Source organism: Agrococcus lahaulensis DSM 17612, assembly GCF_000425105.1.
Classification (GTDB): Bacteria; Actinomycetota; Actinomycetes; order Actinomycetales; family Microbacteriaceae; genus Agrococcus; species Agrococcus lahaulensis.
The window spans coordinates 57,470-275,982 of sequence record NZ_AULD01000005.1 but is presented as its reverse complement, the minus strand read 5'-3'; the positions used below and the strand labels follow the sequence as shown (position 1 = coordinate 275,982).

At 72.5% G+C, this 218,513-nt stretch carries 232 protein-coding genes, 7 tRNA genes and 3 pseudogenes (1 of these 242 cut by a window edge); 146 read left to right on the top strand and 96 right to left on the bottom strand.

All coding sequences use genetic code 11. The features are described from left to right. A protein-coding gene (locus tag H508_RS0101800) for an amidohydrolase (protein WP_026372798.1) crosses the window boundary here: on the bottom strand, positions 1–115 show its 5' portion. The gene continues 1,523 nt to the left of window position 1, outside the view; 115 of the gene's 1,638 nt are visible here — the first part of the coding sequence; the start codon lies at positions 113–115; its stop codon lies off the left edge, out of view. Between the two features lie 152 nt (positions 116–267). Here H508_RS0101800 and H508_RS13915 point away from each other — a divergent pair, with 152 nt between their 5' ends. The 7 genes from H508_RS13915 (at position 268) to H508_RS0101765 (ending at position 7,764) form a co-directional block, all read left to right on the top strand. Next, positions 268–1,611 (top strand): MFS transporter, encoded by a 1,344-nt coding sequence (locus H508_RS13915; protein ID WP_035253616.1) that lies wholly within the window; start codon positions 268–270, stop codon positions 1,609–1,611. 118 nt (positions 1,612–1,729) lie between these two features. Continuing rightward, positions 1,730–2,503 (top strand): FadR/GntR family transcriptional regulator, encoded by a 774-nt coding sequence (locus tag H508_RS13910; RefSeq protein ID WP_051222505.1) that lies wholly within the window; start codon positions 1,730–1,732, stop codon positions 2,501–2,503. Between the two features lie 43 nt (positions 2,504–2,546). Beyond that, entirely contained in the window at positions 2,547–3,443 is an 897-nt protein-coding gene (locus H508_RS13905) for a LysR family transcriptional regulator (RefSeq protein ID WP_051222503.1), read from the top strand. A gap of 108 nt (positions 3,444–3,551) precedes the next feature. Beyond that, positions 3,552–4,850 carry an aminotransferase family protein gene (locus H508_RS0101780; RefSeq protein ID WP_051222501.1) on the top strand — a complete coding sequence of 433 codons (1,299 nt, stop codon included), beginning with the start codon at positions 3,552–3,554 and terminating at the stop codon, positions 4,848–4,850. Beyond that, complete coding sequence (locus H508_RS0101775; protein ID WP_026372796.1) at positions 4,847–6,325, top strand: NAD-dependent succinate-semialdehyde dehydrogenase; 1,479 nt, start codon at positions 4,847–4,849, stop codon at positions 6,323–6,325. The genes H508_RS0101780 and H508_RS0101775 overlap by 4 nt, the downstream gene beginning before the upstream one ends. A 19-nt stretch (positions 6,326–6,344) precedes the next feature. After that, positions 6,345–7,466 (top strand): alanine dehydrogenase, encoded by a 1,122-nt coding sequence (ald, locus tag H508_RS0101770; protein WP_026372795.1) that lies wholly within the window; start codon positions 6,345–6,347, stop codon positions 7,464–7,466. 91 nt (positions 7,467–7,557) lie between these two features. Next, positions 7,558–7,764: a hypothetical protein gene (locus tag H508_RS0101765; protein WP_026372794.1), complete on the top strand. Its 207-nt coding sequence runs from the start codon at positions 7,558–7,560 to the stop codon at positions 7,762–7,764. A 6-nt stretch (positions 7,765–7,770) separates the two neighbouring features. On the opposite strand, the gene H508_RS0101760 is transcribed toward H508_RS0101765, so the two are convergent. After that, positions 7,771–8,142, bottom strand: a complete 372-nt coding sequence (locus H508_RS0101760) for a helix-turn-helix domain-containing protein (RefSeq protein ID WP_026372793.1) — start codon at positions 8,140–8,142, stop codon at positions 7,771–7,773. A gap of 147 nt (positions 8,143–8,289) precedes the next feature. Here H508_RS0101760 and H508_RS0101755 point away from each other — a divergent pair, with 147 nt between their 5' ends. The 7 genes from H508_RS0101755 (at position 8,290) to H508_RS0101725 (ending at position 14,561) form a co-directional block, all read left to right on the top strand. Then, a complete protein-coding gene (locus tag H508_RS0101755; RefSeq protein WP_051222499.1) occupies positions 8,290–9,807 on the top strand; it encodes a SulP family inorganic anion transporter in 1,518 nt (505 codons plus the stop codon). A gap of 65 nt (positions 9,808–9,872) precedes the next feature. After that, positions 9,873–10,397, top strand: a complete 525-nt coding sequence (locus tag H508_RS13900) for an HNH endonuclease (RefSeq protein WP_035253614.1) — start codon at positions 9,873–9,875, stop codon at positions 10,395–10,397. A gap of 81 nt (positions 10,398–10,478) precedes the next feature. Then, positions 10,479–11,627, top strand: coding sequence for a zinc-dependent alcohol dehydrogenase (locus H508_RS0101745; protein ID WP_026372791.1), 1,149 nt, complete (start codon positions 10,479–10,481; stop codon positions 11,625–11,627). 16 nt (positions 11,628–11,643) lie between these two features. Continuing rightward, the gene (locus H508_RS0101740) at positions 11,644–12,213 is read left to right on the top strand and encodes a hypothetical protein (protein WP_026372790.1); all 570 of its coding nucleotides are present in this window, start codon (positions 11,644–11,646) and stop codon (positions 12,211–12,213) included. Positions 12,214–12,264: 51 nt separating this feature from the next. After that, complete coding sequence (locus H508_RS0101735; RefSeq protein ID WP_035253612.1) at positions 12,265–12,744, top strand: transporter substrate-binding domain-containing protein; 480 nt, start codon at positions 12,265–12,267, stop codon at positions 12,742–12,744. Beyond that, a complete protein-coding gene (locus H508_RS0101730; protein ID WP_026372788.1) occupies positions 12,741–13,748 on the top strand; it encodes a cation diffusion facilitator family transporter in 1,008 nt (335 codons plus the stop codon). Before H508_RS0101735 ends, H508_RS0101730 begins: the two co-directional genes overlap by 4 nt. A gap of 135 nt (positions 13,749–13,883) precedes the next feature. Next, positions 13,884–14,561 carry a DNA alkylation repair protein gene (locus tag H508_RS0101725; protein WP_026372787.1) on the top strand — a complete coding sequence of 226 codons (678 nt, stop codon included), beginning with the start codon at positions 13,884–13,886 and terminating at the stop codon, positions 14,559–14,561. Between the two features lie 185 nt (positions 14,562–14,746). On the opposite strand, the gene H508_RS0101720 is transcribed toward H508_RS0101725, so the two are convergent. From H508_RS0101720 to H508_RS0101690, 7 genes are all read right to left on the bottom strand, one after another. Beyond that, positions 14,747–14,974: a CDGSH iron-sulfur domain-containing protein gene (locus H508_RS0101720; protein ID WP_026372786.1), complete on the bottom strand. Its 228-nt coding sequence runs from the start codon at positions 14,972–14,974 to the stop codon at positions 14,747–14,749. Then, positions 14,974–16,080, bottom strand: coding sequence for an iron-containing redox enzyme family protein (locus H508_RS0101715; RefSeq protein WP_211220827.1), 1,107 nt, complete (start codon positions 16,078–16,080; stop codon positions 14,974–14,976). The genes H508_RS0101720 and H508_RS0101715 overlap by 1 nt, the downstream gene beginning before the upstream one ends. Positions 16,081–16,357: 277 nt before the next feature. After that, positions 16,358–17,617 carry a Na+/H+ antiporter NhaA gene (gene nhaA / locus H508_RS0101710; protein ID WP_026372784.1) on the bottom strand — a complete coding sequence of 420 codons (1,260 nt, stop codon included), beginning with the start codon at positions 17,615–17,617 and terminating at the stop codon, positions 16,358–16,360. A 125-nt stretch (positions 17,618–17,742) separates the two neighbouring features. Beyond that, the gene (locus H508_RS0101705; RefSeq protein WP_156905952.1) at positions 17,743–17,991 is read right to left on the bottom strand and encodes a YgaP-like transmembrane domain; all 249 of its coding nucleotides are present in this window, start codon (positions 17,989–17,991) and stop codon (positions 17,743–17,745) included. After that, positions 17,988–18,365, bottom strand: coding sequence for a thioredoxin (gene trxA, locus H508_RS0101700; protein ID WP_026372782.1), 378 nt, complete (start codon positions 18,363–18,365; stop codon positions 17,988–17,990). The genes H508_RS0101705 and trxA overlap by 4 nt, the downstream gene beginning before the upstream one ends. Before the next feature lie 61 nt (positions 18,366–18,426). Beyond that, positions 18,427–19,842 carry an MBL fold metallo-hydrolase gene (locus H508_RS0101695; protein ID WP_026372781.1) on the bottom strand — a complete coding sequence of 472 codons (1,416 nt, stop codon included), beginning with the start codon at positions 19,840–19,842 and terminating at the stop codon, positions 18,427–18,429. Between the two features lie 165 nt (positions 19,843–20,007). Next, complete coding sequence (locus H508_RS0101690) at positions 20,008–20,193, bottom strand: hypothetical protein (protein WP_026372780.1); 186 nt, start codon at positions 20,191–20,193, stop codon at positions 20,008–20,010. Positions 20,194–20,286: 93 nt separating this feature from the next. Here H508_RS0101690 and H508_RS0101685 point away from each other — a divergent pair, with 93 nt between their 5' ends. Then, a complete protein-coding gene (locus H508_RS0101685) occupies positions 20,287–20,571 on the top strand; it encodes a metal-sensitive transcriptional regulator (RefSeq protein ID WP_026372779.1) in 285 nt (94 codons plus the stop codon). Between the two features lie 16 nt (positions 20,572–20,587). Here H508_RS0101685 and H508_RS13895 read toward each other — a convergent pair whose 3' ends face one another. The 5 genes from H508_RS13895 to H508_RS0101660 all read right to left on the bottom strand — a co-directional run bounded on the left by H508_RS13895 (position 20,588) and on the right by H508_RS0101660 (position 25,434). Further along, positions 20,588–21,580 carry a glycosyltransferase family 2 protein gene (locus H508_RS13895; protein ID WP_051222496.1) on the bottom strand — a complete coding sequence of 331 codons (993 nt, stop codon included), beginning with the start codon at positions 21,578–21,580 and terminating at the stop codon, positions 20,588–20,590. Positions 21,581–21,591: 11 nt separating this feature from the next. Continuing rightward, positions 21,592–22,878, bottom strand: coding sequence for a M18 family aminopeptidase (locus tag H508_RS0101675; protein ID WP_026372778.1), 1,287 nt, complete (start codon positions 22,876–22,878; stop codon positions 21,592–21,594). A 202-nt stretch (positions 22,879–23,080) separates the two neighbouring features. Further along, positions 23,081–23,509, bottom strand: a complete 429-nt coding sequence (locus H508_RS13890; protein ID WP_084154918.1) for a LapA family protein — start codon at positions 23,507–23,509, stop codon at positions 23,081–23,083. Positions 23,510–23,693: 184 nt separating this feature from the next. Continuing rightward, positions 23,694–23,936, bottom strand: coding sequence for a putative acetyltransferase (locus tag H508_RS0101665; RefSeq protein ID WP_026372777.1), 243 nt, complete (start codon positions 23,934–23,936; stop codon positions 23,694–23,696). A 7-nt stretch (positions 23,937–23,943) separates the two neighbouring features. Further along, positions 23,944–25,434 (bottom strand): SDR family NAD(P)-dependent oxidoreductase, encoded by a 1,491-nt coding sequence (locus H508_RS0101660; RefSeq protein WP_026372776.1) that lies wholly within the window; start codon positions 25,432–25,434, stop codon positions 23,944–23,946. Positions 25,435–25,718: 284 nt separating this feature from the next. Between H508_RS0101660 and H508_RS0101655 the strand changes: the two genes are divergently transcribed. From H508_RS0101655 to H508_RS0101640, 4 genes are all read left to right on the top strand, one after another. Beyond that, positions 25,719–25,937, top strand: coding sequence for a toxin HicA (locus tag H508_RS0101655; protein WP_021010331.1), 219 nt, complete (start codon positions 25,719–25,721; stop codon positions 25,935–25,937). Next, positions 25,934–26,263 carry a type II toxin-antitoxin system HicB family antitoxin gene (locus H508_RS0101650; RefSeq protein WP_021010332.1) on the top strand — a complete coding sequence of 110 codons (330 nt, stop codon included), beginning with the start codon at positions 25,934–25,936 and terminating at the stop codon, positions 26,261–26,263. The genes H508_RS0101655 and H508_RS0101650 overlap by 4 nt, the downstream gene beginning before the upstream one ends. Before the next feature lie 35 nt (positions 26,264–26,298). Then, positions 26,299–28,806, top strand: a complete 2,508-nt coding sequence (locus H508_RS0101645; RefSeq protein ID WP_026372775.1) for a DEAD/DEAH box helicase — start codon at positions 26,299–26,301, stop codon at positions 28,804–28,806. 172 nt (positions 28,807–28,978) lie between these two features. Next, positions 28,979–29,422, top strand: a complete 444-nt coding sequence (locus tag H508_RS0101640) for a nitroreductase family deazaflavin-dependent oxidoreductase (protein WP_026372774.1) — start codon at positions 28,979–28,981, stop codon at positions 29,420–29,422. 2 nt (positions 29,423–29,424) lie between these two features. On the opposite strand, the gene H508_RS13885 is transcribed toward H508_RS0101640, so the two are convergent. The 7 genes from H508_RS13885 to H508_RS0101605 all read right to left on the bottom strand — a co-directional run bounded on the left by H508_RS13885 (position 29,425) and on the right by H508_RS0101605 (position 33,003). After that, positions 29,425–29,940: a nitroreductase family deazaflavin-dependent oxidoreductase gene (locus tag H508_RS13885; RefSeq protein WP_051222495.1), complete on the bottom strand. Its 516-nt coding sequence runs from the start codon at positions 29,938–29,940 to the stop codon at positions 29,425–29,427. A 132-nt stretch (positions 29,941–30,072) separates the two neighbouring features. Then, the gene (locus H508_RS0101630) at positions 30,073–30,702 is read right to left on the bottom strand and encodes an SDR family NAD(P)-dependent oxidoreductase (protein WP_035253609.1); all 630 of its coding nucleotides are present in this window, start codon (positions 30,700–30,702) and stop codon (positions 30,073–30,075) included. Between the two features lie 18 nt (positions 30,703–30,720). Beyond that, the gene (locus tag H508_RS0101625; RefSeq protein ID WP_026372772.1) at positions 30,721–31,095 is read right to left on the bottom strand and encodes a hypothetical protein; all 375 of its coding nucleotides are present in this window, start codon (positions 31,093–31,095) and stop codon (positions 30,721–30,723) included. A gap of 56 nt (positions 31,096–31,151) precedes the next feature. Next, on the bottom strand, positions 31,152–31,502 hold the full coding sequence (locus H508_RS0101620) for a hypothetical protein (protein WP_026372771.1): 351 nt from the start codon (positions 31,500–31,502) through the stop codon (positions 31,152–31,154). Positions 31,503–31,524: 22 nt separating this feature from the next. Next, positions 31,525–31,716 carry a helix-turn-helix transcriptional regulator gene (locus H508_RS0101615; protein ID WP_026372770.1) on the bottom strand — a complete coding sequence of 64 codons (192 nt, stop codon included), beginning with the start codon at positions 31,714–31,716 and terminating at the stop codon, positions 31,525–31,527. Beyond that, positions 31,716–32,186 carry a hypothetical protein gene (locus tag H508_RS13880; protein ID WP_035253607.1) on the bottom strand — a complete coding sequence of 157 codons (471 nt, stop codon included), beginning with the start codon at positions 32,184–32,186 and terminating at the stop codon, positions 31,716–31,718. Before H508_RS13880 ends, H508_RS0101615 begins: the two co-directional genes overlap by 1 nt. A 175-nt stretch (positions 32,187–32,361) precedes the next feature. After that, complete coding sequence (locus H508_RS0101605; RefSeq protein WP_026372769.1) at positions 32,362–33,003, bottom strand: NAD(P)-dependent oxidoreductase; 642 nt, start codon at positions 33,001–33,003, stop codon at positions 32,362–32,364. A gap of 200 nt (positions 33,004–33,203) precedes the next feature. Between H508_RS0101605 and H508_RS0101600 the strand changes: the two genes are divergently transcribed. Then, entirely contained in the window at positions 33,204–34,085 is an 882-nt protein-coding gene (locus H508_RS0101600) for a manganese catalase (RefSeq protein ID WP_026372768.1), read from the top strand. 99 nt (positions 34,086–34,184) lie between these two features. Here H508_RS0101600 and H508_RS0101595 read toward each other — a convergent pair whose 3' ends face one another. Beyond that, complete coding sequence (locus H508_RS0101595) at positions 34,185–35,558, bottom strand: DUF6421 family protein (RefSeq protein WP_051222493.1); 1,374 nt, start codon at positions 35,556–35,558, stop codon at positions 34,185–34,187. A gap of 314 nt (positions 35,559–35,872) precedes the next feature. On the opposite strand from H508_RS0101595, the gene H508_RS0101590 reads away from it, so the two are divergent. Next, positions 35,873–36,301: a hypothetical protein gene (locus H508_RS0101590; protein ID WP_026372766.1), complete on the top strand. Its 429-nt coding sequence runs from the start codon at positions 35,873–35,875 to the stop codon at positions 36,299–36,301. Positions 36,302–36,318: 17 nt separating this feature from the next. Here the strand turns inward: H508_RS0101590 and H508_RS0101585 are convergent, their stop codons facing one another. Beyond that, positions 36,319–36,663 (bottom strand): hypothetical protein, encoded by a 345-nt coding sequence (locus H508_RS0101585; protein WP_026372765.1) that lies wholly within the window; start codon positions 36,661–36,663, stop codon positions 36,319–36,321. A gap of 43 nt (positions 36,664–36,706) precedes the next feature. After that, positions 36,707–37,519 (bottom strand): exodeoxyribonuclease III, encoded by an 813-nt coding sequence (locus tag H508_RS0101580; RefSeq protein WP_026372764.1) that lies wholly within the window; start codon positions 37,517–37,519, stop codon positions 36,707–36,709. A gap of 72 nt (positions 37,520–37,591) precedes the next feature. Between H508_RS0101580 and H508_RS17755 the strand changes: the two genes are divergently transcribed. The 3 genes from H508_RS17755 (at position 37,592) to H508_RS0101565 (ending at position 39,934) form a co-directional block, all read left to right on the top strand. Next, positions 37,592–38,203 carry a DinB family protein gene (locus H508_RS17755; protein WP_026372763.1) on the top strand — a complete coding sequence of 204 codons (612 nt, stop codon included), beginning with the start codon at positions 37,592–37,594 and terminating at the stop codon, positions 38,201–38,203. 20 nt (positions 38,204–38,223) lie between these two features. Beyond that, entirely contained in the window at positions 38,224–38,781 is a 558-nt protein-coding gene (pyrE, locus tag H508_RS17750; protein ID WP_026372762.1) for an orotate phosphoribosyltransferase, read from the top strand. A gap of 220 nt (positions 38,782–39,001) precedes the next feature. Continuing rightward, on the top strand, positions 39,002–39,934 hold the full coding sequence (locus H508_RS0101565) for an AEC family transporter (protein ID WP_245569420.1): 933 nt from the start codon (positions 39,002–39,004) through the stop codon (positions 39,932–39,934). On the opposite strand, the gene H508_RS13875 is transcribed toward H508_RS0101565, so the two are convergent. Further along, the gene (locus H508_RS13875) at positions 39,931–40,305 is read right to left on the bottom strand and encodes a hypothetical protein (RefSeq protein WP_084154914.1); all 375 of its coding nucleotides are present in this window, start codon (positions 40,303–40,305) and stop codon (positions 39,931–39,933) included. The genes H508_RS0101565 and H508_RS13875 overlap by 4 nt on opposite strands. Positions 40,306–40,366: 61 nt before the next feature. Between H508_RS13875 and H508_RS0101555 the strand changes: the two genes are divergently transcribed. Continuing rightward, the gene (locus tag H508_RS0101555; RefSeq protein WP_156905951.1) at positions 40,367–40,759 is read left to right on the top strand and encodes a hypothetical protein; all 393 of its coding nucleotides are present in this window, start codon (positions 40,367–40,369) and stop codon (positions 40,757–40,759) included. A gap of 37 nt (positions 40,760–40,796) precedes the next feature. Here the strand turns inward: H508_RS0101555 and H508_RS0101550 are convergent, their stop codons facing one another. Further along, positions 40,797–41,516: a TetR/AcrR family transcriptional regulator C-terminal domain-containing protein gene (locus tag H508_RS0101550; RefSeq protein ID WP_026372759.1), complete on the bottom strand. Its 720-nt coding sequence runs from the start codon at positions 41,514–41,516 to the stop codon at positions 40,797–40,799. Between the two features lie 131 nt (positions 41,517–41,647). On the opposite strand from H508_RS0101550, the gene H508_RS0101545 reads away from it, so the two are divergent. The 3 genes from H508_RS0101545 to H508_RS0101535 all read left to right on the top strand — a co-directional run bounded on the left by H508_RS0101545 (position 41,648) and on the right by H508_RS0101535 (position 44,074). Next, positions 41,648–42,187, top strand: a complete 540-nt coding sequence (locus tag H508_RS0101545) for a hypothetical protein (RefSeq protein ID WP_026372758.1) — start codon at positions 41,648–41,650, stop codon at positions 42,185–42,187. 142 nt (positions 42,188–42,329) lie between these two features. Continuing rightward, positions 42,330–43,478: an NAD(P)-binding domain-containing protein gene (locus H508_RS13870; protein ID WP_245569419.1), complete on the top strand. Its 1,149-nt coding sequence runs from the start codon at positions 42,330–42,332 to the stop codon at positions 43,476–43,478. Continuing rightward, positions 43,475–44,074 (top strand): hypothetical protein, encoded by a 600-nt coding sequence (locus H508_RS0101535; protein WP_026372757.1) that lies wholly within the window; start codon positions 43,475–43,477, stop codon positions 44,072–44,074. The genes H508_RS13870 and H508_RS0101535 overlap by 4 nt, the downstream gene beginning before the upstream one ends. A 41-nt stretch (positions 44,075–44,115) precedes the next feature. Here H508_RS0101535 and H508_RS0101530 read toward each other — a convergent pair whose 3' ends face one another. Next, positions 44,116–44,934 carry an HAD-IIA family hydrolase gene (locus tag H508_RS0101530; RefSeq protein ID WP_026372756.1) on the bottom strand — a complete coding sequence of 273 codons (819 nt, stop codon included), beginning with the start codon at positions 44,932–44,934 and terminating at the stop codon, positions 44,116–44,118. A 243-nt stretch (positions 44,935–45,177) separates the two neighbouring features. Between H508_RS0101530 and H508_RS17005 the strand changes: the two genes are divergently transcribed. The 3 genes from H508_RS17005 to H508_RS0101515 all read left to right on the top strand — a co-directional run bounded on the left by H508_RS17005 (position 45,178) and on the right by H508_RS0101515 (position 51,341). Next, positions 45,178–49,671: a SpaH/EbpB family LPXTG-anchored major pilin gene (locus tag H508_RS17005; protein ID WP_084154910.1), complete on the top strand. Its 4,494-nt coding sequence runs from the start codon at positions 45,178–45,180 to the stop codon at positions 49,669–49,671. Between the two features lie 72 nt (positions 49,672–49,743). Next, positions 49,744–50,703: a class C sortase gene (locus H508_RS13865; RefSeq protein WP_156905950.1), complete on the top strand. Its 960-nt coding sequence runs from the start codon at positions 49,744–49,746 to the stop codon at positions 50,701–50,703. Between the two features lie 17 nt (positions 50,704–50,720). Next, positions 50,721–51,341: a TrmH family RNA methyltransferase gene (locus H508_RS0101515; protein ID WP_026372754.1), complete on the top strand. Its 621-nt coding sequence runs from the start codon at positions 50,721–50,723 to the stop codon at positions 51,339–51,341. A 450-nt stretch (positions 51,342–51,791) separates the two neighbouring features. Here H508_RS0101515 and H508_RS17275 read toward each other — a convergent pair whose 3' ends face one another. From H508_RS17275 to H508_RS0101495, 3 genes are all read right to left on the bottom strand, one after another. Beyond that, a complete protein-coding gene (locus H508_RS17275; protein WP_156905949.1) occupies positions 51,792–52,181 on the bottom strand; it encodes a hypothetical protein in 390 nt (129 codons plus the stop codon). Between the two features lie 91 nt (positions 52,182–52,272). Then, on the bottom strand, positions 52,273–53,067 hold the full coding sequence (locus H508_RS0101500; RefSeq protein WP_026372751.1) for a DNA-formamidopyrimidine glycosylase family protein: 795 nt from the start codon (positions 53,065–53,067) through the stop codon (positions 52,273–52,275). A gap of 28 nt (positions 53,068–53,095) precedes the next feature. After that, positions 53,096–57,805, bottom strand: coding sequence for a DEAD/DEAH box helicase (locus tag H508_RS0101495; RefSeq protein ID WP_026372750.1), 4,710 nt, complete (start codon positions 57,803–57,805; stop codon positions 53,096–53,098). Between the two features lie 133 nt (positions 57,806–57,938). Between H508_RS0101495 and H508_RS0101490 the strand changes: the two genes are divergently transcribed. Beyond that, on the top strand, positions 57,939–58,454 hold the full coding sequence (locus H508_RS0101490) for a DUF2231 domain-containing protein (protein ID WP_026372749.1): 516 nt from the start codon (positions 57,939–57,941) through the stop codon (positions 58,452–58,454). Between the two features lie 61 nt (positions 58,455–58,515). Here H508_RS0101490 and argG read toward each other — a convergent pair whose 3' ends face one another. Continuing rightward, positions 58,516–59,937 (bottom strand): argininosuccinate synthase, encoded by a 1,422-nt coding sequence (gene argG, locus H508_RS0101485; protein ID WP_026372748.1) that lies wholly within the window; start codon positions 59,935–59,937, stop codon positions 58,516–58,518. A gap of 175 nt (positions 59,938–60,112) precedes the next feature. Between argG and H508_RS16530 the strand changes: the two genes are divergently transcribed. The 4 genes from H508_RS16530 to H508_RS17270 all read left to right on the top strand — a co-directional run bounded on the left by H508_RS16530 (position 60,113) and on the right by H508_RS17270 (position 62,680). After that, the gene (locus H508_RS16530; protein ID WP_026372747.1) at positions 60,113–60,538 is read left to right on the top strand and encodes an SRPBCC family protein; all 426 of its coding nucleotides are present in this window, start codon (positions 60,113–60,115) and stop codon (positions 60,536–60,538) included. A 39-nt stretch (positions 60,539–60,577) separates the two neighbouring features. Continuing rightward, positions 60,578–61,060 carry an SRPBCC family protein gene (locus H508_RS0101475; RefSeq protein WP_026372746.1) on the top strand — a complete coding sequence of 161 codons (483 nt, stop codon included), beginning with the start codon at positions 60,578–60,580 and terminating at the stop codon, positions 61,058–61,060. Between the two features lie 74 nt (positions 61,061–61,134). Beyond that, a complete protein-coding gene (locus tag H508_RS0101470; protein WP_026372745.1) occupies positions 61,135–62,484 on the top strand; it encodes a TIGR01777 family oxidoreductase in 1,350 nt (449 codons plus the stop codon). A 43-nt stretch (positions 62,485–62,527) separates the two neighbouring features. Beyond that, positions 62,528–62,680, top strand: coding sequence for a hypothetical protein (locus H508_RS17270; protein WP_156905948.1), 153 nt, complete (start codon positions 62,528–62,530; stop codon positions 62,678–62,680). Positions 62,681–62,746: 66 nt separating this feature from the next. Here H508_RS17270 and H508_RS0101460 read toward each other — a convergent pair whose 3' ends face one another. Then, positions 62,747–64,756, bottom strand: coding sequence for a YhgE/Pip domain-containing protein (locus H508_RS0101460; RefSeq protein WP_026372744.1), 2,010 nt, complete (start codon positions 64,754–64,756; stop codon positions 62,747–62,749). Beyond that, positions 64,753–65,400, bottom strand: coding sequence for a hypothetical protein (locus tag H508_RS13855; protein WP_051222487.1), 648 nt, complete (start codon positions 65,398–65,400; stop codon positions 64,753–64,755). The genes H508_RS0101460 and H508_RS13855 overlap by 4 nt, the downstream gene beginning before the upstream one ends. Before the next feature lie 93 nt (positions 65,401–65,493). Between H508_RS13855 and H508_RS0101450 the strand changes: the two genes are divergently transcribed. Both H508_RS0101450 and H508_RS0101445 read left to right on the top strand, forming a co-directional pair. Beyond that, a complete protein-coding gene (locus tag H508_RS0101450) occupies positions 65,494–66,051 on the top strand; it encodes a TetR/AcrR family transcriptional regulator (RefSeq protein ID WP_026372743.1) in 558 nt (185 codons plus the stop codon). A 38-nt stretch (positions 66,052–66,089) separates the two neighbouring features. After that, positions 66,090–67,376 (top strand): adenylosuccinate synthase, encoded by a 1,287-nt coding sequence (locus H508_RS0101445; RefSeq protein WP_026372742.1) that lies wholly within the window; start codon positions 66,090–66,092, stop codon positions 67,374–67,376. Between the two features lie 19 nt (positions 67,377–67,395). On the opposite strand, the gene H508_RS13850 is transcribed toward H508_RS0101445, so the two are convergent. From H508_RS13850 to H508_RS13845, 3 genes are all read right to left on the bottom strand, one after another. Then, a complete protein-coding gene (locus tag H508_RS13850; RefSeq protein ID WP_051222484.1) occupies positions 67,396–68,718 on the bottom strand; it encodes a glycosyltransferase 87 family protein in 1,323 nt (440 codons plus the stop codon). A 59-nt stretch (positions 68,719–68,777) separates the two neighbouring features. Beyond that, a complete protein-coding gene (gdhA, locus tag H508_RS0101435) occupies positions 68,778–70,124 on the bottom strand; it encodes an NADP-specific glutamate dehydrogenase (RefSeq protein WP_026372741.1) in 1,347 nt (448 codons plus the stop codon). An 80-nt stretch (positions 70,125–70,204) separates the two neighbouring features. Beyond that, entirely contained in the window at positions 70,205–70,828 is a 624-nt protein-coding gene (locus H508_RS13845) for a maleylpyruvate isomerase N-terminal domain-containing protein (RefSeq protein ID WP_035253606.1), read from the bottom strand. A 56-nt stretch (positions 70,829–70,884) separates the two neighbouring features. Between H508_RS13845 and H508_RS0101425 the strand changes: the two genes are divergently transcribed. The 3 genes from H508_RS0101425 (at position 70,885) to H508_RS0101415 (ending at position 73,556) form a co-directional block, all read left to right on the top strand. Continuing rightward, the gene (locus H508_RS0101425; protein ID WP_026372740.1) at positions 70,885–71,469 is read left to right on the top strand and encodes a GNAT family N-acetyltransferase; all 585 of its coding nucleotides are present in this window, start codon (positions 70,885–70,887) and stop codon (positions 71,467–71,469) included. 96 nt (positions 71,470–71,565) lie between these two features. Then, entirely contained in the window at positions 71,566–73,098 is a 1,533-nt protein-coding gene (locus H508_RS13840) for a glycosyltransferase family 2 protein (protein WP_169514146.1), read from the top strand. Between the two features lie 167 nt (positions 73,099–73,265). After that, the gene (locus tag H508_RS0101415) at positions 73,266–73,556 is read left to right on the top strand and encodes a chorismate mutase (RefSeq protein WP_026372739.1); all 291 of its coding nucleotides are present in this window, start codon (positions 73,266–73,268) and stop codon (positions 73,554–73,556) included. Positions 73,557–73,711: 155 nt separating this feature from the next. Here H508_RS0101415 and H508_RS18000 read toward each other — a convergent pair. The 7 genes and pseudogenes from H508_RS18000 to purS form a co-directional block, all read right to left on the bottom strand. Next, positions 73,712–73,807 (bottom strand): annotated as a pseudogene (locus tag H508_RS18000) (NINE protein); the annotation flags it as partial. A 275-nt stretch (positions 73,808–74,082) separates the two neighbouring features. Next, a complete protein-coding gene (locus H508_RS0101405; RefSeq protein WP_026372738.1) occupies positions 74,083–74,550 on the bottom strand; it encodes an SRPBCC family protein in 468 nt (155 codons plus the stop codon). Continuing rightward, complete coding sequence (locus H508_RS0101400) at positions 74,547–74,984, bottom strand: DUF1761 domain-containing protein (protein ID WP_026372737.1); 438 nt, start codon at positions 74,982–74,984, stop codon at positions 74,547–74,549. The genes H508_RS0101405 and H508_RS0101400 overlap by 4 nt, the downstream gene beginning before the upstream one ends. A 52-nt stretch (positions 74,985–75,036) precedes the next feature. Beyond that, entirely contained in the window at positions 75,037–77,319 is a 2,283-nt protein-coding gene (gene purL / locus H508_RS13835) for a phosphoribosylformylglycinamidine synthase subunit PurL (protein WP_035253605.1), read from the bottom strand. 108 nt (positions 77,320–77,427) lie between these two features. Then, the gene (locus H508_RS0101390) at positions 77,428–77,922 is read right to left on the bottom strand and encodes a DUF3817 domain-containing protein (protein ID WP_026372736.1); all 495 of its coding nucleotides are present in this window, start codon (positions 77,920–77,922) and stop codon (positions 77,428–77,430) included. Positions 77,923–78,125: 203 nt separating this feature from the next. Continuing rightward, the gene (gene purQ, locus H508_RS0101385; RefSeq protein ID WP_026372735.1) at positions 78,126–78,815 is read right to left on the bottom strand and encodes a phosphoribosylformylglycinamidine synthase subunit PurQ; all 690 of its coding nucleotides are present in this window, start codon (positions 78,813–78,815) and stop codon (positions 78,126–78,128) included. After that, positions 78,812–79,072 carry a phosphoribosylformylglycinamidine synthase subunit PurS gene (purS, locus tag H508_RS0101380; RefSeq protein ID WP_026372734.1) on the bottom strand — a complete coding sequence of 87 codons (261 nt, stop codon included), beginning with the start codon at positions 79,070–79,072 and terminating at the stop codon, positions 78,812–78,814. Before purS ends, purQ begins: the two co-directional genes overlap by 4 nt. A 117-nt stretch (positions 79,073–79,189) precedes the next feature. Here purS and ypfJ point away from each other — a divergent pair, with 117 nt between their 5' ends. Further along, complete coding sequence (gene ypfJ / locus H508_RS0101375; protein ID WP_026372733.1) at positions 79,190–80,089, top strand: KPN_02809 family neutral zinc metallopeptidase; 900 nt, start codon at positions 79,190–79,192, stop codon at positions 80,087–80,089. 250 nt (positions 80,090–80,339) lie between these two features. Here ypfJ and H508_RS0101370 read toward each other — a convergent pair whose 3' ends face one another. Continuing rightward, on the bottom strand, positions 80,340–81,215 hold the full coding sequence (locus H508_RS0101370; RefSeq protein ID WP_026372732.1) for a phosphoribosylaminoimidazolesuccinocarboxamide synthase: 876 nt from the start codon (positions 81,213–81,215) through the stop codon (positions 80,340–80,342). Then, the gene (purD, locus tag H508_RS0101365) at positions 81,212–82,471 is read right to left on the bottom strand and encodes a phosphoribosylamine--glycine ligase (RefSeq protein ID WP_026372731.1); all 1,260 of its coding nucleotides are present in this window, start codon (positions 82,469–82,471) and stop codon (positions 81,212–81,214) included. Before purD ends, H508_RS0101370 begins: the two co-directional genes overlap by 4 nt. 154 nt (positions 82,472–82,625) lie before the next feature. On the opposite strand from purD, the gene H508_RS13830 reads away from it, so the two are divergent. Genes H508_RS13830 through H508_RS0101345 form a run of 4 tightly spaced genes read left to right on the top strand, consistent with a single transcriptional unit; the run spans position 82,626 to position 85,267 of the window. After that, complete coding sequence (locus H508_RS13830; protein WP_035253604.1) at positions 82,626–83,114, top strand: DUF2243 domain-containing protein; 489 nt, start codon at positions 82,626–82,628, stop codon at positions 83,112–83,114. A gap of 2 nt (positions 83,115–83,116) precedes the next feature. Next, positions 83,117–83,929: a cytochrome c oxidase assembly protein gene (locus tag H508_RS0101355; protein ID WP_051222710.1), complete on the top strand. Its 813-nt coding sequence runs from the start codon at positions 83,117–83,119 to the stop codon at positions 83,927–83,929. A 36-nt stretch (positions 83,930–83,965) separates the two neighbouring features. After that, positions 83,966–84,331 carry a sterol carrier family protein gene (locus H508_RS0101350; protein WP_026372729.1) on the top strand — a complete coding sequence of 122 codons (366 nt, stop codon included), beginning with the start codon at positions 83,966–83,968 and terminating at the stop codon, positions 84,329–84,331. 21 nt (positions 84,332–84,352) lie between these two features. Then, positions 84,353–85,267 (top strand): hypothetical protein, encoded by a 915-nt coding sequence (locus H508_RS0101345; protein ID WP_026372728.1) that lies wholly within the window; start codon positions 84,353–84,355, stop codon positions 85,265–85,267. A 33-nt stretch (positions 85,268–85,300) separates the two neighbouring features. On the opposite strand, the gene H508_RS0101340 is transcribed toward H508_RS0101345, so the two are convergent. Both H508_RS0101340 and H508_RS13825 read right to left on the bottom strand, forming a co-directional pair. After that, positions 85,301–86,674: a short-chain fatty acid transporter gene (locus H508_RS0101340; protein ID WP_026372727.1), complete on the bottom strand. Its 1,374-nt coding sequence runs from the start codon at positions 86,672–86,674 to the stop codon at positions 85,301–85,303. Positions 86,675–86,730: 56 nt separating this feature from the next. After that, positions 86,731–89,637 carry a cation-translocating P-type ATPase gene (locus H508_RS13825; protein WP_035253602.1) on the bottom strand — a complete coding sequence of 969 codons (2,907 nt, stop codon included), beginning with the start codon at positions 89,635–89,637 and terminating at the stop codon, positions 86,731–86,733. 108 nt (positions 89,638–89,745) lie between these two features. On the opposite strand from H508_RS13825, the gene H508_RS16525 reads away from it, so the two are divergent. Together H508_RS16525 and H508_RS0101325 are read left to right on the top strand one after the other, a co-directional pair. Further along, on the top strand, positions 89,746–90,237 hold the full coding sequence (locus tag H508_RS16525; RefSeq protein ID WP_051222480.1) for a hypothetical protein: 492 nt from the start codon (positions 89,746–89,748) through the stop codon (positions 90,235–90,237). Further along, entirely contained in the window at positions 90,237–91,394 is a 1,158-nt protein-coding gene (locus H508_RS0101325) for a hypothetical protein (protein ID WP_026372726.1), read from the top strand. Before H508_RS16525 ends, H508_RS0101325 begins: the two co-directional genes overlap by 1 nt. Here the strand turns inward: H508_RS0101325 and purF are convergent. Further along, entirely contained in the window at positions 91,387–92,844 is a 1,458-nt protein-coding gene (gene purF / locus H508_RS0101320) for an amidophosphoribosyltransferase (RefSeq protein ID WP_026372725.1), read from the bottom strand. The genes H508_RS0101325 and purF overlap by 8 nt on opposite strands. Before the next feature lie 128 nt (positions 92,845–92,972). On the opposite strand from purF, the gene H508_RS0101315 reads away from it, so the two are divergent. Next, a complete protein-coding gene (locus H508_RS0101315) occupies positions 92,973–93,833 on the top strand; it encodes an SDR family oxidoreductase (RefSeq protein WP_026372724.1) in 861 nt (286 codons plus the stop codon). Positions 93,834–93,962: 129 nt separating this feature from the next. Here the strand turns inward: H508_RS0101315 and H508_RS0101310 are convergent, their stop codons facing one another. Both H508_RS0101310 and tdh read right to left on the bottom strand, forming a co-directional pair. After that, positions 93,963–95,141 carry a glycine C-acetyltransferase gene (locus H508_RS0101310; RefSeq protein ID WP_026372723.1) on the bottom strand — a complete coding sequence of 393 codons (1,179 nt, stop codon included), beginning with the start codon at positions 95,139–95,141 and terminating at the stop codon, positions 93,963–93,965. 3 nt (positions 95,142–95,144) lie between these two features. After that, entirely contained in the window at positions 95,145–96,200 is a 1,056-nt protein-coding gene (gene tdh / locus H508_RS0101305) for an L-threonine 3-dehydrogenase (protein ID WP_026372722.1), read from the bottom strand. Positions 96,201–96,301: 101 nt separating this feature from the next. Here tdh and purM point away from each other — a divergent pair, with 101 nt between their 5' ends. From purM to H508_RS13810, 3 genes are all read left to right on the top strand, one after another. After that, a complete protein-coding gene (purM, locus tag H508_RS0101300; RefSeq protein ID WP_026372721.1) occupies positions 96,302–97,390 on the top strand; it encodes a phosphoribosylformylglycinamidine cyclo-ligase in 1,089 nt (362 codons plus the stop codon). 290 nt (positions 97,391–97,680) lie between these two features. Continuing rightward, a complete protein-coding gene (locus H508_RS13815) occupies positions 97,681–98,109 on the top strand; it encodes a DUF4190 domain-containing protein (RefSeq protein ID WP_051222478.1) in 429 nt (142 codons plus the stop codon). 71 nt (positions 98,110–98,180) lie between these two features. Continuing rightward, complete coding sequence (locus H508_RS13810; RefSeq protein WP_035253601.1) at positions 98,181–98,624, top strand: hypothetical protein; 444 nt, start codon at positions 98,181–98,183, stop codon at positions 98,622–98,624. Between the two features lie 69 nt (positions 98,625–98,693). Here H508_RS13810 and H508_RS0101285 read toward each other — a convergent pair whose 3' ends face one another. The 4 genes from H508_RS0101285 to H508_RS13800 form a co-directional block, all read right to left on the bottom strand. Next, a complete protein-coding gene (locus H508_RS0101285; RefSeq protein WP_035253828.1) occupies positions 98,694–100,079 on the bottom strand; it encodes an L-serine ammonia-lyase in 1,386 nt (461 codons plus the stop codon). 168 nt (positions 100,080–100,247) lie between these two features. Continuing rightward, positions 100,248–100,460 (bottom strand): DUF3073 domain-containing protein, encoded by a 213-nt coding sequence (locus H508_RS0101280; RefSeq protein WP_026372719.1) that lies wholly within the window; start codon positions 100,458–100,460, stop codon positions 100,248–100,250. Positions 100,461–100,601: 141 nt separating this feature from the next. Further along, positions 100,602–100,976: a fluoride efflux transporter FluC gene (locus H508_RS13805; RefSeq protein ID WP_051222476.1), complete on the bottom strand. Its 375-nt coding sequence runs from the start codon at positions 100,974–100,976 to the stop codon at positions 100,602–100,604. Beyond that, positions 100,973–101,368 (bottom strand): fluoride efflux transporter FluC, encoded by a 396-nt coding sequence (locus H508_RS13800; RefSeq protein WP_035253600.1) that lies wholly within the window; start codon positions 101,366–101,368, stop codon positions 100,973–100,975. Before H508_RS13800 ends, H508_RS13805 begins: the two co-directional genes overlap by 4 nt. A gap of 74 nt (positions 101,369–101,442) precedes the next feature. Between H508_RS13800 and H508_RS0101265 the strand changes: the two genes are divergently transcribed. From H508_RS0101265 to H508_RS0101235, 7 genes are all read left to right on the top strand, one after another. Further along, positions 101,443–102,186: a MerR family transcriptional regulator gene (locus H508_RS0101265; protein WP_026372718.1), complete on the top strand. Its 744-nt coding sequence runs from the start codon at positions 101,443–101,445 to the stop codon at positions 102,184–102,186. A 77-nt stretch (positions 102,187–102,263) separates the two neighbouring features. Further along, a complete protein-coding gene (locus tag H508_RS0101260; RefSeq protein WP_026372717.1) occupies positions 102,264–105,467 on the top strand; it encodes an efflux RND transporter permease subunit in 3,204 nt (1,067 codons plus the stop codon). A gap of 97 nt (positions 105,468–105,564) precedes the next feature. Next, complete coding sequence (locus tag H508_RS0101255; protein WP_026372716.1) at positions 105,565–106,488, top strand: DUF2510 domain-containing protein; 924 nt, start codon at positions 105,565–105,567, stop codon at positions 106,486–106,488. A 202-nt stretch (positions 106,489–106,690) separates the two neighbouring features. Continuing rightward, positions 106,691–108,835, top strand: coding sequence for a DEAD/DEAH box helicase (locus tag H508_RS13795; RefSeq protein ID WP_051222473.1), 2,145 nt, complete (start codon positions 106,691–106,693; stop codon positions 108,833–108,835). Between the two features lie 113 nt (positions 108,836–108,948). Next, positions 108,949–109,707, top strand: coding sequence for an SDR family oxidoreductase (locus H508_RS0101245; protein WP_026372715.1), 759 nt, complete (start codon positions 108,949–108,951; stop codon positions 109,705–109,707). 80 nt (positions 109,708–109,787) lie between these two features. Next, positions 109,788–111,767: a DNA helicase RecQ gene (recQ, locus tag H508_RS0101240; RefSeq protein WP_026372714.1), complete on the top strand. Its 1,980-nt coding sequence runs from the start codon at positions 109,788–109,790 to the stop codon at positions 111,765–111,767. Beyond that, complete coding sequence (locus H508_RS0101235; RefSeq protein WP_026372713.1) at positions 111,764–112,135, top strand: RNA-binding S4 domain-containing protein; 372 nt, start codon at positions 111,764–111,766, stop codon at positions 112,133–112,135. Before recQ ends, H508_RS0101235 begins: the two co-directional genes overlap by 4 nt. 8 nt (positions 112,136–112,143) lie before the next feature. Here H508_RS0101235 and H508_RS0101230 read toward each other — a convergent pair whose 3' ends face one another. Genes H508_RS0101230 through H508_RS0101220 form a run of 3 tightly spaced genes read right to left on the bottom strand, consistent with a single transcriptional unit; the run spans position 112,144 to position 112,858 of the window. Continuing rightward, positions 112,144–112,359 (bottom strand): hypothetical protein, encoded by a 216-nt coding sequence (locus tag H508_RS0101230; RefSeq protein ID WP_026372712.1) that lies wholly within the window; start codon positions 112,357–112,359, stop codon positions 112,144–112,146. A 6-nt stretch (positions 112,360–112,365) separates the two neighbouring features. After that, positions 112,366–112,596 carry a hypothetical protein gene (locus H508_RS0101225; RefSeq protein WP_026372711.1) on the bottom strand — a complete coding sequence of 77 codons (231 nt, stop codon included), beginning with the start codon at positions 112,594–112,596 and terminating at the stop codon, positions 112,366–112,368. A gap of 46 nt (positions 112,597–112,642) precedes the next feature. After that, a complete protein-coding gene (locus H508_RS0101220; protein ID WP_026372710.1) occupies positions 112,643–112,858 on the bottom strand; it encodes a hypothetical protein in 216 nt (71 codons plus the stop codon). A 61-nt stretch (positions 112,859–112,919) separates the two neighbouring features. On the opposite strand from H508_RS0101220, the gene H508_RS13790 reads away from it, so the two are divergent. Continuing rightward, positions 112,920–113,771: an HpcH/HpaI aldolase/citrate lyase family protein gene (locus tag H508_RS13790; protein WP_245569418.1), complete on the top strand. Its 852-nt coding sequence runs from the start codon at positions 112,920–112,922 to the stop codon at positions 113,769–113,771. Between the two features lie 52 nt (positions 113,772–113,823). Here the strand turns inward: H508_RS13790 and H508_RS0101210 are convergent, their stop codons facing one another. Together H508_RS0101210 and H508_RS13785 are read right to left on the bottom strand one after the other, a co-directional pair. Continuing rightward, on the bottom strand, positions 113,824–114,015 hold the full coding sequence (locus tag H508_RS0101210) for a CsbD family protein (protein ID WP_021010422.1): 192 nt from the start codon (positions 114,013–114,015) through the stop codon (positions 113,824–113,826). Between the two features lie 67 nt (positions 114,016–114,082). After that, positions 114,083–115,876, bottom strand: a complete 1,794-nt coding sequence (locus H508_RS13785; protein ID WP_084154903.1) for an MDR family MFS transporter — start codon at positions 115,874–115,876, stop codon at positions 114,083–114,085. Positions 115,877–115,970: 94 nt separating this feature from the next. Here H508_RS13785 and H508_RS0101200 point away from each other — a divergent pair, with 94 nt between their 5' ends. From H508_RS0101200 to H508_RS0101165, 7 genes are all read left to right on the top strand, one after another. After that, on the top strand, positions 115,971–116,762 hold the full coding sequence (locus tag H508_RS0101200; protein ID WP_026372709.1) for a M15 family metallopeptidase: 792 nt from the start codon (positions 115,971–115,973) through the stop codon (positions 116,760–116,762). Between the two features lie 9 nt (positions 116,763–116,771). Continuing rightward, the gene (locus H508_RS17620; RefSeq protein WP_026372708.1) at positions 116,772–117,062 is read left to right on the top strand and encodes a hypothetical protein; all 291 of its coding nucleotides are present in this window, start codon (positions 116,772–116,774) and stop codon (positions 117,060–117,062) included. A 23-nt stretch (positions 117,063–117,085) separates the two neighbouring features. Next, positions 117,086–117,373: a hypothetical protein gene (locus H508_RS0101190; protein ID WP_026372707.1), complete on the top strand. Its 288-nt coding sequence runs from the start codon at positions 117,086–117,088 to the stop codon at positions 117,371–117,373. A gap of 4 nt (positions 117,374–117,377) precedes the next feature. Beyond that, entirely contained in the window at positions 117,378–117,617 is a 240-nt protein-coding gene (locus tag H508_RS17615; protein ID WP_026372706.1) for a hypothetical protein, read from the top strand. Positions 117,618–117,659: 42 nt separating this feature from the next. Beyond that, positions 117,660–118,910 carry a CapA family protein gene (locus H508_RS13780; RefSeq protein ID WP_084154901.1) on the top strand — a complete coding sequence of 417 codons (1,251 nt, stop codon included), beginning with the start codon at positions 117,660–117,662 and terminating at the stop codon, positions 118,908–118,910. 145 nt (positions 118,911–119,055) lie between these two features. Then, on the top strand, positions 119,056–119,403 hold the full coding sequence (locus H508_RS0101170; RefSeq protein ID WP_026372705.1) for a DMT family transporter: 348 nt from the start codon (positions 119,056–119,058) through the stop codon (positions 119,401–119,403). Beyond that, positions 119,403–119,732, top strand: a complete 330-nt coding sequence (locus H508_RS0101165) for a DMT family transporter (RefSeq protein ID WP_026372704.1) — start codon at positions 119,403–119,405, stop codon at positions 119,730–119,732. The genes H508_RS0101170 and H508_RS0101165 overlap by 1 nt, the downstream gene beginning before the upstream one ends. Positions 119,733–119,887: 155 nt before the next feature. Here the strand turns inward: H508_RS0101165 and pgm are convergent, their stop codons facing one another. Then, positions 119,888–121,537: a phosphoglucomutase (alpha-D-glucose-1,6-bisphosphate-dependent) gene (pgm, locus tag H508_RS0101160; RefSeq protein WP_026372703.1), complete on the bottom strand. Its 1,650-nt coding sequence runs from the start codon at positions 121,535–121,537 to the stop codon at positions 119,888–119,890. 193 nt (positions 121,538–121,730) lie between these two features. Between pgm and pheA the strand changes: the two genes are divergently transcribed. Beyond that, entirely contained in the window at positions 121,731–122,675 is a 945-nt protein-coding gene (gene pheA / locus H508_RS0101155; protein WP_026372702.1) for a prephenate dehydratase, read from the top strand. A 187-nt stretch (positions 122,676–122,862) separates the two neighbouring features. Here the strand turns inward: pheA and H508_RS0101150 are convergent, their stop codons facing one another. Then, on the bottom strand, positions 122,863–123,843 hold the full coding sequence (locus H508_RS0101150; protein ID WP_026372701.1) for a diacylglycerol/lipid kinase family protein: 981 nt from the start codon (positions 123,841–123,843) through the stop codon (positions 122,863–122,865). Between the two features lie 89 nt (positions 123,844–123,932). Between H508_RS0101150 and serS the strand changes: the two genes are divergently transcribed. From serS to H508_RS0101105, 8 genes are all read left to right on the top strand, one after another. Further along, on the top strand, positions 123,933–125,210 hold the full coding sequence (gene serS / locus H508_RS0101145; protein WP_026372700.1) for a serine--tRNA ligase: 1,278 nt from the start codon (positions 123,933–123,935) through the stop codon (positions 125,208–125,210). Beyond that, entirely contained in the window at positions 125,210–126,010 is an 801-nt protein-coding gene (locus H508_RS0101140) for an HAD family hydrolase (protein WP_026372699.1), read from the top strand. Before serS ends, H508_RS0101140 begins: the two co-directional genes overlap by 1 nt. A 127-nt stretch (positions 126,011–126,137) precedes the next feature. Further along, positions 126,138–126,222 (top strand) — tRNA-Ser (locus H508_RS0101135). A gap of 30 nt (positions 126,223–126,252) precedes the next feature. Continuing rightward, positions 126,253–127,530, top strand: a complete 1,278-nt coding sequence (locus tag H508_RS13775) for an LCP family protein (protein WP_035253597.1) — start codon at positions 126,253–126,255, stop codon at positions 127,528–127,530. 163 nt (positions 127,531–127,693) lie between these two features. Then, positions 127,694–127,782 (top strand) — tRNA-Ser (locus tag H508_RS0101125). A gap of 178 nt (positions 127,783–127,960) precedes the next feature. Continuing rightward, positions 127,961–128,164 (top strand): cold-shock protein, encoded by a 204-nt coding sequence (locus tag H508_RS0101120; RefSeq protein WP_026372698.1) that lies wholly within the window; start codon positions 127,961–127,963, stop codon positions 128,162–128,164. Positions 128,165–128,246: 82 nt separating this feature from the next. Further along, a tRNA-Arg gene (locus H508_RS0101115) sits at positions 128,247–128,319 on the top strand. Between the two features lie 189 nt (positions 128,320–128,508). Continuing rightward, entirely contained in the window at positions 128,509–128,820 is a 312-nt protein-coding gene (locus tag H508_RS0101105) for a hypothetical protein (protein WP_026372697.1), read from the top strand. Positions 128,821–128,836: 16 nt separating this feature from the next. On the opposite strand, the gene H508_RS0101100 is transcribed toward H508_RS0101105, so the two are convergent. Together H508_RS0101100 and H508_RS0101095 are read right to left on the bottom strand one after the other, a co-directional pair. Next, the gene (locus H508_RS0101100; protein WP_026372696.1) at positions 128,837–129,274 is read right to left on the bottom strand and encodes a hypothetical protein; all 438 of its coding nucleotides are present in this window, start codon (positions 129,272–129,274) and stop codon (positions 128,837–128,839) included. A gap of 76 nt (positions 129,275–129,350) precedes the next feature. Beyond that, a complete protein-coding gene (locus H508_RS0101095; protein ID WP_026372695.1) occupies positions 129,351–129,854 on the bottom strand; it encodes a hypothetical protein in 504 nt (167 codons plus the stop codon). A gap of 157 nt (positions 129,855–130,011) precedes the next feature. On the opposite strand from H508_RS0101095, the gene speB reads away from it, so the two are divergent. Then, positions 130,012–130,947, top strand: coding sequence for an agmatinase (gene speB, locus H508_RS0101090; RefSeq protein WP_026372694.1), 936 nt, complete (start codon positions 130,012–130,014; stop codon positions 130,945–130,947). Positions 130,948–131,252: 305 nt separating this feature from the next. Here speB and H508_RS0101080 read toward each other — a convergent pair whose 3' ends face one another. Next, entirely contained in the window at positions 131,253–131,675 is a 423-nt protein-coding gene (locus H508_RS0101080; RefSeq protein ID WP_026372693.1) for an OsmC family peroxiredoxin, read from the bottom strand. 129 nt (positions 131,676–131,804) lie between these two features. Between H508_RS0101080 and H508_RS0101075 the strand changes: the two genes are divergently transcribed. Beyond that, complete coding sequence (locus tag H508_RS0101075; protein WP_026372692.1) at positions 131,805–132,176, top strand: FKBP-type peptidyl-prolyl cis-trans isomerase; 372 nt, start codon at positions 131,805–131,807, stop codon at positions 132,174–132,176. Positions 132,177–132,275: 99 nt separating this feature from the next. Here H508_RS0101075 and H508_RS0101070 read toward each other — a convergent pair whose 3' ends face one another. Both H508_RS0101070 and H508_RS17745 read right to left on the bottom strand, forming a co-directional pair. After that, entirely contained in the window at positions 132,276–133,619 is a 1,344-nt protein-coding gene (locus H508_RS0101070) for an FAD-binding oxidoreductase (RefSeq protein WP_026372691.1), read from the bottom strand. Next, positions 133,616–134,176: a histidine phosphatase family protein gene (locus H508_RS17745; RefSeq protein ID WP_051222467.1), complete on the bottom strand. Its 561-nt coding sequence runs from the start codon at positions 134,174–134,176 to the stop codon at positions 133,616–133,618. The genes H508_RS0101070 and H508_RS17745 overlap by 4 nt, the downstream gene beginning before the upstream one ends. A 107-nt stretch (positions 134,177–134,283) precedes the next feature. Between H508_RS17745 and H508_RS0101060 the strand changes: the two genes are divergently transcribed. From H508_RS0101060 to H508_RS0101040, 5 genes are read left to right on the top strand one after another with little or no spacing between them, the layout of a single operon-like run. Then, complete coding sequence (locus H508_RS0101060) at positions 134,284–134,772, top strand: methylated-DNA--[protein]-cysteine S-methyltransferase (protein ID WP_035253595.1); 489 nt, start codon at positions 134,284–134,286, stop codon at positions 134,770–134,772. Continuing rightward, positions 134,769–135,230 (top strand): RNA polymerase sigma factor, encoded by a 462-nt coding sequence (locus H508_RS0101055; protein WP_026372689.1) that lies wholly within the window; start codon positions 134,769–134,771, stop codon positions 135,228–135,230. Before H508_RS0101060 ends, H508_RS0101055 begins: the two co-directional genes overlap by 4 nt. Continuing rightward, positions 135,227–135,853: a methylated-DNA--[protein]-cysteine S-methyltransferase gene (locus tag H508_RS0101050; protein ID WP_084154897.1), complete on the top strand. Its 627-nt coding sequence runs from the start codon at positions 135,227–135,229 to the stop codon at positions 135,851–135,853. The genes H508_RS0101055 and H508_RS0101050 overlap by 4 nt, the downstream gene beginning before the upstream one ends. 9 nt (positions 135,854–135,862) lie before the next feature. Then, positions 135,863–136,780: an asparaginase gene (locus H508_RS0101045; RefSeq protein ID WP_026372687.1), complete on the top strand. Its 918-nt coding sequence runs from the start codon at positions 135,863–135,865 to the stop codon at positions 136,778–136,780. 2 nt (positions 136,781–136,782) lie between these two features. Then, the gene (locus tag H508_RS0101040) at positions 136,783–137,139 is read left to right on the top strand and encodes a hypothetical protein (RefSeq protein ID WP_026372686.1); all 357 of its coding nucleotides are present in this window, start codon (positions 136,783–136,785) and stop codon (positions 137,137–137,139) included. A 61-nt stretch (positions 137,140–137,200) separates the two neighbouring features. Here the strand turns inward: H508_RS0101040 and H508_RS13765 are convergent, their stop codons facing one another. Then, positions 137,201–137,890 carry a type 1 glutamine amidotransferase gene (locus H508_RS13765; protein ID WP_051222465.1) on the bottom strand — a complete coding sequence of 230 codons (690 nt, stop codon included), beginning with the start codon at positions 137,888–137,890 and terminating at the stop codon, positions 137,201–137,203. Between the two features lie 93 nt (positions 137,891–137,983). Here H508_RS13765 and H508_RS0101030 point away from each other — a divergent pair, with 93 nt between their 5' ends. Then, positions 137,984–138,742, top strand: a complete 759-nt coding sequence (locus H508_RS0101030) for an alpha/beta fold hydrolase (RefSeq protein WP_051222461.1) — start codon at positions 137,984–137,986, stop codon at positions 138,740–138,742. Between the two features lie 184 nt (positions 138,743–138,926). On the opposite strand, the gene H508_RS0101025 is transcribed toward H508_RS0101030, so the two are convergent. Further along, positions 138,927–139,667, bottom strand: coding sequence for a winged helix-turn-helix domain-containing protein (locus H508_RS0101025; RefSeq protein WP_026372684.1), 741 nt, complete (start codon positions 139,665–139,667; stop codon positions 138,927–138,929). Between the two features lie 216 nt (positions 139,668–139,883). Here H508_RS0101025 and H508_RS17255 point away from each other — a divergent pair, with 216 nt between their 5' ends. Beyond that, complete coding sequence (locus H508_RS17255) at positions 139,884–140,024, top strand: hypothetical protein (RefSeq protein ID WP_156905946.1); 141 nt, start codon at positions 139,884–139,886, stop codon at positions 140,022–140,024. 21 nt (positions 140,025–140,045) lie between these two features. On the opposite strand, the gene upp is transcribed toward H508_RS17255, so the two are convergent. Then, entirely contained in the window at positions 140,046–140,684 is a 639-nt protein-coding gene (upp, locus tag H508_RS0101015) for a uracil phosphoribosyltransferase (protein ID WP_026372683.1), read from the bottom strand. A 53-nt stretch (positions 140,685–140,737) separates the two neighbouring features. Here upp and tadA point away from each other — a divergent pair, with 53 nt between their 5' ends. Further along, complete coding sequence (gene tadA / locus H508_RS0101010) at positions 140,738–141,199, top strand: tRNA adenosine(34) deaminase TadA (protein ID WP_026372682.1); 462 nt, start codon at positions 140,738–140,740, stop codon at positions 141,197–141,199. 447 nt (positions 141,200–141,646) lie between these two features. On the opposite strand, the gene H508_RS13760 is transcribed toward tadA, so the two are convergent. Together H508_RS13760 and H508_RS0101000 are read right to left on the bottom strand one after the other, a co-directional pair. Continuing rightward, a complete protein-coding gene (locus H508_RS13760) occupies positions 141,647–142,063 on the bottom strand; it encodes a hypothetical protein (protein ID WP_035253592.1) in 417 nt (138 codons plus the stop codon). 31 nt (positions 142,064–142,094) lie between these two features. Continuing rightward, positions 142,095–143,057 (bottom strand): cation diffusion facilitator family transporter, encoded by a 963-nt coding sequence (locus H508_RS0101000; protein WP_026372681.1) that lies wholly within the window; start codon positions 143,055–143,057, stop codon positions 142,095–142,097. A gap of 53 nt (positions 143,058–143,110) precedes the next feature. On the opposite strand from H508_RS0101000, the gene proC reads away from it, so the two are divergent. Beyond that, positions 143,111–143,935, top strand: coding sequence for a pyrroline-5-carboxylate reductase (gene proC / locus H508_RS0100995; RefSeq protein ID WP_026372680.1), 825 nt, complete (start codon positions 143,111–143,113; stop codon positions 143,933–143,935). A 6-nt stretch (positions 143,936–143,941) separates the two neighbouring features. Here proC and H508_RS0100990 read toward each other — a convergent pair whose 3' ends face one another. The 3 genes from H508_RS0100990 to H508_RS0100980 are packed head-to-tail and all read right to left on the bottom strand — an operon-like array spanning position 143,942 to position 146,443. Next, positions 143,942–144,352 (bottom strand): YchJ family protein, encoded by a 411-nt coding sequence (locus tag H508_RS0100990; protein WP_051222458.1) that lies wholly within the window; start codon positions 144,350–144,352, stop codon positions 143,942–143,944. Further along, the gene (locus H508_RS0100985; RefSeq protein WP_026372678.1) at positions 144,349–145,020 is read right to left on the bottom strand and encodes a potassium channel family protein; all 672 of its coding nucleotides are present in this window, start codon (positions 145,018–145,020) and stop codon (positions 144,349–144,351) included. The genes H508_RS0100990 and H508_RS0100985 overlap by 4 nt, the downstream gene beginning before the upstream one ends. Beyond that, positions 145,013–146,443, bottom strand: a complete 1,431-nt coding sequence (locus H508_RS0100980; RefSeq protein ID WP_245569417.1) for a TrkH family potassium uptake protein — start codon at positions 146,441–146,443, stop codon at positions 145,013–145,015. The genes H508_RS0100985 and H508_RS0100980 overlap by 8 nt, the downstream gene beginning before the upstream one ends. A gap of 129 nt (positions 146,444–146,572) precedes the next feature. On the opposite strand from H508_RS0100980, the gene H508_RS17975 reads away from it, so the two are divergent. From H508_RS17975 to H508_RS0100965, 3 genes are all read left to right on the top strand, one after another. Further along, positions 146,573–147,253 (top strand): metalloregulator ArsR/SmtB family transcription factor, encoded by a 681-nt coding sequence (locus H508_RS17975; protein ID WP_084154895.1) that lies wholly within the window; start codon positions 146,573–146,575, stop codon positions 147,251–147,253. Positions 147,254–147,367: 114 nt separating this feature from the next. Next, positions 147,368–147,466: a 30S ribosomal protein bS22 gene (locus tag H508_RS16990; protein ID WP_021011861.1), complete on the top strand. Its 99-nt coding sequence runs from the start codon at positions 147,368–147,370 to the stop codon at positions 147,464–147,466. 78 nt (positions 147,467–147,544) lie between these two features. Continuing rightward, positions 147,545–147,796 (top strand): glutaredoxin family protein, encoded by a 252-nt coding sequence (locus tag H508_RS0100965; RefSeq protein WP_026372676.1) that lies wholly within the window; start codon positions 147,545–147,547, stop codon positions 147,794–147,796. Between the two features lie 176 nt (positions 147,797–147,972). Here the strand turns inward: H508_RS0100965 and aspS are convergent, their stop codons facing one another. From aspS to H508_RS0100950, 3 genes are read right to left on the bottom strand one after another with little or no spacing between them, the layout of a single operon-like run. Continuing rightward, the gene (gene aspS, locus H508_RS0100960; protein ID WP_035253590.1) at positions 147,973–149,295 is read right to left on the bottom strand and encodes an aspartate--tRNA(Asn) ligase; all 1,323 of its coding nucleotides are present in this window, start codon (positions 149,293–149,295) and stop codon (positions 147,973–147,975) included. A gap of 10 nt (positions 149,296–149,305) precedes the next feature. After that, positions 149,306–149,587 (bottom strand): flagellar basal body-associated FliL family protein, encoded by a 282-nt coding sequence (locus tag H508_RS0100955; protein WP_026372674.1) that lies wholly within the window; start codon positions 149,585–149,587, stop codon positions 149,306–149,308. 25 nt (positions 149,588–149,612) lie between these two features. After that, entirely contained in the window at positions 149,613–150,323 is a 711-nt protein-coding gene (locus tag H508_RS0100950) for a 3-keto-5-aminohexanoate cleavage protein (RefSeq protein ID WP_026372673.1), read from the bottom strand. 70 nt (positions 150,324–150,393) lie between these two features. On the opposite strand from H508_RS0100950, the gene H508_RS0100945 reads away from it, so the two are divergent. From H508_RS0100945 to ccsB, 5 genes are read left to right on the top strand one after another with little or no spacing between them, the layout of a single operon-like run. Then, the gene (locus H508_RS0100945; RefSeq protein ID WP_026372672.1) at positions 150,394–151,035 is read left to right on the top strand and encodes a histidine phosphatase family protein; all 642 of its coding nucleotides are present in this window, start codon (positions 150,394–150,396) and stop codon (positions 151,033–151,035) included. Between the two features lie 32 nt (positions 151,036–151,067). Continuing rightward, on the top strand, positions 151,068–151,628 hold the full coding sequence (locus tag H508_RS0100940; RefSeq protein ID WP_026372671.1) for a TlpA family protein disulfide reductase: 561 nt from the start codon (positions 151,068–151,070) through the stop codon (positions 151,626–151,628). Continuing rightward, positions 151,628–152,371 carry a cytochrome c biogenesis CcdA family protein gene (locus tag H508_RS0100935; RefSeq protein WP_026372670.1) on the top strand — a complete coding sequence of 248 codons (744 nt, stop codon included), beginning with the start codon at positions 151,628–151,630 and terminating at the stop codon, positions 152,369–152,371. The genes H508_RS0100940 and H508_RS0100935 overlap by 1 nt, the downstream gene beginning before the upstream one ends. After that, on the top strand, positions 152,355–154,010 hold the full coding sequence (gene resB / locus H508_RS13750; RefSeq protein WP_084154891.1) for a cytochrome c biogenesis protein ResB: 1,656 nt from the start codon (positions 152,355–152,357) through the stop codon (positions 154,008–154,010). Before H508_RS0100935 ends, resB begins: the two co-directional genes overlap by 17 nt. Before the next feature lie 60 nt (positions 154,011–154,070). Then, positions 154,071–154,979 (top strand): c-type cytochrome biogenesis protein CcsB, encoded by a 909-nt coding sequence (gene ccsB / locus H508_RS0100925; protein WP_051222706.1) that lies wholly within the window; start codon positions 154,071–154,073, stop codon positions 154,977–154,979. A 128-nt stretch (positions 154,980–155,107) separates the two neighbouring features. On the opposite strand, the gene H508_RS0100920 is transcribed toward ccsB, so the two are convergent. After that, positions 155,108–156,076, bottom strand: coding sequence for an o-succinylbenzoate synthase (locus H508_RS0100920; RefSeq protein ID WP_026372668.1), 969 nt, complete (start codon positions 156,074–156,076; stop codon positions 155,108–155,110). Between the two features lie 34 nt (positions 156,077–156,110). On the opposite strand from H508_RS0100920, the gene H508_RS0100915 reads away from it, so the two are divergent. From H508_RS0100915 to H508_RS0100875, 10 genes and pseudogenes are all read left to right on the top strand, one after another. Further along, positions 156,111–156,443 (top strand): hypothetical protein, encoded by a 333-nt coding sequence (locus H508_RS0100915; protein ID WP_026372667.1) that lies wholly within the window; start codon positions 156,111–156,113, stop codon positions 156,441–156,443. Between the two features lie 32 nt (positions 156,444–156,475). Continuing rightward, on the top strand, positions 156,476–157,420 hold the full coding sequence (locus H508_RS0100910) for a hypothetical protein (protein WP_026372666.1): 945 nt from the start codon (positions 156,476–156,478) through the stop codon (positions 157,418–157,420). Between the two features lie 69 nt (positions 157,421–157,489). Continuing rightward, entirely contained in the window at positions 157,490–157,876 is a 387-nt protein-coding gene (locus H508_RS0100905) for a hypothetical protein (RefSeq protein WP_026372665.1), read from the top strand. A gap of 65 nt (positions 157,877–157,941) precedes the next feature. Then, positions 157,942–159,051 (top strand): hypothetical protein, encoded by a 1,110-nt coding sequence (locus H508_RS0100900; protein WP_026372664.1) that lies wholly within the window; start codon positions 157,942–157,944, stop codon positions 159,049–159,051. A gap of 52 nt (positions 159,052–159,103) precedes the next feature. Then, positions 159,104–160,159 (top strand): hypothetical protein, encoded by a 1,056-nt coding sequence (locus tag H508_RS0100895; protein WP_026372663.1) that lies wholly within the window; start codon positions 159,104–159,106, stop codon positions 160,157–160,159. A 32-nt stretch (positions 160,160–160,191) separates the two neighbouring features. Then, entirely contained in the window at positions 160,192–161,088 is an 897-nt protein-coding gene (locus H508_RS0100890) for a 1,4-dihydroxy-2-naphthoyl-CoA synthase (RefSeq protein WP_026372662.1), read from the top strand. A gap of 31 nt (positions 161,089–161,119) precedes the next feature. Beyond that, positions 161,120–161,605 (top strand): annotated as a pseudogene (locus H508_RS13745) (AMP-binding protein); the annotation flags it as partial. After that, positions 161,603–162,133, top strand: a complete 531-nt coding sequence (locus H508_RS17970; protein WP_342663254.1) for an AMP-binding enzyme — start codon at positions 161,603–161,605, stop codon at positions 162,131–162,133. The pseudogene H508_RS13745 and the gene H508_RS17970, both read left to right, overlap by 3 nt. A 282-nt stretch (positions 162,134–162,415) precedes the next feature. Further along, positions 162,416–163,372, top strand: a complete 957-nt coding sequence (locus H508_RS0100880; protein WP_051222455.1) for a 1,4-dihydroxy-2-naphthoate polyprenyltransferase — start codon at positions 162,416–162,418, stop codon at positions 163,370–163,372. Positions 163,373–163,416: 44 nt separating this feature from the next. After that, entirely contained in the window at positions 163,417–164,511 is a 1,095-nt protein-coding gene (locus tag H508_RS0100875) for a hypothetical protein (protein WP_156905945.1), read from the top strand. Between the two features lie 22 nt (positions 164,512–164,533). Here H508_RS0100875 and H508_RS13740 read toward each other — a convergent pair whose 3' ends face one another. Continuing rightward, the gene (locus tag H508_RS13740) at positions 164,534–164,956 is read right to left on the bottom strand and encodes a DUF4229 domain-containing protein (RefSeq protein WP_035253588.1); all 423 of its coding nucleotides are present in this window, start codon (positions 164,954–164,956) and stop codon (positions 164,534–164,536) included. A gap of 51 nt (positions 164,957–165,007) precedes the next feature. Here H508_RS13740 and H508_RS13735 point away from each other — a divergent pair, with 51 nt between their 5' ends. From H508_RS13735 to H508_RS0100845, 5 genes are read left to right on the top strand one after another with little or no spacing between them, the layout of a single operon-like run. Then, a complete protein-coding gene (locus tag H508_RS13735; RefSeq protein WP_084154889.1) occupies positions 165,008–165,451 on the top strand; it encodes a PLDc N-terminal domain-containing protein in 444 nt (147 codons plus the stop codon). Next, a complete protein-coding gene (gene menD, locus H508_RS0100860) occupies positions 165,444–167,108 on the top strand; it encodes a 2-succinyl-5-enolpyruvyl-6-hydroxy-3-cyclohexene-1-carboxylic-acid synthase (RefSeq protein ID WP_245569416.1) in 1,665 nt (554 codons plus the stop codon). The genes H508_RS13735 and menD overlap by 8 nt, the downstream gene beginning before the upstream one ends. Further along, positions 167,092–167,949: an SDR family NAD(P)-dependent oxidoreductase gene (locus H508_RS13730; protein ID WP_035253586.1), complete on the top strand. Its 858-nt coding sequence runs from the start codon at positions 167,092–167,094 to the stop codon at positions 167,947–167,949. Before menD ends, H508_RS13730 begins: the two co-directional genes overlap by 17 nt. Next, positions 167,949–169,157, top strand: coding sequence for an AI-2E family transporter (locus H508_RS13725; protein WP_051222452.1), 1,209 nt, complete (start codon positions 167,949–167,951; stop codon positions 169,155–169,157). Before H508_RS13730 ends, H508_RS13725 begins: the two co-directional genes overlap by 1 nt. A gap of 9 nt (positions 169,158–169,166) precedes the next feature. Beyond that, positions 169,167–170,018 carry a PPK2 family polyphosphate kinase gene (locus H508_RS0100845; protein ID WP_026372658.1) on the top strand — a complete coding sequence of 284 codons (852 nt, stop codon included), beginning with the start codon at positions 169,167–169,169 and terminating at the stop codon, positions 170,016–170,018. Positions 170,019–170,442: 424 nt separating this feature from the next. On the opposite strand, the gene H508_RS0100840 is transcribed toward H508_RS0100845, so the two are convergent. Continuing rightward, entirely contained in the window at positions 170,443–171,651 is a 1,209-nt protein-coding gene (locus H508_RS0100840; RefSeq protein WP_051222450.1) for an isochorismate synthase, read from the bottom strand. Between the two features lie 83 nt (positions 171,652–171,734). Here H508_RS0100840 and H508_RS0100835 point away from each other — a divergent pair, with 83 nt between their 5' ends. Genes H508_RS0100835 through H508_RS0100820 form a run of 4 tightly spaced genes read left to right on the top strand, consistent with a single transcriptional unit; the run spans position 171,735 to position 175,663 of the window. After that, positions 171,735–172,487, top strand: a complete 753-nt coding sequence (locus H508_RS0100835) for a class I SAM-dependent methyltransferase (protein WP_211220826.1) — start codon at positions 171,735–171,737, stop codon at positions 172,485–172,487. Next, positions 172,487–173,497 (top strand): polyprenyl synthetase family protein, encoded by a 1,011-nt coding sequence (locus tag H508_RS0100830; RefSeq protein WP_035253584.1) that lies wholly within the window; start codon positions 172,487–172,489, stop codon positions 173,495–173,497. Before H508_RS0100835 ends, H508_RS0100830 begins: the two co-directional genes overlap by 1 nt. 47 nt (positions 173,498–173,544) lie before the next feature. Further along, the gene (locus tag H508_RS0100825; RefSeq protein ID WP_026372654.1) at positions 173,545–174,897 is read left to right on the top strand and encodes an FAD-dependent oxidoreductase; all 1,353 of its coding nucleotides are present in this window, start codon (positions 173,545–173,547) and stop codon (positions 174,895–174,897) included. 1 nt (position 174,898) lies between these two features. Further along, positions 174,899–175,663 (top strand): sulfite exporter TauE/SafE family protein, encoded by a 765-nt coding sequence (locus H508_RS0100820; RefSeq protein WP_026372653.1) that lies wholly within the window; start codon positions 174,899–174,901, stop codon positions 175,661–175,663. Between the two features lie 6 nt (positions 175,664–175,669). Here H508_RS0100820 and H508_RS0100815 read toward each other — a convergent pair whose 3' ends face one another. Further along, positions 175,670–177,121, bottom strand: a complete 1,452-nt coding sequence (locus tag H508_RS0100815) for a phospholipase D-like domain-containing protein (protein ID WP_051222448.1) — start codon at positions 177,119–177,121, stop codon at positions 175,670–175,672. 22 nt (positions 177,122–177,143) lie between these two features. Further along, positions 177,144–177,635: a YajQ family cyclic di-GMP-binding protein gene (locus H508_RS0100810; RefSeq protein ID WP_026372651.1), complete on the bottom strand. Its 492-nt coding sequence runs from the start codon at positions 177,633–177,635 to the stop codon at positions 177,144–177,146. A 135-nt stretch (positions 177,636–177,770) separates the two neighbouring features. Between H508_RS0100810 and H508_RS0100800 the strand changes: the two genes are divergently transcribed. Beyond that, complete coding sequence (locus H508_RS0100800) at positions 177,771–179,258, top strand: hypothetical protein (RefSeq protein WP_156905944.1); 1,488 nt, start codon at positions 177,771–177,773, stop codon at positions 179,256–179,258. A 13-nt stretch (positions 179,259–179,271) separates the two neighbouring features. On the opposite strand, the gene H508_RS0100795 is transcribed toward H508_RS0100800, so the two are convergent. From H508_RS0100795 to H508_RS0100780, 3 genes are all read right to left on the bottom strand, one after another. Further along, complete coding sequence (locus H508_RS0100795; RefSeq protein WP_026372649.1) at positions 179,272–179,556, bottom strand: hypothetical protein; 285 nt, start codon at positions 179,554–179,556, stop codon at positions 179,272–179,274. 67 nt (positions 179,557–179,623) lie between these two features. Beyond that, entirely contained in the window at positions 179,624–179,839 is a 216-nt protein-coding gene (locus H508_RS0100790) for a hypothetical protein (protein WP_156905943.1), read from the bottom strand. Positions 179,840–180,345: 506 nt separating this feature from the next. Beyond that, positions 180,346–180,430 (bottom strand) — tRNA-Tyr (locus tag H508_RS0100780). Positions 180,431–180,520: 90 nt separating this feature from the next. Between H508_RS0100780 and H508_RS0100775 the strand changes: the two genes are divergently transcribed. Further along, a complete protein-coding gene (locus H508_RS0100775; protein ID WP_026372647.1) occupies positions 180,521–181,324 on the top strand; it encodes an inositol monophosphatase family protein in 804 nt (267 codons plus the stop codon). 185 nt (positions 181,325–181,509) lie between these two features. Further along, positions 181,510–182,694 carry a M23 family metallopeptidase gene (locus tag H508_RS16520; protein ID WP_026372646.1) on the top strand — a complete coding sequence of 395 codons (1,185 nt, stop codon included), beginning with the start codon at positions 181,510–181,512 and terminating at the stop codon, positions 182,692–182,694. Positions 182,695–182,765: 71 nt separating this feature from the next. On the opposite strand, the gene H508_RS0100765 is transcribed toward H508_RS16520, so the two are convergent. Further along, positions 182,766–184,406, bottom strand: a complete 1,641-nt coding sequence (locus H508_RS0100765; RefSeq protein ID WP_026372645.1) for a glycoside hydrolase family 13 protein — start codon at positions 184,404–184,406, stop codon at positions 182,766–182,768. A 180-nt stretch (positions 184,407–184,586) separates the two neighbouring features. On the opposite strand from H508_RS0100765, the gene H508_RS0100760 reads away from it, so the two are divergent. The 15 genes from H508_RS0100760 to H508_RS0100695 all read left to right on the top strand — a co-directional run bounded on the left by H508_RS0100760 (position 184,587) and on the right by H508_RS0100695 (position 196,203). Beyond that, on the top strand, positions 184,587–185,843 hold the full coding sequence (locus H508_RS0100760) for a sugar ABC transporter substrate-binding protein (protein ID WP_026372644.1): 1,257 nt from the start codon (positions 184,587–184,589) through the stop codon (positions 185,841–185,843). An 82-nt stretch (positions 185,844–185,925) separates the two neighbouring features. After that, positions 185,926–187,524 (top strand): ABC transporter permease subunit, encoded by a 1,599-nt coding sequence (locus H508_RS0100755; protein WP_084154885.1) that lies wholly within the window; start codon positions 185,926–185,928, stop codon positions 187,522–187,524. Positions 187,525–187,604: 80 nt separating this feature from the next. Continuing rightward, on the top strand, positions 187,605–188,459 hold the full coding sequence (locus tag H508_RS0100750) for a sugar ABC transporter permease (protein WP_245569445.1): 855 nt from the start codon (positions 187,605–187,607) through the stop codon (positions 188,457–188,459). Between the two features lie 71 nt (positions 188,460–188,530). After that, complete coding sequence (locus H508_RS0100745; RefSeq protein ID WP_035253581.1) at positions 188,531–190,063, top strand: sodium-dependent transporter; 1,533 nt, start codon at positions 188,531–188,533, stop codon at positions 190,061–190,063. Continuing rightward, positions 190,060–190,188, top strand: a complete 129-nt coding sequence (locus H508_RS16985) for a MetS family NSS transporter small subunit (RefSeq protein WP_084154883.1) — start codon at positions 190,060–190,062, stop codon at positions 190,186–190,188. Before H508_RS0100745 ends, H508_RS16985 begins: the two co-directional genes overlap by 4 nt. A 117-nt stretch (positions 190,189–190,305) precedes the next feature. Further along, positions 190,306–190,650 carry a DUF485 domain-containing protein gene (locus H508_RS0100735; RefSeq protein WP_035253807.1) on the top strand — a complete coding sequence of 115 codons (345 nt, stop codon included), beginning with the start codon at positions 190,306–190,308 and terminating at the stop codon, positions 190,648–190,650. Further along, positions 190,650–192,227, top strand: a complete 1,578-nt coding sequence (locus tag H508_RS0100730) for a solute symporter family protein (protein ID WP_035253579.1) — start codon at positions 190,650–190,652, stop codon at positions 192,225–192,227. The genes H508_RS0100735 and H508_RS0100730 overlap by 1 nt, the downstream gene beginning before the upstream one ends. 97 nt (positions 192,228–192,324) lie before the next feature. Further along, positions 192,325–192,396 (top strand) — tRNA-Thr (locus H508_RS0100725). Between the two features lie 38 nt (positions 192,397–192,434). After that, a tRNA-Met gene (locus H508_RS0100720) sits at positions 192,435–192,508 on the top strand. 151 nt (positions 192,509–192,659) lie between these two features. Next, positions 192,660–193,019: a hypothetical protein gene (locus H508_RS17610; protein ID WP_211220825.1), complete on the top strand. Its 360-nt coding sequence runs from the start codon at positions 192,660–192,662 to the stop codon at positions 193,017–193,019. After that, positions 192,938–193,678, top strand: a complete 741-nt coding sequence (locus tag H508_RS13715) for a homocysteine S-methyltransferase family protein (RefSeq protein ID WP_211220824.1) — start codon at positions 192,938–192,940, stop codon at positions 193,676–193,678. The genes H508_RS17610 and H508_RS13715 overlap by 82 nt, the downstream gene beginning before the upstream one ends. 9 nt (positions 193,679–193,687) lie before the next feature. Then, positions 193,688–194,137 (top strand): FAS1-like dehydratase domain-containing protein, encoded by a 450-nt coding sequence (locus tag H508_RS0100710; protein WP_026372638.1) that lies wholly within the window; start codon positions 193,688–193,690, stop codon positions 194,135–194,137. After that, positions 194,134–194,547, top strand: coding sequence for a MaoC/PaaZ C-terminal domain-containing protein (locus H508_RS0100705; RefSeq protein ID WP_026372637.1), 414 nt, complete (start codon positions 194,134–194,136; stop codon positions 194,545–194,547). Before H508_RS0100710 ends, H508_RS0100705 begins: the two co-directional genes overlap by 4 nt. After that, complete coding sequence (locus H508_RS0100700) at positions 194,544–195,728, top strand: UDP-N-acetylmuramate dehydrogenase (RefSeq protein ID WP_026372636.1); 1,185 nt, start codon at positions 194,544–194,546, stop codon at positions 195,726–195,728. The genes H508_RS0100705 and H508_RS0100700 overlap by 4 nt, the downstream gene beginning before the upstream one ends. Positions 195,729–195,780: 52 nt before the next feature. Next, the gene (locus tag H508_RS0100695; RefSeq protein WP_026372635.1) at positions 195,781–196,203 is read left to right on the top strand and encodes a VOC family protein; all 423 of its coding nucleotides are present in this window, start codon (positions 195,781–195,783) and stop codon (positions 196,201–196,203) included. A gap of 3 nt (positions 196,204–196,206) precedes the next feature. On the opposite strand, the gene H508_RS0100690 is transcribed toward H508_RS0100695, so the two are convergent. Genes H508_RS0100690 through H508_RS0100665 form a run of 6 tightly spaced genes read right to left on the bottom strand, consistent with a single transcriptional unit; the run spans position 196,207 to position 201,859 of the window. After that, positions 196,207–196,821, bottom strand: coding sequence for a response regulator (locus tag H508_RS0100690; protein WP_026372634.1), 615 nt, complete (start codon positions 196,819–196,821; stop codon positions 196,207–196,209). Further along, the gene (locus H508_RS13710; protein ID WP_051222446.1) at positions 196,818–197,951 is read right to left on the bottom strand and encodes a sensor histidine kinase; all 1,134 of its coding nucleotides are present in this window, start codon (positions 197,949–197,951) and stop codon (positions 196,818–196,820) included. Before H508_RS13710 ends, H508_RS0100690 begins: the two co-directional genes overlap by 4 nt. Before the next feature lie 11 nt (positions 197,952–197,962). Continuing rightward, positions 197,963–198,826: an ABC transporter permease gene (locus H508_RS0100680; protein WP_026372633.1), complete on the bottom strand. Its 864-nt coding sequence runs from the start codon at positions 198,824–198,826 to the stop codon at positions 197,963–197,965. After that, positions 198,823–199,686 (bottom strand): ABC transporter ATP-binding protein, encoded by an 864-nt coding sequence (locus H508_RS13700; RefSeq protein WP_035253577.1) that lies wholly within the window; start codon positions 199,684–199,686, stop codon positions 198,823–198,825. The genes H508_RS0100680 and H508_RS13700 overlap by 4 nt, the downstream gene beginning before the upstream one ends. Before the next feature lie 60 nt (positions 199,687–199,746). Continuing rightward, positions 199,747–200,646, bottom strand: coding sequence for an alpha/beta hydrolase (locus H508_RS0100670; RefSeq protein WP_026372632.1), 900 nt, complete (start codon positions 200,644–200,646; stop codon positions 199,747–199,749). 19 nt (positions 200,647–200,665) lie between these two features. Beyond that, positions 200,666–201,859, bottom strand: a complete 1,194-nt coding sequence (locus H508_RS0100665; protein ID WP_051222444.1) for a pyridoxal phosphate-dependent aminotransferase — start codon at positions 201,857–201,859, stop codon at positions 200,666–200,668. A gap of 181 nt (positions 201,860–202,040) precedes the next feature. Between H508_RS0100665 and H508_RS0100660 the strand changes: the two genes are divergently transcribed. The 8 genes and pseudogenes from H508_RS0100660 to H508_RS13690 all read left to right on the top strand — a co-directional run bounded on the left by H508_RS0100660 (position 202,041) and on the right by H508_RS13690 (position 208,385). Beyond that, positions 202,041–202,113: transfer RNA gene (locus H508_RS0100660), tRNA-Trp, on the top strand. A gap of 68 nt (positions 202,114–202,181) precedes the next feature. Next, a complete protein-coding gene (gene secE / locus H508_RS0100655) occupies positions 202,182–202,448 on the top strand; it encodes a preprotein translocase subunit SecE (protein ID WP_026372630.1) in 267 nt (88 codons plus the stop codon). Positions 202,449–202,568: 120 nt separating this feature from the next. Then, a pseudogene (gene nusG / locus H508_RS13695) lies at positions 202,569–203,174 on the top strand (transcription termination/antitermination protein NusG); the annotation flags it as partial. 78 nt (positions 203,175–203,252) lie between these two features. Beyond that, the gene (rplK, locus tag H508_RS0100645; protein WP_021009780.1) at positions 203,253–203,684 is read left to right on the top strand and encodes a 50S ribosomal protein L11; all 432 of its coding nucleotides are present in this window, start codon (positions 203,253–203,255) and stop codon (positions 203,682–203,684) included. A gap of 80 nt (positions 203,685–203,764) precedes the next feature. After that, positions 203,765–204,454 carry a 50S ribosomal protein L1 gene (gene rplA / locus H508_RS0100640; protein ID WP_026372629.1) on the top strand — a complete coding sequence of 230 codons (690 nt, stop codon included), beginning with the start codon at positions 203,765–203,767 and terminating at the stop codon, positions 204,452–204,454. A gap of 265 nt (positions 204,455–204,719) precedes the next feature. Further along, on the top strand, positions 204,720–206,336 hold the full coding sequence (locus H508_RS0100635; protein ID WP_156905982.1) for an ABC transporter substrate-binding protein: 1,617 nt from the start codon (positions 204,720–204,722) through the stop codon (positions 206,334–206,336). 109 nt (positions 206,337–206,445) lie between these two features. Then, a complete protein-coding gene (locus tag H508_RS0100630) occupies positions 206,446–207,450 on the top strand; it encodes an ABC transporter permease (protein ID WP_026372627.1) in 1,005 nt (334 codons plus the stop codon). Positions 207,451–207,464: 14 nt separating this feature from the next. Then, entirely contained in the window at positions 207,465–208,385 is a 921-nt protein-coding gene (locus H508_RS13690; protein ID WP_051222702.1) for an ABC transporter permease, read from the top strand. A gap of 732 nt (positions 208,386–209,117) precedes the next feature. Here the strand turns inward: H508_RS13690 and H508_RS0100620 are convergent. Together H508_RS0100620 and H508_RS0100615 are read right to left on the bottom strand one after the other, a co-directional pair. Next, entirely contained in the window at positions 209,118–210,764 is a 1,647-nt protein-coding gene (locus H508_RS0100620) for an ABC transporter ATP-binding protein (RefSeq protein WP_026372626.1), read from the bottom strand. A gap of 37 nt (positions 210,765–210,801) precedes the next feature. Further along, complete coding sequence (locus H508_RS0100615) at positions 210,802–211,755, bottom strand: NADP-dependent oxidoreductase (RefSeq protein WP_026372625.1); 954 nt, start codon at positions 211,753–211,755, stop codon at positions 210,802–210,804. A gap of 58 nt (positions 211,756–211,813) precedes the next feature. Here H508_RS0100615 and H508_RS13685 point away from each other — a divergent pair, with 58 nt between their 5' ends. Further along, positions 211,814–212,563, top strand: coding sequence for a DUF998 domain-containing protein (locus tag H508_RS13685; protein WP_084154877.1), 750 nt, complete (start codon positions 211,814–211,816; stop codon positions 212,561–212,563). A gap of 2 nt (positions 212,564–212,565) precedes the next feature. Here H508_RS13685 and H508_RS0100605 read toward each other — a convergent pair whose 3' ends face one another. Further along, positions 212,566–213,309: an alpha/beta fold hydrolase gene (locus H508_RS0100605; protein WP_026372624.1), complete on the bottom strand. Its 744-nt coding sequence runs from the start codon at positions 213,307–213,309 to the stop codon at positions 212,566–212,568. Further along, entirely contained in the window at positions 213,309–213,905 is a 597-nt protein-coding gene (locus tag H508_RS0100600) for a YqaJ viral recombinase family protein (RefSeq protein ID WP_245569414.1), read from the bottom strand. Before H508_RS0100600 ends, H508_RS0100605 begins: the two co-directional genes overlap by 1 nt. Positions 213,906–213,969: 64 nt before the next feature. On the opposite strand from H508_RS0100600, the gene H508_RS0100595 reads away from it, so the two are divergent. From H508_RS0100595 to rplL, 5 genes are all read left to right on the top strand, one after another. Beyond that, a complete protein-coding gene (locus tag H508_RS0100595) occupies positions 213,970–214,959 on the top strand; it encodes a phosphotransferase enzyme family protein (protein WP_026372622.1) in 990 nt (329 codons plus the stop codon). 92 nt (positions 214,960–215,051) lie between these two features. Further along, positions 215,052–215,795: a response regulator transcription factor gene (locus H508_RS0100590; protein ID WP_026372621.1), complete on the top strand. Its 744-nt coding sequence runs from the start codon at positions 215,052–215,054 to the stop codon at positions 215,793–215,795. A 40-nt stretch (positions 215,796–215,835) separates the two neighbouring features. Continuing rightward, complete coding sequence (locus tag H508_RS13680) at positions 215,836–217,323, top strand: sensor histidine kinase (protein ID WP_211220823.1); 1,488 nt, start codon at positions 215,836–215,838, stop codon at positions 217,321–217,323. A 190-nt stretch (positions 217,324–217,513) separates the two neighbouring features. After that, positions 217,514–218,032 carry a 50S ribosomal protein L10 gene (rplJ, locus tag H508_RS0100580; protein WP_021009793.1) on the top strand — a complete coding sequence of 173 codons (519 nt, stop codon included), beginning with the start codon at positions 217,514–217,516 and terminating at the stop codon, positions 218,030–218,032. Positions 218,033–218,065: 33 nt separating this feature from the next. After that, positions 218,066–218,455, top strand: a complete 390-nt coding sequence (gene rplL, locus H508_RS0100575) for a 50S ribosomal protein L7/L12 (protein ID WP_026372620.1) — start codon at positions 218,066–218,068, stop codon at positions 218,453–218,455. Positions 218,456–218,513: the final 58 nt, after the last annotated feature.

Here is a 218,513-nt window from a genome sequence, read left to right as displayed (position 1 = left end):
CCTCCTCGTCGAGCGCCACGACGCGGCCGTGCAGCACGGCGAGCGCGCTCGCGCTCGGCCGGCGCTCGTCGCGGGTGTCGATGCGCGCGTTGCGCACGATCAGGTCGACCTTCATGGCAGCTCCTCCGACATCGTCGTCGTCGGATCGCCGGGCACCTCGGAAGCCGATGCTTGCGATCCGTGTCGATCTCAAACATAGTATGTATGACCTAACGATGGCGAGTGGCATCGACGCCGCCGCCGGTTCCCCTTGGACGGAGCACAGCCATGGCAACCACGCCAGCAGCCACCGAGCGGCAGACGAGCCGCGAGGCACAGGACATCAAGCGCCTGCGGAGGGTCGCGACGACCTCCTTCATGGGCACGGCGATGGAGTGGTACGACTACTTCATCTACGGCCTCTTCGCCGCGCTCGTCTTCGACGAGCTCTTCTTCCCGAGCTTCGATCCCGCGGTCGGCACCGTGCTGTCGCTCCTGACCTTCGGCATCGGCTTCGTCGCCCGCCCGGTCGGCGCGATCATCTTCGGCCACCTGGGCGACCGGATCGGGCGGAAGAAGACGCTCATCGTCACGCTGCTCGTCATCGGCCTCTCGACCGGCATCATCGGCCTGCTGCCGACCTTCGACGCGATCGGCTTCGCGGCACCCATCCTGCTCACGACGCTGCGCTTCATCCAGGGCCTCTCGCTCGGCGGCGAGTGGAGCGGTGCGGTGCTGCTCGCGGTCGAGCACGCGCCCGCCAAGCAGCGCGCCTTCTACGGCGCGATGCCGCAGTACGGCTCGCCCGCAGGCACCCTCCTCTCCTCGGGCATCGTGTCGCTCGTCACGCTCCTGCCCGACGACCAGCTCCTCTCGTGGGGCTGGCGCATCCCCTTCCTCCTCTCGTTCGTCTTCCTCGCGATCGCGCTCTACATGCGCCTCAAGGTCGAGGAGTCGCCGGTGTTCACCGACGTCGTGCAGGTGCAGCGCGCCGAGCAGCAGAAGGTCACGAAGCTGCCGCTCATCGAGGTCTTCCGCCACGCGGGCGGCCGCGTGCTCATCGTGGTCGCGACGGTGCTGTTCGCCTCGGGCGGCTTCTTCCTCATGACGACGTATGCGGTGAACTTCGGCACCGGCGAGCTCGGCATGGAGCCGTGGAAGCTGCTCGTCGCGACGATGGTCGGCGCGGTGCTCGAGGCGATCGGCATCTACATCGGCGCCCGCCTCGGCGACCGCATCGGCGCGTGGAAGACGGTCGCCCTCGGCGGCGCGGCCGCGGCGGTGCTCGTCATCCCGATCGCCTTCATGCTCGGCTCGGGCATCGAGGTGCTCGTGATCGCCGGCGTCGCGATCGGCATCGGCGCGCTCGGCATCCCCTACGGCCCGCTCGGCACGATGCTCTCCGAGCTCTTCAGCGCTCGCTACCGCTACTCCGGCGTCGCGGTCTCGTACAACATCGGCGGCCTCATCGGCGGCTTCGTCCCGTCGATCGCGGCGGCGTTCGCCCTCGCCGTCGGCAGCGCCGTCGTGGTGATCCCGGTGCTGCTCGGCATCATCATGGGCCTGTGCGTGATCGGCGCCCTCATCGCCGGCCGCGTGCTCTCGCGCCAGGAGGAGACGATCGCGGCCTGAGCTGTGACCGACACTGCGCTGTGACCGACACTGCGCTGCCGCCGCCGCTGCGCCGCCGATCCACGGCGCAGCGGCGGCACTCGTCACTACGATCGATCCAGTGGTCGGGAGGCAATCCATGACGGTGAGCGAAGCGGTGCGCGCGACGTGGTCGGACGCCTCGGGCGCCGTCGGCGACCTCAAGAGCGACCGCGTCCGCGCCGTGCTCGAGGCGCAGATCCTGAGCGGCGAGCTGCCGCCCGGCACGCTGCTTCCGACGGAGCCGGAGCTGAGCGCCGCGCTCGGCGTCAGCCGCACCGTGCTGCGCGACGCCGTCCGCGCGCTCGTCGCCCGCGGCCTGCTCACGGTGCGGCAGGGCCGGGGCACGATGGTCACCGAGCCGAGCGACGGCGCGCTCGCCGACGCGATGGTGGCGCTGCTCTCGCGCTCGCCCGTGACGGTCGCCGACGTCATGGACGCCCGCATCGCGATCGAGACCATGCTCGTGCGCCTCGCGGCGACGGCGGGCACGGAGGAGGACTGGGATGCGCTCGCGCGCCACGAGCGCGCCCTCCTCGATGCGATCGAGGCCGGCGATGAGCTCGCCGCGCACCGCGCGCACGCGGCCTTCCACGCGGGCATCCTGCACGCGACGCACCAGCCGGCGCTCGCGCTCATGCTCAACCCGATGAACAAGATCGCGCTTCTCACGGGCACCGCGTCGGTGCGGCGCGGCACGACCGCGGACTGGAACCTCGAGGCGCACCGCGCGATCCTCGAGGCGCTCCGCCTTGGCGATCCCGACGCCGCCGAGGCCGCGATGCGCGCGCACTTCGAGGGGCTCGAGGGCCCGTCGAGCAGCGTCGGCCTGCTCGAGCGCCCCTTCGCCGAGGCGTACTTCGCGGCGCCCTGAGGCGCGGGGCCGCTCGACCGAGCGCCCGGCATAGGCTTCGACCGTGCTCGACCTCACGCGACTGCTGATGCTGCGGGCCGTGGCCCTGCACGGCAGCATCACGGCGGCGGCGCGCGAGCTCTCCTACAGCCACTCCGCGATCTCGCAGCAGCTCTCGCTGCTCGAGCGCGAGACGGGCGCCGTGCTGCTCGAGCGCGTGGGCCGCACCGCGCGGCTGACGCCGGTCGGCCGTGAGCTCGTGCAGAACATCGAGGCGGTGCTCGCCGCGCTCGAGCACGCCGAGGCCGAGCTCGCCGCCGCCCGAGAGCAGCCGCGCGGCGTCATCACCGTCGCGGTCTACACGTCGATCGGCCGCATCGTCATGCCGACCGCGCTCCAGCGGCTCGCCGAGGAGCACCCCGGCCTCGAGGTGCGCCTGCGTCGCGCCGACCCGGAGGAGGCGGTGCTGCGCCTCGTCTCGCGGCAGGTCGACGCCGTCGTGACCGACACCTTCCCCGGCACGCAGCTGAGCCCGACGGGCGCGATCGAGGCCTCCGTGATCGGTCGCGACCCCGTGCGCGGCTACCTGCCCGAGCGGTTCGCGAACGCGTCGTTCCAGGAGATGCGGGGGATGCCGTGGGTCATGGAGCGCCGGGAGGCGCCGTCGACCGAGTGGGCGCTGCGCGTCTGCCGCGAGCTCGGGCTCGAGCCGCTCGTCGCGCACGAGTCCTCCGACCTGCTCTTCCACCTGCGGCTCGTCGAGGCGGGGCTCGCGGCGGCGTTCCTGCCGGACCTCGTCGTGCGCGAGGCGGGCTCCGCGCTCGAGCCGAGCCCGCTGCTGCCCGCGAACGAGGAGCGCGACATCCTGCTCCTCGTCCGCTCGGGCGCCGGCGCGCATCCGTGGTTCGGCGTCGTGCGCGACGCGATCGCAGCCGCGCTCGCGGATCGTCAGCAGAGCTGACGATCGATCGTCGGAAAGGGTCGCTGTACCTGACGGGTGTTGCCGCTTAGCGTGGAGGTGCGCGCCCGCTCGAGGCGCGCGACCTACGTCTGCGAAGAAGGAGATGCGATGACGCTCACCGATGCCCACGCCGCCACGGACGCCGCCCGGGTGCTCGACGCGCCCGCGCTGTGGTCGGCGCAGGCGCACATGCCCTCGATCCTCGGCCGCCAGCTCGTCATCGATCGCGGCGAGGGCTCGTACGTCTTCACGACCGAGGGGCAGCGGCTCTTCGACGGCACCGCGGGCCTCTGGCACGCGAACGTCGGCCACGCCCACCCCGAGCTCGCGCGTGCCGCGTTCGAGCAGATGCAGCGGCTCGAGACGTACCACATCTTCGCCCGCTACTCGAACGACAAGGCGCTCGAGCTCGGCGAGCGGCTCGCCGCCCTCGCGCCGATGGAGCGCGCGAAGGTCATCCTCAACTCGGGCGGCTCCGACGCGATCGACGTCGCGTGCAAGCTCGCCCGTCGCCACTGGCAGCAGCAGGGCCGCCCGACGAAGCAGATCATCCTGAGCCGCGAGCACGCGTACCACGGCCTTCACGCCTACGGCACGAGCATCGCTGGCCTGCCCTTCAACCGCGAGGGCTACGGCACCGAGTCGCTCGTGCCCGAGACCGCGCGCGTCTCCTTCGACGACCTCGCGCAGGTCGAGGAGACCATCGAGCGCCTCGGCGCCGACCGGATCGCCGCGGTCGTCGCCGAGCCCGTGCAGGGCACCGGTGGCGTCAACCCGCCCGAGCCGGGCTACCTCGAGGGCCTGCAGCGCCTCGCGCGCGAGCACGACATCCTGCTCGTGCTCGACGAGGTCATCACCGGCTTCGGCCGGACGGGTGAGATGTTCGCCGCTCAGCGCTTCGGCATCGAGCCCGACCTCGTGACCTTCGCGAAGGGCGTCACCTCGGGCTACGCGCCGCTCGGCGGCGTGCTCGTCGCGCCGCGGCTGTGGGAGCCGTTCTACGTCGACGCGCCCGACACGCCCGTCTTCCGGCACGGCGCCACCTACGCCGGCCACGCGACCGCGGCAGCCGTCGCGCTCGCGAACCTCGACATCCTCGAGCGCGACGGGCTCGTGCCGCGCGTGCGCGAGCTCGAGGACGTGCTGCGGCGCGAGCTCGAGGCCCTGCGCGAGCGCCAGGAGGCCGTCGTCGACGTGCGCGTCGCGGGCTTCCTCGGCGGCATCTCGCTCGACGAGCGGATCGGCAACGAGCGCGTCGCCGACCGGGCGGTCGAGCTCGGCGTGATCACCCGCCCGCTGCGCGGCAACACGCTGCAGCTGAGCCCGCCGTTCATCGTCAGCGACCGCGAGGTCGTCGACTACGTCGCCGCGATCGAGCAGGCGATCGTCGAGGAGGCCGGCCGATGAGCGCCATCGCGACCGACGCGCTCATCGCGCACGACGCATCCGCCGTCGCCACCGCCGACGCGGTGATCGGGGGCCTCGACCTGCCCGCCGAGGGCATCGGGGTCGACGACCCCGCCACCGGCGAGCGCATCGCCCACATCGCCGACATCGACGTCGACGGCGCCCTGCGGGTCGTCGAGGCGGCGGATGCGGCGGGTCGGGCCTGGGCGCGCACGACCCCGCGGGAGCGCGCGAACGTGCTGCACGCGTGGCACGCGCTGCTCGTCGAGCGCACCGAGGAGCTCGCGCATCTCATCTCGCGCGAGATGGGCAAGCCGCTCGCGGAGGCGCGCGGCGAGGTGAAGTACGGCTCCGACTTCGTGCGCTGGTACGCCGAGGAGGCCGTGCGGCCGGCGGGCGGGTTCCGCGACGCGCCCGACGGCGGCGCGAGCATCCTCACGCGGCGCGCGCCCGTCGGGCTCTCGGTGCTCATCACGCCGTGGAACTTCCCGCTCGCGATGGCGACGCGCAAGATCGCGCCCGCGCTCGCGGCCGGTTGCGCCGCGGTCGTGAAGCCCGCGACCGCGACGCCGCTCACGACGATCTTCGCCGTGCAGCTCGCGGTGCAGGCGGGCGTGCCCGCCGACCTCGTGCAGGTCGTCACGACCTCAAGCTCGTCGCGCTTCAGCGAGGCGGTGCTCCGCGACCCGCGCGTGCGGAAGGTCTCGTTCACCGGCTCGACGGAGGTCGGCCGCACGCTCATGCGCCTCGCGTCCGACAATGTGCTGCGCTCGTCGATGGAGCTCGGCGGCAACGCGCCGTTCCTCGTCTTCGACGACGCCGACCTCGAGCGCGCGATCGACGGGGCGTTCGCGGCGAAGCTGCGCAACGGCGGCCAGTCGTGCATCGGCGCGAACCGCTTCTTCGTGCAAGAGGGCATCGCCGACGCGTTCGTCGAGGGGCTCGCCGAGCGGTTCCGCCAGGTGAAGGTCGGCGGCGGGCTCGGCGCCGGCACCGTGCTCGGCCCGCTCATCGACACCCGCGCCGTCGAGCAGATGGGCGCCTTCACGAGCGACGCGGTCGAGCGCGGGGCGACGCTGCTCGCGGGCGGTGAGGCGCTCGGCGACGGCCGCTTCTTCGCGCCGACGGTGCTCGACCGGGTGCCGGCCGACGGCGACCTCGCCCGCGAGGAGATCTTCGGCCCGATCGCCGCGATCCAGCGGTTCTCGACCGAGGCGGAGGCGCTCGAGCGGGCGAACGACACCGAGTTCGGGCTCGCGGCGTACGTCTTCACCGAGAGCCTCGACCGCGCGCTCGACGTCGCGGATCGGCTCGAGAGCGGCATCGTCGGCATCAACCAGGGCGTGCCGTCGAACGCGGCCGCGCCGTTCGGCGGCGTCAAGCAGTCCGGCCTCGGCCGCGAGGGCAGCGCCGAGGGCCTCGAGGAGTACCAGTCGGTGCGCTTCTACAACATCGCGCGACGCGCGAGCAGCTGAGATGAGAGAGGACAGGCGGATGCGGATCGCAGTCGTCAAGGAGATCAAGCCCGGCGAGGCGCGGGTCGGGCTCACGCCTGCGGGCGCCGAGGACCTCGTGCGGTCGGGCCACGAGGTGCTCGTCGAGCGCGGCGCGGGCGAGCTCGCGGGGTTCCCCGACGAGCAGTACCTCGCCGGAGGTGCCGAGCTCGTGTCGCGCGAGGAGGCGTGGACGCGGGTGGAGCTGCTCGTGAAGGTGAAGGAGCCGATCGCGGAGGAGTACGGCTTCCTGCGCGACGACCTCGCGCTCTTCACCTACCTGCACCTCGCGGCCGACCGGCCGCTCACCGAGGCGCTGCTCGAGTCGGGCACGCTCGGCATCGCGTACGAGACCGTGAGCGACGGCGGCAGCCTGCCGCTGCTCGCGCCCATGAGCGAGATCGCCGGCAGCCTCGCGGCGCACGCGGCCGCTGCGCACCTCATGCGGCCCGCGGGCGGCCCGGGCGTGCTGCTCGGCGGTGCCCCGGGCGTCGCGCCGGCGCGCGTGCTCATCATCGGCGGCGGCGCCGTCGGCACGCAGGCCGCGCAGCTCGCCCTCGGCATGCAGGCCGAGGTGACGGTGCTCGAGATGTCGCCCACGCGCATCCGTCAGCTCGACGCGCTGCTGCACGGCCGCGCCCGCGTGCTGATGTCGGACGTCGCGACGCTCGAGGCCGAGCTCGAGCAGGCCGACGTCGTGATCGGCGCGGTGCTCGTGCCGGGCCGCGCGGCGCCGAAGGTCGTCTCGCGCGCGCAGCTCGGGCTGCTGAAGCCGACGGCGCTGCTCATCGACGTCGCGATCGACCAGGGCGGCGCGTTCGAGACGTCGCGCGCGACGACGTACGCCGACCCGACCTTCGAGGTCGACGGCATCCGTCACTACTGCGTCGCGAACATGCCGGGCGCCGTGCCGCAGACCGCGACGCGCGCGCTCTCGAACGCGACGCTGCCGTACATCCGGCGCATCGCGCAGCGGGGTGCGGAGGCGGCGATCGCCGCCGATCGCATGCTCGCCGCGGGGGTCAACACGCGCGCCGGGCGCATCGTGCACGCGGGTGTCGCCGAGGCCTTCCCGGATCTGCCGGCTGGCGGTGCCGACGACCGGTCGCTCGCGCACGCGTAGTCCGACGCATCCGCCCGTTCGACGAGCCGCCCGCGCCGCACGGCGCCGGGCGGCTCGTCCGCGTCGCGGTCCCTGCCGATAGCCTCGGCCCATGGACGAGTCGACGATCACCCCCGTGGAGCTGTCGCGCGAGCTCGGCATGGACCGCAAGGGCAAGCAGATCCGCGGCTTCCTGCGCAATCCCGCCGATGGCGGCGGCCCGTTCGAGGGCCACGAGATCGGCACCGAGTGGCACCTCACGCCCGAGCAGGCCGACCGCATCCGGAAGCACTTCGCGCGCGGCCGCGCGGGGGAGTGAGCGCTCCTACGAGGGCTGGATGCGTGCCAGCAGCCCGTCGGCGTCCGCCAGCTGCCGGGCGAGCTTGTCGCGGCGGCGCTGCATCTCGTCGCGGAACCACGTCGCGCGCTCGTCGGGCAGTGCGCTGAGCGGATTCGCCGGCGCCGCCTCGATCGCGTCGGCGAGCTCGGCGAGCTCCTCGAGCGTGAAGCCGAAGGGCTTCATGCTCATGATGAGCCGCACCCGCTGCTCGTCGGCCTCGGAGTAGAGCCGGAAGCCGCCCTCGGTGCGGCCCGACGCGTGCACGAGCCCGAGCTCGTCCCAGTGGCGCAGCGAGCGCAGCGAGAGGCCGGTGCGCTCGGCGAGCTCACCGATGTGCATCGTTCCGTCGGCTGTCATCTGATTTCCCTCTTCAACTCTACCCTCACGTTACGGTAGAGTTGCCCGGTCGAGCTCTCGACCCGCGCTCCCATCCTCGTCCATCCGGCGACGGAGCGCCGCGCGCCGCTGCGCCCCACATCCGCCGCGGCACGCCCGCGCCGTCCCATGGAGCATCCCGTGACCACCACCGCCCCCGTCACCCGCGAGCGCTACCGCGACGACCCATCCGTCGCCACCGTGCTGAAGAACCCGAAGCTGCTCACGCGCGAGGCGCTCGCCGGCCTCGTCGTCGCGCTCGCGCTCATCCCCGAGGCGATCTCCTTCTCGATCATCGCGGGCGTCGACCCGCGCGTCGGCCTCTTCTCGAGCTTCATCATGGCCGTCACGATCGCCTTCGTCGGCGGCCGGCCCGCGATGATCAGCGCCGCGACCGGCGCCATCGCGCTCGTCATCGCGCCGATCATGCGCGAGCACGGCTTCGACTACTTCATCGCCACCGTGCTGCTCGCCGGCGCGCTGCAGATCGTGCTCGGCGTGCTCGGCGTCGCGAAGCTCATGCGCTTCATCCCGCGCAGCGTGATGGTGGGCTTCGTCAACGCGCTCGCGATCCTCATCTTCATCGCGCAGATCCCGCACCTCATCGACGTGCCGTGGCTCGTCTACCCGCTCGTCGGGGTCGGCATCCTCATCCTCGTGCTGCTGCCGAAGCTGCAGAGGGTCGTGCCGGCGCCGCTCGTCGCGATCGTGCTGCTCACCGCGGCCGTGCTCGTCTTCGGCTGGTCGGTGCCGAACGTCGCCGACCAGGGCGAGCTGCCGCGCAGCCTGCCCGAGCTCTTCATCCCGCAGGTGCCGCTCACCCTCGAGACCCTCGGCATCATCGGCCCGACCGCGCTCGCGATGGCGCTCGTCGGCCTCATGGAGTCGCTCATGACGGCGAAGCTCGTCGACGACGTCACCGACACCCGCTCCGACAAGACGCGCGAGTCCTGGGGCCAGGGCGTCGCCAACATCGCCTCCGGCATGTTCGGCGGCATGGGCGGCTGCGCGATGATCGGCCAGACGATGATCAACGTGAAGGCATCGGGCGCCCGCTCGCGGGTCTCGACCTTCCTCGCCGGCGTCTTCCTGCTCATCCTCATCGTCGCGCTCGGCGACATCGTCGGCCTCATCCCGATGGCGGCGCTCGTCGCGGTCATGGTCATGGTGTCGGTCGGCACCTTCGACTGGCACAGCATCCGCCCCGCGACGCTGAGGCGCCTGCCGAAGTCGGAGACGCTCGTGATGGTCGTCACCGTCGCGGTCGTCGTGGCGACGCACAACCTCGCGATCGGCGTCATCGTCGGCGTCGTGACGGCGATGGTGCTCTTCGCCCGCCGGGTGGCGCACTTCGCGACGGTGACCCGGACGGCGACGGATGCGTCGGCGCACTACACGGTGGAGGGCGAGCTGTTCTTCGCCTCCTCCAACGACCTCACGACGCAGTTCTCCTACGTCGATGACCCGGAGCGGGTCGTCGTCGACCTCTCGCGCTCGCACATCTGGGACGCGTCGACCGTCGCCGCGCTCGACGCGATCGAGACGAAGTACGCGCGGCTCGGCAAGACGGTCGAGCTGCAGGGGCTCAACGCGGCCTCGACGCAGATGCACGGGCGGATGACGGGGCGGCTCGGCGGGGAGGGCTGACCGCGCCGCGCGCCTGATGCGGCGCGGGAGCGACCGATGTGGGTGATGTCAGCCATGATGGCGCCATGGACCTCGCTGCGCTCATGGCACAAGGAGCGCTCGCGGTGCTCGCGCCTCACCTGTGGTGGCTCATCCCGATGCTGGCGCTCGTCGTCGTGCTGCGATTCCCGATGCTCGGTCGTGGCCCCGGCTCGACGAAGCGCGACCCGTGGCGCAGCTTCAAGTTCGCCGCGCGGGCCACGGTCATGGCTCGCGCCGGCGGGCGCTGCGAGGCGCCGCTGTTCTTTACTTGGGGCCGATGCTCGTCACCGGCGACGGATGCGGACCACATCATGCCGTGGTCGAAGGGCGGCCCGACGGTCGTGAGCAACGGGCAAGCGCTGTGCCGCGGGCACAACCGCTCGAAGGGGGCGTTCGTGCCGCCGTGGTGGTACATCCACGGGCTCGAGCGACGCCGGCGCGACTACTTCCCGGACGGCGCTGACGTGCGCGTGCTCGCGCGGATGAGCGAGGAGGACCGCGCCGCGCGCCTCGTGCCTGCCTCGTCCGGGCCGCGCCGACGCATCCGCCCATCGACGACCGAGCGATGAGGGGATTCCCAGCCGCCACGCCTTGAAGCGGCGTGCGCGCCCCTGCGACGCTGGCTCACCAATCCACCAGGAGGCGAGCCGATGCGAGCGATGGTCTACCGCGGGCCCTACAAGGTGCGGGTCGAGGAGAAGCCCAAGCCGAGGATCGAGCACCCGAACGACGCGATCATCCGCGTGCAGCTCGGCGCGATCTGCGGCTCCGACCTGCACCTGTACCACGGCATGATGCCCGACACCCGGGTCGGGACGACCTTCGGGCACGAGTTCATCGGCGTCGTCGACGAGGTCGGCCCGTCGGTGCAGAGCCTCAAGGTCGGCGACCGCGTGATGGTGCCAGCGAACATCTACTGCGGCTCGTGCTTCTACTGCACGCGGGGGCTCTACTCGAACTGCCACAACGTCAACCCGAACGCCACGGCGGTCGGCGCGCTCTACGGCTACTCGCACACCACGGGCGGCTACGATGGCGGCCAGGCCGAGTTCGTACGCGTGCCGTTCGCCGACGTCGGCCCGACGATCATCCCGGAGTGGATGGACGACGAGGATGCCGTGATGCTGACGGATGCGCTCTCCACCGGCTACTTCGGAGCCCAGCTGGGCGACATCACCGAGGGCGACACCGTGGTGGTGTTCGGCGCCGGCCCCGTCGGGCTCTACGCCGCGAAGTCGGCGTGGTTCATGGGCGCCGGTCGCGTCATCGTCATCGACCACCTCGACTACCGGCTCGAGAAGGCCCGCACGTTCGCGCACGCCGAGACCTACAACTTCACCGAGTACGACGACATCGTCGTGCACCTCAAGAGGATCACCGACTGGTTCGGCGCCGACGTCGCGATCGACGCGGTGGGAGCGGAGGCCGACGGCAACTTCCTCCAGCACGTCACCGCCGCGAAGCTCAAGCTGCAGGGCGGCTCGCCGATCGCGCTGAACTGGGCGATCGACTCGGTGCGGAAGGGCGCGACCGTCTCGGTCATGGGCGCCTACGGCCCGATCTTCAGCGCCGTGAAGTTCGGCGATGCGATGAACAAGGGCCTGACGCTGCGCATGAACCAGGCGCCGATGAAGCGGCAGTGGCCGAGGCTGTTCGAGCACATCCAGGCGGGCCACCTGAAGCCGAGCGACATCGTGACCCACCGCATCCCCCTCGAGCACATCGCCGAGGGCTACCACATCTTCTCGTCGAAGCTCGACGACTGCATCAAGCCGCTCGTGGTCGTCGGCGAGCACTGAGAGCAGGAGAGCGACCATGCCCTACACCGCGAACAAGCCCGAGCCGGCGACGCGCGAGGAGCTGCGCGCACGCATCCCCGGCTGGGGCGTCGACCTCGACCCCGCCGACCGGCCGTCGGTGCCGCGCGAGCGCTTCGATCTGAACGGCACGGGCGCGCACTGGGACTTCCCCGATCGGCAGCCCGAAGGCGACCAGCCGCGCGAGCGCTCGATCGAGCACGGCATGCTCCCGCCGGTGTTCGGCACCGCGGCGCCGCTGCACGGCGTCTCGGGCGCGATCCGGCGCTTCGCCTACGACCGCTTCAGCGAGGGTCGCGCCGCCCACTGGCTCCTCCTCATCGCCGGAGACCGGGTGGATGCGTGGGGCGCCCACCTGCGCTCGCTCGCGACCCTGCGGCCCGACAACCCCATCACCCAGACCGGCGTCGTGAGCGAGCTGCGGCACGGCCTCACGGCGCGCGTCGGCCGGAAGCGCGCGGACGTCAACCACCAGTGGATCGACCCGATCCTGGTGGCGGGCCCGTGGGTGCTCGTGGGGCTCGGCGCGCTCGCCGGAGTGCGGGCGCTGCTGCGCGGCAAGCGCTAGGAGCGCCTCGGCTCCAGCGCGCTCTACGGTGGCGGGGCTAGTGTCCGGACCATGGTGAGGATGCGGTTGGCGCTCGCGAGCGCGATGGTCGCGGCGGTTGCTCTGACCGGCTGCGGCATGCAGTTCCCCAACGACCCGGAGGGCACGCTCGAGCGGGTGCGCGGGGACGTGCTGCGCGTCGGCGCCACCGAGCACCGCCCCTACGTCGAGCTCGACGACGTCGATGAGCCGACCGGCTCGGAGCCCGCGCTCGTCGAGAAGTTCGCCGAGCGGCTCGACGCCGACATCGCGTGGACGACCGGCAGCGAAGCGGAGCTGCTCCACGCGCTCGAGCAGGGCGAGCTCGATCTCGTGATCGGCGGCTTCCTGCACGACACCCCGTGGGCGGAGCGCGACTCGACGACGCGGCCCTACGTCGAGGAGCAGACCGCCGACGGTCGCACTGAGAAGCACGTCATGATCGTGCCGATGGGAGAGAACGCCTTCCTCGTCGAGCTCGAGACGTTCCTGCACGAGGAGACCGGCGCATGAAGGCTCGCACCGATCGCTTCGGACGCACGGAGCTGCCCGAGCGGCAGCAGCGGGCGCTCCAGCGTGCCATCCGCATCGAGTGGGCGACGATCGGCTTCCTCGCCGTCGCCATCACCGCCGTTGGGCTCGTGATGGGCGGTTCGCAGGCCATGAAGGCCGCGTGGATCGAAGACCTCCTCTCGCTCGCCCCGCCGTTCGCGTTCCTGCTCGCGGTGCGGCTCGTCAACAAGACGCCGACGAAGGCCTACCCCTACGGCTTCCACCGCTCGGTCGGCGTCGCGCACCTCGTCGCCGGTGTCGCGCTCTTCGCCATGGGCGGATTCCTCATCTACGACTCGGTCTCGGGGCTCGTCATGGCCGAGCACCCGCCGATCGGCACCGTCGTGATCTTCGGCCAGCAGCTCTGGCTCGGCTGGCTCATGATGGGCGTGATGGCGCTCACCATCCCGCTGCCGATCTGGTTCGGCAAGGTGAAGATGCAGCTCGCGGAGGAGCTGCACGACAAGGTGCTCTACGCCGACGCCGACATGAACAAGGCCGACTGGATGACCGCGGCCGGCTCGATCGTCGGGGTCGCCGGCATCGGGCTCGGCCTCTGGTGGGCCGACTCTGCGGCCGCCTTGTTCATCTCGGCGAGCGTCCTCTCGGACGGGGTGAAGAACATGAAGGCGGCGATCACCGACCTCATGGACACCCGTGCGACGACCTTCGACGAGGGCGAGCCGCATCCCGACGCCGCGGAGATCGACGAGTACCTGCGCGGCCTGCCGTGGGTGGCGCAGGCCGGCTCGCGCGTGCGCGACCAGGGCCACGTCTTCCACGTCGAGTCGTTCGTCGTGCCACGGCACGGCATGCACCCGACGATGCAGCAGCTCATGGACGCGCGCGACGGCTGCATCGACCTCGACTGGAAGATCCAGGACATCGTCATCGTCCCGATCGACGAGCTCCCCGAGGAGGTCGGCGGCCCCGGCGCGTCGCACCAGTCCGAGCGCAACCGCTGAGCGCAGACGCCACCGCCGCGGCGCACTTCGTTCTGCAGGCGATCCGGGATGGTCGAGGGAGGATTCCCCTCGGCGCCGGGGGATCGCCTGCGAAGCGTGACGGGGCTACGCTGTGGCGGGACCCCGGGAGGCGACGTGAGCGACACCGCCGAGGCGCTGCTCGCCGAGCTCGCCGCCCTCGACGACCCGCGCATGCGCGAGGTCAACGAGCGCCACGGCGACGACCACGGCGTCAACCTCGGCAAGCTGCGCGCGATCGCGAAGCGGCTGAAGACGCAGCACGAGCTCGCCCTCGAGCTGTGGGCGACGGATGACACCGCCGCGCGGCTGCTCGCGCTCCTCATCTGCCGCCCGAAATCGTTCTCGCGCGACGCGCTCGACGCCATGCTGCGCGAGGCGCGCGCCCCGAAGGTGCACGACTGGCTCGTGAACTACGTCGTGAAGAAGCACCCGGAGGCCGACGCTCTGCGCCTCGCCTGGCTCGACGACGCGGATGCCGTGGTCGCGAGCGCGGGATGGGCGCTGACGAGCGACCGGGTCGTCAAGCGCCCGGAGGGGCTCGACCTCCCCGCCCTGCTCGACACGATCGAGGCGGAGATGCGGGATGCGCCCGAACGGCTGCAGTGGGAGATGAACACGACGCTCGCGCAGATCGGCATCGCGCATCCCGAGCACCGCGCGCGGGCGCTCGCGATCGGCGAGCGGCTCGGGGTGCTGAAGGACTACCCGACGCCGCCGAACTGCACGTCGCCGTTCGCGCCCACGTGGATCACCGAGATCGTGCGGCGGCAGGAGACTGCGACGGCTCGTTGAGCTGCGGCGCGGCGGCGCACTCAACGCGCGAACGATTCGCCTCTCCAAAGTCGATGAGAGCCGATGCGTACCAATAGGACGCAATGGCGCATCCCGCCGAGCGCTCGCCAGCCCAGCGCGAGCCCCGAGGTGATCGCCGTCAGCATCGTCTGGGACGGCGTGAAGAACGCGCTGCCGTCTGACCGCTACTGCGAGCCCTCGACGGCGTCGGGCTCCCGCGGCGGCTCGGTGCGGAAGCCGACGAGCTTGTGCGTGCCGTCGCAGAAGGGCTTGATCGCCGAAGCCCCGCATCGGCACAGCGCCACGGTGCGTCGCGTGCGCTCGACCGGCTCGCCGGTCGACGAGACCAGCTCGAAGTCCCCGCGCACGAGCAGCGGCCCGTCGACGCAGGCGACGATCTCCGATGCGTGCATCACGACACCTCTTCGAGCTGCGCGCTGCGACCCAGGTCGACCGCTTCCCGCAGCGCGGAGCGACCGGCCGTCCATGCATCGAGGGTCCGCTCCGCCGCCCAGCCGTCGATCATCATCGACGCGACGGCGCCGAACATGATGTCGGGCACGAGCGACGGCTCGTGCTCGGCCAGCCCGCCTGCCAGGTCGCGGCCCGCGATCTGCTCGTGCACCGCATCCGCCTCGACGTGCTCGTCGAAGTAGTCGGTGACCTCCTCGCCGTAGCCTAGGCGCCGGAACCCGTCGCCGAGCATGCGGTTGGGGAGGGACGAGGTCATCTCGTAGGCGGCGTAGTGCCCGGCGCTCGCGCCCCGCAGGCGCCGGTTCAGCCCGAACATGCTCATCATGTTGAAGGAGGCGATCGTGATGGCGGGCACGGCGTCGAGGTACGCGCCGTAGCGGTCGTCGAGACCCAGCTCGCGCATCGTCCTCGCGAAGATCGCCGAGTGCATCCGCTCCGGGCGCCCGCCGCCGTACTCGTCCGCCTGGATCTCGACGAGGGCGGCCTTGGCCCGTCCGCTCAGCCGCGGGATGCTCCACGTCTGCGCGTCGGCCTCCTTGAGCGTGTACACGGAGCGCAGCACCACGTACTCGCGCGCCTGCTCGTCGGTCGCCTGCTTCGCGACGAATCGCGCGACGCTCGGTCCGGGCGTCGGCTTCGTCAGCTTGAAGAGCGCGGCCGCGACCGCCTCGGCGTCGGCGGACGGCACCGCGACGCTTCCCACTCGCTCGCGGAGCTCGTGCTCGAAGGCGCGCTCGATGGCGACCCGGGCCGCAACGGTCGACGGGTGCCACTCCCACTCCTCGTCGGCATCGACGACGGAGCCGTAGTGCAGGCCGTGCAGGAGCAGGAGCGACAGCTGCAGGTCGTCGTCGCGAGCGATGTCGTCCGTGGCCGCGATCGCGTCGGCGAGCGCGACCGGCAGTCCGGCGAGCGTCTCGTCGGCGTCGGCGGCGGGTCGGCGGAACGCGGCGAGGAGCTGCTCGCTCACGGGGCCACGGGCGCCGAACGGCGGCGCCTCGAAGCTCCACTCGTCGCTCGTCGCTGCAGATCGCGTCGCTTCCATAGGGCTCCTCTTCGTTCGTGATGGCGACCGGCTCCGGGGGATGCACGCGCTGCGCCGTCGCCGATCGGTTCTGCTCTTCGCCCGCTGCCGGGTCGCATGGTCGCACGCCGGGCACCGGTTCGCGGCCGACGCGGGACCATCGCGAAGTCGTCGACAGCCCCGACCCGAGACGATCCGCACGCGAACCGCTCGGCAGTTCGATCAACCGCGACCCTAGACGGGATCCTCGGGAGAAGCCTGGGGCGGGCGTCGATGCCCAGGAGCCGCGACCCCGGGGTCAGTCACCGATGCGAGGCTGAGCCGAATCGCGCACGCCGTCGCGGTTCTCGTCGGCGCTGCGCGCGCGGCGCGCGTCCCAGCGCAGGAGGGGCGCGGCGAGCAGCGCCGCGATGCCCGAGCCGACGAGCACGGCGAGCTTCGCCGCATCGGTGCGGGCGGCGTCGTCGAACGACAGCTCGGTGATGAGCAGCGAGACGGTGAACCCGATGCCGGTGAGCAGGGCGACGGGCACGAGGTCGCGGATCCCGATGCCGTCGGGCAGCCGCAGCCCGGTGAAGCGGGTCGCGATCGCCGTCACGCCGAGCACGCCGAGCAGCTTGCCGAGCACGAGGCCAGCGGCGACGGCGAGCAGCACCGGCTGCGCCGCGAGCTCCGCGAAGCCGCCGCCGTCGGCGACCGAGACGCCGGCGGAGCAGAAGGCGAAGACGGGCAATGCGATCGCCGTCGACCACGGCCGCACCGCGGCCTCGTGCTGATGGGTACGAGGCTCGCGCTCGCCGTAGAGGCGATCCGCCGGCACGGTCGCGCCGAGCAGCACCCCCGCGATCGTCGCGTGCACGCCGGACTCGTGCATGAGCCACCACGCGACGAGCGCGATGGGGATCAGCACCCACGGCGAGTCGAAGCGGCTGCGGACGAGCAGCGCGAAGGCAGTGACCGCGAGGGCGGCGCCGAGCAGCGCGAACAGCTGCACGGTCGCGGTGTAGAAGACGGCGATCACGACGATCGCGAGCAGGTCGTCGACCACCGCGAGCGTGAGCAGGAAGGTGCGCAGGCCGATCGGGAGCCCGCGGCCGAAGATCGCGAGCACCGCGAGGGCGAACGCGATGTCGGTCGCGGCGGGGATCGCCCAGCCGCTGAGCGCCGCCGGGTCGCCCGCCACCAGCACGATGCCGACGTAGACGGCGGCCGGCAGCGCCATGCCGCCGACCGCGGCGAGCACCGGCACGGCCGCGCGCTTCGGATCGCGGAGGCTCCCCGCGACGATCTCGTGCTTGAGCTCGACGCCGACGACGTAGAAGAACACCGCGAGCAGCCCATCCGCGGCCCACGCGGCGACGCTCAGGTCGAGGTGCAGCGCCTCGGGGCCGAGGCGCAGCTCCATGAGGGATGCGTACGACTCGCGCCAGGGCGAGTTCGCCCAGATGAGTGCGGCGGCAGCGGCGACGAGCAGCAGCACGCCGCTCGTCGTCTCGAGTCGCAGCGCTTGCGCGAGGCGCGCGCGTCGCGCGCCGGTCGGGGTGCGGGTGGGCTCCACGGGGCTCCTCTCGACGCCACCGAGCCACGCGCCCGGCGGCACGCCGACCAGGCTTCCCGGCACACCGCATCCAGTCTACGGCGCGCGGCGCGCTCGTCCCTGGACGTGCCTGGCGCCTGGCTCGCTCAGCGCTCGACCGGCTGCTGCTCCTCTCGGGGCGCCGCTGCGACGCGCTGGGCCAGCAGCCCGCCGGGGCACCAGCCGCGGATCGCACCGACGATGAGCAGCGCTCCACCGAGCGCCGTTGTGATCGCGAGCAGCGGCTGGTCGAGGCTGTCGAGCGCGAAGGCCGCGAGCAGCAGGCCGATGCCGGCCTGGGTCACCCGCTCCGGCGTGCCGGATGCGCAGCGGATAGGGCGACCGCGCGCGCTCATGCCGAGGGGCTGCCGGAGTCCTGCTCGGCGAGCTGCCGCCGCACGTCGTCCATGTCGAGGCCGCGCACGCCCGCGATGAGCTGCTCGAGCTGCTCCGGGGGCAGCGCGCCGGGCTGCGAGAACACCCGGATGCCGTCGCGGAACGCCATCAGGGTCGGGATCGAGGTGATGCCGAAGGCCGCGGCGAGCTGCTGCTGATCCTCGGTGTCGACCTTGCCGAAGACGATGTCGGGGTGCTGCTCGGACGCGCGCTCGAACGTGGGGGCGAACATGCGGCACGGTCCGCACCACGCGGCCCAGAAGTCGAGCAGCACGATGCCGTCCGCCGCGACGGTCGGCTCGAAGGTGTCGATGGTGATGTCTCGGGTGGTCATGGTCCGATCCTTCCGGTCGCGGGTCGGTGTGGGCTGTGGGTGAGGGGAACGAGCGGTGCGCTCACGTGGCGGTGACCGGCTCGCCCGCGCTCGAGCGCAGCCAGCCCGCGTACGAGCCGTCGAGCTCGACGACGTCGACGCCTGCGCGCCGCAGCGCGCTCGCGACGACGCTGTTGCGCACACCGCTCTGGCAGTAGGTGACGACCGTGCCGCCCCGCGGCAGCTCGTCGAGGTGCCAGAGGGCGCGGCCGCCGCTGAGGTGGCGGGAGCCCGGGATGTGGCCGGCGTCGTGCTCGGACCGGCCGCGCACGTCGACGAGCTGCGCGTCGGCGAGGCCGTCGAGCTCCTCCGGCGGCAGCAGCCGCGGCTGCACGAGGGGCAGTCGGTCGAGCGAGCACACGTAGCCCTCGACGGCGTCGATCCCGACCCGCACGAGGTGGTCGCGCATCCGCCCCGCCTCGCCCTCGTCGTCGGCGAGCAGCACGAGCGGTCGCGACTCGGCCTCGGGGTCGTAGACCCAGGCGCCGTAGCTGGCTGCCTTGTCGGCGCCGGGGATGTTCAGTGCGCCCTCAACGGTGCCGGCGTGCACGGCGTGCTGGTCGCGGGTGTCGACGAGGATCGTCGCGTCGGCCACGAGCAGCTCGCGCACCGACTCGATCGAGCGCTCGGGCAGCGGGGCGAGCTCGCCGAGGAGCGCGGGGCCGGAGCGGTTCTGCGACTTCATGCGCGCGAAGTAGGCGTGCGCGTCGGGTTGGCCGGAGAGCAGCTCGTCGACGAAGCCCTGCTCGTCGTCGGCCGCGAGATGCGGCGCCCACCACGCGAAGGCGCGCTCGTAGCCGACGGTCGTGGTCGGGATCGCGCCGAGCGCCTTGCCGCACGCGCTGCCGGCGCCGTGCGCGGGCAGCACCTGCACGTAGTCGGGCAGGGTCAGGAAGCGATCGCGCAGGCTCGCGAAGAGCTGCTTCGCGCCCTCGAATCGGGTGTCGACGCCGCCGGCAGCCTCGTCGAGCAGATCGGGCCGCCCGACGTCGCCGACGAAGACGAAGTCGCCCGTGAGCATGAAGCCGGGCTCGTCGGCCTGCGCGCCGTCGGTGACGAGGAAGGAGAGGTGCTCGGGCGTGTGGCCGGGGGTGTGGAGGGCCCGCAGGGTGATGTTGCCGACCGCGATCGTGTCGCCGTCGAGCATTCGGTCGGCGTCGTCGAAGCGCTCGCCGTAGGTCCAGTCGGGGCCACCCTCGTCGGAGACGTGCATGCGGGCGCCCGTGCGCGCCGCGAGCTCGCGCGTGCCCGAGAGGTAGTCCGCGTGGATGTGGGTCTCGGTCACGTGCGCGATGCGCAGGCCCCGGCTCGTGGCGAAGTCGAGGTAGGCCTCGACATCGCGGCGGGGGTCGACGACGATCGCCTCCCCGGTCGCCTGGCAGCCGATGACGTAGCTCGCCTGCGCGAGGTCCTCGTCGTAGAAGCGCTCCAGGAGCATGGTGGTCCCTTCCTCTCGCTCGACGTCAGCAGCGGCAGCGGTCGGCGACCGGGACGCCCGCGAGGGCCTCCTCGACGTGCTGGCCGCAGCCGGCCCACGTCGGCTTGCCGCAGCGGTCGCAAGTGATGCGTGCGCACATGGTCGTGTCCTCTTCTCGGTCGTGGGTCAGCGCCCGAACAGGCGGGCGAGGAATCCGGGTCGGGCGCCGCGCGCTTCGGCGATCTCGCTCTCGGAGTGCTTGCCGTTGCACCACTGCCCGGCAGGCACGCCGCGGCGCACCTCCTGCACGTGCTGGCCGCAGCCCGCCCAGGTGGTCTTGCCGCACACGCGGCAGGTCGTCGCTCTGCACATCTCGCCCTCCTGGCGCTCTTGGTCCCGGATACCCCGGGGGGTATCGAAACTATACCCCAGGGGGTATCGTTGCTGTCAACCCAGGAGGTACCGATGAGCACGACGCCCGACATCCCCGCCATGCACGATCCCGAGGCGAAGCGCAAGGTCGTCAACCGGCTGCGTCGCGCCCACGGGCAGCTCGCCGCCGTGATCGCGGCCGTCGAGGACGACGCGCACTGCCGCGACATCGTGCAGCAGCTCTCCGCCGTCTCGAAGGCGGTCGACCGCGCCGGCTTCCTCGTCGTCGCCGGCGCGCTCAAGGAGTGCCTCGCCGACGAGCCCGAGGGCGGCGAGCGCGTCGACGAGCTCGAGAAGCTCTTCCTCTCGCTCGCGTGAGCCGGCTCGGCGAGCCTCAGCGGAGCGCGCGCCGCTCGAGCGGCGCGCGCTCGACGGAGGCGGCCCGACGCAGTCGACGCGCGGAGGACGCTGCGTGGCGGAGCCGCCCGCCCGCGTAGGGCACGCCGCCGAGCGCTCGCCACCCGACCGCGAGCCACGCGGTGACCGCGCGCTCCGCGACCCACGCGGGCGCCCACAGCGCGGCGGTGGTCGGGTAGATCCGCCGGCCGCCATCGACGCGGCTGCCGCGCTCGGCGACGGCGATCGCGGCCGCAGCCCACAGCAGGTAGCCGAGCGGGCGGCGCGCCTGCAGGAGCAGTGCCGGCAGCAGCGTGAGCTCGGCCGCGAGCCGCGCCGGCTGCGCGAACGAGTCGTAGGCCTGACGGATGCGCTGCGAGCGGAAGTGCGCGGGCGTCGGCGGGCGGCGCTCGACGAAGAGGTCCCTCGCCCACTCGACGCGGCCGCCGCGCGCCTCGACAGTCCGCAGCAGCTCGAGGTTCTCGAACAGCACGTCGCCGCGGTAGCCGTCGGCGGCGAACTCGCGACGCACGACGAGCGTGCCGGGGTAGTCGGCGCCGAGCGCCCGGTTGATGAGCGAGCGGGCAGTATCCCAGCGCGCGTGCCAGGGGAGCGGCCGGAAGTGGTTCTGCGGCGCGACGATGCCCGCGCGCGTGAGGCGACCGACCGCATCCGCCAGTGCCGCCTCGGTGTAGCGCACGTCGTCGTCGGCGATCACGATGCGCGGCTGCTCGGTCGCGTCGATCCCGGTGAGCACGCCCGCGACCTTGCCGTTCGGCGTCGTCCGGTCGGGGCGGATGTGGCGCACGAGCGGCGCCCACGCCTCGTGGTGCTCGCTGAACGTCGGCTCGGCGGAGCCGTCGACCACCACGACGTCGGCCCAGTCTCGCAGCCGCTCGAGGTAGGCGGTCAGCTCGGCGCGCTCGCGGCGGGAGGTCGCGGCATCCCAGCGCAGCGGCAGGATGTAGTCGACGCCCGTCCGCTGGCTCACCGGCGCTCGGCTCAGATCTCGGTGCCGGTGAAGAACGCCTCGGCGACGCGCGCGAGGTCGAAGAGGTCGCTCACGCCCGCGAGCTCGCGCGCCGAGTGCATCGACAGGATCGGGATGCCGACGTCGACCGTGCGGATGCCGAGCCGCGTCGCGGTGATCGGCCCGATCGTCGAGCCGCACGGCACGGTGTTGTTCGAGACGAACGCCTGGCTCGAGACGCCCGCCGCCTCGCACCAGCCGTGCCACGCGGCGGCACCGGTGCCGTCAGTCGCATAGCGCTGGTTGGCGTTGATCTTGAGGATCGGTCCCGAGCCGAGCAGCGGCTGCACGACCGGGTCGTGCTTCTCGGCGAAGTTCGGATGCACCGAGTGGCCGACGTCGCTCGAGACGCACCACGACGACGCGAGCGCGCGCATGCGCTCGCCCCGGTCGGCGCCGAGGGCGAGGCCGATGCGCTCGAGCACGTCCTCGAGGAAGGGGCCGGCCGCGCCCGAGCGGGTCGCCGAGCCGATCTCCTCGTGGTCGAAGACCGCGAGCATCGGGATGTGGTCGCCGTCGAAGCCGTCGGCCGCCTTCGCGAGTGCCGCAACGCCGGCATGCACGCTCGCGAGGTCGTCGAGCCGCCCGGCGGCGAAGAAGACGTCGTCCTTGCCGAAGAGGGCACCGCGGGCGGCATCGGCGGTCGTGAGGTCGTAGCCGCGGATGCGGCTCGCGTCGATGCCGGCGGATGCGGCGAGCTCGGCGAGCAGGTCGGCCGACTCGGGCGCGCCGAGTCCCCACACCGGCTGCGTGTGCGCCTGCTTGTCGAGCGTCAGCCCGTCGTTCGCGCCGCGGTCGAGGTGGATGGCGAGCTGCGGCAGGCGCAGGAGCGGCCCGGAGTCGGCGAGCGCCTCGCTGCCGTCGTCGAGCACGAGCCGACCGGAGAGGCGCAGCTCGCGGTCGAGCCACGAGTTGATGAGCGGTCCGCCGTAGACCTCGACCCCCGCCTGCAGCCAGCCGAGCCGGCCGGTCGTCGGCTGCGGCTTGAGCTTGAAGCCGGGGGAGTCGCTGTGCGCGCCGAAGACCCGCACCGGCGTCGTGGCCGACGCCCCCTGGGGCACGACCCAGGCGATGACGGCACCGTCGCGCACCACGAGGTGCTTGCCAGCGGTCTCGGGCCACGCATCCGTCTCGTCGAGGCTCGTGAAGCCGGCCTCCTGCAGGCGGCGGGCGACCTCGGCGGCGGCGTGGAAGCTCGAGGGGGATGCGTCGACGAAGTCGGCGAGATCCTCGGCGTGGGCGACGGGAGCGACGGGCACGGAACCTCCAGGTCGGGTGCTCCGAGCCTAGCCGCGGGCAGCCGAGGGGCCGCCGACTCCGCCAGCTGCAGGTAGTGGGCGAGTCGCTCGAATGCCCAGCGCTCCAGAGCGACTCGCCCTATCTCTGCCGCGGGCCCGGCCGGCGGAGGGCTACCGCACCGTGCCGGTGGGCTGAGTCAGCGGCGCCCGGCGCGGTCGAGGGTCAGCGCAGCGCCTGCTTGATCTGCTCGCGCTCCTTCTCGAGCTTCCGCACGCGGCGGCTCACCTTGAACAGGCGCACCGAGCCGAGCAGCGCCGTGATGAGCACGCCCGCGATCGCGGCGAAGAGCATCGCGACGCCGAGCGGCAGGCTGAAGTCGAGGCCGAGGAACGCGAAGTCCGCCGGCTCGTTGTTCTGCAGGATGAAGATGAGCAGCAGCACGAGGATGACCGTGCCGAGGATGAGGGCGACCCACGTCGCGCCCGAGATGCCCTGCCGCTGGTGGCCGTCGAGGGTCGGGTCGAGCCGCACCTCCTTCGGCTCGGCGGATGCGGTGGCCCGGCCGGTCGAGGAGGCCTGCGTGCCTGCGTCGGTCGTGGTCGCGGGCACGCTGCGGGCGGGCGTCGCGGTCGGGTCCTGGTTCTCGGCCATGGCGGCTCTCCTTGCTCGCGGCTTGCGCTGGTGGGGGACACGCTAGCCAGGCGAGCCTGAGATCCGGTGTGCGCGGCCCCGCTCGTCGAGTAGCCCGCGCATCTCCCGCTCGTCGAGTAGCCCGCGCAGCGGGTGTATCGAGACGGAGGCGGCAGTCGGTCTCGATACGCCGGGCTGCGCCCGGCTACTCGACCAGCGGAGGGCGACGCGGGCGCCGCTCGGGCGGCGGAGGCACCGTCTTCGCGGCGACGATGTCGGCGATCGCGATGACCACCTCGCCGCGACGGGTCGCGACCGTGCACGTGGTGTCGCCGACGTGCACGAGCTCGCCGAGCGCATCCGTCGCCGTGTGAGTGTCGCCGTGCAGCCGGTAGCGCACGACGACGCGCGTGCGGAGCGGCAGCGCGCGCAGCTCGCCGGGCGTCATCGACACCTCACCACGATCCCGGCGCGTAGTCCTTGAGGAAGACGCCGAAGAGGTCCTCGCCCGCCTCGCCGCGCACGATCGGGTCGTAGACGCGCGCGGCGCCGTCGACGAGGTCGAGCGGGGCGTGGAAGCCCTCCTCGGCGAGCCGCACCTTCGTGAAGTGCGGCCGCTCGTCGGTGATCCAGCCGGTGTCGACCGCGGTCATGAGGATGCCGTCGCTCTCGAACATCTCGCGCGCGCTCGTGCGAGTGAGCATGTTGAGCGCGGCCTTCGCCATGTTCGTGTGCGGGTGGCCGGGGCCCTTGTAGCCGCGGCCGAAGACGCCCTCCATCGCCGAGACGTTGACGATGTAGGTGCGGCGCGCGGTCGACGCGGCGAGGGATGCGCGCAGCCGCGAGACGAGCAGGAACGGCGCCGTCATGTTGGCGAGCTGCACCTCGAGCATCTCGAGCGGCTCGACCTGGTCGACGTGCTGGGTCCACGAGTTGACGTGCGCCTCGTCGGGAAGCAGGCCGCCCGCGTCGATCGCGGTGCCGGCAGCGAGCCGCTCGAGCGACGACGAGCCCGCGGCCATCGCCTGCTGCGAGAGCTCGTCGGCGGTGACGGCGGCGCTCGCGAGGATCGGGTGACTCGCGACCGACGCGGCGAGGGCGAGCGGATGCGCGTCGTTCGTGTGCCCGAACGTCACGAGCTCGGGACGCGGGCCGTCCGGCAGCGGCGCGAGCTCCGCCTCGACGAGCGGCGCGTAGGCGCCCGCCGAGCGGCGCACCGTCTGGGCCGCGTTGTTGATCAGGATGTCGAGCGGACCGGCGGCCGCGACCTCCTCGGCGAGCCCGATGACCTGCGCCGGGTCGCGGAGGTCGATGCCGACCACCTTGAGCCTGCCGAGCCACTCGCCCGAGTCGGGCATCGCCGAGAACCGGCGCACCGCATCCCGCGGGAACCGCGTCGTGATCGTCGTGTGCGCGCCGTCGCGCAGCAGCCGCAGCGCGATGTGCATGCCGATCTTCGCGCGGCCGCCCGTGAGCAGCGCGCGCTTGCCGGTGAGGTCGGTGCGGGCGTCGCGCTTCGCGTGGCTCATCGCCGCGCAATCAGGGCAGAGCTGGTGGTAGAACGCGTCGACGACCGTGTACTGCTGCTTGCAGATGTAGCAGCCGCGGGCGCGGATGAGGGTGCCGGCGGTCGGGGATGCGCTACGGGTCTCGAGCGGGATGCCGCGCGTCTCGTCGTCGATGCGGTCGGGCGCGCCGGTGGCGGTCTTCGCGACGACCGCGCGGTCTGCGGCCTGGATGCGCGCGTGCTTCGCCTTGCGGCTCGCGAGCTTGACCTCCTTGAACATGTTCGCGGTGGCCTGCCGGACGGCGACGTAGTGGGGGTCGTCGCGGTCCATGCGGTGGAGCGTCTCGAGTACGCGGAGCGTGGTGGCGACGTCGTCGGCCGAGAGCGTCTCGACGGCGTCTGCGGGCGCGCCGGAGGGAGCCGATTGGTGGGGGAGCACAGGCCAGTCTACCGAGCGGTCACATCCGTGTGCACGGTGTTGCGGCTGGCGCCGGCCCTGTGCCGCAAGAGCGTGCACATCTCTCCGGGAGCTGTCGCGCTCGGGGCGACGGTGTGCACGGTGCTGCGACTCGCGCGCCCGCCGAGCCGCGAGAGCGTGCACATCGTTTCCGCAGATGGTTGATGCCCTCAAGCCGACGCACTTGGGGGCTCCGCCATCCACAAGTAGTGGCAATAGTGCTACCATCACCGCCGTGGGGAAGCTCGAGAAAACGACTCGATGCCATGCGCAACGCCCCGACGAACGTGCGCTTCTCGGACTTGCGAGCGGTGTGCGAGCACTACTTCGGGGAGCCGCGGCAGAGCGGCGGCTCGCATCTCGTGTTCGCGACGCCTTGGCCGGGTGACCCCCGCGTCAACATCCAGGATCGCGACGGTGCCGCGGTGCCGTACCAGGTGCGGCAAGTGCTCGCCGCCATCGAGAAGCTTGAGGAGGAGCGATGAGCAGCAGCCTGCACTACGGCTACCGCACGGTGTGGTCGGAGGAGGACGGAGCCTTCGTCGCCACCGCGGCGGAGTTCCCGTCGCTGTCATGGGTCGCGGACGAGGCGCCGGAGGCCCTGCGGGGCTTGGAGGCGCTGATCGAGTCGGTCGTCGCTGACCTGCGCGAGCGAGGGGAAGAAGTGCCGGTGCCGCTCGTCGACAGGGTGTACTCGGGGAAGCTCAGTGTGCGCATCTCGCCGTCGCTCCACAAGAAGGTGGCCATGCGGGCCGCAGAGGAGAGGGTGTCGATCAACCGGCTCATCTCGCAGGCGCTCGCCGAAGTCTGAAGCGGCCCTGCGGCGAGTGCGACAGACTCGAGGCGATGCCCCTCCTCGACCTCGCCCCCTCGCCCTGGGACCCCGACGCCGCCTTCGACGCGTTCGCCGCGTGGTCGGCCGAGCGCGGGCTGCCGCTCTACCCGGCGCAGGAGGAGGCGCTCATCGAGGTCGTGAGCGGCTCGAACGTCATCCTCTCGACCCCGACGGGCACGGGGAAGTCGCTCGTGGCGGTTGGCGCGCACTTCGCCGCCCTCGCGCAGGGCAAGCGAACCTTCTACACCGCGCCGATCAAGGCGCTCGTGAGCGAGAAGTTCTTCCAGCTCGTCGACGTCTTCGGCGCCGAGAACGTGGGCATGGTCACCGGCGATTCCTCGGTCAACGCCGACGCCCCGATCATCTGCTGCACCGCCGAGATCCTCGCGAACGTGGCCCTGCGCAACGGCGAGCAGACCGACGTCGGCCAGGTCGTGATGGACGAGTTCCACTTCTACGCCGACCCGCAGCGCGGCTGGGCGTGGCAGGTGCCGCTGCTGACCCTCCCGCAAGCGCAGTTCATCCTCATGTCGGCGACGCTCGGCGACGTCACCCGCATCGCCGACGACCTCAGCCGCCGCACCGGCCGCGAGACCGCGCAGGTCACGGGCGTCGAGCGGCCCGTGCCGCTCACCTACGAGTACGCGATGACGCCCGTGCACGAGACGATCGAAGAGCTGCTGGCGACCCAGCGCTCCCCGGTCTACATCGTCCACTTCTCGCAGGCGGCCGCCCTCGAGCGCGCGCAGGCGCTCACGTCGGCGAAGATCACTACGCGGGAGCAGCGCGACGAGATCGCTCGCGCGATCGGCGACTTCCGCTTCACGACCCGCTTCGGCCAGACGCTCTCGCGGCTCGTCCGCCAGGGCATCGGCGTGCACCACGCGGGGCTGCTGCCGAAGTACCGGCGGCTCGTCGAGCAGCTCGCGCAGCAGGGCCTGCTGCGCGTCATCTGCGGCACCGACACGCTCGGCGTCGGCATCAACGTGCCCATCCGCACGGTGCTCCTCACGGGGCTGACGAAGTTCGACGGCACCCGGATGCGTCACCTCACCGCGCGCGAGTTCCACCAGATCGCGGGTCGCGCGGGCCGCGCCGGCTACGACACCGCCGGCACCGTCGTCGCGCAGGCGCCCGAGCACGAGGCCGAGAACGCGAAGATGCTCGCGAAGGCCGGCGACGACCCGAAGCAGCGGCGCAAGCTGGTGCGGAAGAAGGCGCCCGATGGCTTCGTCTCGTGGGGCAAGCCCTCGTTCGAGAAGCTCATCGAGGCCGAGCCCGAGCCGCTGCAGCCACAGTTGCGCATCAGCCACTCGATGCTGCTCAACATCATCGGTCGCGGCGGCGACGCGTTCACCGCGGTGCGGGAGCTCATCGAGTCGTCGCACGAGCCGCGCGCGAAGCAGCTCGAGCTCAAGCGGCGCGCGCTCGCGATCTACCGCACGCTCCGGACTGCGGGCATCGTCGAGCAGCACCCCGATCCCCGCGATCCCGACGCGCCCCCGCGCGTCCGCCTCACGGTCGATCTGCAGCCGAACTTCGCGCTCAACCAGCCGCTCTCGCCGTTTGCGCTCGCCGCGATCGACCTGCTCGATGAGGCCAGCCCGACGCATCCGCTCGACGTCGTCTCGGTCATCGAGGCGACCCTCGACGACCCGCGGCCGATCCTCTCGCAGCAGCAGTTCCTCGCGCGCGGCGAGGCGGTCGCGGCGATGAAGGCGGAGGGCATCGAGTACGAGGCGCGCATGGAGCTGCTCGAGGACGTCACGCACCCCAAGCCGCTCGAGGAGCTGCTGACCGAGGCGCTCGCGATGTTCGCCGAGTCGCAGCCGTGGGTGCGCGACTTCGAGCTCTCGCCGAAGTCGGTCGTGCGCGACATGTGGGAGCGGGCGATGACCTTCGCCGACTACGTGCAGCACTACGGGCTCTCGCGCTCGGAGGGGCTCGTGCTGCGGTACCTCTCGGATGCGTTCCGGGCGATCCGGCAGACGGTGCCCGACGAGGTGAAGGGCGAGGAGCTGCTCGACCTCATCGAGTGGCTCGGCGAGCTCGTGCGCCAGGTCGACTCGAGCCTGCTCGACGAGTGGGAAGAGCTCATGCACCCCACCGCGCCGGGCGAGGCGCCGATCGCGCCCCCGCCGCCGCCCTCGGTCGTCGCGAACCCGCGGGCGTTCCGCGTGCTCGTGCGCAACGAGCTGTTCCGCCGCGTGCAGCTCGCGGCGCTCGACAAGCACGAGGAGCTGGGCGAGCTGGATGCGTCGTCCGGCTTCGACGCGGACGCCTGGGGTGAGGCGCTCGACGCCTACTACGACGAGCACGGCTCGATCGGCACGGGGGCGGGTGCGCGGAGCTCGCGGATGCTCGTCATCGAGGAGGGGCCGCAGGTGTGGGAGGCGCAGCAGATCCTCGCCGACCCGGCCGGCGACCACGACTGGCGCATCTGGGCGACGATCGACCTCGCGGCCTCGGCGGAGGAGGGTCGCGCGGTGGTGCGGGTCACGAAGGTCGGGCGGCTGTAGCCCGCGCTGGCTGAGCCGCTGCGCGCCGCAGGCGCACAGCGTGTCGAAGCCGAATCAGTGATCGAGGCTTCGACACGGTCTGCGCGCTGCGCGCGCGGACCGGCTCAGCCAGCGGGTTGGGCCTCAGCCGACGCGACTACCGTTGACCCCACGTCGGGACGAAGGAGCACGCATGCCGCTGCAGGGGGAGTACGCGCCGAGCGAGTCGGAGTGGGCGCGCAAGCAGGCCGAGACGTACGAGGCGACCGATGGCCGCGAGGCCAACACGCTGCGCGGCAAGCCGATCATCGTGCTGACGAGCGTCGGCGCGAAGAGCGGCAAGCTGCGCAAGACCGCGCTCATGCGCGTCGAGCACGAGGGGCAGTACCTCGTGGTGGCGTCCAAGGGAGGCCACCCGACGCATCCGACCTGGTACTGGAACCTCAAGCGCAACCCGCACGTCGAGCTGCAGGACGGCGCCGAGAAGCACGACTACCTCGCGCGCGAGCTCGAGCCGGGCGAGGAGCGGGATGCGTGGTGGGCGCGGGCGGTCGAGGCCTGGCCCGACTACGCGAGCTACCAGGAGAAGACCGAGCGGCTGATCCCGGTGTTCCTGCTGACCCGCATGGAGGACTGAGGTCAGAGGCGGCCGTCGAAGGGCGACGGCTCGGCGTCGGTCGTGAGGCGGAAGAGGCGCACCTCGCGGCCGGAGTCGCGCTCGTACTGGCGGTAGCCGGGCCACTGGCGCCCGATGCGCGCCCACGCAGCGTCGCGGTCAGCCTCGGGGATGCGGTCGGCGCGCACCCGGTAGGCGCGGCCGCGCACGACGACCTCGGCGTCCGGATGCGCGGCGAGGTTCGCCGTCCAGGCAGGGTGCTGCGCTCGCGCGAAGCTCGTGCCCGCGACGATCGCTCCGCCCGCGCCGTCGGGCGTGTACATGAGCTCGACGCTGCGCGGCTCGCCGCTCTTCGCGCCGGTCGAGCGCAGCACGAGCGAGGGCACGAGGACGCCCGAGACGATGAGCCGCCCGCCGGTCACGCGGCGGAGGATGCGCTCGGCGACCGGGAGCGCCTTCGGGCCGACGCGGCGGAACCAGCGCGTGCGCGAGACGGGCGCGAGGATGCGGCGCAGCGTGCGCACGAGCGAGCCGGCCATGCGGCGATCATCGCAGGTCGGCGCCTCGCGCATCGTCGCCCGACGCTCAACCGGTTCCGTGCGTCGCCGAGCCCTCGTCGTCGGTCGGCCGCGCAGCTGCCTGGTCGAGCGACTCGTCGAGCGGGCCAGGTGTCAGCCGGCGGCCTTGGCGGGGGCGAACTCGGCGGCGAGCTCGGCCGCGAGCTCGGCGACATCGGTGTAGCCGGCGAAGTCGCGGTCCGGCTGCGCCGCACGATCGGCGTCGGAGACGAGCGCCTTGACGCGCTTCACGACGGTGCGCGCGGGCGTGCTCCGCAGCTCGTGCCCGACGGCGGCGAGCCACGTCTCGGCCGCCGCCTTGAGCGCGACGTAGTTGGCGTTGCCGGCGGTCGGCCGCTCGAGCCCGGTGGTGGAGACGATCGCGATGACGCCCGCCGGGGAGCGCCCGATCGCGGGCGCGAGCGCCCGCGTGGTGTTGCGGAGCGTGCCGACGACGCGTCGCTCGAGCCACGTCCAGTCCTCGTCGGACTGGCCCGCGAGACCGCCGCCGCCCCGCCAGCCGCCCACGAGGTGCACGAGCCCGTCGAGCTCGCCGACCTCCGCGGCGAGCGACCGCACCGCCTCGAGGTCGGTGAGGTCGCACTCGAGGCGCGCCGAGGCATCCACGAGCCCTAGGCGGTCGGCGTTCGAGCCGACCGCGATGACGTGGTGCCCCGCCTCGAGCAGAGCGGATGCGGTGGCGTGCCCGAGCGCGCTCGTGGCACCGGCGATGAGGATGCGCATGCGCCCCAGTCTGCCGGGCTACGGACCCGCGTTCACCATCGCGAGCTCGACGTGCGCGGTGACCGCCGCGGCGGAGAGCGCCATGCCGAGCAGCGACACGTTGACCGAGCGGCGTGCGAGGGCCGTGAGCGCGAGCGTCGCGGCGATCGTGGCGAGCACGATGAGCGGCGCGGCGACCGCGAGCACCTCGATCACCGCGAGCACCCGCTCGGCGTAGCGCGGGTGGCACACGGCGACCGCCTCCGAGCACGCGCTCGTCGCGGTGATCGGGCCGACGTCGCGCAGCAGGAAGCCCGGCGCGTTCAGGACGACGGGCGCGAGCATGACGGGCAGCACGCCGCGGATGGCCTCGCGCTTCTGCTCCGACGGCGGGAGCGGGTTCGCGAGGCCCATGGCCCGACGCTAGCCCCGAGCCGCGGATTCCGACAGGGCCGTGTCGGCCTCGCCCCTTAGGCGGCCAGGAGCAGCGGCAGCACGAGCCCGGCGACCATCGACGCCATGATCGCGGCGACGCCGATCGCCGCCACCGGCACCGCGCGCCGCCGGCGCACGGCGAGCACGACCACGGCGACGAGCGTCGCGATCCACAGCGCGAGCGGCAGCTGCCACACCAGCAGCTCCGACCAGCCGCGCATCGTCCACCAGTCGTCGTGGCCCTGGGACGCGAACCACAGGATGCCCATGAGCACGAGCGCGGGGAACGCGGCGAGCAGCGGCAGCGAGAGCAGCACGCCGCTCCAGACGCGATCGGCGACGCCGGGAGCGGCGGTCGCGGCCTCGGGCTGCGGTGCTGCGGTCACGGCGCCAGCATAGGCGCGAGGTTCACTCCGGGGAGAAGAGATCCTCGATCGTGCAGCCGAAGACGGCAGCGAGCCGGAACGCGACGGGCAGCGAGGGGTCGAAGCGGCCCTTCTCGATCGAGATCACGGTCTGGCGCGAGACGCCCAGCTCGTCGGCGAGCCGCTGCTGCGACCAGCCGAGCTTGGCCCGGCGCTCGGGGAGCGAGTTGCGCATCAGGCGTCGGCCCGCTTCGCGAGCAGGTAGCGCACGCCGAAGTCGGCCATCACGAGGGTGCCGAAGACGATGAGCAGGATGCCCGTGTTGACCTGCAGCTGCGTGAACGAGAAGAGCGCCGCGCCGATGCCGACCGTGATGAGCACGTCGTGCATCGTGCCCTCGGCCGCCTTCGAGTACCAGCGCGCCTCCACGGAGTCCTCGGGCCGGTCGATCGCGCCCTTGAGCGACGAGCGGTCGACGAGCAGCGCCCATGGCAGCATGATGCTCACCGGCAGCGTCACGAACGCGACGATGGCGAAGCGCAGCCACTCCTCGCCGGTCTCGCCCAGCCAGGCGTAGAGCGCCCCGAGGCCGCTCGAGATGCCGAGGCCGATCGCGAGCGACACGATGACGAGCGCCGCGGTGCCGCCGCCGAAGCGGGCGCGGCCGATGCTTGACTTGGGGGCGGATGCGGTCGGTTCGGTCACGATGTCTCCTCGGTTCGAGCGCGGTCGATGTCAAGGAGACTGTACGGTCAAGTTCGCTTGACTGTCAAGTGCGCTTGACCCTCTCCGTCGATCGAGTAGGCGGCGCAGCCGCCGCATCGAGATCTCGTCTCGATACGGCCCTGCGGGCCTACTCGACGAGCGGGGAGGCGGTCGCTCAGTAGGCGAAGGAGATGTGCTCGCGGCGGTGCGCGCCCGCTTCGATCTCGTCGACGACCGCGAGCGCGAAGTCGGGGCCGGAGATCGTCGAGCCGCCGTCGGCGTCGTAGAACGCGTCGTCGCCGCCCGTGCGGTACTCGCCGCGGCGCGTCTGGTCGGGCACGAAGCTGCCGAAGGTGCCGGCGGGGGAGATGTAGGTCCAGTCGACGCCGTCCATCGCCGCGACGCGCTCGTACGCCGAGAAGAGCTCGAGCGCCTCGGGCTTGTACTCGGGGGCGAACGCGTCGGTGTTGACGATCCGCTCGCCGTCCTCGCCCTTGAGCGATCCGAACCCTCCGACGATGAGGAAGCGCGCACCCGTCTCGGCGACCCGCGCGGCCACGTCGGCGTACGCATCCGCGACCTTGCCCTCCATGTCGCCGCGCGGCGAGAGCGCGCCGACGACGACCTCGGCGCCGTCGAGCGCCTGCGCGAGCACGTCGCCGTCGAGCACCGAGCCGCGGATGACGCGCGCGCCCTCGGGCGCCTCGCTCGGCGTCGAGCGGGAGACGAGCGTGAGCTCGTGCCCGCGGCTCGCAGCCTCCTTCGCGATCCATCCGCCCGCGAACCCCGTCGCGCCGAGCACCGTGATCTTCGCCATGCCGTCCTCCTCGAGAAGCCTGTGTCCTGGAGCCAACCGGGACGCAGCCTGGCGCATTCCGCGCCCCGACTCGCGGCTTGTCACCCGACTCCCAGGAGGCTCGGATGCGACACGCGGGCCTCGTCGGAAGCACGCGCATAGCGTCGAAGCACCGCCCGAGGTCACCAGGTCTCGGGCTTCTATCGTTCGGGAGGAACCCTATGTATTTCCACCGCCAGGAGCTGCAGCACAAGGCCACGCCGGACAAGCCGGACGCGGTCTACGCGCGCAAGCTGCAGGAGGTGCTCGGCGGTCAGTACGGCGAGATCACCGTCGCGATGCAGTACTCGTTCCAGGCCTGGAACATGCACATCCCCGGCAAGTACCGGGATCTCGTCTTCGGCATCGCGGCCGAGGAGATGGGCCACGTGGAGATGCTCGCGGTCATGATCGCGCAGCTGCTCGAGAAGTCGCCGCTCGGCATCACCGACGATGCCGTGCAGTCCGACCCCACGGTCGCGGCTGTCATCGGCGGCACCGACATCCAGCACGGCATCGTCACCGGTGCGGGTGCGCGCCCGGTCGACTCGATGGGCAACCCGTGGCAGGGCAGCTACATCACCGGCAGCGGCAACCTGCTGGCCGACTTCACGGCCAACGCGAACGCCGAGATGCAGGGCCGCGTGCAGGTCGCCCGGCTCTACCACATGACCGACGACCACGGCGTGCGGGACCTGCTGCAGTTCTTGCTGGCGCGCGACACGATGCACCAGAACCAGTGGATGGCCGCGGCGGCGGAGCTGCGCGAGGAGGGCCTCGAGGAGTGGCCGGTGCCGTCGAACTTCCCGCAGCGGAAGGAGGACACCGACGTGTCGTACGAGTACATCAACTTCAGCGACGGCGCGCAGGCGAGCGAGGGCAGCTGGGCGAAGGGCCCGACGCCCGACGGCAAGGGCGAGTTCAGCTACCGCGCCGAGCCCGAGGGCGGCGTGCCGATGCCGCCGGCGACGCAGCCCGACGCGCGGTGGTACGGCACGACGGCGAAGCCGAACACGATGGAGAAGATCGCCGGCGAGGTGCAGGACAAGCTCCACATGGAGTGAGCCGCGCCGCCCTGCGACGGGTGCAGAACGACCGACGGGGTGCTGGCGAACCAGCACCCCGTCGGTGCGAGCGCATCCGTTGCAGCGGAAGAGCGGCGGCTACACCGTCTCGCCGGTGATGCCCTTCGTCGATGCGATGACGTCGCGCATCTTCTTCTCGAACGCCTCGTAGAACATCGAGAGCGGGAACTCGTCGTCCATCACGAGGTCGGTGAGCTGGCGCGGCGTGCCGTCGAGCGGCAGGTTCCCGGCCTTCCACGCGGATGCGGGGTGCGGCTCGACGACGGAGGAGACGAGCTCGTAGGCGGCGAGCCAGTGCGCGACCTTGGGCCGGTCGATCGACTTCCAGTAGAGCAGCTCGATCGCCTCGCCCAGCTTGTTGACGACGTCGGGCACCTCGTCCCAGTCGAAGGCGAGCTGCGTGTCGGTCCAGTGCAGCACGCGGTGCTGGTGCAGCCACGCGAACAGCAGCTGGCCGCCCAGGCCGTCGTAGTTGCGCACGCGCGAGCCCGTGATGGCGAAGCGGAAGATGCGGTCGAAGATGACCGCGTACTGCACGAGCTTCGCGTGCTTCGCGAGGTCGCGGTCGGCATCCGTCGCGTGCTCGTCGGCCGCGATGCGCCGCTCGATCGCGACCGCCTCGCGGAAGGCGGTGAGGTCGCAGCGCAGCTCCTCGAGCGAGTAGAGGAAGAACGGCATGCGCTGCTTGATCATGAACGGGTCGAACGGCAGGTCGCCGCGCATGTGCGTGCGGTCGTGGATGAGGTCCCACATCACGAAGGTGCGCTCGGCGAGGCCCTGGTCGGCGAGCATCTCGGCGGCGTCGGCGGGCAGCTCGAGCTTCGTGACGTCGCACGCGGCCTCGACGACGCGACGGAAGCGGGCTGCCTCGCGGTCCTGGAAGATCGCTCCCCAGGTGAACGCCGGGATCTCGCGCATCGCGACCGTCTCGGGGAAGAGCACGGCCGAGTTCGTGTCGTAGCCGGCGGTGAAGTCGATGAAGCGGAGCGGCACGAAGAGCTTGTTCGAGTAGTCGCCCGCCTCGAGCTCGGCGATGAACTCGGGCCAGATGACCTCGACGAGCACCGCCTCGACCTTGCGGTCGGGGGAGCCGTTCTGCGTGTACATCGGGAAGACGACGAGGTGCTGCAGGCCGTCGACGCGGTGCTCCTGCGGCTGGAACCGCACGAGCGCGTCGAAGAAGTCGGGCTCGCCGAAGCCCTCGGCCGCCCAGCGCTCGAAGTCGAGCGCGGCCTGCTCGAGGTAGGCGGCGTCGTGCGGGAACTCGGGGGCGATGTCGCGGATGCCCTGGGTCAGGTCGGCGACGTGGGTGCGAGCGCTCTCGTGGTGGGCCGCGTCGTCGATCGCGCCGCTCTTCGACTGGAGCGGCTGCAGCGCCGTCGCGGCGGCCTTGATGCGGAGCCAGGCGGGGTGCTGGCGGAGGTCGGCGGCGGTGGCCTGGGTCATCGTCATGGGAGCCTCCCTGGCGGTCGGAGCGGGCAGCGGATAGGCCGGAACCGGCCATCGGACGCACTCTCGGTGCGCGTTTCCAGCGTATGGGCGGCTCAGCGCACGTATCTTGCGTTCCGGCCGCCCTTTCCTGCCCGTTCGGGTCGGCACGGCGGAGCCTGCGGTCTCGCGCAACGCTCTTGCGCGAGGCGCTGAGCATCGCCTCAGGAGGCCGCCAGTTCGGCTCGGCGGGCGCCGCGCGTTCGGCAGGCTGGAGGCCGGTCGTCGAAGATGAGGGAGAGATCGCCATGGAGGGGGCTCCCGGGCAGCAGTGCGCCGTGGCGCGCATCGGCGCGCAGCTCGCAGCGGTGGTGGTGCTCCACTTCGGCGCCGCCGTCGTGATCGAGCGCTTCGGCGCGGCGCGGCTCAGCCGACTGCTCGGCGTGCCGCTGCCGCACGGCGGCGGGCTCGGCGCGACGATCGCCGGCTGGGCCGCCGCCTCATCGGGGCCGATCGCGCTCTGGGCGCTGCTCATCCTCGCGCGCGCCGTCGTGCTGCGGCGCGGCGACTCGCCCTTCTGGTTCATCGGCACGGCGATGCTCGTCGCCGGCATCACGTTCACCATCGCGATCGCGCACGGGGTGGTCGACGACGGGCTCGACGTGCGCTCGGTCGCGGCGGCGATCGCCGGATGGCTCCTGCCGGGATGCGCCGCGCTCGTCGCTGGCGCCGTGCACCTCGCACGGCGGCCGGGCGAGCGCCGCTGAGCCGCTGAGGCTCGTCCTCAGACGAGCGAGCTCGCCACCAGGAAGCCGGCCCAGCTGCCGACCGCGGCGGCGATCGGCGCGAAGATCGCCCAGCGCTGCTTCGTCGCGGCGGCAGCTGCGCCGATGCCGTTGCCGATGAGCGTGCACGAGAGCAGCGACACCCAGTAGACCAGCCGCGCCGGCCCCTCGTCGGCGCCCGACGCCTGCGCGGCCTCCACGAGCGACCCGTCGCCGATGGGCGCGAGCAGCAGCAGCCCGAGGATGTTCGCGAACACGAGCACCCACGCCGCGAGCCGCCAGCGGTCGGCCGGCGTCCACTCGCGCTGCGGCTCGAGCTCCTCGTCGTCCCACTCGATGCTCACGACTGCGTCACCTCCGGCGTGACGCGACCCGACGCATCCGCCATCAGAAGATCATCGGCCGGTCGTCGTCGAGCTCGGTCTCGAGGTCGAGGTCGACCACGACCGGCACGTGGTCGCTCGGGGCGTCGCCCGAGCGCTCGTCGCGGTGGATCGCCGCGCGCGTGACGAGGTCGGCGAGCTCGGGGCTGCCGAGCACGAAGTCGATGCGCATGCCCTCATCCTTGTTCCAGCGCCCGGCCTTGTAGTCCCAGTAGGTGTAGCCGGGGGCGCGGTCGCGCACGACATCGACGAGGCCCGCCTCGAGCAGCGCGCCGAACGCCTCCCGCTCGGGCTGCGACACGTGCGTCGAGCCGTCGAACGCGCCGATGTCCCACACGTCGGTGTCGAGCGGCGCGATGTTGAAGTCGCCCATGAGCGCGAGCGGCTGCCCGCGCCACTCGTCGAGCAGGCCCGTCAGCACGCGCAGCCACTCGAGCTTGTAGCCGTAGTGCGCGTGCGTGAGCTCGCGGCCGTTCGGCACGTAGAGGCTCCAGAGCCGCACGCCCTCGACCGTCGCCGCCATCGCGCGCGCCTCGACCACCGGGTCACCGGTGTTGGCATAGCCGGGCTGGCCGGGGAAGTCGCGCTCGACCTCGGTCATCGGCAGCCGCGACGCGATCGCGACGCCGTTCCACTGGCTGTGCCCGTGCGCCTGCACCTCATAGCCCGCCGCCTCGAACGCGGCGTAGGGGAACTGCTCCGTCTTGCACTTGATCTCCTGCATCGCGAGCACGTCGACGTCGCTGCGCTCGAGCCAGTCGACGATGCGGGCCGTGCGAGCGCGCACGGAGTTCACGTTCCAGGTGGCGATGCGCATGCTCCGAGCCTAGATGGGGCGGCGGATGCGTGGGGTGCGGGCGCGCGTGTACCCCTGGTGCACACTGGATGCATGGGAACCGCGCGCGAACGCTACCTCCAGGCGCTCGATCTCTTCTCGGCCGAGGCGCGAGCCGGGGCGGATCGGCTGGGTCTGCCCTCGGCGTGCGCCGACTGGTCGATCGCCGACGTCATCCGCCACGTCTCGGGCGTGCAGGCCGAGCACGGCGGCGCCGCGCTGCTGGGTCGCCCGGCCGACGCCGACGAGCGGGCGCACCTCGAGATCATGGGTCCGGGCGGCGACTTCGAGGCCGTCGAGCGCTGGGAGGAGCTCGCGGCGCAGCTGCGCTCCGCAGCGCACGTCGCGGTCGAGGAGACCTTCGCCGACCTCGCGCTCCCGACGCTCGACATGGCGCTCCACGCGTGGGACGTGCGCTGGGCCTCCGCTCGCGTCGGCCTCGCCGGCAACCTCGAGTTCCCCATCGATCTGCTCGAGTGGATGGAGGCGTTCCGCGACAGCGCCGACGAGGCGGCCGTGCGTCGTCCCGGCGTCTTCGACGCGCCCATCGAGCCGCCGGCCGGCGCGACCCGGTCGGAGCGCCTCGTCGCGTGGGCGGGCCGCGACCCGCGCACGGGCATGCGGCCGCGCGCCGACAGCGTGCCCGTCCCGACCGACGCGTCCTGACGCATCCGCGAAGTAGCCTGGTGGGCGTGACCGCGCGCGACCGACTCATCCAGCTCATCCGCGACGAGGCCGTCTTCCACGGCGACTTCGTGCTCACGAGCGGCAAGCGCGCGAGCTACTACATCGACCTGCGCAAGCTCTCGCTCGACCACCGCGCCGCCCCGCTCATCGGCGACGTGCTGCTCGACCTCATCGCCGACATCCCGGGCGTCGCCGCGGTCGGCGGCCTCACGATGGGTGCCGACCCGCTCGCGAACGCCGTGCTGCACCGGGGGCTCGCGCGCGGGCTCGACGTGGATGCGTTCGTCGTGCGCAAGGAGCCGAAGGACCACGGCCGCGGCCGGCAGATCGAGGGGCCCGAGCTCGCCGGCAAGCGCGTCGTCGTCGTGGAGGACACGTCGACGACCGGCGGCAGCCCGCTCAAGGCGATCGAGGCGCTGCGGAAGGTCGGCGCCGAGGTCGTGGCGGTCGCGGTGATCGTCGACCGGGCGACCGGTGCGCAGGCGGTGATCGAGGCGGCGGGGGTCGAGTACCGCGCGGCGATCACCCTCGACGACCTCGGGCTCGAGCCGCAGTAGCGGCACACTCACCCGCTGGCCGAGTAGCCGCCGAAGGTGGCGTATCGAGACCGGGCGCTTCCGTCTCGATACGGCCCTGCGGGCCTACTCGACGAGCGGGGTCTCCGCCCCGCCGGCCTACTCGACGAGCGGGGGGTGGCTGGCCTACTCGACGCGGGGCGGGGCGAGCGGCGAACCGACAGCGTGCCACACTTGCTTGTCTGACATCTGCGGTGGAGGGATGCACGTGGGCGGAGTGCTCATCGGCTTCGGCATCATCGGCTTCGTCATCCTCGTCGGCTGGTTGCTCGCGCGCTTCCGGATCGTCGATCAGGAGGGTCGGCTCGTCCTCAACCGCACGAGCTTCTTCGCCGCAAGCCCCGCGCTGCTCTTCACCGTGCTCAGCGAGGCCGACGTCGGCCTCCTCTTCTCGAGCGTGCTCGCTGTCGCGCTCGTCGCGTTCGTCGCCGTCGCCCTCCTCTACGCCGTCGTCGCGCGCATCTGGTTCACCCGCGACCCGAGCCGGATCGCGCTCGCCGCGACGGCGACCGGCTACTCCAACATCAACAACATCGGGCTGCCCGTCGCGATCTACGTCATCGGCGACGCGAGCTTCGTGGGGCCCATGCTGCTGCTCCAGCTGCTGCTGCTCGCCCCCGCCCTGCTCGCGACCCTCGACATCCTGACCGCGGGCCGCGCATCCGTCTCGCGCATCCTCACCCAGCCGCTCCGCAACCCGATGCTCATCGCGTCGGCGCTCGGTGCGCTGGTCTCGGCGCTCGAGATCGAGCTGCCCGTCCCGGTGCTCGCGCCGCTCGAGATCCTCGGCGGCGCCGCGGTGCCGCTCATGCTGCTCGCGTTCGGGATCTCGCTCAGCGGTGACCGGCCGCTGCAGCCGGGCTCCGGCCGCAAGGAGGTGGCGCTCGCGGTGCTGCTGAAGTCGCTCGTCATGCCGGTCGTGGCCTTCGCGCTCGCGCGCTTCGCCTTCGGCCTCGACGAGCAGCTCGTCTACGCGTGCACCGTGATGGCGGCGCTGCCGAGCGCGCAGAACATGTACCAGTACGCGCTGCGCTACGACCGCGCGACCCTCATCACGCGCGACATCGTGCTGCTGACGACCTTCGGGTCGCTGCCGGTGATGCTGCTGATCGCCTGGCTCCTCGGGCCTGCCTAGGTCGAGGCTCCCGGCCACTCGGTGAGCGGCGGCGCCGGCCGCAGCCGGCCGGTCTCGGGCACGGGCAGCTCCCAGAAGCGGGCGTCGCCGCCGACCGCGCCGAGGTCGTCGCGCTTGACGCGCACCCGCTCGGGCGTGAGCTCGGTGACCCGCACGCGCACGTCACCGTCGTCGACCGAGAGCAGGAACGCATCCGTCAGCCACTCGATCGAGTGCTCGTCGAGCGCCTCCTCGGCGGCGAGCCAGTCGGCTGCGTCAGCGAGCGGGCGGCCGAGCAGATCCATCGGCTGGAAGTCGTCGCCGACCATCCGCACGTAGCCGACGGTCTCGCCGTCAGGCCGTCGGTGGGGCATCCAGTCGCTCGGGATCATGCCGACCACGATACGGCGGATGCGCTGGGGCACGCCGGGCGGGATGGCCTACGGTGTGCGCATGAGCGACGCCGCACCGCAGCACCCACCGCACGCGACGGCCGGGCGGCCGCCGCAGCAGTACGCGCCGCCGCCCGCGCGCCGCGGCGGCCGGACGTTCGCGATCCTGGCGCTCGTCGTCGCCGGCCTCGAGGTGCTTACCGGGCCGCTCATGGTGCTCGTGCTCAGCGGAGCGATCCGCGCTGACCTCGACCCCTCGGGCATCGGCCTGCTGAGCGGCGGCGTCGGCGCGCTCAGCGCGGTGCTCGGCGCCGTCGCCGCCGCGCTCGCGATCGTCTCGATCCTCCGCCGCGAGCCGGCGCGCGTGCTCGCCGGCATCGCGCTCGGCATCGCGATCTCGGCGCTCGCGTCGCTGATCGCGTCGGCCCTGCAGGTCGTGCTCTTCTCGTTCTGAGCCGCAGGCGCGGCGGGGCTCACGGGCGTCGCGGCCGCTACTGCGAGAGCTCGCGGTCCAGGCGGTCGAGCAGCGCTTCGAGCGAGATTTCGAACTCCTCGTCGCTGCGGTCCTCGCTCAGCAGGGGCCGCAGACGAAGGACCTCCGGCGCGTCGTCGAGCGTGAGCTCGCCGTCAGCGTGCGGGATGGTCGCGTCGCCCTCGTCGAGCGGCTCCTCGACCGGACCGGTGTCGGCTCCCCGCACCGACGACTCCAGCAGCAGCTGCCCGAGCAGGAAGCTGCTGAAGAGGCGGTAGGTCGTGACGGCCTGCTGATCGCTGAAACCCTGCTGCACAAGGGTGCTGAGCAGGGTCTCGACGACCTCGACGCTGCGCAGCGGCGGGCGCAGCCACGGTGCCGCCGGGTGCCGGGTCGCGACGAGCGGGAAGGCCTTCGGGTGCTCGATCGCGATCCGCCTCACCCGATGGGCGAACATCTGGAGGAAGCCTTGCCAGTGCTCGGCGAGCTCCTCGTCGAGCTCTGCCGTCAGGTCGCCCATGAGCCGGTTCACGACGCCCTCGAGCAGATCCTCCTTGCCGTGCACGTAGCGATACAGCGCCATCGCCTCCACGCCGAGGTCTTGCGCTAGCGATCGCATGGTGAGGCCGTGCGGCCCTGATCGGTCGATGTGCGCGAGGGCGGCGTCGATGACCAGCTCTTGGCTCAGTCGCCGGGTGGGCGCGGCGGACGCCGGCTTGCTGGTCGATCGCTTCGTCATCCGTCTTCCCTCTCGGTGCGGTGGCCCGCGCTCGCGCCCAACGCTACTGTGGTTTACGTTGTAAACCGACGGCTCACGACGACACCGTCACCCATCGATCCACGACCCGACCACGCTTGCGAGGAGCAGCCGTGCAGCGCACGAAGGAGACCGACGGCCTCATGACGCACCTGTCCGCCGCGATCTCGACGCGCGCGGACCGGGCGAGGCTGCGAGGCGCACGCCGCCAGGCGCCCGTGACGACCGAGTTCGAGATCCGCATCCTCCGCGAGGGCGACCGGAAGGTGCTCCACGCCGGTGCGGTCTCGTCGCTCGTCTCCACCGCCTTCCTCGAGGCGCTGTTCATGACGACGAGCGACGCGACGCTGCAGCGCCTCGTGCCGAGGAACCCGCGCGCGCCGCTGTGGGTCATCGCGCGCGGCGTGCACCGCGACTTCGACGAGGCGGCGCTCGCGAGCTTCGCCAGCCGCATGGGAAGACCGGATCTCGCGGCGGCGCTCGGAGAGCCCATCGCCGACGGCACGGTCACGGTCGAGGAGCGCTGGGTCGCGATCGGCGGCGGTGCGCCGCCGCTGCTCGAGCCGAGGCTGCGCTGCGGCGACGCGTTCGTCGGGCCCGAGCCGGCGGGCGACCCCGACGATGACGGCACGGCTGGAGCCCGCCGCGACTGAGCTGAGCGCAGGAGCTCGGTGCGGCCCGCACCGCTGGCTCGAGCCGGGAGCGCGCCGCCGGGTGTGTGCTCGCGGAATCGTCAAGCCGACGCAGCCGTTGCATCAGTCGTTGCGGTTCGGACGAGCGCGCGAGAGGGTGGCGGTGCGAGAGCAGGAGGAGTGGCGAGCGGCCGTCGTGGTCATCGGCGCGGGCCAGGCCGGGCTCTCGGCCGGCTACCACCTGCAGCAGCGCGGCTTCGCGAGCGCGCTCGACGAGCCCGAGGCCGAGCGCACCTTCGTCATGCTCGACGCGGATGCGGCACCCGGCGGCGCGTGGCAGCACCGGTGGGAGTCGCTGCGGATGTCGACGGTCAACGGGATCTTCGACCTGCCGGGCTTCCCGCAGCCGCCGATCGACCCGGCCGAGCCGAGCCGCACCGCCGTGCCCCGCTACTTCGCCGCCTTCGAGCGCGAGATGGCGCTGCCGATCCTGCGGCCCGTCGCCGTGCACGCGGTCGAGTGCGCCGACGACGATCCCGAGGGCGAGCTGCTGGTCGAGTCGAGCGGGGGCCGCTGGCGCACGCGGGCCATCATCAACGCGACCGGCACGTGGAACAACCCGGTGCTGCCGCACTACCCGGGCGCCGAGCGGTTCCTCGGTCGCCAGCTGCACACGCGCGACTACACGTCGGCCGACGAGTTCGCCGGGCAGCGCGTGGCCGTCGTCGGGGGCGGCATCTCCGCCGTGCAGCTGCTCGAGGAGCTCTCGCGCGTCGCCGACACCCGCTGGTACACGCGTCGCGAGCCGGTCTTCCTCGAGGGCGACTTCGAGCCCGAGATCACGGGCCGCAAGGTGATCGAGCAGGTGACGGCCGATGCCGAGGCGGGCCGGCCCACCGGCAGCGTCGTCTCCTACACCGGCCTCATCTGGACGCCGTACGCCCGCGCGGCGAAGGTGCGCGGCGCGCTCGAGCGGCGGCCGATGTTCGTCTCGATCGAGCCGCACGGGGTGCGTGAGGCAGACGGCACCCTCACGACCGTCGACGCGATCCTCTGGGCGACGGGCTTCAAGGCCGACCTCGCGCACCTCGAGCCGCTGGCGCTTCGCAACGAGCTCGGCGCCGTGCAGGTGCGCGGCACCCGCGTCGTCGAGGAGCCGCGCGTGCACCTCATCGGCTTCGGCCCGAGCCAGTCGACGGTCGGTGCCAACCGCGCCGGCCGCGCGGCGGCGCGCGAGCTCGACCGGTTGCTCTCGCGCGCGGGTGATCGGGCGCTGGCCGCTCCGGGCGAGCGGCGTAGCGTGGAGGCGTGAGCCTCGCCGATCGCCTCTTGAAGCCGCCGCCGCGCATCGTCGCCGGCGAGCCGGGCACGGGCTGGCTCGGGCTGCTGACCTCCTGGGCGGCCGTCGGCTACGGCGCGGCGGCGGCGGCGAAGGCCGGCGGGCTGCTCATCTCGTTCGACGACGGCGCGTGCGGCATCCACTCCGCCACGGTCTGCCAGGTGGTCGGCTGGGGCGGCCTGCTCATGGGCGTCGTCGTGCTCGGCGTCGCGGCGCTGCTCTCCATCGTCGTCGCGCGCGGCTTCGGCCCGCCGACCACGTGGTGGGTGCTGCCGGTCATGCTCGGCGCGCTCGCGCTCGCGCCGTTCCAGGCCGCGCCGGGCGCGAGCATCCCGTGGGTGTGGCTGCTCGTCTCGGCGGCGGCCGCTGTCGCGGCGCTCGCGCTCGCGAGCATGGTCGTGCGGCGGGGGAGGGCGGCGCTGTTCGGCTGGATCCGGCTCGACGGGCTCGACGCGCGCGAGGTGCCGCACCGGCCGCTCGACCAGCTCGTCGCGCCCGCCGCCGTCGCCGTCGCGACCGGCGGGGGCTTCTTCGCGGCCAACGTCGTGCGCCTGCTCTCAGAGGCTTGAGGGCCCGACGGCCTCACCGCATCCGTCGTGCCGTCGACCCGTCAGACGTCGACGTGCGGCTCGTCGAGCTCTGACTCGACGGGGGCGCGCTCGACGAGCTCGTGCACGCCCGCGAGCATCTCGTCGGGCCGGAACGGGTAGGTCTCGACGAGCGCGGCGTTCGAGATGCCGGTCATGACGAGCACGGTGTGGAGGCCCGCCTCCATGCCGGCGACGATGTCGGTGTCCATGCGGTCGCCGATCATGCCGGTGACTTCGGAGTGCGCGCCGATCTTGTTGAGCGCCGAGCGGAACATCATCGGATTGGGCTTGCCGACGATGTAGGGCACGCGACCGGTCGCTTTCGTGATGAGCGCGTTGATCGCGCCGGTCGCGGGCAGGATGCCGGCCTCGCTCGGGCCCGTCGCGTCGGGGTTCGTCGAGATGAAGCGGGCGCCGTCGGCGATGAGCCGGATCGCCTTCGTGATCGCCTCGAACGAGTAGGAGCGGGTCTCGCCCACGACGACGAAGTCGGGATCGGTGTCGGTCATGGTGAAGCCCGCGTCGTGCAGCGCGGTGATGAGGCCCGCCTCGCCGATCACGTAGGCCGAGCCGCCCGGCATCTGGTCGTGCAAGAAATCGGCGGTCGCGAGCGCGCTCGTCCAGATGCGCTCCTCAGGCACGACGAGGCCGGATGCGCGCAGGCGCGCTGAGAGGTCGCGGGGCGTGAAGATCGAGTTGTTCGTGAGCACGAGGAACTCGACGCCCTGCGACTGCCACTGCTCGAGCAGCTCTTGCGCGCCCGGGAGCGGGTGCTCCTCCTTGACGAGCACGCCGTCCATGTCGGTGAGCCAGCACTCGATGTCTGCCCTGGTGCGCATGCAAACAGCGTATGGGCAAGTCTGTTGCGATGTCTGATGCTTCGATTTTGAAGCGACTTTGGAGGATGCTGAGGTTTCGTCAAGCGAAACTCAGCCGCCATTGCGGCTTTGGAACCGGTTACTTGAGTTCGACTCAATACGTTGGAGACATCCCACCGGAGGGCACCGCGCCGCCTAGCGAGAGCTGGCCGTGCCTCCGGTGCCCCGTCCCTTCTTCACTCCGTCACGAGGAGCAGAATCCGCATGCGCGCCCGCACTTTCGCAGCCCGACGCCGCTCGATGAGCGCGACGATCGGGATGCTTGTGCTCGGTGTGGTTGCCGGATTCATCCTTCCGCTGTCCCCGCTGCCGCTCGCCACTGAAGCACAGGCAGCAGTCGCTCGTGGTGGAGCCAGCACGCACGGGCCAGCGATCGAGTGGATTGAGTGGAACCCCGCAAGGGCGATCGCGAACGGTTCGTACACCCACGCGGTTGTGGCCGCCGGCCAGCAGATCACCGTCACGTGCACGCTGAGCGGGCTGACTGCGAGCGAAGCGCTCGTCCCGTATCGACCGACGGCTTGGTCGAAGGCTGGCTTCAACCAGCTCTACTGGAGCTCGACAACGGCTCCCGGTAACGACCGCCTTGTAGGACTGGCGAACGCGGCGGATCGCGGAAGCGCCACCTTCGACGTCTCCTGCGTGGCGATGCGGGGCGAGCAGAACTTGCCTCTCGGGGGCCTGGTGTTCGCCGACGCAGAGCAGTCGCGAAACGACGAGTACGTAGCAGCGACGGCGCCAGCTGGCAGCACCTGGCGGATCCTGGACACCTATCGCGATGGTGGCTGCACACAGGCGACCCGGGTGATTCAGCCGGCCGCTGTGGAAGGTCGGCTCGAGCTCCGAGGCGCTGTCGCGAATGCCGACTGCAACGCCGGCCCGACCGTCGTAGCGCTCGCACAGGGGGCCTCGCGTCTTGCTGATGTGGCCGTCGTCGGAGGAGGGAAGAGTGCGATCGCACTTGGAGTCATCCTGCCCATGGATTTTGGTGATGCTCCCGAGAGCTACGGTCATGCCGCTGCTGCATTCCAGCCTGGCTGGATCGGCGGCGAGGTGGTGCGACGGTCATGGTCGTGCACCCTCATCATCATCTGTGGATGGGAGGACGGGCTGACGTCTGTCTTCGGTCCGAGCTATGTGCTTGCGTCGCAGACCGCACCCGCTCTCCGTCTCGGCACCCACATCGACGCCGATAGCGCCTACCCGGCAGGCTCGCTCGGTACGGCGGACGACCTTGCCGGGGCCCCCGACGACGAAGACGCGACCTTTGGTTTCACGGACGCCACGAGCCGGACAGTCACAGGACAGCGGACGGTGGACCTGTACGCGTCGCCGCTCTCGCAGCAGTCGATATCTGTTAGCTGCATTGGGCCCACCGCGGTGCAACAACGCGCGGCCGTCCAGGGCTGGATCGACTTCAACGGGGACGGCGTCTTCAGCGCGGGCGAGGCCTCGGCGTCCGGAGTATGCGAACTCCCGTCCGGCGGTACGCAGATGCGAGCGACGCTCACGTGGACCATCCCGACGGATGTCGTGCCCGCCACCGATGCCAGTTCGACCTACCTGCGCGTCCGCATCGCGAATGCCGGCACGTCTCTGACCCCGACTGGATTCACGACGAGCGGAGAGGTCGAAGATCACCCGATTCGGCTGGCGGCGCCTCAGATCCGGTTGGAAAAGACCTCTGATCTTTCCGCCGGCACAGTGGGCACGGCCGCTCAGAACGTTCGGTACGACATCACTCTCACCAACAGCGGTCGCCTGCCTCTCTCGGCCCCGACGATCACGGACAATCTGACGGACGTCCTGAACGGCGCTACCTATGTCGAGAACTCCGCAGCGGCTTCGGCCTCCGGCACGCTCTCCGGCCCGACGGGCAACCAACTGAGGTGGGTCGGTTCGGGACAGCTCTCACCCGGCGCGTCGGTCGTGCTGAGCCTGCAGGTGAGGCTCAACGAGGCCCGGCGCGGTCAGAAGCTCGTCAACCAAGCGTCGGCCACGGCCATCTCCGGTGCCCACATGCTGACCGCTAACGCCCTAGTCGAGACCCCAGTGGCTGTCGCCGTCACGCTCGAGAAGCATTGGGTCCTGAACGGTGGCCCCGTGCTGGACCACGAGGACCGTCCCGCTGGCTTCGAAGCTGCAGCAGAGATCACTGGCACTGATGGAGCGCTCGAGGACGTCACGTGGAGCGAGCTGAGGGACGGCTACAGTCCTGGCGTCTCCGTGACCGTCACCGAGACGACGACGACCTTCGGCGGTGCGTCGTGCCGCTTGGATGACGTATCCGTTTCGGTAGAGGGTCGCGAGGAACCCCAGCCGACGTCGCAGCCGATCGCACTGACGCGAGGGCACACCACGATCACGGTCACGAACTACGTCACCTGCGACACCACTCTCACGCTTGTAAACCACGTGGAAGGTGACGCCGGTCCGCTGTCCTGGGCACTGACTGCGACTCCTGTAGGCGGCGCTGCGCTCAGCTTCGAGTCCGGCACTGCCAGACAGGTCAGCCCGGGAACGTTCGAGCTCGCGAGCCGTGGTGGCGCAGACACCTACATCCCGAGCGACTGGGACTGTCTGCTTGTCAGTCGGGACGATGCGCCGGGGGAGAGCATCGAGTCCGGCAACGCGCTCGTCGTGGTGCCGCTCGGCCAGCACGTTCGCTGTGAGGTGACGCAGAGGACCGCCCGGATCACGCTGCTCAAGGTGATCTCGACCGAGCAGTTCCCTGGCGGGCTCGATGCGAGCTGGTTCACCATGCGCGCGACTCCCGCGCAGCACCCCGAGCTCGATCTTCACGTCTTCGAGGCGAACGGTGCCGGCGATGTCGAGACCAACACATTCGAAGCGCGACCGGAGCACACCTACTCGCTCAGCGAGCGGAGTGACTACGCCTACCTGCAACTCGCGGTCCAGCGCCAGATGCCAGACGGCACGTGGGTCGGCATCGATCGCGAAGCGATCCAGGCCCCGGCAGCGGGCAGCCATGACGTCTACCGATTCGTCAATGCGGCTCCGCCGGCGCTCGTCCTCCCGCTCACTGGCGGCATCGGCTCCGACACCTACGTGATCGGCGGCGGAGCGCTGCTGCTCCTCGCCCTCGCGCTCATGATCTTCCGCTCGCGCCGCTCGGCGCAGCGCGAACCGGGACTCCCCGAGAGCCCCACCGTCAAGCCCCCGTCCATCAGCTTGCTCTCTGCACGAATCCAGAAGGGAACTGCCGCCATGGCAACCATCAAGAAGAGCCGCGCGGCGCGCATCGCCGCCGGCCTCGGAGCGGCCGCGATCGCGACCGTGACGATCCTCGGCGGGGCTCTGCCCGCCTCCGCCGCCCCGAACATCGACACGAACCGCCAGGGCTCGATCGTCATCCACAAGTACGAGCAGCCCGCGACGACGCTCCCGACGAGCACCGGTTCGCCGCTCTCGGCAGCCGACCTCGCCGGCCAGACGCCGATCAACGGCGTGCTGTTCCAGGTCCGGCAGATCGGCACGTTCGACGTGCGCGACAACGCTGACTGGGCCGGTCTGCCCGCGATGAGCGCGCGCGACATCGTCGCCAACCCCGACAACTACTCCCTCGGCGACGCGCGCCAGCTGACGACGGCGACGCACGCCACCCTCGGCGCGGGCGTCGCGCAGTTCGGGAGCCTCCCGCTGGGCGCGTACATCGTGCAGGAACTGGGTCTCCCGACCGTTACGAACGGCAGCTCGAACGTCGTGATCCCCGGTGAGCCCTTCATCGTCGCCGTGCCGCAGGCCGAGAACAACACGTGGCAGTACGACGTGCACGTCTATCCGAAGAACTCCGTCATCGGTGCCTCGAAGGAGGTCTCGGGCTACGCCCCCCAGGGCCTCGGTTCGAAGCTGACCTGGACGATCCGGTCCAGCGCTCCCATCGCCTCGCAGAACACCTCGCTCACGAGCTACGCGATCGAGGACGCGCTCGATCCGACGCTCGACTACGTCGAGGGCTCCGCCACCGTCAGCGTCGCGGGCACCGCGCTCGCCAGCACCGCCTTCTCCGTCACCGCTCCGGCGACCGCGGGCGGCACGGTCACCGTCACCTTCGAGGGTGCGGGCGTCTCCGCGCTGCGCGCCAACCCCGGTGCTGCGGTCGTGGTGACCATCGACACCACCGTCGTCGCGATGACGTCCAACGGCAAGGTCGCCAACACCGGTCGCGTGGTCGTCAACGGCAACGGCGTCGTCACGTCGAACCAGGTCGTGGAGAACTGGGGCGGCATCGAGATCCTCAAGACCGACGCGACGGCCCCCGCGACGCCGCTGCAGGGCGCTGTCTTCAGCGTCTACGCCACAACGGACACGGGCTTCGCGAACCCGCTCGCGATCAACGGCGTGACCGAGTTCACATCGGGCGCGGACGGCATCGTGACGATCCACGGCCTCCGCACGAACGTGGACGGCTCCGCGCAGTACGTCGTCCGCGAGGAGCGCGCGCCCTCGGGGTTCCAGATCGGCAGCACGTCGTCGTGGACCGTGGACGTGCCCGTGGGCACGAACGAGGACATCGAGCTGACGGTCACGAACGCGCAGGTGCCGGCCTACACGCTCCCCATCACCGGTGGCGCGGGCCAGGCCGCCTTCATGATCGGCGGCGCCGGCCTCATCCTCGGCGGGCTCGGCTTCGTGCTGCTCCGCCGCCGCAAGACCCAGGCCGAGAACCAGGCCTGATCCAGACCGAGCCCCCGCAGCAGCGACCCCAGCCGCCGCTGCGGGGGCTCGATCCTTTCCACGAGGAGCAGCATGACCGCCATCGCAGCAGCGCCGGCACCGGCCAGCCCGGCCGCCGCCGCGCCGCAGCGCCGCCGGAAGGCGAGCGCGACCTCGCTGGTCGCCGCGCTGATGGTGATGGTTGGCATCGCGGTCCTCCTCTACCCGACGATCGCGAGCTGGTTCTCGCAGCTCGAGCAGTCGCAGCGCGTGAGCGCCTACGCCGACGTCATGGAGCAGCTCGGACCCGAAGGCCGCGAGCAGGAGCTCACTGCCGCCCGCGCCTACAACCAGACCCTCACGGGCGGCGCGCTCATCGACCCCTACGGCCGCACGCCGCTCAGCGATCAGCGGGCGATCGTCGCGGCGTACGAGGAGCAGCTCGACCTCGGTCCCGCCGAGGTGATGGCACGCATCCGCATCCCCTCCATCGACGTCGACCTGCCGATCTACCACGGCACCGACGAGGAGACGCTGCGGAAGGGCGTCGGCCACCTGCTCGGCTCCGCGCTCCCGGTCGGCGGGCCCGGCACGCACAGCGTGCTCACGGGCCACCGCGGCCTGCCGGAGTCGGTGCTCTTCAGCGACCTCGACCGGGTCGCGGTCGGCGAGACGTTCGAGCTCGACGTCTACGGCGAGGTGCTGACCTACCAGGTGCGTGACGTGCAGGTCGTCGAGCCCGGCGACACCGAGCTGCTGCTGCCCGAGTCGGGCCGCGACCTGGTGAGCCTCGTCACCTGCACGCCGCTGGGCATCAACAGCCACCGCATCGTCGTCGTGGGGGAGCGCATCCCGACCCCCGAGGCCACAGCCGAAGCCGCCGCCATGCCCGAGATCCCCGGGCCGCCGTGGTGGGCCGTCGCGCTCTCGAGCGGCTGGGCGATCGCGGTCGGCGGGCGCAGCCTGAGCGCCAAGCTGGTCGCGCGACCGGCGCGCTCGCTCAGGCGCGAGCGCGAGCCGGCGCCCGTGACGGGTCCGTTCCTCATCCTCTGAGCGCCTAGCCTGGGTCGGTGCAGCCCGCCGACGAACCCCAGCTCGAGGTCGGCGTCGGCCCGTGGCCGGGCGCGTGGCCCGACGACGAGCGCCTCGACCCCGAGCTGCTCGAGCACGGCGACCGCCGCAACGTCGTCGACCGCTACCGCTACTGGCGGCTCGAGGCGATCGTCGCCGACCTCGACTCGCGCCGCCACGGCTTCCACGTCGCGATCGAGAACTGGCAGCACGACCTCAACATCGGCTCGATCGTGCGCACCGCCAACGCCTTCTCCGCATCCGCCGTGCACATCATCGGCAAGCGGCGCTGGAACCGCCGTGGTGCGATGGTGACCGACCGCTACCAGCGCATCGAGCACCACGAGACGACGGATGCGTTCGCGGCGTGGGCGAGCGACGCCGGCCTCGCGATCGTGGCCGTCGACAACACGGAGGGGTCGGTGCCGGTCGACGCGGCGCCGCTGCCCGAGCGGTGCGTGCTGCTGTTCGGGCAGGAGGGGCCCGGGCTCACGGATGCGGCGATGGCGGTCGCGGATGCGCACGTGCAGATCCGCCAGTTCGGCTCGACGCGGTCGATCAACGCGGCCGCGGCGGCGGCGATCGTCATGCACGAGTGGGTACGGGAGTGGACGCGCTGAGCGGCCGCAATCTCGTGCCTCCGCTCGTCCGCCGCCGAGGCTCGTATCGGGTCGAGGTTCACGGAAGCGGTGTCTGAGTGGTTCAAGCGCTCCGGGGCGCAAGCGCCGCACAGTGCGCGTACGGATATCGCTCGACTGATTGACGGAGACCGACTCGTCCCTCTAGGTTTCTCGACAGTCCGCGCTCTCGCGCTGACGGGGGAGAGCGAGGAGGATTGACCGTGAAGACGAGGAATTTGGAAGCGTCGCCCTGCTCGGTGCGTTGGCTCTGATGTTCGTGGGGATCGCCCCGGCAAGCGCCGTACAAACCAGAGCATCTGGCTCCCCGGTGTGCCCAGACGGCCAGTGGGTCTACGTCGTGGTGGAGCTGCGCTCGTCCGGCAACGTGCAGTTCAGCAGGGGCGGCAAACAGGTGTACGAGAGCAGGGGTGGGACGACGCACCAGTACAACTATCGTGTGGGGTCGGCTTCATGGTCGGTCACCGCGCAGAGCGGCATAGCGACCGCCTTCGACGGTTGCACTGCGGCGCCCGTGCGGCTTCCAGCGTGAATCACGCGGACGATATGCAGCTCCCGGAGGAAGTGGTCGCGAGTGTGCTCGCGGCCGTGCCGATCCGGCCGGTGGCAGCAGTCGAGCTCAGCGAGTGCCTCGACCGGACCGTGGCTGCGCTGAGTGCGGTCGGTATCGAGGCTATCGCCGACCGTCGGGGAATCGAGTACGTCGACGGCGTCGAGGGCATCGATCAGCCGCTCGTAGCCCTGGTGAATGCGATCGTAGAACGCCGATTCCCCCCGCGCATCGACGGAACCGCCTAGGTCTGGCGATACGGCGATCGTCACCGATCAGGGTGCGAACGTGCCGAACAAGCTGTCGCCCCGGCCGACCACCGGGACGGAGCGGACGCCCGAATCGCTCGCGGCGCGCAGCGGCTCAGGCGACGGGAAGGCGCTGGCAGCGCGGGCACCACTGCACCTGCCGCAGCATGCCGTCCTCCATGCCGAGCATCGCGTCCCGGATGCGCGTGCCGCAGCGCAAGCACGGCTGCCCGCCGCGGCCGTAGACCCACGTGCGGCGGCCGCGCCGCGCATCGCCCGTGAAGGTGCGCTCCGTCCGGTCGCGGTTCGCGATCATCAGCCGGCGCGCGAGCGCGACGATCGGCTCGACGTCGACCTCGCCGATCGGCGTGGCGGGGTGCACGCCGCGCAGGAAGCACAGCTCGCCGCGGAAGACGTTGCCGAGCCCCGCGACTGCCGTCTGGTCGAGGAGGGCCACGCCGACCGGCACCCCGGTCGCGCGCAGCCGCCTGGCCGCCTCGGCCGCATCCGCCTCGCTCCACTCGGGCGAGAGCAGGTCGGGGCCGAGGTGCGCGACGGCATCCCAGTCGTGCTCGCGCGGGAGCAGCTCGAGCACCGGCAGCGCCGACCCGACGATGTCATGCTCATCGGTGGCGAGCACCACCCGGATGGTGTGGGCCGGCACGGGCGCGCGGCGACCGTGCTCGAGCACGTGCCACAGGCCATCCATGCCGGCGTGCGAGTGGATGGTGTGCCGCTCGCCGCGCATGAGCAGGTGCTTGCCGACCGAGCGCACTTCCTCGATGCGCTCGCCGGCGAGGTCGGCGGTCGCGAGCCGCGGCACGCGGAAGTCGCTGCGGGTCAGCACGCGCCCGGCCATCGCTTGGCCGAGGCGGACGGCCGCGCGGTAGATCGTGTCGCCCTCGGGCATCAGCCGCCGCCCATCGAGTCGCGGCCCATCAGTGGCCGATCCGGAAGCCGCGCGGCGTGCGGCGCAAGCCCGCGCGGTCGAGCAGCGGCGCGATGACGGGCTCGAGCGACGAGCGGCCGTCGACCGTCTCGACGACGCGTCGCCGACCGCCGAGCCGGATCACCGCATCCGTCATGCTCGACAGCGCCTTGACGAGCACGTCCTCGTCGTCGGTGAACGTCAGGAGCGAGCGGCCGCCGCGCTCGAGGTGCAGCACGCAGCGCCCGGATGCGATCGTCGTGAGCGCGCCGACGCGGCGTGTCGGGCGGTGGTCGCCGCGCGCTTCCGGCCACGGCAGCGCGGCGCCGAACGGGTTCGCGGGATCGACGGCCGGCACCGTCGCGACCGCCTCGCTCACGCCGCCCGACTGGCGCGCCCGCAGCGCGTCGACGACCGGCCCGTCGGCGAACTGCGCGGCCCCGAGCGCGTCGACGAAGTAGCCGCGGCGGGTGTGGCCGGCCTCCTCGAAGGCCTTGAGCACTTGGTAGACGCCGTGGAAGCCGCCCGGCACGTCTTCGGCGACGACGCTCCCGCGCGTGACGACGCCGTAGCGCGCGAGCAGCGCATCCGCCACTTGCGCGGCGCGCTCGGTCGTCGAGCCGGCCGGCTTCGACGCGAGCAGCCACCGGCCCGCGAGCGTCGGCAGCGCCTCCGCCCGGATCGGCCGCGCGGTCGCGAGCCGCCGCCGGCTCACGGGCGCCGCCCGCCGGCTGGGCGCCGGGGGCGTGCGTGCGCGGGCACCGAGCAAGTGGGCGCGCAGCGGCGCGATCGTGTCGTTCGTGATGCGCCCGGCCCACACGAGCGGCCACAGCACTTCGCCGAGCCGCACGAGGTCGAGCGCGGTGATCTCGCTCAGCTGCCGCGCGAAGAGCGCCCCGCCGCCGCCGAGCGCCTCGAGCACGGCGGATGCGTCGGGGTCGTCGTGCTCGACGTCGCGGCGCTGCTCGACGGTGTCGGCCGCGCGCAGCACGATGCGGCCGTCGCGCGCGCTCAGCTCGCCCGCGCCGACCCACGTGACGAGCCCCGCGGCGGTCACCTCGTCGAGCATCGAGGGCCGGTAGTCCTTCACGCGCGAGGGCAGGATGAGCGTCTCGAGCGCGCTGAGCGGCAGCGGCATGCCGTCGAGCCGGTCGATCGCCTCGAGCAGCCCGTCGACGCCCGAGAGCGGTCGCGTCACCCGCTGGTGGGCGAGCAGGTGGTCGGCGAAGACGGCGTGGTCGACGGGCTCGACGTCGCTGCGCAGCGCCTGCAGGCTGCGGCGCTTGAGGCGCGAGAGCACTTGCGCGTCGATCCACTCCTCACCCGTGCCGCGCGCGCGGTAGGCGCCCGGCACGACGCGGCCCTGCCGCTCGAGCGCGCGGAGCGCGGAGCGCACGACCGCGGGTGCGAGCGTGAGGCGAGCGGATGCCTCCTCCACCGTGAAGGGGCCGTGCGTGCGCGCGTGCCGGGCGACGACGTCGCCGATGGGGTCGGCGACTGCCTCGAGCAGCGCCGAGGGCACGCCGGGCGGGGGCGGCACGCCGAGCGCGTCGCGGAGCCGCGCGACGTCCTCGATCGCGGCGAGCCGCTCGTCGGCGCCGATCCGCACCCGCACGACGCGTCGCGCGGCGACGAGCTCGTCGGCGATCGCCGCCGCGGCGGCGGTCGTGAGGTGCCCGGGAGCCGTGTGCGGCAGGTCCGTGTCCGCGGCAACCGGTGCCGACGCATCCGCCGCCGTCTGGGTCGTCTCGACGGTCGCGCCCGGCGCGCCCTCGAGCCGGACGGCGAGCTCCTCGACGGTGAGCGGCCCGAGCAGCCGCAGCAGGTCGGCGGCGCCCTCGACGCCGCGCGCGCGGCGATCGGGTGCGAGCCGCTGCAGCTCGAGCTCGGTGCGGGCGACGATCTCCTCATCGAGCAGCTCGCGCAGCGCCGACTGGCCCAGCACCTCGGCGAGGAGCGCCGGATCGAGGGTGAGCGCGGCCGCGCGGCGCTCGGCGAGCGGCGCGTCGCCCTCGTAGAGGAACGCGCCGACGTAGCCGAACAGCAGGTGATGGGCGAAGGGGGAGGGGCTCGGCGTCTCGACCTCGACGACGCGGATGTCGCCGTGCTGCAGCCGCTCGGCGAGCTGGCGCAGCGCCGGCAGGTCGTAGGCGTCCTGCAGCACCTCGCGGAGCGCCTCGAGCACGATGGGGAAGTCGGGGTAGCGCTTGGCGACGTCGAGCAGCTGCGCCGCGCGCTGCCGCTGCTGCCACAGCGGCGCGCGGCGCGAGGGGTCGCGCTTCGGCAGCAGCAGCGCGCGCGACGCGCACTCGCGGAAGCGGCTCGCGAACAGCGCCGTGCCGCCCGCCTCGGTCTCGACGATGCGCTCGAGCTCGTCGGGCTCGAAGCGGATGAGCTCGGCGCCGGGCGGCTCGGCGTCGGAGTCGGGGATGCGGATGACGATGCCGTCGTCGGAGGCCATCGCGGCCGCGCCGAGGTCGCGGTCCTCGCGCAGCCGGCGGTCGATCGCGAGCGCCCACGGCGCGTGCACGCGCCGGCCCCACGGGGAGTGCACGATGAGCCGCCAGTCGCCGAGCTCGTCGCGCGATCGCTCGACGACGAGCTGCGCGTCTGTCGGCACCGCGCCCGTCGCGGCGAGCTGGTCGCGCACGTAGGCGTCGAGGTTGCGGATCGCGCGCTCGTCGGAGTGGGGCAGGTCGATGCCGGAGCCGGCGGCGAGCGCCGCGGTCGCGCGGCCGATCGAGCGGCCGAGGTCGGCGGGGCGGCCCTCGGCGTCGCCGTGCCAGAACGGCAGCTTGCCGACCTCGCCGAACGCGGGCACGACGAGCACGCGGTCGTGCGTGATGTCGACGACGCGCCAGCTCGTCGCGCCGAGCGCGAAGACGTCGCCCGCGCGCGACTCGTAGACCATCTCCTCGTCGAGCTCGCCGACGCGCGCGCCCGGCCGCCCTTCCTGCCCGGCGAGGAAGACGCCGAAGAGGCCGCGATCGGGGATCGTGCCGCCGCTCGAGACGGCGATGCGCTGCGCGCTCGGCCGCCCGGTGATCGTGCCGGCGTCGCGATCCCACACGACGCGCGGCCGGAGCTCGGCGAACTCGTCGCTCGGGTAGACGCCTGAGACGAGGTCGAGCGTCGCGTCGAAGGCGCTGCGCGGCAGCTGCGCGAAGGGCACCGAGCGCCGCACGGTCTGGAACCACTCGTCGACGTCGAGCTCGTCCATCGCCGCCGCCGCGACCGTCTGCTGCGCGAGCACGTCGAGCGGGTGCCGCGGCATGCGGATGGGCTCGAGCTCGCCGCGCGCCATCCGATCGGCGACGACCGTCGCGTGGAGCAGGTCGGCGCGGTGCTTCGGGATGAGCACGCCGCGCGAGGCGTCGCCGACCGAGTGGCCGGCGCGGCCGACGCGCTGCAGGCCGCTCGCGGTGCTCGGCGGCGACTCGACCTGCACGACGAGGTCGACCTCGCCCATGTCGATCCCGAGCTCGAGGCTCGAGGTCGCGACGACGCAGCGCAGCCTGCCCGACTTCAGCTGGTCCTCGATCTCGGCGCGCTGCTCCTTCGACACCGAGCCGTGGTGGGCGCGTGCGAGCGGCGGGGCGTCGGCGTCGTCCCCGCCGGCCTCGCGCGCGGCGGCGCGCTCGGCGAGCCGGAGGCGGATGTGCTCGCGCACGTCGCGCAGGACGACGCCGTCCCCCGCGCCCGACGACGCATCCGCCACCGAGCCCTCGCCGAGCCCTTCCGCCTCGGCCGCGTCGAGCCGCTCGGCGTCGAGCTCATTGAGCCTGGCGGTGAGCCGCTCGGCCGCGCGCCGGGCGTTGACGAACACGATCGTCGAGCGGTGCCGGTCGACGAGCTCGAGCACCTCGCGCTCGATGTGCGGCCAGATCGACTGCTGCTCGGGCTGCTCCTCGATCGAGCCGAAGGCGCTGCCCGTCGGTGCCGAGCCCGGCTGGTCGCGCCGCTGCGGCGCCCGCAGGTCGGTCATGTCGTCGACCGGGACCGTGATCGTGAGCTCGATCGTCTTCTCGCTCGGCGGCGCGACGATCGCGACGGGAGCCGGCCCGCCGAGGAACGCGGCGACCTCCTCGACGGGGCTGACGGTCGCCGAGAGGCCGATGCGCTGCGCGGGCCGCGCGAGCTGCGCGTCGAGCCGCTCGAGGCTCAGCGCGAGGTGCGAGCCGCGCTTCGTCGGCACGACGGCGTGCACCTCGTCGACGATGACGGTCTCGACGGTGCGGAGCGTCTCGCGAGCGCGGCTCGTGAGCAGGAGGAAGAGCGACTCGGGCGTCGTGATGAGGATGTCGGGCGGGTGCTTCGCCTGCGCGCGGCGCTCCTCCTGCGGGGTGTCGCCCGTGCGGAGCCCGATGCGGATCGGCGGCGGCTCGATCCCGTCGCCGCGGCCCTGCGCCGCGATGCCCGCGAGCGGAGCGCGCAGGTTGCGGTCGACGTCGACGGCGAGCGCCTTGAGCGGCGAGACGTAGAGCACGCGCACGCCCGGCTCGCGCTCCGCGTGCGGCGCGGCGTCCTCGCGGTGCAGCCGGTCGATCGACCACAGGAAGGCCGCGAGCGTCTTGCCCGAGCCCGTCGGGGCGACGACGAGCGAGTGGTCGCCGCGCGCGATGGCGGTCCACGCCTCCTCCTGCACCGGCGTCGGCGTGCGGAAGGCCCCCGTGAACCACGCGCGGGTCGCGGGGGAGAAGAGGTCGAGGGCGCCGCCCATCCGGTCAGTACAGCACAGCGGCGCTCAGCGTCCGCTCGGCTGGCGCTCGGCGGAGCCCTCGACGCTCTCGGATGACAGGGCTACTGTGAGCCCACCCGACGCGGCGATGGCCGCGACCCAGCGAGGAGGAACCGTGCCGGATCAGCTCGACTTCGACCGCGGCAAGCGCCCGCGCACCGTGCTCCAGGGGTGGTACGGGCACCCGTTCCACCCCGTGCTCATCACCGTGCCGATCGGCGCGTGGATCGCGAGCCTCGTCTTCGACGTGCTCGCGATCTTCGCCGACGACCCCTCGGGCTTCCTGCTCGGCGCGCAGGTGCTCATCGCGATCGGCATCGTCGGGGCGGTGCTCGCTGCTGTGATGGGCGTGCTCGACTACAGCGTGATCCCCGGGCGCACGAAGGCCAAGCGGATGGGTCTCATCCACGGGGCGCTCAACACCGTCGCGCTCGTGGTCTTCGCGATCGGCTGGTTCGTGCGCTCGAACGAGGGGCACGACGAGGTGAGCGTGGCCGCGGTGGTGATCAGCCTCGTCGGCATCGCGCTCGTCGGCGTCTCGGGCTTCCTCGGCGGCGAGCTCGCCTACCACTACGGCATCCGCGTCGCGGCGGAGAAGGATCAGGCGGAGGGGCTGGCCGAGCGGGCGTAGCCGCCCCGGCCCGGGCTCACCTCCGCGCGACGAGTGCGCGACGCAACGGAACTTCCGGACGCTAATCCGTGCCGAGGTCCATCGCCGCGCGGTCGTTCCACTGCTCGATCGCCTCGGGGTCGGCGTCGGGCGATGCCACGATCTCCTCCGAGCGGCCGATCTCGAGCGCGCCGAGCAGCTTCGCCGTCTCGCCCTCGACAAGGCCGGCCGCCGCGTAGCCCTCGAGCCGCGAGCGCGAGTCGGCGATGTCGAGGTTGCGCATCGTCAGCTGCCCGATCCGGTCGGACGGGTCGAAGGCCGCGTCGCCGACGCGCTCCATCGAGAGCTTGTCGGGGTGGTACGAGAAGGTCTCGCCGCGGGTGTCGAGGATCGAGTAGTCCTCGCCGCGGCGCAGCCGCAGCACGACCTCGCCCGTGACCGACGAGCCGACCCAGCGCTGGATCGACTCGCGCAGCATGAGCGACTGCGGGTCGAGCCAGCGACCCTCGTACATGAGGCGCCCGAGGCGGCGGCCCTGCTCGTGGTAGGTCGCGATCGTGTCCTCGTTGTGGATGGCGTTGAGCAGCCGCTCGTAGGCGATGTGCAGCAGCGCCATGCCCGGCGCCTCATAGATGCCGCGGCTCTTCGCCTCGATGATGCGGTTCTCGATCTGGTCGCTCATGCCGAGGCCGTGCCGGCCGCCGATCGTGTTGGCCTCGTGGACGAGGGCCACCGCATCCGGGAACTCCGCGCCGTTGATCGAGACAGGGCGCCCCGCCTCGAAGCGGATCGTGACCTCCTCGGTCTGGATCTCGACCGACTCGTCCCAGAAGCGCACGCCCATGATCGGCTCGACGACCTCCATCGAGGTGTCGAGGTGCTCGAGCATCTTCGCCTCGTGCGTCGCGCCCCAGATGTTCGCGTCGGTCGAGTAGGCCTTCTCGGTCGCGTCGCGGTAGGGGTAGCCGTGCGCGACGAGCCACTCCGACATCTCCTTGCGGCCGCCGAGCTCGGTGACGAAGCGCTCGTCGAGCCACGGCTTGTAGATGCGCAGGGCCGGGTTTGCCATGAGGCCGTAGCGGTAGAAGCGCTCGATGTCGTTGCCCTTGTAGGTCGACCCGTCACCCCAGATCTCGACGCCGTCCTCCTTCATGGCACGCACGAGCAGCATGCCGGTGACAGCGCGGCCGAGCGGCGTCGTGTTGAAGTAGGTGCGGCCGGCCGAGCGGATGTGGAACGCACCGGTCGCGAGCGCGACGAGGCCCTCCTCCACGAGCGCGTCCTTCGCGTCGACGAGCCGCGAGCCCTCCGCGCCGTAGGCGGTCGCGCGACCCGGCACCGCGTCGATGTCGGGCTCGTCGTACTGCCCGATGTCGGCGGTGTAGGTGTACGGCACGGCGCCGTTGTGGCGCATCCACGCGACGGCGCACGAGGTGTCGAGGCCGCCCGAGAAGGCGATGCCGACGCGCTCGCCGACGGGGAGGGAGGAGAGGACCTTGGACATGCCTCAATCCTACGTTCGGGTCGGATGCGTCCCGTCCGCCGGGCGTAGGGGTGCAACCTGAGAGCAGGCCGATTGCCGCTCCCAGCGCGGCGTGCCACGCTTCGTTTGGGGGACATGACCTGTTCCCCGCCAGCTTCTCGCGACCCACCGGATCGCGAAGCGATCGGAGGCGACGATGCAGGTCGATGAGCAGTTCGAGGTCGACGCGCCTCGCTCCGAGGTGTTCCGGCTGTGGACGTCGTTCGAGCACTACCCCGAGTTCCTCACCGGCGTCGACTCCGTCTACGCCGAGACGAGCGAGCGCCTGCGGTGGCGCGTCTCGCTCGGTGGGCTGCCGTCCAGCTTCTACGCCATCGTCACCGAGCACGTGCCCGACGAGCGGCTCGCCTTCGTGAGCGTCGACCAGTCGACGCTCGGCTGGTGGATCGACCTCGCCGAGGTCACGCCGCACCGCACGCTCGTGACCGTGCGCGTCATCGTCTCGCCGCGCGGCGACGTGCCGCGCCGCACCGACGACAAGGAGCTCGACGAGCTCACGATCCGCTGCGATCTGCTGAGGTTCCGAGCGCTCGCGGAGGGCACGCTCAGCCAAGCCGCATAGCGTCGCAGACCCGATCCACAACAGGTAAGGAGCATCGCCATGCCTCAGGTCACCGACAGCATCGACGTCAAGGCCCCGATCAGCGCCGTCTACGCGCTCTGGACGCAGTTCGAGGACTTCCCGAAGTTCATGGGCGGAGTCGAGTCCATCACGCAGCAGACCGACACGATGCTCCACTGGGTCGTCTCGATCAAGGGCGTCGAGCGCGAGTTCGACGCAGAGATCACCGAGCAGCACCTCGACGAGCGCGTCGCGTGGCGCAGCACGGACGGCGAGACGCACGCCGGCGTCGTGACCTTCCACCGCATCGATGACGACACCACGCGCGTCAACGTCCAGATCGACTGGAAGCCGCAGGGGCTCGTCGAGGCCGCCGGTGCGGCGCTGCAGGTCGACGACCTGCAGATCAAGCAGGACCTCAAGCGCTTCAAGGAGATCGCCGAGGCCGCGCCCGCGCAGCAGGCCGTCGACGCCGGCTGGGACGGCGACGTCGAGCGCCCGGCCGACCGGCTCGGCCAGTAGCGCCGAGCCAGCAGCACCGCAGGCTCGGCCGATCCACAGCCGACGGCTGGGTCCGCTCGCGTAGCGTCCGCACCATGGGCATCGAGCACTCGAGCATCGTCGAAGCGCGTCTCGCCGACGTCTTCGCCTGGCACGCGCGCCCGGGGGCGCTGCAGCGGCTCTCGCCGCCGTGGCTCCCCGGGCGCGTTCGCCGTGAAGCGGACTCGCTCGCCGACGGGCGCGCCGAGCTCGCGCTGCCGGGCGGCATCGTCTGGGCCGCGCAGCACGACCCGAGCGGCTTCGAGCCCGGTCGCGCGTTCGTCGACGAACGGGTGGATGCGGGGCTCGGCTCGATCCCGCTCGCGGCGCTGCGCTGGCGCCACGAGCACCGCTTCGAGCCGCGCGGCGAGGAGCGCACGCTCGTGCACGACCGCGTCGAGACCGTCGTCGGCTCGCGGGCGCTCCGCCCGATGTTCGTCTACCGGCACCGGCAGCTCGCCGACGACCTCGCGGCGCACCGCGAGGCCGCCGCCGCCCCCATGACGGTCGCCGTCACCGGCGCATCCGGCCTCATCGGCACCGCGCTCGTGGCGCTGCTGACGACCGGCGGGCACGACGTCGTGCGGCTCGTGCGGCACGAGCCGGCCTCGCGCGGCGAACGTCGCTGGGATCCCGACGCGCCCGCCGCCGATCTGCTCGACGGCGTCGACGCGGTCGTGCACCTCGCGGGCGCGTCGATCTTCGGCCGGCTCGGCGAGCGGCACCGCCGCGCCGTGCGCGACAGCCGCGTCGGCCCCACGCGCAAGCTCGCGGAGATCGCGGCCACGAGCGGCGTGCGCGTGTTCGTGAGCGCCTCGGGCATCGGCCGATACGGCACCGACCGCGGCAGCGAGCAGCTCACCGAGGCCGCCGGTGCCGGCGACGACTTCGTCGCTCGCGTCGTGGTCGACTGGGAGGCGGATGCGGCGGTCGCCGCCGAGGGGCGCATGCGGGCCGTGCAGGTGCGCACCGGGCTCGTGCAGTCGCCGCGCGGCGGCGTGCTGCAGGTGCTCGCGCCGCTCTACGCCGCGGGGCTCGGCGGGCCGCTCGCCGGCGGCGAGCACTGGCAGTCGTGGATCGACCTCGACGACCTGCTCGACATCTACCTGCGGGCGCTCACCGACGATCGGCTCGCCGGTCCCGTGAACGCCGTGGCACCGCATCCGGTGCAGCAGCGCGAGTACGCCGAGACGCTCGCGCGCGTGCTGCGCCGCCCGGCGCTCGTGCCGACGCCGGCGCTCGGGCCGCGCGTGCTGCTGGGGCGGCGCGGTGCCGACGAGCTCGCGCTCGCCGACCAGCGGGCCGTGCCCGCGCGCCTGACCGAGCTCGGCCACCGCTTCCGGCGGCCCCGGCTCGAGGACTCGCTGCGGCACCAGCTGGGCCGCATGCGCGAAGCGGGCCGCTAGGCCCGAACTGCCCGCCAGAGCGGCGGTGACGAGAGGAGACGACATGACCGGCATCGACCCGAACGCGCAGGACCCCCGCGGCGACGAGGCCGCCGAGGAGACGAACGCGCACGCGCGCGACGAGGCGGAGCAGGACGAGAGCCCCGCGGAGGCGCAGCGCGAGAACGCCGAGGAGTCGGACGGCTACGGCTACTGACTCGGCGGCGGCGACCGGGCCCAGCGCTGACGGGCCGCCTCGGCCAGCAGAGCGGCGGGCGACGCCTCAGCCGATGAGGCTCGGCTGCAGGTCGCGGAGCGTGCGGTGGTCGACCATCCTCGCGACACCCAGCACGATGAGCGCGAGCGCCCCGGCCCCGAACGCGACGAGCACGAGCGCATCCGCGCCCGCGGCCGCCATCGAGCCGCCGTACATGAGCTGCCGGAGGCCGTCGACGGCGTAGCTCATCGGCAGCGCGTGGTGCAGGGCCGCGAGCGGCGCCGGCAGCGTCTGCCACGGGAACGTGCCGCCCGCGGTGACGAGCTGCACGACCATGAGCACGAGTCCGAGGAACTGCCCGACGGAGCCGAGCCACGTGTTCAGCGCCACGATGATCGCCGCGAACGTCGCGACGGCGAGCACCATCATCCCGAGCATGAGGGCTGGATGCGCGATGGGGAACCCGAGCGCGAGGCCGACGATCGCGAGCAGCGCCGCCATCTGGGCCGTGCCGATGAGCGTGGGGATGAGCCAGGCCGCGAGCGAGACGCGCACGGGTGAGCGCAGCGCCGTGATCGCGCGCCGCGAGAGGGGCTTGAGGATGAGCATGAGCGCGTACATGCCGATCCACGCGGCGAGCGACAGGAAGAAGGGCGCGAGGCCAGCGCCGTAGGAGCTGGCGGAGGCGACCGCGTCGGCGTCGGTCCGCACCGGATCAGAGATCATCGACGACTGCGCGGCGCGCTCCTGCTCGGTCGTGACGGGGATCTGCGCGACCGCGTCGCCGAGGCCGTCGCGCAGCTGCGCGGTGCCTTCGTCGAGCCGCCCGAGCCCGTCGTCGAGCGCGTGAGCGCCGGTGGCGAGCTCGCCCGCGCCGCTCGCGGCGGACGCGGCCCCGTCGGCGAGCCGGGCAGCGCCGTCGTGCACCTCCGCGGCGCCGTCGGCGAGGTCGCTGGCGCCGTCCGCGGCGCTCGCGATGCCTGCGGCGAGCTGCGGCGAGGCGCTCGCGAGCCGCTCGGCGCCGTCGGCCAGCTGCTGCGCCCCGGCCGCGAGCCGGTCGAGCTGCGCGCTCGCGTCCTGCACGCGGGCGTCCGCCGCCGCGACGTCGTCGCCCAGGCCGTCGAGCGGGCTGAGCGCGGCAGCGATCTGCGCGTCGTCGAGGCCCGCCTGCTGCAGCCGCTCGACGATCGCCGCGCGCGCCTCGGGCACCCGTGCGGCGACCGGCGCGACCGCGTCGGCCACCTCGCCGCCGATCGCGGCGATGCGCGCATCGCCTTCGGCGACCTGCTGTGCGCCGTCGGCGAGCTGGCGGGTCTGCGCCGGCAGCGACGCGGTCGCCTGCTCGAGCTGCCCGAGCCCGTCGTCGAGGCGGCCCGCGCCGTCGGCGAGCCTGACGGTGCCGTCGGCGAGCGCGGCGGCACCGGTCGAGAGCTGCCCGGTGCCGTCGGCGAGCGCATCGGCGCCGCTCGCGAGCCGTGAGGCACCCGAGGCGGCGTCGTCGGCGCCTTCGGTCAGGGTGGCCGCGCCGTCGTGCGCGTCGACGAGGCCGTCGCGGATGTCGCTGATCGCGAGCAGCATGCGCGAGGCCGCCTCCTCGCCCACCGATCGCGCGACCGCAGAGCGGATGCGCTCGGCGGCCTGCGTGCCGATCGTCGTCGCGAGGTAGCTGTTCGCGTCGTTCGTCGACAGCGCCACGACCGCTCGGTGCGGGTCGTCGCCCGCTGCGCTCGCGAGGTCTGCGGAGAAGGAGGCCGGCAGCGTCACCGAGAAGTCGTACGTCGCGTCGGCGACCCCGGCCGACGCTTCCTCGGCGCTCACCCGATGCCAGTCGAAGGCGCCGTCGGCTACGAGCCGGTCGGCCACCTCGTCGCCGACGACGCGCCCGTCGTCGCCCGCGTCGTCGACGACGAGCGCCACGGGCAGCTCGTCGAGCTGCGCGTACGGGTCCTGGTTGGCCCAGAGGTAGACGCCGCCGTAGAGCAGCGGCACGAGCGCGAGCGCGAGGAGCGCGAGGCGACCCATGCGGGTGGCGACGAGGCGGCGGAGCTCGGCCGCGATGAGCTGCGGGACGGTCATGCGGCGGCCTCCTCTGGCTGCGCGTGCTCGGCGCCCTCGGCGGCCTCGGGCGTCTCATCGGCGCGCAGCACGGCGTCCGCGGCCTCGCCGCACACGACGAGCACGGCGAAGCCTCGATCGGCCAGCCGTCGCGCCTCCGCCCACCACGCGCGGGGGTCGCCGCCGTGGCGGTCGGGGCTCACGAGCACGATCGCCTCGACCCGGTCGCGGAGCACCGCGAGCTCGGCGAGCACGCGGATGCGCACAGCCGGCTCGACGTCGGCGATCGGCAGCGCGCGCAGGTGGTCGACGCCGAGCTGCGCGGCCCAGCGGCGCACGCTGCGGGGGTCGCCGGGCACGCCGGCGTAGAGCAGCTCCTCGGCGATCGCGCCGCCGAGCGACACGTCGGGCTCGGGGTCGCTCACCCGCGGCGCGTCGACGAGAGCCGTGCGGTGACGCACCTCGCGGCGGCGGCCGCGCTCACCGTCGAGCAGCAGCGCGCCCGCGTCGGGCCGCATCCGTCCGGACGCGAGCAGGCCCACCACGGTCGGCCGCTGCTCCGTCTCGACCACCACGCGCACCGCCTCGCCGCTCTCGAACGCGAGCGACGTCGGCGGCAGCGCCTCGCCGCGGCCCTTCGCCGCGTCGATCAGCTCGATGCGCATCCGCTGCTCCTCTCTCCGTCGGCGATCGTAATCTATACTGACTGGTCAGTACAACAATGGATGCGACAGGATGCTTCCGGACGAGGAGGAGCCATGGCACGCCCCAACCGCAGCCGCGACAAGGTGCTGGTCGCGGCCGCCGAGCTCGCCGCCGAGCGCGGCGTGAGCGCGACGACGGTCGACGAGATCGCCGCGCGCGCAGGCGTCGCGAAGGGCAGCGTCTACTACTCCTTCCCCTCGAAGGAAGCGATCTTCGAGTCGCTCATCGACGAGGCCATCGCGCGCGTCTCGGGGCGCATCCGCGACGCCCGAGAGGATGCCGAGCCAGGCGCCGCGCTCGATGCCGTCGCGCGCGCGATGCTCGAGGGCCTCGAGGCCGACCCGCACGTCGCGAAGGTCGTCGTGGGCGAGCTCTTCCGCACCGACCGGCCCTGGCGCGCGACGCTCGCGGGCCACCGCGCCGTGCTGCTCGACGAGCTCGGCGCCGCCCTCGCGGCCGACGGCCGCCCCGCATCCGGCGTCGACGCCGCCGCTCGGCTCGGCGCGTTCATCATGGTGGGGTTCGAGCGGCTCGCGTTCTCGCCCGATCGGACCATCGACGAGTGCGTCGCGGCGGTCGGCTCGGGAGCGCCCGGCACAGCCGCCCGATAGGCTGGGGCGTACGCCGCACCCGTCCGAGGGGGAGACCCATGCCAGGAATCGTCATCGTCGGCGCCCAGTGGGGCGACGAGGGCAAGGGGAAGGCGACCGACCTGCTCGGCAGCCGCACCGACTTCGTCGTGAAGTTCAACGGCGGCAACAACGCCGGCCACACCGTCGTCGTCGGGGACGAGAAGTACGCGCTGCACCTGCTGCCGTCCGGCATCCTGACGCCGGGCGTCACGCCCGTGATCGGCAACGGCGTCGTCATCGACCTCGAGGTGCTCTTCCACGAGCTCGAGGCGCTCTCGGCGCGCGGCGTCGACGTGTCGCGGCTGCGCATCTCGGCGAACGCGCACATCATCACCGACTACCACCGCACGCTCGACAAGGTGACGGAGCGCTTCCTCGGGAAGCGCTCGATCGGCACCACCGGGCGCGGCATCGGGCCGGCCTACGCCGACAAGATCAACCGCGTCGGCATCCGCGTGCAGGACCTCTTCGACGAGTCGATCCTGCGGCAGAAGATCGACGGCGCGCTCGACTCGAAGAACCACCTGCTCACGAAGGTCTACAACCGCCGCGCCGTCACGTGCGACGAGATCTTCGACGACCTCACCTCCTACGTCGAGCGGCTGCGGCCGATGGTCGCCGACACGGGTCTCGAGCTCTCGCGCGCCCTCGACGACGGTCGCACCGTCGTGTTCGAGGCCGGCCAGGCGACGATGCTCGACATCGACCACGGCACCTACCCGTTCGTGACCTCGTCGACCGCGACGGCCGCCGGTGCGGCCTCCGGCTCGGGAATCGCCCCCTCGCGCCTCGACCGCGTGATCGGCATCGTCAAGGCGTACACGACGCGCGTCGGCGCGGGCCCGTTCCCGACCGAGCTCTTCGACGAGTGGGGCGAGCTGCTGCGCAAGCAGGGCTTCGAGTTCGGCACCACGACCGGGCGCCCGCGCCGCTGCGGCTGGAACGACACCGTGCTGACCCGCTACGCCTCGCGCATCAACGGCCTCACCGACATCGTGCTCACGAAGCTCGACGTACTCACCGGCATCGAGTCGATCCCGGTGTGCGTCGCGTACGACGTCGACGGCGAGCGCTTCGACGAGCTGCCCGTCTCGCAGAGCGACTTCCATCACGCGAAGCCGATCTACGAGTCGCTGCCCGGCTGGAGCGAGGACATCACCGGGGCGCGCGAGCTCTCCGACCTCCCGGCGAACGCGCGGGCCTACGTGCGCTTCCTCGAGGAGCGCTCCGGCAGCCGCATCTCGGCGATCGGCGTGGGGGCCGACCGCGAGGCGATCGTGCAGGTGCACGACCTCATCGACTGAGTGTCGCGCGGCCCCCGCGTCAGACGAGCGCGAGCGGCTGCGTGTTCGTCGAGACCGTCGCGCGGGATCCGAGCCCGCCGGCCCGGCCGAGCTGGACGAGCTTCGCGATCGCCGCGAGCAGCAGGGCCACGAGCAGCAGGTTGCGCGCCGAGAGCAGCAGCACCGCGAACCACTCGAGGCGCACGAGCGGCATGTAGAAGATCGGGAAGACGAGCGTCGTCAGCAGCGACGTGACGAGCAGCAGCGCCGTCATCCGCCGCCACCAGGCGGTGGGCCGCGCCATCGCGACCGCGGCGATCGGCAGCAGCCACAGCAGGTACTGCGGCGAGCCGACCTTGTTGAAGACGATCGATGCGGCGACGAGCGCGAAGGCGCCGACGAGCAGCAGCTCGCGCGAGTCGGCGCCGCGCCGCCTCGCCCAGAGCAGCAGCACCGCGATGCATGCGACCGCGGCGATGAGCAGCGGCGTCGAGAGCAGGATCGCCCCGCCGTCGAGCGGGCCGACGACCTCGCGCGTCGCGAGCGCCCGGTTCTGGTAGACGCGGGAGCCGAACACGTCGAGCGCTGCCGCCCACACCCACGGCGTCGCGATCGGCGCCTCGAGCTGCAGCGCGCGGTCGGTCTGCATCGTGAGGAAGCTCATCAGGTGCGGGATGCCGCCGAGCGTCGCGCTGATCGCGGCGGTCGCGGCGGTGACGCCGAAGCCGGCCAGCACGACGAGCCAGCGGTCGCGGTGCACCGCGACGATCGCCGCGATCACCATCGCGGGCCACACCTTGATCCAGGTCGCGACCGCGAGCAGCGCGCCCGCGACGAGCGGTCGGCGCGAGAGCCACACGAGCCCGACGATGACGAGCGGCCCGGTGACGCCCTCGAGGCGCAGCAGCGCGACGGGGCTCAGCAGCAGGAAGCCGAGCATGAAGGCGTGCGCGGCGAGCATGCCCCGACGGCTGCGACCGCCGTCGCTCAGCACCCAGACGGCCCACCAGTTGAGCGCGGCCGTCATGAGGAGCCACAGCAGCTGGTAGAGCGGGGCGCCGAGCAGGTTGGCCGCGCCGATCGGCAGCCACGCGAGCAGCGGGTAGACCCAGTCGGTGTCGATCCCGACGATCTCGTCGCCCTCGAACGCGGCCATCGCCCACTCACGGTAGAGCGGCAGGTCACCGACCGTGCCGCCCGCGATGATCGCCGGCAGCAGGGCGAGGAGCGACGCCCCGTGCAGCAGCAGGAAGGCGCGCACGAGCCAACGGCGCGTGAGCATGCGGTCGGCGAAGTCAGCGGTCTGCGCGCGACGGATGATCCGCGGAGCGACTGCCGCGCGATCGTTCGTCTGCCCAGTCAAGCGATCTCCTCGTCCCGTGTGCCGCGCCAGCGTATGGCGCGTTGCTGAGAGCCTGCCAGTCAGATGACGCCGAGCGCCAGCATCGCGTCCGCGACGCGGTTGAAGCCGGCGATGTTCGCGCCCGCGACGTAGTCGCCCGGCCGGCCGTACTCCTCCGCAGTCTCGGCGCAGCGGTCGTGGATGCCCTGCATGATCTCCCGCAGGCGCGCATCCGTGTGGTCGAAGGTCCAGGAGTCGCGCGAGGCGTTCTGCTGCATCTCGAGGGCGCTCGTCGCGACGCCGCCGGCGTTGACGGCCTTGCCGGGCGCGAAGGCGATGCCCGCTGCGGCGAAGACGCGGGCCGCGCCCTGCGTCGCGGGCATGTTGGCGCCCTCGCCGACGACGGTGCAGCCGTTCCGCACGAGCGTCGCGGCGTCGTCCTCGTCGAGCTCGTTCTGCGTCGCGCACGGCACGGCGATGTCGCACGGCACGGTCCAGATGGATGCGTCGGCGGTGAAGGAGGCGTGCGGTCGGTGCTCGACGTACTCGGCCATGCGGCCGCGGCGCACCTCCTTGATCTCCTTCACGAGCTCGAGGTCGATGCCGCGCTCGTCGACGACGAAGCCGGAGGAGTCGCTGCACGCGATGACGGTGCCGCCGAGCTGCTGCACCTTCTCGATCGCGTAGATCGCGACGTTGCCGGAGCCGGAGACGACGACGCGCTTGCCCTCGAAGCTCTCGCCGCGCGAGCGCAGCACCTCCTCGAGGAAGTAGACGGTGCCGTAGCCGGTCGCCTCCTTCCGCACTTGCGAGCCGCCCCACGTGATGCCCTTGCCCGTCAGCACGCCCGACTCGTACTCGTTCGTCAGCCGCTTGTACTGGCCGAACATGTAGCCGAGCTCGCGGCCGCCGACGCCCATGTCGCCCGCGGGCACGTCGGTGTACTGGCCGATGTGGGTGCGCAGCTCGGTCATGAACGACTGGCAGAAGCGCATGATCTCGGAGTCGGACTTGCCCTTCGGGTCGAAGTCGCTGCCGCCCTTGCCGCCGCCGATCGGGAGGCCCGTGAGCGAGTTCTTGAAGATCTGCTCGAAGCCGAGGAACTTGATGATGCCGAGGTAGACGCTGGGGTGGAAGCGCAGGCCGCCCTTGTACGGGCCGAGCGCCGAGTTGAACTGCACCCGGAAGCCGCGGTTGATCTGCACGACGCCCGCGTCGTCGATCCACGGCACGCGGAAGATGATCTGCCGCTCGGGCTCGACGATCCGGTTGAGGATCTGCGCGTCGACGTAGTCGGGGCGCTTCGCGACGACGGGGCCGAGGCTCTCGAGCACCTCGAAGACGGCCTGGTGGAACTCGGCCTCGCCGGGGTTGCGGTGCAGGACGTCCGCGTAGACCGGCTCGAGGTGGGGGTGGAGCTGCGACAACCGAGGCCTCCGTCACGTGTCAGACAACCGGTCGATCGTACAGCAGGCGCCTCCGCGCAGCCCCGAGCGCTCGTCGGGGGCTACGCCCCGGCGCGGAGCACGCCGTCGAGCCCGGCCGCGGGGCGGCGTCCGGTGAGCAATCGCAGCGACTCGATGCCTGCGCCGCGGGCGGATGCGTTGACGGCGGCCAGGTGCAGGGCGTCGAGCACGTGCGCGGGCACGGGCGTCCACTCGACGCCCGCGGTGTCGGCGATGTCGATGCCGTGCACGGTGAGCTCGAAGACCCGCGTGCGCAGGTACTCGCCGAGCCGCATCGCGATCGTCGCGTCACCGCCGATCGCGATGCGCCGGTCGGGCCCCGCCGCGGCGATCGCGGCCGCGGCCTCGACGTGCATCGCCTCGATCTCGGCGGCGAGGTCGTCGCCGAGCGCCGCGCCGGCCGCGCGTCCGCGCAACAGGATGGCCTCGTCGTCGCCGTGCTGCCGCAGCACGACCTCGAGGTACTCGCTCGCCGAGTGGATCGTGACCGCTTCCGGCTCGGGTTGCGCGAGGTAGGCCGTGACGGTCGTGATGGCCCGGGAGGTGTGCCCGATGAGCTCGCGGAGCGTCCACTCGCCGAGCCCCGGGCCGTCGAGCCGCTCGCGCGGCACCCGCCGGACGAGCTGCACGAGATCGCTGGCGGCGTCGTCGAAGCGCACGGTCATGCGCGCATGCTCGCACGGCGCCCCGGCGGCGGCAACGGTGCCGCCAGAATGGCACCGTGAGCATCCTCGACCCGGTCGTCCTGACGCATCCGCTCGTCACCCTCGAGCCGCTCGGCCATGAGCACGCACCGGCGCTCGCCGACGCCGCCGCGGAGGGCGAGCTGTGGCGCCGCGCCTGGTACACGAGCGTGCCGGAGCCGAGCGCGGTCGGCGACGAGATCGACCGCCGGCTCGCGCTCCACCGCGAGGGAACGATGGTGCCGTGGGCGATCGTCGTCGGCGGGCGCGCGGTCGGCATGACGACCTACATGCACATCGAGGCCGAGACGCCGCGGCTCGAGATCGGCTCGACCTGGATGGCGGTCTCGGCGCAGGGCTCGGGCGTCAACCCGGCGATCAAGCTCATGATGCTCGAGCGCGCGTTCGACGAGCTCGGCTGCGTCGCGGTCGAGTTCCGCACGCACTGGCACAACCGGCAGTCGCGCGACGCGATCGAGCGGCTCGGCGCGAAGCTCGACGGCGTGCTCCGCAGCCACCAGGTCTACAAGGGCACGCTGCGCGACACGGTCGTCTACTCGATCATCGCTCCGGAGTGGCCGGCCGTGCGGCGCGGCCTCGAGGCGCGGCTCGACGCGCGCTGAGGCCAGCGCGCTCGCGGCTGGCTCCCCAGGAACGCGGAGCCGCGCTCGTTAGCCTCCGTGCATCGCGCCGCGACCGTGGTGCGGGAAGGAGCGCGAGTGACCCGCATCGACCGCCGGCCCGGACTTCCGCCTGCCCAGGCGCCGCGAGCGGCCGATGCTCCCGTGCTCCTGGCGGTGCTGTGGTCGGTGCTCACCGTGATCGTGGCGCTCGCGATCGCGAGACTCGCGTCGCCGACCTCGGTCGCCGGGTGGGTGGCGCTCGCGGTCGCGGCGCCGGTCGTCGGGCTCGCGCTGCTGACCGGCTCGCGGCACGTCGTGCTGCTCCTCGCCGCGCGGCGCGCGTCGGCCCCCGAGCCCCGCGTCGCCGCGGCGTCGGGCGACGAGCGCGTCGCGATCCTGTACCCGGTCGTCGACGACTTCCGCGCCGACGTCGTGCGGCGGAGCGCTCAGCAGTCGCACCCTGGCACCCGCACGGTCGTGCTCGACGACTCCTCGCTGCCCGAGACGCGTGCGCGCATCGACGCGCTCGTCGCCGAGGGGGTCGTCGAGGTGCATCGGCGGTCGGGGAGCGGCGGCGCGAAGGCGGGCAACCTCAACGCGTGGCTCGATCGGCACAGCGACGAGGTCGACCGCATCGTCGTGCTCGACGCCGACCAGGAGATCCCCGGCGACTTCGTCGAGCGCGGGCTCGCGCGCTTCGCCCTGCACCCGGATGCGGGGGTCGTGCAGGGGAGCATCGGCATGCGTCGCGAGGGCACGTCGTTCGTGCGCGACTTCGGCGGGCTCTTCGCGCGGCACGCCGCCATGCAGCTCGCCGGCCGCGACGCGCTCGGCGTGAGCGTCTTCTGCGGCCGCGGCGCGATGCTCGACGTCGCCGCGGTGCGCGACGCGGGCGGGTTCCCCGAGCTCGTGATGGAGGACACCGCGCTCTCGGTCGAGCTCGCGCGGCGCGGGCACCGGCTCGTCGCGGCGCCGGAGCTGCGCTCGATCGAGGATCCGCCGGTCGACCACGCGGCGTTCGCGGTGCAGTTCGGCAAGTTCGTCGAGGGCGCGGTGCAGCTGCTCGCGCGCTCGCGGGGCAGCCTCGTCGACGGCCGCCTCGGGGCGCTCCGCCGCGCCGACCTCGTGCTCGACCTGCTCGTGCCCGTGCTCGCGGCGCTCGTGCCGCTCGTGCTGTTCGCCTATTCGCTCGTGGCGGCGGCGACGCTCGCGCCGGCCTTCCCCTGGCAGGTCGGCGTCGTGCTCGGCGCGCTCGGGCTCGCGCCGCTCGTGCCGGAAGCCGTCCACCGAGCGCGCACGCGCGGGCTGCTCGCGAGCGCGTCGTTCACCGTGCGCGCGGCGATGCTCTACGCATCCGTCTCGCTCGTCGCGGCGCGCGCCATCGTGATGGTGCTCGTGTCGGGCCGGGCGCGCTTCCACGTGACGCCGAAGTCGGGAGCGGGCGCCGGTGTGCTCGCCGTCGTGCAGCGGCGCGGCATGGAGGTCGCGGTGGCGGCGGGCGCGACCGGGCTCGCGGCGGTCGCGGTCGAGCGGCCCGACATGGCGCTGCCGTTCGTCGGCATCGCCGCCGCGGGGCTCGCGTTCGGCTGGCGCGATGCGCTCGAGCCGCAGCCGGTGCGCGCGGAGTGAGTCGCGCGGCGCGCGAGCCCGCAGACCCCGTTTCGCAGGCGATCCGCCCTGTGCGACGGAAGATGCCCCTCCGGCCGCCCGGATCGCCTGCAGAACGGTGGGCCGGGTCGCGGATGCGCGAGCGCGGCGCGGCGCGAGCGGCTGCGCGAGCGACTTAGGCTGGGAGTATGACGAGTCCCGAGGAGCAGCTGCTGCGCCTGCGGCGCTCGATCGACAACGTCGACGCCGTGCTCATCCACACCCTCGCGGAGCGGTTCAAGCTCACGCAAGCGGTCGGCGAGCTCAAGGCGGCGAACGCGATGCCCCCGTCGGACCCGGCGCGCGAGGCGACGCAGATCGCCAGGCTTCGTCGGCTCGCCGAGGAGGCGGACCTCGACCCGGAGTTCGCGGAGAAGTTCCTGAACTTCGTGATCGCCGAGGTCATCCACCACCACGAGCGCATCGCGAGCGCCGAGTAGCCCGGCTCAGGCCGACGGCCAGCCGCGGTAGACGCCCGGCCGGGCGCGCGCGTCGCCCGTGCGTCCGCCGCGCGCACCATCCGGTGGGTGAGCGCGATGTCGACGAGCCACCACGCCGCGGCGGCGAGGATGAGCGGCACGCCGACGACGATGAGCATCGTGCTGACGAGCGTGAGCGAGAGCATGCCGAACGCCGAGGCGGTCCGGCCGAGGTAGAAGCGGTGGGCGCCGAAGGGACCGAGGAGCAGCACGAGCAGGTAGGCGATCGCGAGCGACTTCGCCGGCTGCTCGCTCCGAGCAGGCACCGGCTCGGCCGTGCGGGCGTCGCCCGGCGTGGGATCGCGCAGCAGTCGGCGATCGAGCTGCAGCGGCGCGGCGCCGGCCGACCGCGGTCGCGGGGCGCTCGCGGATCCCTCGTCCCACGGCGCGTACGCGCCCCAGCGCTGCCCGTCCCACCAGCGCCGGCGACCCTCGGGGTCGTCGTGCCAACCGGGGGATGCGGGCGTGCTCACCCCGAGAGCCTAGATCAGGCGCGCTCGGCGGCCGCGGCGATGTCGGCGAGGTCCTGCTCCATGGCCTTCCGAGTGGCCGCCATGCCGAGACGAGCGGTGAGCTTCGCCGCGGCCCGCTGGATCCACGACGGCGACTCGTACGCGCCCGAGAAGCGCATCCGGAGGAGCGTGCCGGCGCCGCCGCCGGTCGGCTCGAGCGTGAACTCGGTGCGGTAGCGCATGCCGTGCGACTCGGCGGCGATCGTCGTCGAGCGACCCGGCTCGATCCCGACGACCTCCATCTCCTCGGTCGCCTCGCGGCCGAGCATCGTACGCGTCTCGCGCCAGCGGGTGCCGATGGAGTAGCCCGCGCCGGCGAGCCGCTCGACGCGCGTCACGCCCGACAGCACCGCAGCGGTGCCCTCGAGGTCCGTGAGCACGCGCCACACCGCATCCGTCGGCGCGTCGATCGACCGCTCGAGGGTCAGCGAGAGGTCGCTCATGACGCCGGAGGCCAGACGCCGATGACGAGCGCCATCACCGTGACGACGATGAGCTCGTTGAGGATCGTGAAGCCCGCGACCCCCAGGCCGCGCGGATCGAACGCGTCGTGCGTGAGCACGCGGGCGGCGGTGAAGCCGACGAAGAGGATCCAGCCGGTCACGAGCGCGTTGAGCAGGAAGCTGCCGCCGTAGAACTCCTGCGAGATCCAGGCGGCGCCGGCGAGCACCCACGCGGTGACGAAGGCGCAGACCGTGAGCATCGGGTACACCCACGGCTTCGGACCGCTCGCGATGCTGTCGGAGGTGTGGCCGACGGCCTTCATCCACGCGTTGCCGAGCACCTTCGGCTGGTAGTAGACGAAGCCGGCAGCCATCGCTGCGACGGTCGCGAGCAGCACGGCCCAGATGTTGATGGCGGGGACGGTGAGCTCCATGGTTGGAGCATAGGCTCGCGCGGCATCCGCCGCACCGCGCGAGCCGGGCCGGTTACGCGAAGCGGGCGAGCGGAGCGCGGTTGGCGGCGCTCAGCTCGTCGAGCGGGATCGTCGCGATGTCCTGGATCTCGATCGCGCGGCTCTCGGCGTCGGTCACGCCGATGCGCAGCACCGGCACACCGCGTGCCTCGCACATGCCCGTGAACTTCACCTCGTCCTCGCGCGCGACGGCGACGATCGCGCGTGCGCCGGTCTCGGAGAAGAGCGCCGCGGTCTCGTCGATGCCGTCGCGCTCCATGAGTCCAGAGAGCCAGATGCGCGCGCCGATGCCGAAGCGCAGCGCGCCCTCGACGACGGCGGCGCCGAGGCCGCCCTCCGAGAGGTCGTGCGCGGCGGTCGCGAGGCCGTCGAACGCGATGCCCTGCATGAGGCCCGCGAGCTGCCGCTCGGCGGCGAGGTCGACGCGCGGCGGCAGGCCGCCGAGGTGGCCGTGGATCGTGCCGGCCCACGCCGAGCCGTCGAGCTCGTCGCGCGTCGTGCCGAGCAGGAAGATCGCCTGGCCGTCGTCCTGCCAGCCGGAGGGCAAGCGGCGGTCGACGTCGTCGATCACTCCGAGCACGCCGACGACCGGGGTCGGGTGGATCTGCGTCTCGCCCGTCTGGTTGTAGAACGAGACGTTGCCGCCCGTGACCGGGATGCCGAGCTCGACGCATCCGTCGGCCAGGCCGTCGACGGCCTCGGCGAACTGCCACATGACCGCGGGGATCTCGGGGTTGCCGAAGTTGAGGCAATCGCTCACGCCGACGGGCGTCGCGCCCGTGACGGCGGCGTTGCGGTAGGCCTCGGCGAGCGCGGCCTTCGCGCCCTCGCGCGGGTCGAGCTGGCAGTAGCGGCCGTTCGCGTCGACCGCGACCGCGAAGCCGAGCCCCGACTCCTCGTCGATGCGCACCATGCCGGCATCGTCGGGCTTCGAGAGCGCCGTGTTCCCGAGCACGTAGTCGTCGTACTGGTCGGTGATCCACGACGGGTCGCCGAGGTTGGGGGAGCCGATGAGCGCGCGGAGCTGCTCGCCGAGCTCCTCGCCCGCGGCGCGGGGGAGCGAGGCGGCAGAGTCGGCCTGCAGCGCGTCCTGCCACTCGGGGCGCGCCATGGGGCGGTCGTAGACGGGGGAGTCGATCGCGACGGTCTTGGGGTCGACGTCGACGATCACCTCGCCCGAGTGGGTGATGACGAGCCGCCCGTCGCCGGTCACCTCGCCGAGCACGCTCGTCTCGACGTCCCACTTGCCGGTGATGGCGAGGAACTCGTCGAGCTTCTCCGGCGCGACGATCGCCATCATGCGCTCCTGCGACTCCGACATGAGGATCTCCTCGGCCGTGAGCGTCGGGTCGCGCAGCAGCACGTGGTCGAGCTCGACGCGCATGCCCGAGTCGCCGTTCGCGGCGAGCTCGCTCGTCGCGCACGAGATGCCCGCGGCGCCGAGGTCCTGGATGCCCTCGACGACGCCCGCGGCGTAGAGCTCGAGGCAGCACTCGATGAGCACCTTCTCGGCGAACGGGTCGCCGACCTGCACGGCAGGGCGCTTCGCCGGGCCCTCCTCGTCGAACGACTCGGAGGCGAGGATCGACGCGCCGCCGATGCCGTCGCCGCCCGTGCGGGCGCCGAAGAGCACGACCTTGTTGCCCGCACCCGTCGCGTTGGCGAGGTGCAGGTCCTCGTGGCGGAGCACGCCGACGGCGAGCGCGTTCACGAGCGGGTTGCCCTGGTAGACGGCGTCGAAGACCGTCTCGCCACCGATGTTGGGCAGCCCGAGGCAGTTGCCGTAGAACGAGATGCCGCCCACGACGCCGTGCACGACCCGCGCGGTGTCGGGGTGGTCGATGTCGCCGAAGCGCAGCGCATCCATCACCGCGACCGGGCGCGCGCCCATCGAGATGATGTCGCGCACGATGCCGCCGACGCCCGTCGCCGCGCCCTGGAAGGGCTCGACGAACGAGGGGTGGTTGTGCGACTCGATCTTGAAGGTGACGGCCCAGCCCTCGCCGACGTCGATGACGCCGGCGTTCTGGCCCATGCCGACCATGAGCCGCTCCTGCATCTCGGGCGTGACCTTCTGCCCGAAGGTGCGCAGGTGCTTCTTCGAGGACTTGTAGGAGCAGTGCTCGCTCCACATCACCGAGTACATCGCGAGCTCGGCGCTCGTGGGCCGGCGGCCGAGGATCTCGCGGATGCGCTCGTACTCGTCGGGCTTGAGGCCAAGGGCCGCGAACGGCTGCTCGCGCTCCGGGGTGGCGGCGGCGCGCTCGACGGTGTCGCGCGGAGTGGAAGCGGTCACGACTCTCCTAGGAGGTGGCTCGGCGGTCCCTCGATCCTATCGAGCGGGCGGATGCGTCGGCTCGCGCGCCGTCGTCGGGGACGGTCGGGCTCGGTGCCGGTCAGCCGCTCAGTCGAACCACTCGGTCGGCGGGCCGGCCGTGAGCAGCGCGGCGAAGACGATCGCGACGAGCGCGAGCGCGATGGCGCCGAGCAGGATCGGATGGGTGATGCCCCAGCGGAAGGCCCGGTCGATCCAGCGGTCGTCGCCCGGCTCGCCGGTCGGCTCGGTGCGCCAGTCGCCGTCGAGCGCGCCGGTGCGCACGAGGCGGCGCTCCCACGGGATCGTCGCGTAGGGGATGACGGCGGTCAGCACGCCGAGCGCGACGGTGCCGAGGCGCCAGCGCTGGTTGTGGCCGACGACGAGCTGCATCGCGGCGTAGGAGAGGAAGACGAAGCCGTGCGTGCCGCCCGCGATGGGCAGGAGCGCGTCGTTCTCGAAGCCGTACTTCGCGACCATCGCGAGGATGAGCGCCGTCCAGGTGACGGCCTCGGCGATCGCGAGGAAGCGGTAGAGCCGCTTGGGAGTGAGGCCGGTCGCGGTCGTCGAAGCGGGCGCAGTCATGTAGCCAGTCTACACTCGCCGCCCAACGCGTCGCTCGGGTCTGTCCCGCTCATCGAGTAGGCCCGCAGGGCCGTATCGAGATGACGACCGGTCGGTCTCGATACGACCGGCTACGCCGGTCTACTCGACCAGTGGTGGTGGCTGCGCCGGTCTCCTCGACCAGCGGTGGTGGCTGCGCCGGTCTGCTCGACCGGCGGTGGCCGCTACGCCGCGACCGCCTCGAGCGCCGACTTGAAGATCTCCAGCCCATCGATGCCCGCCTTCATGCGCGTCGTCGTGGGACCGAAGCCGAGCTCGACCGCGTGCTCGGGGTGCGGCATGAGCCCCATGACGTTGCCGGCCGCGTTCGCGATGCCGGCGATCGCGTCGATCGAGCCGTTCGGGTCGTCGCCGAGGTAGCGGAAGACGACGAGCCCCTCGCCCTCGATGCGCTCGATCTCGTCGGGCGTCGCGACGAAGCGGCCCTCGCCGTTCTTGAGCGGGATGACGATCTCCTGGCCGACCTCGAAGCGGTTCGTCCACGCGGTTGTCGTGCGCTCGACGCGCAGCCGCTGGTCGCGGCGCACGAACAGGCCGGTGGCGTTGCGCACGAGGCCGCCGGGCAGCAGCCGCGCCTCGGTGAGCATCTGGAAGCCGTTGCAGATGCCGAGCACGGGCATGCCGCGCTCGGCCGCCTCGACGACCTCGGTCATGATCGGCGAGCGCGCGGCGATCGCGCCGCAGCGGAGGTAGTCGCCGTACGAGAAGCCGCCGGGCAGCACGAGCGCGTCGACGCCGTGCAGGTCGTGCTCGCCGTGCCACAGCGCGACGGGCTCGTGGCCCGCGAGCCGCACGGCCCGCTGCGCGTCCCGGTCGTCGAGCGTGCCGGGGAAGGTGATGACGCCGACCCTCATCGGTCGGCCTCATCTTGCACCCGCACGCCCACGACATCCTCGATCACGGTGTTCGCGAGCACGTCGTCGGCGATCTTCCGCACCTGCTCGAGCAGGGCATCCGTCACCTCGCCCTCGACGGTGAGCTCGAAGCGCTTGCCGAGGCGCACGTCGCCGATCTCGCCGTGCCCGAGCCGCGCGAGCGCGCGGCTGACCGCCTTGCCCTGCGGATCGAGGATCTCGGCCTTCGGCATGACGTCGACGACGATGACGGCCATGGGTCTCCCTAGCTCGCGGCGGGTTGGGGTCACCCCATTCTACGGATGCGGCGGGTGCCGCGGGCGGGCGGGCGGATTCCCGGCTGATCGTCGGGTCGCCGCGGCTATGGTGCCGCCATGACGTTCAGGGGCAACGCGAACTTCGACACCTCCACCGTGAGCCGGGGCGGGGGCGGTGGTGGCGGTCGCGGTGGCGCGCTCGCGGTCGGCGGCGGCGGTCTCGTGACCGTCATCCTCGTGCTGGTGTCGATGTTCTTCGGCATCGACCTCACGGGGCTCGCGCCGCAGCAGCCGATCTCGCCCGGCTCGCAGTCGCAGGGCGAGGAGGTCACGGGATGCACCGGCGAGGACGCGAACGACCCCGCCAACGTCACCTGCCGCATGGAGGGCGGCGCCGACTCGATGTCGCAGTTCTGGGAGACGACGTTCGCGGCGAACAACCTCGAGTACCGCGACCCCAGCGTGCAGCTGTTCGACCGGCAGGTGCAGACGGGATGCGGTGCGGCGACGAGCGCGGTCGGCCCGTTCTACTGCCCGGCGGACGAGCGCATCTACATCGACACCACGTTCTTCCAGCAGATGCGCGACCAGTTCGGCGCCTCGGGCGGCTCGCTCGCGCAGCTCTACGTGCTCGGGCATGAGTGGGGCCACCACATCCAGCACCTCACGGGTGACCTGCAGCGGGTCGAGCGCGGCGACTCGGGTCCGCAGTCGAGCGGCGTGCGGTCGGAGCTGCAGGCCGACTGCTACGCCGGCGCGTGGATGAACGGCGCGTCGCAGACGCGCGACGACGACGGCGGCGACCCGGTGCTCATCGCACCGACGCAGCAGGAGATGAACGACGCGATGAACGCGGCGTCGACGATCGGCGACGACCGGCTGCAGGCGCAGAGCGGCGGCGGCGTGAACCCCGAGACGTGGACGCACGGCTCGAGCGAGCAGCGGCAGCGCTGGCTCGCGACCGGCTACAACGAGGGCGTCGGCAGCTGCGACACGTGGCGGGCGCCGGAGGTCTGAGCCCGCCGTCCCGCACGCTGAGCCGGTCCGCCGCCTTCCGAGCGCTGAGCCGGTCCGTGCCCGCAGGGCACCGACCGTGTCGAAGCGTCCCCGTCGAGCGCCGTGCGGCCGCTCGACCGGTTCCCTGTGCCGTCGGGCCCAGCAGACGTCTTCGCCGCGCACAGGACCGGTTGACGGGCGCGCCTCGGCGGGCTTCGACACGCCGTGCGTGCCTGCGGCACGCGCAGCGGCTCAGCTGGCGGTGGGCGGCTCAGCCGGCGGAGGAAGTCAAGCGGTCGAAGAGCTCGCGGTAGCGGGCGGCCGTGCGCTCCACGACGTCGGCCGGCAGCCGCGGCGGGTCACCCTCGCCGTCCCAGTTCGCCGCGAGCCAGTCGCGCACGATCTGCTTGTCGAACGACTCGACGCGACCCTCGGCGAGCGCCGCGGCATCCCAGTAGCGCGACGAGTCGGGCGTGAGCACCTCGTCAGCGAGCACGAGCTCGCCCGTCAGCCGGTCGCGGCCGAACTCGAACTTGGTGTCGGCGAGCACGAGCCCCGCCTCCTCGGCGATCGCGGCGCCCATCGCGTAGACGCTCAGGCTCATGTCGCGGATCGCGTCGGCATCGGCTGCGCCGACGAGCTCGACGGTGCGCTCGAACGAGACGTTCTCGTCGTGCTCGCCCTGTGGGGCCTTCCACGCGGGCGTGTAGATCGGCTCGGGCAGCGCGTCGCCGTCGCGGAGGCCCTCGGGCAGCGCGACGCCCGAGATCGACCCGACCCGTTGGTACTCCTTGAGCCCCGAGCCGGTCACGCGGCCGCGCACGACGCACTCGACCGGCAGCATGTCGAGCATGCGCACGAGCATCGCCCGACCCCGCACCGCCTCGGGCGTGCGGTCGTCGGCGCCGTCGGCGAGCTGCGTCGGCAGGCCGAGCCGCTCGGTCCACCAGCGGGTGAGCGTCGTGAGCAGCTCGCCCTTGCCGGGGATCGCCGGCTCGAGCACGCGGTCGAAGGCCGAGACGCGATCGGAGGCGACCATGAGCATCTCCGGCGCCTCGTGCAGCGTCGCGCCCTCCGGGACGTAGAGGTCGCGCACCTTGCCGCTGTAGGCGAGGTGCCAGCCGGCGAGCTCCGCCGCGCCCGTCATGCGTTCGCGCCGATGTCGGTGCGCGCCTGCCCGCCCTCGAGCGAGATCGCGGCGAGCCCCGCGTAGGCGCGCTCGCGCGCCTCGGCGATCGTCGCACCGGTGCCGACGACGTTGAGCACTCGGCCGCCCGTGGCGGTGAGCCCCTGCTCGCCCGCGCCCGTCGCGGCGTGCAGCACGCGCACGCCCTCGAGCTGCTCCGCCTCGTCGACCCCGTGGATCGGCCGGCCCGTGATGGGGTCGCCCGGGTAGCCCTCGCTCGCGAGCACGACCGCGACCGCGGCCGAGTCGCGCCACGACAGTGGCGCGACGGAGGCGAGGCTCCCGTTCGCGGCCGCCAGGAGCGCATCCGCGAAGCCCGACTCGATGCGCGGCAGCACGACCTGCGTCTCAGGGTCGCCGAAGCGCGCGTTGAACTCGATCACCCTGACGCCCGCGTCGGTGACGATGAGGCCGCAGTAGAGCAGGCCGCGGAAGGGCGTACCCGCCTCGGCCATCGCTCGGATCGTCGGCAGCGCGACCGTCTCGACGACCTCGTCGACGAACGCCTGCTCGCTGCCGAAGCGCTCGGCGAGCCACGGCAGCGGCGAGTAGGCGCCCATGCCGCCGGTGTTGGGGCCGGTGTCGCCGTCGCCAAGCCGCTTGAAGTCCTGCGCGGGCGCGAGCGGCACGGCGTGCGTGCCGTCGGTGAGCACGAACAGGCTCACCTCTGGGCCGGCGAGGTATTCCTCGATGAGCAGCGGCCCGTCGGGCAGGAACGCCTCCGCGTGCGCCTCGGCGGCCGCGCGGTCGTCGGTCACGATGACGCCCTTGCCGGCGGCGAGGCCGTCGGCCTTCAGCACCCACGGGGGTGCGGATGCGTCGAGCGCGGCACGCACGTCGTCGAGCGTCGAGGCGGTCGTGTCGGTGCCCGTCGGCACCCCGGCGCGCGCCATGACCTCCTTGGCGAACGACTTCGAGCCCTCGATGCGGGCGGCGGCCTTCGTGGGGCCGAAGACGGGCACGCCGACGCGCTCGAGCTCGTCGGCGACGCCCGCGACGAGCGGGGCCTCCGGGCCGATGACGACGAGCTCGAAGCCGCCGTCGACGGCGAGCTCCGCGACGAGCTCGGGGCTCTTGATGTCGAGGCGCACGGTCTCGACCTCCCGGGCGATGCCGGCGTTGCCGGGCGCGGCCGTGATGTCGTGGCGGCCCTCCGCGAGGAGCGCCGTGATGATGGCGTGCTCGCGCGCGCCGCTGCCGAGGACGAGGATCCGCACGCGCCCATTCTAGGAGCGGGCGGTCGGGCTCGCCCGCGTGCCGCGATGCATCCGCCCTGAACTCCCGCTCGCGCGGATGCCGCTCCCAGCCGCCGCCCCGACAATGGGCCCACGCGGGGCGGCGTACGGTGCCGGCCCGCTGGAGGGGAGCGCGATGACGAGCACGGGCAGCCGCCGAGCAGGCACGCGCGACGCCGGGGCCGACCCGATCCGACGGCTCGTCCTCGCGGGCGTGCTGTTCGGCGCGGGCATCGCCGCCTCGGTCGTCGACCTGTTCCTGTTCCACCTCGTGCTGCAGTGGCACCACTTCTACGACCTCGGCACGACCGAGATGGCGATCGCCGCCGACGGCTTCTTCCACGCGGTCGCGTGGGGCATGACCGTCGCGGGGCTCTTCCTGCTCGTCGACGCGCGGCGGCGCGCGCCCGTCCGGTGGGCGCGCTGGACCGGCGCGGTGCTCGCGGGCCTCGGCGGGTTCCAGCTGCTCGACGCGGTCGTCAACCACAAGCTGCTCGGCATCCACCAGGTGCGCTACGACGTCGACCTGCTGCCGTACGACATCGCCTGGATCGGCTCGGCGATCGTCGTGCTCGCGATCGGGCTCGTCGTGCTGTGGCGCACGCGGGGGCGGGGGGAGCGCTGACCGTGCCGAGCCACGGCGGTCACGGCGGCGCGGCGCCGCTCGCCGCTGACGCCTCGTGGGCGCTGCACGACGCGCTCATCGTCGCGGCGCTGCTGGTCGCCGTCGGCGGCTACCTGCGGGCGCTCCGATCCGCCCGCCGCCGCGGGCCGTGGCCCGCCCTGCGGACGACGAGCTGGCTGCTGGGTGTGGCGTGCGCGGGCGTGGCGACGCTCGGCCCGGTCGCGCTCGCCGCGCACGAGAGCCTCACGGGCCACATGGTCGCGCACCTCCTGCTCGGGATGCTCGCGCCCCTGCTGCTCGTGCTCGGCGCGCCCGTCACGCACCTGCTGCGCGCGCTCTCGGTCACCGCGGCGCGCCGCCTGACGCGGCTGCTGCGCAGCGCTCCGCTGCGCGTGCTCACCCACCCGGTGACGGCTGCGGCGCTCAACGCCGGGGGCCTCTGGGCGCTCTACGCGACCGACCTCTACGGGCTCATGCACGCATCCGCCCTCGTGCACGGGATCGTGCACCTCCACCTGCTGCTCGCGGGCTACCTGCTCACCGCCGCGCTCGTCGGCGTCGATCCCGACCCGCACCGCTCGTCGATCGGCGTGCGCGCGGCCGTGCTGCTCGCGTTCATGGCCGTGCACTCGATCCTCGCGAAGCGCGTCTACGGAGCGCCGCCCGCGGGCGTCGAGGCGGCCGACGCGCACGTCGCGTCGCAGCTCATGTACTACGGCGGTGACGTCGTCGACGTGACGCTGCTCGTGCTGCTCGGGCTCGCGTGGCTGCGCGCGACCCGGCCGCGCCCGGCCGCGGTGCCCGCGGCGGCCTGACCGGCCCGAGTCCCCGACGCCGCGTAGCCTGGCGGCATGCCCAAGCGCATCCCCGACCTCGACGGCATGGCCGCCGTGCGCGCCGCCCTCGCGCCCGAGCCGAGCCGCCAGGACCGCGCCCTCGCGGTGCGCTACTCCCTCCAGTGCCTCGCCGAGCGCGCGCCGGGCAAGAGCGTCGAGGTGCGGGTGCCGCCCTTCGGCGCGGTGCAGGCGGTCGAGGGGCCGGGCCACACGCGCGGCACGCCGCCGAACGTGATCGAGACCGACCCGGCGACGTGGCTCGCCCTCGCGACGGGTGCGGAGTCGTGGGCGGATGCGGTGGGTCGCGGCGCCGTGCACGCCTCGGGCGTGCGCGCCGACGTCTCGGCGTGGCTGCCGGTGCTGCGCCTACCCGGCAGCTAGCACCACGGCCATACTTGCCCCATGGCACAGGTCGTCCGTCCGCAGGGCTTCATCGGCCCGATCGTCCTGCTCATCGTCGGCATCGTGCTGCTCATCAACGGCGTGCCGGCGCTCGTCCAGTGGATCGGGTGGGTCGCGCAGGTCTCGCTCGTCACGGGCGTCGAGGGCGCGCTCGAGCAGGCGGGCGGGCCCCTGCTGCTCGCGGCCGGCTCGACGTTCGTCGGCTTCCTGCTGCTGCGCGGCGGCTGGAACGCGCTCATGGGGCTCGCCCGCACCGCGAGCAAGCGCGCGCAGGAGCAGGTGCGCAGGGGCGCGCAGCAGGTGCGCCGCGAGGTCGACGAGCGACGCACGCAGGCGACGGCGCAGGCGCAGCACCTGCAGGATCGCGTGCCGCAGTCGTGGCGCGAGCGCATCGACGCCGCCGCGCGCGAGGTCGAGGCCGAGCGCGCCCGCCGCTCGGGGCAGCAGCCGAACGTCTACGCGAACTCGCAGTGGCAGGCGCCGCAGCGCGCGCCGCAGCACGCGCCGGCGCAGCCGCGGCCGCAGCAGGCGCCGAGCCAGCAGGCGGCGCAGCAGCGTCCCGCGCCGCAGCCCGCGAGGCAGCAATCGCCCGGCGCCGATCGGCTCGCGCGCATCGAGCAGCTGCGGAGCCGGGTGGGGGAGCGGCTCGAGCGGCAGGCGGCGCAGAGCCCGCAGGCGGCGAAGCAGACCGCCACGCAGGTCAAGCGCGCGGCCGAGATGGCCGCCGCCCGCGCGCAGCGGGGCGCGGAGTCGAGCCTCGACCCGGAGGTGCAGGCGCTCGTCGGGAGGCTCGACCTCGCCGACGCGGAGCGGGTCCGGCGCCGCGGCTCGTCGCTCACGAGCTCGTCGCTGTCGACCTCCGCGCTCTCGAAGACGTCGCTGACGCTCGACTCGCTGCTGCGGCAGCGTCGCTGACGCCCGCGATCGGCGAGCGCCAGCGGCGCCTCGTCACAGCGACCAGATGAGCAGGATCGACGCGAACACGAGCCCGGAGGCGATGAGCGTCACCGTCGTGTAGCCGAGGATGTCGCGCATCTTGAGCCCTGCGATCGCGAGCAGCGGGAGCGCCCAGAACGGCTGGATCATGTTCGTCCACTGGTCGCCGTACGCGACGGCCATGATCGGGATCGCCGGGTCGACGCCGATGCGCTCGGCGGCGTCGAGCAGGATGGGCGCCTGCACCGCGAACTGCCCGCCGCCCGAGGGCACGAAGAAGTTCACGAGGCCCGCCGAGAGCAGCGCGAGCATGCCGAAGGTCGTCGGCGTCGAGATCGCGACGAACCAGTCGGAGAACACCTGGATGAGGCCCGAGCCGGTCATCATGCCCAGGATGCCCGCGTAGAGCGGGAACTGCAGCAGGATCTCGCCGACGTTCGAGGCGGCCTCCTTCGTCAGCCGGATGATCTCGAAGGGGTTCTTCACGAGCAGGAAGATGAGCGCGAGGAACGACCAGTTGACGATGTCGAGCGTGAGCGTGCCGCCCTGCACGAAGTGGACGACGAGGTAGCAGACGAGCGCCGCGCCGACGAGCAGCGTGACGATGCGGCTCGCGTCGATGCGATCGGCGGGCGTGACGACCTCCTCCTCGGTCTCGACGAGCTGCTCGCGCAGGTCCATCTCGAGCTCGACGATCCGGTCCTTGCCGCGCGGCGCGATGAGGGCGAGCGCGACGGCCACGACGACGATCGTCGCGACCGCGCCGATCAGGTTCGGCAGCGCGAACGTCGTCTCGGTGATCGGCACGACCTCGCCGCCGAGGTGCTCGGCGATGAACGAGTCGGGCGTCGCCGCCGTGAGCGGGCCCGAGCCCGAATAGCCCATGTGCCACACGACGAAGCCCGAGAACCCGGCCGCGACGAGCATCGGGAAGTGCAGCCGCAGGCCGCGCTCTCTGCCGGACGCGGCGACCTCGCGCGCGAGCAGTCCGCCCACCACGAGCCCGAGGCCCCAGGTGATGAGGGATGCGACCGAGGCGATCACGAAGACGAACAGGTAGGCCTGCACGGGCGTCTTCGGCAGCGAGGCGAGCTTCGACAGCAGCCTCCGCACCGGCCGGGTGTTGGCGAGCATGTGGCCGAGCAGCAGGATGAGCGCCATCTGCGTCATGAAGGCCAGCAGCCCCGAGAGGCCGTCGCCCCAGCTCTTGACGAGGTCGACGGGATTCGTCCGCGTCACGGTCAGCGCGAGCAGCGCGACGACGAGCGTCAGCACGATCGCGAAGACGAGCGCCGACGGGATCCACCGCTCGACGACGTTGTTGATGGGCCGCATGGCGCGCGCGAGCGGCGCGCCCGATCGCTTCTCAGCGGTCGCTCTGGACATGGTTCACCTCGTTGTGCATGGGTCGACGTAAGGGGCGATGGGCCCCACGCCAGACATTAGCGAGGCGTGGGGGCCTTCGAGCGACGACCGCGCGAGCGGATGACGAGCTTCCGCAGCTCGTCGAACCACAGCACGCACGACGCGAGCGCGAGGCACGTGAGCCACTGCTCGAGCGAGAGCGGCGCGGTGCCGAACCCCGCCTGCAGCAGCGGCACGTGCACGACGAGCACCTGCGTCACGACGCCGAACGCGATCGCCGCCCACAGCCACCGGTTCGTGAAGAGCCGGTGGAACGCCGAGGCGTGCTCCGAGCGCGAGTTGAGCGCGTTGAAGAGCTGGGCGAGCACGAGCGTCGTGAACGCTGCGGTGCGCGCGGTCGCGACGTCGTCCGAGCCCTCGACGAGCCCGCCCGGCAGGTGCAGGTCGACCGCGAGCAGCGTGACGACCGCCATGACGGCGCCGATCGAGAGGATGCCGCCCCACATCCGCGCGTCGATCACGCGCTCGTCGAGCCGCCGCGGCCTTCGCGCCATGACGTCCTCGGTCTCGGCATCGACGCCCATGGCGAGCGCGGGCCCGGAGTCGGTGATGAGGTTGATCCAGAGGATCTGGGTCGCGAGCAGCGGCACGACCATCGCCTCGCCCTCGCCGGCGAGCCCGAGGAAGCCCGCGAGCAGCACGCCGAGCAGCATCGTGAGCACCTCGCCCATGTTCGACGAGAGCAGGTAGCGCAGGAACTTCCGGATGTTCCCGAAGATCACCCGCCCCTGCCGCACCGCCGCGACGATGGTCGCGAAGTTGTCGTCGGTGAGGATCATGGCGGCGGCCTCCTTCGAGACCTCCGTCCCCGTGATGCCCATCGCGACGCCGATGTCGGCCCTCTTGAGCGCCGGGGCGTCGTTCACGCCGTCGCCGGTCATCGAGACGATGTGCCCGTCCGACTGGAGGGCGCCGATGATGCGCAGCTTGTGCTCGGGCGCGACGCGCGCGAAGACCGAGACGTCCCGCACGGCCGCGCGCAGCGCATCCTCGTCCATCACGTCGAGCTCAGCGCCCGCGATCGCGCGATCGCCGCGAGCCGCGATGCCGAGCTCGTGCGCGATGCGGAGCGCCGTCGCGGGGTGGTCGCCCGTGATCATGACGACCCGGATGCCCGCCCCGTGCGCCGCCTCGACCGCCGCGGCCGCCTCCGAGCGCGGCGGGTCGATGATGCCGACCGTGCCGACGAAGATGAGGTCCTCCTCGAGCGCGAGGCCGGCGTCGGAGTCGAAGCCGCCGGCGGCGGTGACGGATGCGTGCTCCTCGGCCGCGAGCGGACGGTACGCGACGGCGAGGGTGCGGAGCGCCTGCGCCGACATCGACTCGACCGCCTCGCGCACCCGAGCGCGGTCGTCGTCGGTGAGCGGCCGCACGGCCATGCCGACGCGCACGCGCGAGCTGTGCTCGAGCAGCACGTCGGGCGCGCCCTTCGCGATGAGCACCGGCTGGCCCTCGCCGCCCTCGACCGGGTGCTCGGCGTCGGCGACGACGACCGACATCATCTTGCGCTCGGACGTGAAGGGCACCTCGCCGATGCGGGAGAAGCGCTGCTCGCGGCGCCCCGACAGGCCAGCCTTCCGCTCGGCGACGACGAACGCCGCCTCGGTCGGGTCGCCGACGACGACCCAGCCGCCGTCCTCGTCCTGCCGCACCTCGGCATCCGAGGCGAGCATGCCGCCCGAGAGCACGACGATGTCCTCCGCGCGGATCCCGAGCGCCGGATCGGCCTCGAGCAGCGGGCTGCCGTCGACGAGCACCTCGCCCTCGGGGGCGTAGCCGACGCCCGTGATGTCGGCGACGCCCGAGCCGGTGTGCACCGTGAGCATCGTCATCTCGTTGCGCGTGAGGGTGCCGGTCTTGTCGGAGCAGATGACGGATGCGGAGCCGAGCGTCTCGACGGACGAGAGGCTCTTGACGATCGCGCCCTGCCTGCTCATCGCCTGCACGCCGATCGAGAGCACGAGCGAGAGGATCGCGGGCAGCCCCTCCGGCACGGCCGCGACGGCGAGCGAGACGCCCACGAGCAGCACGTCGACGGCCTCCTCGAGCGAGCCGATGCCGCTCGTGAGGCCGATGGCCGCCATCACGACGACCGCGATGACGACCACGGCGATGCCGAGCGTGCGGCCGACGGCCGCGATCTCGCGCTGCAGCGGCGTCGGCTCCTGCTCCGTCTCGGCGAGCATCGTCGCGATGCGGCCCATCTCGGTGGCCATGCCGGTCGCCGTGACGACGGCGCGGCCGACGCCCTGCGCGACCGCGGTGCCCTTGAAGACCATGTTGCGGCGGTCGCCGAGCTGCACGGGCTCGGCGAGCGTCGCGGGCGACTTCGTCACCGGCACCGACTCGCCGGTGAGCGATGCCTCCGCGAGCTGCAGCGACGACGCGCTCAGCAGCCGCGCGTCGGCGCCGACCGAGTCGCCCTCCGCGAGCGCGAGCACGTCGCCCGGCACGAGCTCGGACGCGGGCACCCGCTCCGCCCGCCCGTCGCGCACGACCGTGGCCGTGACCGCCGTCATGTCCTGCAGGGCCGCCACGGCATCCGCCGCCCTCGCCTCCTGCACGAAGCCGAGGATCGCGTTCGCGACGACGATGAGCGCGATGACGATCGCGTCGATCGGCAGGCCGTGCGCGCCCTCGAACAGCCACGCGACGACCGAGATGACGATCGCGCCGAGCAGCAGGTAGATGAGCGGGTCGGCGAACTGCCGCAGCAGCCGCCGCCACGCCGGCTCGGGCGGGGCGGCGTCGAGCTCGTTGGGGCCGAATCGCGCTCGCCGCTCGGCGGCCTGCCCCGCCGTGAGCCCCGCGTCGGCATCGACCTCGAGCTCCCGGGCCGCCGCCGCGGCATCGACGAGGCTCCAGTCGCGCTGCCCCGCAGGCGCTCCGGTCGGCGTGCTCGCCGTGGGCTGCGCGTCGGTCACTCGTCGGCTCCTGTCGTCGCGGGGCGCGCGAGCGCGCTCGCCGCCCGCCGGTCCCTCTCGCACCGTACTCGTGCGGTGCGCGGCGCGTCGCGTGGGATGCTGGATGCCATGGACGCGACGCACGATCGGACGCCCCAGGGCGACGCCACCGGCGACCCGGCAGGCACGACCGAGCAGTTCGACGTGACGGTGCGGCGCTCTCCGAAGTACGGCGCCTTCGCGGCGCTCGGTGCGCTCGTCGGCGCCGTCGCCGCGTGGCTCATCTCCTCGTCGATGCCGCAAGCGGTCAACGAGAACGGCGTCCCGCTCGACACGACGCCCGTCATCGGGCTCATGATCGTCGCCGGCTTCGTGGTCGGCGGCGGGCTCGGCGCGCTCGTCGCGGTCATCGTCGACCGCGCCCTCTCGAAGCGCACGACCGCGACGGTCGCCGAGCGCACGGAGGTGCGGCGGCCGGATGCGCTGCCGTCGGCCGACGACGACGCCCTCGAGGCGCGCTTCGAGCGGCTGGGCGGCGCCGAGACGGGCACCGCCGGCCCCGCGGTGCCCGGTGCCGTCGAGGACGAGCGCGGCGAGGACGACCGCCCCGGCCGGGCCTGATGCTTACCGGGCGCACGCGGAGCGCGATCGCGCACGCGCTCGCCTGGATCGGCTTCGGCGCCGGCTTCGCGGCACTCGCGGTCGTCGCGCTCGCCGAGGGATCGCCCCGCGCGCTCGCGCTCGGCGCCGCCGCCGCCCTCGCCGGCGCGGCGCTCGGGCTGCTCGCGGCGCCGCTCCTGGCACGCGCCACGACGGCCGAGGGCGCCTCCCGCGCTCTTGCGATGATCGCGGCCGCGCTCGCGCTCGTCGTGCTCACGACGACCGCGACGCTCCTGCTGCTTTACGTCGGGATCGGCCCGGCCCTCGCGCCGCTGCTCGGCCTCGCGGCCGGACTGCAGCTCGCCTCCGCGATCGCCGGAGCGGAGCGCGATGCGTTGCTCGCACCCGCCGTGCGCCCCGCGCCGACCCTGCTCGCCGCCGCTGCCGGCACGGCCCTCGCGGCGGCCGTGCCGCTCGTGCCGACGCTCGATGCGCCCGCGGTGCTCCTCGTCGCCGCCGGGGCGCAGCTGCTCGCGCTCGGAGCGCGAGTGAGCGCTCGGCACGACGCCTCGAGCGACGCGGCACCCTCGCACGGGGCGCCCGTGCCGGCCGGCGCCGCTGCCCCGCCGTCCGCGGCGCGGCCCCTCGCCGCTCGCGTGCTCGCGCTCGCACTGCTCGCGGCGGCGGGCTCCGGCGCGATCGCGGCGCTGCGGCCCGCGCTGTCGGCGATCGGCGCCGACGACCCGCAGCCGGCCGCGCCGATCGCCCTCACGCTCGCGCTCGGCGGCCTCCTCGGCCCGCCGCTCGCGCGGCTCGCGGAGCGGCTCCTCCGCACCCGCGCCGCGGCCGTCGTCGCGACCCTCGGAGGCGTCGCGGCGCTCGCCGCGCCCATCGCGCGGCCCGGAGCCCTCGACCTCGCGGCCGCGACGCTCCTCGGGATCGCGCTCGCCGCATCCGTCGCCCTCGCCGAGCTCGCGCGCCGTGCGCACGTGCGCCTCGCGCCCGCGACGCCCGCGCTGCTCGCGCTCGCCGCGGCGGTCGGCGCAGGCATCGCCGCGCTCCTGCTCGGCGCGGTGCCCGTGCCGGACGTCGTGCTGGGCGCCGCGATCGCGTGCCTCGTCGCGAGCCTCGGCGCCTGGGTGCCGGAGCGCAGCGCCGCCGGGAAGCCGCTCAGCTGAGCTGCGTCTGCTCCACCCAGCGGAGGTACTCGTCGGTCACGGAGCCGGTGACGTAGTCGCCCGTGAAGCACGACATCTCGAGCCCCTCGATGCCGGAGCCGTCGAGGATCGCGCGCTGCAGGTCGTCGACCTCCTGGTAGACGAGGAAGTCGCTGCCGAGCGCCTCGTTGACCTGCGGGATCGAGCGGCCCGAGGCGATGAGCTCGCCGCGCGAGGGCATGTTGATGCCGTACACGTGCGGGTAGCGCACGGGCGGCGCCGCGGAGGTGAAGGTGACGGTGTTCGTGCCGACCGAGCGCATCATCTCGACGATCTCGCGGCTCGTCGTGCCGCGCACGATCGAGTCGTCGACGACGAGCACGTTCTTGCCGCGGAACTCGCTCTCTAGCACGTTGAGCTTCTGCTTGACCGACTTCTTGCGCTCCTGCTGGCCCGGCATGATGAAGGTGCGGCCGACGTAGCGGTTCTTGTAGAAGCCCTCGCGGTACTCGATGCCGAGCCGGCGGGCGACCTCCATCGCGGCGGGGCGCGACGAGTCGGGGATGGGCATGACGACGTCGATCGCGCCGGAGGGCGTGTACCGCGCGATCGTGTCGGCGAGGCGCTCGCCCATGCGCAGCCGCGACTCGTACACGTTGACGCCGTTCATCACGGAGTCGGGGCGGGCGAGGTAGACGTACTCGAACGCGCACGGCAGCAGCACCGGCGAGTCGTGCGTCATCGCCGAGGCGAGCTCGCCGTCGGGCGTGATGAAGATCGCCTCCCCGGGCGCGACGTCGCGCTCGACCTGGAAGCCCGAGCCCGTGAGCGCGACCGATTCGCTCGCGACCATCCACTCGTTGCGGCCTTGCTCGCTCGTGCGGCGGCCGAGCACGAGCGGCCGGATGCCGAAGGGGTCGCGGAAGGCGAGCAGCCCGTGCCCGGCGATGAGCGCGATGACGCCGTAGGAGCCCTGGATGCGCTCGTGCGTGCGGCGCACGGCGGTGAAGAGCCGGTCGGCGTCGAGCTCGCCGCCGCCGACGAGGGACTGCAGCTCGCTGCCGAGCACGTTCACGAGCATCTCGGTGTCGCTGCCGGTGTTGACGTGCCGGTGGTCGACGGTCGCGAGCTCGCGCTCGAGCTCGCGGGAGTTCGTGAGGTTGCCGTTGTGCACGAGCACGATGCCGTAGGGCGCGTTGACGTAGAACGGCTGCGCCTCGAGCTCGTTCGCCGCCTCGCCGCGCGTGGCGTAGCGCACGTGGCCGAGGCCGTAGTCGCCGAGCAGCGATCGCATGTCCCGGGTGCGGAAGGCCTCGCGCACCTGGCCCTTGGCCTTCTTCAGGTGGATCGAGCGACCCTCGGCGGTCGCGATGCCCGTCGAGTCCTGCCCGCGGTGCTGGAGGAGCGCGAGAGCGTCGTACACCTGCTGGTTGACGCTCGAGTCGGAGACGATGCCGACGATGCCGCACACAGGCGAGCTCCTTCTGTCGCGGGATTGACACCCAAGCCTAGCGAGCACGCCGAGCCGGCTCGGGATCGGGCGGATGCGCTCGGCGCGCACCCAAGCGGCGTCCAGATTGCGGCGGCACAGTGGGGGACATGAGCTTCGACACCGAATCCATCAAGAACCTGCCAGAGCAGACCCAGGAGTGGCCCGGCTGGACGGACACGCTCCAGCCCGTGCCCGACCACGGCGAGACGAGCTACGTCGGCCGCGGCCGGCTCGAGGGCAAGCGCGCCCTCGTCACCGGCGGCGACTCCGGCATCGGCCGCGCCACCGCGATCGCCTTCGCGAAGGAGGGCGCCGACGTCGCGATCGCCTACCTCCCGCAGGAGCAGGAGGACGCGGAGGAGACCGGGCGCCAGATCGAGGCCGCCGGTCGCAAGGCGGTGCTGATCGCGACCGATCAGCGCACCGAGCAGGCGAACATCGAGCTCGCGGAGCGCGCGCTCGCGGAGCTCGGCGGCGTCGACATCCTCGTCAACAACGCGGGCTACCAGATGGCGCAGGAGTCGCTGCTCGACATCACCGACGAGCAGCTGCGGCAGACGTACGAGACGAACATCTTCGCGATGTTCAACCTCACGAAGGCGCTGCTGCCGCACCTGCAGCCGGGCGCGAGCATCATCAACTGCTCGTCGATCCAGGCGGTCGACCCCTCCGACACGCTGCTCGACTACGCGTCGACGAAGGCGGCGATCAACAACTTCACGGTCAACCTCGCCACGCAGCTCGGTGAGAAGGGCATCCGCGTGAACGCCGTCGCGCCCGGCCCGATCTGGACGCCGCTGCAGCCGTCGACCAAGCCCTCGGTCGCCGACTTCGGCATGAACGCGCCGCTCGGCCGCCCGGGCCAGCCGATCGAGGTCGCGACCGCGTTCGTCTACCTCGCGAGCGACGAGGCGAGCTACGTCTCGGGCACGGTGCTCGGCGTGACGGGCGGCAAGCCGGTCTTCTGACCCGACCGCGAGCACAACGCAAGCCCGCGAGCCGCGATGTGCGGCCCGCGGGCTTGCTGCTGCGTGGAGGCCGCGCAACTGCCGCGCGGGGCTTGCGTTGTGCTTGCGCGGCAGGGGCAGTGGCGGGGGTCAGGCGGCGACGCGCTCGCGCGCCGCGGCGAACGCCGCGACCGCGCGGTCGACGTCGGCGTCGGAGTGGGCGGCGGAGAGCTGCACCCGGATCCGCGCCTCACCGCGGGGCACGACGGGGAACGAGAAGGCGGTGACGTACACGCCCTCCTCGAGCATCGCATCCGCCATCTCGGCCGCGAGCCGGGCGTCGTGGAACATGACCGCGGTGATCGGGTGCTCGCCCGGCAGCAGCTCGAAGCCCGCCTCCTCCATGCCGGCGCGGAACCGCTCGGTGTTGCGCCGCAGCTGCTCGCGCAGCTCGCCGGCGCCCTCGACGAGGTCGAGCGCCTTGAGCGAGCCGGCGACGACCGACGGTGCGAGCGCGTTCGAGAACAGGTACGGGCGCGAGCGCTGCCGCAGCAGGTCGACGATCTCGGCGCGGGCCGCGATGTAGCCACCGGAGGCGCCGCCGAGCGCCTTGCCGAGCGTGCCGGAGATGATGTCGACGCGGCGCTGCACCCCGGCGAGCTCTGGCGTGCCCGCGCCCGTCGCGCCGGTGAAGCCGACCGCGTGCGAGTCGTCGACCATCACCATCGCGTCGTAGCGCTCGGCGAGATCGCAGATCGCCTCGAGCGGCGCGAGGTAGCCGTCCATCGAGAAGACGCCGTCGGTGACGATGAGGCGGCGGCGCGCGCCCTGCGCGTCCTGCAGGTGCGCCTCGAGCTCGGCCATGTCGCGGTTGGCGTAGCGGTAGCGCTTCGCCTTCGAGAGGCGGATGCCGTCGATGATCGACGCGTGGTTGAGAGCGTCCGAGATCACCGCGTCGTCGGCGCCCAGCAGCGTCTCGAACAGGCCGCCATTGGCGTCGAAGCACGACGAGTAGAGGATGCACGCCTCTTGCCCGAGGAACGACGCGAGCCGCGACTCGAGCTCGAGGTGCTGGGTCTGGGTGCCGCAGATGAACCGCACCGAGGCCATCCCGAACCCCCACTCGTCGAGCGCGGCCTTCGCCGCCTCGACGATGCGCGGGTCGTCGGCGAGCCCGAGGTAGTTGTTGGAGCAGAAGTTCAGCACCTCGGCGCCGTTCGCCACGACGCTCGCCGCTTGCGGCGACGCGATCGCGCGCTCGCGCTTCGTGAGGCCCGCGGCCTCGATCTCGGCGAGCTCGTCGGCGATGGATGCACGGATGGAGTACACGGGTCACGCTCCCTGTGGATCGGTGAAGTCGAGGATGACCTTGCCAGCGCCGCCGGATCGCGCGCGCTCGAACGCGGCCTCCCAGTCGGCGAAGGCGAAGCGGTCGGTGATGACGGGGGAGACGTCGAGGCCGGTCTGCGACATCGCGGCCATCGCATACCAGGTCTCGAACATCTCGCGGCCGTAGATGCCCTGGATCGTGAGCATGTGCGAGACGACCTTCGCGAAGTCGACCTCGATCGGCTGGGCCGGCAAGCCGAGCATCGCGATGCGGCCGCCGAAGTTGAGGTTCTCGATGATGCCGACGAGCGCGGTCGGCGAGCCCGACATCTCGAGCGCGACGTCGAAGCCCTCCTGCATGCCGAGCTCGCGCTGCACGGCGGCGATCGACGCCTCGCGCGGGTTGAGGGCGCGGAAGCCGAGCGAGCGGGCGAGCTCGAGCCGCGGCTCCGCGATGTCGGTGATGACGATGTGGCGAGCGCCCGCGTGCCGGGCGACCATCGCCGCCATGAGCCCGATCGGGCCCGCGCCGGTGACGAGCACGTCCTCGCCGACCACCGGGAACTTCAGCGCCGTGTGCACGGCGTTGCCGAACGGGTCGTAGATGCCGAAGACGTCGAGCTGGTCGGCGGTCGCGGTCGCGGCGGTGAGCCCCGGGTGCACCCACACGTTCGACGCGGGCAGGACGACCTGCTCGGCGAAGCAGCCGTCGCGCTGCACGCCGAGGTTGGAGGTGCGGATGCACAGGTGCCGGCGGCCGGCGCGGCAGTTGCGGCAGTGGCCGCACACGACGTGCCCCTCGCCGCTCATGAGCTGCCCGACGGCGAAGTCCGTCACGCCCTCGCCCACCTCGACGATCTCGCCGCAGAACTCGTGCCCGACGGACAGGCCGGGCGTCACAGCCGACTGCGCCCACGCATCCCACGAGTCGATGTGCAGATCGGTGCCGCAGATGCCGGCGCGCAGCACGCGCACCTTCACGTGGCCGGGTGGTGTCTCGGGCTCGGGCAGCTCGGTGAGCTCGAGCCCCGGCCTGCCTCGGGTCACGAGTGCGCGCATGGGTGTCTCCGTCGACGTGGTGGGTGTGCCGCCGCCCATCCTGCCATCCGGGGACGCGGGCGGGACCGGGTCGCGCCGCAGGCGGCAAGTACCCTGAGAGCATGACCGATCCGTATGCGTCCGCCGGCGTCGACACCGAGGCGGGCGACCGCGCGGTCGAGCTCATGAAGGCCGCCGTCGCGCGCACGCACGGCGCGGGCGTCCTGGGCGGCGTCGGCGGCTTCGCCGGCCTCTTCGACCTCTCGGCGGCCGGCTCCTTCGCCAAGCCGCTGCTCGCGACCTCGACCGACGGCGTCGGCACGAAGCTCGCGCTCGCGCAGGCGATCGACAAGCACGACACGATCGGCCAGGACCTCGTCGGCATGGTCGTCGACGACATCGTCGTGGTCGGCGCGAAGCCGCTGTTCATGACCGACTACATCGCGTGCGGCCGGGTGGTGCCCGAGCGCATCGCCGACATCGTGCGCGGCATCGCCGAGGCGTGCGAGGCGACCGGCACCGCGCTCGTCGGCGGCGAGACGGCCGAGCACCCGGGCGTGATGGAGCCCGACGACTACGACATCGCGGGCGCCGCGGTGGGCATCGTCGAGGCGGATGCGGTGCTGGGCGCCGAGCGCGTCGGCGAGGGCGACGTCGTGGTCGGCATGGCCTCGTCGGGGCTGCACTCGAACGGCTTCAGCCTCGTGCGGCACGTGCTCGCCGAGCGCGGCCTCGCGCTGACCGACCGGGTCGACGAGCTCGGCGGCGTCGCGGCTGAGGCGCTGCTCGAGCCGACCCGCCTCTACACCCTCCCGCTCCTCGGCATGCTCGAGCGGGGGATCGGCATCCGCGCGATCTCGCACGTCACCGGCGGCGGCATCGCCGCGAACCTCGCCCGGGTGCTGCCCCGCGGGCTCGCGGTCGAGGTCGACCGCGCCGCGTGGGAGGTGCCCGCCGTCTTCGGCGCGCTCGCCGGTCTCGGCGGCTTCGCGCTCGAGGACGCGGAGGGCACGTGGAACCTCGGGCTCGGGATGCTCGTCGTCGTCGACGCGGCCGACGCCGAGCGCGTCGTGGCGGCGAGCGGCGAGGTCGGCATCCCCGCGGCGGTCGTCGGCCGCGTCGAGCAGGCGCCGGCCGCGCTCGCCGACTGGGTGCAGGGCGCGAAGGGCGTCGACGGCGGCGCCGTGCGGCTCGCTGGCGCCTTCCGCTGACCTTCCGATGCGGATGCGCTCCGCATGCCGCGTCCAGCCGATCTTGAGCCACGGCGCGTAGCGTCTTCCGGAATCGACGGATCAGCGTGCTCGGAACCAGGGGAGGTGGCGTCGTGTCCGAAGAGTTCGACCGGCTCCAGCCCCGGCAGGAGACGCCGTACGCCTGGCAGGACGGCCCGCTCACGTCGGAGCAGTCGCCGCCCGGACCCGTCGAGGACCGACGCTGGGACGCGGCGCCGCAACCAGACATGGGCTCGCCCGCGGTGCCCAGGATGAGGCAGTCGGATCCCATGCGCAAGCCACCCGCGTACATCCCGCCGAACGTCGCGCAGCGCTACTCGACACCGCTCCACCACGACGGCGACGCGCAGCTCATCCACCCCGCCGCCGCGCAGGTCACGAGCTACACCCCCTACGGCGTGCCCGTCTACCGCGCCCCGGTGTACCCGAATGCGCAAGTGCCGCAGCGGGGGCTCTCGATCACCGCGATGGTGCTCGGCATCACGTCGGCGGTCTTCGCCTGGGCGCTCGTCGTCGTGCCCATCATCGGACTCGTCTTCGGCTTCATCGCCCTGCGGCGCGAGCCCGCCGGTCGAGCGATGGCGGTCACGGGCCTCATCACCTCGGGCGTCGGCCTGCTGTGGGTGCTGCTGGTCTACGTGCTGCCGCTGCTCGGCGTGCTCGGCGTGCTCTTCATGGGGATGAGCGCCTCACCCTGACGGACGGCCCCTAGGCTGGTGGGTCGAGCCACGCGCTCGCCCGCACGCCCACCGAGCACGAGGACCTCCGCATGACCTACACGCCCCCCGAGCAGCCCGCCCAGCCGAGCTACGAGCCCGCGAGCGAGGGCGGCTACCAGCCGGCCGCGACGAATGGCTACCAGGCCTACGACGCGGGCCAGGCCTACGACGCTGGGCACGCCTACGACGCGGGGCAGGCCTACGGTGCGGTGCCCTCCTACGGCGCCTACGCCGCGCCGGCGTCGACCGAGCGCAAGCTCTCGGTCTGGGGCCTCATCCTCGGCATCTCGAGCATCGTCATCCCGCTGTTCGTCAACGCGATCGCGGGCGGCATCCTCTCGGGCATCGGCCTCGCGAAGGAGCCCGCGGGCAAGACGATGGCGATCTGGGGCCTCGTGACGTCGATCCTCGGCTTCATCTGGGCCTTCATCTTCTGGCCCGTCGCGATCACCGTCTTCTTCGCCGCGATCTTCGCGTCGCAGTACGGCTACTGAGCCGCAGCGCACGAGCGAGGGGGTCCGCCGCCGGCGGACTCCCTTCGCGTCGGTGCGGCGCTCAGGCGCTCAGCACTCGATGAAGGCCACCGCGAGGCCGCCCAGCGCGGTCTCCTTGTACTTGTCGCTCATGTCGGCGCCCGTGCGGCGCATCGTCTCGACCGCGGTGTCGAGGCTCACGTAGTGCGTGCCGTCGCCCTGCTTCGCCATGCGGGCCGCGTTGATCGCCTTGACGCTCGCCATCGCGTTGCGCTCGATGCACGGGATCTGCACGAGCCCCTTGATCGGGTCGCACGTGAGGCCGAGGTTGTGCTCGATGCCGATCTCGGCGGCGTTCTCGATCTGCGCGGGCGTCGCGCCGAGCACCGCGGCGAAGCCGGCCGCCGCCATCGCGCACGCCGACCCGACCTCGCCCTGGCAGCCGACCTCGGCGCCCGAGATGGAGGCGTTCGACTTGATGATGGTGCCGATCGCGCCCGCGACGAGCAGGAACCGCACCTGCCACGAGACCTCGTCGTCGACGCAGTCCGCGAACCGGTCGGCGTAGTGCATGACCGCGGGGATGATGCCGGCAGCGCCGTTCGTCGGCGCCGTCACCACGCGCGCCCCCGCCGCGTTCTCCTCGTTGACCGCGAGCGCGTAGAGGTTGACCCACTCCATGCCCTCGAGCAGGTCGGGCCGACCCGACTTCGGGGCGGCGTCGCGCTCGAGCAGCTTCGCGTGCCAGTCGCGCGCGCGGCGCTTGACGTCGAGCCCGCCCGGCAGGATGCCGTCGGTCTCGATGCCGTGCGCGACGCACTCCTGCATGACCTGCCAGATGCGCTCGAGCTGCGCGATCGTCTCCTCGCGCGGCCGCCACGCCTCCTCGTTCGCGAGCATGAGCTCGTGCACCGAGAGCCCCGTGCGCTCGCAGAGCTCGACGAGCTGGTCGCCGTAGCTGAAGGGGTAGGGCACCGGGCGGTGCTGCGTCGCGGGCGCCGGCACCGGCGAGAGCACGTCGCCCTCGTCGTGCCGCATGACGAAGCCGCCGCCGATCGAGTAGTACCCGGCGGTCGCGATCGTGGCGTCGGATGCGTCGTAGGCCGTGATGCGGAGGGCGTTCGGGTGCTCGCGGCGCACCGTGAGCGGCCGGAAGACGAAGACCTTCGACTCGTCGAACGGGACGGCGAGGCGCCCGCCGAGCAGCAGCTCGCCGCTCGAGCGGATCTCGTCGAGCGTCGCCGCGATCTGCGGCGTCTCGACCGTGTCGGGTGCGAGCCCGGCGAGGCCGAGCATGATCGCGGTGTCGGTGCCGTGCCCCGAGCCGGTCGCGCCGAGCGAGCCCAGCAGGTCGACGCGCAGCCGCACGATCTCGTCGAACCGGCCCGAGGCATCCGCTTGCGCGACGAAGTCGAGCGCGGCCCGCATGGGACCGATCGTGTGCGAGGAGGAGGGCCCGATGCCGATCTTGAACATGTCGAGCACCGACAGCGACTCGAAGACGGGAGCCGTGGCCGTCGCGTGGCTGCCGACCTCGACCGGTTCCTGCAGCTTGGCGTTGGTGATGCCGTGCGACGTCACAATCGGCTCCTTCGCGTCATGGACTCCAGAGCCGCGGGCGCGGCTGGGATGCTGGTGACCGCGTCAGGCGCTGCGCCCCTGCTGACGCCCGTCGGCGTAGTCGTCGTCGGTCTCGGGCGAGTAGTCGGCGTAGTCGGCCCACTTGTCGACGAGCTCGTCGTCGGCGGGGGCGCCCCCCAGCTCCTGCTGGAGCACGGAGTAGTTGATGTTCGGGCTGAATGACTTCAGCTCACGTGCCAGCTTCGTGTGCTTGGCCTTCTGACGACCACGACCCATGCTGGACCCCCCTTGCGGACGGCGCCGGCCGAGAGCCGACGAACGATGTGAGAACTGCGATGCTAAGTCCAACCTCCATCGTAGCATCGCGCCCGCTTGTCGCCGTGTGGGCGGATGCGGGTGGGGATAGGGTGCCCCGGCTCACGTCGCGGGCGACGGGACGAGCAGCGCACCCGCGAGCAGGCCCGCGGATGCGGCGATCGCGCCGCCCACGACGGTCACCGCGATCGTCAGTGCGGCAGCGCCGCGGCGGCGGCGCTCGAGCTGCTCGACCGCCTGCAGCGCGAACGCCGAGTACGTCGAGAGCCCGCCGCAGAAGCCGGTGACGAGGATGGCGCGCCACGCGTCGTCGAGCACGAGGAGACCGGTGAGCGCGCCGGCGAGCAGGCTCGCGACGAGGTTGACGACGATCGTCGACCGCACGGGGCGCCGGCGCGGCAGCGCGCCGGCGAGGAAGCGCACCACCGCGCCGATCCCGCCCGCCGCGGCGATGCCGAGCAGCTCGAGGGGGCTCATGCGGCCCGCTCTCGCACGAGCCGGCGGCCGATCGCGAGCCCGGCCCACGCCGAGGCGAGGCCTGCGAGCAGCATGCCGATCGCGATGGCGATGCCCGGCAGCGACGGCACGATCGTCGAGAAGCCGTGGGCCGCGGCGGTCGCCGACACGCTCGCGACCGCGACGGCGCTGAAGGTCGTGAAGCCACCGAGCACGCCGGCGCCGATGCCGTGCCGCAGCCAGTCCGGCGCGCTCGCGAGCGCGGCGGTGGCGATGCCGAGCAGCAGGCTGCCGAGCGCGTTGACGAGCAGCAGCGCCCAGCCGCCAGGCACAGCCGCCTCGAGCAGGGCGCGGGCGGCCGTGCCGAGGGCGCCGCCCAGGGCGACCGCGGCGATCGACGGCAGCAGGCGCATGCCGCAACGCTAGACCGCCGCGCGGTGAAGCCGGGGTTGACGTTGACGCAGCGTCAACCCGTAGCGTCGTCGGCATGGAGTGGTCGATCCAGCGCATCGCGAAGCTCGCCGGCGTCTCGAGCCGCACCCTGCGGCACTACGACGCCGTCGGCATCCTCGCTCCCGCCCGCACCGACGCGAGCGGGATGCGCTGGTACGACGAGGCGTCGCTCGCGCGGCTGCAGCGCATCCTGCTGCTGCGCGGGCTGGGCGTCGGCATCCCGGCGATCGCCGAGAGCCTGCAGCGAGCCTCCGACGAGGAGGCGCTGCGCGCCCACCTCGCCGACCTCGCTGCCGAGGCCGACCGCATCCGCAGGCAGATCCGCGCCGTCGAGCAGACGCTGCGGGCACGAGAGGGAGGAGCCGCCATGACGGCGGAGGAAGCACTCGACGGGTTCGACCAGGGCCAGTTCGAGCAGGAGGTCACCGAGCGGTGGGGCCGGAAGGCGTGGGACGACTCCCAGGCCTGGTGGCGCGGCATGTCGGAGGACGACAAGCGCCGCTTCGGCCAGGAGCACGTCGACATCGCTGCGGGCTACGCCGCGGCGCGAGCGGCCGGCACGCCGGTCGACGCCGACGAGGTGCAGGCGCTCGTGCAGCGCCACTACGCCTGGGTCGGCGCCGGCTGGCAGACCGCGTCGCCGCCGCTCGAGGCGTTCGCGGGGCTCGGCGACATGTACGTCGCCGACGAGCGGTTCGCCGCGAACTACGGCGGGGCCGAGGGCGCCGCCTACGTGCGCGACGCGATGCGCGCGTTCGTCGAGCGCCGGAAGGCATAGCGCCGCCCGTGCGAGGGGCGGGCCGATCCATAGCGGGAGCGGCCCTCCCCGCAGTTCGGGGGTGACAGGATCGACGGGTGCATCTGCTCTCGCTCGCCAGCCTCAAGAACAGGGCGCTCGTCGCGCTCGCGACCATCTGCATCGCCATCTTCGGCGGCGTCGCGCTGGCGAACCTCAAGACGGAGCTGACGCCCGAGCTCGAGCTGCCCGCGGTGGTCGTCTCGACCACGGTCACGGGCGCGAGCCCCGAGATCATGAGCGAGGACGTCACGGGGCCGATCGAGCAGGCGATCCAGTCGGTGCCGGGGCTCGAGGGCACGAGCGGCACCTCCTCGACGTCGCTGAGCGTCGTCTTCGCCGAGTTCACCTACGGCACGAACATCCCTACGGCCGAGCAGCGCGTGCAGCAGGCCGTCAACCGCATCCTGGGCCAGCTGCCCGACACCGCCGAGCCCACCGTGCTCACCGGCTCGATCGCCGACTTCCCCGTGCTGCGCGTCGCCGTCTCCGGACCTGGGGAGCAGTCCGCGCTCGTCGACCGCATCGAGACGATCGCGGTCCCGCAGCTCGAGCGCACCGACGGCGTGCGCGCGGTGCAGCTGCAGGGCGCCCCCGGGCAGCGCATCACGATCGCACCCGACGATGCGGCACTCGCGGCGGCAGGCCTCAGCCGCGTCGACGTCTCCGACGCGATCGACGAGCACGGGCAGCTGCTGCCCGGCGGCACCGTCGACGACGGCGAGCAGACGCTCAGCGTGCAGATCGGCGAGCGGCTCGGCTCGGTCGACGACGTCGCGGGGCTGCCGCTCACGGGCGACATCGCGATCGGCGACGTCGCCGACGTCGCGCTCGGCACCGATCCCGTCTCGTCGGTCGCGATCGTCGACGGCGAGCCGGCGATCATCCTCTCGATCACGAAGACGCAGGCCGCCAACACCGTCGACGTCTCCCACGCGGTGCAGGCGCTGCTCCCGACGCTGCAGGACGAGCTCGGCGAGGGCGTCACCTTCACGACCGTGCTCGACCAGGCGCCCTACATCGAGCAGTCGATCGAGGCGCTCGCGGTCGAGGGCATGCTCGGCCTCGCCTTCGCCGTGCTCGTCATCCTCGTCTTCCTCTGGTCGGTGCGGTCGACCATCGTCACGGCGGTGTCGATCCCCATCTCTGTGCTCATGACCTTCATCGGCATGTGGGGCGCCGGCTACTCCCTCAACGTGCTGACGCTCGGCGCGCTCACCCTCTCGATCGGCCGCGTCGTCGACGACTCGATCGTCGTGATCGAGAACATCAAGCGCCACATGGGCTTCGAGCCCTCGCGCTCGAAGGCGATCCTGGATGCGGTGCGCGAGGTCGCGGGCGCGATCACGGCGTCCACGCTCACCACTGTCATCGTGTTCCTGCCGCTCGCCTTCGTGAGCGACATCACCGGCGAGCTCTTCCGGCCCTTCGCCCTCACGGTGACGATCGCGCTCGTCTCCTCGCTCGTGATCGCCCTCACGATCGTGCCCGTGCTCGCGTACTGGCTGCTCAAGCGGCCGAAGGAGGTCGTAGAGAGAGAGGAGGCCGCGGCGCGCGCCGCCGCCGCGAGCGAGGCGACCGCCCGCCCGACGCGACGCTCCCTCCTCGGCCGGCGCAGCGCATCCGCCCCCGTCGCCGCCGAGGCGGCGCCCGAGCCGCAGCCCGTGGCCGAGCGCCCCGACCGGCTGCGGCGCGGGTACCGCCCCATCCTGCTCGCGACGCTCCGGCGCCCGTGGCTCGTGCTCGGCGGCGCCGTCGCGGTGCTCGCTGCGAGCGTCGCCGCGCTGCCGCTGCTCGCCACGAACTTCCTCGGCGACGACGGCCAGACGACCGTCAACGTCACGCAGCAGCTCGAGCCCGGGGCGTCGCTCGACGCGCAGCTCGCGGCCGCCGAGACGCTCTCTGACGAGCTGCAGGGGCTCGAGGGCGTCGAGACCGTCTCGGCGACCGTCTCGAGCACCGCGAACCAGTTCGCGGGCTTCACGGGCGGCGGCGCGGGCGGCGGCGCGGTCAGCTACGGCGTCATCGCCGCCGACGGCACCGACATGGAGGCGCTCCGCGAGCAGATCCTCGAGCTCGGCGACGACGCCGAGGGCGAGGTCACGGTCGGCTCGTCCGGCGGCTTCGCGGGCGGCGACATCGAGATCGAGGTGCAGGCGCCCACGACCGACGTGCTCGAGCCCGCCACCGCATCCGTCGTCGACGCCGTCTCGGGCCTCGACGGCGTCTCGCAGGTGACCGACTCGCTCGAGGGCGCCCAGCCGCTCGTGCAGGTCGCGGTCGACCGCGAGCTCGCCGCGAGCCTCGGGCTGAGCGAGGCGGCCGTCTCGGGACTCGTCGCGCAGGCCATGCAGCCGACGCCGATCGGCGACATCCAGCTCGAGGGCTCCCTCGTGCGCATCTGGATGGACGCCATCGCGCCGGCGGCGACCCTCGAGGAGCTCCGCGAGCTGCAGCTGCCGACCCCGAACGGCACGCTGCCGCTCGCCGACGTCGCGGAGGTGACCGAGATCGAGGGGCCGGTGTCGATCTCGACGAGCGACGGCGCGCGCACCGCGACCGTCACCGTGACGCCGAACGCGGCCGACGTCGGCGGGGTGTCGACCGGCGTGGCCGACGCGCTCGCCGAGCTCGAGCTCGCCGACGGCGCGAGCGCCGCGGTCGGCGGTGTCGCGACGCAGATCACGGATGCGTTCACCCAGCTCGGGATCGCGGCGCTAGTCGCGGTGCTGCTCGTCTACGTCATCATGGTCGCGACCTTCAAGAGCCTGCTGCAGCCGTTCCTGCTGCTCGTCTCGGTGCCGTTCGCCGCGAGCGGCGCGATCGCGATGCAGCTCATCACCGGCGTGCCGCTCGGCGTCGCCTCGATGGTCGGCGTGCTCATGCTCGTCGGCATCGTCGTGACGAACGCGATCGTGCTCATCGACCTCGTCAACCAGTACCGCGACCGCGGCCGGCCGGTGCGCGAGGCGATCGTCGAGGGCGCGGAGCGCAGGCTCCGGCCGATCCTCATGACCGCCGCCGCGACGATCTTCGCGCTCGTGCCGATGGCGGCGGGCCTCACGGGCGAGGGCGGCTTCATCTCGCAGCCGCTCGCGATCGTGGTGATCGGTGGGCTCATCTCGTCGACGCTCCTGACCCTCATCGTGCTGCCGGTGCTCTACCTCGTCGTCGAGGGCGCGATCGAGCGCCGCCGGGTGCGGGTCGGCAGCGGCACGCGCGCCGAGCGGCGCGGTGAGCTCGCGGCGGCCAGCAGGCGCTGATCGCGCTCACAGCGGATGCGCGGGGTCGCGCTGGCAAGATGAGTGCGGCTCGCAGCAGGTCGCGGGCCGCAGTCGTGACGGGACGAGGGAGGATGCCGTGCCCAGCTTCCTCATCGTGCACTCCGCGATCGCGGACGGCCGCATCGACGACTTCCTGCACCCGCCCGTGCTCGACATCGGCGGACTCCACGCGCCGCTCGACTGGGGCGACATCACGATGCACGTGCCGGCGGGAGACCTCCCGCTGACGATCTCCGTCACGCGCGCCGACGGCGTGATCGAGGGCGCACGCATCACCGTGCGGGCTCCCGCGGGCACGGGCACGCGCTTGACCTTCGTGCCGCCCGCCCGGCCAGGAGGCCGCGCGCAGCTGCGCATCGAGGGGCAGTGGCCCGCCGACTCGTCGATGCACTACTACGCGGCCCGCGACGGGCGCGTGCTCACGAGCACCGCGCCGCGTGCGGCCGCGTCGCCGGCCGTGCCAGGCGGCGAGGCCGCCCTCCACTCTCCGGCGCCGGCGTCGCCGCCCGTGGGGCCCGCGCCCGGCTCGACCGGCTCGGTGCCGGCGCAGCCGACCCACTTCGGCCAGGAGCAGGGCGCGATCGTGCAGCCGACGGTCGCGAGCCGCGAGTCGGCGGCGGCGCAGCGCGCCGCGAGCCCGTCCCCGTCGTTCGGCCAGCGCCCGCCGGTCGAGCGCGACGTCTACGGCCGCGAGCTGCCCGATCGGGAGCCGCCGCCCATCCCGACGCCCGCGGACTTCGATCGCCTCGAGCGCGAGGCGCACGTGCGTGCCTACGAGGCGTGGCAGGCGCAGCAGCGGGCGATGTCGGCGCCCGCCGGGCACTCGCCGCACGACGGCGCGCCGCAGCCGGTGGGTCTCGCACCCGTCGCGCCGCAGCAGGTGCCGCCCGACTGGTACGCCGATCCGTTCCAGCGCGCCGACGCGCGCTGGTTCGACGGCCGCCAGTGGACGTCGTCGGTCATGCGGGGCGGCGTGCGCGCCCACGACCAGCTGGGCTGAGCGACGGATCCTGCCCTGTCGCTCCGCGTCGCCGTGCCGTAGAGTGGATCGGTCGGCTCGGGACAGGCGCGTGTGCGCCGCATGGAGTGTCACCGCGGCCGGAGATCCCGCGAGCACCCTCGCGGTCGACCAGATCCCCGCGATGAATGCGGCATGACCCGCGCGAGTGCGATCGATCGCTCGTGCGCAGAAGAGACGAGCAATGGCACAGAATCCCTCGCGCCCTCACGGCGCCCGCCGATCCGACGACCGCGCCTCCGCGCGCCCCGGCTCCCGCAGCCCGGGTCACCGCGGCCACCGGCCGGCGCAGGACGGCGACGCCCGACCCAAGCGCCGCTGGACGAGCGACGACCGCGAGCACCGCGAGCAGCGGTCGCAGGGCGCGTCCCGCCGGCCGAACTGGATCCCGCCGGAGGAGCGCAAGCGCGACGACCGCCGCGGCCCCGTCTTCCGCACGCGCGGCGGCGCCCAGGGCGGGCGCGACCACCAGCGCGACGACCGAGTGCACCGCGGCGAGCGGCCGCGCGGGTTCGACCGCGCCCGCGACGAGCACCAGGGCCGGGCCCGCTTCGGAGCTGAGCGCGACGAGCGCCGCGGCGAGCGCCGCTTCGACCGCGACGACCGCCGCTTCGACCGCGACGACCGCCCGCAGCAGCGTCGCTTCGCCGACCGCGGCGGCGACCGCCGCTTCGACCGCGACGACCGCCCCCGCCGCAGCTTCGACGAGCGGGGTGGCGACCGCCGTCCGGAGCGCGACGATCGTCCGCGCCGCGGCTTCGACGACCGCGCCCCGCGCGGCGAGCGCCGCTTCGACCGCGACGAGCGCCCGCAGCGTGGCTTCCGCGACCGCGACGAGCGCGGCGGCGACCGTCGCCCCGAGCGCGAGGACCGCCCGCGCCGCGGCTTCGACGACCGCGCCCCGCGCGGCGAGCGCCGCTTCGATCGCGACGAGCGCCCGCAGCGCGGGTTCCGCGACCGCGACGACAGGGCTGGCGATCGCCGCCCTCAGCGTGAGGAGCGCCCCCGCCGCAGCTTCGACGACCGCCCGCAGCGGCGCGACAGCACGTACTACCCCTCGACCGACGCGAAGCCCTTCGCGCCGAAGGAGGACGTCGTGCTCGACCGGCTCGACGCGACCGCGACGAGCGCAGCCGATGTCGAGGGCGTCTCGTTCGCCGACCTCGGCCTCGGCGCCGGCATCGCCGGAGCGCTGAAGTCGATGGGCGCACCGTCGCCCTTCCCCATCCAGGCCGCGACGATCCCCGACGTGATCGCAGGGCGCGACGTGCTCGGCCGCGGCCGGACCGGCTCGGGCAAGACCATCGCGTTCGGCGCCCCGATCGTCGAGCTGCTGCTGCGCAACCGCCCCGAGCGCCGCGAGCTCGGCCGGCCGCCGCGCGCCCTCATCCTCGCGCCGACGCGTGAGCTCGCCCAGCAGATCAACCACACCGTCATGGGCCTCGGCCGCGCCGTCGGCATCTTCACGACCGTCATCGTCGGCGGCGTGAAGCAGGACAGCCAGGTCGAGTCGCTCCGCCGCGGCGTCGACATCCTGATCGGCACGCCGGGTCGCATCGAGGACCTCGTCGAGCAGCGCAAGCTCAACCTCGGTGCCGTCGAGATCGCGGTGGTCGACGAGGCCGACCACATGTGCGAGCTCGGCTTCCTCGAGCCGGTGCAGCGCATCCTCCGCCAGACGCGCCCGGGCAGCCAGAAGCTGCTGTTCTCGGCGACGCTCGACGCCGAGGTGCAGACGATCGTGCGGGAGTTCCTGCCCGAGCCTGCCGTCCACGAGGTCGCCGGCGAGGAGCAGTCGACCTCGACGATCGACCACCAGGTGCTCGTCGTCGACCGCTACGACAAGGACGCGGTGCTCGAGCAGATCGTCGCGAACCCGGGCCGCATCATCGTCTTCACCCGCACGCGCGCCTACGCCGAGCGGCTCGCCGAGCAGTTCAGCGACGCGGGCATCGCGGCGGTGAGCCTGCACGGCGACCTGACGCAGGCCAAGCGCAACCGCTCGCTCGAGAAGCTCAAGCGCGGCAAGGTCGACGTGCTCGTCGCGACCGACGTCGCCGCGCGCGGCATCCACATCGACGACGTCGCGCTCGTCGTCCAGGCCGACCCGCCGGACGAGTACAAGACCTACCTGCACCGCGCGGGCCGCACCGGCCGCGCGGGCAACGCGGGCCGGGTCGTGACGGTCATCGCGCCCGCGCGTCGCAAGCGCACGCAGCAGCTGCTCGACCGCGCCGAGATCGAGGCGCCGATGATCCCGGCGGTCCCCGGCGACGACCTGCTCGACACGCTGACGACCGCACCGACCGCCGAGCCCGCCGCGGAGTAGTCGGCCCGACGCATCCGGACAGCGTCGGATGCGTCGACCCGAGGGCCCGGACCGGTGACGGTGCCGGGCCCTCGGTGCCTGCACCGCTCGCGCTTCCCGCGTACGGTGAGGGCATGCGGATCGTCGTGGTTGGTGGATCGGGGAACGCGGGCTCGGCGATCGTGCGAGCCATCGGCCGGCGGGGCGAGCGGCCCGCGCCGATGTCGCGCTCGGGCAGGACGATCGCCGGCGCGCCGGGCGTCAGGGCCGACGTCGTCACGGGGGACGGGCTCGACGACGCGCTTGCGGGAGCGGACGTCGTCGTCGACTCGCTCAACTCGCGCAACCCGCTCGACCTGCGCCCCTTCACGATCGGCACTCGCAACGTCGTGCAGGCGGCCGAGCGCGCCGGCGTCGGCCGGGTCGTGCTGCTGTCGATCCTCGGCGTCGAGCGCTCGCGGCTCGGCTACCACCGCCGCAAGCGGCAGCAGGAGCTCGCCTACCTCGAGTCGCCGCTCGAGGTGTCGGTCGTGCGCGCGGCGCAGTTCCACGAGTGGTCGGTCGACCAGTTCGAGGCGGGCTCCGCGCTCGGCGCCATCCCAGTCGCGCTCGGCGGCCGCCTGCAGCCGGTCGCGGTGAGCGAGGTCGCCGACCTCGTCGCGCAGGAGGCGCTCGAGCCGACCGGCAAGCGGTTCACCGAGATCGCCGGCCCTCAGGTGCGCATCTCGCGGGACCTCGCGAAGTCGTGGCAGCGCATCACCGGCGCGCGCGGCCTCATCGTCAACGGCCCGTTCCCGCCCTCGCTGCTCGACTACCTGCGCTCGGGCGCCAATCTCACCGAGCAGCACAAGGGCTCGATCACCTTCGAGGAGTGGCTCGAGCGGCGGCGCTGAGCCCACAGGGAGGGCGTCGCCCCGCACGCCGCGTCGGCGGCCGCGCCTAGGCTGATGCGCAGGGCCACGGAGGGGGATGCGTGACGGACGCGAGGCACGACGACTGGGTGCCGCCGAGCGACGACGACGCCCCAGGGGCGTGGGAGTCGTGGGGCGAGCCGGCCGACGGCTGGCTCCCGCCGACCGACGCGGACGCGCCGGCAGGGGGCGTCCGCACCGCCGTCCGCCCCGCGACGCGCGCGCCCGGCATCGCCGCGACGGCGAAGGCGGCGACGCCGCTCGAGGCGCTCACGCGCGTGTGGGGCTACGACGCGTTCCGCGGCGAGCAGGCGCAGATCATCGACGAGGTCGTCGCGGGCCGCGACGTCGTCGTGCTCATGCCGACAGGCGGCGGCAAGAGCCTCTGCTACCAGATCCCCTCGCTCGTGCGCGAGGGGACGGGCGTCGTCATCAGCCCGCTCATCGCGCTCATGCACGACCAGGTCGACGCGCTCGAGCAGCTCGGCGTGCGCGCCGCCTACCTGAACTCCACGCAGAGCCCCGACGAGCGGCGCGACGTCGAGCGGCGCCTGCTCGCGGGCGAGCTCGACATGCTCTACCTCGCGCCCGAGCGGCTGCCCGTCGCGCAGGCGCTGCTCGACGCCGCCCCGATCGCGCTCTTCGCCATCGACGAGGCGCACTGCGTGAGCCAGTGGGGGCACGACTTCCGCCCCGACTACCTGCAGCTCTCGATGATCGGCGAGCGCTGGCCCGACGTGCCCCGCATCGCGCTCACGGCGACCGCGACGGTCGAGACCCGCGCCGAGATCGTCGAGCGGCTCGGGCTGCACGGCGCGAAGGTGTTCGTCTCGAGCTTCGACCGCCCCAACATCCAGTACCGCATCGCCCCGAAGCAGGACGCGAAGGCGCAGCTGCTGCGCATCATCCGCGACGAGCACCCCGGCGCGGCCGGCATCGTCTACTGCCTCTCGCGCAAGTCCGTCGAGTCGACCGCCGACTGGCTGCGCGCGCAGGGCGTCGACGCGCTCCCGTACCACGCGGGCCTCGACGCCGGCAGGCGCGCGAGGAATCAGCAGCGCTTCCTCCGCGAGGACGGCGTCGTGATGGTCGCGACCATCGCGTTCGGCATGGGCATCGACAAGCCCGACGTGCGCTTCGTCGCCCACCTCGACCTGCCGAAGTCGGTCGAGGGCTACTACCAGGAGACGGGGCGCGCGGGCCGCGACGGCGAGCCGTCGACCGCGTGGCTCGCCTACGGCCTGCAGGACGTCGTGCAGCAGCGGCGGATGATCACCGACGGTGAGGGCGACGCGCAGCGCAAGCGCAACCAGACGATGCACCTCGACGCGATGCTCGCGCTGTGCGAGACCGTCGAGTGCCGGCGCGTGCAGCTGCTCGCCTACTTCGGCGAGCCGAGCGAGCCGTGCGGCAACTGCGACACGTGCCTCACGCCGCCCGACTCCTACGACGGCACCGTCCCGGCGCAGAAGCTGCTCTCGACCATCGTGCGGCTGCAGCGCGAGCGGCGCCAGTCGTTCGGCGCCGGTCACCTCGTCGACATCCTCGTCGGCGCCGACACCGAGCGCATCCGCCGCTTCGGCCACGACCAGCTCGCGACCTACGGCATCGGCAACGACCTGAGCGCCGTGCAGTGGCGCGGCGTCGTGCGGCAGCTGCTCGCGCAGGGCCTGCTGCAGCCGCAGGGCGAGTTCGGCGTGCTCGGGCTCACCGACGCCTCGGCTGCCGTGCTCGCCGGCGAGCGGGAGGTGCGGCTGCGGCACGAGGTGAAGGCGCCGGCGAACGTCGCGCGCCGCTCCGAGAGCACCGCGCAGCTCGACGACGCGGCGCAGTCGCTCTTCCAAGCGCTGCGCTCGTGGCGCGCCAGCACGGCGAAGGAGCAGTCGGTGCCTGCCTACGTCGTCTTCAACGACAAGACGCTCGCCGCGATCGCCGAGCGCCGCCCGCGCACGATGGTCGAGCTCTCGACCATCTCGGGCGTCGGCGAGTCGAAGCTCGAGCGCTACGGCGCCGCGGTGCTCGAGGTGCTGGCCGAGGCATGAGCGAGCGAGTCCGGCTCGACGTCTGGATCTGGGCGGTGCGGCTCGTGAAGACGCGCGCCGCCGCGACCGAGGCGTGCCGCGGCGGTCATGTGAAGCTGAACGGCAACGCCGCGAAGGCGGCGCAGCCCGTGCGCGTCGGCGACGAGGTGCGAGTGCGCATCCACGGCTTCGACCGCGTCGTCATCGTCAAGCAGCTGCTCGCGAAGCGGGTGAGCGCGCCGCTCGCTGCCGAGGCGATCGAGGACCGCTCGCCGCCCCGGCCGAGCGCGATCGACGCGGCGCAGGTGCCGTTCCGGCCGCGGGGCGCGGGCCGGCCGTCGAGCCGCGAGCGGCGCGAGATCGACCGGCTGCGGGGTCGCGCCGACTGACGTCTCGGCTACCAGAGCCCGGGCTGGTCGTCCATGAGGGCGCCGAGCAGGAAGACGAACAGTGCGACGCCGAAGCAGAGCGCGACGAGTCCGCTCAGCAGCGCGAGCCAGCCGCCCCGCTTCGGCGTCGAGCCGGTGCCGCGCATGCTCATCACGACGCCGACCACCGTGAGGACGACGGCCGCGACGAAGACGGCCAGGACGATCGCGAATCCCGCGGGCATGCTCGCTCAGCCGCCCGTCGTGAGCGCCATGATCCACGAGATCGCGCCGAGGATCGCGGCGATCGCGCCGGCGACGATCAGCACGATCGCGAGCACGCGGTTCTGCGAGCCGTGCTCCTGCTTCTCGCGGCGGCGGCGCCCGCTCGTCAGCAGCAGGGTGCCGAGCACGAGCGCGCCGAGGCCGAGCGCCAGCACCCAGGTGGCGACTCCCTGCGACATTCCGAAGATGGCGTCCATGCCGCCGAGCCTAGGAGCGGATCCTGGACGATCGCCCGGGCGCCGGTCACGCCATGAAGAGCATCACGGTCCACAGCAAGCTTGGGACCGCGAGCGCGGTCCCGAGCACGAGGAGCGTCACGCCGATCGCGAGCGGCGGGCGCGAGGTGGAGTCGTCGCGTCGCCGGGAGCCGATCACGAGCAGCACGATGCCGCCCGCGATCAGCAGCAGACCGAGCACGAGGCCGGCGATGCCGAGCCCGCCGGAGTACATCATCGACATGCCGCGAGCCTAGCCAGTGGCGTCGACACCGCGCGGCAGCGCGCGGGTTAGCCTGGAGCACGTGCCTCGAACCGACATCTCTCCCGCCATCGCCCGCTCCTGGCTCCTCGTGCCGGCCTCGAAGCCGGAGCTCTTCCAGATCGCTCAGGAGAGCGAGGCGGATGCGATCATCATCGACATCGAGGACGCGGTCGCGGCGAAGGACAAGGCGCAGGCGCGCGCCGACACCGTCGAGTGGCTCTCGACGGGCCACCGCGCGTGGGTGCGCATCAACGACGCGGCGAGCGACTTCTGGAGCACCGATCTCGCCGAGCTCGAGCGGGCGCCGGGGCTCGAGGGCGTCATGCTGGCGAAGACGGAGTCCGCGAGCCACGTCAACGACACCGCCGACCGCCTGCCGGAGGGGATGCGCATCCTCGCGCTCGTCGAGACGGCGCGCGGGGTGCTGCACGTCGAGCAGATCGCGAACGCGCCGTCGACGTTCCGGCTCGCGTTCGGCACGGGCGACTTCAAGCGCGACACCGCGACGGGCGACGACCCGATCGCGCTCGCGTACGCGCGCTCGCAGCTCGTGATCGCCTCGCGGGCCGCGCGGCTGCCCGCGCCGATCGACGGCCCGACGCTCTCGATGGACGGCCTCGACGCCGGTACGCGGCTCGCGAAGGAGATGGGCATGTCGGGCAAGCTCATGCTGACCCACGAGCAGGCGCCGATGGTCAACGCGGGCCTCGCGCCGAGCCCCGACGAGGTCGCTTGGGCGCACGGCTTCGTGCGCGCGTTCGAGGAGTCAGGCGGCAAGATCACCGACGGCAGCGACCTCCCGCGGCTCGCGCGAGCGCAGAAGATCCAGGCGCAGGCGCGCGACTTCGGCATCGAGATCGACGCAACGCGGCTCGACGAGCTGAACTACTGAGGCAGGGCGAAGGGGGCGAGCGCACGCGCTCGCCCCCTTCGCAATCGGAGACCTACTTGAAGGTGTCCTTCACGTCCTTGCCGGCGTCCTTGACGTGCTCGCCCGCCTGCTTGGCGTTGGCGCTCGCCTCGTCCTTGTGGCCCTCGGCCTCGAGGCGCTCGTTGTCCGTCGCGTCGCCGATGCCCTGCTTGGCCTTGCCGACTGCCTCCTGGGCAGCGTTCGAGATCTTGTCGTCGAGACCCATCTCAACCTCCTTGATCGTGGAGCGGTCGCTCCGCCATCAAACCTAGGGGCGCTCCCTGGGAGGCGCCTCAGGAGTCCCTGGAGGGCTCGTCCCGGCCGCGGGCCGTCCGCACGACCGGGTTCGACGCGGTCGTGACGGGAGGGGCGATCGAGCCGGGGGCCGACGCATCCGCCTCGAGCTGCGCTTGCGCGGCACGCTCCTCCATCGCCTCCTCCATGGCCGACTTCTGCCGCAGCGGCGGCACGCGGAAGAAGAGGGCGATGACGAGCGCGACGCCGACGACCGCGAGCGCGACCCAGAAGGGCCCGCTGGATGCGTTCGAGAAGCCGTCGAGGAACGGGGCAGCGAGCCGCGGGTCGGCGGTGTTGAGGAACGACGAATCCTCGTTGAGCGCGCCGCCGATCTGCTCGGGGCGCGCGAGCACCTCGAGGATGCGGGCGTTGCCGGGGTCGGCGAGCACGGAGGGATCCTGCGCCGCTGCCTCGAGGTCGGCGCGCAGGTCGCGGCGCCCGAACGCGGTCTGGAGCGTCTCGGGCAGGCGGGCGAAGAGCATCGAGAAGACGACCGCGACGCCCGCGGTGCCGCCGAGCTGCCGGAAGAACGTCGCCGAGCTCGTCGCGACGCCCATGTCCTTCGGCTGCACCGCGTTCTGGCTCGCGATCGTCAGCGTCTGGTTGACCTGGCCGAGGCCGAGGCCGAGCAGCAGCTGCCCGAGCAGCAGCACCCAGAGCGGACTGTCCCACTGCAGGGTCACGAGCACGCCGTAGGCGATCGCCATGGAGGCGAGGCCGAGCACCGGGAAGGCGCCGTAGCGACCCGTGCGAGCGATGATCTGGCCCGACGCGATCGACGCGATCATGAGCCCGACGATGAGCGGCAGCGTCGCCAACCCCGCCTCGGTCGGGTTCATGCCATGCACGATCTGCAGCACGAACGGGATGATCATCATGCCGGCGAACATGCCGAAGCCGCTGAGGACGCCGAGCAGCGTGGCCATCGAGAAGGCGCGGTTGCCGAACAGGTGCAGCGGGATGAGGGCGGCGGTGCCCATCCGGCGCTCGACGAGCACGAACGCGATGAGCCCGAGGATCCCGACGACGTAGCAGACGATCGAGGCGACCGACGTCCAGCCCCACACCCGACCCTGCTCGGCCACGAGCAGCAGCGGCACGACGCCCACGACGAGCAGGGCAGCGCCCCACCAGTCGATGCGCACGCGCTCGTGGTGAGCGGGCAGGTGCAGGTAGCGCCACACCATCCACAGCGCCGCGACGCCGATGGGCAGGTTGAACAGGAACACCCAGCGCCACCCGTCGAGCGCGAGGATCTCGTCGGCGCCCGCGAACATGCCGCCGATGAGCGGGCCGAGGATCGACGAGACGCCGAAGACCGCGAGGAAGTAGCCCTGGTACTTCGCCCGCTCGCGGGGGCTCAGCACGTCGGCCATGATCGTGAGCGGCAGCGCCATCAGGCCGCCGGCGCCGAGCCCCTGGACGGCGCGGAACGCGGCGAGCTGGATCATGTCCTGCGCGAACGAGCACAGGATCGAGCCGACGAGGAACAGCGCGATCGCGGCGAGGAAGAGCGGCCGGCGGCCGAAGATGTCGCTCAGCTTGCCGTAGATGGGCGTCACGATCGTCGAGACGATGAGGAATGCCGTCACGACCCACACCTGCAGGTCGAGCCCGTGCAGGTCGTCGGCGATGGTGCGCATCGACGTGCCCACGACCGTCTGCGACAGCGACGAGAGGAACATCGCGATCATCAGGCCGACCAGCACGAGCATGATCTGGCGACGGGTCATGAAGGGGTCGCCGGGCACGGCGGTGCTCTCGGCGGCGCGCGGATCGCGCTGCGGCATAGGGGTCCTTAGCTCTCGGGAAGATCGTTAGTCTACCGAATGGTTTCTCGGGGCGCCAGCCGGGGGCGGTCGAGGCGGATGGCACGATGGATGCGTGCGTCGAGTCGTGGTGGTGGTGGCAGCAGCGCTCGTGCTGACGGGGTGCGGTGCCGCGCAGGCGCCCGCGCCGAGCGAGACCGCGGCGACGGAGAGCGAGACGCCCGCGCCGACGCCGACCGCAAGCGCAGCGGCGCCCGAGCCGACCGCGACCCCGACCCCGACGCCCCTGCCAGCCGAGCCCGACGCATCCGCCTTCGACATCGACTCGGGCGCGAGCCTGCAGGTCGTCGTCAACAAGCGGCGGCCGCTGCAGCCGCCCGAGTACCGGCCCGAGCTCGTCGCCGTCTCGAGCGCGCAGGAGGGCGGCGAGCTCGTGCGGCCCGAGCTCGACGCCGCGCTCGCGGCGATGTCGCAGGCGATGCGCGCCGAGATCGGCGAGGGCACGTTCGTGTTCTCCTCCTACCGCGGCTACGACCGGCAGGCGGAGCTCTACTCCGGCTACGTCGCGCGCTACGGGCAGGCGGAGGCCGACACGACGAGCGCGCGGCCCGGGCACAGCGAGCACCAGACGGGGCTCGCGATCGACGTCTCCGGCACCGGCGGCGCGTGCCGGCTCGCGACGTGCTTCGGCGACACCGCGGCCGGTCGCTGGCTCGCTGAGCACGCGTGGCAGCACGGCTTCGTCGTGCGCTACCCGCAGGGGCTCGAGCACATCACGGGCTACGAGTGGGAGCCGTGGCACCTGCGCTACGTCGGCGTCGAGGTCTCGACCGCGATGCACGAGCGCGGTGCCGCGACCCTCGAGGAGTTCTTCGAGCTCGAGCCCGCGCCCGACTACGCGCCGTAGCATGCCGCCATGGCGAAGGCGAGCGTGAGCGGCGGGTTCCGCGGCGGTGGAGGCGGCTTCGGTGGCGGCGGTCGCTCGTTCGGGGGCTTCTCGGGCGGCGGCGGCTCGTTCGGCGGTTCGACGCCGAGCAGCAGCTCGTGGAACTGGGCCTCGAGCGCCAGCTCGAGCGGCTCGAGCGGGCTCGACCTGTGGAGCACCGGTCGGGGCGACGACCGCGCCGAGGGCGGGGCGGCGCCGTGGTGGCTCATCGCGCTCATCCTCGCCATCTCGCTCGGCATCACGCTCCTCGGGGGCCGCTGAACCGCATCGCGTAGCCTGCCGCCATGGCGAAGCGCAGTGTGAGCGGTGGACGCAGGGGCGGCGGGGGCGGCTTCGGCCGCAGCTCGTCGCGGCGGAGCTTCTCGGGCGGCGGATCGCGGCGCGGCGGCGGCGGCTCGTTCGGCCGCTCGTCGAGCCGCTCGCGCGGCAGCAGCTCGTGGAACTGGAGCTCGAGCGGCAGCTCCGGCTCCTACCGGCGACGCGGCGGCGACGGTGGCGGGTCCTGGTCGGCGTTCGGGCTGATCATGGCGATCATCGTCATCGCGTTCCTGTTCTCCTACCTCGGCGGCTGAGCGGATGGCGAAGCGCAGCGCGCGCCCTCGCTTCCGCGGCGGCGGTGGCGGATTCCGCGGCGGATCGTTCCGCTTCTCCGGCGGCGGCATGCGTGGCGGCGGCGGCGCGTTCGGCGGCTCGTCGAGCGGCTCGAGCTCGCCCGCGCGCGGGGCCGGTCGCGGGTCGCTCGGCTCGCCGCTGTCGTGGCTGCTCCTCGTCGGCACGGTCGTCGTCTGCATCGCGGTCGCCATCATCGAGCGCTGAGGCGCGATCTCCGCCGCCTCCGCCGCGTCTAGCCTGGATGGCATGAGCGAGCGAGCATCGGTGGGCGGATCCAGGGCTCTCGGCGGCGTGCTCGCGCGTCGGCGCGGGCTGCTCGCGATCGCCGCAGCGGCCGCCCTCGTGCTCACCGGTTGCCAGCAGGGGGCGCTCGACCCCGCGCCCTCGGCCACCGACGGCGCGGCCGAGCCCACCGCATCCGCGACCCCGACGCCCACCCCCGAGCCGATCTCCGTCTCGGTCAGCGCGATGGGCGACATCCTGCCGCACGACTCGGTGACGACGGATGCGCGCACCGACGACGGCGGGTACGACTACGGGCAGTTCTTCGACGCCGCGCGGCCGATCTGGGCCGACAGCGACCTCGTCTACTGCAACCAGGAGGCGCCCTCGGGCGGCGTCGAGCTGGGGCTGACGTACTTCCCGGCGTTCAACGCGCCGCGCGAGTTCGCGGAGGGGATCGCCGACGCGGGCTGCAACACCGTGGGGCTCGGCAACAACCACACGTTCGACCGCGGGCAGGAGGGCGTCGATCGCACGCGCGCCGTGTGGGACGAGCTCGACCCGCTGCTGATCTCTGGGGCGTTCCGCTCGCCGGAGGAGCAGGCCGAGGTGCCGGTCGCCGAGGTGAACGGCATGACGGTCGCGTTCCTCAACTTCGTCGACCTCTCGAACACGCCCACGAACGACTTCGTCGTCACCTGGCTCGACGACCCGCTCGTCGAGCAGCAGATGGCCGAGGCCGAGGAGGTGGCCGACGCGACGATCATCGCGGTGCACTGGGGCGACGAGTACTCGAGCGTCGTCAATGCCCGGCAGCGCGAGCAGGCGCAGCGGCTCGCCGACCTCGGCGCCGAGGTCATCCTCGGCACGCACCCCCACGTGCTCCAGGAGGCGGAGTGGCTCGAGCGCGCCGACGGCTCGCGCGCCTTCGTCTACTACTCGCTCGGCAACTCGGTGACGACGCAGATGGCGATCCCGCGAGTCGTGAGCGCGGTCGCGCAGTTCGAGCTCGTGGGGGAGCCGGGCGGGCCGGTCGAGGTGGTCGACCCCGCGGCGGTGCCGATCTACATGCACTTCGACCTGACGCCGCAGCAGTTCCGCTCGCAGGACTGGATCCACCGCCGCAACCTGCAGCTGCACCCGCTCGTCGACGCGGCCGAGCCGATCACGCGCTCGGCGTGGCGCGACGAGCTGACGGTCGAGTCGGGCATCGAGCTCGTGACGGATGCGCTGGGTCCCGACGTGCGCATCGTCACCGACTCCTTCGCCCCGTGACGCCCGCCGTTCGTCGAGCGGCGGCCGCCCCGACCCCCGCTCGTCGAGCGGCTGCCGCCCGTACCCCCGCTCGTCGAGCGGCGGCCGCCCTTGCCCCCGCTCGTCGAGTAGCGGCCGCAGGCCGCGTATCGAGACGGATCCGCCCGTGAAGCGCTGGCTCCTCCTGGCAGCCGCCATCGCCCTCGAAGTCACCGCGACCCTCTCCCTGAAGGCCGCCCTCGACGCCCCCGCCCTCTACGCCGTCGTCGCGCTCGGCTACCTCGGCGCCTTCGCCGCGCTCGGCCTCGCGCTCCGCGCCGGCATGCCGCTCGGCGTCGGCTACGGCATCTGGGGCGCGTGCGGCGTCGTCATCACGGCCGTCGCGTCGGCGCTGCTGTTCGGCGAGGCGCTCACGCCGCTCATGGGCGCCGGCATCGCGCTCATCATGGGCGGCGTGCTGCTCGTCGAGATCGGCTCGCAGCGGGCGCAGCGCGATGCGCGGGAGACCTCGTGATCGCCTGGCTCGCGCTCATCGGCTCGATCGTCGCCGAGGTCGGCGGCACGCTCTCGTTGCGCATGGCGACGGTCGGGGAGCGGCCGAAGCGGCGCTGGTCGCTCGTCGTCGCCGGGTGCTACCTCGTCGCCTTCACGCTCCTGTCGGTGTCGCTCGCGCACGGGATGCCGCTCGGCGTCGCCTACGGCATCTGGACCGCGGTCGGCGTCGCGCTCACCGCGGTGCTGAGCCGCGTGCTCTTCCGCGAGCCGCTCACCCGCACGATGCTCGCGGGCATCGCGCTGATCGCGCTCGGCGTGCTGCTCGTGGAGCTCGGCGCCACCCACTGAGCAGCGCCGGGCTCAGCGCGCGAGCGCCTCGAGCTCGAGCACCGCGAACGAGCGCTGTCGCGGTACGAGCGCCTCTCGCGACCGGGGCCGTTCCGCCCCAGCGGGGCGGGCACGCCAGCCCCGCTCGGGCGCAGCAGCCCCCGTCGGTGGACGAACTAGCCGCCGAGCGCCGAGTCGACGATCGCCTTCGCCTCCGCCTGCACCTGCCGGAGGTGCTCGGGGCCCGCGAACGACTCGGCGTAGATCTTGTAGACGTCCTCGGTGCCCGACGGCCGCGCCGCGAACCACGCGCGCTCGGTCACGACCTTGAGCCCGCCGATCGCGGCGCCGTTGCCCGGCGCCTCGGTGAGCTTCGCGACGATCGGGTCGCCCGCGAGCTCGGTCGCGGTCACCGCGTCACCCGTGAGCTTGCCCAGCCGAGCCTTCTGCTCGCGCGTCGCCGGCGCATCCACCCGCTCGTACACCGGCGCGCCGAAGCGCTCGGTGAGCTCGCCGTAGAGCTGCGACGGCGACTTGCCCGTCATCGCGCGGATCTCCGACGCGAGCAGGCACAGCAGGATGCCGTCCTTGTCGGTCGTCCACACGGTCCCGTCGGCCTGCAGGAACGACGCGCCGGCGCTCTCCTCGCCGCCGAGCCCGACCGAGCCGTCGACGAGCCCAGGCACGAACCACTTGAAGCCGACCGGCACCTCCCAGAGCCGGCGACCCAGCGCATCCGCCACCCGGTCGATCATCGACGACGACACGAGCGTCTTGCCGATCGCCGCGTCGGCGCGCCACTGCGGCCGGTGCGCGAAGAGGTACTCGATCGCGACCGCGAGGAAGTGGTTGGGGTTCATGAGCCCGCCGTCGGGCGTCACGATGCCGTGCCGGTCGGCGTCGGCGTCGTTGCCGGTGAGGATGTCGAACTCGTCCTTGCGCGCGAGCACCGAGGCCATCGCGTTGGGGCTCGAGCAGTCCATGCGGATCTTCTCGTCCCAGTCGAGCGTCATGAACGACCAGGTCGGGTCGACGGATGGGTTGGTGACGGTCAGGTCGATGCCGTAGCGCTCGGCGATCGCGCCGTAGTAGTCGACCGCCGCGCCGCCGAGCGGATCGGCGCCGATGCGGATGCCCGCCGCCTTGATCGCCTCGAAGTCGATCGCGCCGCCGAGCGCGGCGACGTACTCCTCGCGGAAGTCGTAGAGCTCGACCCGCGGGTCGCTGCCGCCCGTCACCTCGACGCGCTGCACGCCCTCGAGGCCGCCGGCAATGAGCTCGTTCGCGCGCTTGGCGATCCAGCCCGTCGCGTCGGAGTCGGCCGGCCCGCCGTGCGGCGGGTTGTACTTGAAGCCGCCGTCGCGCGGCGGGTTGTGGCTCGGGGTGACGACGATGCCGTCGGCGCGGTCCCCGTCGGCATCGGCGCGGCCGGATGCGTCCTGGTTGTACGCGAGGATCGCGCGCGAGACCGCGGGCGTCGGGGTCACCGAGCCGCGCGCATCCGCCATCACCCGCACGCCGTTGGCGACGAGCACCTCGAGCGCCGTGCGCTCGGCGGGGAGCGAGAGGCCGTGGGTGTCGCGGCCGATGAAGAGCGGGCCGGTGATGCCCTGGCCGGCGCGGTACTCGCAGATCGCCTGCGTGATCGCGAGGATGTGGGTCTCGTTGAACGCCGCGTCGAACGCGCTGCCGCGGTGCCCGCTCGTGCCGAACGCGACCGCCTGGTCGGGGTTCGAGACGTCGGGGACGAGCTCGAAGTAGGCGCGCTCGAGGGCGGCGACGTCGATGAGGTCCTGGGGCTGGGCGACGGTACCGGCTCTGCTCATGGGGCCATCAAAGCACCGGCCGCTGAGCGGCGGCAGGTCACGGCGGGGCGACGGGCTTGCCGCCCCGCCCCGTGCACAACGCAAGCCCGGCGGCGCGGTCCCGCGGCGCGCCCGCGTCGACGCGCGCATCCGCCGCCGCCCGCCGCTCGCGGGCTTGCGCTGTGCGGATGCGCGCCCGACCTAGGCTGGAGCCATGAGCCAGCCCCGCGTCGTGACGTTCCTCGGCCCGCGCGGCACGTTCACCGAGGCGGCGCTCGAGCAGGTGCCCGGGCTCGAGCAGACCGAGCGCGTGCCGGTCGCGAACGTCGCCGAGGCGCTCGCGGCCGTCGCCGAGGGCCGCTCCGACGCCGCGATGATCGCGATCGAGAACTCCATCGAGGGCGGCGTCACCGCCGCGCAGGACGCGCTCGCCGCCACCCCGGGCCTGCGCATCCTCTCGGAGCACGTCGTGAGCGTGAACTTCTCGCTCGTCGCGCCGCCGGGCACGCGCCTCGACGACATCCGCGTCGTCGCTGCGCACCCCGTCGCGTGGGCGCAGTGCAGCGGCTGGCTGCAGCGCGAGCTGCCCGGCCGCGCGCACCTGCCAGCCGCGTCGAACGTCACGGCCGCCGCTGATCTCGGCGCGAGCGGCGCCCAAGCCGCGCTCTCGACCCCCACGATCGGCGACTGGGTCGAGGGGCTCGACGTGCTCGCCGACCGGATCGGCGACAACCCGGATGCGGTGACCCGGTTCCTGTTCGTCGGTCGCGCTGGCGCTCCCGGCGAGCCGACCGGCGCCGACAAGACGAGCCTCGTCGTCGAGCTGCCGAGCGACGAGCCGGGCATGCTGCTCGACATGCTCGAGCAGTTCGCGACCCGCGGCGTCAACCTCTCGCTCATCCAGTCGCGGCCGATCGGCGACCGGCTGGGCCGCTACCGCTTCGTGATCGACGCTGACGGGCACATCAAGGACGAGCGGGTGGCGGATGCGCTGCTCGGCCTCAAGCGCTTCTCCCCGTCGGTGACGTTCCTGGGCTCGTACCCGCGGGCCGATGGTCAGCGGATCCACGTCGAGCGCCGCTACAGCGACCGCTCGTTCGTCGAGGCCCGCGACTGGCTGCGGGGGCTGGTCGCCGGGGAGCCGCTCTCCGACGGCTGAGCGCATCCCGCTCCTCCCGTTGGTCGAGCAGCGCCGCCCTCAACCCGTTGGTCGAGTAGCCGCCGCAGGCGGCGTATCGAGACCGGTCTGTCGCAGCGGCGTTCTTGGTCTCGATACGCCCGGCCGGCGGCCGGGCTACTCGACCGACGGGTGGAGCGGCCGGGCTGCTCGACGAACGGATGGGGCGTCAGACCGCAGGGCCCTCGTCGCGCGCGTGCTCGGCCGGCACCCGCACGCGCAGCGCCTCCTCGCGGATGCCGGCGCGGAGCGCGATCGCCTCGCCCACGACGTCGCCGTCGACCTGCACCGCGCGCGGCTCGTCGAGCCGCGCCTGGGTCTCCTTCGCCTGCCCGTAGCCGAGCGCCGCGCCGGTGCGCTGCCGGCCGAGGTGGCCGCGTCGTCGCAGCAGCTTCGTCACGATGAGGTTGTTGCGGGCGATGTAGCCGGCGACCTGCGCCCAGCCGCGCACGCCGCGCGGACGCACGAGCGCGATGTCGAGCATCCCGTCGTCGATCGCCGCGTCGGGGAGGATGATGATGCCGTTCGTCACGGTGCCGCAGTTGCCGATCAGCATCGTGTTGACCGTCGAGCGCGTCGTGCGCCCGCCGTCCATCCGCACCGCCACCCGCACCTTGTCGAGCGACGAGATGACGCGACCGGCCGCATCCACGTAGGCGAGCCAGCCGACCTTCTTCTTGAGTCCCTCGTCGGTCTTGTCGATCATCTCGGCGTCGAGGCCGAAGCCGACCATGACCGCGAACGCGTGCTTCGAGCGCGTGCCGTCGGGCGCCTGGATCTCGAGCTCGCCGAGGTCGATCTCGCGCTCGGTGCCGCCGAACGCGGTCCGGAGGGCCTCGACCGCGTCGGTCACGTCGATGCCGAGGTTCCGGGCCAGCAGGTTGCCGGTGCCCGCGGGCACGATCGCGAGCGGCACGTCGGTGCTCGTGATCTCGTCGGCCGCGACCCGCACGGTGCCGTCGCCGCCCGCGACGATGAGCAGGTCGATGTCCTCGGCGAGCGCCGCCTTGACCGCGGCGCGGCCGGAGTCGTCCGCATCCGTCTCGAACCACACGGGCTCCGACCACTCGATCGGCTCGGCGGTCTCGACCCGCCGGGCGAGGGTGTCGCGATCGACCTTCACCGGGTTGTAGACGATGCCTGCGCGCATGTCGGCACAGTACCCCGTGCATCCGGGACGGATCCCGAGGCGGTCGCGGCTCCGACGGTCCGTTCACCCACGGCTCCTAGACTGGAGGGGTGATCGATCCCCAGCTGCTGCGCGACCAGCCCGACCTCGTGCGCGAGAGCCAGGAGCGCCGCGGCGACCCCGTCTCGCACGTCGACGACGCGCTGACCGCCGAGGCCGCCCGCCGCGCCGCCATCACCGAGTTCGAGCGGCTGCGCGCCGAGCAGAACGCGCACGGCAAGCTCGTCGGCCAGGCCGCCAAGGAGGACCGCCCGGCGCTCATCGAGCAGGGCAAGGCGCTCGCCGCCGGCGTGAAGGAGGCGCAGGCGCGCGTCACCGAGGCCGAGGCCGCCTTCGACACCGCCGTCTCGCGGCTCGGCAACCTCGTGCACCCCGACGTGCCCGCCGGCGAGGAGGCGAACTTCGTCACGCTCGCGACGCACGGCGAGGAGCGCTCGTTCGACTTCGAGCCGCGCGACCACGTCGAGCTCGGCGAGAGCCTCAAGGCCTTCGACATCGCGCGCGGCGCGAAGGTCGCCGGCTCCCGCTTCTACTACCTCACCGGCATCGGCATGCGGCTCGAGCTCGCGATCATGCTGCTCGGCCTCGACCAAGTGCTCGCCGACGGCTTCACGCCGCTCACGACGCCGACGCTCGTGCGGCCCGAGATCATGCGCGGCACGGGCTTCCTCGGCGAGCACGCCGACGAGGTCTACCACCTGCCCGCCGACGACCTCTACCTCACCGGCACCTCCGAGGTCGCGCTCGCGGGCTTCCACGCCGACGAGATCATCGACGTCGACGAGCCGAAGCGCTACGCCGGCTGGTCGACGTGCTACCGCCGCGAGGCGGGCTCCGCGGGCCGCGACACCCGCGGCATCCTGCGCGTGCACCAGTTCAACAAGCTCGAGATGTTCTCGTACGTCAAGCCCGGCGAGGCCGAGGCGGAGCACGACCGGATGCGCGCCCTCCAGGAGCGGATGCTCCAGGCGTGCGAGCTCGACTACCGCGTCATCGACGTCGCGGCCGGCGACCTCGGCTCCTCCGCCGCGCGGAAGTTCGACATCGAGGCGTGGATCCCGAGCCAGCAGCAGTACCGCGAGCTGACGTCGACCTCCAACTGCACGACGTTCCAGTCGCGCCGGCTCGGCACGCGCTACCGCACCGAGAGCGGCAAGACGGCGCCCGTGGCGACGCTCAACGGCACCGCCGCCACGACCCGCTGGCTCGTCGCGATCCTCGAGACGCACCAGCGGGCCGACGGCTCGGTGCGCGTGCCCGAGGCGCTGCAGCCCTACCTCGGCGGCCTGTCGGTCATCGAGCCCGCCGCCGCGACGGTGGGTGCGTGATGGAGCCGCTGCTCATCGCCCTCGACATCGACGGCACGATCGTCCACGAGGACGACTCGCTCTCGCCCCGGGTGGCGGATGCGGTGCGTGCGGTCGTCGAGGCCGGTCACGTCGTGATCCTGGCCACCGGGCGCTCCCAGCCGACCACCGAGTCGACGGCCGAGCGGCTCGGGATCGAGCCGAGCCACCTCGTCGCGGCGAACGGCGCACTCGTGCTCGAGCGCAAGGCCGGCCGCTACGAGCCGCTCCACGTCGAGACCTTCGACCCCGAGGAGGCGCTCCGCACGATCGCGAAGGGGCTGCCGAGCGGCGCCTTCATGGTCGAGGACGCGACCGGCCACCGCCGCTACACGAACGGCATGCACGACTGGAACCTCGAGGATGCTGAGCAGGTCGAGTTCGACGACCTCTTCCAGCAGCCCGCGATGCGCGTCGTGGTGATGAGCCCCGACCACGCGGCCGACGAGTTCCTCGAGATCGTCGAGCGGATGGGCCTGCACAAGGTCTCCTACGCGATCGGCTACTCGTCGTGGCTCGACATCGCCCCCGACGGCGTGACGAAGGCGACGGGCCTCGAGCGCGTCGCGAGCCTGCTCGAGATCCCGCGGGAGCGGATCCTCGCCGTCGGCGACGGCCGCAACGACATCGAGATGTTCGAGTGGGTCGCCGCGGGCGGCGGCCGCGCCGTCGCGATGGGGCAGGCGCCCGACGAGGTCAAGGCGGCCGCGAGCGAGTCGACGTCCGACGTCCACGACGACGGCCTCGCCGAGGTGCTCGAGGGGCTGCTCGTCAGCGCGTAGCCCCCGCCCCGCGCACGAGTGACCGCCCTGCCATCGGGTCGTCACGCCGATGGCGTAGTCGACGCATCCCATCGCGCCGTACAATTCCCCGAGGCCCCGCCGCGCACCCAGCCCGCGCGAGGCGCCTGGAGGGCTGTCCGAGCGGCCGATGGAGCCGGTCTTGAAAACCGGTGGGCAGCGATGCCTCGTGGGTTCGAATCCCACGCCCTCCGCACGAGACCGCCAGACCAGGAGGGCGCCCCATGGCAGCCGAGCGCGCGACCACCGTCGTCGACACCTCGTCGATGACGCCGCGCCACGGGCGGCTGCGGCGGCACTCGGGGATCGCCCACGTCTTCCGCTGGATCGCGCTCGGCATGGCCGTCGTGCTTGCGGCGCTCGTCGGCGTCGTCGGCATCTCGGTGCTGCGCGTCACGACCGGCATCACGACCGTCGACCTCGCCGCCGACGTGCCGCCCGCCCAAGCCGGCTTCGCGCCCTACGAGGGCGGGTTCACGATCCTCATGGTCGGCTCCGATCAGCGCGAGGGGCAGGGCGAGGAGTTCGGCGAGTCGGCCTACGACGGCGACAAGCTCAACGACGTCACGATGCTCCTGCACGTCAACGACGACCACAGCCGAGCGCGCGTCGTCTCGTTCCCGCGCGACCTGCTCGTCGACTTCCCCGCGTGCGAGGACCCGGAGACCGGCGAGACGGTGCCCGCCGAGCGGAACGTGCAGTTCAACCAGGCGCTCGGCCGCGGCGGGCTCGCGTGCGTCGCGACGGTCGTCGAGAGCCTGACGGGCATGGACGTGCCCTACGCGGCGATGATCACCTTCCAGGGCGTCATCAACATGTCGACCGCGGTCGGCGGCGTGCCGGTCTGCTTCGCCGGCCCGATCGACGACCCGTGGACGGGCCTCCAGATCGAGGAGGCGGGTGTGCACGAGCTCGAGGGGGAGCGGGCGCTGCAGTTCCTCCGCTCCCGGCACGGCGTCGGCGACGGCTCCGACCTCGCGCGCATCTCGTCGCAGCAGGTGTTCCTCTCGTCGCTCGTGCGCACGCTGCAGTCGGATGCGGTGCTCACCGACTTCACGCGGCTCTACGCGATCTCGCAGGTCGCGATCGAGAACATGACCCTCTCGTCGGGCCTCGGCGACATCGGCACGATGGTGTCGATGGCGCGCGTGCTCGCCGACATCCCGCTCGAGACGATGCAGTTCGTGCTCTTCCCGAACGTGCCGGAAGGGGCGCGGGTCGTCCCCGACGAGGAGCGCGCCGAGGAGCTCATGCGCCGCATCCGGCTCGACCTGCCGATCGAGCTCGGCGAGGACTCGCTCGGTGTGGGCTCGACCGACCAGACGCCCGAGCCGACGACCGGGCCCACCGCATCCGCCACCCCGGAGCCGACCGAGACGCCCGAACCGACGGAGAGCGCCGCCCCCGGGGCGACGCCGACGCCGACGCCCACCGACGAGCTCGAGGGCGTCATCGGTCAGGACGCGTCGCAGGAGTCGTGCGTCGTGCCCTTCGGCGGCTGACCGCCCGCGCTGTCGAGGAGCGCGCGCAGCACGGCCTCTCCCGCTGGTCGAGTAGCGCGCGCAGCACGGCCTCTCCCGCTGGTCGAGTAGCGCGCGCAGCACGCGTATCGAGACCATGCCCCGCTTTGCTAGACTTGCCGTCGGCCTGCCCACCGCGGGCCACGGAGACGTCGCATAGTCCGGCCTAGTGCACCACCCTGCTAAGGTGGAGTCCCCAATAGGGGACCGAGGGTTCAAATCCCTCCGTCTCCACGGACCGAGGCCCCGCTTCCTTCTGGAATGCGGGGCCTCGCTCGTCCTCCGGCGCGAGCCGGCGGAAAAGTTCTCAGCGCGGCGGCGGTCATCGACGCTACGCTGAGAGCGGCGCAGGGCAGATCTTGCTCGGCGCTTTTGAATGCGGCTCCGGCCGCACAGCATGATTGAAGGAAATATGGCAACCGGCACCGTCAAGTGGTTCGACTCCGGCAAGGGCTTCGGCTTCATCGCTCCGGATGACGGCGGCAAGGATCTGTTCGCTCACTACAGCCAGATCCAGTCCAGCGGCTTCAAGACCCTCGAGGAGGCTCAGGCAGTCGAGTTCGAGATCGTCGAGGGCAACAAGGGTCCGCAGGCTGCGAACATTCGCCCCCTGTGAGCCTGGTCGCGTCCCCGTGACGCGGCTCGATTCGCGCTGACGGCCAGGGATCAGGTAGTCTGATCCCTGGCCGTTCGGCCAGGCGCCCGTAGCTCAACGGATAGAGCATCTGACTACGGATCAGAAGGTTGGGGGTTCGAGTCCCTCCGGGCGCGCACTGTGTTGAGACAGTAGAAGGCCACCTGCGGAAGCAGGTGGCCTTCGTGGTTTCGGATGCGTCCGCGTCCGCTTGCGCCTCGAGGCGAGTCCGGGGCCCGCGCGGTGCCGGGATCGCGACCACCATGGACTTCGACTACAGCGAGCTCACGCCTGACTCGTAGGCCGCTCGGGCCGCATACGAGCGCATGGCCGAGGGCCTCGCGGCCGACGCGGTGAACGGGCTGCGCGAGCGACTCCTCGAGCGCTGGCCGCCGGGGACCGAGCTGCGGTGGACGAGCGATCCGGATGACGAGGGCGTGGTGCGCCACGCGCTGCTGCTCGATGCGCGCGGTCGGCTGCTCGCGACCGGGGAGGACTTCACGATGCCGGCGGTGTTCCGCGGCGCCGTCTTCCGGCGCAGCCTCGAGCCGCACTCGGAGCGGCTGCACGCCCACGGCGAGCCGGAGTCGTGGTCGCTCGACCTGACGTTCGAGCGGGAACGCCACCCGAACGGCTGAGGCGGCGATCCGCCGCTCAGGACGCCGGGGTCTGGCCCTCCTCGGTCGCGTTGAACCACGCGAGCCACCCGCCGGCAGTCCGGTGCACCTCGTAGGCGCCGCACCAGACGACCTCGTCCGGCAGCTCGCTCGCGTCGGCGAAGCCGCCGTACCGGCCGTCGAACGGGAGCGTCGAGCGGGGCCCCACCGCGCATCCGCTCGGCTCGCTCCCCGTGAACGCGATCACGGCGCTCGTCTCGTCGTTCGTCGCGGTCGTGCGGATGCTCGCGGCATCGTCGGGCAGCCAGCTCGGCATCTCCACGCCGACCCAGCCCTCGGAGGCCTCGGCTCGGGAGTCGAACGCTTCGCTGTGCACGCGCTCGAACGCGTCGGCGATGCTCGTGCAGCCCGAGAGGGCGGTGACGGCGAGCGAGGCCGCGGCGAGGGCGGCGATGGTGGGGAGGCGTCTCCTCATGCCTCCATCGAATCGGTCGAGGCCGCCGGTCCGCGTCGCACGGACGACGGATCGCGCGTCGTCCCCGCGGATGATCTCAGGGCGCGTCGTCGTGCACACCGCACGAGCAGCCGACCGCTCCGGTCTCGCGGCTCCGCTCGGTGTAGGCGTGCAGCACCGCCTGCTCGAAGAGCACCTGGTGGGGCGAGAGGAACTGCTGCACCGCGGCGGGCAGCCGGCCGGCGAAGCGGTGCACGGGGCTGCCGACCGTGAGCTCCGCCACGTGCACGGCGACGTAGACGAGCGAGAGCAGCGAGAAGAGGGTGAGTCCCCGGCCGTCGGGCAAGAATGCGCTCACCACGGGGATGAGCACGACGACGCCGAACAGGCCGTGCAGCAGCGGCGAGCGGCGCAGCCGCGCCCGAGCGGCATCGCGCCCGTGGTCGCGCGCGGCGAGCACCGCGGTCGCGCGGGCGATCTCGTGCGCCTCCTCGTGCGGCGTGCGCTCGTCGGCGGCGATGCGGCCGATGCGCTCCGCGCGTCGCGCGTAGCGCTCGATCGCGGCCATCGCCCCGTCGCCCTGCATGCCCTCGTCGTCCACTGCCGCACCTCCTCCACCATTCTCTCGCGCGCGGCCGGGAGTCCGCACCCGGCCGCGGGGCCGCCCGGGCTCGATCGCGACGCGTGCGATGATCACGACGGGAGCGACCGCATCCGGCCCGGTCGTCCACGCCGAGCGCGCCGGATGGGGAGGCGACATGATCGGTCAGCGAGACGACCCGGGGCTGCCGCGCTACGCGGGGATTGCGACCTTCGCGCTGCTGCCGCAGCTGCACGAGGTCGAGCACGCGGATGTCGCTGTCGTCGGGATCCCGTTCGACTCGGGCACGAGCTTCCGGCCCGGCGCGCGCTTCGGCCCCGCGCACGTGCGCGAGCACTCCAGGCAGCTGCACCCCTACCACCAGGCGCACGACTCGTTCCCCTTCCGCGATCGCCAGGTGGTCGACGGCGGCGATCTGCGGGTCGGCCCCTACGACATCGAGGCCGCCGTCGAGGCGATCCACGAGCAGGCGCGGGCGCTCGTGCAGCGGGGCACGACCGTCGTGGCGATCGGCGGCGATCACACGATCGCCCTGCCGCTGCTGCGGGCCGCCGCCGAGCGGCACGGTCCGCTCGCCGTGCTCCACTTCGACGCGCACCTCGACACCTGGGACACGCTGCACGGCGCGAGCATCTGGCACGGCTCGCCGTTCCGGCGCGCGGCGGAGGAGGGGCTGCTCGACCTCGAGCACTGCCAGCACGTCGGCATCCGCGGCGGCATCTACGACCCGAGCGAGCTCGAGGACGACGCGCGCGCGGGCTTCGCGATCATCCGCACCGACGACTTCGCCCGCAGCTCCGCCGAGCAGCTCGCGGAGCGCATCCGCGCCCGTCTCGGCACCGGGCCGGTCTACGTGTCGATCGACATCGACGTGCTCGATCCCGCGCACGCGCCCGGCACCGGCACGCCCGAGGTCGCGGGCATCAGCACGCGAGAGCTCTTCGGCGTGCTGCGAGCCCTGCGCGGGCTGGACATCGTGGGCGGCGATGTCGTCGAGGTGCTCCCGGCCCACGACCACGCCGGCATCACGGGGCTGGCCGCCGCGCACGCGGTGTGGGAGCTGCTCGCGCTCATCCCGCCGCCGTCGCGCTGAGCGGAAGGCCTCCGGACGCAGCGCGGCCGCGGGCCGACATTGCTGTCGGGGCCGCGGCCGCGACCGTCGGGGGCAGGCTACTTGGAGCTGCCGCCGCCCATGATGATGAAGTCGTCCTCTCCGCCCATGATGATGAAGTCATCCTCGCCGAGCGGCGAGAGGAGGAGGTGGGTGGGGAGCTGCTTGAAGCCCATTGGAGTTCCTTTGCATGTGGTGGTGGGTGGTTCCCTCGCAGGGCCGACCTAGCCCCTGCGCGGGTCTACTGCTGAATGTAAGGCATCCACCGCCTTCGCGCGATGGGTTTCTCAGCTCTCCAGGGTGGCGCTCTCGAGCTGGATCTCGATGCCGGCCAGCGCCTGCGACACGGGGCACCCTGCCTTCGCCTCCTCGGCGTGCTTCGCGAACTGCTCCTGGTCGATGCCGGGCACCTTCCCGCTCACCGTCAGGACGCTCGTGGTGATGCCCTTGCCGGGCTCGAACGACACCTTCGCGCTCGTGCTGAGCGACTCGGGCGCGTGCCCGGCCTCCTCGAGCGCGTGCGAGAGCGCCATCGCGTAGCACGAGGCGTGCGCGGCCGCGATGAACTCCTCCGGCGTCGAGGCGCCGCCCTCCTCGGCGCGCGCCTTCCACGTGAGGTCGAAGCTCGAGCCGGTGCCGAGCGTGGTCGTGCCGGAGCCGCTGCTGAGCGGCCCGTTCCAGCTGGTGCTCGCGTTCGAGGTGATGGCCATGAAGTCCTCCTTGAGTTCGCGTCCCGTCCGCCGTCGGCGGCCGACAGCGCCAGGCTACGCGCGCAGGCTTGAGGTCGGGTGGTCGGATGCGTCGGAAGGCGTCGAGCGCGCCCGTGGGAGGATGGGTGCATGACTGAGAAGCCCGAGATCGACGCCCCCGAGGGGCCCGCGCCCGCTGACCTCGAGATCACCGACATCACCGTCGGCGACGGCGAGGAGGCGGTGAACGGCAAGCAGGTGAGCGTGCACTACGTCGGGGTGACGCACTCCACCGGCGAGGAGTTCGACGCCTCCTACAACCGCGGCGCTCCGCTCGAGTTCCCGCTCGGCGTCGGCATGGTCATCAAGGGCTGGGAGCAGGGCATCCTCGGCATGCGCGTCGGCGGCCGCCGCAAGCTCGTCATCCCGCCCCACCTCGCCTACGGCGAGCGCGGCGCGGGCGGCGTGATCGGCCCGAACGAGGCGCTCATCTTCGTGTGCGACCTGGTCGCCGTCCGCTGACCCGCTGCCGGTGATCGAGTAGGCCGCGGAGCGGCCGTATCGAGATCCTTGCGATCGTCTCGATGCGGCCTTCGGTCCTGCTCGACGAACGGGGCGACCTCAGACGGCCTTGCCGGGGTTCAGGATGCCGAGCGGATTGGACGCGGCCCGCACCGCCCGCTGCAGCTCGAGCTGCCGCTCGCCGAGCTCATCGACGAGCCAGCGGCGCTTGAGGATGCCGACGCCGTGCTCGCCCGTGAGCGTGCCGCCCATCGCGATCGCCGCCTCGAACACCTCGTTCGCGCACGCCCAGATCTCGTCGCTCGGCTCCGTGCCGTCGAAGACGAACGTCGGGTGCAGGTTGCCGTCACCGGCGTGCGCCGTCGTTGCGAGCCGCACGCCGTGCCGGGCCGACGCCTCGTCGCACGCGCGGAACATGTCGGCGAGCCGCGACCTCGGCACCGAGACGTCCTCGACGAGCACCGTGCCGAACGACTCGAGCGCGAAGTGCACCTGCCTGCGCACCTGCACGAGCACATCCGACCGCGCCGCGTCGTCGGTGCGCTCGACGCGCCCGCCGTGGGCGGCGAGGATCGCCGCGACCGCCTCCGACGTCGCGGCGGCGCCGAGGTCGTCGGTCTGCACGAGCACGAACGCGCCCTCCATCGGCTGGCCGGTGTAGGCGGCGAGCATCGAGACGGCGTCGCGGCCGACGAGCTCCATGATGGCGGGGCGGATGCGCGCGGCCGTCACGGCCGTGCACGCGGCGGCGGCGAGGGCCTCGTCGTCGAAGAACGCGCCGACCGTCCAGATGCCGCCCTCGACGAGCGGGCGCAGCTTGAGCGTCGCGCCGACGACGATGCCGAGCGTGCCCTCCGAGCCGATCATGAGCGCCGTGAGGTCGAGCCCCGTGACGCCCTTCACGGTGCGGTGGCCGGTCGAGATGAGGCTGCCGTCGGCGAGCACGACGTCGAGCGCGAGCACCCACTCGCGCGTCACGCCGTACTTCGCGCACAGCAGGCCGCCAGCGTTCGTGGCGATGTTGCCCCCGACCGTCGAGATCGCGCGGCTCGCCGGGTCGGGCGGCCACCACAGGCCGTGGGCGGCGAGCAGCTCGTTGAGCTCGGCGTTCCGGATGCCCGGCTCGACCACGCAGGACTGGTCGACGAGGGAGACGTCGAGCAGGCGCCGCATGCGGTCGACCGAGACGACGAGTTCGCCCTCGCCCGCGATCGCGCCGCCCGCGAGACCGGTGCCCGCGGCGCGCGGCACGACCGGCACGCGATGCTCGCTCGCCCAGCGGAGCGCGGCCTGCACGTGCTCCACCGCCTCCGCCTCGACGATCGCGAGCGGCGCCGCGAGGGCGCGATGCCCCGACTTGTCGGCGCGGGCGACGTCGAGCGCGACCGGGTCGGTGACGAGCACGTGGGCCGGGAGCGCCGCTCGGAGCGCGTCGAGGCTCACGCGAGCACCAGCCCGTCGACGAGCGTCCACGCGCCGGGCGCACCGCGGAAGCGCACCGAGTGCGCGTTGTCGGGCGTGCGGGTCTCGAGCCCGGTGACGTGGTCGGCGAAGGCGCGGATGAACGTGCCATGCGAGACGATCACGAGCGCCCCGACGGGGTTGCGCGCCGCGACGTCGTCGATCGCCGCGACCGCCCGCTGCTGCAGGTCGTCGAAGTCCTCCTCGCCGGGCCAGTCCGTGCCGAAGCGCGCGATCGCCTCGTCCTTCGTGAGCCCCTCGACCTCCCCGTAGGCGCGCTCGATGAGGCTCGCGTAGCGGCCGCCGACCTCGAGGTCGAGCTCGGCGGCGATGATGTCGGCCGTGACGGCCGCGCGCTCGAGCGTCGACGACACCACGGCATCCCACCGCCCGTCGCCCGGGGTCTCGGCCGCGAGCAGCCGCGCGGCGGTGTGCGCCTGGGCGATGCCCGTCTCGTTGAGCGGGATGTCGCTCGTGCCCTGCAGTCGTCCGGCGAGGTTCCAGTCCGTCTGGCCGTGCCGGACGAGCGCGATCTCCATGCTCCGAGCCTAGGCGGCGCGCGAGAGCGTCCCGCGCATCCGCCGCCATCCACAACCTCACATCCCGCCCCGCTCGCGCGTTGGCAGGGTGTGAGAGGAATACGGCCATGACGCACACCACCATCGACAGCCCGATCGGCGAGCTGACCCTCGTCGCTCGCGACGGCGCGCTCTCGGGCGTCTACATGCCCGAGCATCGGCCCGCGCCCGACCCGGCCGGCTTCGGCGACCGCGACGACGCGGTGTTCGCGGATGCCGTGCGCCAGCTCGGCGAGTACTGGTCGGGGGAGCGGGAGGCGTTCGGGCTGCCGCTCGACCCGGCCGGCAGCCCGTTCCAGCTGCGCGTCTGGGATGCGCTGCGCGAGATCCCCTACGGCGAGACGCGCACCTACGGCTGGATCGCAGCCCGGATCGGCCAGCCGACCGCCGTGCGCGCCGTCGGGCTCGCGAACAGCCGCAACCCACTCTCGATCGTCGTGCCGTGCCACCGGGTCGTCGGCTCGACCGGCGCGCTCACCGGGTACGCCGGCGGCGTCGAGCGCAAGCGCTACCTGCTCGATCACGAGCGGCGCGCGCGGCTAGATTCGGTCGCGTGAGCCGTGCGCCGTTCGAGAGGATCGTCGAGCGGCACGGCGCTCGCGTCTGGCGGGTCTGCCGAGCGCTGCTCGACGAGACCGACGCCGATGACGCGTGGAGCGAGACGTTCCTCACCGCGCTCGAGGCCTATCCGACACTGGCGCACGACGAGCGCATCGAGGGGTGGCTCGTGACGATCGCGCACCGGAAGGCGATCGACGTGCTGCGACGCCGCTCGCGACTCGTGGTCGGCGAGGTGCCGGAGCGCGTCGCACCCAGTCGAGCGCGCGACCTCGACCTCGCCCGCGCGCTCGCGCAGCTGCCGCAGCGCCAGCGCGAGGCGGTCGTGCTGCACCACCTCGGCGGGCTGCCGTTCGCCGAGGTCGCGGCGCAGCTGGAGTCCTCGACGGATGCGGTGCGTCGCGCGTCGTCCGACGGCGTGCGCAGGCTGCGGGTGCTCATGGGGGAGGAGCGATGACCGGGCCGCTCTCTCCGGGCGCGCCGTTCCCGGCCGCGCCGCTCGAGCCCGCCGCCGATCGGGTCGCTGAGCTGCGCGCGAGGCTCGCGGATCGCGCCGCCGAGCGCGGGCTGCTCGACGTCGCCTACCGCTCGCTCGACACCGAGCTCGGCGCGCTGCTGCTCGCGAGCACGCCCGCCGGCCTCGTCTCGGTGACGTTCGACGGGGCAGCGCCCGATGCGACCCTCGAGCGGCTCGCGACCTCGCTCAGCCCCCGCATCCTCGAGGCGCCCGCCCGGCTCGACGCGGCGGCGCGCGCGATCGACGACCTGATCGGCGGGCGCTCTCGGGCCTTCGACGGGGCGCTCGACCTCTCGCTCGCGCGCGGCTTCGGCCGCGACGTGATCGAGCGGCTGCGCGAGATCCCCTACGGCGAGACGCGCAGCTACGCGCAGGTCGCGGCGGCAGCCGGCTCGCCGCGAGCGGTGCGGGCGGTCGGCACCGCGTGCCGTCGCAACCCGCTGCCGATCGCGATCCCGTGCCACCGGGTGGTGCGCAGCGACGGGGCGCTCGGGCAGTACGTCGGCGGCATCGAGGCGAAGCAGCGGCTGCTGCGCGTCGAAGGAGCAGGCGCCGCGCACTAGCCTGGGCGGATGCCAGCCACCGAGCTCCTCGCCGTCGTCGAGCGCGACGGATTCATCGAGTCCGAGCACCGCGGCGTCGCGGTGCTCATCGACCCGGAGGGCCGCGTCATCGAGGCCCACGGGCCGGTCGAGCGCCCGTTCCTCGCGCGCAGCGCGCTCAAGCCGCTCTTCGCGGCGACGCTGCTCGAGCGGGGCCTCGTCGAGCTCGAGCCCGCGCACGCCGCGCTCGCGAGCGCGAGCCATTGGGCGGACGACGAGCACGTCGCGACCGCGCAGGCGATGGCGGCAGCCCTCGACGTCGACGAGGCGTCGCTCCGCTGCCCGCCGATGAAGGCGCCCGACGGCACGCAGCGGCGCTTCGCGCACATGTGCGTCGGCAAGCACATCGCGTTCGCCGCCGCAGCGCGCGCGCTCGGCGTGTCCGACGGGTACTGGGAGGAGTCGCATCCGCTGACCGCGGTCCTCCGCGAGGGGATCGACGGTGCCGCGGGCGAGAGCGTGCCCGGCATCGCGCGCGACGGCTGCGGGGCGCTCGTCTTCGCCACAACCCCGCTCGGCCTCGCTCGCGCCTTCCGCCGCCTCGCGCCCGACGGCACGGGCGGGCACCGCTTCGTCGGCGACGCGATGCGGGCGCACCCGACGCTCATCGACGGCGCGGGCCGACCCGATGCGGTCGTGATCGCGGGCACCGGATGCGCGACGAAGTTCGGGGCCGAGGGCACGCAGGCGATGGTCGCCCCCGACGGCACGACCGCGGTCGTGAAGAGCGCCGACGGCGCGCGGCGAGCCGGCGCACCGGTCGCCCTCGCGATGCTCGAGCGGGCGGGCGCGCTCCCCGAGGGCACGCTCGATCGGCTCGCCGAACCGCTCGGTCTCGTGCAGCGCAGCGCCGGCGAGCCCGTGGGCCTGCTGCGCCCGGTCGTGTAGCCGTGCGCCGCGCACGGGGAGCGCTCGCTGCGACGCTCGCCGTCGTCGCCGGCACGACGGGCTGCGGGTTCGGTGCCGCCTGCACCGCTGTCGGCTACTCGAGCACGTTGCACGTCGAGCTCGGGTGGGCCGCGGACGGCATCGCGGCGCTCGAGGTGTGCCCGGAGGCGGGCTGCGGCGTCGGGGGCGAAGCCGAGATCGGAGCCGGCCGCGTCACCGTCGGGGACGAGCTCGCGACGTTCACGCTCTACTACCCTGGCGAGCGGCTGAGGCTCCGCGCGCTCGGCGAGGACGGCGCGGTGCTGACCGAGGCGGTGGTGCAGCCCGATCGGGTGCGGGTCGGCGGCACCGAGCGCTGAGGCGGGCCGACCGAGGCGACGGTGCGGCTCGCCGGCTGACCCCGGTGGTGCGGCGCGGCCGTCACAGCCGCGCGGCGCACGCCTCCGCGAACGCGCCGAAGCCGCGCTCGACGACGCCCAGCAGGGTCTCGTCGCTCGCGAGGTGTGCGCGCCACTCGGCCACCGCATCCGGGTCGCGCAGCTCCGAGAGCGTCGGTGACGCCACGGAGTCCCAGAGTCGCATGACGCGGTCGTCGGCCTCGAGGTGGAACTGCATGCCGAGCGCCGAGCCGTAGCGGAACGCGTCGTTGTCGACGGTCGCGCTGCGCGCGAGCAGCCGCGCGCCCGGCGGGAGCGAGACGACGTCGCTGTTCCAGCGCATGGCGCCGAGCCGGCCGACGTGGTCGCCGAGCCACGGGTCGGGCTCGAGGAGCTCGATGTCGAGGATGCCGACGGCGTCGACGACGCCCTCGCGGTGCACACCGCCGAGCGCGCGGCCGATGATCTGGTGGCCGAGGCAGATGCCCAGCACCGGCACGTCCGCGTCGATGGCCCGCAGCGCGAGATCGGCCGTCGCCTGCAGCGACGGGAAGCGATCGACCTCGGCGGCGCTCATCTGCCCGCCGGTGATGACGATGCCGGCGATGTCGTCGAGCGGCGGCAGCGCGGTCTCGAGCACCGCTTCGCGCGTCGGCAGGTGGCTCAGCAGCGTCGTCGCATGCCCGCCCGTCTCGTACTCGATGTGCTTGATGAACAGGACGGAACGCGCCAACGCAGCACCCTTCTCTCGTCGCTAGCCTAGGGCTCGACGGGCACCGCCCCTCGTCACCCGACGCACCGCATCCGCCCCCGACCGAGGAGCAGCATGACCGTGTTCGCGATGGCGCCCGACGGCGTGCGGATCGCCCTGCACGAGCTCGGCGACCCCGACGGCTCGCCCGTGCTGATGATCCATGGCTTCTCGTCGAACGCGAAGCGCAACTGGATCGGGAGCGGCTGGAGCGCCGCGCTCGCCGAGCGCGGGCTCCGCGGCATCGCGATGGACCTCCGCGGCCACGGCGAGAGCGACCGGCCATCGACCGGCTACGACGTGCCGCGCTTCGTCGCCGACGTCGACGCGGTGCTCGCGCAGCTCGCGCTCGACGAGCCACCCGGGGCGATCGGCTACTCGATGGGCGCCCGGCTGCTCTGGCGGCATGCCGGCACCCGTCCGCACGCCTTCCGGGCGCTCGTGCTCGGCGGACTGCCGGCGAGCGACCCGTTCGAGCGCTTCGACGTCGACCTCGCGCAGCGCGCGCTCGCGGGCGAGGCCGAGCCCGGCCCCATGGAGTCGTTCATCGTCGACCTCGCGGCGGTGTTCCCCGAGCACGACCCGGCGACGCTCGTCACGCTCGCGGGCGAGGTCTCGCGCACGCTCTTCGACCCGGCCCAAGCGCCGCCGGCCGTGCCGACGCTGCTCATGACGGGCGCGAAGGACACCCGCGCGGACGACACCCGCGAGCTGCTGCCGCTCCTGGCCGATGGCCGCTTCGAGGAGATCCCCGGTCGCAACCACGTGAACGCGCCGACCTCGGGCGCCTTCCGGCGCCGCGCATCCGCGTTCCTCGCCGAGCACCTCGGCTGACCTGCCCGGATGTGCAAGAGGGCCGATCGGGTTCTCCCGACCGGCCCCAGTCCCTTGCACCAAGTGAGGCTGCTGCCTCCGCTTCCGCCGATCGCCACAGCACTACGATCGACGTGCGACGAACGTATAACGGATGGGTAACGAACCGACCCAGTTCTACCTGTGAATGGGCTGTGGGCGCTGGTCAGAAGCGGTCGGGGCTCGGCCCGGAGGCGAGCACCGTGACGTCGGCGTGCCCGTCGAAGCGGTAGCCCGCGCCGCGCACGGTGCGGATGATCTCGGCGTAGGCGCCGAGCTTCGCGCGCAGGCGCCGCACGTGCACGTCGATCGTGCGCTCGTTGGGACGGTCGTCGGCGTCGGCGTCCCACAGCGCGTCGATGATGTCGCAGCGGCCGACCGTCGAGCCCTCGCGCAGCACGATGTGCTGCAGCAGCTCGAACTCGCGGTAGGTGAGCGGCGCGATCTCGTCGCCGATCGCGACGCGCTTGCGGGTCAGGTCGATGACGATGCCCGGGTCGGTCTCGGCCGCGGGCTGCTGCACCGCGGGGTCGCCGAGCGCGCGGCGCACGACGTCGACGTCGCGGCCACCGGCGCCCGCGGGGGCGAGCGCGACGGCGGCGTGGGTCTGGGCGCTCGGGGCGAGCTTCGCCGTGAGCGCGCGCAGCTCGGTCACGAGGCGCGCGAGCTCGACGCGGTCCTCGGCGGCGGCGTCCTCGCCGAGGCCGACGTAGAGCACGAAGCCGCGCGCCTCGGTGCCCTCGGGCACGGCCCGGACGGCGGCGCGCGGCGCGGCCGTCGGGGTCGGGGCGGATGCGGCGGGCTGCGGCTTGAGGGCGCTCGAGCCGCTCGTGCGGGGCTGGGCGAGCGAGGGGCGGCCGAGCTGACGGTGAAGGGCAGTGCGGGTGGGGAGAGCGGTGATGGTCATGGGAGGGCCTTCCGGCGTGCGGTCGGCAGCGCCCGCGGAGGGGCGATGAGTGCTGCCGACTCGAGGAGTCGAGGGGTGGTGCGCAGACCTCGGATGGGTCCGGTGACCGCTCGAAGGCCTGCTCAGGGCCTCACGGGGTGCGACGGGTATGCGTCAGCGACTCCGATGCGGAGCGGTCGGGCGGGTGCGAGCTGGGCTCAAGCACACATTCGACGCATGGCGACCATCGGCATCATCATGCCGTTCGTCCCGTTCGTCGCGAGGACGGACTGGGGGCCGAAGGTGGTCATCATGCCTGTCAGTATCGCGGCTTGTCGCGCGGGAAGTCAAACGGCCGCGCAATGTGACGAATTGTGACGGCGCGCGGCGCCGCGGGCATCACTCGTCGACGGTGCCGTAGAGCCGGTCGCCCGCGTCGCCGAGGCCGGGCACGATGAAGCCGCGCTCGTCGAGGCCCTCGTCGAGGGCGCCCAGCACGATCGTCACGTCGTGGCCGTCCATGTCGCGCTCGACCCGCTCGAGCCCCTCCGGGGTGCCGAGCAGGCAGATGGCGGTGACGTCGACCGCGCCGCGATCGAAGAGGAACTGCATGGCGCCCGAGAGCGAGCCGCCGGTCGCGAGCATCGGGTCGAGCACGAAGCACTGCCGATCCGAGAGGTCGTCGGGCAGCCGCTCGGCGTAGGTCGTCGGCTGGAGCGTCGTCTCGTTGCGCGCCATGCCGAGGAAGCCGACCTCGGCGGTCGGCACGAGCGCCGTCATGCCCTCGAGCATGCCGAGGCCGGCGCGCAGGATCGGCACGACCAGCGGTCGCGGCTCGGCGATCTCGACGCCGGTCGTGACCGTCACCGGCGTCTGGATCTCCTTCGGCGTCACGCGCACGTTGCGGGTCGCCTCGTAGGCCAGCAGCGTCATCAGCTCGCCCACGAGCGACCGGAAGGTCGGCGACGGCGTGCGCGCATCCCGCAGCACGGTGAGCTTGTGGGTGATGAGCGGGTGGTCGGCGACGTGGACTCGCATAGGGTTCAGGGTAGTGGGCCGCCTGCTTGCGGTGCGCCCGACGAGGAGGGCGGATGCGGCCGGCGGCACGCGACGAGGCGCTCATGCGCCTCGCGCTCGACGAGGCGACGGCGGCCGAGCGCTCTGCCGACGTGCCGGTCGGCGCGGTCGTGGTCGACGCATCCGGCACCGTCATCGGCACGGGGCGGAACGAGCGCGAGCTGCGGCACGATCCGACCGCGCACGCCGAGGTCGTCGCGCTGCGCGAGGCGGCCGCGACGCGCGGTGCGTGGCGGCTCGACGGATGCGCGCTCGTCGTCACGCTCGAGCCGTGCGTCATGTGCGCGGGCGCGATCCTCGCGAGCCGCATCGATCGGGTCGTGTTCGGGGCGTGGGACGAGAAGGCCGGCGCCGCCGGCAGCGTCGTCGACCTGCTGCGCGAACGGCGCTTGCCCCACCGCGTCGAGGTCGTCTCGGGCGTGCTCGCGCCCGAGGCCGAGGCGCAGCTGCGCGCGTTCTTCGCCGAGCGCCGCTGACCGCGCGGCGCGGCGCCGCTCGCGACTCGACCCCTTCGCGTCGAGCCGACCGCCTCGCGTCGAGCCGACCCCCTCGCGTCGAGCGGACCCGCGGCAAGGGCTCGAGTAGGCGAGAAGCGGTCGAGTCGCCGGCGGCGGCGGCGACAGCCGGTCGAGTCGGCGGGAAGCGGTCGACTCGACGCTCAGTCGCCGGGCGGGCAGCGCGGGGTCCTTCGGCTCGAGCCCCTCGACCTGGTCGCCGGCCGCCTCGCGCTGCTCCTCGACGATGCGCTGCTCGTAGGTGTGCGGGCGCCATATCTCGTCGACGACGCCGAGCCCGCCGCCCATGCGGCGGGCTCCCTGCGTGGAGGCGCTGTGCCACAGGCGGGGTCCCGCGAGCACGAGCGCGATCGTCACGCCCAGGATGGCGAGGAGGGCGACGAGCTCGAGCCACCCCATCCGGTTACCTCAGCGCCAGAAGACCGCGATGAGCAGGTTGACGAGCGCGAGCCCGCCGGCCGTGTGGAAGAACGGCAGGAGCTTGCGCTCGAGGGCGACGTCGGCGGCCGCCACGGCGCCGCCGGCGGCGAGGCGTGACTTCTCGGCTCGCATCGAGCGCTGGCGGAGGAAGCCGACGAGCGCGGCGACGAAGACGACGAGCGCGATGACGCCCTTGATGCCGAGCTTCATGTGGTTCACGTCGGCGTCGTTCGCCATGGCGAGCCCGTAGAGCGAGACGCCCGTGACGAGCTGCAGCGCGCCGCCGATCAGCAGCAGGGTGAAGTTGTGCCCGGCCTTCGCGCGCATCTGCACGAAGAACGTGCCGACGAGCAGGGCGAGGCCGATGAAGTGGCCGGCGAGCAGCAGCGAGTGCAGGAAGTCCATGCAGACAGCCTACACAGACGCGTCCCGTCCGTCAGTTGCCCGACTGGATCACGATGTGGTCGGTCGAGGGAGCGATCTCGGGCCGGTGGACGTAGAGGTCGGGCTCGATGTAGATCACTCGCGCGTGCGGGATCTCGGCGCGCAGCAGCGACTCCAGCTCGTTGATCGTGCGCGCGACGTGCTCGATGTCGCTCTTCGGCGGGAACGCGACCTTCGCGGCGATCATGAGCTCGTCGGGCCCGAGGTAGAGCGTCTTCATGTGGATGACCGACTCGACGCCCGGGGCGGCGTTCAGCACGCGCGCGATGCGCGCCGTGTCCTCCTTCGTCGCGCCCTCGCCGATGAGGAGCGACTTCATCTCGACGGCCAGCACGGCCGCGACGACGATGAGCAGCACGCCGATGACGATCGTGCCGATCGCGTCGAAGAGCGGGTTGCCGGTGAGCGCCGTGAGGCCCACCGCGATGAACGCGAAGATGAGGCCGAGGAGCGCCGCGAGGTCCTCGAGCAGGACGACCGGCAGCTCGGGGCTCTTCGCCTTGCGGATGAAGTCCACCCAGCGCGCCTTGCCGCGCACCTTGTTCGACTCCTTGATGGCGGTGCGGAACGAGAGGCTCTCGAGCACGATCGCGATGCCGAGCACGACGAGCGGCAGCCAGATGATGTCGAGCTCGTGCGGGTCGCGCAGCTTCGAGACGCCCTCGGCGATCGAGAAGAGGCCGCCGACCGAGAACAGCACGAGCGCGACGATGAACGCCCACACGTAGCGCTCGCGGCCGTAGCCGAACGGGTGCTCGGCGTCGGCCTTCCGCTTCGCGAGCCGGCCGCCGAGCAGGAGCAGCAGCTGGTTGCCGGCGTCGGCGACCGAGTGGATCGCCTCGGCGAGCATCGACGCCGAACCGGAGAAGAACCAGGCGACGAACTTCGTGATGGCGATGCCCGTGTTCGCGAGGAACGCCGCGACGACCGCCTTCGTACCGTGGGATGCGCTCACGGCCGCGAGTCTACGCGGGCGGCGCTCGCGGCTCGCGGCACTAGCCTGGCGGCATGCCAGAGCTGCTCCCTCCCATCGCCATGCTCGGCGTCGGCTCGATGGGCGGCGCGATCCTCACGGGGCTCGCGCGCCACGGTGCCGAGCGCATCGTCGTGACGAACCGGACCGCCGAGAAGGCGAGCGCGATCCGGCTGGAGGGCGTCGAGTCCATCGCGCTCGAGTCGGAGCCCGACGGCAACGCCCGCGCGGTCGCCGGCGCGAAGCTCGTGGTGCTCGGGGTGAAGCCGGCGGGCATCGTCGAGCTCGCGCGCGAGGTCGCGCCGCACCTCGAGGCGGATGCGGTGGTCGTCTCGATCGCGGCGGGCACGACGACCGCGTCCATCGAGGCCGCACTGCCCGCATCCGTCGCCGTCGTCCGGGCGATGCCCAACACGCCCTCGCACGTCGGGCTCGGCGTCACAGGCATCGCGGGCGGCAGCCGCGCCTCGGCCCACGACGTCGCGCTCGTCGGGCGGCTGTTCGAGTCGGTCGGGGAGGTGCTCGTGCTCGACGAGTCGCAGATCGACGCGCTCTCGACCATCTCGGGCTCCGGGCCCGCGTACATCTTCCTGCTCATCGAGGAGCTCACGGGCGCGGCCGAGCGGATGGGCTTCACCCCCGAGCAGGCGGCGACGATGGTGCAGGGCACCTTCCGCGGCGCGAGCGAGCTGCTCGCCGCCGAGGGAGCGGAGCCGGCCGAGCTGCGCCGCCGGGTGACGAGCCCGAAGGGCACGACCGAGCGGGCGATCGCGGTGCTGCAGGAGGCGCGCCTCGGCGACGTCTTCGACCGCGCGACGGCCGCGGCGCTCGAGCGCGCCCGGGAGCTCGCCGCCGGCTGAGGCGCGTCAGCGCTGCTGGCCGTCGAGGTACTGCCAGCCCTGGTCGCGGCGGAACCGGCTCAGCTCGCGCATCGCGCCACGAGTGCCGTCGGCGACCCAGTGGGCGTCGAACGAGACGGTGCCCTCCCGGTCGAACGGGCCGCCCGCGCTCGCGCCGACGATGTCGAGCCGGAGCCAGCGGATGCCCGGGTCGAGCTCGAGGGAGCGCGGCCGGGTCGTCGGGTGCCACGAGGCGAGCAGCCAGTCGACGTCACCGAGCGCGAACGCCGTGAACCGGGAGCGCATGAGCTGCTCGGCCGTCGCGGCCTCGCGCTCGCGGCGGTGGATCGGCCCGCAGCACTCGCCGTAGGTGAGGCCCGTGCCGCACGGGCAGCGCGTGCCGTCGTCGATCGCGGTGCGCTCGGCGTCGGCGCTCATGCGCTCAGCGCCGCGAAGCGCTCGATGTCGTTCTGATTGCCGGAGACGATGATGAGGTCGTGGTTCGAGACGACGGTCTCGGGCGTCGCGTAGGTGAACTCCCCGCCCGGGCTCTTCACGCCGACGACCGTGAGGTGGTACTTCGACCGGATCTTCGACTCGGCGAGCGAGATGCCGCGGATGTGCTTCGGCGGGTACATCTTGACGATCGCGAACTGGTCGTCGAACTGGATGTAGTCGAGCATGCGGCCGGAGACGAGGTGCGCGACGCGCTCGCCGGCCTCCGCCTCGGGGTAGATGACGTGGTTGGCGCCGATGCGGCTGAGGATCTTGCCGTGCGACTGGCTGATCGCCTTCGCCCAGATCTGCGGCACGCCGAGGTCGACGAGGTTCGCGACGATGAGCACTGACGCCTCGATCGACGAGCCGACCGCGCACACGGCGATCGAGAAGTCCTGGGCGCCGACCTGCTTGAGCGCATCGATCGAGCGGGCGTCGGCCTGCACGGTGTGGGTGAGGCGCTCCGACCACTTCTGCACGAGGTTGATGTCGCCGTCGATCGCGAGCACCTCGCGGTCGAGGCGGGCGAGCTGCCCCGCCGTCGCGGCGCCGAAGCGGCCCAGCCCGATCACGAGCACGGGGGCGTCGTGGGGGATCCTGTCAACCAACGATCGGCCTCTCCTCGGGACGCGTGAACAGCTGCGTCCGCTGGCTCGCGGCGAGCGCCGCGGCGAGCGTCACACTACCGATGCGGCCGACGAACATCGTCAGCGCGAGGATGATCTTGGCCGGGTCCTCGAGACCCGCGTGCGTGAAGCCGGTCGAGAGGCCGACGGTCGCGAACGCGCTGATGACGTCGAAGAGCACGAACGACAGCGGCGCGCCGGTGATCTCGAGCAGCACGATCGTCACGCCCGCGACGATCGTCGCGCTCCACAGCGTGACCGAGACGGCAAGGCGCAGGACGTCGGAGGGGATGCGGCGGCCGAACGCCTCCATCGACTTGCGGCCGCGGGCCTCGGCGATCGCCGCGAGGAAGAGGATCGCGAGCGTCGTCACCTTGATGCCGCCGGCCGTGGAAGCGGAGCCGCCGCCGACGAACATGAGCATGTCGGTGACGAGCAGGCTCGAGTTGTGCAGCAGCCCGAGGTCGTCGACCGCGAAGCCGCCCGAGCGCGCCATCGCCGAGAGGAAGAAGGCGTGCAGCAGCTGCTGGCCGAAGTCGTCGGTGCCCCACGAGTCGGCGTTGCCCCACTCGAGCACGAGGAACGCGAGCCCCCCGAGGAGGAAGAGCAGCAGCGAGACGGTGATCGTGAGCTTGACGTGGAGCGACCACTGCCGCGGCTTGCCGAGGTGCCGGAGGATGACGAAGTAGACGGGGAAGCCGAGCGAGCCGATGAAGACGCCGAGCATGAGCACGCCGAGGAACCACGGGTCGGTCGCGAAGGGCTCGAGCCCCTCGACAGTCGGCACGAAGCCCGAGTTGGTGAAGGCCATGATCGACCAGTAGGTCGCCTCGTAGAGCGCGGTGAGGAGATCCTTGCCCTCGAGGAGCAGGCGCGGCAGCAGCAGCACGATCAGCACGGCCTCGAAGGCGAGCACCGAGAGCGCGACGATCCGCAGCAGCGAGCCGACCTCCCCGAGGCGGATGGCCTGCTGCTCCTGCACGACGCCGCGCCGCACGCGCGAGGGATTGGAGTCGCTCGCGGCCATGAGGCGCTGCCGCAGCCCGAGCCGCCGCGCGACGGTCATGCCGAGGATCGACGCGAGCGTCAGCACGCCGATGCCGCCGACCTCGACGCCGATCATCACGACCGCGTTGCCGAACGGGCTCCAGTGGGTCGCCATGTCGACGACCGTGAGCCCCGTGACGCACACGACGCTCACGGCCTGGAAGAACGCATCCACGGCACCGGTCGTGCCGTCGCCGGCCGTCGCCCACGGCGTCGCGAGCAGCACGGCGAAGACGAGGTTGAGCGCCGCGAACACGACGATCGCGAAGCGAGCGGGGTAGGCGGCGGCGAAGTGCTCGACGGCGTCGCGCGATCGCTCGAGCAGCGTCGCATCGCTCGACGACCGCAGCTGCGCCACGTGCTGTGCCCTTCGCGGAACCGGAGCGCCGTCGGGCGGCGCAGGACGGGGCAAGCGTAGTCCTCGCGAGCGCCGTCACGCGCCGTCCGCGGTTTGTCGCCCCCGCCTCGACGCTGGCATGCTTTGCGCATGGCCGACATCTTCAGCGTGATCGCGGACAGCACGCGCCGCGACATCCTCGGGGTGCTCCTCGAGCGCCGCGCGACGACCGGAGACGCCTCGGTCAGCCAGATCGTCGAGGCCCTGGGCGTGCCGCAGCCGACGGTGTCGAAGCACCTCCGCACGCTGCGCGACGCGGGCCTCGTGACAGTGCGCGAGGACGGCCAGCACCGCCACTACGCCATCGTCCTCGCGCCCTTCGACGAGATCGACGACTGGCTCATGCCCTTCATCTTCGCCGAGGGGGAGCAGGAGGAGGCATCGCTCGGCGCGGCCGCCTTCGCCGCGTGGGCGGGCGTCAACGTGCAGGCGCCGCTGCGCGCCGCGGCCGACCAGGCGCGGCAGGCCGCCGAGCAGGCGCGCGTCGCGGCGGAGCAGGCGCTCGCGCGCGTCTCCGAGACCGTGGAGCATCCCGCGCCGGTCGGCGCATCGATCGGTCGCCGGGCGGCTGACCGGGTGCACGACGTGCAGGAGCGCATGCAGGAGGCCCGGGACCGCATCCACGAGGTGCAGGAGCGGCTGCAGGAGCTGTCTGCCCGCAACGCGCAGCGCTTCGACGAGGCGAAGGGCAAGCTGCGCGGCCGCGAGCAGCAGCGCGGCGACGACCCCGAGCGCCCCGCGCGCGACGCCGACGACGCCCGACTGGACTGACCCCCAGCGGCGTCCGCGCCGATTCCGGTAGGATGTCCCGAGCGTTTTCCCTGCGCGGGCCTCGAGGCTGCGCAGCGTCAGCGAGCAATCCCGATTCGGAAGTGAGGAACCTCTATGGGTTCTGTCGTCAAGAAGCGCCGCAAGCGCATGGCGAAGAAGAAGCACCGCAAGCTGCTTCGCAAGACGCGCCACCAGCGTCGCAACCGCAAGTAGTCGGTTGCAGCCAAGGCCGGGACCTGCACTCGCAGGCTCCCGGCCTCTGCTTGTCTGGCCGGTGTCTAGGCTGGAGCGATGGTCGAGATCACGCTCATCACGAAGCCCGGCTGCCACCTCTGCGATGACGCGCGGCCGATCGTCGAGCGCGTCGTCGCCGGTTTCGATGAGGTGACGCTCACGGAGCTGTCGATCCTCGACGACGCGGCGCTCGCGGAGCGCTACAGCGACGACATCCCGGTCGTGCTCATCGACGGCCGCCAGCACTCCGCGTGGCGGGTCGACGAGGCGAAGCTGGCCGATCGGATCCGGACGCGGCTCGGCGCCTGACGCTCTCGCTGGTTCGTCTCGATACGCGCGCTGCGCGCGCTACTCGACGAGCGGGTGGACGCGCTGCGCGCGCTGCTCGACGAGCGGGTGGGTGCGCGCTACTCGACGAGCGGGTGACGCGCTGCGCGCGCTACTCGACGAGCGGGTGAGTGCGCGCTATTCGACGAGTGGAGGCGCTACGGCTTCAAGCGCGTCGGGCCGCGGAAGAGGTACGTCGTCTCGCGGATCGAGCCCAGGCCCAGCATGAGCATGACGACGCGGGCGAGGCCCATGCCGAAGCCGCCGTGCGGGGGCACGCCGTAGCGGAAGAAGTCGAGGTACTCCTCGAGCTCCGACGCATCCATGCCCTTCTCGGCGATCTGCGCCTCGAGCACGTCGATGCGGTGCTCGCGCTGCGCGCCCGTGGAGATCTCGACGCCGTTGTAGATGAGGTCGTACGAGTTCGTCACGTCGCCGCGGCCCTCGGGGCGCAGGTGGTAGAACGGCCGCACGCCGGAGGGGTACTCGGTCACGAACACGAAGTCGTGGCCCATCGTCTCCTTGATGTGCGCCGAGATCTGGCGCTCCGCCTCGGGGTCGAGGTCGCCGTCGGCGCGCTCGATCGTGTGGCCGCGACCCTCGACGATCGCCTTCACCTCGGCGTGGGGGATGCGCGGGAAGGGCAGCGTCGGGACCTCGAGCGTGATGCCGAAGCGCTCCTCGATCTCGGCGCCGTGCCGCTCGACGACCGCGGCGACCGCCTTCGCGAGCAGCTGCTCGTGCAGCTGCATCACGTCCTCGTGCGAGTCGATCCAGGAGATCTCGGAGTCGATCGACGTGAACTCCGTCGCGTGGCGGCTGGTGAACGAGGGGTCGGCGCGGAAGGCCGGGCCGATCTCGAAGATCTTGCCGAAGCCGGCCGACTGCGCCATCTGCTTGAAGAGCTGCGGCGACTGCGCGAGGTAGGCGGTGGTCTCGAAGTAGGGCACCTCGAAGAGCTCGGCGCGCGACTCGGAGGCGGTGGCCATGAGCTTCGGCGTGTGCAGCTCGATGAAGCCCTCGTCGATCCAGTGCTGGCGCATCGCGTGCTCGATCGTCGTCTGCACGCGGAAGATCAGCTGCGCCTCCGGGCGGCGCAGGTCGAGGAAGCGCCAGTCGAGGCGCTTGTCGATCGACGAGTCGTCGGCGATCGGCGAATCCTTCGCGACCGACTCGACCACGAGCGAGCCGACCTTCACCTCGAGCCCGCCGAGCTTGACGCGCTCGTCGGCCTTGAGGTCGCCCGTCACGGTGATGAACGAGCCGTGCATGAGCGCGGAGATCGTCGCGGCGGTCTCGGCCGTGTCGTCGTTGACCGGGTTGACGAGCTGGGCGGCTCCCGACTCGTCGCGCAGGATGACGAACTGCACGCGCTTCTGGTCGCGCACCGTCTCGACCCAGCCCTGCACCTTCACCGGCCCGTCCGGCAGCGACGCGAGGTCGGCGATGAGCGTGCGGGGGAGCGAGGTCGGCTGAGTCACGCGCTCGATCCTACCTTCGGCGCTCCGGCGCCCACCGCGCGATCGCGACCCAGCCGGCGACGAGTGCGACGGCCGACGCGCCGAGCGCGACCCAGCCCGCCGCGGCCGGCACCGACGCATCCGTCCCGTCCGAGGCGACGAGCAGCCAGACTCCCGCGCCCGCGAGCGCGACCACGACGAGCGCGACCGTGCCGCCGTGCGCGCGGTGCGCGATCGAGCCGGCCCACACCCACAGCATGGCGGCGCCGGCTGCGACGAGCAGCGCGGCGACGAGGGGCACGAGGAGGGGCACCCCTCCATCCTGTCGTGCTCGCGCCTCAGCCGTGCGCGAGCGCCGCGCGCACGAGCGCGGCGTTGCCGGGCGCGATCGAGCCGTCGGGCAGGGCGAGCGAATCCTCGAGGCCGGCGCGGGTCGGGACGCCCCACGCGGCGGCGAGGCGGATGGCGTGCCACGTCGAGCGCTCCTCGCCGTGCAGGAGCACGGGGACGTCGGGCTCCGCGGCGCGCGCGCCCTCGACGAGCGCCCGCGCGAGCGACTCGACCTCGGCGGCACCCGCGATGTCCTGGATCTCGACGAGCACGCGGTCGCTCTCGCCGCGGCGCGACCAGCGCAGCCACCGCTCGAGCCCCTCGCGGTGCCAGATGCCGGCCTCGACGCTCACGCCGCGCTCGAGCAGCGCCTCGGCGACCGCTTCCGCGCCGCCCTCGTGCGCGTTGACCGAGGCGAAGTCGGGCAGGTCCCTCCAGCCCTCGATCGCGGCGAGCCGAGCCGCCGCATCGCCCGTCCACGCACCGGTCGTGACGCCCACCGGCACGTCGACCGCGCCCCGCACGGCGCGCAGGAAGCGCGCGACGTCGGCCGGCGCGAGGCTGTCGCGCCCCGTCGGATCCTTCGGGTGCACGTGCACCGCGAACGCGCCCGCGTCGACCGCCTCGCGCGCCTCCGCCGCGACGACCGCCGGATCGGCCGCGAGCCGCGGGTGCTCGAGCGGCAGCCGCGGGCCGTTCACGCACGCCTTCACCCGCATGCCGGGAGCCTACGGCGGCTGCTCGCCCTCACCTCCGCCGCGCATAGACTCCGCAAGTACGATTGAGGTCATGCCCGCCCGTCGCCTCCATCTCGTGCGCCATGGCGAGGTGCACAACCCGGAGCGCATCCTCTACGGGCGGCTGCCCGGCTACCGCCTCTCCGAGCGCGGCGAGCGGATGGCCGAGCTCGCGGCCGAGCACCTCGCGGACCGGCCGGTCGTGCGCCTCGCCGCGAGCCCGCTCGAGCGCGCCCAGCAGTCGGCGCAGCCGTGGGCGGAGCGCTTCAGCCTCGAGATCCGCACCGAGCACCGCATCATCGAACCGACCAATCAGTTCGAGGGGAAGACCTTCGAGGCGAGCGGCGCGCTGCGCCACCCGTCCGCGTGGCCGCTGCTGCGCAACCCCTTCCGCCCCTCGTGGGGCGAGCCCTACACCGCCATCGCGCAGCGCGTCATCGCCGCGATGGAGGACGCGTGGGACGAGCTCGACGAGTCCGCCGACGACGGCGACATCGTGATGGTGAGCCACCAGTCGCCCATCTGGATCTCGCACCTCGCGCTCGCGGGCAAGCCGCTCTGGCACGACCCTCGCAAGCGCCGCTGCCAGCTCTCGTCGATCACGAGCTACGTCCGCCGCGACGGACGCATGGTCGAGGTCGACTACGCCGAGCCGGCCGCGGGCGTCGACGCGGTCGACGCGGGAGCGGTGTGAGCGGCGCGGCGGCGAGGGGTCGCGGGCGGCGGATGCGCGTGGGCGCGTTCGCGCTCGCTGCGCTCGCGCTCGCGGGCTGCTCGAGCGCCGACGGCGTGGCCGGCCAGGTCGGCGACGCCGGCTACATCGCCGGCGACGGCTTCGTGACCGAGGTGCCGCTCGAGGAGCGGCAGGCGCCGGGCGAGTTCGGGGGACCGCTCGCGGACGGCGGCGAGCTGCACTCGAGCGAGCTCGACGGCGTCGCGCTCGTGAACTTCTGGTACGCCGCGTGCCCGCCGTGCCGCGTCGAGGCGCCCGTGCTCGCCGAGCTGCACGCCGAGTTCGGCGACGAGGTCGATTTCCTCGGCGTCAACACGCGCGACGGCGCGGCGCAGGCGATCGCGTTCGAGGAGCAGTTCGGCATCGACTACCCGTCGATCCTCGACGACGAGAGCGCCGAGGCGCAGCTCGCGTTCACCGGCATCGTCGCGCCCAACGCCGTGCCCTCGACGCTCGTGCTCGACAAGGAGGGCCGCGTCGCGGCGCGCGTCTCGGGCGCCGTCTCCGACACGAGCATCCTCGCGACGCTGCTGCGGGAGGAGCTCGAGCGGTGATCGCCGCCTTCGACCCCGCGGGCTCCGTGCTGAGCGGCCAGCTGCTCGTCTCCGTCCCGATCGCGCTGCTCGCCGGCATCGTCTCGTTCGCGAGCCCGTGCATCCTGCCGCTCGTGCCCGGCTACCTCGGGCTCGTCGGCTCGCTCGTCGGCGAGCAGGGCCGCGGCCGCGGTCGCCTCGTCGGCGGCGTCGGCCTCTTCATCGCGGGCTTCACGCTCGTGTTCGTGCTCGGCAACGCGATCGTCGGCGCCGTCAGCTCGTTCCTGCTGCAGCACGGCGACACGCTCGTGCGCATCCTCGGCGGCGTGCTCATCGTGCTCGGCCTCGTCTTCGTCGGCCAGTTCTCGTTCCTCCAGCGCATCTGGAAGCCGCAGCAGGTCAAGGCCGGCGGCCTGTGGGCCGCCCCGCTCGTGGGCGTCGTCTTCGCCCTCGGCTGGACGCCGTGCTCGGGCCCGACGCTCGCGGCCATCAGCGCGCTCACCGTCACGACCGGCTCGGCGTGGCAGGGCGCGCTGCTCGGCCTCGCCTACGCGCTCGGCCTCGGCATCCCGTTCCTGCTGCTCGCGCTCGGCCTCGGCTGGGCCGGCGGCGCCGTCGCGTGGATGCGTCGGCACATCCGGGCCATCAACGTCGCCGGCGGCGCGATGCTCATCGGGATCGGCGCGCTGATGGTCACGGGCGCGTGGAACGCCATCATGCAGTCCCTCCAGGGTTGGATCGCGAGCGTTGTCACCGTCATCTGATCCGCTGCGGCCCGGCGACCACGTCGACTCCGCCGCCGCGCCCTCGCAGCCGCCGCTCGGCGTGCGCGGCTGGGCGCGCTTCCTCTGGCGCCAGCTCACCTCGATGCGCACCGCCATCGTGCTGCTGCTCCTGCTCGCGGTCGCCGCGATCCCCGGCAGCCTCGTGCCGCAGGAGTCGAGCGACCCGAACGGCGTCATCCAGGTGCGCGCCGACAACCCCGAGCTCGTCTGGCTCTACGACGCGCTCTCGCTCCACGACGTCTACTCGAGCCCGTGGTTCTCGGCGATCTACATCCTGCTGTTCACGTCGCTCGTCGGCTGCGTCGTGCCGCGCCTCGCCCACCACTGGAAGGCGATGCGCGCCAAGCCGCCGCGCACGCCCGCGCGCCTGTCGCGGCTCGTGGGCTTCCAGACCGTGCCGGGGGACGCATCCGACCTCGACCGCGCCGAGCGCGTGCTGCGCCGGCTCGGCTACCGCACCGCGCGCTACGGCGAGTCGGTCTCGGCCGAGCGCGGCTACCTGCGCGAGACGGGCAACCTGCTGTTCCACATCTCGATGCTCGGCCTGCTGCTCGTCATCGGGCTCGGCTCGGGCTTCGGCTACGACGGGCAGCGCCTGCTCGTCGAGGGCCGCGGCTTCGCGAACACGCTCTCGAGCTACGACTCGTTCTCGTCGGGGCAGTGGTTCGACGAGGGCTCGCTCGAGCCCTTCGCGGTCGTGCTCGACGACCTCGAGGTCGAGTACGAGACCGAGAACCGCGACGCGATCGGCGCCCCGCTCGACTTCACCGCGCTCGTGTCGGTCACCGAGGACGGCGCCGAGCGCGACGCGCAGATCAAGGTCAACGAGCCGCTGGGCGTCGCGGGCGCCGACCTCTACCTCATCTCGAACGGCTACGCGCCGCGCGTCTCGGTGCGGGATGCGTCGGGCGAGGTCGTCTACGACCAGTACACGCCGTTCCTCGCGCAGGACGACGCGATGACGAGCCTCGGCGTCATCAAGCTGCCGGACGGGCTCGAGGAGCAGCTGGGCCTGCGCGGCTTCTTCTACCCGACCGCGGTGCCGCTCGACACCGGTGCGCTCGCCTCCGCCTACCCCGACCTCGCGAACCCCGTGCTCTCGCTGCAGGCGTTCGCGGGCGACCTCGGCCTCGACGCCGGCATCCCGCGCTCGGTGTACGCGCTCGAGACCGACGAGATGACGCAGATCGCGGGCGGCGACTCGGGCACGGATGCGCTGACGCTCGCGCCCGGGCAGACGATCGACATCCCCGGCGGACTCGGCACGATCACGTTCGAGGACGTGCGGCGCTACGGCGTCATCGAGGTGCACGTCGACCACACGCAGACGCCGGTGTTCTGGATCACGGTGCTGCTGTTCGCCTCGCTCCTCGCCTCGCTCCTCGTGCCGCGCCGCCGCATGTGGGTGAAGGCCGTGGGCGACGGCCGGCTCGAGCTCGCGGGGCTCGCGCGCGGCGAGGACCCGACGCTCGAGCGCGCGGTCGACGACCTCGCGCGGCGGCTCGTCGACGAGGGCTCGGCGGCGCGCGGCGACGATGCGCCGGCGGCGACGGATGCGGTCGGTGCGACCGCGGGCGAGGCCCGGCCGGCAGGGCCCACTGATAGGCCGCGAGAGTAGGATCCCGCCGTGCCTCCCGCTGAACTCGACGCCTGGTCGCTGCTGCTCGTGTACTCGGCCATGGCCGTCTACACGCTCGCATTCGTCGCCTACGCGGTCGACGTCGCGCGCCGCTCGGCTGCGACCGCGGTGCCGGAGGAGGCGCGCGAGCTCGTCGGCGCGGGTGCTTCCGGTGCGCCCGCGACCGGTGCACCCGCGCGACCCACCGCATCCGCCCCCGCCACTGCCCCGGCCGGCCGCCCGGGCCGCGGCGCGCGCATCGGCTTCGCGCTCATCGTGATCGCGTGGGCGCTGCACCTCGGCGGCGCCGTCATGCGCGGCCTCGCCGCGGGCCGTGTGCCGTGGGCGAACATGTACGAGTTCGCGCTCACGGGCGTCGCTGTCATCGTCGGCGTCTTCGTGCTCTCGCGGCTATGGCGCGACTTGAACTTCCTCGGCGTGTTCATCTCTGGCCTCGCGACCGTCTTCCTCGGCGTCGCGACCGTCAACTTCTACGTCACGCCGACGCCGCTGCCGCCGGCCCTGCAGTCGTACTGGCTCGTCATCCACGTCTTCGTCGCGACGCTCGCGACCGGCTTCTTCGCGCTCGGCTCGGGGCTCAGCGTCCTGCAGCTCATCAAGGAGCGGCGCTCGAGCGGCTTCCTCCGCGCCCTGCCCTCGACGGTGCAGCTCGAGGATCTCGCCTACCGCGTCGGCGTCATCGGCTTCATCTTCTGGACCTTCACGCTCATCGCCGGCGCCATCTGGGCTGAGCACGCGTGGGGTCGCTACTGGGGCTGGGACACGAAGGAGGTCTGGACCTTCGTGATCTGGGTGATCTACGCCGGCTACATCCACGCGCGGGCGACGCGCGGCTGGCGCGGCTCGCGCTCGGCGTGGCTGCAGCTCGTCGGCTTCGCGGCGATCATCTTCAACTACTCGGTCGTGAACCTGTTCTTCAAGGGGCTGCACGCCTACAGCGGCCTCTAGGCCTCCGCTCGGGGCGGCGCCGTCGCGAGCGGCGGTGATCCGCGCGACGGCAGCGCGATGCGACCGCTCCTCGCGACCGATCCGCCGGATCGCCGCTGCTCGCGGCATGGAGGGCCGGGCCCCGCCCCTCAGAGGTGGGGGAGCGCCGCCGCGAGCCGCGCCCGCCAGTGCTCGACTCGCTCGGGCGGCGCGGCGTGCGCCTCGAGCAGCGCCGGGTCGGGCGAGACTCGGCCGACCGGGATCGCGCCGGCCGCCGGCACGAGCGGCACCGCGACGTCGGCCGCGAGCAGCGCGCCGGTGCCGAGCCCGCAGTCGAAGGGCAGCTCGGGCAGCGCGCCCGCGAGTCCCGCGCCCATCGAGAGGCCCACGGAGGTGTCGAGGGCCGAGGAGACGACGGCCGGCAGCCCCGCCTCGGCGACGATCTCGAGCGCCGCGCGGATGCCGCCGAGCGGCTGCGCCTTCACGACGACGACGTCGGCGGCGCCGGCCCGCGCGACGAGCAGCGGGTCCTCCGCCTTCCGCACCGACTCGTCGGCCGCGATCGGGATGTCGAGCTTCCGCACGCGCGAGCGCAGCTCGGCGAGCTCGGACACCGTCGCGCACGGCTGCTCGACGTACTCGAGGTCGAAGCGCTCGAGCGCCCGGATCGCCGACTCCGCCTCGTCGAGGTTCCAGCCGCCGTTCGCGTCGAGCCGGATGCGCACGTCGGGCAGCAGCGCCCGCACCTCGGCGACGCGGGCGACGTCGTCGGCGAGCACCTGGCCGCGCTCGGCGACCTTGACCTTCACCGTGCGGCAGCGGTCGTAGCGCGCGAGCACGCCCGCGACCGCGTCGGGCGCGACCGCCGGCAGCGTCGCGTTCACCGGGACCTTCTCGCGCACGGGGGCGGGCCGCTCGCTACCTGCGTCCTCGAGCGCGGCGCGCAGCCACCGCGCGGCCTCCTCGGGCTCGTACTCGAGGAACGGGCTCCACTCGCCCCAGCCCGCGGGCCCCGAGAAGAGCGCAGCCTCCCGCACCTCGACGCCGCGGAAGCGCGTCGCGAGCGGCAGCGAGACGACATGCATGCGGTCGGCGAGCCGCTCGAGGGCGAGGTCCACGCGCCCATGCTCGCACGCCTGCCATGATCGTCCCGTGGAGCTGCCCTGGGTCATCGAGACGCGCGCCGCGCGCACCCGTCGCCGCAATCCCGTCTGGGGCATCCTCGCGCTCGTGGCCGCGGTGCTGTGCGGCGCGATGCTGCTGCTGTGCTTCGGCATCGCCGTCGTCGACCTCGACGGCCTCGTCGTGTGGCTGCTGCCGGTGTGGGGCATCTTCACGCTGCTCGGCCTCTGGTTCGCGATCGCGGCGCTCGCGAAGCGCGGCACCGCGAACATCACGATGGCCGCGATCGCCGGCGGCCTGCTCGTCATCTCCAACCCGGTCGTCTTCCTCATCATCGGCTTCGCGCTCGGCCTCCTGCAGTAGACCGGGGCGGATGCGGTGGCATCCTTGGTCGCATGGCGACGGCGCCGCAGTTCCACATGCCCGAGGCGGATCCGGTGCTGCCGGAGCGCGCAGCCTCGCGCCGGGCGATGATCGCGATCGCGCTCGTCGCGCTCCTCGTCGGCATCGCAGGCACGCTCGGCGTGCAGGCGCTGCTCGAGCGCAGCGGCCCCCGCTCCGAGCAGGCGGCGCGCGAGGCGGTGCTGGCCTACCTCGAGGCGATCGCGACGGGGGACGACGAGGTCGCCGAGGAGGCGCTGCTCCCCTCGGCCGAGCGGGCCGCGGCGCTCCCGAGCACCATCGCCGAGGAGGGCCGGCTCCGCTCACCCCGCGTCGCCGCGATCGAGCTCGGCGACGGCACGGCGCGCGTCGACGTCACCTACCTCATCGCCGAGCGCACCGTGCTGCGCGAGATCGACGCCGTCTACGCCGACGGCGCGTGGCGCATGCAGCGCACGCTCGGCGAGCCCGTCGCGATCACGACCGCGCTCTCGGTGCCCGTGCAGGTCGACGGCATCGGCGTCGTGCCCGCGACCGGCAGCCTCCTGCTGCTGCCCGGCAGGCACACGATCGCCGCGATCGACGCGCCGCTCGTCACCATGCCGGCCGCCTCGTTCGAGACCGACGGCGACCCGCGCTCGGGCGTCGCGGTCGACCTCGCGCCGACCCTCACCGACGCCGCGATCGACGCGCTCGAGGCCGCCGGCCGCGGCTTCGTCACCGAGTGCGTCGCCGACCGCTCGTGCGCGCTTCCGCCCGACTTCGACGCCTCGCAGCTGCCGCGACCCATCGTCGTGCCGCGCGCCGGGCAAGCGGGGGAGGTCGCCGTGCAGGTGCCGATCGCGTCGGGCGAGGTGGGGACGTCGCTCGAGGTCGTCGGCTTCATGGATCCTACGCTCAGCGCCTTCGAGGGCATGCGCTGCGCCCTCGCGGGAGCCGAGCCGCGCAGCTGCGGCTGACGGCGGGCGTGTGCGGATGCCTCCGCGCGCCTGCCCGGCCGGCTGCCGCGCCGCTCGTAGCATCGGGCGATGCTCGAAGAACTCCTCGCAGAGGCCGACCACCGCGCGCCTCGCGCGCCGCGCGCCGTGCGCGACCGGCGCGCCGCCCGCCTCGGCGCGATGTCGCTGTGGCTCATGCTCGGCGCGCTCGTGCTGCAGGGCGTCTCGCTCGTGCAGCAGCTGAGCTACCTCTTCGCGCCGCGGCCGGGCGAGCTGCCCGTGCTCGTCGTCCTGCTCGTGCTCGCGGTCGCAGCGGGCCTCGCGGCGGTCGTCGTCGGCTGCCTCGCGGCCAGGAGCGCGGATGGGCGACGGTCGGGCGTCTTCGGCGCCGCCCTCGCGCTCGCCTTCCTCGTGCTCTTCGGCGCTGCGAGCTGGTTCGGCTGGGGCTTCCTCGGCGCGCTCTCCGCGCCGATCTGAGCCGCCTTCGTAACGATTCGCGCCGCGCGGGCGCGAACCGCGCATCCGACCGCCAGGATGGTCGCGTGTCGACGACGATGCCCGAGTTCGAGATGCCGGAGGTGCCGCCGCCGGCCGGCCCTCCCGCGGACGCGTCTCCCGGTCTCGCGGGCGCCTCGATCGGCCCCGCCTCGACTGCCGCGGATGTGTCGACCGTGCTGGGCGCCACCGAGCTGACCGTCGAGTCGGCGCCGGTCGCGTCCGCGCCCGCGCCGCGGCCGCGGGTCGTCTGGCGGCACGTGCTCGCGGCGGGGATCGTCGGCGCGCTCGTCGGCGCGGCCGTGCCCGCCGCGGTGCAGGCGCTCGACCGCGCGGCCGCCGCCGCAGAGGTCGACGGCCTCCGCTCGCTCGCAGAGGACTACCTCACCGCGATCGCGGAACGCCGTGCCGACGACGCGACGAGCCTCGTGCCCCTCGTCCGCCAGGCCGATCGCGCGGTCGCCGCACCGGCGGCGCTGCTCGCGAGCGCGCGCCCGATCGAGCGGCAGGAGGTGCGGATGGTGCACATCGACGGCGACGTCGGCTCGGTCGAGGTGCGCTACCGCGTCGCCGGTCAAGACGTGGAGCGGAGCCTCGAGGCCGAGCGCGTCGACGGTCGATGGCAGCTGCTCACATCGCTCGCGGAGCGCGCGAGCGTGCAGCCCTACGACGAGGCGTCGGCCTCGATCGGGGGCATCGACCTCGACGGCCGCGACCTGCGGCTCTACCCCGGCACCTACGCGCTCGACCGGGTCGAGGGACCGGTGCTCGCGACGGGCGGCGAGCGCTTCGTCGTCGACGGCGACCCTCAGAGCCCCACGGAGATCTGGGTGCAGCACGAGCTCGTCCCCGACCTCGCCGCGCTGGCGTCCGACTACGCGATCGCCGCGGCGGCCGCGTGCCAGCTCGATCGCTCGTGCGCGATCCCGGAGGGCGCGCTCCTCGGTGCGCAGGACGGCGTGCACGTGCAGTGGCGGATGGCGAGCGGACCGATCGTGCTCGGGGTGCCCCTCATGGCGACGACCGGTGCGACCTCCGAGTGGCTCGAGATGCAGGTGCAGCTGACGGTCGACGCCGAGGGCACGCCGGTGCTGTGGGAGTGCGGCCGGCCGGGCACGTTCGACGCGGCGCTCGTGCCTTGCCCGGCGCTCGGCTGAGCCGCGGAACCGACCGCTTCCCGCGCGCCCTCGGCGGGTGCATCATGAGCGCATGGCGGGCGAGATGCCGCAGTTCGAGATGCCGCCGCCGGTGGCTCCGAGGATCGAGGACGTGCCGCCCGCGGCGCCCTCGCCACCCGCGCCCGAGGTGCGCGAGAGCGCGGCCCTGCCCGACGCATCCGACCCCGTGTGCGCGAGCAGAGCGTTCCTCCTCAAGCACGTCGCCGCCGCGGCGCTCGTCGGGCTCGCGATCGGCGCCGGGGTGCCAGCGACGCTCGAGGCTGCCGAGCGGGCCGCCGCCGGCGCCGCGCTCGAGAGCCTCCGCGCGACGGCGCTCGACTACGTCGACGCGATCGCCGACGGCGACTCGCGCCGGGCGAGCGAGATGGTGCCCATCCGCGGGCTCGCGTACGCCGCGCCGCCGGAGGTGCTGCGCTCGGCCCGCCCGATCGAGGTGCCCGAGGTGGAGGTCGTGCACATCGAGGGCGACCGCGGCACCGCCGAGGTGCACTACCGGGTGCGGGCCGTCGACGTCTTCCGCACGCTGCAGGCCGAGCGGATCGACGGCGAGTGGCAGCTGCGCACCTCGCTCGCCGAGGCGCTCGACCTCGGCGACCTCGATCCCGGCACGCGCGCCTCGATCGTCGGCGTCGAGCTGACGGGGTTCCTGCCCGTGCTGCTCTACCCGGGCGTCTACGAGCTCGACGAGGTCGCCGGCCCCGTGCTCGTCGTCGGCGGCAACGTGTTCACGGTCGACGGCGACCCGCGCACGCCGAGCGAGCCGGAGCTGACCGTCACGGTCGTGCGCGCCGTCGGCGATCGCGCGACGGAGCTCGCCGCCGCCCAGGTCGACGCGTGCTGGCAGCGCAACGGCTGCCTCGTGCCGCACGCCTCGCGCATCGGCTTCGACGACCGCGTGCACGTCGCGGGCGTCGACCCGATCGCGCGCACCGTCGACCTCTCGGTCGGGTTCATGACGCTCGACGAGCCGGGCCGCGAGTCGTTCGACGTGCAGGTGCGCGTCACGCTCGACGAGCACGACCGGCCGCTGCGCTGGGAGTGCGGCGAGCCGGGCTGGTTCGGCACCGCGCTCGAGGCGTGCGGCTGACCCGCGCAGGCGGCGCTGGGTAGGCTGGCCCGGTGACCATCTCGCCCCTGTTCGATCCCGCCGAGTGGGGCGACGCGGAGCCCCGCTACGACGACATCACGGTGCACCGCTCGCGCGACGGTCGCATCGGCCGCGTCGCCTTCGACCGCCCCGAGGTGCGCAACGCCTTCCGCCCGCACACGGTCGACGAGCTGCACCGCGCGCTCGACGACCTGCGGCAGGACAGCCGGGTGGGCGTCGTGCTCCTCACCGGCAACGGCCCGAGCCCCAAGGACGGCGGCTGGGCGTTCTGCTCGGGCGGCGACCAGCGCATCCGCGGTCGCGACGGCTACCGCTACGAGGGCACCGACGCCGGCTCGATTGACCCCGCGCGGAGCGGCCGCCTGCACATCCTCGAGGTGCAGCGGCTCATCCGCTTCATGCCCAAGGTCGTCATCGCGGTCGTGCCCGGCTGGGCGGCGGGCGGCGGGCACTCGCTCCACGTCGTGTGCGACCTCACGATCGCGAGCGCCGAGCACGCGCGCTTCAAGCAGACGGATGCGGATGTCGGCTCGTTCGACGCCGGTTACGGGTCGGCCTACATGGCTCGGCAGACGGGGCAGAAGTTCGCCCGCGAGGTGTTCTTCCTCGCCCGGGAGTACAGCGCGGACCGAGCCCTCGCGGCCGGCGCGATCAACGCATCCGTGCCGCACGCCGAGCTCGAGTCGACCGCGATCGAGTGGGCGCGCGAGATCCTGACGAAGAGCCCGACGGCGATCCGGATGCTGAAGTTCGCGTTCAACGCCGTCGACGACGGGCTCGTCGGGCAGCAGATCTTCGCCGGCGAGGCGACGCGGCTCGCGTACGGCACCGACGAGGCGGTCGAGGGTCGCGACTCGTTCCTCGAGAAGCGGGAGCCCGACTGGTCGGGCTACCCGTGGCACTACTGAAGCACCGAGACCGGACGGACCGCGCGAGCAGGGGAGGAGAGCGATGACGATCGTCGTGGAGACCAGCGGGTCGAGCGGCAAGCCCAAGCGCGTCATCATCTCCGATGAGGCCGTGCAGGCGTCGACCGAGGCCGCGATCGAGCGGCTCGGCGGCCCGGGCCAGTGGGTGCTCGCGCTGCCCGAGCAGTACATCGCCGGCAAGAACGTCATCTGGCGCAACGCCGTCTCGGGCGCGCCGCTCGTGCGCACCGAGGGCGCGTTCACGGCGGAGGCGTTCGTCGAGGCTGTGCAGAGCCTCGAGCACGAGCGGAAGTACACGTCGCTCGTGCCGACGCAGCTCGCGCGGCTCGTCGACGCGGCCGCGCTCGACCGCTCGTTCATCGGGCCGATCGCGCGGCTCGACCGCATCCTGCTCGGCGGCCAGCGCGCGCCCTTCGGGCTCATCGAGCGCGCCGCGCGGCTCGGCTGGCGCGTGACCCGCACCTACGGCGCGACAGAGACGGTCGGCGGATGCGTGTGGGACGGCCGGCCGCTGCGCGACGTGAAGCTGCGCCTCACCGACCAGATCGAGATCGCCGGGCCGCAGCTCGCCGACGGCTACGACGACCCGGAGCTCACGGCGCAGCGCTTCGTCGTCGACGGCTCCGGCACGCGCTGGTACAAGACGGGCGACGCGGGCAGCCTCATCAGCGGCCTGCTGCAGGTCTCAGGCCGCATCGACGACGTCATCAACTCCGGCGGCATCAAGGTGTCGCTCGCGGCGGTCGAGCACGTCGTGCAGACCTTCGCGCCCGACGCGGTGGTCGTGGCGGCGCCGCACCCGGAGTGGGGCGAGGTGCCGGCGGTCGTCACGACGCTCAAGCCCTCGCTCGCCGAGATCCGCGCGGCGGTCGGCAATGCGCTCGGGAAGCCCGCGCGACCGAACCACCTCGTGACGGTCTCGGTGATGCCGACCACGGCATCCGGCAAGCCCGACCGCAAGCGCCTCACGCGGCTCGTCGCGAGCCGCACGCAGGAGCGGCGCCGCCGGGGGCTCTTCGGCTGACGCGCGCGTCTCCGCGGACCCGATCCCGCTGCCGCGGACCCGGGATCTCGGGTCCGGGCACCGAGACGGGGTCCGCGAAGCGCGTCGGCGGGCCGACTGAACCCGCGCTCGCCGACTCGACCGCTTCTCGCCGAGCCGACCCGCTCTCAGCGGGTCCCTCCGCCGAGCCGACCCGCTCGCACCCAGTGGACCCGCTGCAACGGGTCGAGTCGGCGAGCAGGGGTCGAGCCGGTGGGCGGCGGCCCGGTCGAGCGGCGCGCACGGCGACTACGATCGAAGGCGATGGCCAACCCCCGCTCCGGCAACCCCGCCAGGCGCGCGCAGCACGCTGGCACCGCTCCTTCGCCCGCGACCGCGCGCGACTGGATCGCCGCATCCCGCCCCCGCACGCTCGGCATGGCGGTCGCCCCCGTCGCGCTCGGCACCGCGGCCGCGTTCAACGCCGAGGGCTACCACCTCGGCATCGCGATCGCGTGCCTGCTGCTCGCCATCTGCATGCAGATCGGCGTCAACTTCGCGAACGACTACTCCGACGGCGTGAAGGGCACCGACGCCGTGCGCGTCGGCCCCGGCCGGCTCGTCGGCGCCGGCAAGGCAGCGCCCGAGGCGGTGCGCAACGTCGCGATCGGCTTCCTCGCCGCGGGCGCGCTCGCCGGCATCGCCGTCGTGGTGCTGAGCGGCCGGTGGTGGCTGCTCGCGGTCGGCGCCGTCTGCATCGTCGCCGCGTGGGGCTACACGGGCGGCAAGCGCCCCTACGGCTACTTCGCGCTCGGCGAGCTCATGGCCTTCCTCTTCTTCGGCCCCGTCGCGGTGTGCGGCACCGTGTACGCGATGCTCGGTCGCATCACCGACGACTCGATCGCGCTCGGCATCGCCATCGGCGCGATCTCGGCGGCGCTCATGCTGTGCAACAACCTGCGCGACATCGACACCGACCGCGCCGCCGGCAAGCGCACGCTCGCGACGCTGCTCGGCCGCGGCCCGTCGAAGGCGCTCTACGTGCTGCTCATGCTCGTGCCGTTCGGCATCCTGTGGGTCTTCTCGTACGCGCTCGCCTACGGCTTCGTCGTCTTCGCGGTGCTGCTGCTCGCGGGCCCGGCGATGGTCATCGTCATCACCTCGCGCACGCCGCGCGACCTCATCACCGCGCTCGGCCTCACCGGCATGACGGCGCTGCTCTACGGCGTCGGCCTCGCGGTCGCGATCTGGGGCGGCCCGGCAGGCTTCGTCGGCGCCTGAGCCGCTTGCGGCCGGCATCGCCGCCCGTGGGTGATGATGGATGCGTGCCGTCACCGATGCCGGAGTTCGAGATGCCGCCCGCGCGCCCGAACGCGGCGGCGAGCCCGACGGTCGAGACCGACGAGCCGCTGCCCGAGCAGGCAGCGCTCGACAGCGACTCGCGCGGCGACGACCCGTCGGTCGAGGCCGCGCGACGCCGCCGGCTCGTGGTCGGCGCCGTGCTGGCGGCGGCTCTCGTCGTCGTGGCGTTCGCCATCGGCGTCGCTCAGGCGGTGCAGCGCCACGCGCACACCGTTGCCACCGACGCGATCACAGCGGCGGCCCTCGACTACCTGACGGCGATCGCCGAGGGCCGCGGCGACGACGCGAGCGCGCTCGTGCCGGTCGAGGGCGAGGCGCCGCTGCTGACCGACGCGGCGCTCGCGGACGCCGGGCGCATCCAGGCCTTCCGCGTCGAAGGCGTCGAGCTCGATGGCGATGCGGCCACGGTCACGGTCGCCTTCCGCAGCGGGCAGGGCCCGGTCGAGCACGAGCTCGACGCGGTGCGCGAAGGCGGCACGTGGCGCCTCACGACCACGCTCGCGGAGCACGTCGTGCTCGACGAGGCCGTCTTCGGTCCGCTCCCGCGGCTGCGGGCGATCGAGATCGGCCGAGACCGCGGCACGCTGCTCTACCCCGGCAGGTATCGCAGCGAGCCGTACGAGCACGGGCTCGTGAGCATCGAGCCGATGATGCTCGTGATCGACGGCGACCCCCGCACGGGCATCACTCCCGGGCCCGGGTCGGGCTCGTGGGGCGCGCCGTGGAGCGTGCCGACCGCCGTGCTCGACGGTGCTCCGGAGCGCGCGCTGTCGCATGCCGTCGGCTGCCAGGCGGCCGACTCGTGCGCGGTGCCCGCCGGCGCGCTGCTGGTGCCCGGTGACAGCCGAGGGTTCGCGCTCGCGGACGGGGGTGCCGTCGAGTTCGACGTGCCGCTCCAGGTGCTCTCCGGCCCTGCCGACGGGCCTTCCCAGCTCTGGGTCGGTGTGCGCGCCTCCGCCGGCGCCGCTGGCGCCATCGACTGGCAGTGCAGCGATCCGGTCGGGCTCGACAACTCGGGAGGCGTGCCCGTCGAGCGCGACTGGGGCGCGTGCGCCTGACGACGCGGCGCAGCGCGACCCGTCAGGGGCGCGGCTCGGATGCGTCGTGCCCGTCGGCCGCGTCGGTCTGGCGGGCGGGCGGCGCCTCGGGTGCCGCGTCGGCGAGGTCCGCTCGAGCGGCGCTCGCGTCGACCGCGCCCGCGTCCGCGTCGCGCGCGACGCCTGCCGCCGGTGCGGCGCCCGCAGCGCCCGCGTCGAGCGCCTCGTCCTCGATGTCGGCGTCGTCGGGACCGGCGCCCTCGCGCTTGCGGCCCTGACGAATCCGCTGCAGGTCGCGCGCCGCCTCGTCGCGCAGCTTGCCGAAGAACACGATCGACGCGGCGAACGCGAACGCGAGCGCGACGAGCAGCGAGATCGGCCACGGCACGTCCGCGATCATCAGCAGCGCGAACGGCACGAGGAACAGCGCAGCGCGCACGACGAGGTAGCGCATCGAGGGGCCCATGCCCTCAAGTCTAAGAGCCGCGCCATAGGGAAGAGGCCTAGGGTGGGTGACATGAGATGGCTCATCCTCGGCGGGATCCTCGCCCTCGTGGTGACGGTCTATGCGCTCGTCGACCTCACCGTCACGGATGACCGTCGCATCCGCCGTCTCAACCGCGTGCTGTGGGTCGTGCTCATCGTCGTCGTGCCTGTCCTCGGCGCGATCGGCTGGCTCGCGTGGGGCAAGGGACCCCGCTCGGCGGCGCGCCCGATGGCCCCCGACGACGACCCCTCGTTCTCGCGCTCGACCCTCGTCTCCGACGAGGAGGCCGACCGCCGCATCGCCGAGCTCGAGGCGCAGCTCGCGGCGCTCGACGACGAGGACCCGCGCACCCCGCCCCGCACCGACCCTCGCCCCGACCGACCGGTCGTGGGCCCCGACGCCGGGGACGACCCCGACGACCCCGACGGGTCTGGCCGTCGCTCGCCCGATGACGGCGACGCGGCGCGTGCCTGACGCCCTTCCCGCCGCCGCCTACGCCGACCGGCTCGTCGCCGCGCTCGCAGACGCGGGCGTCGGCGACATCGTCGTCTGCCCCGGCTCGCGCTCGCAGTCGATCGCGCTCGCCGCTGCCCGCCTCGCCAGGGAGGGCACGCTGCACCTCCACGTGCGGATCGACGAGCGCTCCGGCGCCTTCCTCGCGCTCGGCCTCGCGCGCGAGACGCGCCGCCCCGTCGCGATCGTCGTGACGAGCGGCACGGCGCTCGCGAACCTCCACCCCGCGATGCTCGAGGCGCACCACAGCGACGTGCCGCTCATCGCGATCACCGCCGACCGGCCGACCGAGCTGCACGGCATCCGCGCCAACCAGACGACCCGCCAGGCCGGCATCTTCGGCGACGCGGCTCGCGTCGTGCTCGACGTGGGGGCGGATGCGCTGCGCGAGCCCGAGGACGACGCGGTCAGTGCCGTCCGTGCCGCGCTGGGCTGGCGCGACCGCAAGCACACCGAGCCGGGCCCCGTGCAGCTCAACATCGCCTTCCGCGAGCCGCTCTCGGGCGGGGCGCCGACGCAGCACCGCCGTGTCGAGCGGGTCGAGCGGCCGCCGACGCCGAGCGCGACGCTCCTGCCCGCGCCCCGCACGGTCGTGATCGCGGGCGCCGACGCGGGCGCCGCAGCGGTCGACGTCGCCGAGGCGCTCGCGGCGCCGCTGCTCGCCGAGCCGACCTCCGGCGCTCGCTTCGGCCGGCTGCTCGTGCCGCACGGGCGCGACGTCGTGCCGCAGCTCGCCGACGAGGTGCGGCGCGTCGTCGTGCTCGGCCACCCGACCCTCTCGCGCTCGGTGACCGGCCTCATCCGCCGGACCGACGTCGAGGTCGTCGTGCTCGGCCGCGCCGGGCAGGACAACGTGCGCGGCACGGGCGTCACGCGCGTGCTCGCCGGGCGCATCGAGGTCGAGCCCGCCGAGCCCGACGACGCCGACCGCGCGTGGGTCGAGCGCTGGCTGCACGCGGGCCGCGCGCTCGCCGACGCACGCGACGCCGAGGCGGCGCCCGACTCGGAGCTCACGCGCGCCGACTATGCGCGGGCGGAGCTCGCGGAGGGGCGCACGCCCATCACCCGCCGCGAGCTCGTGAGCCAGGTGTGGGACCGCACGTGGCCGCACGACCGGCTCGTCGTCGCGGCGTCGCGACTCATCCGCGAGCTCGACCTCGTCGCCGGACCGAAGGCGGTGCGCGCCCACGCCAACCGCGGGCTCGCCGGCATCGACGGCACCGTCAGCACCGCATCCGGCATCGCTCTCGCGCACGAGCGCGAGAGCGCTGGCGGCATCACGCGGCTGCTCATCGGAGACCTCGCGCTGCTGCACGAGGCCGGCGGCCTGCACGTGCCGCCGGGGGAGGAGCGGCCGCGGCTGCAGATCGTCGTCGGCAACGACAACGGCGGCAGCCTCTTCGAGCTGCTCGAGGTCGCCGGCAGCGCCGACCCCGGCGACTTCGCGCGCGTGCAGCGCACCCCGCACGACGTCGACCTCGAGCACCTCGCGGCCGCCTACGGCTGGCCGTTCGAGCGCGTCGTCGACCGCGCCGGCCTCCGGAGGGCCCTGTCGCAGCCGAGACCGGGCATCATCGAGGCAGTGCTGGAAGGGGGCGCGGATGCGCAAGGGCTCTGACACCGTCATCGACGGCTCGACGCGGATCGTCATCACCGGCGGCGGCAGCGGCATCGGCCGGCTCGTCGCGCTCGCCGCGGCGCGGAAGGGCGCCCACGTCGTGCTCTGGGACCGCGACGAGCGAGCGGCGCGCGCCGTGGTCGCCGAGATCGACGCGGAGCACGGCCGCGCGACCGCCGTCGTCGTCGACCTCACCGACGCCGACGCGATCGAGCTCGCGGCCGCCGAGACGCTCATGCTCGGCCCCGTCGGCGTCGTCGTCAACAACGCGGGCGTCATCTCCGGCAAGCCGCTCGCGTCGCTCAGCGTCGCGCAGATCGAGCTGACGATGCGCGTCAACGCGATCGCGCCCATCCTCGTCACGCGCGCCTTCCTGCCAGCGATGCGCGACGCCGGCCGCGGCCGCATCGTCACGGTCGCGAGCGCCGCGGGCTTCATCGGCGTCGCTGGCCAGACCGACTACGCGGCGAGCAAGTTCGCCGCGGTCGGCTTCATGGAGTCGCTGCGGGCCGAGCTGCGCAAGGAGCGCTCGCCCATCACGACCCTGACCGTCGCCCCGTTCTACATCGACACGGGCATGTTCGACGGCGTCACGACGAGGGTGCCGGCGCTGCTGCCGATCCTGTCGCAAGCGCGCGTCGCGACGCAGATCCTCGCCGCGATCGAGTCGCGCCGCACGCTCCTCGCGCTGCCGCCGCTCGTGCGCATCGTGCCGGCGATCAAGGCGCTGCCGACCGCGCTCGGCGACCTCGTGGCGGATGCGCTGGGCGTCAACGAGGGGATGGACGCGTTCCGGGGCCGGCAGGCCGCGCCCCGCGACGGCGAGCGGGCGCTCCGCTGATGCGTTGGCCGCGGCAGCGGCGGCAGCAGCCGGCGCCCGTCGTCCAGGCCGAGCCGCCGCGGGAGCGGTGGGCGCTCCCGCGCACGCTCATCGTGCTGATCTCGGTGATCGCCGTCATCGCCGTGCTCATCGCCCTCAACCAGGTCGCATCCTTCGTCGCGCCCGTCTTCCTCGGCCTCAACCTCGTGATCGCCGTCATGCCCCTGCAGCAGTGGCTGCTGCGCATCGGGGCGCCAAGGGTCGTCGCGGCGCTCGCGTCGATGCTGACGGTCTACGGCTTCCTCGTCGCGCTGCTGTGGTCGATCTACTGGTCGGTGCAGTCGCTCGTGACCGAGCTGCCCGGCTACTCGAGCGAGTTCAACCGGCTCTACCGCGAGACGCTCGCGTGGCTCGAGACGCTCGGCGTCTCGGAGGACGAGGCGCTCCAGCAGCTGCGGAACGCCTTCAGCCCCGGCGCGATCGCGAGCACCGTGGGCGCGCTCGCCTCGGACGCGGGCGTCGTGCTCGGCTTCGTCGCGACCCTCTTCGTCGTCATCTTCTTCCTCGCGTGGGACTCGATGCGGCTGCCCGACCGCATGCAGCGCATCGCGATCACGAACCCCGACCTCGTGCGCGGCGTCGACCGCTTCGCGGCCGGCGTGCAGCGCTACTGGGTCGTCACGACGCTGTTCGGCCTCGTCGTCTCGGCGCTCGACCTCGTCGCTCTCACGGCGCTCGGGGTGCCGCTCGCGCTCGTCTGGGCCGTCTTCGCGTTCGTGACCAACTACATCCCGAACATCGGCTTCGTGATCGGCACGGTGCCGCCGACGCTCATGGCGCTGCTCGCGAACGGCCCGCTCAACGCGCTGCTGACCGCGATCCTCTTCAGCGTCATCAACTTCGTCATGCAGTCGCTCGTGCAGCCGAAGGTCGCGGGCGACGCGGTCGGCGTGACGCCCGCGACCTCGTTCCTGTCGCTGCTCGTGTGGGCGTTCGCGCTCGGACCGGTCGGCGCGCTGCTCGCGCTGCCGGCGACGCTCGCCGTCAAGACGATGCTCGTCGACCCCGACCCGCGGCTCGGGTGGATGAGCAAGCTCATCTCGAACAAGGTCGACGCGGTGCCGCCGGGCAGGCTCGGCCGCGCCGTGTCGCCCGGGGTGCGGCCGCGCGATCAGCGGCCGCCCACCGCGGCGGTCCCCATCCAGGAGCCGCCAGCGTCGCGGGGCTAGTCTCCCGCCATGACTGCGATCACCGACGCGCTGCGCATCACCGGTCCCGTCGACCTGGCGAGCGTGAGCCCCGCATCCACCCCCGGGTTCGACGGCCGCAAGGCCGACGGGCAGCGGGCGCTCGAGGCGGGCGCCGAGCGCCTCGCCGAGCTGCAGGAGCGGCTCTTCGCCGAGAGCACCGCGGGCGGCGAGCGCTCGGTGCTGCTCATGGTGCAGGGGATGGACACCTCCGGCAAGGGCGGCATCATGCGGCACGTGGTCGGGCAGGTCGACCCGCAGGGCGTGCGCATCAAGGCGTTCAAGGCGCCCACCGAGGAGGAGCGCAGCCACGACTTCCTGTGGCGCATCGAGCGCGAGCTGCCGGCGCCGGGCATCATCGGCGTCTTCGATCGCTCCCACTACGAGGACGTGCTCATCCACCGCGTGCGCGGCCTCTCGGCGCCCGATGTGATCGAGGAGCGCTACGGCCGCATCGTCGAGTTCGAGCGGGGGATCGCCGAGCGCGGCATCTCGCTCATCAAGGTGATGCTGCACGTCTCGTTCGAGGAGCAGGGCACGCGGCTGCTCGAGCGCCTCGACCGGCCCGACAAGCACTGGAAGTACAACCCGGGCGACATCGACGAGCGCGAGCACTGGGATGCCTACATGGAGGCGTACGAGATCGCGATCGCCCGCACGGCCACCGAGCAGGCGCCGTGGCACGTCGTGCCCGCCGATCGCAAGTGGTACTCGCGGCTCGCGGTGCGCGAGCTGCTGCTCGAGGCGCTCGAGCGCATCGACCCGCAGTGGCCGACGGCCGACTTCGACGTGGCCGCCGAGCGCGCCCGGCTCGTCGGCGCGGGCGGCACCCCCGCGAGCTGACCGCGCGCTCGAGTGGCGCCTGCGGCCGGTGAGTGGCGTCCCCGGCAGGTGAGTGGCGCCCCCGGCAGGTGAGTGGCGAGCCCGGCAGGTGAGTGGCGCCTGCGGGATGTGAGTGGCGGATGCGTCGAGAGCGACTCGTGGTTTGCGGAAGTCGCCACTCACGCGCGGGAAACGCCACTCAGGCACGGGAGGCGCCACTCAGGCACGGGAGGCGCCACTCAGGCACGGGAGGCGCCACTCAGGCACGGGAGGCGCCACTCAGGCACGGGAGGCGCCACTCAGGCACGGGAGGCGCCACTCAGGCACGGGAGGCGCCACTCAGGCACGGGAGGCGCCACTCAGGCACGGGAGGCGCCACTCAGGCACGGGAGGCGCCACTCAGGCACGGGAGGCGCCACTCGACGGCCGGATCAGCGCGGGCCGGTCAGGGGAGGGGGTCGGCGAGCGCGTCGGTGATGGGGCGCAGCTTCACGGCCGTCTCGGCGAGTTCGGCGGCCGGGTCGGAGCCCGCCACGATGCCCGCGCCAGCGAACGCGCGGATGCCGCCGTCGGCCGCGATCTCGGCGCCGCGCAGCGCGATCACCCACTCGCCGCCGCCGTCGCCGTCGATCCACCCGACCGGCCCCGCGTAGCGGCCGCGGTCGACGCCCTCGAGCTCGCGGATGAGCGCGAGCGAGGCCTCGCGCGGCGTGCCGCCGACCGCAGCGGTCGGGTGCAGCAGCGCGAGCACGTCGAGCGTCGAGCGGTCGCCGAGCGTGCCGGTGATGTCGGTCGCGAGGTGCCAGAGGTTCGGCAGCCGCAGCGGGAACGGCTCCGACGCGCGCGCATCCGGCGCGAGCTCGCGCAGCACCGCCATCGCGGAGTCGGCCGCGAAGCGGTGCTCGCGCAGGTCCTTGTCGCCCGACGCGAGCGCCTCCGCGATCTCGGCGTCGCGCGACGGCGTCGCGCCGCGCGAGGCGGTCCCCGCGAGCACGCGCGAGAAGAAGTGGCCGCGGTGCGCGGCGATGAGCGTCTCGGGGCTCGCGCCGACGAGCCCGTCGACCGCGTAGGTCACCGCGTCCGGGTAGCGCTGCACGAGGCCGACGGCGACCGAGCGCACGTCGCCGTCGGGCGGCAGCTGGCCCACGCGATCCCGCGCGACGACGATCTTCTCGGCCTCACCGGCCCGGATGCGCTCGGTCGCCTCGGCCACGACGGCGCGGTAGCGCTCGGCGTCGATCTCGCCGTCGGCCAGTTCGACCCGCACCTCCTCCACCGCGGTGGGGTGCAGGCGTCCCTCGTCGCCGATCCACGTCACCCACTCGTCATCGCCGCGACGGCCCACGACGAGCTGCGGCACGATGAGCACGCTCGTCGCGGCCGACGCGTCGTCGAAGGCGAACGCGCCGAAGGCGACGAGGCCCGTGCCGGGGACGGCGACCGCGTCGTCGACGACCGCGTCCCGCGCGACGTCGCGCCACGCATCCGCCGCGTCCGTGAAGCGCGAAGGGCCCCGGAACTCGAGCCGCATCGCGACGCCCCGGCCGACGATGCCGTCGGCGCCGCGGCGGATCGCGAGCGGCCAGCGCGGCTCGGCGTGCTCGAGCAGCCGGCCGGGCTCCGCGCGCTCGGTGCGCACGTGCAGGCTGGGCATGCACGCCAGCCTAGACGGCCGCCCCGGGGCGCCCGACCCGGACGCCCGACCCGGCCCCAGCCCGCGCCGCCTAGGATGGTGGTGTGAGCCGAGCCGACATGCAGAAGGACCCCAGCGAGGTGGCGGGCATGTTCGACGCGACGGCCAAGCGCTATGACCTGCTCAACTCGCTGCTCTCGGCCGGCAACGACAAGCTGTGGCGCATCCACATGCAGCGCGCCGTCCGCCCGCAGGCGGGGGAGCGGATCCTCGACGTCGCCGCGGGCACGGGCGCCTCGGCCGCGCCGATGGCGAAGGCGGGTGCGCTCGTCACCGCCCTCGACATCAGCCACGGCATGCTCGAGGAGGGGCGTCGCCGCCACCCCGACATCGAGTTCGTGCACGGCAGCGCGACCGAGCTGCCGTTCGACGACGACACCTTCGACGCCGTCACCATCTCGTTCGGCCTGCGCAACGTGCAGGAGCCGCGCGCGGCGCTCAGCGAGTTCTACCGCGTGCTGAAGCCCGGCGGGCGCCTCGTCGTGTGCGAGTTCTCGCACCCGCCGGTCGATGTCGTGCGCAAGGGCTACGAGCTCTACCTGGGCACCGCGCTGCCGGGCATGGCGCGGCTCGCGAGCAGCAATCCCGAGGCCTACCGCTACCTCGTCGAGTCGATCTCGAGCTGGCCCGACCAGCACTCGCTCTCGCAGTGGATCCGCACCGCGGGCTTCACGCGCGTCGCCCACCGCAACCTCACGCTCGGCGTCGTCGCCCTGCACCGCGGCCGCAAGCCCACCGAGCAGACCGCCGCGCTGCGCCTCGCGCGCCACGCGAGCCCGGAGGAGCAGGCCGACTGATGCCGACGATCCCCGAGACCTTCGGTCTCCGCGGGCCGCGCTTCACCGCGCCCGCCGACCGCCGCGTCGTCGACCGCATCGAGGAGAGCCTCGCGACGGTCGAGGAGCGGCTCGTCGCCCACCTGCACGTCGCCGATCCCGTGGCGGATGCGGTGACGCGCTACCTCCTGGAGGCCGGCGGCAAGCGCGCCCGGCCGCTGCTGCTGCTGCTCACGGCGCACCTCGGGCAGGGCATCGACGACCAGGTGCTCACGGCGGCCGAGCTCATCGAGATCACGCACGTCGCGAGCCTGTACCACGACGACGTCATGGACGAGGCGGAGACCCGTCGAGGCGTGCCCTCCGCGCACGTCGCGTGGAGCAACTCCGTCGCGATCCTCGCCGGCGACCTGCTCTTCGCGCGCGCCGGCATGCTCGCCGCGCCGCTCGGCCGCGAGGTCGCCGAGCTGCAGGCCCGCACCTTCGAGCGGCTGTGCCTCGGCCAGCTGCACGAGACGCTCGGCCCGGGCGACGAGGATCCGGTCGCCCACTACCTGCAGGTGCTCGCCGACAAGACCGGCTCGCTCATCGCCGCGGCGGCCGAGTGCGGCGCGCTCGTGAGCGGCGCCGACGCCGCGCACCGTGAGGCGCTCCGCGAGTTCGGCGAGCGCATCGGCGTCGCCTTCCAGCTCGTCGACGACGTCATCGACCTCTCGGCCGACCCCGGCACGGGCAAGGACCAGGGCAACGACGTGCGCGCGGGCGTCGAGACGCTGCCCGTGCTGCTGCTCGCGCGCCGCGACGACGAGGCCGCGGCGGCGCTGCTCGCCCGCCTGCAGGATCCCGTCGACGACGCCGACCTCGCTGCCGCGGTCGCCGAGCTCGCCGCCCACGACGTCGTCGACGAGACGATGGCCGAGGCCGAGCGATGGCAGCGCGAGGCGCTCGTCGCGCTCGAGCCGCTGCCGGCCGGCACGGTGCGGCGCGGCCTCGAGGCGTTCGCCGAGAAGGTCGTCTCGCGCACCCGCTGAGCACCCGAAGTCCGGGCGGCGCGCCCGCCCTCACCCCAAGGAGAGAAGTGAGCGAACCGCTCCGCATCGCCGTGATCGGCGCAGGCCCCGCAGGCATCTACGCCGCCGACATCCTGAAGAAGGCCGTCCGCGAGGCCGGCGGCGACGTCTACATCGACCTGTTCGAGCAGCTTCCCGCCCCCTACGGTCTCGTGCGCTACGGCGTCGCGCCCGACCACCCGCGCATCAAGGGCATCATCTCGGCGCTCCGCGAGGTGCTCGAGGCGGGCGTCGTGCGGCTGTTCGGCAACGTGCGCTTCGGCGACGACATCACGGTCGCCGACCTCGAGCGGCTCTACCACGGCGTGATCTTCGCGACCGGCGCCACGAAGGACGCCCCGCTCGACATCCCCGGCGTCGAGCTGCCCGGCTCCTACGGTGCCGCCGACTTCGTCTCCTGGTACGACGGCCACCCCGACGTGCCGCGCGAGTGGCCGCTCGAGGCGAAGGAGATCGCGGTCATCGGCAACGGCAACGTCGCCCTCGACGTCGCCCGGATGCTCGTGAAGCACCCCGAGGATCTCCTGCCGACCGAGGTGCCCGACAACGTCGTGGCCGGCCTCGAGGCATCCCCCGTCACCGACGTGCATGTCTTCGGCCGCCGCGGCCCGCTCGGGGTGAAGTTCACGCCGCTCGAGCTGCGCGAGCTCGGCGAGCTGCGCGACGTCGACATGATCGTCCACGACGAGGACTTCGGCGTCGACCCCGACGAGGAGACCGCGAAGCAGAACAAGCAGATCCTGGTGATCTCGCGCGTGCTCGACCAGTGGCGGCAGCGCGAGGTCGGCACGGCGTCGCGTCGCCTGCACCTGCACTTCTGGTCGAGGCCGGATGCGGTGCTCGGCGACGAGCGCGTGGAGGCGCTCCGCGTCGAGCGCACACGCCCGACGCCGGAGGGGCTCGAGGGCACGGGCGAGTACCGCGAGTTCCCGGTGCAGGCCGTCTACCGCGCGGTCGGCTACTTCTCCTCGCCGCTGCCGGGCGTGCCCTTCGACGAGCGCCGCGGCGTCATCCCGAACGAGGCCGGGCGCGTGATGGACGGCATCCGCCCCCTGCCCGGGATGTACGCGACCGGCTGGATCAAGCGCGGCCCCGTCGGCCTCATCGGCCACACGAAGTCCGACGCGAAGGAGACGATCGAGCAGCTGCTCGGCGACTCCAACTCGTGGTGGTCGCCCGAGCCCTTCGACCAGGATGCGGTGCCGCGGCTGCTCTCGGAGCGCGGCGTCGAGTGGACCGACATCGACGGCTGGATCCGGCTCGACGAGCACGAGATGGCGCTCGGCGAGCCGCACGGGCGCGCGCGCGTCAAGGTCGTGCCGCGCGACAAGATGGTGCAGATCTCGCGCGACGAGCGCTGACTTGGAGCCGATCGGCTGGGCGCTGATCGCGCTCGCGTCGGTCGGCGGCGGCGCGATCAACGCGGCGGCGGGCGGCGGCACGCTCATCACCTTCCCGGCGATGCTCGCCGCCGGCATGAGCCCGCTCGCGGCCAATATGACGTCGTCGATCGGCATGCTCATGGGCACGCTCGGCGGCGCGTGGAGCTACCGCTCCGAGCTGCGGCACCAGCGCCGGCGCTTCCTCGCGAACGCCCCGTTCGGGGTGATCGGCGGCGCGCTCGGCGCGGTGCTGCTGCTGCTCACACCCTCCGACTCGTTCACCGCGATCGTGCCGTGGCTCGTGCTCGGCGCGGCGGCGCTCTTCGCCGCGCAGCCGCTCATCGCCAAGCGGCTGGGCCGCGCGCCCGACAGCGGCTTCGACACCGTCTCCACCGGCGGTTGGGCGACGAAGGTCTCGTTCGTGCTCGTGGGCATCTATGGCTCCTACTTCGGCGCGGGCGTCGGCGTCATGATGCTCGCGATGCTCGGCCTGCTCATCCACGACTCGCTTCAGCACCACAACGCGCTCAAGAACGTGCTCGCCGCGGTCGTGAACGGCACCGGCGCGATCATCCTCGCCTTCTCGCCGCTCATCCACTGGGGCGTCGTGCTCGTCATGCTCGCCGGCTCGCTCGCGGGCGGCATCGCGGGCGGCTGGCTCTCGCGCCGGGTGCCGTCGTGGGCGCTGCGGGTCGTCGTGATCGCCTTCGCGATCGGCGTCGCGCTCACGATGCTGCTCGCGTGAACCGCCCTACTGCAGCGCCGACGTCAGCCGCGCGACGTTGTCGAACAGCTGCGTCACGCGCGGTCGGGCGAGCCACGTCTCGAGCGTGAGCTCCGACGACTGCAGCCGGTAGCCCTCCGCCGTGCCCTGCAGCTGCTTGACCATCGACTCGCCCTCGATGAGCATCGACACCTCGAAGTTGAGGCCGAACGAGCGCATGTCGATGTTCGACGAGCCGACGATCGAGACCTTGTCGTCGAAGGTCATGAACTTCGAGTGCAGTACGGTCGGCTTCGCGAAGAGCGTGATGCGCACGCCGGCCCGCAGCAGCTCCTCGTAGTACGAGCGCTGCGCGTGGTGGGTCCAGAACTGGTCGCCGATCTCGCTCGCGAACAGCTCGACCTCGACACCGCGGACCGCCGCCGACGTGATCGCGTAGCGCATCGCCTCGTCGGGCACGAAGTAGGGGCTCACGATCGTGATCCGGTGCTCGGCCGCGTGCACGAGCTCGAGGAAGATGCGCAGGTTGATCTCGCCCTCGAAGCCGGGACCCGAGGGGACGACGGATGCGTTGAGGTCGCCCTGGTGCTCGGAGCCGTGCGTCGCGAGCTCCACGAGCTCGTTCGACTCCGCCCACCAGTCCGACCAGAAGAGCACGTCGAGCGCGCGCACGGGCTGGCCCGTGAGCTCGATCCACGAGTCGCGCCACTGCAGGCCGCGGCGGATGTTCTTCTTCCACAGGTAGGAGGGGTCGACGAGGTTGAGGGAGCCGGTGAAGCCGACCGAGCCGTCGATCACGACGAGCTTGCGGTGGTTGCGCAGGTCGGGTCGCTGCCACTGCGCGCGCCACGGCTTGAGCGGCAGCATGTCGCGCCACTCGGCGCCCATCGCCTCGAGCCGGGCGATCGTCTCCTTGCGGCGCGGGTAGCGCGCGCTCGTGAGGTGGTCGACGAGCACGCGCACGGTGACGCCGCGAGCGGCGGCCCGCTCGAGCGCGGCGAAGAACACCTCGGTGCGTTCGCTCGCGACGATGAGGTAGAACTCGACGTGCACCCAGCGCTCGGCCTCGTCGATGCGGCGGGCCATCGCCTCGAGCTGCGCGTCGAACTCGCCCCACACGACGGCTTGCGTCGGGCCGACGTGCGGCATCGACGAGAGGGCGCGGTTGAGCTCGAGCACCCCGCCGAGCCACGATGGCCGGTCGCGCGCGGCGGGAGCGTCGTCGATCGAGAGGGTGCTCTCGCGGATGAGCTCCTGGATCGCCGACATCTTCTCGCGCCGCGCGCGAGGCAAGCGCGTGTTGCCGAGGATGCCGAAGACGATCCAGCCGACGATCGGCTGCAGCTGGATGACGAGCAGCCACGCGATCGCCGACGAGGGTCGCCGGTTGTAGGGCACGACGAAGAGGGCGACGACTCGCAGCAGGATGTCGACGACGAGGTAGAGCGTGGCGAACGCCTGCGCGAGCGTCAGCTCCACGGGGACGGGGGAGTGGCCGGTCTCAGCGGAAGTTGACGAACTGCAGGTCAATGTCGAAGTCGCCGGCCTTGAGCAGCCGGATCGTCTCCTGCAGGTCGTCGCGGCTCTTCGAGGTCACGCGCACCTCGTCGCCCTGGATCTGCGCCTTGACGCTCTTGGGGCCCTCGTCGCGGATGAGCTTCGTCACCTTCTTCGCGTTCTCGCTCGAGATGCCGTCCTTGAGCGAGATCTCGATCCGGTACTCCTTGCCCGAGGCGTACGGCTCGCCCTGGTCGAGCATCTTGAGGTCGATGCCGCGCTTGATGAACTTCGACTGCACGACGTCGAGCACGGCCTTCACGCGCTCCTCGCTCGACGCCTTGAGCAGCAGCTTCTCGCCGCTCCACGCGACGTCGGCGCCGACGCCCTTGAAGTCGTAGCGCTGCTCGACCTCCTTGCGCGCCTGGTTGACGGCGTTCTCGGCCTCCATCTTGTCGACCTTGCTGACCACATCGAACGAGCTGTCACTGGGCATGACAACAGGTTACGCGGCCGTCGCTCCGATCCTGCTCTTCGCCTTCGACGAGGACGAGCGCGCGTCGGCGCGGCGGAGTCAAGAGCCCGCGGAGGCGTGCGCGGATGGCCCGGATCGCGGATGTACTGTCTGGGTGTGGCTCAAGAAGATGATCGCCTCCTCACCGGACTGACACTGCCGTCGCGCTATGAGGCGCTGGTGAGGAAGGTGGGCCCCGAGGTCCTGAGGCTTCTCGTCAACCCCGCCTCATCGACGATGGAAGTGTTGGAAGAGGCTGCTGAGGCGGTCGGTTCACTCGGCGAGGGAGTTTTTCTCCCCATCTTCGCGAAGTCTGGGACCGGCAAGACGACGCTTGCCGAGAATCTCACGCTCTTCGCGTCCCGCACATTCGCGCCGACTCTGTCTTATTCGGGCTCCGTGGACTCGGCTAGTTTGATCGCGGCACTGAAGACCCATGAGCGCGATGTGCTGCCTGCTGACGACGCGCGCGTCATCCCGATGAACGTTGACCATCGCGAGGGCGCTCCTCCTTCCGAGGTCGAGCTGGCCCAGATCAAGCGCTTCCTCAGACAGGACGAAGGGTCCCGCGTACTACTGATCTGGCCCGAGACCTCTCGAGCGATTGCGCAGTCCATGGCTGACTCGTATCGCGAGGTCGCCGGGGTGCTGCCTTTGGCTATCCCCGTTGAAGTCTCTGGGCCCGGCGTCGACTCTTGGGCGGATCTCGCAGCGCAGACGCTCGTGCTCGCGAACGGTGTGGACTCGCTCGAGCACTTGGTCGACCTTGATCAGTACGAACCAGGTCAGTTCGCCTCGCTTGGTGATTTCCTGAAGCAGATCGCGATCGATTTCAATGCGCGCAAGCTGCAACTCGCACGCGCAACCGTGAGAGATGTGCGGCTCAGCATCGTGTGGGTCACTGAATCTCAGGGTCACGGAGTCCTCAGCACTCTCTCGTCCAGTCGCCGGTTTGGAATGCTTGACGGGGTAGCGCTCGTGCAAGCCTGCGCGGACAGCGTCATCGGTCAGTGGTGGGCGGCGCACCGGGGGCTTTTGGTCCAGACGATCGTGGCCTTGGACGCGCACGTGGTCGCAGTTGCGCCGCCTCTCGCCCTAGCAACGATGTCGCGCTACAGCACCCTTCCGGCGTACAAGACAGCGCTTGGCGATCTCGGTTACGCGACAAGAAGCCGGGCAGACGTCACCTCCTACATGCTTCGCAGCGACCTTGGTCGACGACTGGCGGGGGAGGTGCGGGCCGTCGGCGAGGGCCGCGGTAATCCGGCAGAGGAAGCTCGCGTCACGTTCGCCGCCGTCGGCGAGAACATTGGATTCCAGGGGGGACGCGACAAGGATCTCAATCGAGCATTCGGTGACGCCATCCGGGAGAGCGGCGTCGTGGGCAACGACGTGGACATTACGACAGAGACCGCGCTCTCCTTCTTGCCCACTTTGATCCCGGATGTTGGCGTGGACGACTCCTCGCGCGTCCACTGCCTGGAGTTCACGTATCGCAAGGGCGACTTCCTCGGTACCGCAAATCGCTCGACTGTGGCGCAGTACTGCTTGAACAAGCTAAAGAACTACGCCCGAGCGATGGGTTGGGTTGGCGCAGGCGAGTAGTCCCAGGCAGGCGCTACTCGGTTGGCTCTTCCGGATCGCGGGAGTCGTCGATCATCTTCGACCACTCGGAATCGACCCTGGCTTGATCAGATAGCGCACCGTTGAGTAGCTCTTGTACCTTGCTAGCCGAGTAGCCGTCGGCTTGCACCGTAAGTCCGCCCAGCTTCAGTTCGAACCGCTTCGCGGAATGGCGATGTGTGATCGAGTGAATCACCGCGGCAAGTCCGGCTAGACCGCCTGCCGCACCAACCGCGGTCACGGCTTCGAGCCACAGCTCGGCACCGGCGCTGAACTCCATCGCCGTGCTGTGCTCAAGCTCAGCATGGTCGAGCAGAGACTTGACCTCTCTCGCCTCGTCGTTGACTTCAGCGCGTACAAGCGACGGCGCTGAGCGCCGCCGCGAGGTTGCGACTCGCCTCCGGCTGCTGGGCGCGGACGCCGCCCACCTCGAACTCAGTCGCGTCAACCCAGGATTGCAGCGGGCTGCTGACCTTCTCGACCAGGAGCAGGCCGATCGGCTTCCGCGCGATCCGGGAGGCCTTCCTTAACCCGGAGCCGCTCGATGGCAGCACATCGTGCAACACTGTGCGGAAACGCGATGGGGGATCGTCATGACCCGTGCAGCGCGACACGCTGACGCATCTCGCGTCGCAGCGCGTCGGCTGCGGCGATGGCAACGAGTCGCGCTCGCGTCTGAATGGCGCTAAGTGGGCCCGGACGGACAGCACATGGTCGACGACGCTGACGACGAAGAACCGACGCCGGAACAGCTTTCATCAATGCGACGGCGGGATAGCTGGACCACAGCGACTTTGGTGTTTGTCACGATGGTGTCCCTGGCGTGGCTTGTCGCCGAGTGGTTCGGCTGGTTGAGGTAAGCGGCCTCGCGAACGGCGGGACTCGGGGCGCTCTGAAAGTCGACCGTTAGTAGTCGACTACATCGAACGAGGAATCTGCCATGCCCCGATCCTAGGCCGGTCGACCCAGCCGCGCGTCGAGCGTCGCGCGCCGCACGGTGCCGGAACTCTGCGGGCCGGCGGGCGCGGCCGAGACGGCGGAAGCCCCGCTTCGAGGCGGGGCTTCCGGATGGTGGCGAGTGAGGGATTCGAACCCCCGAAGGCATTGCCAGCTGATTTACAGTCAGATCCCTTTGGCCGCTTGGGTAACTCGCCGAGGCCGCGCGGGCCGTCGTCCACCTTACAACACCCACAGGCGCCGCCCCGCCCTGCTCGGCGCCGGGGCGGGATCGCTACCGTGGAGGCATGCGCGAGCTCCACGACCTCAACGTCAGCATCGCCGTCGAGGCGGCTGAGCTCGCGCGGGCCCGCCGACGCGTCGGCGTCGCGGTCGCTGCGAGCAAGTCGAGCCTCGTCGACATCGTCACCGAGGCCGATCGCGAGGTCGAGCGGCTCGTCGTCGAGCGCCTGCGCGCCGCGCGCCCCGACGACGGCATCCTGGGGGAGGAGGGCACGAGCATCCCAGGCACCTCCGGGCTCACCTGGGTGATCGATCCGATCGACGGCACCGTCAACTACCTCTACGACATCCCCGCGTACGCGGTCTCCATCGGCCTCGTCGAGGGCGACCCCGACCCCGCGACGTGGCAGCCGCTCTCGGGCGTCGTCGTCAACGCCGCGTCGGGCGAGCGCTTCGAGGCGACCCGGGGCGGGGGAGCGACGCTCGACGGCCGCCCCATCAGGGTGGCGGATGCCGTCCCGGCGGCGACCGCGCTCGTCGGCACGGGATTCGGGTACGACGCGGCCCGCCGGCAGCGGCAAGCCGCGATCGTGCAGGAGCTCATCGGCTCGGTGCGCGACATCCGTCGCATCGGCGCGGCCGCGCTCGACCTCGCGAACGTCGCCTCCGGCCGGCTCAACGCGTACTACGAGATCGGCCTGCAGCCGTGGGACTTCGCGGCCGGCGCCCTCATCGTCGAGGAGGCCGGCGGCTCCCTGCACGGCTGGGAGGGCGAGGCGCCGGGCTCGCGGTTCCTGCTCGCGGCGCACCCGCAGCTGGCGGCCGAGATCCTCGAGCTGCTGGCGCCGCTGCCCGTCGGGGGTGTCTGACCTCTTGCCAGGTCGTTACCATTCCGTTATCTTTGATGGCTGGAGCGCGCGACAGGGCCGCTCCGCGCGTCGTTGCTCCTGACGCCCGGTCCGTGCTTTCATCGGAACCGGCGCTGGTCACGATCGCCCCCAGGATCGACGCGCGCCAACGAACCCCAGACTTCGACCTCCAGGACGGCCCCCGCGTGACATCCCCCACACGACGAGCACTGCGCTCGTCGGCTGAGGCTGTCGTCGCGCCTGCGCCGCCCACGCGCCGCGAGCTGCGAGAGCGCGAGCGCGCCGCCGAGGCGATCGCGCTCACCGCGGCCGAGGCCCGCACGGCCGCGCGCGTCACGGTCGTCGAGGGCTCGGCGCCGCTCTACACGACCCGCCGCGCGATGCGCGAGGCCGCGACGCAAGCCGCGCGCGAGCTGCCCGTGACGATGGCGGCAGAGGCCTTCACCACGCCGGTCATCACCGTCGACGCGCCCTCGCTCGGCACCGGCGGCGACAGCGTGCCCGCCGTCCGCCCGCCGGCGCCGCGCCCCCTCGCGCCGCGCGTCGTCCGCCAGACGGCCCCCGTCGGACCGCCGACCCGGCGCCCGACGAGCGTCCGCGGCATCGCGCAGAAGATCACGGCCGGCGGCGCGCTGCTGTTCATCGGCTCGCTCGTCGTCGTCACGAGCCTCCCCGCCCAGGCCGTCCAGCAGCCCGGCGGCATCGACCCGCAGGTCGCGGCGATGCACGAGGAGGGGGAGCAGACGCTCGAGGGCGTCTCGGCCGAAGTGACGAGCTACTTCGCCCGCGACGACATCATCGTCAACGACCAGGTCGCGGCCGCGCGGATGTCCGACGGCGAGCGCGCCGCCTTCCAGGCGGTCGCCGACGGCGAGCCCGCCGGCCCCTCCTACACGGGCGACCCCGCCTTCCCGCAGGTGTGGTCGATGCTCGAGACGAGCTTCGTGCAGACGCCGTTCCCCGACATGGACCAGGTGTCGATGTCGAGCGGCTTCGGCTACCGTCCTGGCGGCTTCCACGGCGGCAGCGACTTCACGCCCGGCCTCGGCACCGACATCCGCCCGATCGCGAACGGCGTCGTGTCGGCCGTCTTCCAGGGCAACAACCCGGGCGGCGGCGGCTACTCCGTCTTCATCGACCACAACATCGACGGCCAGTTCGTGCAGTCCTGGTACGGCCACATGCTGCCCGGCTCGATCGACGTGCGCGTCGGCCAGGTCGTCGACATCACGACGATCATCGGCCAGGTCGGCAACTCCGGCCGCTCGACCGGCCCGCACCTGCACCTCGAGCTGAAGAACAGCGACTACGTCTCGTTCGACCCGGTGCTGTGGCTCCAGACGCGCGAGATGAACCTCGAGCACCGCTGAGCGCGACACCCGCGAATCGCAGAAGGACGCCCTGCCGATCGGCAGGGCGTCCTTCGTGCATCGGCGCCTGATCAGGCGGTGCGCACCCACACGGTCTCGTCGGCCGCGAGCGACGCCGCGTCGAGCGGCGACGACGACAGCAGGATCTCGCCGCGCGGCACGTCGACGGCGTCGTGACCGATGTTGGCGATCACGGTGATGCCGCCGTTGCGGAAGCCGATCGCGGTCGGGCCCACGTCGATCCACTCGAGCTCACCCGTGCCGAGGCCGTGCGCCTCGCGGAGCGCGAGCGCGCGGCGGTAGAGCTCGAGCGTCGAGCCCTCGACGCCGGCCTGCGCGTCGCGCGCGAGCGTCGCCCACTCCGGCGGCTGCGGCAGCCAGGTCTCGCCCGTGGGGGAGAAGCCGTACGCCGGCGACTCCGACTCCCACGGGATCGGCACGCGGCAGCCGTCGCGGCCCCACAGCTCGCCCTTCGTGCGGTGGAAGGTCGGGTCCTCGCGCTGCTCGGGCGCGATCGCGGTGACCTCGGGAAGACCGAGCTCCTCGCCCTGGTAGACGTAGGCGCTCCCGGGGAGCGCGAGCATGAGCGCCGTCGCGGCACGCCCACGGCGCAGCGAGACGGTCGGGTCGGCCTTCGACTTGGAGGTCGGGCCGATGCCTGCGCCGTGGGGCGGCGGCGGCACGAGCGCGAGGCGCGTGCGGTGCCGGATCGTGTCGTGGTTCGAGAGCACCCAGGTCGGCGGGGCGCCGACCTCGCCGAACGCGCGGATCGACTCGTCGATCACGGAGCGCAGCTGCGCCGCGTCCCACGGCGTCTCGAGGTAGACGAAGTTGAACGCCTGGTGCATCTCGTCGGGGCGCACGAAGCGCGCCATCTTCTCGAGCGGGCTCACCCACGCCTCGGCGCACAGCACTCGGTCGCCCTCGTACTCGTCGAGCACCGTGCGCCAGCGGCGGTAGATCTCGTGCACGTGCTCCTGGCCGAAGAACGGCGAGTCCATCGAGCCGGCGGCGATGAGCTCCTCGTCGACGTCGGGCAGCCCCTCCGCCTTCGCGTTGCCGTGCGCGACGTCGACGCGGAAGCCGTCCACGCCCCGGTCGAGCCAGAAGCGCAGCACCTCGACGAACATGTCGCCGACCTCGGGGTTGTTCCAGTCGAAGTCGGGCTGCGAGGAGTCGAACAGGTGGAGGTACCACTCGCCGTCGGCGACGCGCGTCCACGCGGGCCCGCCGAAGACGCTCTGCCAGTTGTTCGGCGGCTCGTCGCCGCCCGGGCCCTTGCCCTCGCGGAAGATGTAGCGCGTGCGCTCCGGGCTGCCAGGGCCCGCGGCGAGCGCCGCCTGGAACCACTCGTGCTGGTCGGAGGAGTGGTTCGGCACGAGGTCGACGATCACGCGGAGGCCCTGGGTGTGCGCCTCGGCGAGCATGCGGTCGAAGTCGTCGAGCGTGCCGAAGAGCGGGTCGACGTCCATGTAGTCGCTCACGTCGTAGCCGGCGTCCTTCTGCGGCGAGCGGTAGAAGGGGCTCAGCCAGATCGCGTCGACGCCCAGCTCGGCGACGTGCGGCAGCCGCGCAGTGATGCCCGCGAGGTCGCCGATGCCGTCGCCCGAGGCGTCGGCGAAGCTGCGCGGGTAGATCTGGTAGATCACGGCGGAGCGCCACCACTCGTGGCCGTGCGCGGACTGCGGTTGCTGTGTCGAGACTTCGGTCATGGCTCCAGGGTAGGCGGATGCCCTGGGTCGCGCCGACGCGGTGCCCAAGGTCACGAAATGCCAACGATCGGCGATTATCGGTCACGCCGGGTTGCAGAGGGAGCAGGTTGCGGCCACGATGAGCCAGGCACGCGACGACGCCGTCGTCAGCGGAGCCCATCTGACCTGAAGGAAGGCACCATGAAGCACAGCAGCCTCGTGAAGGCGGCCGGCGTCGGCGCCCTCGCGCTCACGCTCGCGGCCTGCTCGGGCGGCGGCACCCCCGCGCCCGAGGGCACGGAGTCGGCAGCGCCGCAGGGCGGCGGCGAGCTCATCGTCTGGATGGACGAGAACCGCGCGTCGGCCCTCGAGGGCGTCGTCGCCACGTTCGAGGAGGAGACCGGCACGACGGTCGAGGTCATCATCAAGGACTTCAACACCATCCGCGACGACCTCACGACCCAGGCGCCCTCGGGCGACGGCCCCGACGTCGTCGTCGGCGCGCACGACTGGATCGGCAAGCTCGTCCAGAACGGCGTCATCCAGCAGGTCGAGCTCGGCGACCTCGCGAGCGACTTCGAGGAGGTCGCGGTCTCGGCCATGACCTACGACGGCTCCGTCTACGGCGTGCCCGTCTCGATCGAGAACATCGCGCTCGTGCGCAACACGGCGCTCGCCCCCGAGGCGCCCGCGACGTGGGACGACCTCGTCGCGACCGGCCAGGCGGCCGTCGCGTCGGGCCAAGCCGAGCACCCGCTGCTGGTCGGCATCGACCCGAACAACGCCGACCCGTACCACCTGTACCCGCTGCAGGCCTCGTTCGGCGGCCCGGTCTTCGGCATCAACGAGGACGGCTCCTACAACCCCGACGACCTGCAGCTCGGCAACGAGGGCAACGTGCAGTTCGCCCAGGCGCTCGCGCAGTGGGGTGCCGAGGGCATCATCAACCTGAACATCTCGCAGGACATCGCGAAGGAGCAGTTCGCCTCCGGCACGAGCCCGTACACGATCACGGGTCCGTGGAACCTCGCCGACTTCCAGGAGGCGGGCATCGAGTACGCGATCGACCCGATCCCCTCGGCGGGCGGCCAGCCGGCGACCCCGTTCGTGGGCGTGCAGGGCTTCTTCATCTCGCAGTACGCGAACAACCCCATCGTCGCCTCGCAGTTCCTCACCGAGTACATCGCGGGCGAGGAGGCGCAGGCGGCGATCTTCGAGAGCGGCCAGCGCGCTCCCGCGCTGACGGCGGCGTTCGAGGCCGCGCAGTCGAACGAGGACGTCGCGGGCTTCGGCGCCGTCGGCGCCGCGGGTGTGCCGATGCCGAACATCCCCGAGATGGATGCGCTGTGGACCGACTGGGGCACCACCGAGGCGCAGATCATCGGCGGCCAGGCGGCCGACCCGGCCGCGGCCTGGACCGAGATGGCTGCCAAGATCCAGGGCACGCTGGGCGGCTGAGCCCCCGGTGCAAGCGGTGGCCGGCCCATCGGGCCGGCCGCCGTCCCATCCCCCGCGACTGCCGAGGCGACAGGAGCCCGTCTTGACCACTACCGCCGCACCGCCGAGGCCCGCCCGGGCGCCGAAGCGAGGCATCCGCCACCAGCCCTCGAGCTTCAAGGTGCTCGCGCTCAAGCTGCTGCTGCTCGCGCTCGTCGACGCGGTCGCGGTCTTCGCGATGTCGGTGATGCTGCTGCGCGACGACTACGTGCTCGCGGGCGTCGTGCTCGTCGTGACGCTGCTCGTCAACTGGGTCTACCTGAGCCCCGGACTGCTGCCGGCGAAGTACCTCACGCCCGGGCTCATCTTCCTCGCGGTCTTCCAGGTCTTCGTCATCGTCTACACGCTCTACATCGCCTTCACGAACTACGGCGACGGGCACAACTCGACGAAGGACGACGCGATCTCGGCGATCGTGGGGCAGAACACGCAGCGCGTCGAGGGCTCGCCCGTCTACCAGGTGCAGGTCGTCGAGAGCCTCGCGGGGCTCGGACTGCTCGCGACGAGCCCAGACGGCGACGTGCTCGTCGGCACGGCCGAGGAACCGCTCGAGGAGGTCGCCGACGGCGACGTCACGATGGACGGGCCCCGTGCGACCGCGGCGGCCGGCTGGACGAGCCTCGGCATGCAGGACATCCTGCAGCGCCAGCAGGAGATCGCGGCGCTGCAGGTGCCGCTGAGCGACGACCTCGCCGACGGCTTCCTCCGCACGACGAACGCATCCCAGGCCTTCGTCTTCGAGTCGACCTTCGTCTACGACGAGGCGACCGACACCATGACCGACAGCGCGACCGGCATCGTCTACCGCGACCTCGGCAACGGCCAGTTCGAGAGCGACGACGGGCAGGTGCTCGGCACCGGTTGGCAGATCGTCGTCGGGTTCGAGAACTTCCTCTACCCCTTCGAGAACCCGCGCTACGGCGGGGCGCTCGTGTCGGTCCTGCTCTGGACGTTCGCGTTCGCGATCATCTCGGTCGGGCTCTCGTTCTTCCTCGGCCTCTTCCTGGCCATCGCGCTCAACGACCCGCGCATGAAGTCGAAGTTCGCCTATCGCGTGCTGTCGATCCTCCCGTACGCGTTCCCGTCGTTCCTCGGCGCGCTCGTCTGGCTCGGCCTCATGAACACCGAGTTCGGCTTCATCAACAACGTGCTCCTCGGCGGCGCCGACATCCCGTGGCTCACGGATCCGTGGCTCGCGAAGGTGTCGACGATCATCGTGAACGTGTGGCTGGGCTTCCCCTACATGTTCCTCATCTGCCTCGGCGCGCTGCAGTCGATCCCCGAGGAGCTCACGGAGGCGGCGTCGGTCGACGGCGCGACCGGCTGGCAGGTCTTCAGCGGCATCAAGCTGCCGCTGCTGTTCGTCTCGACCGCGCCGCTGCTCATCTCGTCGTTCGCGTTCAACTTCAACAACTTCAACATCATCTACATGCTGACGCGCGGCGGTCCCCGCATGGCGGGCGTCGAGGAGAACGTCGGGCACACCGACCTGCTCATCACGCTCGTCTACAAGACCGCGTTCGAGGGGGTCGGCCGCGACTACGGCCTCGCCTCGGCGCTGTCGATCCTCATCTTCATCATCGTGGCGACCGTGTCGACGATCGCGTTCCGCCGCACCAAGGCGCTGGAGGAGCTCAACTGATGAGCATCGAGATCGATCCCATCGCCGTCGACCCGACGGGGGACCGCGAGCCCGAGCGGCGACCCGCGCCGCAGTCGAGGATGTCGTTCCAGAAGTGGCTCCGCGAGCTCGGCTGGCGGCACCTCGTCGGCATCGCGGTCGTGCTGTTCGCCGCCTTCCCGCTCGTCTACGTGCTGAGCGCGTCGCTCAACCCGAGTGGCACCCTCACCGGCTCGAACGCGCTCTTCCGGGAGGTGTCGGCCGAGAACTACGTCGCCCTGCTGAGCGATCCCCGGCGCCCCTACGCCGCGTGGTTCGCCAACTCGCTGATCGTCGGTCTCGTCACCGCCGCGGGCACCGTCTTCCTCGGCGCGCTCGCCGCCTACTCGTTCAGCCGCATGCGCTTCACGGGCCGCCGCTTCGGGCTGCTGAGCCTCATCCTCGTGCAGATGTTCCCGCAGCTGCTCGCGGTCGTGGCGATCTACCTGCTCATGCGCGGCATCAGCGACTTCTTCCCGGCGATCGGCCTCGACTCGCTCGTCGGCCTCATCATGATCTACCTGGGCGGCGCGCTCGGCGTGAACACCTACCTGATGTACGGCTTCTTCAACACCGTGCCGTCGTCGATCGACGAGGCGGCGAAGATCGACGGCGCGGGTCACGCGCGCATCTTCTTCACCATCATCCTGCGGCTCGTCGCGCCGATCCTCGCCGTCGTCGGGCTGCTGTCGTTCATCAGCACGATGAGCGAGTTCGTCGTCTCGTCGGTCATCCTGACGAGCCCAGATCGGCTCACGCTCGCCGTCGGGCTCTTCCGCTACGTCTCCGAGGAGACGAACACGAACTACCCCGTCTTCGCGGCAGGCGCGGTGCTCGCGGCCATCCCCGTCATGGCGCTGTTCCTGTGGCTGCAGAAGTACATCGTGGGCGGGCTCACCGCGGGCGCTGTCAAGTAGGGCGCGCCGCGCCCGCGGCAGCTGTGGCACGGTAGGGGCATGCATCTCGACGGAGCGGTGGAGGTCTGGCCATGACGCAGGTGAAGGCGCCGATCGATCGCGGTCGGTTCTCGAACAAGACCGTCTTCATCATGGCCGCGATCGGCTCCGCGGTCGGGCTCGGCAACATCTGGCGCTTCCCCTACGTCGCCTACGAGGGCGGCGGCGGGGCGTTCATCCTGCCGTACCTCGTCGCGCTGCTCGTCGCGGGCATCCCGCTCCTGCTGCTCGACTACGCCATCGGCCACTCGCAGCGCGGCTCGGCACCGCTCTCGTTCGCCCGCCTGCACCGCCGGCTCGAGTTCATCGGCTGGTGGCAGGTGTCGATCTGCGTGGTCATCGCGCTCTACTACGCGGCGATCCTCGCGTGGTCGACGCAGTACATCGGCTTCTCGTTCACGCAGGCGTGGGGCGACGACCCGGAGGCGTTCCTCTTCGGCGAGTTCCTGCAGACGGAGGCGGGCGTCGTCTCGCTCGAGTTCGTGCCGGCCGTGCTCATCCCGATGGCGATCATCTGGCTCGTCACGATCGTCATCATGGCGCTCGGCGTGCAGAAGGGCGTCGGGGCGACCTCGGTCATCTTCATCCCCGTGCTGCTCATCGCGTTCTGCGCGCTCGTCGTGCAGGCGCTCATGCTCCCGGGCGCGCTGGACGGCCTGCAGTCGCTCTTCGCCCCCAACTGGGCGGCGCTGCTCGACCCGGCGGTCTGGGCGAGCGCCTTCGGCCAGATCTTCTTCTCGCTCTCGGTGGGCTTCGGCATCATGATCACCTACGCCTCCTACGTGGGGCGGAAGATCGACATGACCGGCTCGGCCTTCGTCGTCGGCTTCGCGAACTCGGGGTTCGAGCTGCTCGCGGGCATCGGCGTCTTCTCGGCGCTCGGCTTCCTCGCGCAAGCCTCGGGAGCTGCGGTCGCCGACGTCGTGAGCGCCGGCATCGGACTCGCGTTCGTCGCGTTCCCGGCGATCATCTCGCAAGCGCCGTTCGGCGCGCTGCTCGGCGTGCTGTTCTTCGCATCGCTCGTGCTCGCCGGCTTCACGTCGCTCGTGAGCATCCTCGAGGTCGTGATCTCGGCCGTGCGCGACAAACTCGAGCTGGGGCGCGTCGCCGCGAGCCTCGCCGTGACCGTGCCGATGGCGATCGTGAGCATCTTGCTCTTCTCCACCAGGAGCGGCGTGGTGGTGCTCGACATCGCCGACTACTTCATCAACCGCTTCGGCATCCTGCTCGTCGCGCTCGTCGCGATGGTCGCCGTCGGCTGGGGCCTCCGGCGCGTGCCGTGGTTCGCCGACCACATGAGCCGCTTCGGCTCGATCCGGCTCGGCCGCTGGTGGGTCGTGCTCGTGACGTACATCACGCCCGTGCTCATCGCGCTCATCCTCGTGCAGGAGGCGGTCACCGCGATCACGGTGCCGTACGAGGGATACCCGGCGTGGATGCTCGGGGTGTTCGGGTGGGGCGCGGCCGGTGCGGCACTCATCGCGGGGGTGCTGCTCGCGATCCCGAAGTGGAAGCAGACGACGCCGCTCGAGGCGCCGCCGCACGACGAGGAGGTCATCCGATGACGATCGACGCGATCCTGCTGATGGCGGTCTCGATGCTCGTGCTGTGGGGCGGGCTCGGCGCCGCGATCGTGAACATCGTGCGGTTCAAGGGCCCCGAGCCCGACGCATCCATGCGCGACCTCTGACGCGACCGCCCGACGCGCTTGAGCGCGCGTTGAGCCAGACCTGAGGATGCGTATAGGCTCACCCCACTTCGACGAAGAAGCGGGGGCAGCGTCGCGCCCGGGATGGGAGATCCGCGCATGCCCGAATCCGACCCGATCGCCGAGCGGAGCCTGCAGATGCAGGCTTCGCCGGAGTTCCAGCGCCTCCGCAGCGCGTTCATGCGGTTCATCGTGCCGCTCACGGTGCTCTTCCTCGTCTGGTACCTCGCCTATGTGCTGATCGCGGGCTTCGCGCCCGACTTCTTCGCCACGCGCCTCGGCGACAGCTACATCACGATCGGGCTGCTGTTCGGCCTCGCGCAGTTCGTCAGCACCTTCGCGATCACGATGCTCTACAGCCGCTGGGCGAACCGGGTCTACGACCGCGACGCCGAGCCGCTGCGCGAGCAGATGGAGCACGCGGCGATGGCGGGAGGCCGCTGATGGAGGAGATCAACCCGCTCATCAACATGATCGTGTTCGGCGCCTTCGTCGCCGTCACGCTCTTCATCGTCTTCCGCGTCTCGCGCCGCAAGGCGAGCGAGAACGAGTTCTACGCGGCTGGCCGCTCCTTCTCGGGCAGGCAGAACGGCGTCGCGATCGCGGGCGACTACCTCTCGGCCGCGAGCTTCCTCGGCATCTGCGGCGCGATCGCGGTCGCCGGCTACGACGGCTTCCTCTACTCGATCGGCTTCCTCGTCGCGTGGCTCGTCGCGCTGCTGCTCGTCGCCGAGCTGCTGCGCAACACCGGCCGCTTCACGATGGCCGACGTGCTGAGCTTCCGGCTCAAGCAGCGCCCCGTGCGCATGGCGGCGGCACTCGCGACCCTCGCGGTGTGCTTCTTCTACCTCGTCGCGCAGATGGCGGGCGCCGGCGGGCTCGTCGCGCTCCTGATGGGGTTCGAGGGCACGCTCGCGACGTCGATCACCATCGCGGTCGTCGGCATCCTCATGATCGTCTACGTGATCGTCGGCGGCATGAAGGGCACGACCTGGGTGCAGATCATCAAGGCCGTGCTGCTCATCGCGGGCGCCGGCATCATGACGCTCATCGTGCTGTTCATGGTGCAGTTCGACTTCAACGAGCTGCTCGCTCGCGCGGTCGAGGCATCGCCTGACGGCGAGGCGATCCTCGCGCCGGGCCTCAAGTACACGAACCCCGTGGACTTCCTCTCGCTCGGCCTCGCGCTCGTGCTCGGCACCGCGGGGCTCCCGCACGTGCTCATGCGCTTCTACACGGTGCCGTCGGCGAAGGAGGCGCGCCGGAGCGTCGTCTGGGCGATCTGGCTCATCGGCATCTTCTACCTCTTCACGCTCGTGCTCGGCTTCGGCGCCGGCGCGCTCGTGGGGCCGGAGACGATCCGCGACGCGCCCGGCGGCGAGAACGCGGCGGCTCCGCTGCTCGCGCTCGCGCTCGGCGGACCGGTGCTCATGGCGGTCATCTCCGCCATCGCGTTCGCGACGATCCTCGCGGTCGTCGCGGGCCTCGCGATCACGGCCGCGACGTCATTCGCGCACGACATCTACGCATCCATCATCAAGCGCGGCGACGTGCAGCCGGGCGCGGAGGTCAAGGTCGCGCGCATCACCGTGGTCGTGATCGGCGTCATCGCGATCCTCGGCGGCATCCTGGCGCAGAACCAGAACGTCGCGTTCCTCGTCGCCCTCGCGTTCGCGGTCGCGGCGAGCGCGAACCTGCCGACCATCATCTACTCGCTGTTCTGGCGCCGGTTCAACACCGGCGGGGCGCTGTGGTCGATGTACGGCGGGCTCATCGCGTGCGTGCTGCTCATCGTGCTCTCGCCCGTCGTCTCGGGCCGCGAGACGTCGATCTTCCCGGATGCTGACTTCGCGATCTTCCCGCTCGCGAACCCCGGCATCGTGTCGATCCCGCTCGCGTTCGTGCTCGGCGTCGTCGGCACGCTCCTCTCGAAGCCGTCGGCCGACCACGCCGTCAAGCAGGCGGAGATGGAGGTGCGCTCCTTCACCGGGGCGGGCGCGGAGAAGGCGTCCGACCACTGAGGCGCGAGAGGCCCTCGGCGCGCGCCGCCGGGGGCCTCGGTGCGCGCGCGGAGCCCGCGAGCGGTGCTACGATGTTCCGGTTGCCTGCACAGGCTTCGCCCCGGTAGCTCAGTGGTAGAGCACTTCCATGGTAAGGAAGGGGTCGCGAGTTCAATCCTCGCCCGGGGCTCGCGTTCGCTCGACGCTTCGAGCTCGGGTGGGCGTCCTGGCGGGGTAGCTCAGTTGGTGAGAGCGCACGACTCATAATCGTGAGGTCGCGGGTTCGAGCCCCGCCCTCGCTACCGCCGGAGATGAAGGGGATCGGGCCGACGCCCGATCCCCTTCTCCGTCCTCGCGCGACGGTGAATCGGGGCATGGACGCGCGTCCATGCCGGGAGTAGCGTGCGTGCCACGACAGGCCGCGCAGCCTGCCTCGACACCGAGGAGGACGTCATGTCCACGATCGCGCGACGGACGATGTCGTCGTCGCTCACGTCCAAGCCGTCGAAGCACCGCCACGACGCGCCCGTCCGCACGCAGGTCTCGTGGCCGTCGGCGGCGCGGCCCTTCGTGACCGACGGAGGCCTCGAGACGGACCTCATCTACAACCGCGGCGAGGAGCTGCGCGAGTTCGCCGCCTATCCGCTCGTGCGCACCGAGCGCGGCCGCGCGCTGCTCGAGGAGTACTTCGACGGCTATGCGGCGATCGCGCGCGAGCACGGCACCGGCTCGTGCTCGAGACGCCCACGTGGCGCGCGAGCGCCGACTGGGGAGCGCGGCTCGGCGACTCGCGCCGCGAGCTCTACGACGTGAACGTGCAGGCCGTGCGGCACCTCCTGCAGCTGCGTGAGGAGCGCTACGCCGACATCGCCGACGTGCTCATCAGCGGCGCGATGGGGCCGCGCGCCGACGCCTACGCCGACATCCCGCCGATCGACCCCGACGACGCGCAGATGTACCACGAGCCGCAGATCGACGCCTTCGCCGAGGGCGGCGTCGACCTCGTCACCGCGTTCACCCTCTCCGACCCCGGCGAAGCGGTCGGCCTCGCCCGCGCCGCGTTCTACCACGGGCTCCCCGTCGTCATCGGGTTCACGGTCGAGGCGGACGGGCGGCTCCGCGGCGGCATGCCGCTGCGCGAGGCGATCGAGGTCGTGGACGCCGAGACCGACACCGTCCACTACATGCTCAACTGCGCGCATCCGCAGCACATCCTCCGGGGCCTCGACGGGGGCACGTGGCAGCGGCGGATCGTGAGCGTGCGCTACGACGCCTCGACCCGCACGCACGCCGAGCTCGACCGCGCGACGACGATCGACGCCGGCGACATCGGCGAGCTGCGCCGCGGGCACGACGAGCTGCGCGCGCAGCTGCCGAACCTCGCGATCGTCGGCGGCTGCTGCGGCACCGACGCCCGCCACATCGCGGCCCTCTGGAAGGACCGCACCCCGCCTGAACCGCCCGCTCCGTAGACTGGCTGGGTGCCAGTCAACCCCGAGATCCAGGGCAGGCAGTACCCGCCCACGCCGCCCTACCTCGTCGGCCGCGAGAAGGTGCGCGAGTTCGCGCGCGCGGTGCAGGCCGAGCACCCGCTCCACCACGACGTCGACGCAGCGCGCGCCGCGGGCCACGCCGACGTCATCGCGCCGCCGACGTTCCCGATCGTCATCCAGCAGCTCACCTGGAACCAGCTGCTCGACGACCCCGCCGCGGGCATCGTGCTCGAGCGCATCGTGCACGGCGACCAGCGCTTCACGGCCACGCGCGCGATCGTCGCGGGCGACGAGCTCACCGGCCAGCTGACGGTCACGCGCGTGCGCTCGCTCGGCGGCAACGACATGGTCACGTGCGAGACGCGCGTGACGGATGCGTCGGGCGAGCACGTGGTGACGGCCACGTCGTCGCTCGTGGTCGCGGGGGAGGCGGCATGAGCGCGCTCTCCGGCCTCGAGGTGGGGCACGTGGTCGCCGAGCGCGACGTCGTGCTCTCGCGCGAGTCGCTCGTGCGCTACGCCGGCGCGTCCGGCGACTTCAACCCCATCCACTACCGCGACGACGTCGCAGCCGCCGTCGGGCTGCCGGGCGTGCTCGCGCACGGCATGCTCACGATGGGCATCGCGGTGCAGCCGGTCGTCGACTGGGCCGGGCCCGACCGCATCCTCGACTACCAGGTGCGGTTCACCCGTCCGGTCGTGGTCGACCCCGAGACGGGCGCGGCGCTCCACGTGGCCGCGAAGGTCGGCCAGCTCGGCGAGGGCACGGCGCGCATCGACCTCACCGTGACGTCGGCCGAGCAGACCATGCTCGGCAAGGCGCAGGTCGTCGTGAAGACCGACGGATGAGTCGGCCGACGCCGGGCGCGGACGGCGCGGCCGCGCACGCCCCCCGCTCGCTCGCGGACGCGACGACCATGCGGGTCGGCGGCGAGGCCGCCCGCTGGATCGAGGCGACGACGCGCGAGGAGGTCGCGGCCGCCTACGCCGAGGCGATCGCCGACGACCACGAGCCGCTGCTGCTGCTCGGCGGCGGCTCCAACACGGTCGCGTCGTCCCAGGCCTTCGACGGCACCGTGCTGCAGGTCTCGACCCGAGGCATCCGCACCCTGCCCGTCGCGCCGCCGCCGCACCGCCCGGCGGGGGAGGAGCCGCCGTCCGACGACTCGGTCGTGCTGCGCGTCGAGGCGGGCGAGCCGTGGGACGCGCTCGTCGCGCGCACCGTGGAGGAGGGGCTCGCGGGCATCGAGGCGCTCAGCGGCGTGCCGGGCTCGACCGGCGCCGCGCCGATCCAGAACATCGGCGCCTACGGCCAGGAGCTCTCGTCGACCCTCGTCGGTCTCGAGCTGCTCGAGCTCGAGACGCTCGAGACCCGCTTCGTGCCGGCGGCGGAGCTGCGGCTCGGGTACCGCGACTCGGCGATCAAGCAGGGCGTGCTGCGAGGCGTCGTGCTCTCGGTCGACCTGCGCCTGCGGCGCTCGGCCGACGGGCGCAGCCAGCCGATCGCCTACCAGCAGCTCGCGTCGGCCCTTGGCGTCGACCTGGGCACGCGCGTGCCGCTCGCCGACGTGCGCGCGTCGGTGCTCGAGCTGCGCTCGTCGAAGGGCATGGTGCTCTCGGACGACCCCGACTCGGTGAGCGCCGGGTCGTTCTTCACGAACCCGATCGTGTCGGCCCGCTTCGCCGCCGGCCTCCCGGACGACGCGCCGCGCTGGTCGGTCGCGCCCGAGCCGCAGCCGGTCGTGCTGCCGCTCGGCGCCGACGACGCGGTGCCGCCGCTCGAGCGGCCCGTGCCGCGCGTGAAGCTCTCGGCCGCGTGGCTCATCGAGCACTCGGGCATCGGCCGCGGCTTCTCGCTGCCGGGCTCGCGCGCCGCGATCTCGTCGAAGCACACGCTCGCGCTCACGAACCGCGGCGGCGCGACGGGCGAGGAGATCGCCGAGCTCGCGCGCTTCGTGCAGGCGCGGGTCGAGAACCAGTGGGGCGTGCACCTCGTGCCCGAGCCCGTGCTCGTCGGCCTGCAGCTGTAGGCGCCGTCGCCTGCGCGGGAATGCGGGCGCCGCGGCCGCGGTTGCCGCTCGCATGACCGCTCCCAAGCAGCTGCGCCTCGTCGTCGAGGCGGAGGACTTCGAGGCCGCGCTCGCGTTCTACCGCGACGCGCTCGGCCTGCCCGAGATCGCGGCGTTCGAGGGCGACGGCGAGGCGCGCGTCGCGATCCTCGACGCCGGCCGCGCGACGCTCGAGCTCGCGAACCCGGCGCAGAAGCGCATGATCGATCGCATCGAGGCCGGCGGGCGCGAGAGCCCGCGCATCCGCGTCGCGTTCGAGGTCGACGACGCCGAGGGCGTCACGCGCCGGCTCGAGACGGCCGGCGCGACGGTGATCGCCGAGCCCGTCGAGACGCCGTGGCGCTCGCGGAACTCGCGCCTCGAGGGCCCCACCGACCTCACGCTCACGCTCTTCGAGGAGCAGGACGGCGAGGAGCACTTCGTCCCGGTGGGATAGGGCTCAGAGCAGCCCGCGCTCGAGCGCGACCGCCACCGCCGAGGTGCGGTCGCGCACCCCGAGCTTCGCGAAGATCGACTGCACGTGCGTCTTGACGGTCGCCTCGCCGATGAAGAGGGCCCGACCGATCGCCGCGTTCGTCGCGCCCGCCTTCATGCGCTCGAGCACCTCCCGCTCGCGGGCGGAGAGCGCGATCGCCGGTCCGCGCTGGCGGTCGGCGAGCGCTCGCGCGACCGTCGGGGCCATCGCCCGCTCACCGCGCGCGACGGCGCGCACGGCCGCGAAGATCTCGAGCGGCGGCGCCGCCTTCAGCAGGTAGCCGGTCGCGCCCGCCTCGGTCGCCGCCAGGATGTCGGCGTCCGAGTCGTAGGTCGTGAGCACGAGCACGCGCGTCTCCGGCAGCTCCGCGAGGATCCGCCGGGTCGCCTCCGCGCCGCCGACCCCCGGCATGCGCAGGTCGGTGAGCACGACGTCGGGGCGCTCCGCGCGCGCGAGCGCGACGAGCGCCTCGCCGTCCGCCGCTTGCCCGACGACCTCGATGTCGGCCGCCTCCGCGAGCAGCGCCGCGAGGCCGCCGCGCACGACGGGGTGGTCGTCGGCGACCGCGACGCGAATCACGGCGCGCCCGCCCCGAGCCGGGCGACGACGCGCGTGCCCGCGGGGGAGGAGTCGATCTCGAGGCTCCCGCCCGCGAGCGACATCCGCTCGTCGAGCCCCTGCAGCCCGAGGCCTCGCCGCACGGCGGTGCGGTCGAACCCGCGCCCGTCGTCGGCGACCTCGAGCCGCACGCCCGACGCATCCGCAGTCAGGGTCACGCCGACGCTCGCCGCGCGCGCGTGCTTGCGCACGTTCGCGAGCGACTCCTGCGCGGTGCGCAGCAGCGCGGCCTGCGCGTCGACCGGCAGCTCGACCGCGACCGCCTCGACGCGCACCGCGATGCCCGTCTCGGCGGCGAAGCGCTCGCCGAGCCGCTCGAGCGCGACCGGCAGCCCGTCGTCGAGGCCGACGGGCGCGTTCGCCGCGACGAGCCCGCGCACCTCGGCGAGCGCGCCCTGGGCGAGCTCCTCGACCGCCGCGAGCGTCGCGGCGTCGGCGCCGCGGCGCTGCGCGAGCATCGCGATCGCGGCGAGGTCCTGCGCGATCGTGTCGTGCAGGTCGCGCGCGATGCGAGCGCGCTCGGCGGCCGTCGCGTGCTCGCCGCTCAGCCGCGCGATCGAGGCCTGCGCGGCCTCGAGCTCGGCGATGAGCCGGTCGCGCTCCTCGGTCGCGCGGGCGAGCCCCGAGATCCAGAGCCCGATGACCATGCTGAACGCGAAGCTGAGCGACTGCGTCGTCGCGAGCAGCCATGTGTCGCCCCCGTCGAGCCAGAACGCTGCGAGCACGGCGCCGAAGAGCCCGACGTTCGCGATCACGGCACGGCGGATGCTGTCGCACGACGAGACCCACAGGAGCGGCGCGGCGAGCGCCTGCGCGCCGGCGAGCGGCGGGTAGGCGAAGGCGGCGACCGCAGCGCCGACGACGGCCGCGACCTGGAAGGCCGTGCTCGGCCGCTCCTCGAGCATCGCCCTGCGCGCGAGGGGATACGCGAGGCCGATCGTCAGCACGCCCGCGGCGCCGAGCGCGATCGAGGGCAGGTCGCCCGCGAAGCCCGCGACGACGAGCAGCACGGCGACGCCGATGCCGACGAACGCGTCCCACATCCGCGGGTCCTCGATCGCCGTCGCGCGCTCGGGCTCGCTCGCCGCCATGTCTCCTCCGGTCAGCCCCGCTTGATCCAGCGGAACGTCAGCGCAGCCACCACGGTACCGACGACCGCCCAGATGCCGAGGGCCGTCGCGACGCCCTGCAGGTTCCACGCCTCGCCGACCTCGAGGTGATGGGCGATCTCGGGGAGCAGGGCGAAGCGCATCCCGTGCCCGACCCACGCGAGCGGGAAGAGGTTCGCGATCGTCTGCAGCCACTCCGGCAGCATGGGGAAGGCGAGGTAGATGCCCGAGATGAACTGCAGGATGAGCGCGAGCGGGATGACGACGGCGGATGCGCTGCTCACGGTGCGGGGGATCTGGGCGACCGCGACGCCCAGCACCGCGAAGCACACGAGCGCGCCGAAGAACACCCACGCGAGCGCGAGCCAGCGCTCCGGCTCGGTCGGGAGCTCGATGCCGAAGACGCCGACCGCGACGGCGAGCAGGAGCGCCGCTTGGGCGAGCGACGTGACGAGCAGCTGGCCGAGCTTGCCGAGGAAGTAGGAGAGCACGGGCAGCGGCGTCGCGGCGAGCCGCTGCAGCGTGCCGTCGTTGCGCTCCACCGCGATCTCGATCCCGAGGTTCTGCACGCCCGAGAGGAACACGCCGGCGGCGAGCATCGCCGGCAGGTAGTACTGCGCCTGCGTCACCCGCTGCCCGTCGAGCTCGAGCATCGCCGGCAGCGACCCGAACGCGCTCGCGAAGATCGCGAACAGCAGCACGGGGAACAGGAACGTGAACACGAGCGCGTCGCTGCGGCGGAAGTACTGCAGCAGCTCGATGCGCACGCGGTCGGCGGCGCAGCGCAGGGTGTGGCCGGGGCGGAGCCCGGGGCGCACGGGCGCGACGGCGCGCGCGAGCGGGGTGATGGCAGTCATGCTGCAGCCTCCTCGGGCTGGTCGTCGGAGGCGTCGCCGATGAGGGACAGGTAGACGTCCTCGAGCGAGGGACGCACGATCTCGAGGTCGGTCGGCTCGCTGCGCAGCTGCCGCACGACCGACGCGGGCTCGTGCGTGCGCACCTCGTGGTGGCCCGACGCATCCGACCACCGCACGATCGGCGTGCGCGCCTCCGCGCCGCCGATGCGATCGGTGCGGTCGATCGCGAGCAGCCTGCCGCCCGCGATGATGCCCGCGCGGTCGGCGAGCTGCTCCGCCTCGTCGAGGTAGTGGGTCGTGAGCAGGATCGTCGTGCCGTCGGCCGCGACGTCGCGGATGAGCTGCCAGAAGGCGCGCCGCGCCTGCGGGTCGAAGCCCGTGGTCGGCTCGTCGAGGAAGAGCACCTCGGGCCGGCCGATGATGCCGAGGGCCACGTCGACGCGGCGCTGCTGGCCGCCCGAGAGCTTGGCGACGCGGCGCTTCGTGTGCTCGGCGAGCCCGACGGCGGCGATCGTCTCGTCGACGTCCCGCGCGGCGGGGAAGACCCGCGCGAAGTGGGTCAGGATCTCGCGCACGGTGAGGGCGTCGGCATGGCCGGTCGACTGCAGCACGACGCCGATGCGGCTGCGCCACGCGCGGTCGGCGTGGCGCGGGTCGACGCCGAGCACGCTCGCGGCGCCGCTCGTGGGCGTGCGGAAGCCCTCGAGCATCTCGACCGTCGTCGACTTGCCGGCGCCGTTGGGGCCGAGCAGCGCGAACGTCTCGCCGGGCTCGATGCGGAAGGAGACGTCGTCGACGACGGTGCGCGCGCCGTAGCGCTTCGTGAGGCCGTCTGCGACGACGGCGGGTGCGGTGCTCATGGCAACAGGCTCGCGCGAGCGGCGGCCGCCGGCATCCACCGATCGGTGGGTCTGCGCGCGTCAGGCGATCGCGCACGCGAGCCAGTCGATCGCGGAGGCCCGGTGCAGGGCCGCGAGTCGCGAGCCGCCGGCGATCGCGTCGAGGCCGTGCGGCGCGCCGGGCACGACGTCGAGCTGCACGTCGACGCCCGCGGCGCGGAGCCGCTCGGCGTAGGCGACGTCCTCATCGTGGAAGAGGTCGATGTCGCCGACACCGATCCACGCGGGCGGCAGCCCCCGCAGGTCGGCGCGGCGCGCGGGCACGGCGTGCTCGGGCACGGCCTCCGCGCCCGGCTCGCGGCCGAGCAGCGCGCGCCAGCCGAGCCGGTTGGCGCGGTTGTCCCACACGAAGTGCCGCTCGGCGTCGAGCTCGGTGCGCGCGGAGGTGCGGTCGTCGAGCATGGGGCAGAAGAGCAGCTGCGCGATCGGCTGCGCGCCGCCGGCGTCGAGCAGGCGCTGCGCGAGCGAGGCGGCGAGGCCGGCGCCGGCGCTCTGCCCGCCGACGGCGATGCGCTCGCGGCCCTGCGCGACGAGCACCGCGAACACGCGCTCGCAGTCGTCGAGCGGTGCGGGGAAGGGATGCTCGGGGACGAGCCGGTAGTCGACGCTCACGACCGAGATCCCGACGCGCACGGCGATCTCGGAGCACACGCGGTCGTCCATGTGCGGCGCGCCGATGATCATGCCGCCGCCGTGCACCCACAGGAGCACGGCGTCCGAGCGGATGCTCGGCGGCGCGTAGGTGCGCACGCGCACCCCGCCGAGGCGCTCGCCGCGGATGCGCACTCCCGCCTCGCGCGGCCAGCGGATGAGGCGCGGAGCCACCCGGCCGAGCCAGCGGCCGATCGGACGGCGCAGGTCGACGCCGCGCAGCGCCGCGACCGCCTCGCGCAGCTCGGGGTCGACGCGCTCGAGCTCCACCGGGACTGCTCCGCCTGGGCTACGCGGCGAAGAGGCGCTGCAGCCGCTGGACGCCCTCGAGCAGCGCCTCGTCGCCGAGCGCGTACGAGAAGCGCAAGTAGCCCGAGGGGCCGAACGCCTCGCCCGGCACCGCGGCGACCTCGGCCTGCTCGAGCATGAGATCGGCGAGCTCGAGGGAGGTCTCGGCGCGCACGCCGCCCCATTCCCTGCCCAGGAGCGCCGAGACATCCGCGTAGACGTAGAACGCGCCCTTCGGCGTCGGCACCGAGAAGCCGGGGATCCGCGAGAGCTCCTCGACGATCGTGCGGCGGCGGCGGTCGAAGGCGGTGAGCATGTCGGCGACCGCGTCCTGCGGGCCGGTGAGCGCCTCGAGCGCGCCGCGCTGCGCGACGTTGTTGACGTTGCTCGTCAGGTGCGACTGCAGGTTGCCGGCCGCCTTGATGACGTCGGCGGGCCCGACCATCCACCCCACGCGCCACCCGGTCATCGCGTAGGTCTTCGCGACGCCGTTCACGAGGATCGTGCGGTCGGCGAGCGCCGGCACCGCCTCGACGACCGAGACGGCGCGCTCGCCGTCGTAGACGAGGTTCTGGTAGATCTCGTCGCTCACGACCCAGAGGCCGTGCGCGTCGGCCCACTCGGCGATCTCGCGGATGTGCTCGGCCGGGTAGACGGCACCCGTCGGGTTCGAGGGGCTCACCATGAGCAGCGCCTTGGTGCGCTCGGTGCGCGCGGCCTCGAGCTGGTCGACCGTGACGAGGTAGCCCTGCTCGGCGCCCGCGAACACGTCGACCTGGCGCGCGCCCGTGAGGCCGATCGCCTCGGGGTAGGTGGTCCAGTAGGGCGTCGGCACGAGCACCTCGTCGCCCGGGTCCAGGATCGTCTGGAACGCCTGGTAGACCGACTGCTTGCCGCCGTTCGTGACGAGCGTCTGGCTCGGCTCGACCTCGAGGCCCGAGTCGCGCTTCGTCTTCGCCGCGATCGCCTCCCGCAGCTCGGGCAGGCCGGGCGCCGGCGTGTAGCGGTAGTTCTTCGGGTCGGCGAGCGCGCGCTGCGCCGCCTCGACGATGTTCGGCGGCGTGGCGAAGTCGGGCTCGCCCGCGGCGTAGCTGATGACGTCGCGGCCGGCGGCCTTGAGCGCCTTGGCCTTCGCGTCGACCTTGAGGGTCGCGGACTCGTTGATGGCGGCGATGCGCGCGGCGATGCGGTTCACGGCCCCCAGCCTACGAGGACGCGGGTGCGCGAGGGGCGCGCGCGACCGGCCGCGGCCGCGCGACACTCGGGGAAGTGGACAGCGGGTGCCGCGCCGAAGTATGCTGTTCCCTTGGTGGTTGACAACCGCCATGATGTCGCACGCCCCGGCCGGTGCTGACAGCATGGCCCTCCACCCGCCCAGGGCGGTGGCGCAATTGGTAGCGCAGCGGTCTCCAAAACCGCAGGTTGCAGGTTCGAGTCCTGTCCGCCCTGCAGAAGGCGCCGGAACGGCGCTTGACTGGCCTCGGCAGCAGCCGGGTCGAACGAACCGAAGGGTCACCGTGGCTGAGAACGCGATCGAGGAGGCACCCCGCACGCGCGCGGGCGGCTCTCGCAACCCGTTCCTGCGCCTGTGGACCTTCCTCAAGGAAGTCCTGGTCGAGCTCCGCAAGGTCGTCACGCCGACGCGCAAGGAGCTGATCCGCTACACGCTCGTCGTGCTGGTGTTCGTGGTGTTCATGATGCTCCTGGTGTCGGGCCTCGACCTGCTGTTCGGCTCGCTCGTGGGCTGGGTCTTCGGCGACATCCCGCTGTTCGGCCTCGCTTGAGCCCGACGCGGAACGTGAAGGAGAAGGTGGACTGTGTCTGACGTCAACGACCTCGACATCGAGCTGAACAAGGCGCTCGACGACCTCGTGCCGGACGAGGCGAAGCCCGAGGAGCCCGCGACCGACCCCTACGAGGACTTCAAGCGCGAGATGCGCCTCAAGCCCGGCAAGTGGTACGTCATCCACTCGTACGCCGGCTACGAGAAGAAGGTCAAGGCCAACATCGCCTCGCGCGCCGAGAACATGCAGGTCGACGGCATCTACGAGATCCAGGTGCCGACCGAGGACGTGCTCGAGACGAAGAACGGCCAGGCCAAGCGCGTCAACCGCGTGCGCGTGCCCGGCTACGTGCTCGTCCGCATGGACCTGAACGAGGACACCTGGTCGGTCGTGCGCCACACGCCCGGCGTCACGGGCTTCGTGGGCAACGCCCACAACCCGGCCCCGCTGCGCTTCGACGAGGCGTTCACGATGCTCAAGCCGATCGCCGACGAGCAGCTCGCCGAGCAGCAGAAGGCGGCGCCCTCGCAGCAGCCGAACCAGGTCACGGTCGAGGTCGACTTCGAGGTCGGCGAGACCATCACGATCACCGAGGGCTCGTTCGCGGGCTTCCCCGGCACCATCAGCGAGATCCAGCCGGCGAGCCGCAAGCTCACCGTGCTCGTCAGCCTGTTCGAGCGCGAGACTCCGGTCGAGCTCGGCTTCGGCCAGGTCAGCAAGCTCTAGTCCCTCTCAAGAGGGCTGGATGCGGTCCCGGGCTCCGAGCGTGCCCGCACGACCGCGACACACCAAGAAGGAAGAGACATGGCACCCAAGAAGAAGGTCACGGGTCTGATCAAGCTGCAGATCCAGGCCGGCGCCGCCAACCCCGCCCCGCCGGTCGGTCCGGCGCTCGGTCAGCACGGCGTCAACATCATGGAGTTCTGCAAGGCGTACAACGCCGCGACGGAGAACCAGCGCGGCAACGTCATCCCGGTCGAGATCACCGTCTACGAGGACCGCTCGTTCGACTTCGTGCTCAAGACCCCGCCCGCCGCGGAGCTCATCAAGAAGGCCGCCGGCGTCAAGAAGGGCTCCGGCGTCCCGCACACCACGAAGGTGGGCAAGCTGACGATGGCGCAGGTCGAGGAGATCGCGCAGCAGAAGCTCGTCGACCTCAACGCGAACGACATCGAGGGCGCGAAGAAGATCGTCGCCGGCACCGCCCGCTCCATGGGCATCACCGTCGAGGGCTGACCTCGGCATCCGAGCCGCTCGGCTCATCAGTGGGAGCGCCGGCCAGGCGCGCACCGCGAACTCTGAACTAGGAGATCCACATGGCACAGAAGTCCAAGGCCTACCGGGCCGCAGCCGAGAAGATCGAGGCTGGCAAGCAGTACACCCCCGCCGAAGCCGTCGCGCTCGCTCGCGAGACCGGCTCGGCCAAGACCGACTCGACCGTCGAGGTCGCGCTCAAGCTCGGCGTCGACCCCCGCAAGGCTGACCAGATGGTCCGCGGTACCGTTTCTCTTCCTCACGGCACCGGCAAGACCGCTCGCGTCATCGTCTTCGCGCAGGGCCCGGCCGCCGAGGCCGCGATCGCCGCGGGCGCCGACGAGGTCGGCTCGGACGAGCTCATCGAGAAGGTGGCCGGCGGCTGGACGCAGTTCGACGCCGCCGTCGCGAGCCCCGAGCTCATGGGCAAGGTCGGCCGACTCGGCAAGGTGCTCGGCCCCCGCGGCCTCATGCCGAACCCGAAGACCGGCACGGTCACCCCGAACGTCGCGCAGGCCGTGACGGACATCAAGGGCGGCCGCATCGAGTTCCGCGTCGACAAGCACGCCAACGTGCACTTCATCGTCGGCAAGGCCTCGTTCTCGGAGGAGCAGCTGCACGACAACATCACCGCCGCGCTCGAGGAGGTCGTCCGCCTCAAGCCGTCGTCCTCCAAGGGCCGCTACATCCAGAAGGCCACGGTCTCCACGACCTTCGGCCCCGGCATCCCGGTGGACGTCACGTCCATCTGAGATCCGTCTCGCTCGAGAGCCCCGCTTCGTTGATTCGGCGGGGCTCTCGTCGTCTCCGGAGGCTGGCGTAGGTCAGGGGCGAGGCGTCGTCACGCAATCGTGACCGCGCCGTGACAATGCTCGCGCCGTCCAGCGGCTAGGTTGGCCCTACGCATGCTCACGGCGGAGCCGCGAGCGCGCGATCAGTCCCTTCCACGAAAGGTCCAAGATCGTGAATCGATCCGCAAAGCGGCGCCTCCTCGCAGGCCTCGCGGGCGGCGCGGCGATGACGCTCGCGCTCACCGGCTGCGTGCAGTCCCAGCGCGACTCCGACACCGACGGCAGCGCTGCCCCCGAGAGCGACGTCAACTCGACGTTCATCTTCGGCGCCTCGGCCGACCCCTCGGGCCTCGACCCGGCCTTCGCCTCCGACGGCGAGACGTTCCGCATCTCCCGCCAGATCTTCGAGGGCCTCGTCGGCGTCGAGCCCGGCACCGCCGACCCCGCTCCGCTGCTCGCGACCGAGTGGGAGTCCGACGAGTCGGGCACCTCCTACACGTTCCAGCTGCAGGAGGGCGTCACCTTCCACGACGGCACCGAGTTCAACGCCGAGGCCGTCTGCGCGAACTTCGACCGCTGGTACAACTGGACCGGCCTCACGGCGACCGAGAGCCTCTCCTACTACTACGGCTCGCTCTACGGCGGGTTCGCCGGCGACGAGAACGCGCTCTACGAGTCGTGCTCGGCCGACGACGAGCTCACGGCGACCGTCAACCTCACGCGCCCGTTCTCGGGCTTCATCGCCTCGCTGTCGCTGCCCGCATTCGCGATGCAGAGCCCGACGGCCATGGAGGAGTACGGCGCCGACGAGGTCGGCGGCTCGGAGGAGGCCCCCGAGTACAGCGAGTACGGCGAGGCGCACCCCACCGGCACCGGCCCGTTCGTCTTCGACTCCTGGTCGCCCGGCAGCGAGGTCGTCCTGCAGGCGAACCCCGACTACTGGGGCGAGCAGGGCCAGGTGCAGGAGATCGTCTTCCGCGTGATCGACGACCCGACCGCCCGCCGCCAGGCGCTCGAGTCGGGCGACATCGACGGCTACGACCTCGTCGCGCCCGCCGACACGGCCGCGCTCGAGGAGGCCGGCTTCAACGTCATGCAGCGCGACCCGTTCACGATCCTCTACCTCGGCATGAACCAGCAGGTGCCCGAGCTGCAGGACGTGCGCGTCCGCCAGGCGATCGCGCACGCGATCGACCGCGAGGCGCTCGTGACGCAGGTGCTCCCCGAGGGCACCGAGGTCGCGTCGCAGTTCATCCCGCCGGTGGTCAACGGCTACAACGAGGACGTCACGGACTACGAGTACGACCCGGCGCGCGCGCAGGAGCTGCTCGCCGAGGCGGGCTTCGCCGACGGCCTGTCGCTGCAGTTCAACTACCCGGTCAACGTCTCGCGCCCGTACATGCCCAACCCCGAGCAGATCTTCACGGCGCTGTCGTCGCAGCTCGAGGCGGTCGGCATCACGGTCGAGCCCGTCGCCGACGAGTGGACGGACTACCTCGACCGCATGCGCGGCACCGCCGACCACGGCATCCACCTGCTCGGCTGGACCGGTGACTACAACGACACCGACAACTTCGTCGGCGTCTTCTTCAACGGCTACTCCAACGAGTGGGGCTTCGAGAACGCCGAGCTGTTCGGCGCGCTGACCGAGGCGCGGCAGATCCCGCAGCCGGAGGACGCGACCGAGGCGTACCAGGAGATCAACGAGCAGATCGCGCAGTTCGTGCCGGGCGTCCCGCTCGCGCACCCGGCGCCGTCGCTCGCGTTCTCCGAGCGCGTGACCTCCTACCCGGCGAGCCCCGTCAACGACGAGGTGTTCAACATGATCGAGCTGAGCGAGTAGCCTCGATCGGTCCACCCCGGATGCCGCGGGCCCTCACCGGCCCGCGGCATCCGGCACGAACGGCCCACCCGCGCCGCCCCGCCACGACGGACGACCAGGAGACCTCCACGTGCTGAGAACCATCGGCAAGCGCCTGCTGCTGCTGATCCCGACCCTGTTCGGCCTGACCGTGCTGCTGTTCTTCTGGGTGCGGGCGCTGCCCGGCGGGCCCGCGGCCGCCCTGCTCGGCGAGCGCGCGACGCCCGAGGCGATCGAGCGCATCAACGAGGCCTACGGCTTCAACCGGCCGCTGCCCGAGCAGTACATCACCTGGCTCGGGCGCCTGCTGCAGGGCGACTTCGGCAACTCGATCGAGACCCGCCGCCCGGTGCTCGAGGAGTTCGCGAACCGGTTCCCCGCGACGGTCGAGCTGGCGGTCATGGCGCTCATCATCGCGGTCGGCATCGGCATCCCGCTCGGCTACTGGGCCGCCCGCCACCACGGCCGCCTCATCGACCACATCTCGGTCGCGGGCAGCCTCGTCGGCATCACCATCCCGGTGTTCTTCCTCGCGTTCATCCTCAAGTGGATCTTCGCCGTCCAGCTCGGCTGGCTGCCCTCGACCGGCCGCCAGGACAGGGGAGTGGATGCGACGCACGTGACGGGCTTCTACGTCCTGGACGGGCTCCTCACGGGCGAGCTCGACGCATCCCTCAACGCCATCGTCCACCTGCTGCTGCCGGCGATCGCGCTCGCGACGATCCCGCTCGCGATCATCGTGCGCATCACGCGCGCATCGGTGCTCGAGGTCGTCAACGCCGACTACGTGCGCACGGGCCGGGCGAAGGGCATCGCGCAGTCGACGATCCGCAACCGCTTCGTGCTGCGGAACGCGATGCTGCCCGTCGTCACGACGATCGGCCTGCAGGCGGGCCTGCTCATCTCGGGCGCGGTGCTCACCGAGACGGTGTTCGCCTTCCCCGGCATCGGCGCGTTCCTCGCCGGCGCGATCTTCGCGCGCGACTTCCCGGTGCTGCAGGGCTTCGTGCTCTTCATCGCCCTCTCGTACGCGCTCATCAACCTGCTCGTCGACATCTCCTACTCGTTCATCGACCCGAGGGTGAGGATCCAGTGAGCGCCGCAGAAGCCATCCCGACCCTCCCGACGCCCGAGGGCGGCGACCAGACGCACGCGCGCCGCAGCGGCAGCTTCTGGGGCGACGTCTTCCGCCGGGTGCGCAAGAACCCTGCCGCGTGGGTCGGTGCCGTCGTCGTGCTCGCGTTCATCCTCGTCGCGATCCTCGCGCCGCTGCTCGCGCCCTACCCCGAGCTCGCGACCCCCGGCCGCGAGTACCTGCGCCCGACGTCGCTGCCCGGCATCGGCGAGATCCCGGAGTTCCCGCTCGGCATCGACCGATTCGGCGGCGACGTCGTCTCGAAGCTCATCTGGGGTGCGCAGGCGTCGCTCATCATCGGCGTGGTCTCGACGCTCTTCGGGCTCGTGGGCGGCATGGTGCTCGGCGCGATCGCCGGCGCGTTCGGCGGATGGGTCGACACCGTGATCATGCGGATCGTCGACATCCTGCTCTCGGTCCCGCACCTCCTGCTGGCGGTCTCGATCGCCGCGATCCTCGGCCGCACGCCGCTCGCGGTGATGATCGCCATCGGCGTCGCGCAGATCCCGATCTTCGCCCGCCTGCTGCGCTCGTCGATGCTGCAGCAGCGCGAGTCGGACTACGTGCTCGCCGCGCGCACGCTCGGGCTGGGCACGGGTCGCATCACGATGTCGCACCTGCTGCCGAACTCGGTGGGGCCCGTCATCGTGCAGGCGACGCTCACGCTCGCGACGGCCGTCATCGACGCCGCCGCGCTGTCGTTCCTCGGGCTCGGCGGCGGCCGGCCCGAGACGGCGGAGTGGGGCCGCATGCTCACCTACGCGCAAGCGGAGCTCGCGATCGCGCCGCAGCTCGCCTTCCTGCCCGGCATCTGCATCATGATCACGGCGCTCGGCTTCACGCTGCTCGGCGAGGCGCTGCGCGAGGCGATGGACCCCCGCACCCGCAAGCGCTGACGCCCTTCACGCGGTGGTCGAGCAGCCGGCGGAGCCGGCGCATCGAGACCGAGCGGGTGCGTCTCGATACGGCCCTGCGGGCCTACTCGACGCCCGTTGGTCGAGTAGCCGGCGCAGCTGGCGTATCGAGACCGAGCGGTTGCGTCTCGATACGGCCCTGCGGGCCTGCTCGACGAGCCGGGGGGTCGGGACCTGTTCGACGAGCGGGGCGCTCACCCGTTGGTCGAGTAGCCGGCGGAGCCGGCGTATCGAGACCGAGCGGCGCGGATGCGTCTCGATACGGCCCTGCGGGCCTACTCGACGAGCGGGGGTCGGGACCTGTTCGACGAGCGGGGCGCTCACCCGTTGGTCGAGGAGCCGGCGGAGCCGGCGTATCGAGACCGAGCGGGTGCGTCTCGATACGGCCCTGCGGGCCTACTCGACGAGCGGGGGTCGGGACCTGTTCGACGAACGGGGCGCTCACCCGTTGGTCGAGTAGCCGGCGGAGCCGGCATATCGAGACCGAGCGGGTGCGTCTCGATACGGCCCTGCGGGCCTACTCGACGAGCGGGGGTCGGGACCTGTTCGACGAACGGGGCGCTCACCCGTTGGTCGAGTAGCCGGCGGAGCCGGCATATCGAGACCGAGCGGGTGCGTCTCGATACGGCCCTGCGGGCCTACTCGACGAGCGGAGGTCGGGCCTACTCGACGAGCGGAGGTTGGGCTCCTCGACGAGCGGGTGGGACGGCGTCGTCAGCTCGCGATCTTCAGCTCGTTGCCGGGGATCGAGGCGAGGAGCTTCCGCGTGTACGGGTCGCGCGGGTTCGTGAAGATCTCCTCGCTCGTCGCGGCCTCGACGAGCCGGCCGTGCTGCATGACCGCGACGTAGTCGCTGATGAGCCGCACGACGGCGAGGTCGTGCGAGATGAAGAGGTAGCTGAGCCCGAGCTCCCGCTGCAGGTCGCCGAGCAGCCGCAGGATCTGGTCCTGCACGAGCACGTCGAGCGCCGAGACCGGCTCGTCGCAGACGATCACGTCGGGGGAGAGGGCGAGCGCGCGGGCGATCGCGACGCGCTGCCGCTGGCCGCCCGAGAGCTCCGAGGGGTAGCGGCGCGCCATGTCGGTCGGCAGCGCGACCTGGTCGAGCAGCTCGCGCACGCGCTGCTCGCGCTCGCGCTTCGAGCCCTTGCCGTAGAACGACAGCGGCTCCTCGATGATCCGCTCGATCGTGAACATGGGGTTGAGCGATGAGTACGGGTCCTGGAAGACCGGCTGCACGCGCTGGCGGAACTGCTTCTGCTCCTCGCGCGAGAGCGAGAAGACGTCCTTGCCCTCGAAGCGGATCGTGCCGCTCGTCGGCTCGAACGCCTTCAGCAGCATGCGCGCGGTCGTCGTCTTGCCCGAGCCCGACTCGCCGACGATCGAGACGGTCTTGCCGCGCGGCACCGAGAGCGAGACGTCGTCGACGGCCTTGAACGGCTCGCGCCGCCCGCGCACGTGGAACTCCTTCGTGACGTTCTCGAACTCGACGATCACGTCGGGCGTGCCGGACGCATCCGCCGTGCCGTGCGCGATGAGGTCCTCGGGTCGCAGTCGCGCCATCGCGACCGACGGCGCCGCCTTGACGAGCGACTGCGTGTAGGGGTGCTGGGGCGACTCGAGGATCTGCCGAGCGGGGCCCTGCTCGACGACGCGGCCGCGGTGCATGACGACGACCCGCTGCGCGCGCTCGGCGGCGAGGCCGAGGTCGTGCGTGATCAGCAGCACGGCGGTGCCGAGCTCCTGCGTCATCTGGCCGATCTGGTCGAGGATCGTGCGCTGCACCGTGACGTCGAGGGCGCTCGTGGGCTCGTCGGCGATGAGCAGCGCGGGTCGGCACGCGAGGCCGATCGCGATGAGCGCGCGCTGGCGCATGCCGCCCGAGAACTCGTGCGGGTAGGACTTCGCGCGCTCGGCGGCGTCGGGGAGCCCCGCGGCCTCGAGCGTCTCGACGACCTTCCGGTCGACGTCCTTGCGATCGGCGAGGCCGTGCGCGAGCAGCGTCTCGGCGATCTGCGACCCGATGCGGGCGACGGGGTTGAGGTTCGACATCGGATCCTGCGGCACGAGGCCGATGCGGCGGCCGCGGATGCTGCGCATCATCGCCTCGCTCGCGCCGACGAGCTCCTCGCCGTCGAGCTTGATGCTGCCGGCGCTCACGCGGCCGTTGCCCTGCAGCAGGCCGATGATCGCCATCGCGGTCGTCGACTTGCCCGAGCCCGACTCGCCGACGATCGCGAGGGTCTCGCCCGCCGCGAGCGACAGGCTCGCCTCGTGCACGGCCGTGACCTGGCCGTCCTGGGTCGTGAACTCCACCTTGAGGCCCGAGACCTCCAGCAGCGGCTTCTTCGCGTCGCTCATCCGACCATCTTGCACCGTCGCAGGCCGGTTCGGCGGATCAGCGCACCTTGAGGACGAGCTTGCCGCGCACGTGCCCGCCCTGCAGCTCGGCGAACGCCTCGTGCACGCGCTCGAGCGGATAGGCACGCTGCACCTCGACGCGCACGTCGCCCGCGTCGATGAGGCGGCCGATGATGCCGAGGTTCGAGCCGTCCGACTCGACCTTGACCGACGAGGCGCGCAGCCCCCGCTCCGCCGCGGCCGCGGCGTACTCGGGCCACGAGCCCGTCGGCACATTGAGGTAGAGGCCGCCGTGCTTGAGCACGTCGAGCGAGCGCGTGCCCGTGTCGTCGGCGACGTTGCCGATGAGGTCGACGACGACGTCGACCTTCTGCAGCGCTTCCTCGAATCGGGCCTGCGTGTAGTCGACGACCTCGTCGGCGCCGAGCGAGCGCGCGAAGTCGACATTGCGCGTCGAGACGGTCGTCGCGACGGTCGCGCCGAAGTACTTCGCGAACTGCACCGCGAAGTGTCCGACGCCGCCCGCGCCGGCGTGGATGAGGATGCGCTGGCCGGCGCGCGCCTTCGCGATGCGCACGACCGCATCCCACGCGGTGAGCGCCGCGCACGGCACCGCCGCGGCCTCCTCGAAGCTGAGCGACTCGGGCTTCGGCGCGAGCGCGAGGCTCGGCACCACGACCTGCTCGGCGTAGGTGCCGCGCGTGCGCCAGTGGTTGGCGATGCCGTAGACGGCGTCGCCGGGCTGGAGGTCGTGCGCCTCGTAGGGCGCCTGCGCGACCGTGCCGGCGACATCGCCGCCCGGCACCCACGGCAGCAGCGGCTCGACCGCCTTCGCCGCGCCCTTGCCGAGCACGGTCTTGAAGTCGATCGGGTTCATGCCCGCGGCGTGCACGTCGACGATCACCTCGGTGCCGAGCCCCCGCGGCGCGTCCACCTCGCCGATCTCCACGCCGTCGGTCGGGCCGAACTCCCGCACCAGCACTGCTCGCATGACTGCCCCCTCCGGTCGCCTCGACGGTACTCCACCCGTGTGACGAGCGGATGTCCGGATGACGTCGGGTGACGGCGCTACAGTCGGGATCGTGCCGCCGCATCGCCGCCTGGACGCCGCCGTCGCGACGCTCGCCGTCGCGGGCCTCCTCGCGGGCGCCGTCGTGATCGGCGACGCGCGCGCGATGTACGAGCGGTTCCTCTACATCTCCGAGCTCGGCGCGCAGTACATGCACTCGGCCGGGCAGTTCCAGATCGGCTTCGGGCTCGTCGTCGCCGGGATCCTGCTCGTCGCCGTCGTCGTGCGCGACGTGCGCACCCGGCTGCCGGTGCTGCGCCGCTGGGCGCCCGCCGCCTCTCTCGTCGTCGCAGGCGCGCTCTTCGCCTTCGCGGCGGCCGTGCCGTGCTCGCCCGGCTGCCCGACGCTCCTCGGGCCGGAGGCCGAGCTGCGCGACTGGGCGCACATCGTCGCAGCCGTGCTCGCCTTCGCGGCCGGCTGCACCGCGATGCTGCAGTTCGCGACCGCCGACGACCGCTGGGTCGCGCGGCTCTCGATCGCCGGCGGGCTCGCGGTCGGCATCATCGCCGCCACGGGCGGCCTCATCTCGCTCGCGGGCGGCAACACCGACGTCGGCTCGACGCTCGAGTTCGTCGCGGCCGGCATCGGCGTGCTGTGGCTTGTCGCGGTGGCGGTGGTGCACTCCGTGCCCGTCCGAGGGGCGGATGCGTCGGCGCCGTCCGCGCGGACGGCCGGCGGTGCCGTGCCGGCCGGGGCCATGCGGCTCGGCGGCGAGCTCGCGCGCGACTGACGTCAGCGGATGCCGACGAGGAAGCTCCCGAGCTGCTCGCGGAACCACGCGAACATGGCGGCCTCGCCGTCGTCTCGCGCGGGCGAGACGAGCATGCGGGCGCCGAGCTCGTCGCGCCACGCCTCGGCGACGTGGAGGGGATGCACGGGGTCGCGCTCGCTCGCGAGCACGACCGTCGGGGCCGGGATGCGCAGCTCACCCGGGCGGTAGGCGGCGTTCCGCGGGATCTCGAGCAGGCGGATGCGCCGCTCGGCCGCGAGCGGCTGGGTGAGCTGCGCCTCGAGGCCGCGCGCGTGCGCGAGCGACTCGTGCGCGATCGCCCGCCAGGCGCCGGAGCGGTGGAGCTCGGCGAGCGCCCGCCTGGGCCGGTGCGACTCGAGCAGTCGGCCGATGACGGGGAAGACCGCGAGGTTGGCGGGCAGCGGCTCGTACGTGAACGCCGGTCGCACGAGCGCGACCCGGTCGAGCGGGAAGCGGCCGGAGCGGGCGATGATGGCGGCGAGCGCCGCGCCGAGCGAGACGCCGACGATCGTCACGGGCGAGCCGTCGCCGACCCGCACGAGCTCGTCGCCGGCCTCCGCGGCGAGCGCCTCGAGCGCGAAGTCGCCTGGCTCGCCGATGCGCGGGTTCGCGCCGTGCGCCCGCAGGTCGGGCGCGAGCACCCGCACGCCGGGCGGCACGGCGCCCGCGAGGTAGTCGCGCATCGCGCTCGAGTCCGACCCGAGCCCGTGGAGCGCGAGCAGCATCAGCGCGCCAGCAGCTGCAGCAGCTGGTCGGCGCGGTCGACGAGCATCGCGATCTCGTCCTCGTCGCGCTCGACCCACTGGTGGCGGGGCGGCCCCACGGGCACGAAGTCGACGTGCTGCTCCCACACGAACAGGGTGCGGTCGGCGCCCAGCACGTACTGCTGCCACCAGATCTGCCGCAAGTAGCTCTTCGGGATCTTCTCGAACGGCCGCGACGTCGTCTTGATCTCGGCGAGCACCGCGCCGTCGTCGCTCACGCAGTCGGGGGTCGCGAGGTGGCGGCGGTCCGGCGCGGCGTGGAAGAGCGCGTCCGAGGGCACGAGCGAGAAGTGGTCGTGCACCCAGCGCGCGATGTGCGGCTCGCGCGCGCGGCCGTGGTCGGTGAACGCGTTGCCGCTGAAGCCGCGCAGGCTCGTCTTCTCGCGCGCGACGGCCGTGATCGAGCGCTGCGTGCTGAGCCGCGCGGCATCGGTCGCGGTCACGCCGCCCGATCGTGCTCGGAGCCACGCGATGCGGTCGCTCGAGTAGGCGAGGATGCGGCTCGTGTGCGACGCGAGGCGGGCCTCGTCGCCGAAGATGTCGAGCTGCAGGTCCACCCCTCCATCCTCCCACCTCGCGCCCCGCCGACCGACCAGCGCGCCGCCGTGGTGGGATGTCGGCATGGGCTACGACGACCTCGACGAGGCGATGCAGGTCGAGGCGCTGCGCCCCGCCGCGCTCGCCGCCGCCGACGCCTTCGGGCTCGAGGTCGCGCGCATGGAGCCCGTGCTGCACGGCTACAACACGACGTTCGCGGTCGACGACGAGCGCGGCCGCCGCTTCGCGCTGCGCGTCGGCACGAACTCGCACAGCACGCCGGCGCACGCCGCGGCGCAGCAGTCGTGGCTCGCCGACATCGCCGAGCGCACCGACGTGCGCGTGCCCGAGCCGCTGCGCGCGCTCGACGGGCGCTGGTCGGTCGAGGTCGACTCGCCCGCGCTCGGCCGCAGCGTGCTCGTGACGATCGCGTCGTGGCTCGAGGGCCCCGATGCGCGCGAGCTCGACGAGGAGTCGGCGCGGCAGCTCGGGCGCACGATGGCGAGGCTGCACGAGCACGCCGAGCACTGGCGCCCGCCCGAGGGATCGAGCCTCCCGCGGCTCGACGCGCCGCTCTTCGGCGACGCCGACCTGCTCTCGGAGGCGCCGGGCCTCGATCCGCGGGAGCGATCCGTGCTCGCCGAGGCGTGGGAGCGCGCGGCCGACGCGTTCGAGCGGCTGCACCGCGGCGCGGCGCTCCGCCCCATCCACGCCGACCTCCACGGCGGCAACCTCAAGTGGCACGGCGGCCGGGTCGCGGTGTTCGACTTCGACGACTGCGGCTTCGGCCTGCCGGTGCTCGACCTCGCCATCTCGGCCTTCTACCTCCGCGGCGGCGACCCCGCGCCCGAGCGCGCGCTCCTGGCCGGCTACGCCGAGCTCGCCCCGCTGCCGGAGGTCTCGCCCGCCGACTTCGAGGCCCTCGTCGCCGCGCGGCAGCTGCTGCTCGCCAACGCGCTGCTCAGCTCGACGACCGCGAGCCTCCGCGCCGAGTCGCTGCCGTACCTGCGCACCTCGATCGGCCGCCTCGAGCAGTGGCTCCGCACGGGCGCGTTCTCGCGCGTCGTGCCGTGACGACGGATGCGTCGGGCTGGGAAAGGAGACGCACAGGATGCGCATAGGCTATGGGGCACCGATGCACAGGGGGATGTGGCGCAATGGTTGGCATGACCGACACCGCTCAGCAGAAGCTGCGGGCGCAGCCCCGCCTCACCCGCCAGGACGGCTCGCCCATCCGCATCGTGGTCGTCGACGACGAGCAGAGCCTCGCCGACCTCGTCGCGATGGGCCTCAAGTACGAGGGCTGGGACGTCAAGACCGCCGCCAACGGCCAGCAGGCCCTGCAGGCGGTGCGCGAGTTCCGCCCCGACGCCGTCGTGCTCGACATCATGCTCCCCGACATCGACGGGCTCACCGTCCTCCAGCGGCTCCGCTCCGCCGGCTTCGACGTGCCCGTGCTCTTCCTCACCGCGAAGGACTCGCTCGACGACCGCGTCGCAGGGCTCACCGCCGGCGGCGACGACTACGTCACGAAGCCGTTCGGCCTCGAGGAGGTCGTCGCGCGGCTCCGGGGCCTCATCCGCCGCACCGCGACCGCCGCCGAGGAGTCGAGCGTGCTCTGGGTCGGCGACCTCATGATGGACGAGGACTCCTACGAGGTGCGCCGCGGCGGCAAGCAGATCGACCTCACCGCGACCGAGTTCGAGCTGCTGCGCTACCTCATGCGCAACCCGCGCCGCGTGCTCTCGAAGGCGCAGATCCTCGACCGCGTCTGGTCCTACGACTTCGGCGGCCGCGCGAGCGTGGTCGAGCTCTACATCTCCTACCTCCGCAAGAAGATCGACACGCTCGGCCCGCCCATGATCCACACGGTGCGCGGCGTCGGCTACCAGCTGCGCGCCGCCGAGTGACGGAGGCCTGCTCGAGGTGAGCCAGTCGCCGCCCGCGTCCGTGGCTCAGCTGGGCAGACGCATCCAGAACCCGTCGTCGTGGTCGCTGCGGCGGCGGCTCCTCGTCGTGGTCGTCGCGCTCTTCGCGCTGCTCACCGCCGCGGTCGCGATCGCGAGCGTCATGACGATGCGGGTCGTGCTCGAGTCGCGCGTCGACGAGCAGCTGCGGGAGTTCTCAGATCGCACGAGCGTTTCGGTCGCGAACGCGCTCGCGACCGGGGAGCGGCCGACGGTCGACCCCCGCGCGACACCCACCGGGGCGCTGCTCGCGATCGAGGACCAGCCGGGCGAGCTCGGCGACAACTTCATCATGAACCGGCTCGGGCAGCGGTTCGCGCTCTCGGAGCGCGACCAGCGGATGGTGCTCGAGGCCGAGACCGATGTCGTCACGAGCGCGAGCCTGCCGAGCTACGGCTCGTACCGGACGATCGCGCGCGAGGTCGGGCAGGTGCGCGTGATCGTCGGGCTGTCGATGGCGGAGGCGAACCAGACGCTCGCGGCGCTCGCGTTCGTCATCGCCGTCGCGGCCGCCGCAGCGCTCGCGCTCGTGCTCGTGCTCGCCGACTCCATCATCCGGCGGGCGCTCCGCCCGCTCACCGCCGTCATCGCGACCGCCGAGCGCATCTCGCAGCTGCCGCTCGCCTCGGGCGACGCGCAGCTGACGAACCGCGTGCACATCGACGACCCCGCCTCCGAGGTCGACCGCGTGCAGGAGTCGATGAACCGCATGCTCGCGCACATCCAGGAGGCGTTCGACGCGCGGGCCATGAGCGAGCGGCGCGTGCGGCAGTTCGTCGCGGATGCGTCGCACGAGCTGCGCACGCCGCTCGCGGCCGTGCGCGGCTACGCCGAGATCACGCGCAAGCACGACGGCGACCTGCGCCCCGACAGCCGCGAGTCGCTCGAGCGCATCGAGGCGGCGGCGCGCCGCATGCAGGCGCTCGTCGACGACCTGCTGCTGCTCGCGCGGCTCGACGAGGGGCGCGAGCTCGAGCGCGCCGAGGTCGACCTGTCGCTGCTCGTGGTCGAGGCCGTCGCCGACGCGCAGGCGGCCGGCCCCGCGCATCCGATCTCCCTCATGCTCCCCGAGGAGCCGGTCGCCGTCCCCGGCGACGCCCTGCGGCTCCAGCAGGTGGTCGCGAACCTGCTCGCGAACGCGCGCGTGCACACGCCCGACGGCACGGCGATCGACGTCACGCTCCGCACCGAGCCGGGGGAGGCGGTGCTCGAGATCGTCGACGCCGGCCCCGGCATCCCCGAGGAGCAGCAGCGCACGGTCTTCGAGCGCTTCGCGCGCGGCGACCGGTCCCGCTCGCGCGAGACCGGCTCGTCGGGGCTCGGCCTCGCGATCGTGCAGGCGCTCGTGGATGCGCACCAGGGCACGATCGCGCTCGAGAGCCGGCCGGGCCGCACGGCGTTCACCGTGCGGCTGCCGCGCATGGAGCCTGCCGACGCGGCGGGCTTGCGCGACGCATCCGTCGTGCCGTAGTCTGATCCCATACCAAAGACCGCTGGTCGTTGGCGCGTGCCCGCAAGGGCGTGCGGCAACCGAAGGCTCGCTCGAGGAGCGTCGTCCCGCGCAGGTGTGAAGTCCCGTCGAGGACCGAGCTCCGTGCGCGTGCGCCGGAGCTCTCTTTCATGTTCGGGCCAGGGCAGCCAGCAACGACGCAAGGAGCACCATGGCGAACAAGGAAGCTGCGGTCGCCGAGCTCTCGAACCTCTTCGAGACCTCGAACGCCGTTCTGCTGACCGAGTACCGCGGTCTCACCGTCGGCCAGCTGAAGACGCTGCGCCGATCGATCAGTGAGCACGCGACGTACGCCGTGGTGAAGAACACGCTCACCAAGATCGCTGCCAACAAGGCTGGCATCGACGCGTTCGACGACTCGCTCGTCGGCCCGTCGGCGATCGCATTCGTGCACGGCGACCCGGTCGCCGTCGCGAAGGAGCTGCGTGCCTTCGCCAAGGCGAACCCGGCGCTCGTGGTCAAGAACGGCTTCTTCGACGGGAACCCGCTCTCGACCGACGACGTCAACAAGCTCGCCGACCTCGAGTCGCGGGAGGTGCTGCTGGCCAAGCTGGCCGGTGCCTTCAAGGCCTCGCTGTTCGGCGCTGCGTACATGTTCAACGCCCCGCTCGCCCAGGCCGCTCGCGCGGTCGACGCGCTGCGGGTCAAGCAGGAGTCCGCGGCCGAGTAAGGCCCGGTCAGTTCCAGAAACAAGGAGAAGACGATGGCAAAGCTGTCGACTGAAGAGCTGCTCGAGCAGTTCAAGGAGCTCACCCTCATCGAGCTCAGCGAGTTCGTGAAGGCATTCGAGGAGACCTTCGAGGTCACCGCTGCGGCTCCCGTCGCGGTCGCCGCGGCCCCGGCCGCCGGTGGCGCGGGCGCCGAGGACGAGGTCGAGGAGAAGGACTCCTTCGACGTCGTGCTCGAGGCTGCCGGCTCGGCGAAGATCCAGGTCATCAAGGTCGTCCGTGCGCTCACGTCGCTCGGCCTCGGCGAGGCCAAGGCGCTCGTCGACGGCGCTCCCTCGAACGTGCTCGAGGGCGCGAAGAAGGAGGACGCCGAGAAGGCGAAGGCCGACCTCGAGGAGGCCGGCGCGACGGTGACGCTCAAGTAGCGTTCCCCGCTCCAGCACGAAGGGCCGCATCCGCAAGGGTGCGGCCCTTCGTCGTGCG

What these genes read in the sequence shown, in the direction of transcription:
- H508_RS0100590 (WP_026372621.1), top strand. Translation starts at nt 215,052, where the DNA reads ATGACCGACACCGCTCAGCAGAAGCTGCGGGCGCAGCCCCGCCTCACC.
- H508_RS13810 (WP_035253601.1), top strand. Translation starts at nt 98,181, where the DNA reads ATGACCTACACGCCCCCCGAGCAGCCCGCCCAGCCGAGCTACGAGCCC.
- upp (WP_026372683.1), bottom strand. Translation starts at nt 140,684, where the DNA reads ATGCGAGTCCACGTCGCCGACCACCCGCTCATCACCCACAAGCTCACC.
- ypfJ (WP_026372733.1), top strand. Translation starts at nt 79,190, where the DNA reads ATGACGTTCAGGGGCAACGCGAACTTCGACACCTCCACCGTGAGCCGG.
- H508_RS0101705 (WP_156905952.1), bottom strand. Translation starts at nt 17,991, where the DNA reads ATGAGCGCGCGCGGTCGCCCTATCCGCTGCGCATCCGGCACGCCGGAG.
- H508_RS0101550 (WP_026372759.1), bottom strand. Translation starts at nt 41,516, where the DNA reads ATGACGAAGCGATCGACCAGCAAGCCGGCGTCCGCCGCGCCCACCCGG.
- H508_RS0101780 (WP_051222501.1), top strand. Translation starts at nt 3,552, where the DNA reads ATGACGCTCACCGATGCCCACGCCGCCACGGACGCCGCCCGGGTGCTC.
- H508_RS0101495 (WP_026372750.1), bottom strand. Translation starts at nt 57,805, where the DNA reads ATGGGCGGCGCCCTCGACCTCTTCTCCCCCGCGACCCGCGCGTGGTTC.
- H508_RS0101555 (WP_156905951.1), top strand. Translation starts at nt 40,367, where the DNA reads ATGAGCGACGCCGCACCGCAGCACCCACCGCACGCGACGGCCGGGCGG.
- H508_RS0100965 (WP_026372676.1), top strand. Translation starts at nt 147,545, where the DNA reads ATGGTCGAGATCACGCTCATCACGAAGCCCGGCTGCCACCTCTGCGAT.
- H508_RS0101105 (WP_026372697.1), top strand. Translation starts at nt 128,509, where the DNA reads ATGGCCGAGGGCCTCGCGGCCGACGCGGTGAACGGGCTGCGCGAGCGA.
- tadA (WP_026372682.1), top strand. Translation starts at nt 140,738, where the DNA reads ATGCGGCCGGCGGCACGCGACGAGGCGCTCATGCGCCTCGCGCTCGAC.
- H508_RS13760 (WP_035253592.1), bottom strand. Translation starts at nt 142,063, where the DNA reads ATGGACTTCCTGCACTCGCTGCTGCTCGCCGGCCACTTCATCGGCCTC.
- rplK (WP_021009780.1), top strand. Translation starts at nt 203,253, where the DNA reads ATGGCACCCAAGAAGAAGGTCACGGGTCTGATCAAGCTGCAGATCCAG.
- H508_RS0100830 (WP_035253584.1), top strand. Translation starts at nt 172,487, where the DNA reads ATGCCGACGATCCCCGAGACCTTCGGTCTCCGCGGGCCGCGCTTCACC.
- H508_RS0101285 (WP_035253828.1), bottom strand. Translation starts at nt 100,079, where the DNA reads ATGTTCAAGATCGGCATCGGGCCCTCCTCCTCGCACACGATCGGTCCC.
- H508_RS13875 (WP_084154914.1), bottom strand. Translation starts at nt 40,305, where the DNA reads ATGATCCCGAGCGACTGGATGCCCCACCGACGGCCTGACGGCGAGACC.
- H508_RS0100700 (WP_026372636.1), top strand. Translation starts at nt 194,544, where the DNA reads ATGAGTCGGCCGACGCCGGGCGCGGACGGCGCGGCCGCGCACGCCCCC.
- H508_RS0101715 (WP_211220827.1), bottom strand. Translation starts at nt 16,080, where the DNA reads ATGGAAGCGACGCGATCTGCAGCGACGAGCGACGAGTGGAGCTTCGAG.
- H508_RS0101045 (WP_026372687.1), top strand. Translation starts at nt 135,863, where the DNA reads ATGCCAGCCACCGAGCTCCTCGCCGTCGTCGAGCGCGACGGATTCATC.
- H508_RS0101645 (WP_026372775.1), top strand. Translation starts at nt 26,299, where the DNA reads ATGCCCCTCCTCGACCTCGCCCCCTCGCCCTGGGACCCCGACGCCGCC.
- H508_RS0101745 (WP_026372791.1), top strand. Translation starts at nt 10,479, where the DNA reads ATGCGAGCGATGGTCTACCGCGGGCCCTACAAGGTGCGGGTCGAGGAG.
- H508_RS13800 (WP_035253600.1), bottom strand. Translation starts at nt 101,368, where the DNA reads ATGCGCCTGCTGCCGTCGATCGCCGCGGTCGCCCTGGGCGGCGCCCTC.
- H508_RS0100845 (WP_026372658.1), top strand. Translation starts at nt 169,167, where the DNA reads ATGACTGCGATCACCGACGCGCTGCGCATCACCGGTCCCGTCGACCTG.
- H508_RS0101460 (WP_026372744.1), bottom strand. Translation starts at nt 64,756, where the DNA reads ATGACCGTCCCGCAGCTCATCGCGGCCGAGCTCCGCCGCCTCGTCGCC.
- H508_RS0100910 (WP_026372666.1), top strand. Translation starts at nt 156,476, where the DNA reads ATGGCGACGGCGCCGCAGTTCCACATGCCCGAGGCGGATCCGGTGCTG.
- H508_RS0100950 (WP_026372673.1), bottom strand. Translation starts at nt 150,323, where the DNA reads ATGCGGGTGAAGGCGTGCGTGAACGGCCCGCGGCTGCCGCTCGAGCAC.
- H508_RS0101220 (WP_026372710.1), bottom strand. Translation starts at nt 112,858, where the DNA reads ATGTCGATGATGTACTCCGGCGGGCTCGGCATCGCCGGCCTCGTGCTC.
- purM (WP_026372721.1), top strand. Translation starts at nt 96,302, where the DNA reads ATGACCGATCCGTATGCGTCCGCCGGCGTCGACACCGAGGCGGGCGAC.
- H508_RS0101720 (WP_026372786.1), bottom strand. Translation starts at nt 14,974, where the DNA reads ATGCACGCATCGGAGATCGTCGCCTGCGTCGACGGGCCGCTGCTCGTG.
- H508_RS0101600 (WP_026372768.1), top strand. Translation starts at nt 33,204, where the DNA reads ATGTATTTCCACCGCCAGGAGCTGCAGCACAAGGCCACGCCGGACAAG.
- H508_RS13780 (WP_084154901.1), top strand. Translation starts at nt 117,660, where the DNA reads ATGAGCGAGCGAGCATCGGTGGGCGGATCCAGGGCTCTCGGCGGCGTG.
- H508_RS0101605 (WP_026372769.1), bottom strand. Translation starts at nt 33,003, where the DNA reads ATGGCGAAGATCACGGTGCTCGGCGCGACGGGGTTCGCGGGCGGATGG.
- H508_RS16985 (WP_084154883.1), top strand. Translation starts at nt 190,060, where the DNA reads ATGACGATCGACGCGATCCTGCTGATGGCGGTCTCGATGCTCGTGCTG.
- H508_RS0101650 (WP_021010332.1), top strand. Translation starts at nt 25,934, where the DNA reads ATGAGCAGCAGCCTGCACTACGGCTACCGCACGGTGTGGTCGGAGGAG.
- H508_RS0101760 (WP_026372793.1), bottom strand. Translation starts at nt 8,142, where the DNA reads ATGACAGCCGACGGAACGATGCACATCGGTGAGCTCGCCGAGCGCACC.
- H508_RS0101625 (WP_026372772.1), bottom strand. Translation starts at nt 31,095, where the DNA reads ATGGGCCTCGCGAACCCGCTCCCGCCGTCGGAGCAGAAGCGCGAGGCC.
- H508_RS0100635 (WP_156905982.1), top strand. Translation starts at nt 204,720, where the DNA reads ATGACGCTCGCGCTCACCGGCTGCGTGCAGTCCCAGCGCGACTCCGAC.
- H508_RS13815 (WP_051222478.1), top strand. Translation starts at nt 97,681, where the DNA reads ATGCGCAAGCCACCCGCGTACATCCCGCCGAACGTCGCGCAGCGCTAC.
- H508_RS0101400 (WP_026372737.1), bottom strand. Translation starts at nt 74,984, where the DNA reads ATGGAGCTCACCGTCCCCGCCATCAACATCTGGGCCGTGCTGCTCGCG.
- H508_RS13900 (WP_035253614.1), top strand. Translation starts at nt 9,873, where the DNA reads ATGGACCTCGCTGCGCTCATGGCACAAGGAGCGCTCGCGGTGCTCGCG.
- H508_RS0101630 (WP_035253609.1), bottom strand. Translation starts at nt 30,702, where the DNA reads ATGCGCATCCTCATCGCCGGTGCCACGAGCGCGCTCGGGCACGCCACC.
- H508_RS0101595 (WP_051222493.1), bottom strand. Translation starts at nt 35,558, where the DNA reads ATGACGATGACCCAGGCCACCGCCGCCGACCTCCGCCAGCACCCCGCC.
- H508_RS0101210 (WP_021010422.1), bottom strand. Translation starts at nt 114,015, where the DNA reads ATGGGTCTCGACGACAAGATCTCGAACGCTGCCCAGGAGGCAGTCGGC.
- H508_RS0100905 (WP_026372665.1), top strand. Translation starts at nt 157,490, where the DNA reads ATGCTCGAAGAACTCCTCGCAGAGGCCGACCACCGCGCGCCTCGCGCG.
- H508_RS0101120 (WP_026372698.1), top strand. Translation starts at nt 127,961, where the DNA reads ATGGCAACCGGCACCGTCAAGTGGTTCGACTCCGGCAAGGGCTTCGGC.
- H508_RS0100945 (WP_026372672.1), top strand. Translation starts at nt 150,394, where the DNA reads ATGCCCGCCCGTCGCCTCCATCTCGTGCGCCATGGCGAGGTGCACAAC.
- H508_RS0100760 (WP_026372644.1), top strand. Translation starts at nt 184,587, where the DNA reads ATGAAGCACAGCAGCCTCGTGAAGGCGGCCGGCGTCGGCGCCCTCGCG.
- H508_RS13805 (WP_051222476.1), bottom strand. Translation starts at nt 100,976, where the DNA reads ATGAGCCCCCTCGAGCTGCTCGGCATCGCCGCGGCGGGCGGGATCGGC.
- H508_RS16530 (WP_026372747.1), top strand. Translation starts at nt 60,113, where the DNA reads ATGCAGGTCGATGAGCAGTTCGAGGTCGACGCGCCTCGCTCCGAGGTG.
- H508_RS0100745 (WP_035253581.1), top strand. Translation starts at nt 188,531, where the DNA reads ATGACGCAGGTGAAGGCGCCGATCGATCGCGGTCGGTTCTCGAACAAG.
- H508_RS13775 (WP_035253597.1), top strand. Translation starts at nt 126,253, where the DNA reads ATGGCAGCCGAGCGCGCGACCACCGTCGTCGACACCTCGTCGATGACG.
- H508_RS0101685 (WP_026372779.1), top strand. Translation starts at nt 20,287, where the DNA reads ATGAGCACGACGCCCGACATCCCCGCCATGCACGATCCCGAGGCGAAG.
- H508_RS0101235 (WP_026372713.1), top strand. Translation starts at nt 111,764, where the DNA reads ATGAGCGAGCGAGTCCGGCTCGACGTCTGGATCTGGGCGGTGCGGCTC.
- H508_RS0101735 (WP_035253612.1), top strand. Translation starts at nt 12,265, where the DNA reads ATGGTGAGGATGCGGTTGGCGCTCGCGAGCGCGATGGTCGCGGCGGTT.
- H508_RS0101190 (WP_026372707.1), top strand. Translation starts at nt 117,086, where the DNA reads ATGGCGAAGCGCAGTGTGAGCGGTGGACGCAGGGGCGGCGGGGGCGGC.
- H508_RS0101025 (WP_026372684.1), bottom strand. Translation starts at nt 139,667, where the DNA reads ATGACCATCACCGCTCTCCCCACCCGCACTGCCCTTCACCGTCAGCTC.
- H508_RS0101405 (WP_026372738.1), bottom strand. Translation starts at nt 74,550, where the DNA reads ATGAGCGACCTCTCGCTGACCCTCGAGCGGTCGATCGACGCGCCGACG.
- H508_RS13890 (WP_084154918.1), bottom strand. Translation starts at nt 23,509, where the DNA reads ATGGCCGAGAACCAGGACCCGACCGCGACGCCCGCCCGCAGCGTGCCC.
- H508_RS0101325 (WP_026372726.1), top strand. Translation starts at nt 90,237, where the DNA reads ATGCTTACCGGGCGCACGCGGAGCGCGATCGCGCACGCGCTCGCCTGG.
- H508_RS0101765 (WP_026372794.1), top strand. Translation starts at nt 7,558, where the DNA reads ATGGACGAGTCGACGATCACCCCCGTGGAGCTGTCGCGCGAGCTCGGC.
- H508_RS17620 (WP_026372708.1), top strand. Translation starts at nt 116,772, where the DNA reads ATGGCGAAGGCGAGCGTGAGCGGCGGGTTCCGCGGCGGTGGAGGCGGC.
- H508_RS0101565 (WP_245569420.1), top strand. Translation starts at nt 39,002, where the DNA reads ATGCACGTGGGCGGAGTGCTCATCGGCTTCGGCATCATCGGCTTCGTC.
- H508_RS0100775 (WP_026372647.1), top strand. Translation starts at nt 180,521, where the DNA reads ATGCGCGAGCTCCACGACCTCAACGTCAGCATCGCCGTCGAGGCGGCT.
- purS (WP_026372734.1), bottom strand. Translation starts at nt 79,072, where the DNA reads ATGGCCGTCATCGTCGTCGACGTCATGCCGAAGGCCGAGATCCTCGAT.
- H508_RS13910 (WP_051222505.1), top strand. Translation starts at nt 1,730, where the DNA reads ATGACGGTGAGCGAAGCGGTGCGCGCGACGTGGTCGGACGCCTCGGGC.
- H508_RS0101640 (WP_026372774.1), top strand. Translation starts at nt 28,979, where the DNA reads ATGCCGCTGCAGGGGGAGTACGCGCCGAGCGAGTCGGAGTGGGCGCGC.
- H508_RS0101695 (WP_026372781.1), bottom strand. Translation starts at nt 19,842, where the DNA reads ATGCTCCTGGAGCGCTTCTACGACGAGGACCTCGCGCAGGCGAGCTAC.
- H508_RS0101315 (WP_026372724.1), top strand. Translation starts at nt 92,973, where the DNA reads ATGAGCTTCGACACCGAATCCATCAAGAACCTGCCAGAGCAGACCCAG.
- H508_RS0101690 (WP_026372780.1), bottom strand. Translation starts at nt 20,193, where the DNA reads ATGTGCAGAGCGACGACCTGCCGCGTGTGCGGCAAGACCACCTGGGCG.
- speB (WP_026372694.1), top strand. Translation starts at nt 130,012, where the DNA reads ATGATCGGTCAGCGAGACGACCCGGGGCTGCCGCGCTACGCGGGGATT.
- H508_RS0100880 (WP_051222455.1), top strand. Translation starts at nt 162,416, where the DNA reads ATGGCCAACCCCCGCTCCGGCAACCCCGCCAGGCGCGCGCAGCACGCT.
- H508_RS0101755 (WP_051222499.1), top strand. Translation starts at nt 8,290, where the DNA reads ATGGAGCATCCCGTGACCACCACCGCCCCCGTCACCCGCGAGCGCTAC.
- H508_RS0100620 (WP_026372626.1), bottom strand. Translation starts at nt 210,764, where the DNA reads ATGAGCGACGCGAAGAAGCCGCTGCTGGAGGTCTCGGGCCTCAAGGTG.
- rplJ (WP_021009793.1), top strand. Translation starts at nt 217,514, where the DNA reads ATGGCGAACAAGGAAGCTGCGGTCGCCGAGCTCTCGAACCTCTTCGAG.
- H508_RS0101075 (WP_026372692.1), top strand. Translation starts at nt 131,805, where the DNA reads ATGACTGAGAAGCCCGAGATCGACGCCCCCGAGGGGCCCGCGCCCGCT.
- H508_RS0101080 (WP_026372693.1), bottom strand. Translation starts at nt 131,675, where the DNA reads ATGGCCATCACCTCGAACGCGAGCACCAGCTGGAACGGGCCGCTCAGC.
- H508_RS0100840 (WP_051222450.1), bottom strand. Translation starts at nt 171,651, where the DNA reads ATGCCCAGCCTGCACGTGCGCACCGAGCGCGCGGAGCCCGGCCGGCTG.
- H508_RS0101245 (WP_026372715.1), top strand. Translation starts at nt 108,949, where the DNA reads ATGCGGATCGTCGTGGTTGGTGGATCGGGGAACGCGGGCTCGGCGATC.
- rplL (WP_026372620.1), top strand. Translation starts at nt 218,066, where the DNA reads ATGGCAAAGCTGTCGACTGAAGAGCTGCTCGAGCAGTTCAAGGAGCTC.
- H508_RS13830 (WP_035253604.1), top strand. Translation starts at nt 82,626, where the DNA reads ATGACGAGCACGGGCAGCCGCCGAGCAGGCACGCGCGACGCCGGGGCC.
- H508_RS13915 (WP_035253616.1), top strand. Translation starts at nt 268, where the DNA reads ATGGCAACCACGCCAGCAGCCACCGAGCGGCAGACGAGCCGCGAGGCA.
- H508_RS0101665 (WP_026372777.1), bottom strand. Translation starts at nt 23,936, where the DNA reads ATGACGCCCGGCGAGCTGCGCGCGCTGCCGCTCCGCACGCGCGTCGTC.
- H508_RS13795 (WP_051222473.1), top strand. Translation starts at nt 106,691, where the DNA reads ATGGCACAGAATCCCTCGCGCCCTCACGGCGCCCGCCGATCCGACGAC.
- H508_RS0101280 (WP_026372719.1), bottom strand. Translation starts at nt 100,460, where the DNA reads ATGGGTCGTGGTCGTCAGAAGGCCAAGCACACGAAGCTGGCACGTGAG.
- H508_RS0100795 (WP_026372649.1), bottom strand. Translation starts at nt 179,556, where the DNA reads ATGGAGTTCAGCGCCGGTGCCGAGCTGTGGCTCGAAGCCGTGACCGCG.
- H508_RS13730 (WP_035253586.1), top strand. Translation starts at nt 167,092, where the DNA reads ATGCGCAAGGGCTCTGACACCGTCATCGACGGCTCGACGCGGATCGTC.
- H508_RS0100750 (WP_245569445.1), top strand. Translation starts at nt 187,605, where the DNA reads ATGTCGTTCCAGAAGTGGCTCCGCGAGCTCGGCTGGCGGCACCTCGTC.
- H508_RS0101100 (WP_026372696.1), bottom strand. Translation starts at nt 129,274, where the DNA reads ATGAGGAGACGCCTCCCCACCATCGCCGCCCTCGCCGCGGCCTCGCTC.
- H508_RS0101230 (WP_026372712.1), bottom strand. Translation starts at nt 112,359, where the DNA reads ATGCCCGCGGGATTCGCGATCGTCCTGGCCGTCTTCGTCGCGGCCGTC.
- rplA (WP_026372629.1), top strand. Translation starts at nt 203,765, where the DNA reads ATGGCACAGAAGTCCAAGGCCTACCGGGCCGCAGCCGAGAAGATCGAG.
- H508_RS17270 (WP_156905948.1), top strand. Translation starts at nt 62,528, where the DNA reads ATGACCGGCATCGACCCGAACGCGCAGGACCCCCGCGGCGACGAGGCC.
- H508_RS0100990 (WP_051222458.1), bottom strand. Translation starts at nt 144,352, where the DNA reads ATGAGCGCCGACGCCGAGCGCACCGCGATCGACGACGGCACGCGCTGC.
- H508_RS0101775 (WP_026372796.1), top strand. Translation starts at nt 4,847, where the DNA reads ATGAGCGCCATCGCGACCGACGCGCTCATCGCGCACGACGCATCCGCC.
- H508_RS13740 (WP_035253588.1), bottom strand. Translation starts at nt 164,956, where the DNA reads ATGGGCCCCTCGATGCGCTACCTCGTCGTGCGCGCTGCGCTGTTCCTC.
- pgm (WP_026372703.1), bottom strand. Translation starts at nt 121,537, where the DNA reads ATGAGCAGAGCCGGTACCGTCGCCCAGCCCCAGGACCTCATCGACGTC.
- H508_RS0101445 (WP_026372742.1), top strand. Translation starts at nt 66,090, where the DNA reads ATGCCAGGAATCGTCATCGTCGGCGCCCAGTGGGGCGACGAGGGCAAG.
- H508_RS0100680 (WP_026372633.1), bottom strand. Translation starts at nt 198,826, where the DNA reads ATGACTGCCATCACCCCGCTCGCGCGCGCCGTCGCGCCCGTGCGCCCC.
- H508_RS0100735 (WP_035253807.1), top strand. Translation starts at nt 190,306, where the DNA reads ATGCCCGAATCCGACCCGATCGCCGAGCGGAGCCTGCAGATGCAGGCT.
- H508_RS17610 (WP_211220825.1), top strand. Translation starts at nt 192,660, where the DNA reads ATGTCCACGATCGCGCGACGGACGATGTCGTCGTCGCTCACGTCCAAG.
- ccsB (WP_051222706.1), top strand. Translation starts at nt 154,071, where the DNA reads ATGGCCGTCTACACGCTCGCATTCGTCGCCTACGCGGTCGACGTCGCG.
- H508_RS0101530 (WP_026372756.1), bottom strand. Translation starts at nt 44,934, where the DNA reads ATGCGCACCAGGGCAGACATCGAGTGCTGGCTCACCGACATGGACGGC.
- H508_RS0101740 (WP_026372790.1), top strand. Translation starts at nt 11,644, where the DNA reads ATGCCCTACACCGCGAACAAGCCCGAGCCGGCGACGCGCGAGGAGCTG.
- H508_RS0101140 (WP_026372699.1), top strand. Translation starts at nt 125,210, where the DNA reads ATGGAGCCGCTGCTCATCGCCCTCGACATCGACGGCACGATCGTCCAC.
- proC (WP_026372680.1), top strand. Translation starts at nt 143,111, where the DNA reads ATGCCAGAGCTGCTCCCTCCCATCGCCATGCTCGGCGTCGGCTCGATG.
- H508_RS0101580 (WP_026372764.1), bottom strand. Translation starts at nt 37,519, where the DNA reads ATGCGCATCGCCACCTGGAACGTGAACTCCGTGCGCGCTCGCACGGCC.
- H508_RS0101150 (WP_026372701.1), bottom strand. Translation starts at nt 123,843, where the DNA reads ATGCGCGCAGGCATCGTCTACAACCCGGTGAAGGTCGATCGCGACACC.
- H508_RS13735 (WP_084154889.1), top strand. Translation starts at nt 165,008, where the DNA reads ATGAGATGGCTCATCCTCGGCGGGATCCTCGCCCTCGTGGTGACGGTC.
- H508_RS13785 (WP_084154903.1), bottom strand. Translation starts at nt 115,876, where the DNA reads ATGCCGCAGCGCGATCCGCGCGCCGCCGAGAGCACCGCCGTGCCCGGC.
- H508_RS0101415 (WP_026372739.1), top strand. Translation starts at nt 73,266, where the DNA reads ATGACGAGTCCCGAGGAGCAGCTGCTGCGCCTGCGGCGCTCGATCGAC.
- H508_RS0100730 (WP_035253579.1), top strand. Translation starts at nt 190,650, where the DNA reads ATGGAGGAGATCAACCCGCTCATCAACATGATCGTGTTCGGCGCCTTC.
- H508_RS0101500 (WP_026372751.1), bottom strand. Translation starts at nt 53,067, where the DNA reads ATGCCCGAGGGCGACACGATCTACCGCGCGGCCGTCCGCCTCGGCCAA.
- H508_RS0101340 (WP_026372727.1), bottom strand. Translation starts at nt 86,674, where the DNA reads ATGTCCAGAGCGACCGCTGAGAAGCGATCGGGCGCGCCGCTCGCGCGC.
- H508_RS0101030 (WP_051222461.1), top strand. Translation starts at nt 137,984, where the DNA reads ATGACCGTGTTCGCGATGGCGCCCGACGGCGTGCGGATCGCCCTGCAC.
- H508_RS16990 (WP_021011861.1), top strand. Translation starts at nt 147,368, where the DNA reads ATGGGTTCTGTCGTCAAGAAGCGCCGCAAGCGCATGGCGAAGAAGAAG.
- trxA (WP_026372782.1), bottom strand. Translation starts at nt 18,365, where the DNA reads ATGACCACCCGAGACATCACCATCGACACCTTCGAGCCGACCGTCGCG.
- H508_RS0101390 (WP_026372736.1), bottom strand. Translation starts at nt 77,922, where the DNA reads ATGACTGCGCCCGCTTCGACGACCGCGACCGGCCTCACTCCCAAGCGG.
- H508_RS0101470 (WP_026372745.1), top strand. Translation starts at nt 61,135, where the DNA reads ATGGGCATCGAGCACTCGAGCATCGTCGAAGCGCGTCTCGCCGACGTC.
- pheA (WP_026372702.1), top strand. Translation starts at nt 121,731, where the DNA reads ATGAGCCAGCCCCGCGTCGTGACGTTCCTCGGCCCGCGCGGCACGTTC.
- H508_RS0100595 (WP_026372622.1), top strand. Translation starts at nt 213,970, where the DNA reads ATGGGCTACGACGACCTCGACGAGGCGATGCAGGTCGAGGCGCTGCGC.
- H508_RS0101050 (WP_084154897.1), top strand. Translation starts at nt 135,227, where the DNA reads ATGACCGGGCCGCTCTCTCCGGGCGCGCCGTTCCCGGCCGCGCCGCTC.
- H508_RS17615 (WP_026372706.1), top strand. Translation starts at nt 117,378, where the DNA reads ATGGCGAAGCGCAGCGCGCGCCCTCGCTTCCGCGGCGGCGGTGGCGGA.
- H508_RS0101060 (WP_035253595.1), top strand. Translation starts at nt 134,284, where the DNA reads ATGACGCACACCACCATCGACAGCCCGATCGGCGAGCTGACCCTCGTC.
- H508_RS13685 (WP_084154877.1), top strand. Translation starts at nt 211,814, where the DNA reads ATGACGTCGGGTGACGGCGCTACAGTCGGGATCGTGCCGCCGCATCGC.
- H508_RS0101450 (WP_026372743.1), top strand. Translation starts at nt 65,494, where the DNA reads ATGGCACGCCCCAACCGCAGCCGCGACAAGGTGCTGGTCGCGGCCGCC.
- H508_RS0101655 (WP_021010331.1), top strand. Translation starts at nt 25,719, where the DNA reads ATGCGCAACGCCCCGACGAACGTGCGCTTCTCGGACTTGCGAGCGGTG.
- H508_RS0100615 (WP_026372625.1), bottom strand. Translation starts at nt 211,755, where the DNA reads ATGCGAGCAGTGCTGGTGCGGGAGTTCGGCCCGACCGACGGCGTGGAG.
- H508_RS0101350 (WP_026372729.1), top strand. Translation starts at nt 83,966, where the DNA reads ATGCCCAAGCGCATCCCCGACCTCGACGGCATGGCCGCCGTGCGCGCC.
- H508_RS0101615 (WP_026372770.1), bottom strand. Translation starts at nt 31,716, where the DNA reads ATGCGCAACTCGCTCCCCGAGCGCCGGGCCAAGCTCGGCTGGTCGCAG.
- H508_RS13885 (WP_051222495.1), bottom strand. Translation starts at nt 29,940, where the DNA reads ATGGCCGGCTCGCTCGTGCGCACGCTGCGCCGCATCCTCGCGCCCGTC.
- H508_RS0100705 (WP_026372637.1), top strand. Translation starts at nt 194,134, where the DNA reads ATGAGCGCGCTCTCCGGCCTCGAGGTGGGGCACGTGGTCGCCGAGCGC.
- H508_RS13725 (WP_051222452.1), top strand. Translation starts at nt 167,949, where the DNA reads ATGCGTTGGCCGCGGCAGCGGCGGCAGCAGCCGGCGCCCGTCGTCCAG.
- H508_RS0100765 (WP_026372645.1), bottom strand. Translation starts at nt 184,406, where the DNA reads ATGACCGAAGTCTCGACACAGCAACCGCAGTCCGCGCACGGCCACGAG.
- H508_RS13865 (WP_156905950.1), top strand. Translation starts at nt 49,744, where the DNA reads ATGACCGCCATCGCAGCAGCGCCGGCACCGGCCAGCCCGGCCGCCGCC.
- H508_RS0101265 (WP_026372718.1), top strand. Translation starts at nt 101,443, where the DNA reads ATGGAGTGGTCGATCCAGCGCATCGCGAAGCTCGCCGGCGTCTCGAGC.
- ald (WP_026372795.1), top strand. Translation starts at nt 6,345, where the DNA reads ATGCGGATCGCAGTCGTCAAGGAGATCAAGCCCGGCGAGGCGCGGGTC.
- H508_RS17745 (WP_051222467.1), bottom strand. Translation starts at nt 134,176, where the DNA reads ATGGAGATCGCGCTCGTCCGGCACGGCCAGACGGACTGGAACCTCGCC.
- H508_RS17255 (WP_156905946.1), top strand. Translation starts at nt 139,884, where the DNA reads ATGGCGACCATCGGCATCATCATGCCGTTCGTCCCGTTCGTCGCGAGG.
- H508_RS0101730 (WP_026372788.1), top strand. Translation starts at nt 12,741, where the DNA reads ATGAAGGCTCGCACCGATCGCTTCGGACGCACGGAGCTGCCCGAGCGG.
- H508_RS17975 (WP_084154895.1), top strand. Translation starts at nt 146,573, where the DNA reads ATGGCCGACATCTTCAGCGTGATCGCGGACAGCACGCGCCGCGACATC.
- H508_RS0101225 (WP_026372711.1), bottom strand. Translation starts at nt 112,596, where the DNA reads ATGGACGCCATCTTCGGAATGTCGCAGGGAGTCGCCACCTGGGTGCTG.
- H508_RS0100940 (WP_026372671.1), top strand. Translation starts at nt 151,068, where the DNA reads ATGCGCGTGGGCGCGTTCGCGCTCGCTGCGCTCGCGCTCGCGGGCTGC.
- H508_RS16525 (WP_051222480.1), top strand. Translation starts at nt 89,746, where the DNA reads ATGGACGCGACGCACGATCGGACGCCCCAGGGCGACGCCACCGGCGAC.
- H508_RS17755 (WP_026372763.1), top strand. Translation starts at nt 37,592, where the DNA reads ATGGGAACCGCGCGCGAACGCTACCTCCAGGCGCTCGATCTCTTCTCG.
- argG (WP_026372748.1), bottom strand. Translation starts at nt 59,937, where the DNA reads ATGTCCAAGGTCCTCTCCTCCCTCCCCGTCGGCGAGCGCGTCGGCATC.
- H508_RS13855 (WP_051222487.1), bottom strand. Translation starts at nt 65,400, where the DNA reads ATGCGCATCGAGCTGATCGACGCGGCGAAGGGCCGCGGCGAGGCGCTG.
- H508_RS17005 (WP_084154910.1), top strand. Translation starts at nt 45,178, where the DNA reads ATGCGCGCCCGCACTTTCGCAGCCCGACGCCGCTCGATGAGCGCGACG.
- H508_RS13700 (WP_035253577.1), bottom strand. Translation starts at nt 199,686, where the DNA reads ATGAGCACCGCACCCGCCGTCGTCGCAGACGGCCTCACGAAGCGCTAC.
- purQ (WP_026372735.1), bottom strand. Translation starts at nt 78,815, where the DNA reads ATGAGGGTCGGCGTCATCACCTTCCCCGGCACGCTCGACGACCGGGAC.
- H508_RS13845 (WP_035253606.1), bottom strand. Translation starts at nt 70,828, where the DNA reads ATGACCGTGCGCTTCGACGACGCCGCCAGCGATCTCGTGCAGCTCGTC.
- H508_RS0100810 (WP_026372651.1), bottom strand. Translation starts at nt 177,635, where the DNA reads ATGCCCAGTGACAGCTCGTTCGATGTGGTCAGCAAGGTCGACAAGATG.
- H508_RS0100895 (WP_026372663.1), top strand. Translation starts at nt 159,104, where the DNA reads ATGGCGGGCGAGATGCCGCAGTTCGAGATGCCGCCGCCGGTGGCTCCG.
- H508_RS13710 (WP_051222446.1), bottom strand. Translation starts at nt 197,951, where the DNA reads ATGGCGGCGAGCGAGCCCGAGCGCGCGACGGCGATCGAGGACCCGCGG.
- H508_RS0101345 (WP_026372728.1), top strand. Translation starts at nt 84,353, where the DNA reads ATGGCACAGGTCGTCCGTCCGCAGGGCTTCATCGGCCCGATCGTCCTG.
- H508_RS0100695 (WP_026372635.1), top strand. Translation starts at nt 195,781, where the DNA reads ATGACCGCTCCCAAGCAGCTGCGCCTCGTCGTCGAGGCGGAGGACTTC.
- tdh (WP_026372722.1), bottom strand. Translation starts at nt 96,200, where the DNA reads ATGCGCGCACTCGTGACCCGAGGCAGGCCGGGGCTCGAGCTCACCGAG.
- H508_RS0101475 (WP_026372746.1), top strand. Translation starts at nt 60,578, where the DNA reads ATGCCTCAGGTCACCGACAGCATCGACGTCAAGGCCCCGATCAGCGCC.
- H508_RS0101370 (WP_026372732.1), bottom strand. Translation starts at nt 81,215, where the DNA reads ATGACGGGCGCGGCGGAGCTCGCCGGCTGGCACCTCGCCTACAGCGGC.
- H508_RS0100605 (WP_026372624.1), bottom strand. Translation starts at nt 213,309, where the DNA reads ATGCTGCTCGCGCTCCACGGGCTCGGGTCGGACTCGAGCGCGATGCGC.